At 61.0% G+C, this 227455-nt stretch carries 212 protein-coding genes, 1 tRNA gene, 3 rRNA genes and 8 pseudogenes (1 of these 224 cut by a window edge); 164 read left to right on the top strand and 60 right to left on the bottom strand.

The features are described from left to right. Positions 1-182 precede the first annotated feature (182 nt). Positions 183-1343 (top strand): aminotransferase class I/II-fold pyridoxal phosphate-dependent enzyme, encoded by a 1161-nt coding sequence (locus ACWHRL_RS16105; RefSeq protein ID WP_447894452.1) that lies wholly within the window; start codon positions 183-185, stop codon positions 1341-1343. Next, positions 1340-2074 (top strand): DNA/RNA nuclease SfsA, encoded by a 735-nt coding sequence (sfsA, locus tag ACWHRL_RS16100; RefSeq protein WP_447894451.1) that lies wholly within the window; start codon positions 1340-1342, stop codon positions 2072-2074. Before ACWHRL_RS16105 ends, sfsA begins: the two co-directional genes overlap by 4 nt. Before the next feature lie 4 nt (positions 2075-2078). On the opposite strand, the gene metW is transcribed toward sfsA, so the two are convergent. The 5 genes from metW to ACWHRL_RS16075 all read right to left on the bottom strand — a co-directional run bounded on the left by metW (position 2079) and on the right by ACWHRL_RS16075 (position 6164). Next, positions 2079-2672: a methionine biosynthesis protein MetW gene (gene metW, locus ACWHRL_RS16095; protein ID WP_447530551.1), complete on the bottom strand. Its 594-nt coding sequence runs from the start codon at positions 2670-2672 to the stop codon at positions 2079-2081. Then, positions 2672-3868, bottom strand: coding sequence for a homoserine O-succinyltransferase MetX (metX, locus tag ACWHRL_RS16090; RefSeq protein ID WP_447894450.1), 1197 nt, complete (start codon positions 3866-3868; stop codon positions 2672-2674). The genes metW and metX overlap by 1 nt, the downstream gene beginning before the upstream one ends. Before the next feature lie 51 nt (positions 3869-3919). Beyond that, entirely contained in the window at positions 3920-4513 is a 594-nt protein-coding gene (locus tag ACWHRL_RS16085; RefSeq protein WP_447530062.1) for a YggT family protein, read from the bottom strand. A gap of 54 nt (positions 4514-4567) precedes the next feature. Further along, positions 4568-5392 (bottom strand): pyrroline-5-carboxylate reductase, encoded by an 825-nt coding sequence (gene proC / locus ACWHRL_RS16080; RefSeq protein WP_447894449.1) that lies wholly within the window; start codon positions 5390-5392, stop codon positions 4568-4570. Between the two features lie 73 nt (positions 5393-5465). Beyond that, a complete protein-coding gene (locus tag ACWHRL_RS16075; RefSeq protein ID WP_447894448.1) occupies positions 5466-6164 on the bottom strand; it encodes a YggS family pyridoxal phosphate-dependent enzyme in 699 nt (232 codons plus the stop codon). A 33-nt stretch (positions 6165-6197) separates the two neighbouring features. On the opposite strand from ACWHRL_RS16075, the gene ACWHRL_RS16070 reads away from it, so the two are divergent. Then, a complete protein-coding gene (locus ACWHRL_RS16070) occupies positions 6198-7241 on the top strand; it encodes a type IV pilus twitching motility protein PilT (RefSeq protein ID WP_447894447.1) in 1044 nt (347 codons plus the stop codon). Positions 7242-7245: 4 nt separating this feature from the next. Here ACWHRL_RS16070 and ACWHRL_RS16065 read toward each other — a convergent pair whose 3' ends face one another. Continuing rightward, positions 7246-8397, bottom strand: coding sequence for an anhydro-N-acetylmuramic acid kinase (locus tag ACWHRL_RS16065; protein WP_447530058.1), 1152 nt, complete (start codon positions 8395-8397; stop codon positions 7246-7248). 111 nt (positions 8398-8508) lie between these two features. Here ACWHRL_RS16065 and tyrS point away from each other — a divergent pair, with 111 nt between their 5' ends. From tyrS to ACWHRL_RS16035, 6 genes are all read left to right on the top strand, one after another. After that, positions 8509-9705 (top strand): tyrosine--tRNA ligase, encoded by a 1197-nt coding sequence (tyrS, locus tag ACWHRL_RS16060; RefSeq protein ID WP_447530057.1) that lies wholly within the window; start codon positions 8509-8511, stop codon positions 9703-9705. Between the two features lie 438 nt (positions 9706-10143). Continuing rightward, positions 10144-11677: ribosomal RNA gene (locus ACWHRL_RS16055) — 16S ribosomal RNA — on the top strand. Between the two features lie 290 nt (positions 11678-11967). Next, positions 11968-14860: ribosomal RNA gene (locus ACWHRL_RS16050) — 23S ribosomal RNA — on the top strand. 105 nt (positions 14861-14965) lie between these two features. Continuing rightward, positions 14966-15081 (top strand): 5S ribosomal RNA (gene rrf / locus ACWHRL_RS16045). The 16S, 23S and 5S rRNA genes sit together here, the layout of an rRNA operon. A 420-nt stretch (positions 15082-15501) precedes the next feature. Next, complete coding sequence (locus ACWHRL_RS16040) at positions 15502-15699, top strand: hypothetical protein (protein ID WP_447894446.1); 198 nt, start codon at positions 15502-15504, stop codon at positions 15697-15699. A gap of 146 nt (positions 15700-15845) precedes the next feature. Continuing rightward, the gene (locus tag ACWHRL_RS16035; RefSeq protein ID WP_447894445.1) at positions 15846-16442 is read left to right on the top strand and encodes an isochorismatase family protein; all 597 of its coding nucleotides are present in this window, start codon (positions 15846-15848) and stop codon (positions 16440-16442) included. Here the strand turns inward: ACWHRL_RS16035 and yaaA are convergent. Together yaaA and ACWHRL_RS16025 are read right to left on the bottom strand one after the other, a co-directional pair. Further along, positions 16417-17196 carry a peroxide stress protein YaaA gene (gene yaaA / locus ACWHRL_RS16030; protein WP_447894444.1) on the bottom strand — a complete coding sequence of 260 codons (780 nt, stop codon included), beginning with the start codon at positions 17194-17196 and terminating at the stop codon, positions 16417-16419. The two genes, ACWHRL_RS16035 and yaaA, sit on opposite strands and share 26 nt — an antisense overlap. 135 nt (positions 17197-17331) lie before the next feature. Next, positions 17332-18363, bottom strand: coding sequence for an NADP(H)-dependent aldo-keto reductase (locus ACWHRL_RS16025; RefSeq protein WP_447894443.1), 1032 nt, complete (start codon positions 18361-18363; stop codon positions 17332-17334). Between the two features lie 238 nt (positions 18364-18601). On the opposite strand from ACWHRL_RS16025, the gene ACWHRL_RS16020 reads away from it, so the two are divergent. Together ACWHRL_RS16020 and ACWHRL_RS16015 are read left to right on the top strand one after the other, a co-directional pair. Beyond that, a complete protein-coding gene (locus tag ACWHRL_RS16020; RefSeq protein WP_447530052.1) occupies positions 18602-19087 on the top strand; it encodes a tetratricopeptide repeat protein in 486 nt (161 codons plus the stop codon). A gap of 10 nt (positions 19088-19097) precedes the next feature. Then, on the top strand, positions 19098-19631 hold the full coding sequence (locus ACWHRL_RS16015) for a hypothetical protein (RefSeq protein ID WP_447894442.1): 534 nt from the start codon (positions 19098-19100) through the stop codon (positions 19629-19631). Between the two features lie 38 nt (positions 19632-19669). On the opposite strand, the gene ACWHRL_RS16010 is transcribed toward ACWHRL_RS16015, so the two are convergent. From ACWHRL_RS16010 to ACWHRL_RS15990, 5 genes are all read right to left on the bottom strand, one after another. Next, positions 19670-20215 carry an LOG family protein gene (locus ACWHRL_RS16010; RefSeq protein ID WP_447894441.1) on the bottom strand — a complete coding sequence of 182 codons (546 nt, stop codon included), beginning with the start codon at positions 20213-20215 and terminating at the stop codon, positions 19670-19672. 45 nt (positions 20216-20260) lie between these two features. Next, complete coding sequence (locus tag ACWHRL_RS16005) at positions 20261-20782, bottom strand: DUF501 domain-containing protein (RefSeq protein WP_447530049.1); 522 nt, start codon at positions 20780-20782, stop codon at positions 20261-20263. An 11-nt stretch (positions 20783-20793) separates the two neighbouring features. Next, positions 20794-21096, bottom strand: coding sequence for a hypothetical protein (locus tag ACWHRL_RS16000; RefSeq protein ID WP_447894440.1), 303 nt, complete (start codon positions 21094-21096; stop codon positions 20794-20796). 35 nt (positions 21097-21131) lie between these two features. After that, the gene (locus ACWHRL_RS15995) at positions 21132-21533 is read right to left on the bottom strand and encodes an acyl-CoA thioesterase (protein ID WP_447894439.1); all 402 of its coding nucleotides are present in this window, start codon (positions 21531-21533) and stop codon (positions 21132-21134) included. A 66-nt stretch (positions 21534-21599) separates the two neighbouring features. After that, the gene (locus ACWHRL_RS15990; RefSeq protein ID WP_447894438.1) at positions 21600-22424 is read right to left on the bottom strand and encodes a hypothetical protein; all 825 of its coding nucleotides are present in this window, start codon (positions 22422-22424) and stop codon (positions 21600-21602) included. Positions 22425-22490: 66 nt separating this feature from the next. Here ACWHRL_RS15990 and ACWHRL_RS15985 point away from each other — a divergent pair, with 66 nt between their 5' ends. Next, complete coding sequence (locus ACWHRL_RS15985) at positions 22491-22844, top strand: hypothetical protein (RefSeq protein WP_447894437.1); 354 nt, start codon at positions 22491-22493, stop codon at positions 22842-22844. Here ACWHRL_RS15985 and ACWHRL_RS15980 read toward each other — a convergent pair. Continuing rightward, positions 22841-23272: a hypothetical protein gene (locus tag ACWHRL_RS15980; RefSeq protein ID WP_447896188.1), complete on the bottom strand. Its 432-nt coding sequence runs from the start codon at positions 23270-23272 to the stop codon at positions 22841-22843. The two genes, ACWHRL_RS15985 and ACWHRL_RS15980, sit on opposite strands and share 4 nt — an antisense overlap. Positions 23273-23309: 37 nt before the next feature. Between ACWHRL_RS15980 and ACWHRL_RS15975 the strand changes: the two genes are divergently transcribed. Beyond that, positions 23310-24476 carry a MalY/PatB family protein gene (locus ACWHRL_RS15975; protein ID WP_447894436.1) on the top strand — a complete coding sequence of 389 codons (1167 nt, stop codon included), beginning with the start codon at positions 23310-23312 and terminating at the stop codon, positions 24474-24476. On the opposite strand, the gene ACWHRL_RS15970 is transcribed toward ACWHRL_RS15975, so the two are convergent. The 8 genes from ACWHRL_RS15970 to ACWHRL_RS15935 form a co-directional block, all read right to left on the bottom strand. Next, a complete protein-coding gene (locus ACWHRL_RS15970; protein ID WP_447894435.1) occupies positions 24477-25415 on the bottom strand; it encodes a co-chaperone YbbN in 939 nt (312 codons plus the stop codon). Between the two features lie 133 nt (positions 25416-25548). Then, on the bottom strand, positions 25549-25902 hold the full coding sequence (locus ACWHRL_RS15965) for a hypothetical protein (RefSeq protein WP_447530042.1): 354 nt from the start codon (positions 25900-25902) through the stop codon (positions 25549-25551). A 33-nt stretch (positions 25903-25935) separates the two neighbouring features. Then, positions 25936-26760 (bottom strand): nickel import ATP-binding protein NikE, encoded by an 825-nt coding sequence (gene nikE, locus ACWHRL_RS15960; RefSeq protein WP_447894434.1) that lies wholly within the window; start codon positions 26758-26760, stop codon positions 25936-25938. Next, positions 26757-27548 (bottom strand): ATP-binding cassette domain-containing protein, encoded by a 792-nt coding sequence (locus ACWHRL_RS15955; RefSeq protein ID WP_447894433.1) that lies wholly within the window; start codon positions 27546-27548, stop codon positions 26757-26759. Before ACWHRL_RS15955 ends, nikE begins: the two co-directional genes overlap by 4 nt. Beyond that, the gene (gene nikC / locus ACWHRL_RS15950) at positions 27545-28411 is read right to left on the bottom strand and encodes a nickel ABC transporter permease subunit NikC (protein ID WP_447894432.1); all 867 of its coding nucleotides are present in this window, start codon (positions 28409-28411) and stop codon (positions 27545-27547) included. The genes ACWHRL_RS15955 and nikC overlap by 4 nt, the downstream gene beginning before the upstream one ends. Beyond that, positions 28408-29352: a nickel ABC transporter permease subunit NikB gene (gene nikB / locus ACWHRL_RS15945; RefSeq protein ID WP_447894431.1), complete on the bottom strand. Its 945-nt coding sequence runs from the start codon at positions 29350-29352 to the stop codon at positions 28408-28410. The genes nikC and nikB overlap by 4 nt, the downstream gene beginning before the upstream one ends. Continuing rightward, positions 29352-30890 carry a nickel ABC transporter substrate-binding protein gene (gene nikA / locus ACWHRL_RS15940; protein ID WP_447894430.1) on the bottom strand — a complete coding sequence of 513 codons (1539 nt, stop codon included), beginning with the start codon at positions 30888-30890 and terminating at the stop codon, positions 29352-29354. Before nikA ends, nikB begins: the two co-directional genes overlap by 1 nt. Positions 30891-31095: 205 nt before the next feature. Beyond that, positions 31096-32100 (bottom strand): zinc ABC transporter substrate-binding protein, encoded by a 1005-nt coding sequence (locus ACWHRL_RS15935; protein WP_447894429.1) that lies wholly within the window; start codon positions 32098-32100, stop codon positions 31096-31098. 143 nt (positions 32101-32243) lie between these two features. Here ACWHRL_RS15935 and ACWHRL_RS15930 point away from each other — a divergent pair, with 143 nt between their 5' ends. From ACWHRL_RS15930 to ACWHRL_RS15910, 5 genes are read left to right on the top strand one after another with little or no spacing between them, the layout of a single operon-like run. Further along, positions 32244-32987, top strand: a complete 744-nt coding sequence (locus ACWHRL_RS15930; RefSeq protein ID WP_447894428.1) for a metal ABC transporter ATP-binding protein — start codon at positions 32244-32246, stop codon at positions 32985-32987. Then, a complete protein-coding gene (locus tag ACWHRL_RS15925; protein ID WP_447894427.1) occupies positions 32977-33792 on the top strand; it encodes a metal ABC transporter permease in 816 nt (271 codons plus the stop codon). Before ACWHRL_RS15930 ends, ACWHRL_RS15925 begins: the two co-directional genes overlap by 11 nt. 38 nt (positions 33793-33830) lie before the next feature. Beyond that, entirely contained in the window at positions 33831-34481 is a 651-nt protein-coding gene (locus ACWHRL_RS15920) for a DUF1826 domain-containing protein (protein ID WP_447894426.1), read from the top strand. Positions 34482-34522: 41 nt separating this feature from the next. After that, the gene (dksA, locus tag ACWHRL_RS15915; RefSeq protein ID WP_447894425.1) at positions 34523-35017 is read left to right on the top strand and encodes an RNA polymerase-binding protein DksA; all 495 of its coding nucleotides are present in this window, start codon (positions 34523-34525) and stop codon (positions 35015-35017) included. Between the two features lie 5 nt (positions 35018-35022). Then, positions 35023-36090 carry a CobW family GTP-binding protein gene (locus ACWHRL_RS15910; RefSeq protein ID WP_447894424.1) on the top strand — a complete coding sequence of 356 codons (1068 nt, stop codon included), beginning with the start codon at positions 35023-35025 and terminating at the stop codon, positions 36088-36090. A gap of 266 nt (positions 36091-36356) precedes the next feature. On the opposite strand, the gene ACWHRL_RS15905 is transcribed toward ACWHRL_RS15910, so the two are convergent. Then, a tRNA-Met gene (locus ACWHRL_RS15905) sits at positions 36357-36433 on the bottom strand. 273 nt (positions 36434-36706) lie between these two features. Between ACWHRL_RS15905 and phbB the strand changes: the two genes are divergently transcribed. Next, positions 36707-37453, top strand: a complete 747-nt coding sequence (phbB, locus tag ACWHRL_RS15900) for an acetoacetyl-CoA reductase (RefSeq protein ID WP_447894423.1) — start codon at positions 36707-36709, stop codon at positions 37451-37453. Positions 37454-37531: 78 nt separating this feature from the next. Here the strand turns inward: phbB and ACWHRL_RS15895 are convergent, their stop codons facing one another. Then, positions 37532-40354: a DUF349 domain-containing protein gene (locus tag ACWHRL_RS15895; protein ID WP_447894422.1), complete on the bottom strand. Its 2823-nt coding sequence runs from the start codon at positions 40352-40354 to the stop codon at positions 37532-37534. Positions 40355-40548: 194 nt separating this feature from the next. Here ACWHRL_RS15895 and minC point away from each other — a divergent pair, with 194 nt between their 5' ends. The 4 genes from minC to sbcB all read left to right on the top strand — a co-directional run bounded on the left by minC (position 40549) and on the right by sbcB (position 44163). Beyond that, complete coding sequence (minC, locus tag ACWHRL_RS15890) at positions 40549-41289, top strand: septum site-determining protein MinC (RefSeq protein ID WP_447894421.1); 741 nt, start codon at positions 40549-40551, stop codon at positions 41287-41289. A gap of 179 nt (positions 41290-41468) precedes the next feature. Further along, positions 41469-42287, top strand: coding sequence for a septum site-determining protein MinD (minD, locus tag ACWHRL_RS15885; RefSeq protein WP_447530033.1), 819 nt, complete (start codon positions 41469-41471; stop codon positions 42285-42287). Then, on the top strand, positions 42284-42535 hold the full coding sequence (gene minE, locus ACWHRL_RS15880) for a cell division topological specificity factor MinE (RefSeq protein ID WP_447530032.1): 252 nt from the start codon (positions 42284-42286) through the stop codon (positions 42533-42535). The genes minD and minE overlap by 4 nt, the downstream gene beginning before the upstream one ends. 131 nt (positions 42536-42666) lie before the next feature. Beyond that, a complete protein-coding gene (gene sbcB, locus ACWHRL_RS15875; RefSeq protein ID WP_447894420.1) occupies positions 42667-44163 on the top strand; it encodes an exodeoxyribonuclease I in 1497 nt (498 codons plus the stop codon). Positions 44164-44185: 22 nt separating this feature from the next. Here sbcB and ACWHRL_RS15870 read toward each other — a convergent pair whose 3' ends face one another. After that, positions 44186-47047: an insulinase family protein gene (locus ACWHRL_RS15870; protein ID WP_447894419.1), complete on the bottom strand. Its 2862-nt coding sequence runs from the start codon at positions 47045-47047 to the stop codon at positions 44186-44188. Further along, the gene (locus ACWHRL_RS15865; RefSeq protein WP_447894418.1) at positions 47047-47733 is read right to left on the bottom strand and encodes an SOS response-associated peptidase; all 687 of its coding nucleotides are present in this window, start codon (positions 47731-47733) and stop codon (positions 47047-47049) included. Before ACWHRL_RS15865 ends, ACWHRL_RS15870 begins: the two co-directional genes overlap by 1 nt. A 180-nt stretch (positions 47734-47913) precedes the next feature. On the opposite strand from ACWHRL_RS15865, the gene ACWHRL_RS15860 reads away from it, so the two are divergent. Both ACWHRL_RS15860 and ACWHRL_RS15855 read left to right on the top strand, forming a co-directional pair. Further along, on the top strand, positions 47914-48528 hold the full coding sequence (locus tag ACWHRL_RS15860) for a TetR/AcrR family transcriptional regulator (RefSeq protein WP_447530028.1): 615 nt from the start codon (positions 47914-47916) through the stop codon (positions 48526-48528). Further along, entirely contained in the window at positions 48525-49211 is a 687-nt protein-coding gene (locus ACWHRL_RS15855; protein ID WP_447530027.1) for a 1-acyl-sn-glycerol-3-phosphate acyltransferase, read from the top strand. The genes ACWHRL_RS15860 and ACWHRL_RS15855 overlap by 4 nt, the downstream gene beginning before the upstream one ends. Positions 49212-49217: 6 nt before the next feature. Here ACWHRL_RS15855 and ACWHRL_RS15850 read toward each other — a convergent pair whose 3' ends face one another. Further along, positions 49218-50492 (bottom strand): HlyC/CorC family transporter, encoded by a 1275-nt coding sequence (locus ACWHRL_RS15850; RefSeq protein WP_447530026.1) that lies wholly within the window; start codon positions 50490-50492, stop codon positions 49218-49220. A gap of 80 nt (positions 50493-50572) precedes the next feature. After that, positions 50573-51370, bottom strand: a complete 798-nt coding sequence (locus tag ACWHRL_RS15845; protein WP_447530025.1) for a cytochrome C assembly family protein — start codon at positions 51368-51370, stop codon at positions 50573-50575. 296 nt (positions 51371-51666) lie between these two features. On the opposite strand from ACWHRL_RS15845, the gene ffh reads away from it, so the two are divergent. The 11 genes from ffh to ACWHRL_RS15790 all read left to right on the top strand — a co-directional run bounded on the left by ffh (position 51667) and on the right by ACWHRL_RS15790 (position 62653). After that, the gene (ffh, locus tag ACWHRL_RS15840; protein ID WP_447530024.1) at positions 51667-53091 is read left to right on the top strand and encodes a signal recognition particle protein; all 1425 of its coding nucleotides are present in this window, start codon (positions 51667-51669) and stop codon (positions 53089-53091) included. Positions 53092-53391: 300 nt separating this feature from the next. Next, positions 53392-53640, top strand: coding sequence for a 30S ribosomal protein S16 (rpsP, locus tag ACWHRL_RS15835; protein WP_447530023.1), 249 nt, complete (start codon positions 53392-53394; stop codon positions 53638-53640). A gap of 100 nt (positions 53641-53740) precedes the next feature. Further along, on the top strand, positions 53741-54286 hold the full coding sequence (rimM, locus tag ACWHRL_RS15830; RefSeq protein WP_447530022.1) for a ribosome maturation factor RimM: 546 nt from the start codon (positions 53741-53743) through the stop codon (positions 54284-54286). A gap of 68 nt (positions 54287-54354) precedes the next feature. Continuing rightward, on the top strand, positions 54355-55116 hold the full coding sequence (gene trmD / locus ACWHRL_RS15825) for a tRNA (guanosine(37)-N1)-methyltransferase TrmD (protein ID WP_447896187.1): 762 nt from the start codon (positions 54355-54357) through the stop codon (positions 55114-55116). 139 nt (positions 55117-55255) lie between these two features. Beyond that, on the top strand, positions 55256-55612 hold the full coding sequence (gene rplS / locus ACWHRL_RS15820) for a 50S ribosomal protein L19 (protein ID WP_447530021.1): 357 nt from the start codon (positions 55256-55258) through the stop codon (positions 55610-55612). Between the two features lie 110 nt (positions 55613-55722). Then, complete coding sequence (xerD, locus tag ACWHRL_RS15815) at positions 55723-56604, top strand: site-specific tyrosine recombinase XerD (RefSeq protein WP_447894417.1); 882 nt, start codon at positions 55723-55725, stop codon at positions 56602-56604. A gap of 5 nt (positions 56605-56609) precedes the next feature. Beyond that, positions 56610-57371 (top strand): DsbC family protein, encoded by a 762-nt coding sequence (locus tag ACWHRL_RS15810; RefSeq protein ID WP_447894416.1) that lies wholly within the window; start codon positions 56610-56612, stop codon positions 57369-57371. A gap of 85 nt (positions 57372-57456) precedes the next feature. Next, complete coding sequence (locus ACWHRL_RS15805) at positions 57457-58773, top strand: homoserine dehydrogenase (protein WP_447530018.1); 1317 nt, start codon at positions 57457-57459, stop codon at positions 58771-58773. Positions 58774-58777: 4 nt separating this feature from the next. After that, positions 58778-60172 carry a threonine synthase gene (thrC, locus tag ACWHRL_RS15800; protein WP_447894415.1) on the top strand — a complete coding sequence of 465 codons (1395 nt, stop codon included), beginning with the start codon at positions 58778-58780 and terminating at the stop codon, positions 60170-60172. Next, a complete protein-coding gene (locus tag ACWHRL_RS15795; RefSeq protein WP_447894414.1) occupies positions 60172-61980 on the top strand; it encodes a single-stranded-DNA-specific exonuclease RecJ in 1809 nt (602 codons plus the stop codon). The genes thrC and ACWHRL_RS15795 overlap by 1 nt, the downstream gene beginning before the upstream one ends. A gap of 55 nt (positions 61981-62035) precedes the next feature. Beyond that, the gene (locus ACWHRL_RS15790; RefSeq protein WP_447530015.1) at positions 62036-62653 is read left to right on the top strand and encodes a YitT family protein; all 618 of its coding nucleotides are present in this window, start codon (positions 62036-62038) and stop codon (positions 62651-62653) included. Between the two features lie 29 nt (positions 62654-62682). Here ACWHRL_RS15790 and ACWHRL_RS15785 read toward each other — a convergent pair whose 3' ends face one another. From ACWHRL_RS15785 to ACWHRL_RS15770, 4 genes are all read right to left on the bottom strand, one after another. After that, complete coding sequence (locus tag ACWHRL_RS15785) at positions 62683-63216, bottom strand: RES family NAD+ phosphorylase (RefSeq protein WP_447894413.1); 534 nt, start codon at positions 63214-63216, stop codon at positions 62683-62685. After that, the gene (locus ACWHRL_RS15780) at positions 63213-63572 is read right to left on the bottom strand and encodes an XRE family transcriptional regulator (protein WP_447894412.1); all 360 of its coding nucleotides are present in this window, start codon (positions 63570-63572) and stop codon (positions 63213-63215) included. Before ACWHRL_RS15780 ends, ACWHRL_RS15785 begins: the two co-directional genes overlap by 4 nt. Positions 63573-63718: 146 nt before the next feature. Beyond that, positions 63719-65983 (bottom strand): heavy metal translocating P-type ATPase, encoded by a 2265-nt coding sequence (locus tag ACWHRL_RS15775; RefSeq protein WP_447894411.1) that lies wholly within the window; start codon positions 65981-65983, stop codon positions 63719-63721. Continuing rightward, positions 65980-66393: a MerR family transcriptional regulator gene (locus ACWHRL_RS15770; protein WP_447530548.1), complete on the bottom strand. Its 414-nt coding sequence runs from the start codon at positions 66391-66393 to the stop codon at positions 65980-65982. The genes ACWHRL_RS15775 and ACWHRL_RS15770 overlap by 4 nt, the downstream gene beginning before the upstream one ends. 324 nt (positions 66394-66717) lie before the next feature. Here ACWHRL_RS15770 and ACWHRL_RS15765 point away from each other — a divergent pair, with 324 nt between their 5' ends. The 10 genes from ACWHRL_RS15765 to rimI all read left to right on the top strand — a co-directional run bounded on the left by ACWHRL_RS15765 (position 66718) and on the right by rimI (position 76087). Next, positions 66718-68070, top strand: coding sequence for an OmpP1/FadL family transporter (locus ACWHRL_RS15765; protein ID WP_447894410.1), 1353 nt, complete (start codon positions 66718-66720; stop codon positions 68068-68070). A 151-nt stretch (positions 68071-68221) separates the two neighbouring features. Then, positions 68222-68785 carry a flavin reductase family protein gene (locus ACWHRL_RS15760; RefSeq protein ID WP_447894409.1) on the top strand — a complete coding sequence of 188 codons (564 nt, stop codon included), beginning with the start codon at positions 68222-68224 and terminating at the stop codon, positions 68783-68785. A gap of 118 nt (positions 68786-68903) precedes the next feature. After that, positions 68904-69599: a nicotinamidase gene (locus tag ACWHRL_RS15755; RefSeq protein ID WP_447894408.1), complete on the top strand. Its 696-nt coding sequence runs from the start codon at positions 68904-68906 to the stop codon at positions 69597-69599. 189 nt (positions 69600-69788) lie between these two features. Further along, positions 69789-70887 (top strand): peptide chain release factor 2 gene (gene prfB, locus ACWHRL_RS15750; protein WP_447530010.1). Its coding sequence is split into 2 segments (ribosomal slippage): positions 69789-69863 and positions 69865-70887, totalling 1098 coding nucleotides; the frame shifts between segments, so codons are not numbered across the junction. Between the two features lie 63 nt (positions 70888-70950). After that, a complete protein-coding gene (gene lysS, locus ACWHRL_RS15745; RefSeq protein WP_447894407.1) occupies positions 70951-72462 on the top strand; it encodes a lysine--tRNA ligase in 1512 nt (503 codons plus the stop codon). Between the two features lie 103 nt (positions 72463-72565). Beyond that, entirely contained in the window at positions 72566-72952 is a 387-nt protein-coding gene (locus ACWHRL_RS15740) for a hypothetical protein (protein ID WP_447894406.1), read from the top strand. A 102-nt stretch (positions 72953-73054) separates the two neighbouring features. Further along, positions 73055-74455 (top strand): MFS transporter, encoded by a 1401-nt coding sequence (locus ACWHRL_RS15735; RefSeq protein WP_447894405.1) that lies wholly within the window; start codon positions 73055-73057, stop codon positions 74453-74455. A gap of 41 nt (positions 74456-74496) precedes the next feature. After that, on the top strand, positions 74497-74805 hold the full coding sequence (locus tag ACWHRL_RS15730) for a BolA family protein (RefSeq protein WP_447530006.1): 309 nt from the start codon (positions 74497-74499) through the stop codon (positions 74803-74805). Beyond that, on the top strand, positions 74802-75641 hold the full coding sequence (locus ACWHRL_RS15725; protein WP_447894404.1) for a hypothetical protein: 840 nt from the start codon (positions 74802-74804) through the stop codon (positions 75639-75641). Before ACWHRL_RS15730 ends, ACWHRL_RS15725 begins: the two co-directional genes overlap by 4 nt. Next, positions 75590-76087 carry a ribosomal protein S18-alanine N-acetyltransferase gene (rimI, locus tag ACWHRL_RS15720; RefSeq protein ID WP_447894403.1) on the top strand — a complete coding sequence of 166 codons (498 nt, stop codon included), beginning with the start codon at positions 75590-75592 and terminating at the stop codon, positions 76085-76087. Before ACWHRL_RS15725 ends, rimI begins: the two co-directional genes overlap by 52 nt. On the opposite strand, the gene ACWHRL_RS15715 is transcribed toward rimI, so the two are convergent. Further along, a complete protein-coding gene (locus ACWHRL_RS15715) occupies positions 76084-76278 on the bottom strand; it encodes a cell division protein ZapB (RefSeq protein WP_447530003.1) in 195 nt (64 codons plus the stop codon). The two genes, rimI and ACWHRL_RS15715, sit on opposite strands and share 4 nt — an antisense overlap. Positions 76279-76358: 80 nt before the next feature. Then, positions 76359-76973, bottom strand: a complete 615-nt coding sequence (gene rsmD, locus ACWHRL_RS15710; protein WP_447894402.1) for a 16S rRNA (guanine(966)-N(2))-methyltransferase RsmD — start codon at positions 76971-76973, stop codon at positions 76359-76361. A gap of 89 nt (positions 76974-77062) precedes the next feature. Here rsmD and ftsY point away from each other — a divergent pair, with 89 nt between their 5' ends. The 4 genes from ftsY (at position 77063) to rpoH (ending at position 81373) form a co-directional block, all read left to right on the top strand. After that, entirely contained in the window at positions 77063-78607 is a 1545-nt protein-coding gene (ftsY, locus tag ACWHRL_RS15705; RefSeq protein WP_447894401.1) for a signal recognition particle-docking protein FtsY, read from the top strand. Then, positions 78604-79272, top strand: coding sequence for a cell division ATP-binding protein FtsE (ftsE, locus tag ACWHRL_RS15700; protein WP_447530000.1), 669 nt, complete (start codon positions 78604-78606; stop codon positions 79270-79272). The genes ftsY and ftsE overlap by 4 nt, the downstream gene beginning before the upstream one ends. Further along, entirely contained in the window at positions 79269-80327 is a 1059-nt protein-coding gene (gene ftsX / locus ACWHRL_RS15695) for a permease-like cell division protein FtsX (protein ID WP_447529999.1), read from the top strand. Before ftsE ends, ftsX begins: the two co-directional genes overlap by 4 nt. A gap of 179 nt (positions 80328-80506) precedes the next feature. Then, complete coding sequence (gene rpoH, locus ACWHRL_RS15690) at positions 80507-81373, top strand: RNA polymerase sigma factor RpoH (RefSeq protein ID WP_447529998.1); 867 nt, start codon at positions 80507-80509, stop codon at positions 81371-81373. A gap of 97 nt (positions 81374-81470) precedes the next feature. Here rpoH and slmA read toward each other — a convergent pair whose 3' ends face one another. The 5 genes from slmA to coaBC all read right to left on the bottom strand — a co-directional run bounded on the left by slmA (position 81471) and on the right by coaBC (position 86202). Then, a complete protein-coding gene (slmA, locus tag ACWHRL_RS15685) occupies positions 81471-82079 on the bottom strand; it encodes a nucleoid occlusion factor SlmA (RefSeq protein WP_447529997.1) in 609 nt (202 codons plus the stop codon). 18 nt (positions 82080-82097) lie between these two features. Beyond that, the gene (gene argB / locus ACWHRL_RS15680) at positions 82098-82997 is read right to left on the bottom strand and encodes an acetylglutamate kinase (RefSeq protein WP_447894400.1); all 900 of its coding nucleotides are present in this window, start codon (positions 82995-82997) and stop codon (positions 82098-82100) included. Positions 82998-83081: 84 nt separating this feature from the next. Then, on the bottom strand, positions 83082-84464 hold the full coding sequence (locus ACWHRL_RS15675; protein ID WP_447894399.1) for a phosphomannomutase/phosphoglucomutase: 1383 nt from the start codon (positions 84462-84464) through the stop codon (positions 83082-83084). An 11-nt stretch (positions 84465-84475) separates the two neighbouring features. Next, positions 84476-84931, bottom strand: a complete 456-nt coding sequence (gene dut, locus ACWHRL_RS15670; protein WP_447894398.1) for a dUTP diphosphatase — start codon at positions 84929-84931, stop codon at positions 84476-84478. Continuing rightward, positions 84928-86202, bottom strand: a complete 1275-nt coding sequence (coaBC, locus tag ACWHRL_RS15665; protein WP_447894397.1) for a bifunctional phosphopantothenoylcysteine decarboxylase/phosphopantothenate--cysteine ligase CoaBC — start codon at positions 86200-86202, stop codon at positions 84928-84930. Before coaBC ends, dut begins: the two co-directional genes overlap by 4 nt. A 184-nt stretch (positions 86203-86386) precedes the next feature. On the opposite strand from coaBC, the gene radC reads away from it, so the two are divergent. The 7 genes from radC to ald all read left to right on the top strand — a co-directional run bounded on the left by radC (position 86387) and on the right by ald (position 91727). Further along, the gene (radC, locus tag ACWHRL_RS15660) at positions 86387-87061 is read left to right on the top strand and encodes a RadC family protein (RefSeq protein WP_447529992.1); all 675 of its coding nucleotides are present in this window, start codon (positions 86387-86389) and stop codon (positions 87059-87061) included. 226 nt (positions 87062-87287) lie between these two features. Beyond that, positions 87288-87524, top strand: a complete 237-nt coding sequence (rpmB, locus tag ACWHRL_RS15655) for a 50S ribosomal protein L28 (protein WP_447529991.1) — start codon at positions 87288-87290, stop codon at positions 87522-87524. A gap of 36 nt (positions 87525-87560) precedes the next feature. After that, on the top strand, positions 87561-87716 hold the full coding sequence (gene rpmG / locus ACWHRL_RS15650) for a 50S ribosomal protein L33 (RefSeq protein WP_394582617.1): 156 nt from the start codon (positions 87561-87563) through the stop codon (positions 87714-87716). Between the two features lie 160 nt (positions 87717-87876). Beyond that, the gene (gene mutM / locus ACWHRL_RS15645; protein ID WP_447894396.1) at positions 87877-88704 is read left to right on the top strand and encodes a bifunctional DNA-formamidopyrimidine glycosylase/DNA-(apurinic or apyrimidinic site) lyase; all 828 of its coding nucleotides are present in this window, start codon (positions 87877-87879) and stop codon (positions 88702-88704) included. A 39-nt stretch (positions 88705-88743) separates the two neighbouring features. Continuing rightward, positions 88744-89934: a class I SAM-dependent rRNA methyltransferase gene (locus ACWHRL_RS15640; RefSeq protein WP_447529989.1), complete on the top strand. Its 1191-nt coding sequence runs from the start codon at positions 88744-88746 to the stop codon at positions 89932-89934. 45 nt (positions 89935-89979) lie between these two features. Next, entirely contained in the window at positions 89980-90414 is a 435-nt protein-coding gene (locus ACWHRL_RS15635; RefSeq protein WP_447894395.1) for an acyl-CoA thioesterase, read from the top strand. 194 nt (positions 90415-90608) lie between these two features. Continuing rightward, positions 90609-91727 carry an alanine dehydrogenase gene (gene ald / locus ACWHRL_RS15630; protein ID WP_447894394.1) on the top strand — a complete coding sequence of 373 codons (1119 nt, stop codon included), beginning with the start codon at positions 90609-90611 and terminating at the stop codon, positions 91725-91727. 55 nt (positions 91728-91782) lie between these two features. On the opposite strand, the gene ACWHRL_RS15625 is transcribed toward ald, so the two are convergent. Further along, the gene (locus ACWHRL_RS15625) at positions 91783-92031 is read right to left on the bottom strand and encodes a SlyX family protein (RefSeq protein WP_447529986.1); all 249 of its coding nucleotides are present in this window, start codon (positions 92029-92031) and stop codon (positions 91783-91785) included. 163 nt (positions 92032-92194) lie between these two features. Between ACWHRL_RS15625 and ACWHRL_RS15620 the strand changes: the two genes are divergently transcribed. Beyond that, complete coding sequence (locus tag ACWHRL_RS15620) at positions 92195-92740, top strand: cold-shock protein (RefSeq protein WP_447529985.1); 546 nt, start codon at positions 92195-92197, stop codon at positions 92738-92740. A gap of 67 nt (positions 92741-92807) precedes the next feature. Here the strand turns inward: ACWHRL_RS15620 and ACWHRL_RS15615 are convergent, their stop codons facing one another. From ACWHRL_RS15615 to ACWHRL_RS15575, 9 genes are all read right to left on the bottom strand, one after another. After that, positions 92808-93197 (bottom strand): hypothetical protein, encoded by a 390-nt coding sequence (locus tag ACWHRL_RS15615; protein ID WP_447894393.1) that lies wholly within the window; start codon positions 93195-93197, stop codon positions 92808-92810. Beyond that, a complete protein-coding gene (gene dapE / locus ACWHRL_RS15610; protein WP_447894392.1) occupies positions 93190-94374 on the bottom strand; it encodes a succinyl-diaminopimelate desuccinylase in 1185 nt (394 codons plus the stop codon). Before dapE ends, ACWHRL_RS15615 begins: the two co-directional genes overlap by 8 nt. Further along, positions 94361-95386, bottom strand: a complete 1026-nt coding sequence (dapD, locus tag ACWHRL_RS15605) for a 2,3,4,5-tetrahydropyridine-2,6-dicarboxylate N-succinyltransferase (RefSeq protein ID WP_447894391.1) — start codon at positions 95384-95386, stop codon at positions 94361-94363. Before dapD ends, dapE begins: the two co-directional genes overlap by 14 nt. A gap of 72 nt (positions 95387-95458) precedes the next feature. Continuing rightward, positions 95459-95806, bottom strand: a complete 348-nt coding sequence (locus ACWHRL_RS15600; protein ID WP_447529981.1) for a Spx/MgsR family RNA polymerase-binding regulatory protein — start codon at positions 95804-95806, stop codon at positions 95459-95461. A 56-nt stretch (positions 95807-95862) separates the two neighbouring features. Then, on the bottom strand, positions 95863-97059 hold the full coding sequence (gene dapC, locus ACWHRL_RS15595; RefSeq protein WP_447894390.1) for a succinyldiaminopimelate transaminase: 1197 nt from the start codon (positions 97057-97059) through the stop codon (positions 95863-95865). A gap of 147 nt (positions 97060-97206) precedes the next feature. Next, positions 97207-97707, bottom strand: a complete 501-nt coding sequence (locus tag ACWHRL_RS15590) for a TadE/TadG family type IV pilus assembly protein (RefSeq protein WP_447894389.1) — start codon at positions 97705-97707, stop codon at positions 97207-97209. Then, a complete protein-coding gene (locus ACWHRL_RS15585; RefSeq protein WP_447894388.1) occupies positions 97697-99877 on the bottom strand; it encodes a pilus assembly protein TadG-related protein in 2181 nt (726 codons plus the stop codon). Before ACWHRL_RS15585 ends, ACWHRL_RS15590 begins: the two co-directional genes overlap by 11 nt. Positions 99878-99982: 105 nt before the next feature. After that, positions 99983-100432, bottom strand: coding sequence for a TadE/TadG family type IV pilus assembly protein (locus tag ACWHRL_RS15580; RefSeq protein ID WP_447896186.1), 450 nt, complete (start codon positions 100430-100432; stop codon positions 99983-99985). A 101-nt stretch (positions 100433-100533) separates the two neighbouring features. Continuing rightward, a complete protein-coding gene (locus ACWHRL_RS15575; protein ID WP_447554155.1) occupies positions 100534-100755 on the bottom strand; it encodes a Flp family type IVb pilin in 222 nt (73 codons plus the stop codon). Between the two features lie 402 nt (positions 100756-101157). Here ACWHRL_RS15575 and cpaB point away from each other — a divergent pair, with 402 nt between their 5' ends. The 8 genes from cpaB (at position 101158) to ACWHRL_RS15535 (ending at position 108765) form a co-directional block, all read left to right on the top strand. Beyond that, a complete protein-coding gene (gene cpaB, locus ACWHRL_RS15570) occupies positions 101158-102141 on the top strand; it encodes a Flp pilus assembly protein CpaB (protein WP_447894387.1) in 984 nt (327 codons plus the stop codon). Between the two features lie 146 nt (positions 102142-102287). Next, a complete protein-coding gene (locus ACWHRL_RS15565) occupies positions 102288-103511 on the top strand; it encodes a type II and III secretion system protein family protein (RefSeq protein WP_447894386.1) in 1224 nt (407 codons plus the stop codon). 8 nt (positions 103512-103519) lie between these two features. Further along, positions 103520-104689 carry an AAA family ATPase gene (locus ACWHRL_RS15560; protein WP_447894385.1) on the top strand — a complete coding sequence of 390 codons (1170 nt, stop codon included), beginning with the start codon at positions 103520-103522 and terminating at the stop codon, positions 104687-104689. Positions 104690-104757: 68 nt separating this feature from the next. Then, on the top strand, positions 104758-105999 hold the full coding sequence (locus ACWHRL_RS15555; protein WP_447529972.1) for a CpaF family protein: 1242 nt from the start codon (positions 104758-104760) through the stop codon (positions 105997-105999). Further along, positions 105992-106876, top strand: a complete 885-nt coding sequence (locus ACWHRL_RS15550; RefSeq protein ID WP_447894384.1) for a type II secretion system F family protein — start codon at positions 105992-105994, stop codon at positions 106874-106876. The genes ACWHRL_RS15555 and ACWHRL_RS15550 overlap by 8 nt, the downstream gene beginning before the upstream one ends. A gap of 2 nt (positions 106877-106878) precedes the next feature. Then, the gene (locus tag ACWHRL_RS15545) at positions 106879-107754 is read left to right on the top strand and encodes a type II secretion system F family protein (RefSeq protein WP_447894383.1); all 876 of its coding nucleotides are present in this window, start codon (positions 106879-106881) and stop codon (positions 107752-107754) included. Then, positions 107754-108422 (top strand): tetratricopeptide repeat protein, encoded by a 669-nt coding sequence (locus tag ACWHRL_RS15540; RefSeq protein ID WP_447894382.1) that lies wholly within the window; start codon positions 107754-107756, stop codon positions 108420-108422. Before ACWHRL_RS15545 ends, ACWHRL_RS15540 begins: the two co-directional genes overlap by 1 nt. A gap of 31 nt (positions 108423-108453) precedes the next feature. Beyond that, entirely contained in the window at positions 108454-108765 is a 312-nt protein-coding gene (locus ACWHRL_RS15535; protein WP_447894381.1) for a DUF3613 domain-containing protein, read from the top strand. Here the strand turns inward: ACWHRL_RS15535 and ACWHRL_RS15530 are convergent. From ACWHRL_RS15530 to map, 3 genes are read right to left on the bottom strand one after another with little or no spacing between them, the layout of a single operon-like run. Further along, a complete protein-coding gene (locus ACWHRL_RS15530) occupies positions 108762-109292 on the bottom strand; it encodes a prepilin peptidase (protein WP_447894380.1) in 531 nt (176 codons plus the stop codon). The two genes, ACWHRL_RS15535 and ACWHRL_RS15530, sit on opposite strands and share 4 nt — an antisense overlap. A gap of 13 nt (positions 109293-109305) precedes the next feature. Further along, positions 109306-111981 (bottom strand): [protein-PII] uridylyltransferase, encoded by a 2676-nt coding sequence (locus tag ACWHRL_RS15525; protein WP_447894379.1) that lies wholly within the window; start codon positions 111979-111981, stop codon positions 109306-109308. Next, positions 111981-112769: a type I methionyl aminopeptidase gene (map, locus tag ACWHRL_RS15520; RefSeq protein ID WP_447894378.1), complete on the bottom strand. Its 789-nt coding sequence runs from the start codon at positions 112767-112769 to the stop codon at positions 111981-111983. The genes ACWHRL_RS15525 and map overlap by 1 nt, the downstream gene beginning before the upstream one ends. A 328-nt stretch (positions 112770-113097) precedes the next feature. Here map and rpsB point away from each other — a divergent pair, with 328 nt between their 5' ends. From rpsB to tilS, 18 genes are all read left to right on the top strand, one after another. Continuing rightward, positions 113098-113847, top strand: a complete 750-nt coding sequence (rpsB, locus tag ACWHRL_RS15515; protein ID WP_447529964.1) for a 30S ribosomal protein S2 — start codon at positions 113098-113100, stop codon at positions 113845-113847. 224 nt (positions 113848-114071) lie between these two features. Further along, a complete protein-coding gene (tsf, locus tag ACWHRL_RS15510; protein ID WP_447529963.1) occupies positions 114072-114941 on the top strand; it encodes a translation elongation factor Ts in 870 nt (289 codons plus the stop codon). Positions 114942-115064: 123 nt separating this feature from the next. After that, complete coding sequence (pyrH, locus tag ACWHRL_RS15505; protein ID WP_447529962.1) at positions 115065-115832, top strand: UMP kinase; 768 nt, start codon at positions 115065-115067, stop codon at positions 115830-115832. 4 nt (positions 115833-115836) lie between these two features. Next, positions 115837-116394, top strand: a complete 558-nt coding sequence (gene frr, locus ACWHRL_RS15500; RefSeq protein ID WP_447529961.1) for a ribosome recycling factor — start codon at positions 115837-115839, stop codon at positions 116392-116394. Between the two features lie 85 nt (positions 116395-116479). After that, positions 116480-117265: a polyprenyl diphosphate synthase gene (gene uppS / locus ACWHRL_RS15495; RefSeq protein WP_447529960.1), complete on the top strand. Its 786-nt coding sequence runs from the start codon at positions 116480-116482 to the stop codon at positions 117263-117265. Next, on the top strand, positions 117258-118079 hold the full coding sequence (locus ACWHRL_RS15490; RefSeq protein ID WP_447529959.1) for a phosphatidate cytidylyltransferase: 822 nt from the start codon (positions 117258-117260) through the stop codon (positions 118077-118079). The genes uppS and ACWHRL_RS15490 overlap by 8 nt, the downstream gene beginning before the upstream one ends. Beyond that, positions 118076-119281, top strand: a complete 1206-nt coding sequence (gene ispC / locus ACWHRL_RS15485; protein WP_447894377.1) for a 1-deoxy-D-xylulose-5-phosphate reductoisomerase — start codon at positions 118076-118078, stop codon at positions 119279-119281. Before ACWHRL_RS15490 ends, ispC begins: the two co-directional genes overlap by 4 nt. Before the next feature lie 19 nt (positions 119282-119300). After that, positions 119301-120659: an RIP metalloprotease RseP gene (gene rseP / locus ACWHRL_RS15480; RefSeq protein WP_447529957.1), complete on the top strand. Its 1359-nt coding sequence runs from the start codon at positions 119301-119303 to the stop codon at positions 120657-120659. A gap of 98 nt (positions 120660-120757) precedes the next feature. Further along, positions 120758-123109 carry an outer membrane protein assembly factor BamA gene (gene bamA, locus ACWHRL_RS15475; RefSeq protein WP_447529956.1) on the top strand — a complete coding sequence of 784 codons (2352 nt, stop codon included), beginning with the start codon at positions 120758-120760 and terminating at the stop codon, positions 123107-123109. A 63-nt stretch (positions 123110-123172) separates the two neighbouring features. Beyond that, positions 123173-123670 carry an OmpH family outer membrane protein gene (locus tag ACWHRL_RS15470; protein ID WP_447529955.1) on the top strand — a complete coding sequence of 166 codons (498 nt, stop codon included), beginning with the start codon at positions 123173-123175 and terminating at the stop codon, positions 123668-123670. A 50-nt stretch (positions 123671-123720) separates the two neighbouring features. Then, the gene (gene lpxD / locus ACWHRL_RS15465; RefSeq protein ID WP_447529954.1) at positions 123721-124758 is read left to right on the top strand and encodes a UDP-3-O-(3-hydroxymyristoyl)glucosamine N-acyltransferase; all 1038 of its coding nucleotides are present in this window, start codon (positions 123721-123723) and stop codon (positions 124756-124758) included. 134 nt (positions 124759-124892) lie between these two features. Further along, a complete protein-coding gene (fabZ, locus tag ACWHRL_RS15460) occupies positions 124893-125336 on the top strand; it encodes a 3-hydroxyacyl-ACP dehydratase FabZ (protein ID WP_447529953.1) in 444 nt (147 codons plus the stop codon). After that, the gene (lpxA, locus tag ACWHRL_RS15455) at positions 125333-126100 is read left to right on the top strand and encodes an acyl-ACP--UDP-N-acetylglucosamine O-acyltransferase (protein WP_447894376.1); all 768 of its coding nucleotides are present in this window, start codon (positions 125333-125335) and stop codon (positions 126098-126100) included. The genes fabZ and lpxA overlap by 4 nt, the downstream gene beginning before the upstream one ends. A gap of 58 nt (positions 126101-126158) precedes the next feature. Then, complete coding sequence (gene lpxB, locus ACWHRL_RS15450) at positions 126159-127352, top strand: lipid-A-disaccharide synthase (protein WP_447894375.1); 1194 nt, start codon at positions 126159-126161, stop codon at positions 127350-127352. Continuing rightward, entirely contained in the window at positions 127333-127953 is a 621-nt protein-coding gene (rnhB, locus tag ACWHRL_RS15445) for a ribonuclease HII (RefSeq protein WP_447894374.1), read from the top strand. Before lpxB ends, rnhB begins: the two co-directional genes overlap by 20 nt. A gap of 36 nt (positions 127954-127989) precedes the next feature. Beyond that, complete coding sequence (gene dnaE, locus ACWHRL_RS15440; protein ID WP_447894373.1) at positions 127990-131496, top strand: DNA polymerase III subunit alpha; 3507 nt, start codon at positions 127990-127992, stop codon at positions 131494-131496. Between the two features lie 106 nt (positions 131497-131602). After that, positions 131603-132559, top strand: a complete 957-nt coding sequence (locus ACWHRL_RS15435) for an acetyl-CoA carboxylase carboxyltransferase subunit alpha (RefSeq protein ID WP_447529948.1) — start codon at positions 131603-131605, stop codon at positions 132557-132559. Then, the gene (gene tilS / locus ACWHRL_RS15430) at positions 132540-133820 is read left to right on the top strand and encodes a tRNA lysidine(34) synthetase TilS (protein ID WP_447894372.1); all 1281 of its coding nucleotides are present in this window, start codon (positions 132540-132542) and stop codon (positions 133818-133820) included. The genes ACWHRL_RS15435 and tilS overlap by 20 nt, the downstream gene beginning before the upstream one ends. A gap of 6 nt (positions 133821-133826) precedes the next feature. On the opposite strand, the gene ppx is transcribed toward tilS, so the two are convergent. Then, complete coding sequence (gene ppx / locus ACWHRL_RS15425) at positions 133827-135362, bottom strand: exopolyphosphatase (RefSeq protein WP_447894371.1); 1536 nt, start codon at positions 135360-135362, stop codon at positions 133827-133829. Positions 135363-135822: 460 nt separating this feature from the next. Between ppx and rho the strand changes: the two genes are divergently transcribed. The 6 genes from rho (at position 135823) to ACWHRL_RS15395 (ending at position 142413) form a co-directional block, all read left to right on the top strand. Beyond that, a complete protein-coding gene (rho, locus tag ACWHRL_RS15420) occupies positions 135823-137082 on the top strand; it encodes a transcription termination factor Rho (RefSeq protein WP_447529945.1) in 1260 nt (419 codons plus the stop codon). A 34-nt stretch (positions 137083-137116) separates the two neighbouring features. Then, entirely contained in the window at positions 137117-138610 is a 1494-nt protein-coding gene (gene ubiD, locus ACWHRL_RS15415) for a 4-hydroxy-3-polyprenylbenzoate decarboxylase (protein ID WP_447894370.1), read from the top strand. Between the two features lie 31 nt (positions 138611-138641). Continuing rightward, entirely contained in the window at positions 138642-139439 is a 798-nt protein-coding gene (locus ACWHRL_RS15410; RefSeq protein WP_447529943.1) for an FAD-binding oxidoreductase, read from the top strand. A 546-nt stretch (positions 139440-139985) separates the two neighbouring features. Continuing rightward, entirely contained in the window at positions 139986-141047 is a 1062-nt protein-coding gene (locus ACWHRL_RS15405; protein WP_447894369.1) for a 3-deoxy-7-phosphoheptulonate synthase, read from the top strand. Positions 141048-141140: 93 nt separating this feature from the next. Further along, positions 141141-141647, top strand: a complete 507-nt coding sequence (locus tag ACWHRL_RS15400) for a DUF3087 family protein (protein WP_447894368.1) — start codon at positions 141141-141143, stop codon at positions 141645-141647. A 43-nt stretch (positions 141648-141690) separates the two neighbouring features. Beyond that, positions 141691-142413 carry an MliC family protein gene (locus ACWHRL_RS15395; protein WP_447894367.1) on the top strand — a complete coding sequence of 241 codons (723 nt, stop codon included), beginning with the start codon at positions 141691-141693 and terminating at the stop codon, positions 142411-142413. A 27-nt stretch (positions 142414-142440) separates the two neighbouring features. Here ACWHRL_RS15395 and ACWHRL_RS15390 read toward each other — a convergent pair whose 3' ends face one another. Then, a complete protein-coding gene (locus tag ACWHRL_RS15390) occupies positions 142441-143517 on the bottom strand; it encodes a metal-dependent hydrolase (RefSeq protein ID WP_447894366.1) in 1077 nt (358 codons plus the stop codon). 197 nt (positions 143518-143714) lie between these two features. On the opposite strand from ACWHRL_RS15390, the gene gloA reads away from it, so the two are divergent. The 14 genes from gloA (at position 143715) to ACWHRL_RS15320 (ending at position 155625) form a co-directional block, all read left to right on the top strand. Further along, positions 143715-144155 carry a lactoylglutathione lyase gene (gloA, locus tag ACWHRL_RS15385; RefSeq protein WP_447529938.1) on the top strand — a complete coding sequence of 147 codons (441 nt, stop codon included), beginning with the start codon at positions 143715-143717 and terminating at the stop codon, positions 144153-144155. A 15-nt stretch (positions 144156-144170) separates the two neighbouring features. Then, the gene (locus ACWHRL_RS15380; protein ID WP_447894365.1) at positions 144171-144626 is read left to right on the top strand and encodes an META domain-containing protein; all 456 of its coding nucleotides are present in this window, start codon (positions 144171-144173) and stop codon (positions 144624-144626) included. A 12-nt stretch (positions 144627-144638) separates the two neighbouring features. After that, positions 144639-145424, top strand: coding sequence for a 3'(2'),5'-bisphosphate nucleotidase CysQ (cysQ, locus tag ACWHRL_RS15375; protein WP_447894364.1), 786 nt, complete (start codon positions 144639-144641; stop codon positions 145422-145424). Positions 145425-145640: 216 nt separating this feature from the next. After that, positions 145641-145907 carry a 30S ribosomal protein S20 gene (rpsT, locus tag ACWHRL_RS15370; protein WP_447529935.1) on the top strand — a complete coding sequence of 89 codons (267 nt, stop codon included), beginning with the start codon at positions 145641-145643 and terminating at the stop codon, positions 145905-145907. A gap of 79 nt (positions 145908-145986) precedes the next feature. Beyond that, the gene (murJ, locus tag ACWHRL_RS15365; protein WP_447894363.1) at positions 145987-147561 is read left to right on the top strand and encodes a murein biosynthesis integral membrane protein MurJ; all 1575 of its coding nucleotides are present in this window, start codon (positions 145987-145989) and stop codon (positions 147559-147561) included. A gap of 115 nt (positions 147562-147676) precedes the next feature. Beyond that, positions 147677-148816, top strand: coding sequence for a bifunctional riboflavin kinase/FAD synthetase (ribF, locus tag ACWHRL_RS15360; RefSeq protein ID WP_447894362.1), 1140 nt, complete (start codon positions 147677-147679; stop codon positions 148814-148816). A gap of 8 nt (positions 148817-148824) precedes the next feature. Next, positions 148825-151656 carry an isoleucine--tRNA ligase gene (gene ileS / locus ACWHRL_RS15355; protein ID WP_447894361.1) on the top strand — a complete coding sequence of 944 codons (2832 nt, stop codon included), beginning with the start codon at positions 148825-148827 and terminating at the stop codon, positions 151654-151656. Continuing rightward, entirely contained in the window at positions 151649-152197 is a 549-nt protein-coding gene (gene lspA / locus ACWHRL_RS15350) for a signal peptidase II (protein WP_447894360.1), read from the top strand. The genes ileS and lspA overlap by 8 nt, the downstream gene beginning before the upstream one ends. 10 nt (positions 152198-152207) lie before the next feature. Continuing rightward, entirely contained in the window at positions 152208-152651 is a 444-nt protein-coding gene (fkpB, locus tag ACWHRL_RS15345; RefSeq protein WP_447529930.1) for an FKBP-type peptidyl-prolyl cis-trans isomerase, read from the top strand. 185 nt (positions 152652-152836) lie between these two features. Further along, complete coding sequence (ispH, locus tag ACWHRL_RS15340; RefSeq protein WP_447894359.1) at positions 152837-153832, top strand: 4-hydroxy-3-methylbut-2-enyl diphosphate reductase; 996 nt, start codon at positions 152837-152839, stop codon at positions 153830-153832. A 62-nt stretch (positions 153833-153894) separates the two neighbouring features. Further along, positions 153895-154293: a type IV pilin protein gene (locus ACWHRL_RS15335; protein WP_447894358.1), complete on the top strand. Its 399-nt coding sequence runs from the start codon at positions 153895-153897 to the stop codon at positions 154291-154293. Further along, a complete protein-coding gene (pilV, locus tag ACWHRL_RS15330) occupies positions 154293-154676 on the top strand; it encodes a type IV pilus modification protein PilV (protein WP_447894357.1) in 384 nt (127 codons plus the stop codon). Before ACWHRL_RS15335 ends, pilV begins: the two co-directional genes overlap by 1 nt. A 9-nt stretch (positions 154677-154685) precedes the next feature. After that, a complete protein-coding gene (locus ACWHRL_RS15325) occupies positions 154686-155156 on the top strand; it encodes a PilW family protein (RefSeq protein ID WP_447894356.1) in 471 nt (156 codons plus the stop codon). Further along, the gene (locus ACWHRL_RS15320; protein WP_447894355.1) at positions 155140-155625 is read left to right on the top strand and encodes a pilus assembly PilX family protein; all 486 of its coding nucleotides are present in this window, start codon (positions 155140-155142) and stop codon (positions 155623-155625) included. Before ACWHRL_RS15325 ends, ACWHRL_RS15320 begins: the two co-directional genes overlap by 17 nt. Before the next feature lie 82 nt (positions 155626-155707). On the opposite strand, the gene ACWHRL_RS15315 is transcribed toward ACWHRL_RS15320, so the two are convergent. Beyond that, positions 155708-156226, bottom strand: coding sequence for an Hcp family type VI secretion system effector (locus ACWHRL_RS15315; protein ID WP_447529924.1), 519 nt, complete (start codon positions 156224-156226; stop codon positions 155708-155710). 646 nt (positions 156227-156872) lie between these two features. Here ACWHRL_RS15315 and tssB point away from each other — a divergent pair. From tssB to ACWHRL_RS15195, 24 genes and pseudogenes are all read left to right on the top strand, one after another. After that, a complete protein-coding gene (gene tssB, locus ACWHRL_RS15310; RefSeq protein WP_447529923.1) occupies positions 156873-157379 on the top strand; it encodes a type VI secretion system contractile sheath small subunit in 507 nt (168 codons plus the stop codon). 49 nt (positions 157380-157428) lie between these two features. Further along, positions 157429-158913, top strand: a complete 1485-nt coding sequence (gene tssC, locus ACWHRL_RS15305; RefSeq protein ID WP_447529922.1) for a type VI secretion system contractile sheath large subunit — start codon at positions 157429-157431, stop codon at positions 158911-158913. Positions 158914-158928: 15 nt separating this feature from the next. Next, a complete protein-coding gene (tssE, locus tag ACWHRL_RS15300) occupies positions 158929-159360 on the top strand; it encodes a type VI secretion system baseplate subunit TssE (RefSeq protein WP_447894354.1) in 432 nt (143 codons plus the stop codon). Positions 159361-159378: 18 nt separating this feature from the next. Next, complete coding sequence (tssF, locus tag ACWHRL_RS15295; RefSeq protein WP_447894353.1) at positions 159379-161142, top strand: type VI secretion system baseplate subunit TssF; 1764 nt, start codon at positions 159379-159381, stop codon at positions 161140-161142. Further along, positions 161106-162128, top strand: coding sequence for a type VI secretion system baseplate subunit TssG (gene tssG / locus ACWHRL_RS15290; protein WP_447529919.1), 1023 nt, complete (start codon positions 161106-161108; stop codon positions 162126-162128). The genes tssF and tssG overlap by 37 nt, the downstream gene beginning before the upstream one ends. A 3-nt stretch (positions 162129-162131) precedes the next feature. Then, on the top strand, positions 162132-163523 hold the full coding sequence (tagH, locus tag ACWHRL_RS15285) for a type VI secretion system-associated FHA domain protein TagH (RefSeq protein ID WP_447894352.1): 1392 nt from the start codon (positions 162132-162134) through the stop codon (positions 163521-163523). After that, positions 163520-164089, top strand: coding sequence for a type VI secretion system lipoprotein TssJ (gene tssJ, locus ACWHRL_RS15280; RefSeq protein ID WP_447894351.1), 570 nt, complete (start codon positions 163520-163522; stop codon positions 164087-164089). The genes tagH and tssJ overlap by 4 nt, the downstream gene beginning before the upstream one ends. Next, positions 164089-165423, top strand: coding sequence for a type VI secretion system baseplate subunit TssK (gene tssK / locus ACWHRL_RS15275; RefSeq protein WP_447894350.1), 1335 nt, complete (start codon positions 164089-164091; stop codon positions 165421-165423). The genes tssJ and tssK overlap by 1 nt, the downstream gene beginning before the upstream one ends. A 3-nt stretch (positions 165424-165426) precedes the next feature. Continuing rightward, on the top strand, positions 165427-166269 hold the full coding sequence (gene icmH / locus ACWHRL_RS15270; RefSeq protein ID WP_447529915.1) for a type IVB secretion system protein IcmH/DotU: 843 nt from the start codon (positions 165427-165429) through the stop codon (positions 166267-166269). A gap of 9 nt (positions 166270-166278) precedes the next feature. Further along, positions 166279-168882, top strand: coding sequence for a type VI secretion system ATPase TssH (gene tssH / locus ACWHRL_RS15265; RefSeq protein WP_447894349.1), 2604 nt, complete (start codon positions 166279-166281; stop codon positions 168880-168882). Between the two features lie 4 nt (positions 168883-168886). Then, entirely contained in the window at positions 168887-170485 is a 1599-nt protein-coding gene (locus ACWHRL_RS15260; RefSeq protein WP_447894348.1) for a sigma-54 interaction domain-containing protein, read from the top strand. Next, entirely contained in the window at positions 170482-171135 is a 654-nt protein-coding gene (gene vasI, locus ACWHRL_RS15255) for a type VI secretion system-associated protein VasI (RefSeq protein WP_447894347.1), read from the top strand. The genes ACWHRL_RS15260 and vasI overlap by 4 nt, the downstream gene beginning before the upstream one ends. Before the next feature lie 10 nt (positions 171136-171145). Beyond that, on the top strand, positions 171146-172630 hold the full coding sequence (tssA, locus tag ACWHRL_RS15250) for a type VI secretion system protein TssA (protein ID WP_447894346.1): 1485 nt from the start codon (positions 171146-171148) through the stop codon (positions 172628-172630). 64 nt (positions 172631-172694) lie between these two features. After that, positions 172695-176342, top strand: coding sequence for a type VI secretion system membrane subunit TssM (gene tssM, locus ACWHRL_RS15245; RefSeq protein WP_447894345.1), 3648 nt, complete (start codon positions 172695-172697; stop codon positions 176340-176342). Continuing rightward, on the top strand, positions 176326-176910 hold the full coding sequence (locus tag ACWHRL_RS15240; RefSeq protein WP_447529909.1) for a GNAT family N-acetyltransferase: 585 nt from the start codon (positions 176326-176328) through the stop codon (positions 176908-176910). Before tssM ends, ACWHRL_RS15240 begins: the two co-directional genes overlap by 17 nt. Positions 176911-177038: 128 nt before the next feature. Further along, the gene (locus ACWHRL_RS15235; protein ID WP_447894344.1) at positions 177039-177326 is read left to right on the top strand and encodes a type VI secretion system PAAR protein; all 288 of its coding nucleotides are present in this window, start codon (positions 177039-177041) and stop codon (positions 177324-177326) included. A 1-nt stretch (position 177327) separates the two neighbouring features. Continuing rightward, a pseudogene (locus tag ACWHRL_RS15230) lies at positions 177328-179298 on the top strand (type VI secretion system Vgr family protein); the annotation flags it as partial. A gap of 45 nt (positions 179299-179343) precedes the next feature. Beyond that, a complete protein-coding gene (locus ACWHRL_RS15225) occupies positions 179344-183054 on the top strand; it encodes an RHS repeat-associated core domain-containing protein (protein WP_447896185.1) in 3711 nt (1236 codons plus the stop codon). A 37-nt stretch (positions 183055-183091) separates the two neighbouring features. After that, positions 183092-183541, top strand: coding sequence for a hypothetical protein (locus ACWHRL_RS15220; RefSeq protein WP_447894343.1), 450 nt, complete (start codon positions 183092-183094; stop codon positions 183539-183541). Positions 183542-183654: 113 nt separating this feature from the next. Continuing rightward, positions 183655-185412, top strand: a complete 1758-nt coding sequence (locus ACWHRL_RS15215) for an RHS repeat-associated core domain-containing protein (protein WP_447894342.1) — start codon at positions 183655-183657, stop codon at positions 185410-185412. Positions 185413-185637: 225 nt separating this feature from the next. Further along, the gene (locus ACWHRL_RS15210) at positions 185638-185937 is read left to right on the top strand and encodes a hypothetical protein (RefSeq protein ID WP_447894341.1); all 300 of its coding nucleotides are present in this window, start codon (positions 185638-185640) and stop codon (positions 185935-185937) included. Positions 185938-186276: 339 nt separating this feature from the next. Then, a complete protein-coding gene (locus ACWHRL_RS15205; protein ID WP_447894340.1) occupies positions 186277-188364 on the top strand; it encodes an RHS repeat-associated core domain-containing protein in 2088 nt (695 codons plus the stop codon). A 10-nt stretch (positions 188365-188374) separates the two neighbouring features. Continuing rightward, positions 188375-189544: an outer membrane protein assembly factor BamB family protein gene (locus ACWHRL_RS15200; RefSeq protein ID WP_447894339.1), complete on the top strand. Its 1170-nt coding sequence runs from the start codon at positions 188375-188377 to the stop codon at positions 189542-189544. A gap of 263 nt (positions 189545-189807) precedes the next feature. Further along, on the top strand, positions 189808-190149 hold the full coding sequence (locus ACWHRL_RS15195; RefSeq protein ID WP_447894338.1) for a hypothetical protein: 342 nt from the start codon (positions 189808-189810) through the stop codon (positions 190147-190149). A 74-nt stretch (positions 190150-190223) separates the two neighbouring features. On the opposite strand, the gene ACWHRL_RS15190 is transcribed toward ACWHRL_RS15195, so the two are convergent. Then, entirely contained in the window at positions 190224-190724 is a 501-nt protein-coding gene (locus tag ACWHRL_RS15190; protein ID WP_447894337.1) for a hypothetical protein, read from the bottom strand. Here ACWHRL_RS15190 and ACWHRL_RS15185 point away from each other — a divergent pair. Both ACWHRL_RS15185 and ACWHRL_RS15180 read left to right on the top strand, forming a co-directional pair. Beyond that, a complete protein-coding gene (locus ACWHRL_RS15185) occupies positions 190716-191711 on the top strand; it encodes an RHS repeat-associated core domain-containing protein (protein ID WP_447894336.1) in 996 nt (331 codons plus the stop codon). The two genes, ACWHRL_RS15190 and ACWHRL_RS15185, sit on opposite strands and share 9 nt — an antisense overlap. After that, a complete protein-coding gene (locus ACWHRL_RS15180; protein WP_447894335.1) occupies positions 191704-191973 on the top strand; it encodes a hypothetical protein in 270 nt (89 codons plus the stop codon). The genes ACWHRL_RS15185 and ACWHRL_RS15180 overlap by 8 nt, the downstream gene beginning before the upstream one ends. A gap of 61 nt (positions 191974-192034) precedes the next feature. Here ACWHRL_RS15180 and ACWHRL_RS15175 read toward each other — a convergent pair whose 3' ends face one another. Next, positions 192035-192460 carry a hypothetical protein gene (locus ACWHRL_RS15175; RefSeq protein ID WP_447894334.1) on the bottom strand — a complete coding sequence of 142 codons (426 nt, stop codon included), beginning with the start codon at positions 192458-192460 and terminating at the stop codon, positions 192035-192037. On the opposite strand from ACWHRL_RS15175, the gene ACWHRL_RS15170 reads away from it, so the two are divergent. From ACWHRL_RS15170 to ACWHRL_RS15065, 22 genes and pseudogenes are all read left to right on the top strand, one after another. Further along, positions 192452-193432, top strand: coding sequence for an RHS repeat-associated core domain-containing protein (locus tag ACWHRL_RS15170; RefSeq protein WP_447894333.1), 981 nt, complete (start codon positions 192452-192454; stop codon positions 193430-193432). The genes ACWHRL_RS15175 and ACWHRL_RS15170 overlap by 9 nt on opposite strands. A gap of 363 nt (positions 193433-193795) precedes the next feature. Beyond that, complete coding sequence (locus tag ACWHRL_RS15165; protein WP_447894332.1) at positions 193796-193978, top strand: hypothetical protein; 183 nt, start codon at positions 193796-193798, stop codon at positions 193976-193978. Positions 193979-194092: 114 nt separating this feature from the next. Beyond that, complete coding sequence (locus tag ACWHRL_RS15160; protein WP_447894331.1) at positions 194093-195463, top strand: RHS repeat-associated core domain-containing protein; 1371 nt, start codon at positions 194093-194095, stop codon at positions 195461-195463. A gap of 10 nt (positions 195464-195473) precedes the next feature. Next, entirely contained in the window at positions 195474-195776 is a 303-nt protein-coding gene (locus ACWHRL_RS15155; RefSeq protein ID WP_447894330.1) for a hypothetical protein, read from the top strand. Between the two features lie 75 nt (positions 195777-195851). Continuing rightward, a pseudogene (locus tag ACWHRL_RS15150) lies at positions 195852-196872 on the top strand (IS30 family transposase). 203 nt (positions 196873-197075) lie between these two features. Then, positions 197076-197390, top strand: a complete 315-nt coding sequence (locus ACWHRL_RS15145) for a hypothetical protein (RefSeq protein WP_447894329.1) — start codon at positions 197076-197078, stop codon at positions 197388-197390. 47 nt (positions 197391-197437) lie between these two features. Further along, on the top strand, positions 197438-198523 hold the full coding sequence (locus tag ACWHRL_RS15140; RefSeq protein ID WP_447894328.1) for a hypothetical protein: 1086 nt from the start codon (positions 197438-197440) through the stop codon (positions 198521-198523). Continuing rightward, complete coding sequence (locus tag ACWHRL_RS15135; RefSeq protein WP_447894327.1) at positions 198471-199157, top strand: RHS repeat-associated core domain-containing protein; 687 nt, start codon at positions 198471-198473, stop codon at positions 199155-199157. The genes ACWHRL_RS15140 and ACWHRL_RS15135 overlap by 53 nt, the downstream gene beginning before the upstream one ends. Positions 199158-199216: 59 nt before the next feature. Continuing rightward, a protein-coding gene (locus ACWHRL_RS15130; protein ID WP_447894326.1) for an IS3 family transposase occupies positions 199217-200397 on the top strand; the annotation gives its coding sequence in 2 pieces (ribosomal slippage) (positions 199217-199484 and positions 199484-200397; 1182 coding nt in all). A gap of 341 nt (positions 200398-200738) precedes the next feature. Next, positions 200739-201644, top strand: coding sequence for a hypothetical protein (locus ACWHRL_RS15125; RefSeq protein ID WP_447894325.1), 906 nt, complete (start codon positions 200739-200741; stop codon positions 201642-201644). Further along, positions 201641-201904, top strand: a complete 264-nt coding sequence (locus ACWHRL_RS15120) for a PAAR domain-containing protein (RefSeq protein WP_447894324.1) — start codon at positions 201641-201643, stop codon at positions 201902-201904. The genes ACWHRL_RS15125 and ACWHRL_RS15120 overlap by 4 nt, the downstream gene beginning before the upstream one ends. A gap of 128 nt (positions 201905-202032) precedes the next feature. Continuing rightward, positions 202033-202479 (top strand): hypothetical protein, encoded by a 447-nt coding sequence (locus tag ACWHRL_RS15115; RefSeq protein ID WP_447894323.1) that lies wholly within the window; start codon positions 202033-202035, stop codon positions 202477-202479. 154 nt (positions 202480-202633) lie between these two features. Further along, positions 202634-204652, top strand: a pseudogene (tssI, locus tag ACWHRL_RS15110) (type VI secretion system tip protein TssI/VgrG); the annotation flags it as partial. Beyond that, a complete protein-coding gene (locus ACWHRL_RS15105; RefSeq protein ID WP_447894322.1) occupies positions 204649-205548 on the top strand; it encodes a DUF4123 domain-containing protein in 900 nt (299 codons plus the stop codon). The pseudogene tssI and the gene ACWHRL_RS15105, both read left to right, overlap by 4 nt. A gap of 246 nt (positions 205549-205794) precedes the next feature. After that, positions 205795-206379: a hypothetical protein gene (locus tag ACWHRL_RS15100; protein WP_447894321.1), complete on the top strand. Its 585-nt coding sequence runs from the start codon at positions 205795-205797 to the stop codon at positions 206377-206379. A 19-nt stretch (positions 206380-206398) separates the two neighbouring features. Next, positions 206399-207373 carry a type VI immunity family protein gene (locus ACWHRL_RS15095; RefSeq protein WP_447894320.1) on the top strand — a complete coding sequence of 325 codons (975 nt, stop codon included), beginning with the start codon at positions 206399-206401 and terminating at the stop codon, positions 207371-207373. Further along, positions 207370-207777, top strand: a complete 408-nt coding sequence (locus ACWHRL_RS15090; protein WP_447894319.1) for a hypothetical protein — start codon at positions 207370-207372, stop codon at positions 207775-207777. The genes ACWHRL_RS15095 and ACWHRL_RS15090 overlap by 4 nt, the downstream gene beginning before the upstream one ends. A gap of 93 nt (positions 207778-207870) precedes the next feature. Next, entirely contained in the window at positions 207871-210864 is a 2994-nt protein-coding gene (locus ACWHRL_RS15085; protein WP_447894318.1) for an RHS repeat-associated core domain-containing protein, read from the top strand. After that, on the top strand, positions 210842-211297 hold the full coding sequence (locus tag ACWHRL_RS15080; RefSeq protein ID WP_447894317.1) for an EndoU domain-containing protein: 456 nt from the start codon (positions 210842-210844) through the stop codon (positions 211295-211297). The genes ACWHRL_RS15085 and ACWHRL_RS15080 overlap by 23 nt, the downstream gene beginning before the upstream one ends. Before the next feature lie 9 nt (positions 211298-211306). Beyond that, a complete protein-coding gene (locus ACWHRL_RS15075) occupies positions 211307-211693 on the top strand; it encodes a hypothetical protein (protein WP_447894316.1) in 387 nt (128 codons plus the stop codon). Positions 211694-211794: 101 nt separating this feature from the next. Continuing rightward, positions 211795-212841 (top strand): annotated as a pseudogene (locus ACWHRL_RS15070) (IS30 family transposase). A 69-nt stretch (positions 212842-212910) separates the two neighbouring features. Further along, positions 212911-214593: an RHS repeat-associated core domain-containing protein gene (locus ACWHRL_RS15065; RefSeq protein ID WP_447894315.1), complete on the top strand. Its 1683-nt coding sequence runs from the start codon at positions 212911-212913 to the stop codon at positions 214591-214593. Positions 214594-215019: 426 nt separating this feature from the next. On the opposite strand, the pseudogene ACWHRL_RS15060 reads toward ACWHRL_RS15065, so the two are convergent. Together ACWHRL_RS15060 and ACWHRL_RS15055 are read right to left on the bottom strand one after the other, a co-directional pair. Next, a pseudogene (locus tag ACWHRL_RS15060) lies at positions 215020-215151 on the bottom strand (IS256 family transposase); the annotation flags it as partial. Between the two features lie 71 nt (positions 215152-215222). Continuing rightward, entirely contained in the window at positions 215223-215861 is a 639-nt protein-coding gene (locus ACWHRL_RS15055; RefSeq protein WP_447894314.1) for a hypothetical protein, read from the bottom strand. On the opposite strand from ACWHRL_RS15055, the gene ACWHRL_RS15050 reads away from it, so the two are divergent. From ACWHRL_RS15050 to ACWHRL_RS15040, 3 genes and pseudogenes are all read left to right on the top strand, one after another. Continuing rightward, positions 215853-216791 (top strand): RHS repeat-associated core domain-containing protein, encoded by a 939-nt coding sequence (locus tag ACWHRL_RS15050; RefSeq protein ID WP_447894313.1) that lies wholly within the window; start codon positions 215853-215855, stop codon positions 216789-216791. The genes ACWHRL_RS15055 and ACWHRL_RS15050 overlap by 9 nt on opposite strands. Next, complete coding sequence (locus ACWHRL_RS15045; protein WP_447894312.1) at positions 216788-217462, top strand: hypothetical protein; 675 nt, start codon at positions 216788-216790, stop codon at positions 217460-217462. The genes ACWHRL_RS15050 and ACWHRL_RS15045 overlap by 4 nt, the downstream gene beginning before the upstream one ends. 424 nt (positions 217463-217886) lie before the next feature. After that, positions 217887-219457, top strand: a pseudogene (locus ACWHRL_RS15040) (IS3 family transposase). A gap of 153 nt (positions 219458-219610) precedes the next feature. Here ACWHRL_RS15040 and ACWHRL_RS15035 read toward each other — a convergent pair. Next, a complete protein-coding gene (locus ACWHRL_RS15035; protein WP_447894311.1) occupies positions 219611-220249 on the bottom strand; it encodes a hypothetical protein in 639 nt (212 codons plus the stop codon). On the opposite strand from ACWHRL_RS15035, the gene ACWHRL_RS15030 reads away from it, so the two are divergent. The 9 genes and pseudogenes from ACWHRL_RS15030 to ACWHRL_RS14990 all read left to right on the top strand — a co-directional run. Next, the gene (locus ACWHRL_RS15030; protein WP_447894310.1) at positions 220241-221194 is read left to right on the top strand and encodes an RHS repeat-associated core domain-containing protein; all 954 of its coding nucleotides are present in this window, start codon (positions 220241-220243) and stop codon (positions 221192-221194) included. The genes ACWHRL_RS15035 and ACWHRL_RS15030 overlap by 9 nt on opposite strands. Positions 221195-221230: 36 nt before the next feature. Further along, positions 221231-221743: a hypothetical protein gene (locus ACWHRL_RS15025; protein ID WP_447894309.1), complete on the top strand. Its 513-nt coding sequence runs from the start codon at positions 221231-221233 to the stop codon at positions 221741-221743. Positions 221744-221953: 210 nt separating this feature from the next. Beyond that, entirely contained in the window at positions 221954-223768 is a 1815-nt protein-coding gene (locus ACWHRL_RS15020) for an RHS repeat-associated core domain-containing protein (protein ID WP_447894308.1), read from the top strand. A gap of 29 nt (positions 223769-223797) precedes the next feature. Beyond that, the gene (locus ACWHRL_RS15015; protein WP_447894307.1) at positions 223798-224310 is read left to right on the top strand and encodes a hypothetical protein; all 513 of its coding nucleotides are present in this window, start codon (positions 223798-223800) and stop codon (positions 224308-224310) included. Positions 224311-224466: 156 nt separating this feature from the next. Continuing rightward, a complete protein-coding gene (locus ACWHRL_RS15010) occupies positions 224467-225246 on the top strand; it encodes an RHS repeat-associated core domain-containing protein (protein WP_447894306.1) in 780 nt (259 codons plus the stop codon). 643 nt (positions 225247-225889) lie between these two features. Beyond that, positions 225890-226486, top strand: a pseudogene (locus ACWHRL_RS15005) (IS30 family transposase); the annotation flags it as partial. Continuing rightward, entirely contained in the window at positions 226470-226838 is a 369-nt protein-coding gene (locus ACWHRL_RS15000; protein WP_447894305.1) for an RHS repeat-associated core domain-containing protein, read from the top strand. The pseudogene ACWHRL_RS15005 and the gene ACWHRL_RS15000, both read left to right, overlap by 17 nt. 12 nt (positions 226839-226850) lie before the next feature. Continuing rightward, positions 226851-227186 (top strand): annotated as a pseudogene (locus ACWHRL_RS14995) (hypothetical protein); the annotation flags it as partial. Between the two features lie 14 nt (positions 227187-227200). Further along, positions 227201-227455 carry the 5' portion of an Imm58 family immunity protein gene (locus ACWHRL_RS14990; RefSeq protein ID WP_447894304.1) on the top strand. The gene runs 60 nt beyond the window's last position, so only the first 255 of its 315 coding nucleotides appear in the window; the start codon lies at positions 227201-227203; its stop codon lies beyond the right edge, outside the window.

The raw sequence follows: 227455 nt of genomic DNA, 5'->3' as shown, positions 1-227455 counted from the left end.
GGAGTGCCCCTTACTCAAGTGACTGCTGATCAACCGTGACAACGCCACGATTTCACGTCAAAGGGATGCTTGTTTAGCGGAAAATTGGCCGCTATGCAAGTATTATAGGGCGTCTAAGACGTTAGTCTAATTGCCGCCCGGGGCCGAATAAAATCAAACGATCGAACGAACAAGGAGTTTGAATGGGTTGGAATCCACGCCTTGACCAGGTGGCCCCTTTTCGCGTGATGCACCTGTTGGAAATGGCCCAGGCGCGCGAAGCCCAGGGCTTTGACGTCATTCATTTGGAGGTGGGCGAGCCGGACTTCGCAACGCCGGCGCCGATTATCGCCGCCGGCCAACGAGCGCTCGCCGATGGCAAGACCCGCTACACGCCAGCGGCGGGCCTTCCCGCGCTGCGTGAGGCGATCAGCGGCCACTACTTCGATCACTTTGGCGCCGAGGTCGACCCCGCGCGCATTATCGTCACCCCCGGCGCCTCCGGGGCGCTTTTGCTGGCAAGCCAATTACTGGTAAGCGAAGGCGACCGGGTGCTGATGGCCGACCCCAACTACCCCTGCAATCGCCACTTCATGGCACTGGCCGGCGCCGAGGTAGACGCGGTGCCGGTGGGGCGTGAAACCGGCTGGCAGCTCGACGTCACTTTGGTCGAGAAGCACTGGCAGCCGGCCACGCGCCTTGCCATGCTCGCCTCCCCCTCCAACCCGACCGGCCATACCTTGAGCCGCGCCGGGCTTGCCGGCGTAGGCGAGGCGGTGGCGGCCCGGGGCGGCGAGCTGCTGGTCGATGAAATCTACCAGGGACTCAATTTCGACGACGCGCCGCTTTCCGCCACCGCGCTCTCGAAGGAGGCCTTCGTGGTCAACAGCTTCTCGAAGTACTTCGGCATGACCGGCTGGCGCCTGGGCTGGCTGGTGGCGCCGGAGCGCGCGGTGGAACCCTTGACGCGACTTGCCCAGAACGTTTTTCTCGCCGCGGCCACGCCGTCCCAGCACGCGGCACTGGCCGCCTTCACGCCGGAGTGCCTTGCAGAGCTCGAAAGCCGCCGGGTGATCCTGAAAGAGCGCCGCCAGGTGCTGCTCGATGGCCTTTTCGATCTTGGCCTGGCGCCGGACGTTGCGCCCCAGGGGGCGTTCTACGTCTGGCTGGATATCTCGCGCTACAGCCGTGACAGCCAGGCGTTTTGCGAGCGGCTGCTGGTCGAAGAGAACGTAGCGATCACGCCAGGCGTCGATTTCGCGGTACACGGTGGCGCGCATTTCGTGCGCATCGCCTTCACCAGTGACGTGGCCCGCCTGCAGGAAGCACTGGTGCGCCTGGCGCGCTTTGTCAGCCGGCTATGATCACCTACGAAAGCGCCCTGGTGCCGGGCATACTGCTGCGCCGCTACAAACGCTTTTTGGCCGATGTGCGCCTCGATGACGGCCGCGAGGTCACCGCGCACTGCCCCAATACCGGCTCGATGAAAAGCGTCAATGTGCCGGGGTGTCGGGTGTGGCTCTCCCAAAGCGACAACCCCAAACGCAAGCTCGCCTGGACCTGGGAGCTGATCGAGCTGCCCGGCCTGGCTGGTCAGGTGGAGCTCGCCTCCATTCATACCGGGCGCGCCAACCGCATCGTCGAAACGGCCCTTGCGGCGGGCAAGCTCGAAGCGCTGGCCGGCTATGCCAGGCTTCGCCGCGAGGTCACGGTGGAAGGGTCGCGGCTCGACTTTCTGCTCGAGGATGACGAAAGCCAGCGCCGCGCCTATATCGAGGTCAAGCAGGTCACGCTGATGGAAGACGATGGCCACGGCTACTTCCCCGCCTCAGTCAGCACGCGGGGTCTCAAGCACCTGCAGGCGCTCGAGACGTTGGCGCGCCAGGGCGAGCGGGCGGTGCTGGTATTCTGCGGCGCCCGCGAGGGCATTTTCGATGTGGGCCCGGCCGCCCACATCGACCCGGCGTACGCCGCGGGCCTTGAAGCCGCGGTGGCCCAGGGGGTGGAAGTGCTGGCCTACGGTATCGGGGTGGGCTGGGAGGCGGGCGCGCCGATCAGTATCGGCATCGAGCGCGCCCTGACGGTCCGCCTTTGAGCGACTAGCGGCGGCGCACGCGAAAAATCGCGATTTCGCCGAACAGGTTGGGCCACCAGCGCGAGGTCCAATGGCCGCGATGTTCGCCCACGCCCACGGCACGGTCGACGATCACCAACCCCTTCTCGCGGCAGAGCTGCTCGAAGTCGTTGAAAGTGGAAAGATGGATGTTGGGCGTGTCGTACCAGGCGTGGGGCAACGACTTGGACACCGGCATGTAGCCGCGCAGGCCCAGGTACACCCGGTGGCGCCAGTAGGCGAAGTTGGGGAAGGTGATGATGCCCTCGTCCGCTACTCGCAGCATCTCGTCGAGCATCTTGTCCGGGCGGCGCAGCGCCTGTAGCGCCTGGGTCATGATCACCTGGTCGTAGCGTTGATCGCCGAAGTTGCCGAGCCCATCGTCCAGGTTGTGTTCGATGACCGAGACCCCGCGCGCCACGCACTGGGTAATGCCCGCCGGGTCGATCTCCAAACCGTAGCCGGTGACGTTTTTCTGCTGGGAGAGGCGCTCCAAAAGGGCGCCGTCGCCGCAGGCAAGGTCCAGCACGTGGGCGCCTTCGGGCACCCAGTCAAAAATCAGCTCGAGGTCGGTGCGCATCATGTCGGGCTCTCCCCGCGGGTGTCTGAAAGACCAAGGCTTTGCGCCGAGCGCTCCATGAAGGCGCTAAACAGCGCCTCGTAGCGCGGCTCCGGCAGCAGGAAGGCATCGTGGCCGTGGGGGGATTCGATATTGGCGTAGCTGACCGGTTTGCCCGCCCGAATCAACGCATCGACCAGCTCTCGGGAGCGTGAAGGCGGAAAGCGCCAGTCCGTGGTGAAACTTACGATGAGAAACGGACACTGGGCCGGGGCGAGCGCAGAGGCGAGGTCGCCACCGTGCAGTGCCGACGGGTCGAAGTAATCCAGCGCCTTGGTCATCAAGAGATAGGTATTGGCATCGAAGGCGGTGGAGAAAGCGTCGCCCTGGTAGCGAAGGTAGGACTCTACCTGGAACTCCACGTCGAAGCCGAAGTTCAGGTCGTCGGTTCGCAGGTCGCGACCGAACTTGCTACCCATGGCGTCTTCCGACAGATACGTGATATGGCCCACCATGCGCGCGAGCTTCAAACCGCGCTTGGGCACCGTATTCTGTTCGGCGTACCAGCCTTCATGAAATTCCGGATCGGAGCGGATCGCCTGGCGGGCGACCTCGTTGAAGGCGATGTTCTGCGCCGAAAGGCGCGGGGTCGCCGCAATCACCACCGCATTGGCGACCCGTTCGGGGTGCGTGATCGTCCACTGCAGCACCTGCATACCGCCCAGGCTTCCGCCCACGGCCGCCGCCCAGCGTTCGATGCCCAAATGGTCGGCCAGCCGCGCCTGACTGGCCACCCAGTCGATGACCGTGATCACGGGAAAATCCGGCCCCCACTGGCGGCCGGTGGCCGGGTTGTGGCTTACCGGCCCGGTGCTGCCGTGACAGCCGCCCAGGTTATTCAGCGAGACGACGAAGAAGCGGTCGGTGTCGATCGATTTGCCCGAGCCGATATGAGCGTCCCACCAGCCGGGCTTGGTGTCGTCGGGATGGTGATACCCCGCCGCGTGGTGGTGGCCCGACAGCGCATGGCAGATCAGCACGGCGTTGCTGCGCTCGGCGTTGAGCGTGCCGTAGGTCTCATAAATCAGCTCGTATTCGGGCAGCACCTTGCCACAGGCAAGCGCCAAGGGGGTGTCGAAACGAGCAACGTGGGGCGTAACCGTCCCGACGGAGTCCGCCGGGTGGTCAGGTGTTGGCCGCGTGTCTGAATCAGGCATTGAAAACGGTAATCCTGCTAAAAAGTCGATAACAGCGCGCGTGACGCGCGCTTAAAGCCCGACCAGCGCGCCCGGCGCACCCGCCTGGCGAATCAGCGAGCCCACGACCAACGCGTCGATCAGGTTGATGGCGATAAACACCACGATCGGGGAAAGGTCGATCATGCCAAGCGGCGGAATCACTTTACGCACCGGCGCCATGATCGGCTCGACCAGTTGCATGACCAGCAGTGCGCCTGGGTGGCTTGCGTTGGGGGCGACCCAGCTCAGAATGATCATTACGATCAGGGCGAAGAAGTAGATCTTCAAAATGGCGTTGGCGAGCGCGGCGACCCCGGCGATCACCAGTTGCACCACCGGCGGCATGCCGAAGCCGATGAGCATCAAAAGGGCGATGATGCTGACCACCTTGAGCACGAAGGCCGCCGCCAGGGTGGCAAGGTCAAAGCGCCCGGCGACCGGGCCTAGAAAGCTCTGGAACGGCCCGACCACGGGTTGGGTAATTTTGACCACCGACTGGCTCAGCGGGTTGTAGTAATCCGCGCGTGAGGCCTGCAGCAAAAAACGCAGCATTAGTATGAATAAATAGATGTTGATGAGGGTGTTGACTAGCGTTAACCCGGCGCTACCCATTTGGCTGCCCATTGCTTGCGTCTCCGTTGCGTTAAATCGTGCTGAATGTTGGGGTGAGCGTTTGGCTCAGTGGCCGCGCAGCTCTTTGGCCATTTCGCTGGCGCGCTCGGCGCAGGCCTGCATGGCGCTCGCCATCGTGTCACGAAGTCCAGCGGACTCCAGGTGCTCGATCGCTCGCTCGGTGGTGCCGCCAGGTGACATGACATTGCGCTTGAGTGTGGCCGGGTCGTGTTCGCTTTGCTGGGCCATGGTCGCCGCGCCAAGTGCTGCTTGAATCGCCAGTCGCCGCGCGGTCGCCGCAGGCAGGCCCTGGGCGACGCCCGCCTCTTCCATCGCCTCGAACATTAAAAAGAAGTACGCCGGCGCACTGCCGGAAACGGCGGTCACCGCATCGAGCAGCGCTTCGTCCTCGACCCACTCGACGATCCCGACCGCTTTCATCAGCTCGCCCGCCAACGTGCGCTGGGCATCGGACACGCCGCGGTTGGCGTAAAGGCCGCTGGCGCCAACACCCACCAGCGAAGGCGTATTGGGCATGCAGCGCACAAGGGCGGTGTTGCCGCCCAGCCACGCATCGATTGTAGCGGCTTCGAGGCCAGCGGCAATCGAAATGACCAGCGGCGCTTGCGCCCGAAGGGTGTCGGCAAGCTCGGCGCAAACGTTTTGCATGATTTGCGGTTTGACCGCCAGAATCACCACGTCCGCATTTTGGATCGCCTGACCGTTGTCGGTATGGGTGTGGATGCCCATTTTATCGCGAAGCGGGGTTAGCTCCTGCTCGGTAGGGGCGGTGGCGGTAATGTGCGTGGCGCTGACGCCGCTTTCGATGAGCCCGCCGATAATCGCCTTGGCCATGTTGCCCGCGCCGATGAAGGTAATGTTGTTCGCCATGGGAAATCCCTTGTTAAAAATGTACCGCCAGTGGCGGAGTCGTCGGTTGAGCGCGTGCCGGGCGCCGGGCGTGCTAATCCCGGGCGCCGAAAATCGCGCTGCCCAGGCGCACCAGGGTCGCGCCTTCCTGCACTGCCGCCTCGAGATCGTCGCTCATCCCAATCGAGAGCGTATCCAGCGGTGCGTCGGGGAGCGCTGTTTGCAGCTCGGCGAGCAGCGCAGCCAGGGCGGCAAAGGGTGCGCGCTGGTGCTCGATGTTCTCCGCCGGGGCGGGGATCGCCATTAGCCCGCGCAGGGCAAGCCCGGGCAGCGCAACGATCTCCTCGGCCAGGGGCCGCACCATCTCCGGCGCAAGCCCTGATTTGCTCGCTTCACCGCTGATGTTCACCTGCAGGCAGACATTGAGCGGGGGCAGGTGCGCGGGGCGGTAATCGCTCAAGCGCTTGGCGATCTTGATGCGCTCCACGCTGTGCATCCAGGCGAAGTGTTCCGCCACCGCGCGGGCCTTATTGGACTGAAGCGGGCCGATGAAATGCCACTCGATATCGTCCAGATCACTTAGCTCGCGCTGCTTGTCCAGCGCCTCCTGCAGGTAGTTTTCGCCAAAGGCGCGCTGACCAAGCTGCCACGCCTGGCGAATCGTCGCGGCCGGCTTGGTCTTGCTGACGGCCAGCAGGCGGGCGCTATCTGCGGGGCGGGCCGCGGCGTCAAGCGCGTGCTCTAAACGCATGCGGGCCTTGGCAAGGGATTCGGAAAGCGCGATCTCTGTCATACTGAATTACCTTAACACCGCCAGGGAAGAGAGATGGATATTACCGAACTGCTGGCATTCTCGGCAAAGCAGAATGCCTCGGACCTGCATCTGAGCGCCGGTTTGCCGCCGATGATTCGTGTCGATGGCGATATTCATCGCCTCAACGTGCCCGCCATGGGCCACGAAGAGGTCATCGCGCTCGTCCACGCCATCATGAACGAGCGCCAGCGCCAGGAGTATGCCGAGCACCTGGAAATCGACTTTTCCTACTCGCTGCCCGATGTCGCCCGCTTTCGTGTCAATGCTTTTACTCAGGCCCGGGGCGCCGGGGCGGTGTTTCGTACCATCCCAGGCGAGGTGCTCTCCATGAAAGCATTGGGCCTGGGTGACGTGTTCGAGCGTTTGGCGATGCTTCCCAGGGGGCTCGTACTGGTCACTGGCCCGACCGGCTCGGGCAAGAGCACGACGCTCGCCGCACTGATCGACTACATCAATCAGTACCGCTTCGAGCATATTCTTACCATCGAGGACCCGGTGGAGTTCGTGCACGACAGCAAGCGCTGTTTGATCAATCAGCGCGAAGTGCACCGCGACACTCATAGCTTCGCCAACGCGTTGAGAAGCGCGCTACGCGAGGACCCGGACGTCATCATGGTGGGGGAGCTTCGCGATCTCGAGACCATTCGCCTGGCGCTGACCGCCGCGGAAACCGGCCACCTGGTGTTTGCCACGCTGCATACCACCTCGGCGGCGAAAACCATCGACCGTATCATCGACGTTTTTCCCGGCGAAGAGAAATCCATGGTCCGCTCGATGCTGTCCGAATCGCTGCAAGCGGTGGTCGCGCAGACGCTGCTCAAACGCGAAGGCGGCGGGCGCGTGGCCGCTCACGAGATCCTGATTGCCACCTCGGCGGTGCGTAATCTCATCCGCGAGGACAAGGTGGCGCAGATCTATTCGGCGATGCAGACCGGGGTGAACCTGGGCATGCAAACCCTCAACGCCTCGCTTTTGAAGCTGGTCAACGAGGGCGCGGTGAGCTTCGATGAAGCCCAGTCCCGCGCTCAAGGCGCACTTACGCCCCCTCGGGAGTAAGCTTTCAGGGGGCGTACACGCCGCCCAACACCCGCGGGCCCCGGGCGCCGGTGACCGAGGCCAGGTTGCCAGGCAGGCCTTCCAAACGCTGGTGGGCCAGCCATCCAAAGGCGCCGGCTTCGATCCAGTCCTCCGGCCAGCCATGGGCGGCGGGCGAGGTCAGCACTGCGTTGGGCAGGTGGTGGGTAAGCCTTGCCATCAGGTGTGCGTTATGCGCGCCGCCGCCGCCGGTAATCAGGGTAAGCGGCTCGGCCGACGGTAAAAGCTTATCGATCGCCCCGGCAACGCTTACGGCGGTGAGCTCGGCAAGCGTTGCCTGTACATCCGCCGCGTCCTCCTCGCCGGTTAGCTTTTTAAGTAACCACTCGGTATGAAACAGCTCCCGCCCGGTGCTGCGCGGCGGGGTTAGCGCGAAAAAGGGCTCATCGAGCAACCGCGCCAACAGTGCCGGGTCGATTTGGCCGCTTTTCGCCCAACCGCCGTCTTTATCGAAGCGCGCGGTTGGGTGTTGGGCGTGGCGGGTAAACCAGGCGTCCATCAGTACGTTGGCAGGGCCGGTGTCGAAGCCTAAAACGGGCTTTTCTGGTGCGGCGGGCAGCCAGGTGACGTTGGCGATGCCGCCCAGGTTGAGAACGAGCTGCTCTTCTCCTGCCTTTTGAAAAAGCGCTTGGTGAAACGCCGGCGCAAGCGGCGCCGCCTGGCCGCCCGCGGCCAAATCGCGTCGGCGAAAATCTGCCACCACGGCCATGCCGGTCAGTTCCGCCAAAAGGCTTGGGTTGTCCAACTGGTGTGTATAAGCCGGCCCCCCTGCATGGCCTTCGGGGGCATGCTCGATGGTTTGGCCGTGGCTGCCGATGGCGCGAATCTCGCCAGGCGTTCGGCCCGTCTTTTCCAGCAGCGCCTTTACGGCCCTGGCCTGCAGCGCACAAAACTGCGCCTCGGCGGCGGCGAGCTCGGAAAAGCGGGTGTGCTCGGCGTGGCACAGTGTTAAAAGTGCCTGACGCAGCGTTTCGGGCATCGGCTCGGCGTGCGTATCCAGCAGTTTGGGGGCGCCGGAAGGCGACATGGCGACCAGGGCAGCGTCGATACCGTCGAGGCTGGTACCGGACATCAGCCCTATATAGAGCGGTGTATCGGGTGCGAGAGACGTCGTCATTAGCGTTTCCAAAGCGGTGAAGGCTCAACCGTGGCCGATTGGCATGGTAACATTGCCGGTTGTTTATCATCTGTTGCCCCTACCGGGCAAAGCTTAAAGTGGAGAGAGGCAATGAGTGAGGTGGATCAGGCGCTAGCGCTACTGTCGCGAGGTACGCACGAAATCCTGATAGAGGACGAGCTCAGGAAAAAGCTCGAATCAGGGCGCACGCTGCGTATCAAGGCGGGTTTCGACCCCACCGCGCCGGATTTGCACCTGGGCCACAGCGTGCTGCTCACCAAGATGCGTCAGTTCCAGGACCTGGGCCACACGGTCATTTTCCTGATCGGCGACTTCACCGGGCGCATCGGCGACCCGACGGGCAAGAACGTCACCCGTAAGCCGCTCACCGAGGAAGACGTCAAGGCCAATGCCGAGACCTATAAAGAGCAGGTCTTCAAGATTCTCGATCCCGAAAAGACCGAGGTGCGCTTCAACGCCGAGTGGTTCGGCGAGATGAGTGCGGCGAAGCTGATCGAGCTGGCCGCGCAAAGCACCGTGGCGCGTATGCTCGAGCGCGATGATTTCGAGAAGCGCTACAAGGCCAATCAGTCCATCGCGATTCACGAATTCCTCTACCCGCTGGTGCAGGGCTACGACTCCGTGGCGCTGGAAGCCGACGTGGAGCTTGGCGGCACCGACCAGAAGTTCAACCTGTTGATGGGCCGCGAGATTCAAAAACACTTCGGCCAAGAGTCCCAGGTGGTCATCACCATGCCGCTGCTCGAAGGCCTCGACGGCGTGCAGAAGATGTCCAAGTCACTGGGCAACTACGTCGGCGTCGATGAGTCGCCAGGCTCGATGTTCAACAAGCTGGTCTCGATGCCGGATAGTTTGATGTGGCGCTACTTCGAGCTCTTGTCGCTCAAATCCAACGAAGAGCTGGACGCTATCAAGCAAAGTGTCGAGCAGGGCGCCAACCCGCGCGATATTAAAATGGAGCTGGCCCGCGAGTTGATCGCCCGCTACCACGGTGAGGAAGCCGCGGCCAACGCCCACAAGTCCGCCGGTAACCAATTGGCCGATGGCGAGCTGCCCGAGGACCTGCCGGAAGTAGAGGTCGACTTCGAGGGTGGCGAAGCGCCGATCGCCAGCGTGCTCACCCGCGCGGGGCTGACCAAAAACAGCGCCCAGGCCAAGGACATGCTCAAAAACGGCAGCGTTAAAGTCGATGGCGAGGCAGTTGCGCCAAGCACCATGTTATCCACGGGCAAGGCCTACGTTATCCAGGCGGGCAAGAAGCGTTACGCGCGTGTGACGCTAAAGTGATCGTTTTTTGAAAAACCCCTTGCACTCCCGGCAGCGAATCCGTAAAGTACGCATCCGCTGCCGGGGACGCAAGGCGTTGCCAGCGGTGAATGAGAGTGAAAACTCTCGGTTTGTCAGGAGGTTAGCGGTTTTTGTTCGCTCGCTTCACTCGCCAAAATCGGCGGTTGACAAACTTCAGGAAATGCGTAGAATACGCCTTCCTCGCTACGGCAACCGGCTCAGGTCATCGAGTAAGACGTTAAGCCGAAGCGAAACCGCTCTTTAAAAATTTGATCAGGTAATTCATGTGGGCGTTTGCCGATGAGGGTGACAAGTCACCTTATATCAAGGCAAGCGCACAAGAAGAATTTTCGAATTCTTCAAATTCGTTTGAACCTTGAGCCAGGATTGATTCGCCTCTGTTGCTTTAGAGCGACAGGCAAGAATCACAATGATTTTAAACTGAAGAGTTTGATCATGGCTCAGATTGAACGCTGGCGGCAGGCTTAACACATGCAAGTCGAGCGGTAACAGGTCCAGCTTGCTGGACGCTGACGAGCGGCGGACGGGTGAGTAATGCATAGGAATCTACCCGGTAGTGGGGGATAACCTGGGGAAACCCAGGCTAATACCGCATACGTCCTACGGGAGAAAGGGGGCCTCTGGCTCCCGCTATCGGATGAGCCTATGTCGGATTAGCTGGTTGGTGAGGTAACGGCTCACCAAGGCAACGATCCGTAGCTGGTCTGAGAGGATGATCAGCCACATCGGGACTGAGACACGGCCCGAACTCCTACGGGAGGCAGCAGTGGGGAATATTGGACAATGGGCGCAAGCCTGATCCAGCCATGCCGCGTGTGTGAAGAAGGCTTTCGGGTTGTAAAGCACTTTCAGCGAGGAAGAACGCCTGGCGGTTAATACCCGCCAGGAAAGACATCACTCGCAGAAGAAGCACCGGCTAACTCCGTGCCAGCAGCCGCGGTAATACGGAGGGTGCAAGCGTTAATCGGAATTACTGGGCGTAAAGCGCGCGTAGGTGGCATGACAAGCCGGTTGTGAAAGCCCCGGGCTCAACCTGGGAACGGCATCCGGAACTGTCACGCTAGAGTGCAGGAGAGGAAGGTGGAATTCCCGGTGTAGCGGTGAAATGCGTAGAGATCGGGAGGAATACCAGTGGCGAAGGCGGCCTTCTGGACTGACACTGACACTGAGGTGCGAAAGCGTGGGTAGCAAACAGGATTAGATACCCTGGTAGTCCACGCCGTAAACGATGTCGACCAGCCGTTGGGTGCCTTGTGCACTTTGTGGCGAAGTTAACGCGATAAGTCGACCGCCTGGGGAGTACGGCCGCAAGGTTAAAACTCAAATGAATTGACGGGGGCCCGCACAAGCGGTGGAGCATGTGGTTTAATTCGATGCAACGCGAAGAACCTTACCTACCCTTGACATCCTGCGAACCCGGGAGAGATCCCGGGGTGTCTTCGGAAACGCAGAGACAGGTGCTGCATGGCTGTCGTCAGCTCGTGTTGTGAAATGTTGGGTTAAGTCCCGTAACGAGCGCAACCCTTGTCCCTATTTGCCAGCACGTAATGGTGGGAACTCTAGGGAGACTGCCGGTGACAAACCGGAGGAAGGTGGGGACGACGTCAAGTCATCATGGCCCTTACGGGTAGGGCTACACACGTGCTACAATGGCCGGTACAAAGGGCTGCGAACTCGCGAGAGTAAGCGAATCCCAGAAAGCCGGTCTCAGTCCGGATCGGAGTCTGCAACTCGACTCCGTGAAGTCGGAATCGCTAGTAATCGTGGATCAGAATGCCACGGTGAATACGTTCCCGGGCCTTGTACACACCGCCCGTCACACCATGGGAGTGGACTGCACCAGAAGTGGTTAGCCTAACTTTGGAGGGCGATCACCACGGTGTGGTTCATGACTGGGGTGAAGTCGTAACAAGGTAGCCGTAGGGGAACCTGCGGCTGGATCACCTCCTTAAACGATGCGTCACTCTCCCGGCAAGCGCTCACAATGAATTACCTGATCAAGTAGCTGTTGAATGAGCAGTGATAAGTCAATCGCCTTCGGCGATGCCTTATCACTGCTTATGGCAGTCGCTCTTTAACAATGTATATCATGCTGACAGTATCGAATGACGATATGAAGACAAGTGCCTTTAGGGTGGCTGTGTTTATAGCGTGATCTCGATACGCAATTGTTTTGTGATACGTTTCAAGCGTATCCGGCAATCGTTGTCATTGCGGGATCCAGACTCCTTCGGGTTATAGGGTCAAGCAATGAAGCGCACACGGTGGATGCCTAGGCAGTCAGAGGCGATGAAAGACGTTGTAGCCTGCGATAAGGTTCGGTGAGGTGGCAAACAACCTGCGACCCGGACATCTCTGAATGGGGAAACCCACTGACCACAAGGTCAGTATCGTATCCTGAATACATAGGGATACGAGGCGAACCGGGGGAACTGAAACATCTAAGTACCCCGAGGAAAAGAAATCAACCGAGATTCCCCCAGTAGCGGCGAGCGAACGGGGACCAGCCCTTAAGCATGTGAATGGCTAGACGAACGGATTGGGAAGTCCGGCCGTAGCGGGTGATAGCCCCGTAGTCGAAAGTCTGATCATGTGAAATCGAGTAGGTCGGGGCACGAGAAACCCTGATTGAAGACGGGGGGACCATCCTCCAAGGCTAAATACTCCTGACTGACCGATAGTGAACCAGTACCGTGAGGGAAAGGCGAAAAGAACCCCGGCGAGGGGAGTGAAATAGATCCTGAAACCGTGTGCGTACAAGCAGTAGGAGCCCACTTGTTGGGTGACTGCGTACCTTTTGTATAATGGGTCAGCGACTTATATTCAGTGGCGAGCTTAACCGATAGGGGAGGCGTAGCGAAAGCGAGTCTTAACTGGGCGACCAGTCGCTGGATATAGACCCGAAACCGGGCGATCTATCCATGAGCAGGGTGAAGGTTGAGTAACATCAACTGGAGGCCCGAACCAGGATCTGTTGAAAAAGATTTGGATGACTTGTGGATCGGAGTGAAAGGCTAATCAAGCCCGGAGATAGCTGGTTCTCCTCGAAAGCTATTTAGGTAGCGCCTCACGTATCACCACCGGGGGTAGAGCACTGTTTCGGCTAGGGGGCCATCCCGGCTTACCAACCCGAGGCAAACTCCGAATACCGGTGAGTGCAGCGTGGGAGACACACGGCGGGTGCTAACGTCCGTCGTGAAAAGGGCAACAACCCGGACCGTCAGCTAAGGTCCCCAAATCCTGGTTAAGTGGGAAACGATGTGGGAAGGCTCAGACAGCTAGGAGGTTGGCTTAGAAGCAGCCATCCTTTAAAGAAAGCGTAATAGCTCACTAGTCGAGTCGGCCTGCGCGGAAGATGTAACGGGGCTCAAACCAGGTACCGAAGCTACGGGTTCATCCTTAGGGATGAGCGGTAGAGGAGCGTCGTGTAAGCCGATGAAGGTGGATCGAGAGGTCTGCTGGAGGTATCACGAGTGCGAATGCTGACATGAGTAACGATAAGGGGAGTGAAAAACTCCCCCGCCGGAAGACCAAGGTTTTCTGTTCGATGCTAATCAGAGCAGAGTGAGTCGGCCCCTAAGGCGAGGCCGAAAGGCGTAGTCGATGGGAAACGGGTCAATATTCCCGTACCGGATGTCATTGCGATGGGGGGACGAAGAAGGCTAGGTGAGCCAGGCGTTGGTTGTCCTGGTGAAAGCGAGTAGGCCTGGGTCTCAGGTAAATCCGGGACCCTTTAAAGCCGAGACGCGAGACGAACGGATTACGATCCGGAAGTCACTGATGCCACGCTTCCAGGAAAAGCCTCTAAGCTTCAGATGACATGCGACCGTACCCCAAACCGACACAGGTGGTCAGGGTGAGAATCCCAAGGCGCTTGAGAGAACTCGGGTGAAGGAACTAGGCAAAATGGTGCCGTAACTTCGGGAGAAGGCACGCCGGATTAGGGTGAGAGGACTTGCTCCTTCAGCCCGAACCGGTCGAAGATACCAGGTGGCTGCAACTGTTTAGTAAAAACACAGCACTCTGCTAACGCGCAAGCGGACGTATAGGGTGTGACGCCTGCCCGGTGCCGGAAGGTTAAGTGATGGTGTTAGCCCTCTGGGCGAAGCTCTTGATCGAAGCCCCGGTAAACGGCGGCCGTAACTATAACGGTCCTAAGGTAGCGAAATTCCTTGTCGGGTAAGTTCCGACCTGCACGAATGGCGTAATGATGGCCACGCTGTCTCCACCCGAGACTCAGTGAAATTGAAATCGCCGTGAAGATGCGGTGTACCCGCGGCTAGACGGAAAGACCCCGTGAACCTTTACTATAGCTTCACACTGGATACTGATGTTGCCTGTGTAGGATAGCTGGGAGGCTTTGAACTCCGGACGCCAGTTCGGAGGGAGCCAACCTTGAAATACCAGCCTGGCATCATTGGTGTTCTCACTCGGGTCCGTTATCCGGATCGAGGACAGTGTGTGGTGGGTAGTTTGACTGGGGCGGTCTCCTCCCAAAGAGTAACGGAGGAGCACGAAGGTACCCTCAGCACGGTCGGACATCGTGCAATGAGTGCAAGAGCATAAGGGTGCTTGACTGCGAGACAGACACGTCGAGCAGGTGCGAAAGCAGGTTCTAGTGATCCGGTGGTTCTGTATGGAAGGGCCATCGCTCAACGGATAAAAGGTACTCCGGGGATAACAGGCTGATACCGCCCAAGAGTTCACATCGACGGCGGTGTTTGGCACCTCGATGTCGGCTCATCACATCCTGGGGCTGAAGTCGGTCCCAAGGGTATGGCTGTTCGCCATTTAAAGTGGTACGCGAGCTGGGTTTAGAACGTCGTGAGACAGTTCGGTCCCTATCTGCCGTGGGCGTTGGATGTTTGAGAAGGGCTGCTCCTAGTACGAGAGGACCGGAGTGGACGCACCTCTGGTGTTCCGGTTGTCACGCCAGTGGCATTGCCGGGTAGCTATGTGCGGACGGGATAACCGCTGAAAGCATCTAAGCGGGAAGCCCCCTTCAAGATGAGACATCCCCGAGGCCTTGAGCCTCCTGAAGGGCCCAGCGAGACCAGCTGGTTGATAGGCACGGTGTGGACGCGCTGCAAGGCGTTGAGCTAACGTGTACTAATGGCCCGTGAGGCTTGACCCTATAACACCCAAGGGGTCTGGTCCTGTAGTGACAACGACGCTCGAAAGAGCACCGGATACATTGAAACGATCACAAAACGTCAGCCGATATACATTGAAAGTTACGCCTGACGACCATGGCTTGCGTGAACCACCCGATCCCTTGCCGAACTCGGAAGTGAAACCGCAACGCGCCGATGGTAGTGTGGGGTCTCCCCATGCGAGAGTAGGTTATCGTCAGGCACCTCTTCGAAAAAGCCCCGAGCACACTGTGTTCGGGGCTTTTTTTATGCGTGCAGGAAAAGGCCGGACGGCCCGAACAGGGCCCGCCACGGTGCCTCCGACTCCTGTAGGAGCCCGATTCATCGGGCGATGGCGGCGCCCAGCCGCCCGGGGTTGAATCCGGCACCGTGCCGACCATCCACCCAAGCGGCGCGGTGCGCCGCATCGCTGGCTGAAGCCTGCTCCTACAAAAACAGTGGCACAACAAGGCCTCGGTGCCACCGCGCCCTTGTAGGAGCCCGATTTGATTGGGCGATGGCGGTCTCGCCCCTTTTTGCTAAAAGTTAAAATTTTGATCGCCCTGCAATGGCATTTAATTCGACAGCTCCTTAAAATCGGGGGGTAGATACAGTCTGGCATCGTTCAAATAGAGAGGTTCGTATGAAAGCGCCGCTACTGAAAAAACTTACGTTGGCCCTGTTAATGGGCCTGATGCTGGGCGGCTTGGCCGCGTGTGACGATCAGGGCCCGGCGGAAGAGGCGGGGGAGAGCATTGACGACAGCATGGAAAGCGCCGGTGAAAGCATCGAGGAGATGGGCGAAAGTATCGAAGATTCCGCCGACGATGCGTCCAACTAACGCTTTTGCGTGACATTGAACGTTTTGAAACAGCCGCTTATAAGCGGCTGTTTTACGTTGCGGTCCCGCCGCGCCTGCTGGGCTAGACTGCAAAGACGACGTGCGCGAAAAAAGCGTGGCGCATAGGGCAACGACCAGGAGGCGACGTGCGTTTACGAGCCGACAATACGCTAATGCTATGCGTGGATTTTCAAACGGGGCTGAAGCCCGTGATCGAGCACTTCGAGCAGGGCCTGGCAGAGGCCGCGTGGCTTGCTGGCGTCGCGCAAGAGGTTGGCGTGCCGGTGTGGCTGACCGAGCAAAACCCGGTAAAGCTGGGGCCTACGGCACCGGCGTTGAGCGATGCGCTAACGGATCACTGTGTATGGGAGAAGCAGCACTTCAGCATCGCCGAAGAGCCCGAGTTCATGGAGGCGCTTAACGCCCTGGGGCGGCGTCAGGTCGTATTGTGTGGCACCGAGGCGCATATCTGTGTGCTGCAGAGTGCGCTGGGGTTATTGGAGGCCGGTTACGAGGTTTACTGGCTGGTGGACGCCACGCTAAGCCGGCGCCCGGTCGAAACCGGGCTTGCCCGCAAGCGCGCCGGCCAACACGGTGCGATAACGGTGACCGCGGACATGGTCGCCTACGAATGGCTTCACCGTTGCGACAGCGCGCTTTTTAAGCGCGTACACCGGGCATTTCTGAAACCTCGCGTCGGGCGTACGCTGAGCTTTCTTAGCGATCCGCCTCGCGGCGAGTAAACACCAGGGTGTTACCCTCGGACGCCGCCTTGTCGAAACCATAACCCGCCACATCGAACGCCTTGAGCGCTTCGGGCGCGTTGATCTGCTCGCGAATGATCCAGGCGCTCATTAGCCCGCGGGCCTTTTTGGCGTAAAAGCTGATGATTTTGTAGTGACCGTTCTTCTCATCCTTGAACACGGGCGTGATGATTTCGGCGTCGAGCTTTTGGGTATCCACCGCCTTGAAGTACTCGTTGGAGGCAAGATTCACCAGATATTTCGAGCCGCTTTCACCGATCACCTGATCGAGCGCCCGGGTTAGCGTAGGCCGCCAGTAAGCGTAAAGGTCCTTGCCCGCCTCGTTAGGGAGCTTCGTGCCCATCTCCAGCCGGTAGGCCTGAATCAAATCCAACGGGCGCAGCAAGCCGTAAAGACCGGAGAGAATACGCAGATGCGTTTGGGCGAAGCGGTTGTCGGCTTCGCTAAAAGTATGCGCCTCGAGGCCGGTATAAACATCGCCCTGAAACGCCTGAGCGGCGGGCTTGGCGTTGTCCAGGCTAAACGGCGGCTGCCACTCTTTAAAGCGCGCGGCGTTGAGCCCGGCGAGCTTATCGCTGACCCCCATCAACTCGCTGATCTGTTGAGGCGAGTAGCCGCGCAGGATGTCGATCAGCGGCTGGCTATGCTCGAGCAAATCCGGTTGGGTAACGTGTTGGGTCGTCGAAGGTGTTTCAAAGTCCAGCGTCTTGGCTGGCGAAATGACGCTTAGCATCGCTTGCTCCTTAAGCGCAGCTTCAAAATGGGCTACGAGCGGTGTCGAAATGGACACCATGATACCAGGCCCCGGCCTTGGCCGGGGCTATGGAGCCGATAGTAAAAGCCACCGTCAGGTCGCTTTTGAAAGCGCTTAGGGGCTCGGGTTGGAGATGCGCCGATGAATCTCGTCGATACCTTCAAGTACCTCGTCATCGAGCTTCAACGACTCGCTTGCCAGGTTGGCTTCGAGCTGCTCCATGGTGGTCGCACCGATGATATTGCTGGTCAAAAAGGGCCGCGAGTTAATAAAGGCCAGTGCCATCTGCGCCGGGTCCAGGCCGTGCTTTTGGGCAAGAGAGACGTAGGCCTGAGTGGCTTCCTCCGCCTGGGGCGAGGTGTAGCGCTTGAAGCGCTCGTAAAGCGTCAAGCGGCCCTTGGCCGGACGGGCACCGTCCAGGTATTTACCCGAGAGTACGCCAAAGGCCAGCGGCGAGTACGCCAGCAGGCCGACGTCCTCCCGGTGGGCGATCTCGGCAAGGCCGACTTCGAACGAGCGGTTGAGCAGGTTATAGGGGTTTTGCACGCTGGCAACGCGGGGCAGATCGAACTCCTCGGCCAGCTGTAGCATGCGCATCACACCCCAGGGCGTATCGTTGGAAAGGCCGATCGCGCGCACCTTGCCCGCATCCACCAGCTCCTTGAGCGCCTCGAGCGTTTCTTTGAGCTGCGTGGCGTCGTTATCGTCGGCGACGGTATAGCCCAGCTGGCCGAAGAAGTTGGTTTTGCGCTCTGGCCAGTGAAGCTGGTAAAGGTCCACGTAGTCGGTTTGCAAGCGCTCAAGGCTTGCGTCGACCGCCTGGTGGATATGCGCGCGGTTCATGCGTGAGCCCCCGCGAATATGCTCGACGCCCGGGCCGACGATCTTGGTGGCCAACACGACATCGTCGCGGGCGCCGCGCGCCTTGAGCCAGCTGCCGACATAGCGTTCGGTAAGGCCCTGGGTTTCGGCCTTGGGCGGAACCGGGTACATCTCGGCGGTGTCGATGAAGTTGATACCAAACGCCACGGCGCGGTCGAGCTGTTCGTGAGCTTCGGCTTCGCTGTTTTGTTCGCCATAGGTCATCGTACCTAGACACAAACGGCTGACGTCCAGGCCGGTTCTACCAAGTGGGCGGGTCTGCATGAATACCTCCTGAGTGGCGTAAGGCCGCATTACACCACTTTTAGAGGGTGCAACGCAGCGGCGTAAGGGCATGTTAGCGATGCTTGGATAAAGCAGCAAATGAAGGGGGTTGAGTCGGGGCAAAGGCAGGCGTATGCTTGCCAGCCCATTCACCGGCCAAACGCCGGTTACCGTAGGGTTAGCCGCTTGAAGTGATTGGCTAGCTTAAGCTCTCAACAGATAGGCAGGGTGGTTTGCCATGCCGCAGGCATCATCTTTGTTTATTCGGCTCGAGTTTCGTTTGGCCGAACAGCTATTTCGTTCCCGTTGGCTACTGCCTCACTCGCGCCGTACGCAGCGCCTGACCATGCGCTTGTACAAGCGCTGCGCCGAGGCGGGGCACCCGGATGCGCTTTCTACCTACGGTCAGATGCTGTTTCAACGCAGCCTCTCGCCTCAGGACAAGGCACGCGGCGCGCGCTACGTGCTGGAAGCCGCTCAGGCCGGTGACGTTCAGTCCCAATATCAGGCCGCGCGTATCCACGAGCACGGCTGCGTGCAGTACCCGTGCCGCGAAGATTACGCTGTCACCTGGTACGCCCGGGCGGCCCAGGCGGGCCATAAACTGGCTGCCGAGCGCCTTTCGCGCGCCTATCAATTAGGTGAGCTGGGCCTGGACGTGGACGGCGAACGGTCGGCCTACTGGCAAAGCGTGGCTAGCCCCTCCCAGGTAGTCGCAGCGTGACGGTGGGCGTATGACACCCCCCGAGACAGAGGCACTCCCCACTATTCTGGATATCGAGGCCTCGGGGTTTGGCCGCGGCAGCTACCCCATCGAGATCGGCCTGGCCCGCGCCGATGGGAGCTGCTGTGCGTTCCTGGTACAGCCGTTGGAGGAGTGGACGCACTGGGACCCCAAGGCGGAGCTTCTTCACGGGATCTCCCGCGAGCGTCTGTTTCAGGAAGGCTATCCGGTACGTCAAATTGCCCACTGGCTCAACGACGAGCTGCGCGAGCTGGGCAAGGCCTACAGTGACAGCTGGGGCTATGACAACACCTGGCTTTCGCTGCTGTTTTATCACGCCGGTATGCTGCCTCACTTTCGCCTCGAGGCGCTGCGTATTCTGATGACCGAGCCGCAGCAGGCGCTTTGGAGTCAAACCAAGGAAGCGATCATCAGCGATGGCTCGATCCAGCGCCACCGTGCCGGCGACGACGCTCGCTTGCTGCAGCTCACCTACCAACGTACGCGCGCCGACATTCAGGACGTGATTACCCGGCCCCGTTAATCGTCGTCGCGCGCTTTGCATGCATCGAGTTTGCGAGATTAGCCGAGCTGACTTTCCAGCATATGAATCAGTGCTTCGGGAGTGTCGGCATCCATCAGCATGCTGCGGGTGGGCGAAGACAAAAAGCCCTGCTCTACGGTGTTGTCCAAAAAAGCTAATAGCGGCGCGTAGAAGCCCTCGGTATCCAGAAGCGCCAACGGCTTTTCGTGAAGCCCTAAATAGCCCCAGGTCCAGACCTCGAAAAGCTCCTCGAACGTGCCGATACCGCCGGGCAGTGCCACGAAAGCGTCGGCATGGGCCGCCATGGTGGCCTTGCGCTCGTGCATGTTGGCCACGCGGATCAGCTCGGTCAGGCCAAAATGTGCCTGCTCACGCTCGACCAGATGCGTCGGCATCACGCCGATGACCTCGCCGCCGGCGTTCAGCGCCGCATTGGCAAGCTCACCCATCAGCCCGACACTTGCGCCGCCGTAAACCAGCGTATGACCACGTTTGGCCAGAGTGTCGCCCAGCGTACGGGCCGCTTCCATGAAGGCCGGGCGACTCCCCGCGCGGGAGCCAAGATAAACGCAGATACGCGACATACCGATTCTTCCTTAAAGCGAGGGTGTGAAGATTTCGCGTCGTGCTCAGGGCACGAACCGATCGATCTGGTAGTGCTCGTCCATCCACGCCCCGATCACGTTATGGCCGCCCAGGTGGTGGGCATACTGGGTATGCAGGCAGCGTATCTGCTGCCAGTTGCTGATACCGCCGATACCGCGCTCGGTGAACACCTCGGTGTAGCCCAGGCGCGCGACCTCCTCGCGCTGGGCATCGCTCATGAAGGACCAGCGCGCGGCCACGTAGTCACGATGGCTTTGCTGATAGTGTTCGAGAAAATCGGGCTCGTCCTGAAGGCGTTGTTCCAATGACTTGATGACGCCCACCGCCTCGACCCGGGAGATCTCGATCTTGAGTACATCGGAGCAAAGCCAGTAAAGCGTGGGGAAGGGTTTGCCATCGACGATCGGCGCCATACGCAGCGCCAGGGGCGTGCCGTTTTGGTCGGTGGCGGCAACGGCTTCGATACCGCGGGGCGCCCGGCCAAGCTGCTGGGTAATGATCGCCAGTTGGCGCTCATCGGGGGCATGATCGGTACGAATTACCATCGAAAAATCTCTTAACGTTGCTCGTCTTGAACAAATTTATTGGAGCGGCCCACCGCGCGGTAAAAGCAGCGGGTGAGCTGTTCCGGGGAGGCCACGTAGCACCAGGTGCGCTCGCAGTATTCGGCGGCGCGCGCCATCAGCGCATCATACAGGCGGTTGAACGGGGCATCATAATCGTAGGGGTCGGCGCCGAACAAGCGGATATGCGGATAGTCGGCAAAACGCTCGATGAAGTAGCGCTCCAGGTCCGCTTCCACCGCCTTGTGCTGGGCCGTGTTGTCCGGGTCTAGCCAAAGGTTATAGCGAATAGCCATCGGTGCTCCTCGGGGCCCCTTGCGCGGGCCGGTACTTAGGCAGGCGCATCCTGTAAATGCGCGGTCAACGCCTCGCGCAGCGCGCCTTCGATGGGAACGGCGCGTTTTGCCTGGTGGTCGTACTGCAGCATGACGGTGTGGCCCACATTGGTCAGCGTGCCCTGCTGGTGCGCCTCCTGCGTGACCGTGAACGAGCTGTTACCCAGGCGCGTCAAGTAGGTACGCAGTTCGATGTCGTGACCGTAAAACAGTTCAGCGCGGTAGTCGATCTCCATACGCGCGATCATCAGCCGCCATTTTTTAGGGTCCAGATCCGGCGTGAAGAGCTTGAAAAGGTCGTTGCGCGCCAGCTCGAACCAGGCGGGCAGGCGCGTATTGTTGATATGGCCCAACGCGTCGGTATCATAAAAAGCGGGTTCAATCCTGCGGGTGAACATGGGCGATGCCTTGTGGGTAGAGGGTTAAGGGTGACGCCTTCAGAATCGGCCCTGATACCCGTCGGGTCAACTGGTTTGACCCGGCGCGACTTGACGATTGGCCCACCAACGCTGGCCCTGCATCCAGCCGACGAGCCAGAGCGTTGCGAGCGCGAAGCCTGCCAGGGTACCCGGCAAAAGCCCCCACTGTTCGTAGGTGTAGGAGACACACAGGGCGTAGCACAATAGCGAGCCCAGCCCCATCGGGTAGTGTTTGATGACCGTCGCGGTGGGCGCTGGGCCCTGGCTTAGGTGCAGAATCAGCAAAAAGGGCAGCATCGTGATGGGAAAGGCAGCCAGCGTGCCCGCCCAGGCCGTTGGCACCCAGTGAGCGAGGCTTGTGATGACAAAGATGATCAGCGTGGCGAGCAGCGCACGCAGGCAAAGGGCCCGCCAAGAAAACGGCGCTCGCGCGGTCGCCATGCGCTCGGGAATGCGCCGAAAAAGCGTGCTGAACACGGCGATGGCACAAAGCGTCGTGAGCGTACCGGTCAGCCGCGTAAAATCGAACTGGGCCAGCACCAGACTGACCAAAAACCAGGCCGCGATCCCGCCGGCGGTGCCCGTGAGAACACCGGTAAGCCCGGGTTTTCGCCCACAAAGCCAGTAGCCCGCCCCCAGTGCCATGGTGGCGGTGAAGCCTGCCAGGGTATGGACCGCGCTCTGCGCGGCGAACAGCGGCGATATTTCCAGGCCGATAAAGAAAAGCGCCAGCGCGGTGCCCAGCGGATAGCCCGCCAATAACCCGGCCACTTTGGGACTGACCCGCACCGCGATCACGCCAAGACCCAGCACCATGACCACCGATACCACTATTTTGGCGAGCTGCCAGCTTAAGGGAACTTCCAGCATTGCCGATTATCCTTATAGTCGATACGTATTATGGGTTTTTATTCTTGGCCTGGAGGGCCGCGTCTTTTGGACTTTGCTTCTCGGTCGGGCCAGTCGCTTTCGCCGCCGGACAAACCGGACGCCTGCGAGCTTTGCCAGCGCCCCGCGGCGTTGACCAAACACCACCTCATTCCGCGTACCCTGCACAACAAGGCGCGCTATAAAAAGCGCTACAGCCGCGAGGTGCGCCTGACCGCCATCGCCTGGCTTTGCCACCCTTGCCACAAGCATATTCATGGGCTTTATAGCGAGCGCGAGCTGGCCGACCGCTTCCCCTCGGTCCAGGCCCTGGCAGAGGACCCTGATACGCGTGCTTTCGTGGCCTGGCTTGCCACCAAGCCCGCGGGCTTCAAACCGAAGTCGCCGGTACGTCGGCGCTAGACCAGCCGAAGGCCCTGCTGGTCGCGCCAGGCCGCCTCGAGCGCGTCCTTGAGCGGCGCCTGCAGGTGCTCGGGCAGCGCGGCTTGGGCGGCCTCCCGTGAATCGAACGCGCGGTTTTTGAGCCAACAGTACGCCCAGGCGCAGGCTTCTTCTTCGCTTTGCGGCGCCGGGCGGGCGGGCATCTGGTTGAGCAAAAAGACCGCGGTGCGCGGTGCCCAAAGCGGCATATTCCCTTGGGTGTCACCGCTCCACTGCGTAAGCTCGTCGCCGCTGGGCGTGGTTTCTGGCGCGCCCAGCTTGGCGACGCGCGCGGTCTCGGCCAAAATGAGCGCCAACTGATCGGCATCCGCTTGGCCAAGCGAGCGCCACTGGCGCAAAAGCGCTGCAAGCCCGGCGCGCACCTTGGTATAAAAATCGTTTTGCGGCATGCTCATCGATACCCTTTAGCAATCAGTGAGATGTTTCATGGCCTTTGATTTTGCCACGCCTGTCGAGCGGCGCCAGCCCGAAGGCGACTATTCTTCACAAAAATGGCACCGCTACGGTAGTGAGATATTGCCGCTTTGGGTCGCGGATATGGATTTTTACTCGCCGCCCGCGGTCATCGAGGCGCTCCAGGCGCGGGTCGAGCACGGCGTTTACGGCTACGGCGAGGTGCCCGAGACCCTCAAACAGACGCTTTGTCAGTGGAGCGCGGCCCACTATGGCTGGCCCATCGAGCCCGCCTGGCAACACTGGCTGCCAGGCGTGGTACCCGCGCTGCACTTTGCAACCCTGGCGCTGACCGAGCCCGGCGAGGGCGTGCTCACCGTCGCCCCCATTTACCCGCCGTTTTTGGCCGTGGCCGAGCGCACCGGACGCCTTGCTCAACAGGCGATGCTCGCCGAACCGGAAAGCCCCGGCGAGCCTTGGCAGCTCGACATCGCCGCGCTGGAGGCGGCGATTACCCCACAAACGCGCCTGCTGCTTTGGTGCCAGCCGCACAACCCTACCGGACGCGTCTGGCGCCAGGAGGAGCTCGAGAAGCTCGCCGAGCTGGTCGAGCGCCATGATCTGTGGGTGGTCTCTGATGAGCTGCACTGCGATCTGCTGCTCGACGAAGGCGCGACGCACCAGCCGCTTGCGGCGCTGTTTCCCGCGCTTGCAAGGCGTACGATTACGCTCTGGGCGCCCTCCAAAACCTTCAACCTGGCAGGGCTTTCCAGCGCCTGCGCGGTGATACCGGATACCAACGTGCGCCAGCGCTTCGCCCAGGCGTGCGAAGGGTTTTTGCCCGAGGTGAACGTGCTGGGGCTGGTGGCGGCACAAGCCGCCTACCGAGAAGGCGAGCCCTGGCGCCAGGCGCTGCTCGACGTATTGCGAGGGCACCGCGAAACACTGGCCGGGTACGTGGCGCGCTGGCCAGGTGTCGAGATGAGCGCGCCGGAGGCGACCTACCTGGCCTGGCTCGACATGCGTCAGGCGGGGCTTGGGGAGTCGCCCTATCAGACGCTCAAGGAGCGCGCGGGGGTGGCGCTTTCCGATGGGGCCGCGTTTGGCTGCCCGGGTTTCGTGCGCCTTAATTTCGGCACGACCGCCTCGCAGTTGGAGGCGGCGTTATCAAGGCTGGACGCGGTGCTGGGCGCGCCCTGATCAGTAGAGCAGGGCGAATAGTTTGCGGCGGTAGGCGACGGTCAGCGGGTGGTCGGCCCCTAGCGCATCGAACACCTGCAAAAGGGTCTTGCGCGCGGCGTCGTCATTGAACGCGCGGTCGCTCTTCATCAGCGCCAGAAGGCCTTCGAGCCCCGCGTCATAGTCGCCGTCGGCCACTTGGCGCAGGGCGCGCTGGTAGCGTGCTTCACTGTCATCGCGCTCGCCTAGCGCGGCGATCTCCTCATGGGAGAGCGCCTGCTCGCTGAATTCGATGCTGGCGCGTACGCCGCGCGCCTGGGGAGCATCGCGCTCTTCCGGCGGCAGGTTATCGATGACGCTACGCGCTTCATCGAGCTCGCCTTTGATGGCCATGACGCGGGCAAATGCCACCTGGTAGGCGTAGTGCTCCGGGTATTGGGTCATCAGGCCCTGGTAGATCTCCTGGGCGGTGGCGGTATCGCCTTCGGCCAGGGCCGCCTCGGCCTGCTCTTCCGGGCTTGCCGGGGCGTTTTCCGGCGCCTGAATGTAGCGCCCGAGCCACTCGCGCACCTCGGTTTCGGGTAGCGCTCCCTGGAAGTTATCGACCAGGCCGCCCTGGCTTATCAGTTTGACATCCGGCACCGAGCGCACGCCAAGCTGTGCGGCGATCTCGGGGTTGGCCTGGGCGTCGAGCTTGGCCAGCAAAAACGCGCCGCCGTATTCGAGGGCGAGCTTTTCGAGCACCGCCATGAGCTGCAGACACGGCTCGTTGTCCGGCGAGTAGCAGTCCAGCACGACCGGCACCTGGGCGGAGGCTTCTAGCACCTTTTGGATATTGGCAGCGCTTAGCTCGATGATGACGTCGTCACGCGAGACGTTACCTTGGGGGCTACCGGTTTGTGCGGTTTCGGTGGGCTCGGCGGACAGCGTGTTGCCAGTGCGGGGATCAATAATCGACATGATGAATTCTGTGCTCTGCTGGATAAAGTGATAAGACAAGCATGACACATGATATGCAGGCAGGGGCGGGGTTATTCAAGCGGTGCCGACGCGTTTGGCGGCACCGCTTTCATGCAAGGAAGAAGGGTGGCGCTTACTGTTGCGCGTCGAGCTCGGCCTGCATGTCGTCGAGCATGGTGTACATGTCGTCACAAAGCGCTTGGGAGGGCTGATGATCAGAACCCGGCTCCATCATCTCGAGCTCGCCCTGGTGGCGTTCGATGACCTCTTCGGCATTACCCGCCGCGGTGATCTCCTCCATGGACGCCGTTACTTCTTCCATGCTGCGGCCCTGGTCCATCTGGTTGGCCGTATAGGCCTCGAACTGATCGTACATGCTTTGGTTGGCAGCCATCAGGGCCTCGGCGGAGCACGCCTGACTTTGCGCAAACGCGCTCTGCGCGGTCAGGGCGGCGGCCAGGCTCAGCAAAATAGCGGTCTTTTTCATTCGATCAGTTCCTTTAAAAATGGGGCATAGCCGTTAAAGGACAGTCGCGGGCGCGAGTCGTTCCCCGGGCGGGGCCCCCTTGGCTGGAAAAGCGGGCAGCACCGCGTCCAAAAGTGCCCGGCCCTCGTGGGAGGCAAGCGCCAGCGGCGACGTGACGGGGCTCTCTTCCACCACGCGACCGCGCTCCATGACCAGCACCCGCGAGCAGAAACGCTCGACCAGGCGAAGGTCGTGGGTCACGAACAAAAACGCCACGCCCTGGTCGCGCCTTAACGCCTTGAAGAGCTCCAGCATCTGAATTTGCAGGTGTAGATCCAGATTCGACACCGCTTCGTCGAGTACGATCAGCGACGGCCGGGGCGCCAGTGCCCGGGCGATACATACCCGTTGAAGCTGGCCGCCGCTGAGCTCAAAGGGGTAGCGCGTGGCCATGCGCGCCTCGAGGCCGGTAGCGTCCAGAAGCGTTGCCACCCGCGCGGCGCGCTGCGCGCGGGTGAGCCCGGTCAGGTGGATGAGAGGCTCGCTTATGATCTCGAAAACGCTAAGGCGCGGGCTCACCGCCCCCTGCGGGTCCTGAAACACCATCTGCACCTGGCGGCGAAACGCCAGCCGCTGGGCATGCGTCATGGCCGAAAGCGGCTGCCCCTGAAAGGTCACGGCGCCGCGCGCAGGCGTCTCTAACCCGGTCAAAAGCCGCGCTAGCGTACTCTTGCCGCAGCCGCTGCGGCCCACCATGCCCACCGTTTCGCCCCGTTCGATGGCCATCGACACCGCCTCGAGCACCGGGGCCGGGCGTTTGCCAAAAAGTGCGCGACGGCCATAGGTGTGGCCCAGATCCTGGGTGGCCAAAAAGCTCATGGTGCGCTCCCGGAATGCGGGTAGAGCGACAGGTGCGCCTCGACCAGTCGCCGGGTAACGGCGTGGCTTGGGTGGCTGAATATCGCCGCCACCGTCGCGCTTTCGATGATCCGCCCTTGGTCCATGACCAGCACGCGATCGGCCAGACGCGCGACCACGCCCATGTCGTGGGTCACGAGCAAAAGACCCAGCCCAAAACGCTCGCGCAGCCTGGCCAGCAGGTCGAGAATCGCGCGCTGGTGAACGCTATCAAGGTCGGTGGTGGGTTCGTCGGCAAAGAGAAACGGCGCCTGGCTTGCCAGCGCCAGCGCGATCATTGCCCGCTGAAGCATCCCGCCGCTCATCTCGAAGGGATAGTGCTTGAGCAGGCGTTGAGGCTCGTCGAGCCCCGCGTCGATCATCGCCTGATGAATACGCGGGGTGCGCTCCTTTTTGATCACGCCCAGCGCTTTTAAGCTCTCCTCGGCGTGGTCCTTGAGCGTGCGCACCGGGTTAAAGGCGCTGCGCGGGTTCTGCATGATCGACGCCACCACCCGGCCCCGCAAAAGCGAGGCCGCGATTGGCGCGCCGTCCAGGGTTACCTGGCCGGCGCTTCTCTGCACGCCGCCGGGCAGGGCGTCGAGGGCCGCCGCGCAGGTCAGCGATTTACCCGAGCCGCTGGCACCCACCAGGGCGACGACCTCGCCGCGATTCAGCGTCAGCGAAACGTCGTCCACCAGCCGCTCCTGTGGGGCATCGACTGTCATGTTCGAAAGGCTCAAGGTGCGATGGGGCCGTGGGTCGCTCACAATAGCTGCTCCCGGTGGAGGTGAGGGTCGAGGCGGTCGCGCAGGGCATCGCCAAGCAGATTGAAGGCCATCACGCTGATAAACAGCGCAAGCCCGGGCCAGAGCATCAAAAGCGGCTCGGTCCAGACGAACTGGCGCGCATCCGAGAGCATCACGCCCCACTCCGGCGTCGGGGCGGCCACCCCCAGGCCCAGAAACGAAAGGCTTGATACGTGCAGCATGATGTGGCCGATATCCAGCGATGCCAGTACCGCCAGCTGCGAAAACGTGGCCGGCAGCAGGTGGCGCAGGAACACCTGCGTTCGGCTGGCGCCGGCCATGGTGGCGGCGCTGATGAAATCGCGGTGTTTGAGGGAGAGCACGACGGCTCGGGTGATGCGCGCGTACCAGGCCCAGTGCGAAAGCGCGATGGCGAGCACCACGTTGGTAAGCCCGGTGCCAAGCACAGCGATCATGAAAAGCGACAGCACGAAGGTGGGAAACGTCAGGAAAATGTCGATCAGGCGCATGATCACCTGGTCGGTGCGCCCGCCGATGAAACCGGCACTGCCGCCGACCCCGATCCCCAGCAGCAACATCAACGAAAGCGTGATGGCCACCACGCCCAGCGAGACCTGCGTGCCCGCCATCAGGCGGGTGAGAATGTCCCGCCCAAGGTGGTCCGTGCCTAGCCAGTGTGCGGCGCCGGGCGGCGTTAGACGCTCGGCCAGCACCACCGCATTGGGGTCGTAGGGCGAAAGCCAGCCGCCGAATAGCGCAGCGCCGGCCAGTGCCGCCAGCAGCAAAAACGCGACCCGTGTGCTCGGGCGCGCCTGGCGCCACCCGCCCTGGCGGCGCGGCGCGGTCGTGGCGGGCGTGTTCATTGCACCCCCTCGTGGGAGACGCGAATGCGCGGGTCCGCCCAGGCGTAAACGATATCGACGATCAAATTGCACACTACGAAGATCGCCACCAGAAGCAGTGTGAAGCACTGGATGACCGGGTAGTCGCGATTGAAGATCGCCGACACCGCGAAGCGGCCAACGCCTGGCCAGCCGAAGATACTTTCGATGATCAACGTACCGCCGATCAACTCGCCGATATGCATGCCGGAGGCGGTAATAATAGGCAAAAGGGCGTTTCGAAAGACGTGGCGGCGTTCGACATCGCGCTCACCGAGACCGCGCAGGCGGGCGTAGCGCGCGTGGCGCTGGCCGGCGACCTCCAGCATGCTGGCGCGCAGCATTCGCGCGTTGATCGAAAGCGACATCAGCGAGACCGCCACCGCCGGCATGATGAGGTGCGCGATGCTTCCGTAACCCATGGGCGGCAGCCACCCAAGGGTCACCGAAAACAGCAGCACCAGCAGAAAGCCGAGCCAAAAGTTGGGCATGGAAACGCCGAAAAAGGCGATCAATCGCACCGCCGCATCTGGCCCGCGGTGATGGTGGCGCGCCGCCCAGCGCCCCAGCGGTATCGAGACGACGAGTGTCAGAACGAAGGCCGCTCCCGCCAGCTGCAGCGTGGCGGGCAGAAAATGAAGAAGATCCGGCCACACCGGCCGCTGGGTCGCGTAGGAGACGCCAAAATCCAGGCGCAGTGCGCTCGAAAGCCAGTCCAGGTACTGCTTGATCAAAGGCTGGTCGAGCCCCAGCGCCGCTCGGGCGTGTTCCAGTGCCTCGGCGGTCGGCGGCACTTGGGAAAGTCGCAGGTAGTCCAGCGCCGGGTCCGACGCCCCCAGGCGCAGCAGCAAAAAAATCAGGCTCGAGGCGGCCAGCAGCAATAGCGGCAGCAACAGCAGGCGTTTGGCAATGAACCCCGCCATCAGTCGGCGTGCTCCGGGGTAAAGCGCTCGAAGGGGATCTCGCCTGGCATGGCGCCGAAGTGAATCGCCCCGATAGCCGGGTCCGCCACCGCGAGCACGTTGCTATAGGTCAGCGGCAGATAAATGGCGGCCTCGTGCAGGCGGGTCAGCAGCGTCTCGAAGAGCGCCTGGCGGTTCTGTTCATCCGTCGAGACCAGAATCTCTTTGATCAACGCATCGATTTCCGCCTTGTCCGGCAAGCCCAGCTGTGCCTGGTAGTCGGCGTGGGCGGGCACGCGCATGGCGCTAATGAAGGCGTGCGGGTCGAAGGGCGCCCCCCAGGTGCGGTTGAAGATCATGCCAAAGCGGCCGTCGCGCTGGCGGGCATAGACGCTGCTCTCCTCCTCGCCGATCAGGCGGATCTGAATACCCACCTGACCAAGCTCGGCCTGAATGATCTCCGCCATGGATTTCGCCACGGCATCGTTGCCCACGAAGACCAGATCGATGAGCAGCGGCTCGCCCTCTTTGGTACGAACGCCGCGGTCCATCGTCCAGCCCGCTTCGTCGAGCAGCTCGGCGGCGCGTTCGCGATCAAACTCGTAAGGCGCCAGGTCCACATCGGCGTAGGGCACGCTTGGCGCAAATAGCGAATCCGCAGCATGCTGAGTGTTGTAGAACACACTCTCTACAATGCCGGCTTTATCCACCGCGTGATTGATCGCCTGGCGTACGGCGCGCTCGCGTGTGGCGCCATGCTGGCTATTGAGCGCCAGCATCAGCGTCTCGGCCGGCTCTGAAAGCGCGGTGGTGTAGCGCCCGCTATCGGCCAGGCGCTGAAAGGTATCCGGCGAAACCGGCCCTTCGGCGCCGTAGATCAAATCGATGCTGCCGGTTTGCAGCGCGATGGCGCGGGTGTTGGGGTCGGGAATCACGCGGACATCGATCTCATCGAAGTCCGGTGTCTGGCCCCAGTAGTGTTCGTTTTGCGCAAAGCGGTCAAACTCGCCCAGGCGCGTCTCGTCGAGCACCCAGGGGCCCGTGCCGATCGGTGCCAGGACGCCACCGGCGCTGTCATCGAGCTGCGACGGTGCCACGAAGCGAAAGGGGCGGGGCAGGGTAAGATCCTGCAGGGCCGGGTAGTAGGGCTCGGCCAGGGTCAGCTCGACGGTATCATCACTAAGCGCGCGGACGTGCTCGATCTGATTGACGAGCTCGAGCCAGGCGTGGGGGGCTGGATGGTCAAGCACCGCCTCGAAATTGGCCACCACCGCCGCCGCGTCGAAGGGCTCGCCATTGGAGAACGTGACGTCGTTGCGCAGATGAAAGGTGTAGGTGCGCTTGTCCCTGGAGACCTCCCAGGAGCGAGCCAACCAGGGTGCCACCGACCCATCCGATTGATACTTTACCAGCGGCTCGTACACCATGGATTGAGCAAACATCTGATTGGGCGTGTAGCCGTGCGGGTTCAAGGGGCCCACGTTGCTCGGCCAGGAGAAACTGAGGCGTGTCTGCGCCTGAGCCTGACCGGTAAGCCCCAGGGTTAAAGAGAGTGCCAACAGGGCACCAAGAGCTGCGCGCACGGCTACCTCGGAAGTCTTGAAGAGTATGATGAATCATCAAAATTATCATACTTGGGCGCCGGGGCGTAGATGGGGGGCGACTCTCTGCCGCCTTGGTGTTTGGCGGCAGCGCTTTAGATAGCCCTCTTCATAAGTGCATCCCCCGCGTGCCGAGTGGGCAGTCGGCACGCAGGTCGAGTGTTTAAAGCGAAGCGCTGCAACGCGTGATTTCCTCGGCTATTTGCTCCAAAAGCGCTGTATAAAGCGCCTCGCCCACCGGCAAGCCGACCCCCAGCGGATCGAGTACGCCTATATACGCCGAGGTGTCGCCAAAGACGTTGTTGACGAGCCGGGCATTGAACTGGGGCTCGCTGAACACGCACTGGATATTTTCATCGCGCACCAGCGCCTGTAGCGCTTCGATACGCGCCGGGCTCGGCGAGGAGGCGTCGCCGAGGGAAATCGCCCCGGCGGCGGGCACGTCAAACGCCTCCTCGAAGTACTGATAGGCGTCGTGGAAGACGATGTAGCGGGTGTCATGGTGCTCGGCCAGGCGCCCCTCCAGCCTTTTCTGCAGCTCGGTGAGCGTATCCCGGCCGCGTTCGGCGTTTGCCCGGTAGTCGTCGGCGTTGTCCGGGTCGAGCTCGCCAAGCTGCTCGGCGATCACGCTCAGCCATTGACGGGCGTTGGCGGGCGAAAGCCAAGCGTGGGGGTTGGTGCCTTCGTGGCTATGGCTGTGGTCGTGTCCGTGATCATGGGCGTGCTCGTGCTCGTGCTCGTGCTCATGATCGTGGTCATGCGTGTGCTGGTGATCATGAGCGTGATCGTGCCCGTCGCTGTCGTCGAGGGCAAAAGTGGCGCCGTCGCGGTACTCGAGTGTGTTGGTGCCGGGGGCGTTCAAGAGCTCGAGGTGATGAGCCTCGCCGGCAAGGTTTTCGATCGGCGTGGTGAGCCAGGGCGTCAGGTCGCTGCTCACCCAGATCACCAGATCGGCGTCGTCCAGGGTTTGCGCCTCCGAGGGGCGCAGGGAGTAACCGTGGGGCGAGGCGCCGGGCTGGATGAAAAGCGCCGGCGCGCCGTGCTCGCCCATGACCGTGGCGACCAGCGAATGAACCGGGGGGATGTCCACCGCTACGCTTGGGACATCCGCGGCGGCGGCGAGAGGGAAAGCCGCCAAAAGAGACCATGATAGACGCGCTGATTGCATGCTGTGCTCCTGAAAGCCTGTAAACGCGCGTCGTTGACGCGAGACGCGTAAGTGATGGGTGAGACATTCATCGATGATGGCAGTCGCCAATATCTGTATTATATGTTATAACATAACAAATACACATAAGGCGATGGTTATCCATGGGATTAGCTCAACACGTACAGAGCGACGCACTCGTGACCGTCTCCCGGCTGAACGTCCGGTTCGGCGGGGAGCTCGTCTTGCAGGATATCGATCTGGCGCTCTATCGACACCAGGTGGTCACGTTGATCGGCCCCAATGGTTCCGGGAAGTCGACCCTGGTCAAGGCGCTAGTGGGAGCGGTGAAGCCCGCCTCGGGTCGGGTAGAGGTGCGCCCGAACCAACGCATCGGCTATGTGCCGCAGCGGCTTCACCTCGACCCGACGCTCCCCATGACGGTCAAGCGCTTCATCGACCTGCCGCGTCGCCATGATCCAGGCGAGGTGGACCAGGCGCTCGAAGAGGCTGGCGCTCGACATTTATTGAAGGCGTCGATGAGCGCGCTCTCCGGCGGCCAGCTGCAACGCGTGCTGCTGGCGCGGGCGTTACTGGTCAAGCCCGACATCCTGATTCTTGATGAAGCCACCCAGGGGCTCGATCAACGTGGCACGGCCGAGTTCTACCAGCGTATCGAAACCGTGCGGGAGCGCTACGGGTGCGCCGTGCTAATGGTCAGCCACGACCTGAACGTCGTGATGCGCACCGCCGACCACGTGCTGTGTTTGAACCGCACGCTCTGCTGCGAGGGTAAGCCCGAGCGCGTGGCGGTCTCGCCGGACTACCAGGCGCTGTTCGGCGAAGAGACCGCCCGAACGCTTGCGCTTTACCGCCATCATCACGAGGCGCCCGCCCATGCTGGATGACTTCATGGTGCGGGCGATGCTCGCCGGTGCGCTGGTGGCCTTGGCAGCCGCCCCGCTTGGCTGCTTCGTGGTCTGGCGGCGCATGGCTTATTTTGGCGATGCCACCGCCCATGCCGCCATTCTCGGCGTAGCGCTGGCGCTTTTGATGAATATCTCGATTTTTGCCGGGGTGCTGGTCGTAGCCCTTCTCATGGCCGGCAGTGTCTCGCTGCTCAGCGGCCGGGGCTACGCCATGGACACGCTGCTCGGGGTCGCTGCTCACTCGGCGCTGGCGCTTGGTCTGGTCGCCGTATCGTTTCTTTCCGGGGTGCGCATCGATCTCAGCGCCTATCTGTTCGGCGACATTCTCGCCGTGGGCAAGGCCGACCTGTGGTTCATCGGCGGTGGCGCCGTGCTGGTGCTGGCGCTTTTATTCTGGCGCTGGCCTTCGCTTTTGATGGCCACCCTGAGCGACGAGCTGGCCCACGCAAGCGGCATCGACCCGCGCCGCGAGCAGCTCGTGCTGACCCTGGCGTTGGCCGTGGTGGTGGCCGTGGCGCTGAAGGTGGTAGGCGTTTTGCTGATCACGGCGCTTCTGATCATTCCGGCGGCGGCGGCGCGGCCCTTTTGCCGCACGCCGGAGGCCATGGCGGCTGGCGCTATCGCCGCTGCGCTCATCGCGGTGACCGGCGGGCTCAAGGCGGCCTACGTGGCCGACACGCCCACCGGCCCGACGATGGTCGCCCTCGCAGCGGTGCTGTTCGTGCTGGCTACGCTTGCAAGCCAGGGCTGGCGCCTCGCTCATCGTTTGAAGGCGCGGTTTTAACACCGCGCTCTCTTTTGTCACCCTCTCGGGAGATTCTCATGACTCAACGACTCGCCTCTGACGCAGCCATGCCCGCCCACGCCGCGGCGAATGACGACATCAGCGTGCTGCCGCGCATCTTCGAGGATGCGGTCAACATCGCCATTCTCCAGCGGGCGCTGCCAGCGGATATCACCCTCAGCGCCAGGGCGCAGTGCCAGACCGAGCGCGCCTGGCAGTTCAACTGGCTGGGGGCGGTCGATGACGCCTTTAGCGCCGACCTTTGCCGCCACCTGCCCGCCCCGCAGGCGGGGGAGGCGCTGATCGAGGACATCACCACCGTGGCGTCGGCCATCGCCTTTTTGTTCGAGACCGAGACGGTGGGCGTTCGCCTGCGTCTCTTGACCAGCGCCATGTGCCCGCGCTTTCACTGCGACAACCTGCCCGTGCGCCTGGTGACGACCTACGTAGGGCCGAGCAGCGAATGGCTGCCGGAGCGCGCGATCAATCGAGCCGGCCTGGGGGCACCGCGCCCGGAGCGCCCGGACATTATCACCGACCCGGGTGCTATCCAGCGGCTTTCGAGCGGCGACATCGCACTGGTCAAGGGCAGCGGCTGGGTCGGGTGCGAAGAGCGCGCCCTGGTGCACCGAAGCCCGGCGCTCGATGGCCAGGAAAAGCGTCTTTTGATGACCATCGACCCAGCCTGATTCAGGCTCGGAATGTCATTTTTAAATTTAAAGGGAGCGTCATGAGCGAACCCGCAGAGAAGCCGCCTGAAGCCAAGGACGGTGCTGTCTCCGAGACGGTAGAGCCCGGCGCGAAAGCGCCGATCTCCAAGGAAGTCCTGCTGGCCATGCCGGACAGTGACTACATGAACGATCGCCAGCGGGCGTTTTTCCGTCAGCGGCTGCTGGATGAACGCCACGAAATCGAGGAGCGATTGAAAGACGTGAAGGAGGCGATCGCCTCCCACGAGCGCGACAGCGACGAGGCCGACCAAGCCTCTTTCGAGGAGGAGCTACAGCTTTCGCTTCGCCAGGCGGGCCGTGAAAGCCGTTTGGTGACCAACATCGACGCCGCTCTGAAGCGCATCGAAAGCGGCGAGTACGGCTATTGCGAGGAGACCGGCGAACCCATCGGCATTGCCCGGCTGCTGTTCCGGCCCACGGCCCGGCTCTGTATCGAGGCCAAGGAGCGCCAGGAACAACAGGAAAACCACTACCGCAAGACGCGTTGGGAGTAGCCGCCATGACCGCGCCTTCATCCATCCCCATCAACGTGCTCACCGGTTTTCTGGGTAGCGGCAAGACCACGCTGCTCAACCGCTGGGTGCGCCAGTCCTCCATGGCCAATACGCTGGTGGTCATCAACGAGTTCGGCGAGATCGGCCTCGACCATCAGCTCATCACCCAAAGCGACGAGCAGGCGGTGGTCGAGATGAGCAGCGGCTGTCTGTGCTGCACGCTGCGCGGTGACTTGAGTCGCACGCTGCGCGAAGCGCTTGATGATCTCGACGCCCAGGGCAAGCCTGCGCCCTTGCGCGTGGTGATCGAAACCACCGGCTTGGCGGTGCCCACCTCCATTTTGCAGCTGCTGATGACCGACACTTGGCTGGTGCAGCGCTTCCGGCTCGACAGCGTGGTGTGCTGCGTGGACGCGTTGAATGGTGCGGCGACCCTGGCCGCGCATGACGAGTCGACCCAGCAGGTGGCCGTGGCGGATAAGCTCTTGATCACCAAAACCGATTTGGCTGATGAGCCGGTAGTGTCAACGCTTGCCCACCAGCTTGCGCGGCTCAACCCGACCGCCGAGCAGTGGCAGGTAGTGGACGGCAAGCTCTCGGCGAGCCTGTTGGTGGACGCCGGGCTCTACGCTGGTAAAGAAGGCTACCGGGTCGAGCAGTGGCTCAAGGCCGGGCGTTACACGATCGAGCCCGCCGAGGGGCACGCTGGCACTGCTATTTCGTTAAGCCGCCAGCCGTTGTCCGATACCGCCCACCATAACGATTCGATCAAGTCATTCTGCTTCAGCGTGGAGGAGCGCATCCACCCGGACACGCTGGAGAGCTGGCTGGATATTTTGATGTCGCTAATGGGCGAACGGATGCTGCGCATCAAGGCGGTCGTGCACCTCACCGACCGCGAGGCGCCGCTGGCGATCCACGGCGTCCAGCAGATCTTCCACCCGCCCGCGGAGCTCCCTCTAGCGAGCGTGAGCGATCGGATTTCGCGATTCGTGTTCATCACCCGAGACGTGTCGCCGGAAACGGTGGCCGAGATGTATCACTTCTTCAGCGCTTCGAAGGGGAGTGCTTGAGGTAGCACTTGAGATAGCACCTTGAGAGGATGCTTTATGGCCCCGGCCCGACGCGCTTTTCTCGCATATCGCCATTCTCCAGACACAAAAAAGCCGCTACCTTTCGGTAACGGCTTTTTCGTAGAAGATGGTAGCGGGGGCTGGATTTGGGCTGATGACCTTCCAGGGCTTATAAAGAGCTGAGCCCGACGCGCTTTTCCAGCATATCGCCATTCCCTAGACACAAAAAAGCCGCTACCTTTCGGTAACGGCTTTTTCGTAGAAGATGGTAGCGGGGACCGGATTTGAACCGATGACCTTCGGGTTATGAGCCCGACGAGCTACCAGACTGCTCCACCCCGCATCAACGTGTGGCGTATTCTACGCATATTTGGGCCCGCGTCAATGGTTTATATAAAGTTTTCCTGTTGAAGCCCGTTTGATTCATCGTGCTGCAACATTGGCGTAGTAACGCTATGCTTTTAAGACGCCTTGCAAAGCGCGGGTGTCGAGGAAAAGAAGATAACAACACGGTGCGCGATAAGCCGACGCGTTTATGCGCCAATTTAGAGTGGCTTGCGGCGCTACGGGCGTTTACGTTTGGTGCAGGCCATTTGTCATATCAGGGAGGTAGTCAATGGCTAATCAACCCCAGGTTGCTTGGGTGACGGGCGGAACGGGTGGCATCGGTACGGCGATTTGCCGGTCGCTGGCCGAGGCGGGGTACCAGGTCGTGGCCGGGTATCGTAATCCGGAAAAAGCCAAAACGTGGCTGGAGAGTCAAAAAGCCGACGGTTTCGACAACATCGCGCTTTCCGGTGTCGATCTATCGGACTACCAGGCGTGTATGGACGGCGCCCGGGAGATCACCGAAACCCACGGCCCCATCAGCGTGTTGGTTAACTGTGCCGGCATCACCCGGGACGGTACGTTGAAGAAGATGGACCAGGCGCAGTGGAGCGAGGTCATCGATACCAACCTCAATAGCGTGTTCAATACCTGCCGCAGTGTCATCAACCCCATGCTCGAGCAGGCGTATGGGCGCATCATCAATATCTCCTCCATCAACGGGCGCAAGGGCCAGTTCGGCCAGGTCAACTACGCCGCCGCCAAGGCGGGGATGCACGGTCTGACCATGTCGCTGGCACAGGAAACGGCCACCAAAGGCATTACGGTCAATACCGTCTCCCCCGGTTACATTGCCACCGATATGATCATGAATATCCCCGAGAAGGTGCGCGAGGCGATTCGCGAAACCATTCCCGTGAAGCGCTACGGTACGCCGGAAGAGATCGGCCGGCTGGTCGCGTTTCTGGCCGACCAACAGTCGGGCTTTATCACCGGCGCCAATATCGATATCAACGGCGGCCAGTTCATGGGCTAGTCGCGGGCATAGCGTCCGCGCGGGTGTCCGCGCATGAGCAAGCGCAAATAAAAGGGGGAGGCCAAAAGCCTCCCTTTTTTAGTGCTCGCCTGGTGCGCCAGGCGAGGGTAGTTGTGCCAGATGGCCCAGCAGGCTATCGAGCTCACCGGCTTCGCGTTGCCAAATCTCGTTCGGCATGGGGCCGAGCGCTAAAAGGGCCTCGAGAATCGCCTGGGTCTCTTCGGCCTGACTGCGCTCGCCGCTCAACCCTTCGTTCAAACGCTCGACCTGAATGGCCAGGCGCAGCGGCTCGTCCTGGGGTTTGACGCTACCCACCGCCAGTAGCGAAAGGTGCACGCGAAGCTTCGCCAGCGCCTCGTTGAGCGCCTGGTGTGCCTGGTCAGAAAAGGGCTGGGCGTTGCCGCGCGCGGCGTTGCGCCGCTGGTGGGCTTTCAAAAACGCGCCGGAAAGCGGTGCCCCCAAGACGTCAGCGGCGTCCACCGGGGTAGCGGCTGACTGCTCGAGGGCGGCGTGGTCGGCGGCCAGGTGCGCCTTGATCAGCGGCGTAAGCGCCTGCCACTGATCCACGATGGCCGCCACCGCCAGGCGGCTCAGCCGGTCGCGCCGAGCGCGAACGATCCCACTCAAGCGGCGCTGCATCCCTTCGCTTCGCCGGTTGCGCGGCAGCGGCTCCAACTGTTGGGCGCGTTGAATGAAAGCCTCGAGGGTGGTGGCGTCATCGGCTTTGGCGGGCTGCCAGCTATCCATTTCGTCGATGAGCGTCTGCATGTCGTCGAGCTTCTGCTGCTGGCGGGCCGCTTGCTCGTTTTTATGCGCGTCGCGCTGGGCGAAGAGCTGGTCACAGGCGTGGCGGAAGTGTTTCCAGAGCGCCTGCTCCTCGCCCTTGGGCGCCCGGCCCAGGCTTCGCCACTGCTGCTGAAGCGTCTTGGCGCGCTGAATGCGCTCGTTGAGTGGCTGCTCGGCGTCGTGTAGAAGCGCCTGAACCTCCTCGATCAACGCCCGCTTTTGCGCGGCGATCTGCTCGGCGCGTTGGTCGATCAGTGCTTGCAGTCGGTGGCGTACCTTGCCAAAGCGCCGGCCCACCGCTTCCGAGGCCTCGCGCGGCACCGGGGCGTATTCGCGCCATTGGTGGCGTGCCTTGTCGCGAATTTCGCGCAGCACGTCCGGGTCGGCGTTTTCAGAGGGTTGCTCGCAAAGCGTTTCGAGCTGTTCGCAGAGCTCTTCGCGGCGGCGAAGGTTGGCGCTGCGCGTCTGCTCCAGCGTCTCGCGCCAGGGGGCCAGGCGCTCGTGGATACGCTCCGATGCGTGACGAAAGCGCGCCGCAAGCTCGCGGCTGGCCGCCGCGTCGCCCAGCGCCTTCCACTCCTTGACGAGCTGGCGGTGGCGGCGGTCCAGCGCCGGCTCGGCCATGTAAGTATCGTCGGCGAGCGCCTCGATGCTCGTACAGAGCTGTTCGCGCTTGGGCCCGGCCACGAAGCCGCGCCAGTCGCGAAGCTCGGCCAACTGCGCGCCCAGGTGCTTCAAGCGCGCCTTGAGCGGTTTGGCCTTTGGCGTGTCGAGCGCCTCGAGGGTGGGTTTCAGGCGCTGGTGAAGCCGGCTGGCGCTTTTGAACGCGCCACGCTCGAGCATGTGCTCGAAGTTATCGAGCTCGGCGTCGAGCGCCTCCAAAGAGGGGCTATCCCGTTGGCTTTGCTGCTGGTCGAGCGCAAAAAGCTCGAGGGCGCGCTGTAGAAGCGCTGGTTTGGAAAGCGTCTCGGGCCAGGCAAGCGAGGACGTAAGCTCGGCAAGCGTCTTCAGGTCGTGGTTGGCCAGCGCCGTTTCGAAGGCGGGCTGGTGGCTTTGCCAGCGCTGCCAGGCCTCCATGACGCGCTCGTACTCATCGAGCGCCTGGGTGTAGCGCGCCTGGGCGGTTTCCGGCGCGGCGTGCTGGTCGGAAAGTGACTGCCAGCGCTGGCCCAAAAGTTGGCGCTGGGCGCGCAGGCTGTCGATATCCTGGAGCGTTACGGCCTCGGCGTGATCGAGCCCGCGCAAGGTTTGCTCCAGCCCTGCCAGCAGCTGCTCGCGGGTGGTCTCCACTTCGTCGCGGTGAAGTTGGTTCTGCTGGCGGGCCTGCTCCTGGGTTTCGTGGTCGCTCAAGGTTTTGCGCGCGCCCAGGCTCGCGCGATGAAAGCGCTCCTCCTGGTCGGCGCTCGGCGGGTGTTCGAGCTTTCGCCATTCGCGCTCCAGATGGCGAAGGCGCCCGCCGTAAAGCGGCTCCCAGGGGGCGCCCGCGAGCTGCTCGAGCTTGGTTAAAAGCTCCTCGCGGCGGGCCTTTTGCTGCTCGAGCCAGGCGCTGTCGTGGCGAAGTTTGTCCAGCTTTTCCCGCGCCAGGCGCATGACGTGGCGGTCGCGGCGCGCCTGTTTTAAAAGCCGCTTCAGGCTCTCTTCGTCTTCGATACGCTCGGCGGCCCGGTGGCGGACGCTGGCCACGCCGTTGTGGCACGCCTGGTGGATCAAATCGGCGTCGTCGGTCAGCGCGGCCAGGGCGGTCAGGCGCAAATCCAGGTTGTCGCCGCGCAGGGCAATATCGTTTAGCAGCGCCTTATCGGTTAGCGTAGCGGTAAGCTGACACCGGGTGTGAAGGCTGGTCTGGCCCTGACGACCGGTGAGCCGTTCCAGGGCGGCGTTATACCACGGGGCATTCTCGCCCTGATCGGGAAGGCGGCTGACCAGCGTCTCGATATCGTCCAGTGCCTGCAATGCGGCAAGCTGGATATCGGGTTTTGGATCATCGGCAAGCGCTTTCAAGGCCTCGCGCTGTTCTGATTGTTGTGGGTCCAGTTGATGGAGTGCCTTGAGGCGGACCTCGGCGTCGGGGTGCTGCCACCGAGGCGCGAACAGGCGTCTTAACAGTCCGTGCATGAATCATCCTGCAAGAAGGTGCGTCGCGTGAAAAAAATCAGTCGTCGGTGCTTTGGTAGTTGCAGTCACCGGCGCTGTCGCTTAGCTTTGCCATTGGTAATGTGACTTTGCGCCTGGAATCCAGCGGGCCTTCACATCCCCGGCGCGAGATTGCGCTACGATTATCTTACCTGAACATGACATGGAGTTCGGCCATGAGCCTCAATGCCGATAGTGCCGACAACGCCTTTACCTTTAAAGGCGGCATGCTGCCCATGACGGTCATGGAGTTAAGCAGTGCCGACCCCGAGCAGATCAGGCGTCAACTGGCCGGCAAACTCTCACAATCCCCCGCGTTCTTTCAGCATACACCGGTTGTACTGAGCGTGGAAAAGCTCGATGAACCGCACCTGGCCCTGGAGCGTATTTGCGCGGTGTGCCGCGACCACAAGCTTTTGCCGGTCGCGGTACGCGGCGGCCCGGAGCCGGTTCGCCAGTCGGCCTGGGCGCTCGGCCTTGGCTGGTTCGCCCCGGTCGAAGAGAGCCGAGCGCGAGCCCTTGAAAGCGTAGAGCCCACCAGCGCCCCGGTCGAACCCGCCGTCGAGGCGGGCAGCGACCCCGTGGCGGTGGCGACCCGGTTATTTCGCGGTACCGTGCGCTCGGGCCAACAGGTGAGCGCCGCCGAAGGTGATTTGATCGTCATCGGCGCGGTCAACGCCGGCGCCGAGGTGCTGGCTGCGGGCAGTATTCATGTCTACGGGGCACTTCGCGGTCGCGCGCTTGCGGGCATTCACGGTAATACCCACGCCGGCATCTACTGCCGCGAGCTCGAAGCGGAGCTTCTTTCCGTGGCGGGTAACTACAAGCGCCTCGAGGATATCGACCCGAAGCTTTTAGGCGCCGCCGCCCAGGTACACTTCTCCGAGGAGCAGCTCGAGATCAAACTGCTAGCGTAAACCTGAAGTCGATACGCCGTTTGCCTTGGAGGGCGACGGGCGTAGCGACGTACAGGTTGCTTTTCGTTACAGTAAGGCCGTATTGATACGTCTACTGACTGACATTGATGTTCTCGTTGCGCGCGACGACGATAAAAATATCCCCCCGCGATGTAACGACCTCTAAAAGGAAATGACTCTTGGCCAAAATTATTGTAGTGACCTCAGGTAAAGGGGGGGTCGGTAAAACCACCAGCGCGGCGGCCATTGCCACCGGGCTTGCACTGCGCGGCAAAAAAACCGTCGTCATCGACTTCGACGTGGGCCTGCGTAACCTGGATTTGATCATGGGCTGCGAGCGGCGCGTGGTTTACGACCTGGTGAACGTCATTCAGGGCGAGGCGGCGCTCAACCAGGCGCTGATCCGCGACAAGCGCGTAGAAAACCTGTTTATTTTGCCGGCCTCGCAAACCCGCGATAAGGACGCGCTAACCCAGGAAGGCGTGGACGAAGTGCTCGAGCAGCTCCGTGGGGACTTCGATTTCGTGATTTGCGACTCCCCCGCGGGGATCGAGCGCGGCGCGCAACTGGCCATGTACTTCGCCGACGAAGCGGTGGTCGTGACCAACCCGGAAGTCTCCTCGGTGCGCGATTCGGACCGTATTCTCGGGCTTTTGGGCTCCAAGACCCGCCGCGCCGAACAGAGCCTGGACCCGGTCAGGGAACACCTGCTGATCACCCGCTACAACCCGTCAAGGGTGACCTCCGGCGATATGCTCACGCTCGAAGACATTCGCGAGATCCTGGCGATCAATTTGATCGGGCTGATTCCGGAGTCCGAGGCGGTGCTGCGGGCGTCGAACCAGGGCGTGCCGGTCACCCACGACGGCGCAAGCGACGCCGGTCAGGCTTACGCCGATACCGTCTCGCGCCTTTTGGGCGAAGAGATTCCGCTACGCTTTCATGAAGTACAGCGTAAAAGTCTTCTGAACCGCATGTTTGGGGGAGGTCGTCGATGAAACTGCTGGAATTCTTGAAGCGCGAGCGCAAGAAGTCCGCTTCGGTCGCCAAAGAGCGTTTGCAAATCATTGTGGCCCACCAGCGCAGCCAGCGCGGCCAGCCGGACTACATGCCGATGCTCGAGCGCGAACTTCTGGAAGTAGTGCGCCGCTACGTGCACGTCGCGGACGACGCCATTCAGGTGTCGCTGGACAGCGAAGACAACTGCTCGGTGCTCGAGCTCAACGTCACCTTGCCCAAGGAGTGAGCGAGAGGGCGGCATGAAGTGAGTCGAGCAGGGTGGCGGGGCCGGGTGCGGGCGCCCGTGCCGGGTTTGAACTTTTTTGTATAACGGCGTTGTTGTAGGCTGGCGGGATACGTTCACGGGAGTATCCGCACATGGCGCCAGCCAACGCCGCCCCTGCCAGTTTTCTTTGGCACGATTATGAAACCTTCGGCGCCGACCCGCGCCGCGACCGCCCCGCGCAGTTCGCTGCGCTGCGCACCGACGCCGACTTCAACGAGATCGGTGAGCCGGTAGAGATCTACTGCCGGCCCAGTGACGACGCCTTGCCGCACCCCGCCGCTTGTCTGATCACCGGCATTACCCCGCAAAAAGCCCAGCGCCACGGCTTGGCGGAAGCCGAGTTCGCCGGCCAGGTACAGGCGCTCATGGCAGAGCCTGGTACCTGCGCGGTGGGGTATAACAGCCTGCGTTTCGACGACGAAGTCTCGCGTCATCTTTTTTACCGTAACTTCCTCGACCCTTACGCCCGTGAGTGGCAAAACGGCAACTCCCGCTGGGATTTGATCGACGTGGTGCGTGCGTTTTACGCGCTGCGCCCCCAGGGGATCGAGTGGCCCCAACGTGAAGACGGCGCGCCGAGCTTCAAGCTCGAAGACCTGACCGAGGCCAACGGCATTGCCCACGAAGGCGCCCATGACGCGCTAGCGGACGTGCGCGCGACCATCGCGCTGGCAAGGCTACTAAAAGCCCAAAATCCCAGACTCTTCGACTACCTGATGGGACTTCGCGGCAAGCGCGCCGTGGCGGCCCAGCTCGATGTGGCAAGCGCCAAGCCGGTGCTGCACATCTCCCGGCGCTACCCGGCCAGCCGCGCCTGCAGCGCGCTGGTCATGCCGCTGGCCGAGCACCCCACCAACCCCAATGGCGTGATCGTTTTCGACCTGAGCGCCGACCCAAGTGAGCTCACATCGCTGAGTGTCGAGCAGATCCGCCAGCGGGTCTTCGTCAGCCAGCAAGACCTGGCCGAGGGCGAGTCGCGTATTCCGCTGAAGGTGATTCACATCAACCGCTGCCCGGTGGTATTTCCCGCCACGGCATTGAAGGATGTAGAAGGCCCCCAAAAGGGTGAGTACGGCGACATTCAGGCGCGCCTGGGGATGGACGTCGAGCAGTGCCGCGAACACTGGAAGGCGCTGCGCGCGGACCTTTCGGGCGTTGCTCAAAAAGTGGCCGAGGTATTCAACGCAGGCTTCGATGACGCCCCCCAGGACCCGGATCTGATGCTCTACTCGGGCAGCTTCTTCTCCGCGGCAGATCGCCAACAGATGGAGCGGGTTCGGGAAATGGCGCCCTGGGATTTGGTCGGTCAGCGCTTTCCCTTTCAGGACCCGCGGCTGGAGGAGATGCTGTTTCGCTTTCGCGCGCGCAACTACCCCGATACCCTGGAAGGCGAAGAGCGCGAGCAGTGGGAGGCATTTCGCTGGGCGCGATTGAACGACCCGGCGCTTTCCGGCTTTACGCTAAAAGCCTTCGCTCGCGAAATCGAAGGCTACAACCAGCAGCGTTTGACCGACTACCAGCGCCAGGTGCTCGAAGAGGTGGTGATGTTCGTGGAGGCGATGCTGCCCGCTCAGGCGTTCGACGCCTGAGCGGGGAGGTCAAAGCGCCGCTTTAGGGCGCTTCGCGTTCATCGGTGCGCTCGGGGAAGGGCTCAAGGCTCGCCCGGTAGGCGGCGGTGTCGCTGGGGGCATCACCCGGATCGAAGCGCACGTCCAGGGTGCGCTCCATGAGCGAAGGCCAGGCGGCGCGAATGTCATCGGCGCTTACCTCGAGTACCTGCTCGGCCATCTTTTCGCGGCGGTCGAAGCGAATCGGCGTGCGCGCGGTGGCCTGCCAGTAGCGTCCGGCCATGCCGGAAAGGCTCGTATCGCGCTGGGCGTAGCGGCTGGCCACTGCCTGACGGTGAGGCGCAAGCGTCTCGTCATCCAGGGTTTCAAGCTCGTCGGTGGCGCTTTCCAAAAAGCCCTCGATGCGCCGGGCGATCTCGTCGCTTTCGACATCCGCCGACTGAACGATAAAGGCAATGCCCGGGGCGTCCAGCAGCGGCGAATAGCTGGCGCTCACTACGTAGCCGAGCTGCTGCTCGGTGCGCAGGGTTTGGTAGAAAGCGGTATTCAGCCACTGGGCAATGACGATGAGCGCAGCCTGCTCGTCGTCGCTTTGGTCGCGCCCTTGAACGTAGCGAAGCACCAGCGACTCGTCCCGGGCGCTGTCCGGGTGGAGCACCGCGCCGCCCTCATCGATGGCCAGCGGCGTTACATCCAAAATATCTTCGCGGGTCAGGCGCGGGCGCAGCGTGTTGCGAATCAGTGCGGCTTCATCGCGCGCCTGCTCGGCGGTGAGATTGCCCACCGCCATGGCGTCGACGTACAGCTCACTTAAAAAACGCTCTCGAAAGTCTTCCAGGTGGTGGCGCTCGAGACGCTGGCTGGCTGCATACAGCGCGCGGCTATCCCACTGCGGTGTTAGAAGTGCTTCGCCCACCAAGCGGCCGGCCTGATTGTAGAGCGGCGCCTGCGGGGCGTTTTGCCACTCGCGCTGGAGCTGGTAGCGCACCCGCTCGAAGGTCTCGTCGGTGATCTCGGCGGTTTTCAACTGCTCGATCGCCTGCTCGATAAACGGCGTTTGGCCGTCGCGCCAGCCCGAAAACGCCAGCGTCATGCCCCGAGCGTGGGGGTAGGCGTCGAAGGATTGGCCCGCAAGCCAGGCAGGATACAGCGAGGTGCTCAAGCTGTCGTTCAGCCAGCCCGAGAGCATACGCGTCAGCACCGCTTCCTCGGCGGAGTAGCTCGCGCTGGGGTGCTGAAGGCTAATGCGCCACTCGACGCTTGGCGTGTTGAAGCGGCTATCCTGCATGTGCCAGGCGGTAAACGACGGCGCCTCCATCAGGACGTCCGGCCTCTCGTCCTGACCCTCTTCCAGGCTCAGGTCGCTGGCGATAAAGGGGTTGGGCTTGGCAAGCGCCAGTCCGCCAAGCGCTTCACCGCTCGCCTCGGGGGCGGGAAGCTTACGCCACTGGGTATCGAACCAGGGCGAGACGGAATCGCTTTCGACCTCCGCCGCCGAGTAGACGCGGATCATGTTGAAGGGGGTCAACGCGTCCAGATACGCTTGCTGAGCGTCTCTATCCATGCCGTCCATACGGTAGGGCGCGTATTGAACGTCTTCGACCGGATAGCGCGAAAGGCTCATGGCCAGGCGGGTGGCTTCGCCTTGCGGGTCGCCGTGCTGCTGAAAGCGAAACGCCTGCTCGGCAAGCGCGGCTTGCTCTTCGAAGCGCCAGTCCTCGATCCCCTCGCGTTTGATCTCGTTCACCGCGGCAAAGAGCGTGGCCTGAACGTCGTCGAGGCGCTCGGCGCCGCTTTGCGTCAGGTTGATGGACACCACGAACAGCGCGTGTTCGCCGTCGCCCCGGCCCACGCCGGCGCTGAGCCCAAAGGCCAGCCCCGCCTCACGTAGCACGGCTAAAAGACTGCCTTCGCTTTCATCGCCCAGCAGGTGGGCGGCCATTTGCGAGGGCTTGGTGCGGTAATCGCTGGTGGGGTCCGGCACCGGGAAGTAGAAGTTGAGTTGGCGGCGGTCCTCGAAGGATTGGCGCTCGATATAGATCGGTAGGTCATCGCTTAGCGCCAGCGGCTCGTCGATGACCGGCGCCTCGAGGCCGTTGTCCGGAATATCGGCAAAGCGCTCCACGACCCACTCTTCCAGCGTATCGAGCGGCTGCGGGGCGACCACGGCCAGGTTCATGACGTTGGCATCGTAGTGGTGGTGGTAAAAATCGATGATTCGGTCGCGCAGGCTCGTTTCGCCTTCCGGGGGGCTTGCCAGGGTCTCGCGGCTGCCCACGGCAAAGCCGGTGGTCGCGTTGTCCGGGTTCAATACCTGGTCGAGCACGTCGCTTTCCCGGCGCGAATCGTCGCGGATGCGTGCCCGGTACTCGGAGTGGACGATATTACGCTCGCTTTCGAGCTGGTCGGCGTTGAAAAGCGGCGAGAGGAAAAACGCGCTGAAGCGGTCGAGCGCCCCGGGCAGTGCATCCGGCGCCACGTCGAAGAAGTAGTTGGTGTCCTGCTGGGCGGTAAACGCGTTGTGCGAGCCCGCGTTGTTGACAATGTAGCTCTGGTAGGCGTCGGGCTCGGGGTAAGGCTCGGTACCGAGAAACAGCATGTGCTCGAGAAAGTGGGCCAACCCCAATAAATCGTCCGGGTCCTGGGCGCTGCCCACTCGTACGTTCATCGAAGCGGCTGCCTTGTCGGCCTCCGGGTCGCTGACCAGCAGCGCGTGGAGGCCGTTTTCCAGGGTCACGACCCGGTAGTCGCGGGCATCGAAGGGGCTCGTGATCGGAGTGGTGACCTCGGCCACCGGCGCTTCCTCGGCCCATAGGGCAGGGGCATACCCGGTCAGGCTGAGTACCATGCCGGCCGCGGCGTAGCGTAAGGTCAAGGCAGGGGCGGTAGGGTGTGGGCGTAACATTAAAACTCCTCGGGCGCGGTCCATCGCAGCATGGCCCCTTGCGGGTGAGCACAGGCAGCCGACTGGTTGGCTGGGTTATTGACACTCTTTGATACCGGAAAGGCGCCCAACAGTTCCAAAGGTGCCGGGGTCATCAGCGCATGAAAGTGCTCTGACGAGCTTGCCGGGTCCAGCCAGCGATCCAGTGCCGAGGGCTCGATGACCAGTGGCAGCCGGTCGGTCAGCGTGGACAAGCAGACGTTGGCTGGCACGCTGATCAAGGCGGTGGAATCGTTAAACGCGGTCAGCGTGGTGTGGTAGCGACACCAGAGTGCCCCCAGCAGCAGCGGGGCACGGTCGGTCGCGGTGACCAGGTAGGGCTGCTTGCCGCCGGGGCGCTGCTGCCATACGTAAAAGCCGGTCACGGGAATGACGCAGCGTCTCGCGTTGAAGGCTTCTTCGAACATCGCCCGCTTGTCAAGCGACTCGGCCCGGGCGCAGTGCGGGGCATGGTCGAGCACCTTGAGCCAGGGCGGCGTTAGCCCCCAAAAAAGCGGCGTGTGACGAATAACGCCCTGTTCCAGGCGAAGGGCCGATACCGGCTGGCGCGGCGCTAAATTGGGCGAACTAATGAAGGGGTCGCTTTGACTGAGTTCGGGCACCATGCGGGAAAGCGATAGGCGCTGCACGTGTAGGCGTCCCGTCATGCCTGTCTCCTTATAACCCGTGTTAAATATGCTGGGCGCGGGGCGACAAGAATACGCTAAATGTCGTGCATTAGTATCGAAAACAGTGTTCGATGTGAGGTATCCTGTCTTATATTAACCCTTGCTCAAACTCAAGTGCGTTGAGGCATTCGCCTTTTTGCCTGACCTGAAGAGATCGCCATGGCCCGTCCCCGACAGCATGCGCCCGATACCCTCCATGCGCAGGTCATGCACGTTTGCGACGAGTGGCTGGCCTCGCGGCCCGTCCACGGTTTATCGCTGCGTGCGCTGGCCCGGGACGTGGGGTGCGCGCCGAGTACGCTGCTCAAACTTTACGGCAGCTTTAACAATTTATTGCAGCACGTCAACGTGGAAACCTTGGCGCAGCTGCAGCAAACCATCGAGAGCCTGACGGAAGACGAGCCCGAGCCTTGGCTTCGCGAGCTGGCCCACGCTTACTGGCACTTCGCCGAGGCGGGCTGCTACCGCTGGCATTTGCTGTTCGACTACCCCTTGGCCGAAGAGGGCGAGCTCGATCAGCGCCAAAGCGATTTGATCGAGGCGCTATTTACCCAAGTGGAAACCTCGCTAAAGCGCTACCAGCCCGCGCTGGACGACATGGAGGCGCGTCGGCTGGGGCGCACGCTGTGGGGCAGCGTGCATGGTCTGGTGCAGTTGGGGCTGAACGAGCGCCTGGGGTACTGGCAGGGGCAGCAGCTCAAGGTCGATGAACTGTTGGACCAGCTTTTATGCACCGTGCTGGCTGGCCTTCGCGCCCAGGGTGCGCCCGCGTGACGCGGCTCGTCAAACCGGTGCGCTACGTGCTGCGCTACGCCATCTATATCGCCATGCGGCTAAGCTACCGGCTGCGCGTTCGCGGCCGCGAGCACGTGCCCCGCAAGGGCGCGGCGCTGGTAGTGTGCAATCACGTAAGCTTCATGGATGCGCTGGTGTTGGGCGGGGGCAGCCCCCGGCCGCTGCGCTTTGTCATGGACCAGCCGATTTTCGACTCGCCCTGGCTCAAGTGGTGGTTTTTGCTGGTCGGGGCGATTCCGGTCGAATCCGAGCGGCGAACGCCAGCGGGGCTTCGCCGTACGCTTGAGATGATCAGCGAGGCACTGCGCGACGGCGAGGTGGTGATGATCTTTCCCGAAGGACGTTTGACGCCGGACGGGGAACTCCAGGCCTTCCGGCGCGGTTTGGAGACCATGCTGGCGCGGGACAACGTGCCGGTGATTCCCGCCGGGCTTGCCGGCCTCTGGGGCTCCTGGACGTCGCACTGCGGCGGCAAAGCGTTCAAGAAGTGGCCGTCGCGCTTTCGTGCGCCGGTTCGGCTTACTTTCGGCCCGCCGGTGATGGCCCAGGACGCCGAAGGCGCGGCGCTGCGCCCTTATCTCGAGGCGCGCGTGAAGGCGCTCAAGACCGCCGGTGAGTTGGACATCGCCCAGCGCGGCCAGGCACCGCAGAACAAGATGTAGCCTGGCCTAGCGCCTGGGCGCGCGTAAAAGCGGCCAGCAGCGCGCCGAGGTGATCAGGTTGTCGCGGATTTCCAGAATTTCCATGCGTGTATTGCCGATTTGCAGCGACGCCGGCCCTTCCGGGAACGCCTCGAGATGCTCCAAAATCAACCCGTTGAGGGTCTTGGGGCCATCGGTAGGGAGCTGCCAGCCCAGCATCTTGTTGATCTCGCGAATGTTAGCGGTACCTTCGATCACGTGGCTGCCGTCATCCTGCTGATGAATCTCTTCGTCTTCCGAGACATCGGTGGTGAACTCGCCGACGATCTCTTCGAGAATGTCCTCCAGCGTGACCAACCCTTCCACGTCGCCATACTCGTCCACCACGATGCCGATACGCCGCTTCTGTTTTTGAAAGTTCAAAAGCTGCGTGTGTAGCGGTGTGGATTCGGGAATGAAGTAGGGCTCGCGCGCCTCTTGTACCACCGCCGCCTTGGTGACTTCGTCGCGGGAGAGAAAGCGCGCCGCGTTGCGCAGGTGGAGCATGCCGATGATGTTGTTGATATCGCCTTTGTAAACCGGGAGCCTGGTGTGCTGGCTGGTGCGAATCTGGGCAAGAATATCCTCGAGCGAATCGTCCAGGTCGATACCCAGCACCTCGTGGCGCGGCACCATGATGTCGTTTACCGTCACGTTTTCGAGATCCAGAATCGACAGCAGCATGGCGCGGTGGCGGTAGGGAATCAGCGTACCCGCCTCATGAACCACGGTACGCAACTCGTCCCGGGTCAGGCTGTCACCGCCGCTATCGACGCTTTTGACCCCGACCAGGCGCAGCAGGCCGTTGGAAACGGCGTTGACCAGCCAGACCAGCGGATAGAGAAGCTTCAGCAGTGGCTCCAGCGCCATCGAGGTGGGGTAGGCGATGCGCTCGGGCTTGATCGCCGCGTAGGTCTTGGGCGTCACCTCGGCGAAAATCAGGATGATAATGGTCAAAAGCGCCGTGGAGATGGCCGGGCCCGACACCTCACCAAAGAAGTGGATGGCGATGATGGTCGCAATCGACGCCGCCAGATTGTTGACGAAATTGTTGCCGATCAGAATGACGCCGATCAAACGATCAGGCCGGGTCAAAAGGCGCATGACCCGCTTGGCTCGGCGGTCACCGCTATTGGCCTGATGGCTGAGCCGGTAGCGGTTGATCGACATCATGCCCGTTTCAGAACTCGAGAAGAAGGCGGATAGCAGTATCAGTAAGGCTAGAAGGCCGAACAGTAATCCCAGCGGGAAATCGTCGCTCAAGTCGAAAGTTCCTTTATGGCGTATCAAGCTCGTTTTTAGAAGCACGTGGGGTGTCTGTCAAGAACCCCCTCGCGGCCCGGCTAGCGGTTAAGGATTATTTCCAGCACGAACTTACTACCGAAGTACGCCAGGATCAAAAGCAGACAGCCCCCCAGCGTCCAGCGCACGGCGCGCATGCCCCGCCAGCCGAACCGGTAGCGCCCGATCAAAAGCGTCGTGAAGATGACCCAGGCGGCGATCGAGAGCACGGTCTTGTGCACCAAATGCTGGGCGAAGAGGTTGTCGAGAAAGATCAAACCGCTTGCGATCGAGAGCGTGAGCAGCAGCACCCCTGCCCATACCAGCTCGAACAGTACCCGCTCCATGGTAGTCAGCGGTGGGAGCGACTGCACGATGCCACGAATGTGGTGGTGGCGCAGGGCCTGGTTTTGCAGCCCGACCAGCACGGCCTGAACCGCGGCAATCGCCAGCACCGCAAAGGCCAGCGCCGAGCTTGCCGCGTGCAGTAAAATGCCCGGCGTAAGCCCGGTATGGCTCCCCTGGTTGGGAAGCCAAGTGGCGAAAATCAGCGCGACTCCGGCCAGCGGGAAAAGCGCGATACTGGCATTCAGCACCGGCTTGAATAAGCTTGCGACCAGCACCACGTTCACCGCCACGGCCATCAAAAGCGTCACGCTGGTGGAAAAGCCGGGCAAAAGCCCCGGCGCCTCACCCAGTAGCATGACCACGACCGGTATGTGCAGCAAAAGCCCGAGCGCGCCCAGAAGGCGCACCATGGCCCGCCGCGGGGGCACCCGGCGGAACAGCGTCATGCCCTGCCAGATGGCCGCGGCGATGTAGAGTACAAAAGCGATGGTGGCGAAAGGTAGCGCCTGCATGATGCTATCCGTGCGCTTCGCGCGCGTAAGGTTAAGAAACGTCGTCGATGACCCGGTTGTCGATTAATACGTCTGGTCGTCGATAACCCGGTGGTCGATAAACACGTCGTTGATGAACACGGCTAAGAATAATCAGTCAGGCCGAGAGACTAGCGCCTACTATAACCAATCGTAAAGCGTCGCACAGTAGTGTATCGCGAGAAGCCATAGAGACTCGCGCGTTGAGCGCGTATAATCGAACCTACACACGTCCGGCGGCGTCTACGCCCGGCGGCAGCGATAAAGGCAGAGGCCCCATGTTCCAGAATCTGAGCGAGCGTCTTTCCCAGACGCTGAAGTCGATTAAAGGCCAGGCGCGCCTGACCGATGACAATATCAAGGAAACGCTTCGCGAAGTGCGTAAGGCACTTTTGGAAGCAGACGTGGCGCTGCCCGTCGTCAAGGAATTCATCGAGCGCGTGCGTGAGCGCGCCGTCGGCCAGGAAGTATCTAAAAGCCTCTCGCCGGGCCAGCAGTTCGTCAAGATCGTTCAGCAAGAGCTCGAAGCGATCATGGGCGAGGCCAACGAAGGGCTGACCCTGAAAAGCTCCCCCGCCGTTGTGCTGATGGCGGGTCTGCAGGGCGCGGGTAAAACCACGTCCGTTGCCAAGCTTGCCCGCTTTTTGCGCGAGCGCGAAAAGAAGAAAGTGCTGGTGGTGTCGGCGGATGTTTACCGCCCGGCGGCCATTGACCAGCTCGAGACCCTGGCGAAAGAGGTCGAGGTCGACTTCTTCCCGTCGAGCTCGGACCAGAAGCCGGTCGACATCGCGAACGCCGCCATCAAGCACGCCAAAATTCAGTTCCACGATGTCGTGCTGGTCGATACCGCGGGCCGTTTGGCCATCGACGAAGCGATGATGGCTGAGATCCAGGCGCTGCATAAGGCGATCACCCCCGACGAGACGCTGTTCGTCGTCGACGCCATGACCGGCCAGGACGCGGTGAACACCGCCAAGGCGTTCCACGAAGCGCTGCCGCTGACCGGCGTGATCCTCACCAAGGCCGACGGCGACGCCCGCGGCGGTGCGGCGCTGTCAGTGCGTCACATTACCGGCAAGCCCATCAAGTTCATGGGGATGGGCGAGAAAGTCGACGCCCTCGAACCGTTCCACCCGGACCGCGTCGCCTCGCGCATCCTCGGCATGGGCGACATGCTCTCGCTGATCGAGGAAGCCGAGCGCACCGTCGACAAGGACAAGGCCACCCAGCTTGCCAATAAGGTCAAGAAGGGCGACGGCTTCGATCTCGAGGACTTCCGCGAGCAGCTCCAGCAGCTCAAGAAGATGGGCGGCATGGGGGGCTTGCTCGGTAAGCTCCCCGGCATGGGTCAAATGGCTGAAATGGCCCAGGGCCCGGGCCCGGAAAAAGAGATGGGCAAGCTCGAAGCGCTGATCAACTCCATGACGCCCAAGGAGCGCCGCTCACCGGACATCATCAACGGCTCGCGCAAGCGGCGTATCGCCGCCGGCGCCGGTCTTCAGGTGCCGGATTTGAACCGCCTGCTCAAGCAGCACAAGCAGATGCAGAAGATGATGAAGAAAGCCGGCAAGAAAGGCGGCATGCAGAAGATGATGCGCGGCATGTCCGGCATGATGGGCGGCGGTGGTGGTGGCCCCGGTGGACCTGGCGGTATGGGTGGCCCCGGCGGCATGGGCGGCGGCGGTGGGCTGCCCTGGCGTTAAGGCTCGCCCTTCAAAAGAGTGTGTCTGGTTGACGCCTTATGAGTTTTCTGGCGGCCAGACTTTCCAAGTTGGCCGCATTTGCGTAGAATGCGGCCTCTTCATGCGTGGGTGTTAGGGCTTTGCGCCAGTCGCGCTGCTTCGATCTGCCCGTGAAGTATTGGAAAAACGGTACGTATCAGGCACTTGGGTTTTAGTAACCCCTGTACAGGTAACGCGTACCGGAAACTGCATGATGAGTGTTCTGATGGCGATGTGCGCCATGCTCCACTCTCGTAACCTCAACCGAAGGATAGTTATCGTATGGTTACCATTCGTTTGGCACGTAGTGGCGCCAAAAAGCGTCCCTTTTACCACCTGACCGTGACCGACTCGCGCAACGCGCGTGATGGCCGCTTCATCGAGCGCGTTGGCTTTTTCAACCCGGTTGCCCGTGGTCAGGAAGAGCGTCTGCGCGTAAACCTGGAGCGCGTTGCACACTGGCAGGGCCACGGTGCACAGCTTTCCGGCCGCGTTGCCGAGCTGGTTAAAGAAGCAAGCAAGCAGGCGTAAGTCTGTCGAGAAGTGCCGTATCGAGAAACGCGATGCGGAGACCGAGATACTGTGGTGCTGGATACCCCGGCGCTGGATATAGTAGTAGGAGCGTTGGTGAATGACCCGTGTTGACGCCAGCCAGGTTGACGACGCTCATGTCGTATTGGGTAAGCTGACAAGCCCCCACGGGGTGAAGGGTTGGCTCAAGGTCTACTCCTACACGAATCCGATAGACAGTATTTTGGAGTACCCGGAGTGGTGGGTGCGCCAGGGCCAGACCCTGACGCGTATGCCGGTCATTACGGGGCGTCGCCAGGGTAAGGCGCTGGTGGTGCAGCTCAAGGATATCAATGACCGTACGGCCGCCGAAGCGCTGGCCCAGGCCGAGATCCTGCTGCCCAAAGAAGCCCTTCCCGAACTGGCCGACGACGAGTACTACTGGCACGAGCTCGAAGGCTTACAGGTCTTCACGGTGTCAGGCGAGCGGTTGGGGCAGGTGAGCTACCTGTTTGAAACCGGCGCGAACGATGTCATGGTGGTGCGCGGTGATGAGAACGCCATCGACCGGCGCGAGCGGCTGGTGCCCTTTCTGCCCGATGACGTGGTGCGTGAGGTCGACCTGGACGAGAGCAAGATGATCGTCGAGTGGGACCCTGAGTTTTGATGATCGATTCGAACATCGATTCCCGCACCGAGACGTCCGGTATGGAAAGTGAGCCGACGGCGCCCGCTATGTGGATCGGCGTGGTATCGCTTTTTCCCGAAATGTTCGAAGCCATTACCCGTCAAGGGGTGGTGGGCCGAGCGGTCGAGCGGCGTCAGATCGCCCTCGAGTTCTGGAATCCGCGGGAGTATGCCACCGACAAGCATCGCAGCGTGGACGACCGGCCTTACGGCGGCGGCCCAGGCATGCTGATGAAAGTCGACACACTGCGCGGCGCGATTGCCGATGCAAAGGCCCAGGGCCAGGCACTGAATGGTCAGGTGCCCAAGGTGATTTACCTTTCACCTCAGGGGCGAAAGCTTGACCAGAAAGGCGTCGAAACGCTTGTCAACGCGGGCCCTTTGGTCGTGGTTGCCGGGCGTTACGAAGGCATCGACGAGCGCGTGGTGGAGAGTGACATCGACGAAGAGTGGTCGATTGGCGACTATGTGCTAAGCGGCGGTGAGCTGCCGGCCATGGTGTTGATCGACGCGGCGGCAAGGCTGATACCCGGCGTACTGGGGCATCAGGACTCCGCCATCGAAGACTCGTTTAACGACGGCTTGCTGGACTGCCCGCACTATACGCGTCCGGAAGTGATCGACGGTAAGAGCGTGCCCGATGTGCTTTTAAGCGGCCATCACGGCGCCATCAAACGCTGGCGGTTGAAACAGTCGTTAGGCAGAACCTGGCAGCGCCGACCCGATTTATTGGAAGGGCGCGAGCTGAGTGCCGAGCAGCGGCGTCTGCTCGACGAGTTTATCGAAGAACACGCCCAGGCCCACGGGTAGGCCAGGGCGGCGGTGCAGGGCGTAACGCACCTGCGTCACCCATAACGACTCCCGCGTAGCTCGCTTCGAGCGCCGGGATCACGGTTTGCCCCTTCCACCATTGCGTGGCGAACCATTACGTTATTCAGGAGTAAGCAACATGAGCAGTAAAAACAAGGTGATCCAGGCGCTCGAGAACGAGCAAATGAGCAAAGAGATCCCTGGCTTCGCCCCCGGCGACACCGTCATCGTTCAGGTGAAAGTAAAAGAAGGTACCCGCGAACGTCTGCAGGCCTTCGAAGGTGTGGTCATCGGTAAGCGTAACCGTGGCCTGAACTCCGCGTTCACCGTGCGTAAAATCTCTCACGGTGTGGGCGTTGAGCGTACCTTCCAGACCTACAGCCCGCTGGTTGACTCTATCGAAGTCAAGCGTCGCGGTGACGTTCGTCAAGCCAAGCTTTACTACCTGCGTGAGCGCAGCGGTAAGTCGGCTCGTATCAAGGAAAAGCTGGCTTAATCGCCGCTTTTCCCGGGCGCCTTGCCGGCGCCCGGATACAAAACCCCGTCACCGCTTTGCGGGGCGGGGTTTTTTTATTGGCGCGCTTCAAAGCCTGGATACGTTGACCCATGAGCGATATCGACATCTTTCTGGACGCCCTGTGGCTCGAGCAAGGCGCAAGCGATCATACGTTAGCGGCCTACCGGCGCGATTTGAGTGCCTGGCAAGCGTATCTGACCCGCTTTGACGAACCCCTGCTGGCACCAAGCTCTGGACGTTTCACCGGGCTGCTCGATGAGCGTCAAGAAGCGGGCTACCAGCTGCGTAGCAACGCCAGGTTGCTTTCATCGCTGCGTAGCTTTTACCGCTGGGCGCAGCTTTATGGCCACATTGCCCGGGACCCGCTGGCGGATGTGGCGCTGCCCCGGGTGCGCCCGAGCCTGCCCAATACGTTAGAAGAGGACGAGGTAGAGCGGCTACTGTTGGCGCCGGATACCGCAACCCCGCTGGGGCTTCGCGACCGCACCATGCTGGAGCTGCTTTATGCTTGCGGGCTGCGCGTCTCGGAGTTGGTTGGGCTCTCGAGCGACGCGGTGAATCTGCGCCAGGGCGTGGTGCGCGTGCGCGGCAAGGGCGATAAAGACCGGCTGGTGCCCATGGGCGACGAAGCGATTCAGTGGCTCGAAACCTATATCAAAAACGCTCGGCCGGCGCTAATGAAGGACATCACCCGGCCGGCGCTGTTTCCCGGCCGCGGGGACAAAGCCATGACGCGACAAACCTTCTGGCATCGGATTAAAATTCACGCGATAACGGCTAACATCACGCGCCCGCTGTCGCCCCATACGTTGCGCCACGCCTTTGCGACGCATTTATTGAATCATGGGGCCAATTTGCGGGTCGTACAGCTGCTACTTGGGCACAGTGACCTGTCCACGACGCAAATTTACACGCACGTTGCCCAGGCGCGCCTGGAGCAACTGCACGCAGATCATCATCCACGAGGTTGAAGACCATGGGTCAACGCACCACGTTCACGGCCGGCGCGCCGCCTTACACGCGCCTTGCTTCACTGTTTTTACTGGGCGCGAGCCTGTTACCCGGGCTCGCTTACGCCAACGCCCAGACCCTTTCCGAGCGCCTCGAGGTCAATGGCCAGCGGATGCCGGTTGAGCAGGTCAACGAGACGCCGATGGACGGCATCTATCAGGTGCGCCTGGAAAACGGCGAGTCTTTTTATGCCAATGAAGACGGCAGCTACTTTCTGGTGGGCGATTTGTACCAAAACGCCGAGCAGGGGCTGGTCAATTTGACCGAGCAGGCGCAGAACCAGCAGCGCGTGGCGGCCCTCGATGAGGTGCCGGAGTCCGAGCGCTTCGTGTATCGCGGTGTGGACGAGCCCCGTGCGACGGTGGTGATCTTTACCGACCCAACCTGCCCCTACTGCGAGCGCCTGCACGAGACCGTGCCCGAGCTCAACGAGCGCGGCATTGCCGTACACTACCTGGCGTTCCCGCGGGCCGGCATGGAAAGCGATGCGGCCACTACGCTTGAAAAAGCCTGGTGCTCGGATAACCGCAGTGAAGCCATGACCCGGGCCCAGCAGCGCGAAACCCTGGCGGGCAGCGTATGCGACAACCCGGTCGGCGAGCAGTACGAGCTCGGCATGGCGCTTGGCGTGCAGGGAACACCGGCGATCATTTTGCCCGACGGCCAGATGGTGCCAGGATTTGTACCCCCGGACCGGCTGGTGGGCATGTTAGGCTTGGACGACTAAGCCTGGAAGACGAATAACGCCGCCACGCGTGGCGCACGCCAATTCAAACGTTAAGACGCAGCACGTAGCAAAAGGGGGAAGTATTTTGAAACCGGTAAGAGTAGGCCTTTGTGGTTTGGGAACGGTCGGCGGCGGCACGTTCAACGTATTGACGCGTAACGCGGAGGATATTGCCCGCCGCGCCGGCCGGCCCATCGTGATCGAGCAGGTCGCCCATCGCAGTATTCACCCCGACTGCGACATTACCGGCATCAACGCCACCTCGGACGTCTTCGAGGTGGCCACCAACCCCAATGTCGACGTGCTGGTCGAACTGGTGGGCGGCTACGACGTGGCCCGGGAGCTGGTGCTCACCGCCATCGAAAACGGCAAGCACGTGGTTACCGCCAATAAGGCGTTGATCGCCGTGCACGGCAACGAAATTTTCCGCGCCGCCCACGAAAAGGGCGTGATCGTGGCGTTCGAGGCCGCGGTGGCCGGCGGTATTCCGGTCATCAAGTCCCTGCGCGAGGGCCTGGGCGCCAACCGTATCGACTGGGTGGCGGGCATCATCAACGGCACCGGCAACTACATCCTGACCCATATGCGCGATGAAGGCCGGGCGTTCGAGGACGTGTTGGCCGAAGCCCAGGCGCTGGGTTACGCCGAGGCCGACCCCACCTTCGATGTGGAAGGTATCGACGCCGCCCATAAACTGACCATTCTGGCGTCTATCGCCTACGGAGTGCCGCTGCAGTTCGACAAAGCCTTCACCGAAGGCATCGCGCGCATCACCGCCGAGGACGTGGATCAGGCGGATAACCTGGGCTACATCATCAAACATCTGGGCATCTGCAAGCGTACCGACCAGGGGCTCGAGCTTCGCGTGCACCCGACGTTGATTCCCAAGGAGCGGCTTCTGGCCAACGTGCATGGCGTCAAAAACGCCATCGCGGTGATGGGCGATGCGGTCGGCCCCACGCTTTACTACGGCGCCGGCGCCGGCGCCGAGCCCACCGCCTCGGCGGTCGTGGCCGACATTCTGGACGTGGCCCGGGATATCACCACCGACCACCACTACCGCGTGCCGTACCTGGCCTTCAGCGGCATCAACGATGATGCGAACCAGCTTCGTATCATGCCGATGGAAGAGATCACCACCGCGTACTACCTGCGCCTTTTGGCGGTCGACCGCCCCGGCGTGCTGGCCCGGGTGGCGACCATTTTGGCCGAGCAGGGCATCTCCATCGAGGCGCTGGTTCAAAAAGAGGCGACGGAAGGGGAGCTCGTACCGATCATCCTGCTGACGCACCGCACCAAAGAGCGCCACATGAACGACGCGATTCGCGAAATCGAAGCGATGGCGGATATCGCCGGTCCCGCGACACGCATCCGCGTGGAGAGTCTGGACGAAGGAGAGTAATCACATGCGCTACATCAGCACGCGTGGGCAGGCGCCCGCGCTCTCGTTCGAAGAGGTCGTGTTGACCGGTATGGCAAGCGACGGCGGGCTTTATGTGCCCGAGACGCTGCCGACTTTCTCGCGGGAAGAGCTGGCCGAGATGGCCGGGCTCTCCTACGCCGAGATCGCCTTTCGCGTGATGAAGCCCTTCGTGGGTGGCGAGATCGATGACGATACCTTCCGCCGCCTGGTGAAGGAGGCCTACGCCACCTTCAGCCACGATGCGGTCGTGCCGCTCAAGCAGCTCGATGCCAACCACTTTTTGCTCGAGCAGTTCCACGGCCCGACGCTCGCGTTCAAGGATGTAGCGCTACAGCTGCTTGGCCGGCTGCTGGATCACTTTCTCGAAAAGCGCGGCGAGCGTGCGGTGATCATGGGGGCCACCTCGGGCGATACCGGCTCGGCGGCGATCGAGGGGTGTCGCCACTGCGACAACCTGGATATCTTCATCCTGCACCCGCATCAGCGCGTCTCGGAAGTGCAGCGCCGCCAGATGACCTCTGTGCTTGCCAACAACGTCTTCAATATCGCCATCGAGGGCAATTTCGACGACGCCCAGGCCATGGTCAAGGCGAGCTTCGCCGACCAGAACTTTTTGCAGGGCACCCGGCTGGTCGCGGTCAACTCGATCAACTGGGCGCGCATCATGGCCCAGGTCGTCTATTACGTGGCGGCCGGTGTTGCCCTGGGGGCGCCGCATCGCGAGGTCAGCTTCTGCGTGCCCTCGGCGAATTTCGGCAACGTTTACGCCGGGTATACGGCGTACCAGATGGGCCTGCCGGTCAAGCAGTTCATCATCGCCACCAACGCCAACGACATTCTCCACCGCACGCTTGCCGACAACGACTTCTCCAAGAAGTCGTTGGAAGCCACGCTCGCGCCGTCGATGGATATCGTCGTATCGTCTAACTTCGAGCGGCTGTTGTTCGACGCCTACGAGCGCGACGGTGCCGCGGTGGCCGCCCTTCTGGAGCGATTCCAAACCGAGCCTACGGCGCTTGCCGAGGCGCCGCTTGCGCGGCTGCGCGAAAAATTCGCAAGCTACAGTGTCGACGACGCCACGATTTTGGAAGCGATCCGCGAGGCGCACCACCGCACCGGCGAGATGCTCGACCCGCACACCGCGACCGGCTATCGGGCCGCCGAGCGCGCCCGCGCCGATCAAACCACCCCAGTGGTGACGCTGGCCACCGCTCACCCGGCCAAATTCGCCGAGGCCGTGGTCAAGGCGGGCTTTCAAGGCGTGGCGCTGCCCACGCACATGGATGGCCTGCTCGAGCGCGAGGAGCGCTATACGGTGCTTCCCGCGGAGTTGGCCGCGGTTCAGCAGTTCGTCGCCGAGCATCGGCGCACGTATTGATGACCGATTTGAGCGCCGCGCCCACTACGCTGTTACACAACGCCAGCCGTCCTCGTCTCACGCCGCGCCCGGTGGACGAGGCGGTGTACGCCCGGGCTCTGGCCGAGGGGCTCACTGCGCTGCAGGCCAGGCTTCTGGCCTCGCGCCTGCCAGGCTACGAGGCCCCGCTCACGCCGCTGGTCTCCCCAAGCCTTCGCTACCTGGCCCATCCTGAGAAGCTAATGGATGGGCGTCGCGGGGCCGAGCGTATCGCCAAAGCGGTCGCCGAAGGCGAGTCCATCGGTATTTTAACCGACTACGATGTGGACGGTATTACCTCCCACGTGGTGATCCGGCGCACGTTGGTCGAGCTTTTCGGCGTGCCCGAGTACCGGCTTCACAGCCTGATCGGTCACCGTATCAACGACGGCTACGGCATCAGTTTGCCGCTGGTCGAGCGTACGCTCGCGCTCAAGCCGCTGCCGACGCTGGTCATCACCGCGGACTGCGGCAGCAGCGATGAGCCGCGCATCGCCCGCCTCAAGGCGGCGGGCATCGACGTGGTCGTGAGCGACCACCATGCGCTGCCCCAGCAAGGCCCGCCAGAATCCGCCTACGCCTGTATCAACCCGACCCGCGACGACTGCGATTACCCGGATAAAACCATCGCCGGCTGTATGGTGGCGTGGCTTTTGATGTCGCTGGCCCGGGGCGTGCTGATCGAGTGGGGCGTGCTCAATGCGGCCACCTCCAAGCTCTCGCCCTGGCTCTCCTACGTGGCGCTCGGCACCGTGGCCGACTGCGTGTCGCTCGGCGCTAGCCCCGCCAACCGCGCGGTAGTAAGCCAGGGGCTTACGTTGATCAACCGCATGGACGCCGCCTGTTGGCGAGCGATGGCGGCAAGACTTGGCGCGGATAGCGTGCCGTTCAGCGCCGAAACACTGGCCTTTCAGATGGGGCCGCGCATCAACGCCCGCTCGCGTCTCGACGACCCTTACGCTGCACTTCACTACATGCTGGCCGAAAGCGACGCGGTGGCGAACCGCCAGCTCGAAGTGCTCGATCAGGACAACCAGTCGCGCAAGGCGATCGAAGCCGAGATGGCAGAAGAGGCGAAGCGCCTGGCGGTCCCCGCCATCGAGGCGGATGAACCCGCCGTGGTCGTATTCGTGGAGGAGGGCCACGCCGGGGTTCAGGGCATCGTCGCCTCGCGGCTGGTGCAGGCTTACGGGCGCCCGGCGGTGGTGCTCACCAAAGCCGCCGCGCCCAACATGCTCACCGGCTCCGGGCGCTCGATCGAGGGCCTTCATATGCGCGACGCCCTGCAGCGCACCTTCGAGCTTGCCCCGGACGCGCTACCCCGCTTTGGCGGGCACAGCGGCGCGGCGGGCGTGGGGCTACCGTTTGAGCAACTCGAGGCGTTCAAGACGGCGTTTTTGCAGGCCGTGACCGAGCAGTTGGGCGATGAGCCGCGCTACCCAAGGCTTTTGACCGACGGCACGCTGTCCGCTGCGCAGCTGAGTTTAACGACGCTGGATGAAATCGAGGCCCTGGGCCCTTACGGGCGCGAGTTCGATCCGCCGCTGTTCGAAGGCGCGTTCATCATCGAGTCGCTGCGCCCGGTGGGCGGCGAAGGAATACACCTGATGATGGAGCTCTCCCAGGGCCCGGTCACCTTGAAAGCGATCTGGTTTCGCGCGCTGACTCCCGGCGAGTTACCTGGCTTCGACGTAGGCGACTCGCTTCACTGCGCGTTCAAGCTCAACCGCAACCGCTGGCGCGGCCGGGAGTCGCTGCAACTGATGGTCGAGCACGCCAGCGCCGTTTAGGCGAGCCCCGCCAAGCCGGACGTTTACAACCGAACGATAAAAGGATGGATGCCCCATGCGCGTGGAGGATCTTCCCAGCGACCCGCACAAACCCTATGAAGACGTCATGGCGATGCTGCTGGGCACGTTTTTCGTGGCGCTGGGCGTCACTTTCTACACCCAGGCCGTGCTGCTGACCGGCAGTACCGCGGGGCTTGCGCTTTTGCTCAACTACATGAGCGGCTGGGGCTTCGGTGCCTGGTTCTTCGCGATCAACCTGCCGTTTTATTATCTTGCGATCAAGCGGATGGGGTGGAGCTTCACCCTGCGCACCTTCGTGGCGATCGGACTGGTATCGCTATTCGCCGAGCTGACCCAGCAGTGGGTCGCCTTCGAGCGCGTGCCCTCGCTCTATGCCGCGCTCATGGGCGGGGCGCTGATGGGGATCGGGATGTTGATGCTCTTTCGCCACCGCACGAGCCTTGGCGGCATCAATATCCTCGCCCTCTACCTGCAGCAGCGCCACGGCTGGCGGGCGGGCTACGTGCAACTGGGTATCGACGGGGTAATCCTGCTGGTCGCGCTGACCCAGCTGCCGCTGGATCGGGTGGCATTCTCGGTGCTGGGGGCGGTTACGCTGAACCTCATCATCGCGCTCAACCACAAGCCGGGGCGCTATATCGGGGTGAGCTGACCGGGCACTTTCAAGCCGCCACGCGCTGTCTAGTCCCGCTCGCTTTGCAAACGCCGCTCATCGTCTATCACGCTGACGCGGGTAGGTGTATTCAGCGACCAGTTCCAGAACACGATATTGACGTCGCGGCAGGTCGCCCCCGTGGCTTGTGAAGGCACGCGAATGCCGGCGAAGCCCATGTGGCGCAGTCGCTCGACGATTTGCCAAGCGATCACGGGCTGGCGTTTTAGCTTTTTCTCGAGCCAGGCCTCCTTCAACCAGCGCTCCGGGTCTGGATGAACGCGTAGTTGAATATCCGGCTCGCACAGGTCGAGCAGCGGGCCGCAGTCGACCTCGTAGCTGCAAAGCGTCAGTGGCTGGGTTTTGAAAGGAAAGCCCTGCTGCGCCTCCAGCCAGGCCGTCTCGAAACGCTCGCTGGTGTAGAGCGCGGGTAAGCCCGGGGGATTCCAGCGCCCGCCGCTGTGTGCAGCGCCTTCACCGGAGGCAGGGGCGTGATGCCACCGGGGGTTGTGGCCACGATAGACGATCCCTTTATAGTGAAAGCCCAACCCCAGCAAGCTCACGCATGGCCCCCCTCGGCAATATGCGAGAGATAGGCGCGCACGTCATCGGCTCGACCGCGACTGACCAGCTCTTCCGGCGTTAGATCACCCAGCGCCGAGATAGGATAGGTGCGATACCAGGACCAGGCACTGCTGATCGACCCGGCCCAGGGTTCGATGCGCTTGAGTATTTCCATGGTCTGGCGCAGACGTTGCTGTGTGGAAACTGCGTGGAGACGCTCCTTACGAATAATGGCGTTGTGGCTAAGGCCGATCGCACTCGCGAACTCGCGTTTAGTGATGTGCAGCTCTTCCAGCAACGCATCGGCGATGATGAAGCCCTCTCCATTTACGACATGGCTTAGTTCAAGGCTCATGGGTGTCACCTTTAGAGACATATATATGTGTCAGTATGAGTGACATTCTGGCTTTTGTAAAAGTCGACCCTAGCGAGAGGGCCCCATCCAAAACCACCAGACGATCAGGGCGATCAGCAAAAGTCCTGTTAGATTCACCAGTACGCTCATGTTGCCTCCCAGGCGGTGGGGGTGAAGCGGCGTAACCGACTGGCGTTGCCGACGACGGTCACGGAGGAGAGCGCCATCGCGGCCCCGGCGATGATCGGTGAGATCAGCATGCCGGTCAGTGGGTAAAGCGCGCCGGCGGCGATAGGAATGCACAGCAGGTTGTAACCGAACGCGCCCGCCAGGTTCTGCTTGATGTTGGCAAGGGTGGCGCGGCTGAGTTCGATGGCGGTGGCGACACCGTGAAGCGAGCCGTGCATCAAGGTAACGCCGGCGCTTTCCATGGCGATATCCGTGCCGCCGCCGATGGCAAAGCCGACATCCGCCTGGGCCAGCGCCGGGGCGTCGTTGATGCCATCGCCGGCCATGGCCAGGAGGTCACCCCGCGCCTGGCGGCGCTTGATTTCCTCGAGCTTGTCCTCGGGGGAAAGCCCGGCCATGAATTCATCGATACCTACCTCCCGGGCTACCGCCGCCGCCGTATGTCGGTTGTCGCCGGTCAGCATCACCACCGTCAATCCATCGCGTTTCAAACGGGCGATGCTGGCGGCGGCGTCCTGGCGAACCGGGTCGCTGATGGCGAACACACCGGCAAGCGCGCCGTTGACCGCGATATACACCGCCGACCGGGCGTTCTTTTCGAGCGCGGCGGTCATCTCTGCCGCCGCGTCCAGGCCAATACCGGCCTCCTCCAACAGCCGGGCGCTACCCAGTAGCAAACGGTCCCCCTGCTCGGTGGTACCGCGCACCCCCGCGCCGGTGTCGCTTGCAAACGACTCGAGCGCTACGACCTCCGTCGTTTGGGTCCTGGCGTAGGCGCAAAGCGCGTTGGCCAGCGGATGCTGCGAACGCTGCTCCAGGGCGTTCACCGCGCCCAGTAGCCAAGCGCGATCGGAATGAAAAATAGCCGCCTCGAGCACGCGGGGCTTGCCCTCGGTCAGCGTGCCGGTTTTGTCGACCACCAGGGTGGTGAGCCGGCAGGAGCGCTGCAGCGCTTCGCCGTCGCGAATCAGCACCCCGTGCTCGGCGGCCTTGCCCACGCCGATCATGGTGGAAAGCGGCGTGGCGAGACCCAGTGCGCAGGGGCAGGCGATGATCAGCACCGTGGTCGCCGTCACCAGCATGTAAAGCGTCGGTGGCGCCGGGCCCAGGTTGAACCATATAAGCGCGGTGAGCACGGCCAGAATCATCACGGCGGGTACGAAGACGCCGGAGATTCGGTCGGCCAACTTGCCAATCGGTGGGCGCGCGTTTTGCGCGTGGGCGACCTGCTCGGTAATACGTCCAAGGCGAGTGTCCCGGCCGGTGTGGGTGGCGCGATACAAAAGACTACCCTCGCCGTTGACCGTGCCGGCGGCAAGCGCCGCCTGAGCGGCTTTATACACCGGCGCGGGCTCACCGGTGAGCATCGATTCATCCACATGGCTTTGCCCGTCGAGCACCACGCCGTCTACGGCCAGCCGTTCGCCTGGGCGTACGCGCAGGGTGTCGCCGGGCACCACGTCATCGACATTCACTTCGAAGGTATCGCCATTGCGCTCGAGACGCGCGGTCGTGCCCTGCAGATCCAAAAGCTGGCCGAGCGTTTGGCGGGTACGGCCCCGGGCGCGAAGCTCCAGGGCGTTACCCAGCAAAATGAGCCCGACCACCATGGCCGAAGCCTCGAAGTAAATACCCCGGGCGGCCTCGGGCAGCCAAGGGGCGAAGAGCACCACGGCCATCGAGTAGAGCCAGGCCGCGCCGGTGCCCAGGGCGACCAGCGTATCCATGCTGGCTTGGCGGTGGGTCAGCTGTCGCCAGGCGTTGGTGAAAAAGTGCCGCCCGGGAAACGCCAAAATAGCCAGCGTTAGCAGACCGATCACCAGCCAGAAGATGCGGCCCATACCCTGCGGGGCGGGGTGATAAACCAGCATGGCCAGCATCAACGGCAGCGCCAGGGCCAGCGACAAAACCCCGCCGCGCAGGCGCGCTTGGTAGGTGGCTTCTTCCTGGTCGCGGCGGCGCTGCTCGGCTTGTTTGAAATCGATGATTGGCTCGGCGACGTAGCCGCTCGCCGCCACTGCCTCGCACACCGCCTCGTTCGATACTTCGCCGCTCACCTCGGCGGTTTGGGTGGCGAAGTTGACCGTGGCGTGTTCGACCCCGGGGAGCTGGCCGAGCGCGCGGTCCACGCTTTTAACGCAGCCGGCGCAGTTCATGCCGCGAATTAAAAAGCGCTGGGGGCGCTTATCAAACGATGCGCCAACGCAGGTATATGATTTCATGAGCGGGAATCCGGGAAACTCTCGATGAGTCGGCAGATACTGTGGCCGGTGGGCGTGGCGTCTGGCATGGCCTGCCAACTTTCCAGCGCCTGCTCCATGCGCGCTGCCAACGCTTCGAGCTCTTCGATGCGCGCGCGTATCTGGGGCAGGCGGCTGGCCAGCAGGTCACGCACCAGCGGGCAGGGGGAATCGCCCTGGTCGGCGTGGGCCAGGATGTCGCGGATTTCGGCGAGGCTAAAGCCCAGCGTCCGCGAGCGCTGAATGAAGGCGAGCCGTTCCAGGTCGTCGCTGGAAAAGAGCTGGTAGCCGTTGTCCGGGTGGCGCGCCGGGTGCAAAAGCCCTTCGCGGCTGTAGTGGCGTACCGTTTCGGCGCTGACCCCCGCGCGCCTGGCCAGCTCACTGACTTTCATGAGGGCCGCGGTTTGTGAAGGACTTGCTTGTGAGGGGCTTGCTTGGGAGGCGCTTGGCTGCATGGTCGCATTACCGTTGTCGACGTTCACGCTCAGTGTAAAACCTGTGGGTGGCCCATAGGTCAAGCAATCCAGAAAAACTCGGTAAAGTTAACTAAAACACCGATTTAAAACGCTCGTAAGACTAATGGATAAACCCCAAAAGAAATAAAACGACCGTTTGCCCCTTGAACCTGCGCCGACATTGGGCGAAAACTAGCGCTGGGGCGAATAATAACGCGGGCGGGGCGTACCTCGCCGGATCATTGGGAAATGAGGCTCACTATGCATAATAACGTTAAAAAACTGGCGATGGTGTCCGCTGTGGCGGCGGCGACCTTTGCAAGCCAGGCCAACGCTGGCGGCTATCAAATCAACGAACAGAGCGTCAGCGGGCAGGGTTACGGCCATGCCGGGCGTAGCTCCAACATACACGATGCGACCATCGTGTACGGTAACCCGGCGGGGATGTCGTTTTTGGACCGCGCGCAGTTCACCGCGGGTGCCACCTACTTGAATCCTAAAACCAAAATTCGTAACGTCCAGGCCAACCGCACGTTGGATTCCGGCGTTGCGACCGGCGGTTTGCCCAACGGTAATCAGATTCCCGTCGGCAGCATCGGGGGCACTAACGAAGGCGATATGGTGCCGGGTACGCTCGTCCCCTTCGCGTTCTACGCGCATCCGGTGAACGAGCAGCTAGCGTTCGGCTTCGGCGTTTACGCCCCGTTTGGCTCTAAAACCGACTATGAAGGCTCCTTTCAGGGCCGCTACTTCGGCGACTACACCGAAGTGACCGTGGTTTCAGCACAGCCGACGGTTTCCTACCGCTTCAACGACCAGTGGTCAGTGGGTGCGGGCGTGTCCTACAACTCGGTCGAAGGCGAGCTGCGCCGCCAAATCCCCTCGGGCACCGGGTTTAACGCCGCCACCGACGTCGACTCCCGCGTGGACGGCGACGACGAAGCCTGGGGTTACAACCTGGGCGTGATCTACCAGCCGGTGCCGGAAACCACCCTGGGTCTGACCTACCGCTCCAAGGTGGATTACACCCTCGATGGCAACTTCTCCGCCACCGACCCGCTGGGTAACGTCGTGCGCGCGGACAACGCGTCGCTGGATCTGACCACGCCGGAGACGGTCAATTTCTCGGTCACCCAGCAAATGAGCGACCGGTTCAAGCTGATGTTCGGTACCTCCTGGGTGCGCTGGAGTCAGTTCGACGAGATCCGCGTGACCGGCACCGATGGCGGTACCATCACCCAGGAGACCCAGAACTACTCCAACGCCTGGGCCTTTGCCACCGGCGGCGAGTACCAGCTGACCCCGGCCCTTGCGCTGCGCGCCGGCTTTACGCTCGACTTTACGCCTACCAACGACGCGCACCGCAGCGTGCGGATTCCCTCCGACGACCGGCGCATCTTCTCGCTGGGCGCGGGTTGGTCGCCGACGCCGGATCTCACCCTGGATGTCGCCTACTCCTACCTGACCGAGCGCAGTACCTCGGTGGACCAGGAGCGCCAGGATCTATTGGCAAGCCCGGCGACCGGCGGTGTACCGGTGGGTGGGGCGACCTACTCGGCGGACTACAAAAACGAAGCTCACGGTATCGGCGCCCAGCTGACCTACCGTTTCTAAGCCTTGGGCGAGGGACATCTACCGAAATCCGGTAGCCCCGTGATCGGGTGAGGGACAAAGCGCTGGCCATGTTGCCAGCGCTTTTGGTTTTATGGGGCGAAGGCCATACCCTCGAGGTTGGCCAACTTCCCCATCTGACCGGAGGTTTTTCATGTCCCGCGCGTTGGTGAAAGAAGATTTCCCCGTCTCGAACGCCAGGCATTTTCTCGAGCCTGGCCCGATCGTACTGGTTTCCTCCCGCTGGCAGCAGCAGAGCAACATCATGACCCTGGGGTGGCACATGGTCATGTCCTTTTCCCCTTCGCTGGTGGGCTGCCTGATCGCCGCCGGCAATCATACCCACGAAATGGTGCGCGAAAGCGGCGAGTGCGTGATCAATATTCCGTCCGCGACACTCATCGACACGGTGGTGGGGATCGGCAACTGCTCCGGCAGCGAGGTCGACAAGTTTGCAGCATTTGAGCTCACGCCCGGTTCGGCCTCGAAGGTCGATGCACCGTTGATCGACGAGTGTTACGCCTCTTTCGAGTGCCGTTTGCACGACGATGCCATGATCGACGGATACGACCTGTTCATTTTCGAGATCGTCAAAGCTCACGCCGCCCCCGGGGCGGACGAACAAGCGTCGCTGCACTATCAGGGTATGGGGGCGTTCATGGTGTCGGGCACCACCCTCGATCGCACGGAGTTGTTCAAACCCTCGATGCTCGTCTGAGCAAAAACCGGTGGCGCACAGGCGCCTGCTCGCCACCGCTTGCGCCTCGAGGGGCGGGCCTCGATACTGAATGAGTGACTTTTAGCGGGTTTCACGTCTTGGATCTCAGGAGCGTTGCATGGTGGAAGATGATGTCGTAGCGGCAAGCCGCGAACCGCAAGCCGACCCTTTGGCCCTGGTGGCGAAAGAGCGCGCGGCGCAGAGTGCGCTGATCGTCGTGGATGTTCAGCCGGATTTTTTACCCGGCGGGGCGCTTGCCTGCGCCGAGGGGGACGCCATTTTGCCCGGCATCGAGGCGTTGCTGGCAAAGCGCGCCTTTGGTCACGTGGTCGCCACCCAGGATTGGCACCCACCGGCGCATATCTCCTTCGCCTCGCAGCACCCGCCCCATCAGCCTTTCGAGGCCATCGAACGCTTCGGTCATCAGCAAACCTTGTGGCCGGATCACTGTATTCAGAGAAGCGAAGGCGCGGCGCTACACCCCGCGATCGATTGGACCCCTTGCGACGCCATCATCCGTAAAGGCACCGACCCGCAGATCGACTCCTACAGCGCGTTTCGCAACAACCAGGGCCCGGACGGCAAGCGCCCGGCCACGGGGCTTGCGGGGTGGCTTCGCGATCGCGGGGTGAGTGATGTCTATCTCTGCGGGCTGGCGCGGGACGTTTGCGTTCTGTGGAGCGCCGAGGACGCCGTGGCCGCGGGGTTTCGCACCCACTTTCTTTGGTCGCTGACGCGTCCGGTTACCTTCCAGACCGATGCCGCGACGCGAGAACGCTTGGAAGAACTCGGGGTCATCGTCGTCGACCCGTGATGATGGCGTCGCCCTGAAGGGCCGGGCTGTGGTTTTAGCGCGGTGGATGCGGGAAGCGTGGGCTTTCGTTACAATGCGTTCCAACGATTTTGCCGCTTCGGGGGCTTACGCAGGCGTTTATCGGCCAGTGCGACGGCCGCCCCGATGGCGTTTACTTTTTTTCGAATCCTCAACAAGGTCAGGCCACTCATGTTGGAAACCAACCCGCTACACACCCAGATCAAGGACTTGTCTGAGCGGACAGACGTTCTTAGGGGGTATCTTTGACTATGCCGAGAAGAAAGATCGGCTAGAAGAAGTCTCCCGCGAGCTCGAAGACCCGAACGTCTGGAGCGATCCGGACTACGCCCAGAAGCTGGGCAAAGAGCGCGCCACTTTAGAGACGATCGTGGCGACCATCGACGAGCTGGACCAGGGCCTGGGCGATAGCCGTGACCTGCTGGAACTGGCCGAGATGGAAGACGATGAGGCCACCGTCGAGGAAGTTCATAAAGAGCTCGACAGCATGCAGGCCTCGCTCGAGAAACTCGAGTTTCGCCGGATGTTCTCCGGCGAGATGGACGAGAACAACGCCTATCTCGATATCCAGTCCGGCTCTGGCGGCACCGAAGCCCAGGACTGGGCGAACATTTTGCTGCGTATGTACCTGCGCTGGGCCGAGCACCACGGCTTCAAGGCGGATATCATCGAAGCCTCCGCCGGCGAAGTAGCGGGCATCAAGTCCGCCTCGCTGCATATCCAGGGCGACCACGCTTTTGGCTGGCTACGCACCGAAACCGGGGTTCACCGGCTGGTGCGTAAAAGCCCCTTCGATTCCGGCGGGCGTCGTCACACCTCGTTCGCCTCGGTGTTTTTGTCACCGGAGATCGACGACACCTTCGAGGTAGAGATCAACCCCTCGGATTTGCGCGTGGATACCTACCGCTCCAGCGGCGCCGGCGGTCAGCACGTCAACACCACCGACTCGGCGGTGCGGATCACCCACGAGCCGACGGGTATCGTCGTGGCCTGCCAGAGCCAGCGCAGCCAGCACGCCAACCGCGACTTCGCCATGAAGCAGCTCAAGGCACGCATCTGGGAACACGAGATGCAAAAGCGCAACGCCGCCAAGCAGGAAGCCGAGGACTCCAAAGCCGATATCGGCTGGGGCAGCCAGATCCGCTCCTACGTGCTCGATGACCAGCGTATCAAGGATCTGCGCACCGGCGTGCAGTCGAGCAACTGCGACAAGGTGCTGGACGGCGACCTGGATCAATTTATCATCGCAAGCCTCAAGCAGGGCTTGTAATCTTTTTGCGGGGTCAGGCCTTGTGTGGTGCATGACCCGCCTGGAACATACATAGGGTGCTGGATGGCTAACCAAGACGCGTCTTCTCTGGACAACGAAAACCACCTGATCGCCGAGCGCCGCGCCAAGCTTTCCGCACGGCGCGAGACCGCTGCCGCCCAGGGTAAAAGCGCTTTCCCCAACGGTTTCCGCCGCGACAGCCTCACCGTCGAGCTCGAGAATCTGTTCGGCGACAAGGAAAAGGCCGAGCTCGAAGCGCTTGATCACCAGGCGTCGGTCGCCGGGCGCATCATGCGCAAGCGCGGCCCGTTTATCGTCATCCAGGACGTGGCGGGCCAAATCCAGCTCTACGTGGATAAAAAGGGCCTGCCCGCCGAGCTTTTGGAAGAGATCAAAAGCTGGGATATCGGCGATATCGTCGCCGCCAGTGGCCCGGTGCACAAGTCCGGCAAGGGCGATCTCTACGTGATGATGAAGGAGGCCGAGCTTCTGACCAAGAGCCTGCGCCCGCTGCCGGACAAGTTCCACGGCCTGACCGACCAGGAGGCGCGCTACCGTCAGCGCTACGTCGATCTGATCATGAACCCGGCGTCGCGCAAGGCGTTCGAGACACGCGCCGCGGTGATCAGTTCGATGCGCCGGTTCTTCGAGGCCCAGGGGTTCATGGAGGTCGAGACCCCCATGCTTCAGCCTATCCCAGGCGGGGCGACGGCGCGGCCGTTCATCACCCATCACAATGCGCTGGATATGGACATGTACCTGCGCATCGCCCCGGAGCTCTACCTCAAGCGCCTGGTGGTGGGCGGCTTCGAGAAGGTCTTCGAGATCAACCGCAACTTCCGTAACGAAGGCCTCTCGACCCGGCACAACCCCGAATTCACCATGGTCGAGTTCTACTGGGCCTACGCCGATTACAACGACCTGATGGACATGACCGAGGCGATGCTGCGCTCGATCGCCGAGCAGGTGCTGGGCACCACGCTCCTTTCCTACCAGGGCGAAGAGTACGACTTCGGCCAGCCGTTTCGCCGCTTGTCCCTCAAGGATTCGATCCTCGAGTATGGCGATAACATCACTGAAGCCGAGCTCGATTCGCTGGAAAGCGCCCGGGCCGTGGCCGAGCGTGTTGGCATCAAGGTGAAGCCGAGCTGGGGACTGGGCAAAGTCCAGACCGAGATTTTCGAAGAGGTCGCCGAGCCGAAACTCGACCAGCCCACCTTCATTACGATGTACCCGGCGGAGGTCAGCCCGTTGGCGCGGCGAAGCGACGCGGACCCCTTCGTCACCGACCGCTTCGAGTTTTTCGTCGGCGGGCGCGAGATCGCCAACGGCTTCTCGGAGCTCAACGACGCCGAAGACCAGGCCGAGCGCTTTCGCGAGCAGGCCGCCGAGAAAGACGCCGGCGACTTAGAGGCGATGTACTTCGACGGCGACTACGTGCGCGCGCTCGAGTACGGCATGCCGCCAACGGCGGGGGAGGGCATCGGCATCGACCGTTTGGTGATGCTGTTTACCGACAGCGCCTCGATTCGCGACGTGCTCTTGTTCCCGGCCATGCGCCCGGAAGTGGAATAAAACATTGGCGAAAAAGCCATTAACGCCAATGCGCTAGTAAAAGTTGGTAAGGGCGCGCTATAGCGCCCATAATGGTCAACGTTTCGACGGCGAGGAGAATCCCATGAAACTGCTTAACCGCTCCGCTCTGAGCGTCAGGCCGACCCAGCCCTTTGTCGACTGGATCAATGCGCTGGAACCCACCATGGGAGACGACGACCTGACCCTGGACGACGTCGATCGTGAAAGTACCATCTACCTCATTCCCGAAATGGATACCCCTGAAGCACTCGAGACTTTCGTGCGCGAGCGCTTCAGCGATATCCTGGAAACCGAGCTAAGCGCCTGGGAAGAGGACGAAAGCCAGTGGCCCAGGCCGCTGGACTGGACGCTTTTCCAATCGTTTCTCCACGTCGAGCACAGCTACCTGGCCGTCGATTTGGATGACGAAACCGCGCTCGAGATTTCCGATATGGATGATACGCTCGCCCTCGATAACGACCAGGGGTAGCGCAAGCGCTGGTTATAGCGCTGTACGTTGAAACCGGCTTCGGCCGGTTTTGTCGTTGTAATGGCCTTAATCCGTAGCGGCCTTTAAAGGAACGCCCGCCTCATGCGACTGTTTGAAACCCGCCCTAATGACGACGGCCTGCCCGGGCGCGAACGCGCGCTTGCGCTGTTGGCGCTGATGACCGGCACCACCATGGCGGTGATGGACACCACCATGATCAACCTGGCGCTGCCCACCATCGCCCAGGACCTGGGCGCCTCGGCCTCGCGCTCGGTATGGATCACCAATATCTTTCAGGTGGTGTGCGCGGCGTTTTTGCTGGTGTTTGCAGCGCTTAGCGAGCTGATTACCCGGCGGCGGCTCTACCTGTTGGGCCTGGCGACGTTCGTGGCGGCGTCGATTGGTGCGGCGCTGTCACGAAGCCTTGAAACGCTGCTGGTGTTTCGCGCGCTGCAGGGCCTCGGCGCGGCGGCGACACTCTCCATTGGGCCCTCACTCTACCGGGTCATCTTCCCCACACGACTGTTAGGCAGCGCGCTGGGGCTGAGCGCGCTGGTGGTCGCCGGGGGCTACTCCGCCGGGCCCACGCTTAGCGGGGTGATTCTCTCCTTCGCCAACTGGCCCTGGCTTTTTGCGCTCAACGTGCCGCTGGGTCTCTGCTCGCTCTGGTTCGCCGCCCGCGCTTTGCCTCGTGAAACGCCGCGCCAGGGAAGCTTCGACGTGTGGGGGGCGCTCTGCTCGATGGCTATGCTGGCGAGCTTTTTTCTCGCCATGGACGCGCTTGGCCACGCAGCCCTGGGGCAGGGGCTTTCGTGGGCGCTTTTATGTCTGACCACCGCTGCGCTGTTCATAAGGCGCCAGCGCCGGGCGCGCTACCCATTGCTTCCACTGGTGCTGTTTGGCGAGATGCGCTTCACCCTGGCGGTGTCCGCCTCGGGGCTTGCCTTCATCGGCCAGGGGCTGACCTTCGTCGCGCTGTCGATTTTCTATCAGGATCAGATGGGCTTCACGCCACTGCAAACCGCTTGGCTCTTCACGCCCTGGCCGCTGACCATCATGGTGGTGGGCCCGCTTGCCGGGCGGCTGGCGGATAAGCTCAACCCCAGCGTGATTTCGAGTATCGGGCTTTTGTTCTTGATTGCAGGGTTGGTGGCGCTGGCGCTGGTGGATGAAACCACGGGCATTGCGGGAAGTCTTTGGCGCACGGCACTTTGCGGGATCGGCTTCGGGCTTTTTCAACCGCCCAACAACCGCGAAATGATGGCGAGCCTGCCGGCAGAGCGAAGCGCCAACGTCTCCCGGGTGATGAGTACGGTGCGCACCGTTGGCCAGTCGTTTGGTGTGGCGGTGGTCGGGGCGGCGCTGGCACTGGGCCTTTCGGTGCAGGCCACGCTCTGGTTCAGCGCGCTGACCACCTGCCTTGCGCTCTTGGTCAGCCTCGGCCGGGTCTCGCTTGCTCGCCGCGCACTCGTTGAACGGCGGGCATCGTCGCCGCCCCGCTAAGGGCGTACAATAAAAGCGTTTATCCACCCAGGAGGCCGGTCATGACGTTGCAGACACAAATCGAAGAGAAATTAACGGCGCTTTCGCCCGACGTGCTGCGCGTAGAGAACGAAAGCCACATGCACAACGTGCCCGCCAATTCCGAGACCCACTTCAAAGTGACGCTGGTCTCCGAGAGCTTCGAGGCCATGATGCCGGTCAAGCGTCACCAGCAGATTTACGCGCTGCTGGCCGACGAGTTGGGCGGGCCGGTTCACGCCCTGGCGCTGCACCTTTATACCCCCCAGGAGTGGGCCGCCCGCGGCAGCGAACGGCCTAATTCCCCGGACTGTCGTGGCGGCGGGCAGTGACTCCGGAAGCCAGCCGACGCCACTACCTGGACGCCATGGGCATCACGGCTTGGGCGTGCCGGTACCAGTTGCCCAACGCCCTGCCCACCGAGGCCTGCGAATGGGAGGCGCCCGCCGCGGCCGCCGAGCCGCGCCAGGCGCTGCACGCACTGCTCGAAGAGCAAAGCGCTGCGCCGCCCAAAGCCCCGGCAAGCACCCAGGCGGCGCCCGAACCAGGCGCCAGCACCCCGCCCAAATCCGCCCGGGCGCTGCTGGGCGATATCGTTCCTCCCGAGCGAGCCGAGCCAGTGCCCGCCCCTGCCCCTGAAAAAGCGCCCGCCAGCCCCCCGGTGGCGCACGCCGAGCCGGTGGTGTTTACCGTGACTTGCGTGTGCATCGACGGGCGCTTGCTGAGCCTGCACCCGGGCGCGCCTGGCCCCGGCGAGCAGCGACTGCTAGGCAACATGCTAAGCGCGGCGGGGCTGATCGACGGCGCGCTTCCTCAATTGATCACCTTCAACTGGCCGCCGGTGGCCAACGCCTTTACCTCTGAAGATCCGATGGGCGAAGCCCGGGAAGGCCTGGCTGCCTTTATCGAAGGCGCAGCCCGCCGTCAGGGCTGGCAGCTCGAACGGCTGCTCTGGTGGGCGAAGCCCGCCTTGGAGAGCGACGAACCAGGCGAAGGTGGCCACGCGCTAAGCCAGGTACTCGAGCTTCGTGAGCGTCAAAGCCATACGCTGGGCCTTCCTGTTTGGCAGGGGCCAGCGCTCGATACGCTCACGAGTGCGACGGCCAAGCGCGCGCTGTGGCCCGAACTTTTACGTCTTGCCCAGGGCTCGGCGGCGCGCTCTACGTGATCGAGGCGCTGTCCGCTGCCCATCTCACTGCTCTGGCCGCCCTGGAGGCCCAGACCCGCAGCGGGGCGAGCGAGCGCGCGCTCGAACAGGCGCTTACGGATTCGAGCATGGTTGTGCTGGGCTTATGGCGGCAGCAGCGCCTGGTGGGCTACGCGCTCATCGCGCGGCTTCCCTTCGAGGCCGAGCTGCAGGCCATTGGCGTTTTGAGCGAGTATCGCGGTCAAGGACTGGGGCGGGCGCTGGTGCAGGCGGTGTTCGACCAGGCGCGGGCGTGGCAAAGCGAGCGGGTGCTGCTCGAGGTGCGCGCGCATAACGTGGCGGCGGTCAAACTTTATGAAGCGGCGGGGTTTGGCGTGGACGGGCGGCGAAAAAACTACTACCCGGCCGCTAACGGGGCCGGGCGAGAGGATGCGCTGTTAATGTCAGCGCTAGACACGCAGCCTTAAACGGAACCCGAGGTGTCGCTCGATTCGAATTTCGACAGCACGCCCTGTAGGCGGCGTTCCCACTCTTCGTGCTCTTGCTTGTACTCGGCGTTCTCCTTGCGAAGCTCTTCGTTTTCGAGCTTCATCAGCTCCAGCGCCTCGACGGCGTCGGTGACTTTCTGTTCCAGCTGGTTAAATAGTTCAAGGCTCATGCCTACCTCCAAAAAGCGGGGCAGAAGGGCCTGCCCACAGTAAATAACGCGTTGGGAGTGCGAGCGTAACGCCGTGCTGACTATTGGGCAAGCGCGGTGCGCCGGTAAAGCCGCGCGGTGCTCTCGCCGGCGGTGGTTTCCCGGTAAAGCTGCCAGTTGGCGGGCACTAGCGGGGTCAAGGCGCGCTCGGTTTCCAGGTAGATAGACGCCTCGGCGCTTAGCCAGCCGCCGTCTTCCAGCGCCTGACAGCACGGCCCGGCCAGGCCTTTTAGAAATGGCGGGTCGATGAACACGATATCGAACGGCGTGGAGGCGCCCGCTAGAAAACCGTTGGCATCCTGGGTTTTGACCTCGGCGTTGGTGGCGCCCAGGGTGGCCAGGTTCTGCTCGATCAGCGCGGCCACGCGGGCCTCACGCTCGACGAATACCGCTTGAGCGACCCCGCGCGAAAGCGCCTCGATCCCCAGCGCGCCGGAGCCTGCGAACACGTCCAGGGCGCGCTTGCCGGCAAGCGTTGGCCCCAGCCAGTTGAACAGCGTTTCGCGCACGCGATCGGGCGTTGGGCGAAGACCTGGGTGGTCGAGCACCGGAAGCTGGCGGCGGCGGTAATCACCGCCGATAATACGTAGCTTGCCGAGAGCTTTGGATGCGTCGCGAGGCGCAGAGGTTTTGCGTGAAGGGCGTTGTCGTTTCATATGGCCGATTGTAGCGGGCCGATTATCCAAAGTCTTGGTTGGCGGTGGTAGGATGGTCACAATGTTCACCTTTTTAGTTGGATACCCCCATGTTCGGTTTCTTGAAACGTAAGAAAAAGCAGGATCCCCAAAAGCCCCAGGCGTCTCAAGAAGAGAGCGCCCTGGACCCGACCCCGCAGGAGCCCGAAGTAGAACCCGAGCCCCAGCAGCCGGAAGTCGAGCCCGAGCCCCAGCAGCCGGAAGTCGAGCCCGAGCCCCAAAAGCCCGAGGTGGAACCCGAGCCCCAGGAACCGGAAGTCGAGCCCGAGCCGCAAAAGCCTGAGGTAGACCCCGAGCCCCAGGAGCCTGAGGTAGAGCCCGAGCCCCAGGAGCCTGAGGTAGAGCCCGAGCCCCAGGAGCCGGAAGTCGACCCCGAGCCCCAGAAGCCCGAAGTAGAACCCGAGCCCAAAGAGCCGGAAGTCGAGCCCGAGCCGCAAAAGCCTGAGGTCGATCCTGAACCTCAAAAGCCGGAAGTCGAGCCGACGCCCCAGGAGCCCGAGGTCGAGCCCGAATCGCCACGTATCCCCGAGGTCGACCCACAGCCCGCTGGGCCCGAGGTAGAACCGCCCCCCGCTGAGCCACAGGGCGAACCGGTCCAGGCCGCGGCCCGGACCGCCACCCAGGAGAAGCCGGTGGCCGCGAAAGCGGAAAAGCAGGGCTTTTTCGCGCGTATCAAATCAGGGCTTGGCAAGACCCGGGCCAACCTGACCGACGGGCTGGCGGATCTGTTTCTGGGTAAAAAGCAGATCGATGACGAGCTTTTGGAAGACCTGGAAACCCAGCTGTTGATGGCCGACGTGGGGATCGAGGCGACCACCGCGATTATCGAGCGCCTGCAAGCCCGGGTGTCGCGCAAGGAGCTCAAGGACCCGGCCGCGCTCTACAAAGGCTTGCAAGAAGAGCTTGGCAACATGCTCGAACCCGTCGCCAAACCGCTCGATTTCACCAAAGAGGGTGATGGGCCCTTCGTCATTTTGGTGGTCGGTGTGAACGGTGTGGGCAAGACCACCACCATCGGCAAGCTGACCCAGCGCTTTCAGCGCGAAGGCAAAAGCGTGATGCTTGCCGCCGGCGACACCTTCCGCGCCGCGGCGGTGGAACAGCTTAAGGTGTGGGGCGAGCGCAACAGCGTGCCGGTGATTGCCCAGCACACCGGCGCCGACAGCGCCTCGGTCATCTACGATGCGGTCAGTGCGGCGAAATCCCGCGGAGTGGACGTTTTGATCGCCGACACCGCCGGGCGGCTGCATAACAAAAGCCACCTGATGGAGGAGCTCAAAAAGGTCCACCGGGTGATGCAGAAAATCGATACCGCCGCGCCTCACGAGGTGATGCTGGTGCTCGACGCCGGCACCGGCCAAAACGCTATCTCCCAGGCCAGCACCTTCAACGAAGCCGTGCCGGTCAGCGGTATTACGCTGACCAAGCTTGACGGCACCGCCAAGGGCGGGATCATTTTCGCCCTGGCCAAGCAGCTCAATACCCCGATCCGCTTTATCGGCGTTGGCGAGAGCCTGGATGATCTGCGTCCTTTCGATGCCAACGACTTCGTCAATGCGCTGTTCGACCAGCCCGAGAGCCACGCCCGCGCATGATCGCGTTTGAACACGTGGGGAAACGCTACGGCGGGCGCTTCGAGGCGCTGGCGCATCTCAACTTTCGCGTGGGCCAGGGCGAGATGGTGTTTTTGACTGGCCACTCCGGGGCGGGTAAAAGCTCGCTTTTACGCTTGATCATGCGCCTGGAGCGGCCCAGCCGTGGGCGGGTGGTGGTGGCCGGCCACGATATCGCCAGACTTCACGCAAGCCAGGTGCCGTTTTACCGACGCCAGATCGGCGTGGTCTTTCAGGACCACCAGCTTCTGTTCGATCGCAGCGTGTTTCGCAACGTCGCGCTGCCGCTGGAAATCCAGGGGCTCGAGCCGCGGGAATCCGCGCGCCGGGTGCGGGCCGCCCTCGATAAAGTGGGGCTTTTGCACCGCGAGAAAGCGCTCCCCGTGGAGCTCTCCGGCGGCGAGCAGCAGCGGGTGGGCATCGCCCGGGCGGTGGTCAACAAGCCCGCGCTGCTGCTCGCCGACGAGCCGACCGGCAACCTGGACCCGCACCTGTCCGCGGATATCATGGGGCTGTTCGAAGACTTCAATCGCATCGGCACCACGGTCATGATCGCAAGCCACGACCTGGCGCTGATCGCCAGGCTACGCCACCGTATTCTGCGCCTGCGCGACGGCCGCCTGATCGCCGACGAGGGGGCAGTATGACGCGCCGGACAACGCCACCCAGCGGCCCCGCTCGCCGCACCGGCGCGGTCAGCCGACCGGCCGCCGGGCACGCCAGTACTCCCCATAAGGCAGCCGCGCCGCGCCCGCCCAAGCCCCGCGCCACGGGCCCGGGGTTGGGCAGCCGGTTGCGCGCTTGGGGCCGCCACCACCGGGCCATGCTCGGTGACAGCCTTTATCGGCTGGTGCGCCACCCCTTGGGCAACGTACTCACGATGCTGGCTATCGCCATTGCGCTGGTGCTGCCCGCCGCGCTTTGGCTGACGCTGGATAGCGCGCGGCTGCTCGACGCCGAACTCGACGAAAGCGCCACGCTTACCGTTTACCTGCAAACCGAGGTGGACCCGGCTCAGGCTGCGCGTATCGACGAGGCGGTCAACGCCGAGCAGGGCGTGTTACAGACCCGGCTGATCAGCGCCGAGGAGGGCATGGCGGCGTTTCAGCGCTCGCTGGGCCTCGATGATACGCTGATGGGCCTCGAGGAGAACCCGCTGCCCGCAAGCATCGTGATCAACCCGCAAAGCGTCGAGCCGCTGGCCATGGAGCAGCTCGCCGGGCGCCTGGAAGGTTTGTCGGGGGTCGATGAAGTGCGCGTGGATTTGGCTTGGGTGGAGCGGCTTCGCCACCTGGCGGACCTGGGGCGGCGGGTGGCGCTGGCGCTGGCCGTGCTGTTCGGCTTTGGGGTTTTGCTGGTGGTGGGTAATACCATTCGGCTGTCGGTGGAAAGCCGTCGCCGGGAGATCGAGGTGGTCATGCTGATCGGCGCCACCCATGCTTTCGTGCGCCGGCCCTTCTTGTACAGCGGGGCCTGGTACGGCTTTGGTGGGGGCTTGATTGCGCTATTGTTGCTGGCGCTGGGTAACCACTGGCTCTCGATGCCGGTGGCGGCGCTGGCGGCAAGCTACGGGGCCAGCTTCACATTGCCGCAGTTGGACGTGACAGGCTCCACAATTTTGCTATCCTGCAGTACACTATTGGGCTGGCTGGGGGCATGGCTTGCCGTGTCGCGCCACCTATCCAGCATTCGCCCGCGCTAGGTTTTTCAGCGCGGGTGCGCGATCCGGCTCGAACCATGGTCCGGGTTATATGAACCTTATACATTGGTTGCTGTCATAGCGACAACGCTGACACCGCTATGTCGATCGTGAGCCGCGCGATGGATCATGTTGATGACGATAGCAGGTCAACCAGGATTGGTAACGAGGAGACCATCTGCATGGGCACTAGTCTTCTACCGGTGGGACAGCTCTCTCCAGGCAATGACTTGGGCGGCTATATTCAAGCGGTTAACGGCATCTCCGTACTTACCGTCGAGGAGGAGCGCGAGCTTGCGTTCCGCCTTCACGACGACGGTGATCTCGAAGCGGCGCGGCGTCTGGTGATGTCGCACCTGCGCTTTGTAGTACACATCGCGCGCAGCTACTCGGGCTACGGGTTGGCCCAAGCCGACCTGATCCAGGAAGGCAACGTAGGCCTGATGAAGGCCGTCAAGCGTTTCGACCCCAATCAGGGTGTGCGCCTGGTCTCCTTTGCGGTTCACTGGATCAAGGCCGAGATTCATGAGTTCGTGCTGCGCAACTGGCGGATCGTCAAGATCGCTACGACCAAAGCGCAGCGCAAGCTGTTCTTCAACCTGCGTAGCGCCAAAAAGCGCCTGGCCTGGTTGAACAACGACGAAGTCGACGCGATTGCCAAGGATCTGGACGTCAAACCCGAGATCGTGCGCGATATGGAAGGCCGTCTTTCGGCGTTCGACGCGGGCTTCGACGCCTCGCCAAGCGACGACGAAGATAGCCCCTACCAGTCCCCGTCGCAGTTTCTCGACGACGCCACCCTCGACCCGGCCACCCAGCTCGAGGACAGCGACTTCGAAGAGGACTCCACGCGTCGTCTTCAGGGCGCGCTCAAGGAGCTTGACGAGCGCTCCAGGGACATCCTTCAGCGCCGTTGGCTGACCGATGACAAGTCGACGCTTCACGACTTGGCCGATGTCTACGGCGTGAGCGCCGAGCGTATCCGCCAGCTCGAAAAGAACGCCATGAAAAAGCTTCGTCTGAAGATGGGCGAGAGCGTGGCGGCTTAAGGCGGCGCTGAAAGCCCAAAAGCCCCTGAAATGAAAAGCCCTTGAAATGAAAAGCCCCGGCTCATCGCCGGGGCTTTTTTATGCGCGCAAAACACGATCAAGCGGGCTGGGCGATCTCTCGCAAAAGCCCGCTTGCGATCAGCGCCCACTGGTCCTCCCAGTACTCGGTGGGGGCGCGCTTGAAATCGCTGCGCACGTACTGCGATATGCGCCCCTCGGCCTGGGTGATCAGCAGGTTCGCCGCCGCCGAGGCGGTAATCGTCGGGCGAAGTCCTTCGCGGATCTCGGCCTCGCGCAGAATCTGCTTGAGCTGAGTTTCCAGACGCTCGAACAGCTGATGAACACGCTGTCGCAGGCGGGCGGTTTCGCCGGTCAGGACGTCGCCGCCGAGCACCCGGGCAAGCCCGGGGTTTTTTTCGGCAAAGCCCAGCAGCAGCGAGAGAATCGTCGCGCAGCGGCGCTCGGCTTCGGGAATGTCCTCGAGAATGCGCGTAATGCGCGCGAACACGTTCTCTTCGATATAGTCGATCAAGCCTTCGAACATCCGCGCCTTGCTCGGAAAGTGGCGGTAGAGCGCCGCTTCGGACACGCCGACCTGGCGGGCCAGGGCGGCGGTGGTGATGCGCTTGCCGCTGTCCTCTTCGAGCATGATGGCCAGTGCCTGCAGGATCTGTTCGCGGCGGCGAGGTTTATTGTCATCGCTCATGGTGCTGATCCTTTGGGCTTAGCCTGCGTCACTGATCAAGGTGCCTACGCCTGCCTTGGTGAATATCTCGAGCAGGATGGCGTGAGGCACGCGGCCGTCGACGATCTGCGCACTGACGACCCCGCCTTTTACGGCGTCCAGCGCGCAGCGTATTTTCGGAAGCATCCCGCCGTGGATCGTGCCATCGGCGATCAGCTCGTCGACCTGGCTCGTCGTCAGCCCGGTCAGGACCTCGCCTTTGCCGTTCATCAGCCCTGCCACGTTGGTCAAAAGCATCAGCTTTTCGGCGCTGAGCGCCTCGGCGAGCTTGCCCGCCACCAAATCGGCGTTGATGTTATAGCTGTGGCCCGCATCGTCCACGCCGATCGGCGCGATCACGGGAATAAAATCGCGCTGGGCGAGCATTTCGATCAGGTCGGTGGAGATCGACTCGACCTCGCCGACGTGGCCGATATCGATGATCTCCGGGGCGGTCATTTCCGGGCTTTTATGCTCGACCTTGAGCTGGCGGGCGCGAATCTGGGCGCCGTCCTTGCCAGTCAGCCCGATCGCCTTGCCGCCGCTTTGGTTGATCAAGTTGACGATGCTTTTATTGACCAGCCCCCCCAGCACCATTTCGACGACGTCCATGGTCTCGGCGTCGGTGACGCGCATGCCGTTGACGAAGCGCGACTCGATATTGAGTTTTTCCAAAAGACTTCCGATCTGCGGGCCGCCGCCATGAACCACCACCGGGTTGATGCCGACCTCTTTCATCAGCACGATGTCGCGGGCGAAGGAGTTGATCAGCGTGTCTTCGGTCATGGCGTTGCCGCCATACTTCACGACGACCGTTTTGCCGGAAAATTGCTGAATATAGGGAAGCGCTTCGGACAGCACCTCCACGACGACCCGGGGGTCGTGGGTGTTCGCATTCATTGCTTTATCCCTTGCGTTGATTTTTTAGCGGCGCTTGGGCCTTTATGGCGCGCTTTTAAAGCGCGCTCTGTGTGACGCGATAGGCTAACGGATGGGGCCGGTATCGAGCGCGGGGGCGGCGCGGGCAAGCGCACGGGCAAAGCGCGCTTGTATATCGGCCAGGGCCGCTTCGCTCTCCCCTTCGAAGCGAAGCACCAGCGCCGGCGTGGTGTTCGACGCCCGGCAAAGCCCAAAGCCTTCCGGATAGTCCACGCGTATGCCGTCGATCGTGGTCTTGATACCTTCGCCGAAGTCGCCATCTCTGGCAAGCACTTCCACCAGGCCAAACTTTTCTTCATCCGCCACCGGCAGGTTGATCTCCGGCGTGCTGAATTCCTGGGGAAAACGCTCAAACAGCGCGTCTGCATCAAGGGGGCCGGCCGCCAGAATCTCCAAAAGGCGGGCGGCGGCGTAGAGGCCGTCGTCGAAGCCGTACCAGCGCTCCTTGAAGAAAATGTGCCCGCTCATTTCGCCCCCCAGCTGCGCCCCGGTTTCGATCATGCGCGCCTTGATCAGCGAGTGCCCGGTGCGCCACATCTCCGGCTCGCCGCCGGCGTCCAGAATGACGCGGGGAAGGGTGCGGCTGCACTTGATGTCGAACACCACCCCGGCGCCCGGGTGGCGGGTGAGCATGTCGGTGGCGAACAGCGCCAGAAGATGATCCGGGTAGATCATGCGCCCGCGCGGCGTCACCACGCCCAGCCGGTCGCCGTCACCGTCGAAGGCAAGTCCTATATCCGCACCGCGCCGCTCGACCTCCTCGATCAACGAGGCGAGGTTCTCCGGCTTGCCAGGGTCCGGGTGGTGATTGGGAAAGTGGCCATCGATCTCGTCGAAAAGCGGCGTGGTCTGAACGCCGAGCCGGCGGATCAGCTCGGGGCCGAGCTCGCCGGCCACGCCGTTGCCGCAGTCAACCACGGCGTGTAGCGGGCGCGTCACGCTCACATCGCCAAGAATGCGCTCGAGATACGCCGCGCGTACGTCGACTTCACGGTAGCGGCCTTCGCCCTCATCGAGCGCGCCATCGACGATGCGCTGGTAGAGCGCGGTGATGGTATCGCTGGAGAGCGTCTCGCCGCCCAGTACGATCTTGAAGCCGTTGTACGTCGGCGGGTTGTGGCTGCCGGTGACCATCACCCCGGAGCGGCCCACCCCCAGCGTATGAGTGGCAAAATAGAGCACCGGTGTCGGTACCATGCCGATATCGACGACGTCGACGCCGGCGCTCAAAAGTCCTGTGATGAGCGCCTTTTGTAGTCGCGGCCCGGAAAGGCGCCCGTCCCGGGCGACGATGACCGTACGCTCGCCTCGGGCGGCGGCCGCGCTGCCAATCGCCTGGCCGATCAGCGCAGTGGTCGCCTCGGTCAGGGTGTCATCGACGACACCGCGTATATCGTAGGCGCGAAATATCGAAGCGGGTACCGTCATGGTCGAACTCCTTACTGGCTGCCGGTACTGCCAAAACCGCCGCTGCCGCGCACACTGTCCTCGAAACTATCGACGACCTCGAGCGTGGCCTGAACCACCGGCACCAAAACATACTGGGCCAGCCGGTCGAACGGCTCGAGCGTGAAGCTCGCCTGGCCGCGGTTCCATACCGAGATCATCAGTTCCCCCTGGTAGTCCGAATCGATCAAGCCCACCAGGTTGCCCAGCACGATACCGTGCTTATGGCCAAGCCCGGAGCGGGGCAAAATCATGCCGGCAAGGCTTGGGTCTTCGATATGGATCGCAAGCCCGGTCGGGATCAGCTCGCAATCCCCCGGGGCGAGAGTGAGCGGGGCGTCGAGCAGGGCGCGCAGGTCCATACCCGCCGCACCTTCGGAGCCGTAGGTGGGCAGGTAGTCCAGTATGCGCTCGTCGAGCACCTTGCACTTCAAAGGGGGGCGGCTCATGGGGCGGCTCCAGCGGTTGAATCGGTCAGTGAAAGCGCTTTTTCGATAATCAAACGAGCCAGCGCCGTTTTGGGTTGGGGCGGGGTGCTGAGCTGGTCAGTGCCCTCGGGGGCGCGCCAGACGAGTAGCGCGGCATTGTCGTCGCTACCAAAGCCCAGGCCTTGTTGCGCGACGTCGTTGGCCACCACCAGGTCGAGGTTCTTGCGCGCAAGCTTGTCCCGGGCGTAGTGAGCCACGTCCCGGGTTTCGGCGGCAAAGCCCACCACGAAAGGGCGCGCGTCGCTTGGCAGCGCCGCGACCTCGGCGATGATATCCGGATTTTTCACCAGGGTGATCGTGAGCGTGTCGCTGTCGTCGGTTTTCTTCAACTTGTGCTCGGCGGCGTGCTCGGCGCGGTAGTCCGCCACCGCCGCGCAGCCGATGAACAGCGCCGCCTGGGAGGCGAGTTCGAGCGCCTGCTGGTGCATTTCGAGGGCGCTTTCGACGTCGATACGGGTAACGCCGGCCGGGGTGGGCAGGTTCACCGGCCCACTGATCAGCGTCACCCGAAAGCCCGCCTCGAAAGCGGCGGCGGCCAGCGCATAGCCCATCTTTCCCGAGCTATGGTTGGAGAGATAGCGCACCGGGTCGAGCGCCTCGCGCGTGGGGCCGGCGGTAATCACCACGTGGGGGCGGTGCGCTTGCGAAAACGCCGGCGGGGCGCTCAGTCGCTTGGCGAGCGCCTCGACGATTTCGTCGGGCTCGCTCATGCGCCCGGGGCCCACGTCGCCGCAGGCCTGCTCGCCGGCGGCGGGCCCAATCACCTGCCACTGATCCGCCTCGAGCATCCGGGCGTTGCGCTGGCTGGCCGGGTGGCGCCACATCGCCTGGTTCATCGCCGGGGCAATCAGCCTTGGCGCCTCGCAGGCAAGGCTCAGCGTGGTCAGCAGGTCGTCGGCCAGGCCGTGCACCAGGCGGGCGATCAAATCCGCCGTGGCCGGGGCGATCAAGAGCGCATCCGCCCAGCGGGCCAGTTCGATATGGCCCATGCCGGCCTCGGCGTCCGGGTCCAAAAGCGAGGTTCTCACCGCCTCGCCGCTAAGCGCCTGTAGGGTCAGCGGGGTAATGAACGCCTGGGCCCCGTCGGTCAGCACCACGCGCACCTCGCCGCCGGCCTGCTTGATGAGCCGAATGATCTGGGCACTTTTATAGGCGGCAATGCCGGCGCTGACGCCCAGCAGGATGCGCTTGCCTGCCAGTGACGAACCCGCCAAGGGTTGTATCGAAGCCATAACATTCCCCGGATAAACGCCTGAATAAGTCAAAAGTCGGGCGCTTCAAGGCCCGCTCCAAAGGGGCTCACCATACCATTTGGCGGCGCGTTTTGGCATGCTCGACCCCAAGGGTGAAAGCCAAGTATAGTGAGCTTTATCGAGTGGCGATTAAACAACACACGGCAGCCACGGGGAGGGGATGATGGGGATCAATCATTGGCCGGAGGGCGAGCGTCCGCGAGAAAAGCTTTTAACGCTGGGCGCCCAGGCGCTTTCCGATGCCGAGCTACTGGCGATTTTTTTGCGGGTAGGGGTCAAGGGGCGCTCCGCGGTGGACCTGGCGCGGGACCTGCTCACTCGCTTTGGGGGCTTGCGCCCTTTGCTGGAGTCCGACCAGGGCACCTTTTGCCAGGCCCACGGGTTAGGGGCGGCCAAGTTTGCCCAGCTACAGGCTACGCTTGAGCTCTCCAGGCGCCATCTGGCGTCTCAGCTTGCCCGGGGCAATGCCTTGACCTCGCCGTCGCTTGTACGCCACTACCTGCGCTCCCAGCTAAGGCATCTCGGCCACGAGGAGTTTGCGGTACTTTTTTTGGATACCCAGCACCGAATCATTCGCTATGAAGCGCTGTTTCGCGGTACCCTAGACAGCGCATCGGTGTACCCCCGCGATGTTGCCAAACGCGCCCTGGAGCTCAATGCGGGCGCGGTGATTCTGGCCCACAACCACCCTTCCGGGGTGGCCGAGCCAAGCGACGCTGACCGACGCATCACCGAGCGCTTGACGCAAGCGCTGGGGCTTTTCGATGTTCGCGTGCTGGATCACTTCGTGGTGGGGGACGGCGATGTCATCTCTTTTGCCGAGCGCGGCTGGCTTTAAAAGGCCTGGCGTCTTCCCGTTTAAAGGGCCTTTTTGACCCTTTTGGCACGCTTTTGCTTGCTGTTGGCCGGGTGCTCTGGTATAAAGTGCCACCTTTAAACTTGGGTTGAATAACGGATTCGGGTAAAGCCAAGCCTTCACGGGCGTCGACTTCCTCCCTGCTCCGGTTTGCCCGACAGTTTTGAACACTCAGGCTTATGTCCTGGCCAAGCGGTTGGAGGCTCTCATGTCCAAAGTATGTCAGGTTACCGGCAAGCGTCCGGTAACTGGTAATAACGTATCACACTCCCAGCGTAAGACGCGTCGTCGTTTCTTGCCGAACCTTCACACGCACCGTTTTTGGGTCGAATCCGAAAACCGTTTCGTGAAGCTGTGCGTCTCTTCCAAGGGCATGCGCATCATCGACAAGAAAGGTATCGAAACGGTACTGGCCGACATCCGTAAAAACGGCAGCACTATCTAAGCCGCTTTTGCACCGACTTTTTTGGGAGAATGAACCATGCGCGACAAGATTCGTTTGGTGTCCAGTGCCGGTACAGGCCACTTCTACACCACCGACAAGAACAAGCGGAACACGCCGGACAAGTTCGAATTCAAGAAATTCGACCCGGTCATCCGCAAGCACGTTATCTACAAGGAAGCGAAGATCAAGTAATTTCGATTACGCTGATCGGCTTTCACCGCAGGCGTATGCCTGTTGAAAACCCGGCCCTCAAAGCCGGGTTTTTGCGTGCATGGCGCTATTAAAGCGGCCGTGCGCCCCAAGGTATTGGGGCATTTTTAGACGAAAGGTTTTGCCACCACAGGTTGTTGCCATGCCCGAGCTGCCCGAGGTTGAAACCACCCGACAAGGGATAGCGCCCTATATCGAGGGCCAGGAGATTACCGAGGTGCTGGTGCGCAACCGCCGCCTTCGCGTACCGGTGCCCGAGGATTTCGAAACGCGCTTGATCGGCGCGCGGGTAGGCAGCGTTGCACGCCGGGCCAAGTATTTGCGCATCCCGCTTGCAGGCGCGGCCGGTGATGCAACGCTTTTGTGGCACCTTGGGATGTCCGGGAGCCTGCGTGTGGCCCGGGTTGGCGATCTGCCCAAAAAGCACGACCACGTGGATCTTGTGACCGCCGATGGCTTCGTACTTCGCTATCACGACCCGCGCCGCTTTGGCTTCGTCGACTGGCAGCACGGCGACGGCACCCATGACCCGCGCCTGGCCCATCTGGGCCCGGAGCCGCTCGGTGACGCCTTCAACGGTGAGTGGCTCTACACGCTTTCAAGACACAAGCGCGTGGCGGTCAAGCCGTTTTTGATGGATAACCGCGTGGTGGTCGGGGCGGGCAATATCTACGCGGCCGAAGCGCTGTTCATCGCGGGGATCGATCCGCGTCGCGCCGCCGGGCGTATCTCGCGCAAGCGTTATGAGGACTTGGCGTTAGCGGTCAAGGAGGTGCTGGCCGCCGCCATCACCCAAGGCGGCACCACGCTTCGCGATTTTGTCAGCGGCCAGGGCGAGCCTGGCTACTTTGCCCAGCGGCTCAACGTTTACGGGCGCCAGGAGCTGCCTTGCCGGCGCTGTGGACAGCCACTCAAACGTATCATCCTGGGACAGCGCGCCAGCGTTTTCTGCCCGGGGTGTCAGCGCTAAACTTAACCCTACGCTTTGCCGATGCTTTTGGAGACACCTGTGACCCAACGCCTGCGCTTGAATAAAAATGCCGACCGCCGCTTGAAGGCGGGGCATCTATGGATCTACTCCAACGAGGTGGATACCAAAGAGACGCCGCTCAAGGAGTTCGCCGCTGGCGAAGCCGCGCTGATCGAGGCCTCCAACGGCAAGGCCATTGGCGTGGCCTACGTGAACCCGCACTCGCTGATCTGCGCGCGCATCATGTCCCGCGACCCGGAAATGCGCCTGGACCGGTCCCTGTTCGTCCACCGCTTCAACCAGGCGCTGGCGCTGCGTCAGCGGATGTTCGATAAGCCCTTTTATCGCTTGATTCACGGCGAAGGCGATCTTCTGCCCGGGCTTGTGATCGACCGTTTTGGCGACGTGCTGGTCGTCCAGCTCAACACCGCCGGTATGCAGGCGCTTTCCGAGGAGATCGTCGACGCCCTCGAGAAAGTCATCAAGCCCGAAGTGATCGTGTTCCGTAACGACACCGGCGGCCGCCGCCAGGAAGGCCTCGAGGCCCAGGTCGAAGTGGTCAAGGGCACGCTTCCCGACGAGGTGCTGATCGAGGAAAACGGCGCGCGCTTCGTAGTACCGGTGCTGAACGGCCAGAAAACCGGCTGGTTTTATGATCACCGCGTCAACCGGGCTTGGCTCAACGGCCAGGTGGCAGGTAAGCGCGTGCTGGACGTATTCAGCTACGTGGGTGGCTGGGGCGTGCAGGCGGCGGCCAGCGGTGCAAGCGAGGTGCTGTGCGTGGATAGCTCCAGCGCGGCCCTCGAACAGGTGGCACGCAACGCCGAGCTCAACGGCGTGCACGAGCAGGTGGCTATTGGTGAAGGCGACGCGTTCGAGGCGCTCGCCGCGCTCAAGGCCGAGGGCGAGCAGTTCGACGTGGTGATTCTCGACCCGCCGGCGTTCATCAAAAAGCGCAAGGACATCCCCAACGGCGAGCGTGCCTATGCCCGCCTGAATCGCGAAGCGATGCGCCTTTTGGGCCGCGACGGGCTTTTGCTCTCGGCCTCGTGCTCGATGCACCTGGCCCAGGACCGGCTGGTCGACGTGGTACGGGGCGCGGTGCGCCATCAGGACCGTCACGGCCAGGTGATCTACCAGGGCCACCAGGGCCCGGATCACCCGGTGCACCCGGCCATTCCCGAGACCTCGTACCTCAAGGCGCTGGGTGCGCGTGTTTACCGTGACTAAGCGATAGGCCACCATGGTGCCAGGTTGGCCGAGTAAGGAGCGATGATGGAGTGGGTACTGCCAAAGCCGTTCGTGCTGGATATCACCGTTGACGCGCGCGCCATCGATGCGTACCAGCACGTCAACAACAGCGAGTATCTGCGCTGGGTCGAGCAAATCAGCTGGGCCCACTCCGAGGCGCTGGGCCTCGACCTGGCGCGCTACCGGGCGCTCGATAGGGCCATGGTGGTACACCGCCACGAGCTCGACTACCTCGCCCCGGCGTTTGAGGATGATGCGCTACAGCTGGCCACCTGGATCGTCGAGTGCGACGGGCGTTTCAGCCTGACCCGGCGGTTTCAGCTCAAGCGCAAGGCGGATGCCAAAACCCTGCTCAACGCCCGCACCCGCTTTGTGTGCGCCGCCCTATCGAACGGGCGGCCCAAGCGCCTGCCCGACGAGTATCAGCGCATTTACGGGGCGGCCATCATCGAAGAGTAGCTTGGGAGAGGAACTTGGGAGAGGAACTTGGGAAAGTCGCGTGGATTTTGCTGTGAAAGCATCGTTTACGCGGTAATTTTCTATTGGAAAACGCCTTTGACGGCGTTTTTCTTGTTTTGGGGCCAGATTCTGGCGGTACGGCCTGACTGTGCTGTAATGAAGGAAGATAACCCCATTCCTTCACGAGGCCTGCCATGCATATCGCCGTTCCCAAAGAGATCAAAAACCACGAGTACCGCGTTGCTCTGACCCCCACCGGTGCCCGCGAGCTTGCCGGGCACGGCCATACGGTCAGCGTGCAGCAGGCCGCCGGCGAAGGCGCCGGGTTTGCGGACGGTGATTTCGAGGCGGCGGGGGCGCGCATCGAAACCGACGTCGAGGCGCTTTGGCAAAACGCCGAGCTGATTCTGAAGGTGAAGGAGCCTCAGCCCGAGGAGGTCGCGCGCTTGAAGCCCGGCCAGACGCTTTTCACCTACCTGCATCTGGCCGCCGAGAAGACGCTGACCCAGGGGTTGATCGAAAGCGGCGCGACCTGCATTGCGTATGAAACCATCGTCGATGGTAAAGGGGGGCTGCCGTTATTGGCCCCCATGAGCACCGTAGCCGGGCGCATGGCGGTTCAAGCGGGCGCCCATAGCCTCGAGAAAGCCCAGGGCGGCGCCGGGGTGCTGCTACCCGGCGTGCCCGGCGTCGCGCCGGGTAAGGTAACGGTGATCGGCGGCGGCGTGGTGGGCGAAAACGCCGCGCGCATGGCGCTGGGCCTGGGCGCGGACGTCACCATTCTGGACCGCTCCATTCCCCGGTTGGAGACCCTGGACGACCGCTACCAGGGGCGCATCAAAACGGTCTACTCCACCGCGGATGCGCTGGATGAAGCCGCCAGGACCTCGGACATGATCATCGGCGCGGTGCTGATCCCGGGGGCGGCGGCGCCCAAGCTGATCACCCGTAAGATGCTTGCGAGCATGAAGCCCGGTAGCGTACTGGTGGATGTCGCCATCGATCAGGGGGGCTGTTTCGAGACCAGCAAGCCCACCACCCACGCCGAGCCGACCTATATCGTCGACGGCATCGTTCACTACTGCGTGGCGAACATGCCCGGGGCGGTAGCGCGCACCTCCACGCTTGGCCTGACCAACGCCACGCTGCCCTTCGTACTGGCGCTGGCGGACAAGGGCTGGCAGCAGGCGCTCAGAGACGACGACCACTTCGCGGCAGGGCTCAACGTGCACGCCGGCAAGCTTACCTACAAGGCGGTCGCCGAGGCCTTCGGCCTCGAGTACGTCGCCAGCGGGCCGCTACTCGGCGCCTAGCCCGGGGCGTTTCATGGCCAAGCGTTTGGCTTGCAAGACGTTTTAAGGGTAAGGCTTAGTAGTGCGGGGGCACATCGTCTTCAGGGCGGTGTGCCCCTTCGTTCGATGAGTCGTTGAAGGCCTGGTGCTGCTCGCGCAGCCGGTCGCGCATTAATGTGCTTAGCTGCTCGAGCTTTTCCAGGCGACGCTCCTGCTGGGCGACGGCCTGGTCGAGGGTGTCCAGCCAATGTTCCTGGTAGGCGAGCTTGCTTTCCAGTGTCTCCAGCCGTTGGCTGAGCTCGGCAGGCGATAATTCATTTAGCATGATAAGATCAATACCTTGTAGTGTATGCTCGACACGGTTGACCCGCCCGGCGTCAAAAATCGATGTGGCGCTTGCGTTTATCGCGTTACGGGCGGGTTGCTATAATCGTTTCGCGTATTTTCCTTTGTTTGTTACTCCTACAACAAGAGAGCTTTTACTATCTATGAATCCAAAAGTTGTTGTGCGTTGTTTATTGATCAGTGTATTACTCGCAGCTCCTACGCCGCTGCTGTTGGCAGGTCTTGTTCATTTAACCGATGCGCCGCTGGCTGAACAGTGGCTTTCAGAACTTGCCATTATCGGCACGACCGGCGTGTATGTTGCGGTAGCGCTGGGTAGCTTTATCGTTTTGCTGGTCGGCACCTTGGCGGCGGCGGCATTTGCACCGCCGGTCGTGGTCAATGCCGATGCCGTTCGCGCTGAACCGGCCCGGCCCAAAGCCGCGCCGCGTCACGAGCCGGCCGACGAGGAGCCGGAGGATGTGATCGACCCCAACGACGGGCGTGAAGAGGGCGAGGTCAAGTGGTTCAACACCAATAAAGGCTACGGCTTCATTACCCGTGATAACGGCGAGGACGTGTTCGTTCACTTTCGCGCCATTCGCGGGCGCGGGCCGCGCATGCTGGCCGAAGGCCAGATCGTGCGCTACAACGTAATTCAAAACGACCGCGGGCTACAGGCCGACGATGTAAGCATCATCGAATCCTGAACGCCCTTTAAAGTAGCCTCGCTTCAAACCACAGGCCCCGCTATTGCGGGGCCTGTGGCGTTTTGGGCTAGCGCCCGGAGTCTGGCCAAGCGATGCGCGCTTGCTGGCCGTCGGGCAGTACCTGCCAAAAGGCATCCGGGTCGTCGCCAGGACTCCAGCTGCCCAGCGAGCAGCGCACTTCAGTTTCAAGCGCCTCTGCGGCGGCTTGGGCGCAGGCCTGGTCGTTCTCCCAGGGCGTATGGCCGCTGTCAAACCAAAGACTTGCGAAGCCATCGGCGGTGTTGTCCATCACCAGTACAGGAATCACCTCCCCCTGGTGCGCGCCGCGGGTTCTCCACTGGTGCTTACCCGCCGGGGCCAGCGGCGCGGCATCGATGACGTGGCCAAGCCAGCCGTTCAGCCGCTCCAGGTCGAGCTTGGCGATGTATACCTCGATATCGGGAAAGCGCTCACTCATCGGTTTTCCTCGCGGCGTTGGTGGGCGTGAACAGCGCACCCAGCGTCGCTTCATAGATGCGGCTGAGGGCCTCCAGGTCACTTGCGCGCACGCGCTCGTTCGCCTTGTGAATCGTGTCATTCAGTGGGCCGAGCTCGACCACCTGGGCGCCCAGGGTGGCGATGAAGCGCCCGTCCGAGGTGCCGCCACTGGTGGAGAGCGTCGGGCGCTCGCCGGTTACCTCGCTAACCCCCTGCATTACCGCGTCCACCAGCGCCCCTTCAGCGGTCAAAAACGGCTCGCCGTTGAGCGTCCATTCGATATGAGCGTCCAGCCCGAAGCGTTCGAGTATCGCCTCGGTGCGCGCCTTCAGCGTCTCGCTGGTCACCTCGGTGGAGTAGCGGAAGTTGAACACCACCTCGATCTCGCCGGGAATCACGTTGGTGGCCCCGGTGCCGGCGCGAAAGTTCGATATCTGAAAGCTGGTCGCGGGGAAGAAATCGTTGCCCGCATCCCAGTGCTCGGCCACCAAGGCGTCGAGCGCTGGCAGCGCCTGGTGGATCGGGTTTTGTGCCAGGTGCGGGTAGGCGACGTGGCCCTGCACGCCCTTGACGTGAAGCACGCCGCCAAGTGATCCGCGCCGGCCGTTCTTGATTACATCGCCGAGCCTTTCGGTGGAGGAGGGCTCGCCAACGATACAGTAGTCCAGACGCTCGTTGCGCTCACGAAGGTGCTCGACCACCGCACGAGTGCCGTCGATGGCCGGGCCTTCTTCGTCGGCGGTGATCAGAAACGCGATACGCCCATCATGGTCCGGGCAGCGCGCCAAAAAGCGCTCGACGGCCGTGACCATCGCCGCCAGGCTTCCCTTCATGTCCGATGCACCGCGCCCGCAAAGCATCCCGTGATCGTCGATACAGGGCGTAAAGGGCGCGAACTCCCAGCTGGTGTGCGGGCCGCTGGGTACCACGTCGGTGTGGCCGGCAAACGCCAGCACCGGGCCGTGATGGCCGCGCACCGCCCAGAAGTTTTCGACATCGCCAAAGGGCAGGCGCTCGATATGAAAATCGAGCGCCTCGAGGCGCTCGATGAGCACGGCCTGGCAGCCCTCGTCGTCCGGGGTGACCGAGGCCCGGCCCAATAGATCGAAGGCGAGCACGAGCGTGGGCGACAGCCCCTCCGGCTCAGTTATGGGCATGCAGCGCCTCGTTCAACGCAACCGCGCTTTTGTTGGTCAAGCACTCGACGCGCCCGGTTTGCGAATTACGCCGCAATAGCAGGTCGTTTAGACCAGCCAGTTCGCGCCCGGCGACGACGCCGGCGTCGTTTTTCTGGTCATCGAGCAGCGTGACCTTGGTGCCGGCGGTGATGTAGAGCCCCGCCTCTACGGTGCAGCGATCCCCCAGCGGAATGCCGATACCTGCGTTGGCGCCGATCAGGCAGCCTTCGCCCACCTTGATGACGATATTGCCGCCGCCGGAGAGCGTGCCCATGGTCGAGCAGCCGCCGCCGAGATCTGAGCCTTTACCTACGAACACGCCCGCGGCGATACGCCCTTCGATCATGCCCGGGCCTTCGGTGCCGGCGTTGAAGTTGACGAACCCTTCGTGCATGACCGTGGTGCCTTCACCCAGATACGCGCCCAGGCGCACCCGGGCGGTGTCGCCGATGCGCACGCCGCTGGGCACTACGTAGTCGGTCATTTTCGGGAACTTGTCGACGCAGTCCACGGACAGCGGCTGGCCGGCCAGGCGCGCTTTCAGGCGCCGCGCGGGCAGCTCTTCGATACCGATCGCGCCTTCGCTCGACCAGGCGATGTTGCGCAGAAGGCCGAACATCCCGGTCAGATCGAGCCCGTGAGGCTTGACCAGGCGGTGCGAGAGCAGGTGCAGCTTGAGATACACCTCCGGGGCGCTTTGCGGCGGCTGGTCGGTGTCGATGAACATGGCAACCAGCGGGCGCTTGCTGTCGGCAAGGGACTCGGCAATCGCCGCCTGTTCCGTGTCGCCTGCGTCCTTCAAGGCACTGGCAAGGCGCTGGCAATCCTCGGGTAAAAAGCTGATCGCTTGCGTGCCCGGGGCGGCGTCCAGCGCTTTTTGGGCGGCGGCCACCAGGCTTTCGGCGGGGTTGAAAAGCGGGGCCGGGTAGTAGATTTCCAGCCAGTCGCCTTTAGTGTTTTGCGTGCCGATTCCAAGCGCGAAGCTCAGCATAAAGCGTCTTCCTTTCAAGTGTGTCGATATCTAACGGTGTGCGTACCAGTAAGGTGTTACTGGGTGAACCCGTTACTGGCTAATAGTGTCGTAATCGCCCTCTTTGTAGCCTACCAGGATCTGGTGGCTATCGAGTTCGAGAAGCGGACGCTTTAAAAGCGTCGGGTGCTTGAGAATGAGCTCACGCCCGGAGGTCGCGTCGATATCCTCTTTTTCCTCTTCTGGCAGTTCGCGCCAGGTTTTGCTCTGCTTGTTGATCGCCTTCAATAGCGGGACCTGCTCGAGGATATGCTCCAAAAGGGGCGCCGAGAGGCCGTCTTTGCGCAGGTCGTGGATCTTGAAGAGCAGGCCTTTTTCGTCCAACGCCTTGCGCGCTTTACGGCAGGTGTCGCAATTGTCGATTACATAAAGCGTTAGCATAAAGTCGTCTCCTTGAGCGTCGTGGCGGTTGTCGTTGGGGGTTGCTCAATGCAGCGCTAGCCGCGCTCGATCATCCGGCGCAGGCGGTGCGCCGCCTCGAGCGTGGGCGCTAACTCGGCGACCAGCGCCAGGCGCAGCCGGCCCGCGCCCGGGTTGTGGCCGTTTGTATCGGCGCGGCCCATCAAGCTGCCCGGCAGCACGCTTACGTGCTCTTCGCGAAACAGGCGCTGCATGAAAGCGATATCGTCACCGCCGGGCACGGCGGGCCAAAGGTAAAAGCTTGCCTCGGGCGTGGGAAAATCCATCACCGGGGCCAGCACCTCGGTTACGGCGCTGAATTTTTCTCGATACGCATCGCGGTTGGCGCGCACGTGCGCCTCGTGCTGCCAGGCCGCGATCGAGGCGTGTTGAAGCGGCAGCGACATGGCCGAGCCGTGGTAGGTGCGGTAGCGCTTGAACGGGGCCAGAAGTTCGGCGTCGCCGGCCGCGAACCCGGAGCGAAGCCCCGGCAGGTTCGAGCGTTTGGAGAGCGAGTGAAACACCACGCAGCGGCGATAATCAAAACGGCCAAGCTCGGCGCAGGCTTGTAGTAGCCCCGGGGGCGGCGTGTCTTCGTCGAGATAGAGCTCGGAGTAGCACTCGTCTGATGCGATGATGAAATCGTGCTCGTCGGCCAGTGCAATTAGCTGTTTGAACTCGGCAAGCGGGGTGACCGCGCCGGTGGGGTTGCCCGGCGAGCAAATAAATACGATCTGAACGTCTTGCCAGGTGGCGGCGTCCACCTGGGAGAAATCCGGGCGAAAGCCGTCTTCCGCGGTGCAGGCCAGGTAGTGCGGCTCGCCGCCAGCGAGCAGCGTGGCGCCTTCGTAAATCTGATAAAACGGATTGGGCACCGCCACTTTGGCCGCCCGGCTGCGATCGAGGGCGGCTTGCACGAAGGCGAAGATCGCCTCGCGGGTACCGTTGACCGGCACGATCTCGCGATCCGCGTCCAGGCCCGTAAGGTGGAAGCGCCGGGTCGCCCAGTTCGCGATACTTTCACGAAGCGCGAGCAGGCCGTTGGTCGCCGGGTAGCGGGCCATTTCGTGCTGATGCGCCGTTAGCGCCTCCAGCGCCCCCTTGAACGGGGCATGCTGGGGCTCGCCGATGGTGAGCGCAATGGGATCGAGCTCGGCTGGGGGTGTCAGCCCCTTTTTCAGCGTGGCCAGCTTCTCGAACGGATAAGGATGCAGCGCGTTAAGATCAGGATTCATGGCGGGTCCGTGGCGGGCCTGGGCGGCGGCTGAAAATTGTCAGCTACCGATTATAGGCAACCCCCAGGGCTTGCTCAAACATACCGGGAAATAAGCACCCGCCAAATGGGCAGCGCCCAAGCGGCTTCATTACGCCTCGAGGAGGTCTCAAAGATGGGTGATGGTGTAGCCGCGCACCCAGGGGCGGCCGCTGTCGTCGTTGTGGGGGGGTAGGTACAGGTTGCCGATTTTGACCTGGGGCACGATGGGGTCGTTGGCCTGGAGGCAGACGTGAAGCAGGTAGCGCGGGCTTCGCGACGGGGCCGTGTGGGCCTCGTACGCCCAGTGGCCGTAGTCCGTTCCCGGCAGGGGTTGCCAGGGCGCGTTTTCCGGCGCGTCGCAGCCGCCACGCCAGGCGCCGGGAAGCCAGCTATGGGTGATCGACTGCTCCACCTGCTCGCCCAGGCGCGCCAGTACCGTGGCTCTGGGGGCATCGGTGTCGACGCGCATCGCCGCGCGGGCCGCCTCCGCCGCCCAGTGCTGAAACGACAGGCGCGCGACCGCCGGCAGGGCAAACGCGAAAGCGCCGTACACCAGGGTAAAAAACAGCAGGAAGATGGCCGCGAACTCGATCGCCACGGCGCCGCGCTGTTGGGCGTTAGTAGGCAATCGAGGGCACCCCGCAGTTGGTGGAGTGAAGGTGGACCTCATTACGCCCGAGTGTCACGTCCAATCGATTGCTCAAAAAATCGCCCAGATTGTTCAGACTCGGCTTGGTGGTGTCCAGCAATGGCTTGAGCAACCGGCAAACTTCCCCTGCGCAGGTAACGTTTTGCGTGGCAGCGTTGGCGACGCTTAGCGAGTCCTGGGCACTGATCAGCATCGGCTGGGGGCGGCGCTTGAGCATCTCGGTCAGGTTGTGCGCCAGGCACTCGTTCCATCGAGTGCGGGAATTGCGGGCCCGACCGCAGGCTTGATAGCTGCTGTTGCCCACGACCGGCGTTAGAAGCGAGCCCACGAGGCCGATTTCGTAGTTGGCGTAGAACCTGAAGGCCCGAGCGAAATCTGCCGACAACCACTGGCTGACAGGGCAAAGGAGGCCGAGCAGACAGACTGCAGGCAGCACGTTGTCGATTCTGTAGTCAGTGGTGAGCGCCGGGACGACCGGCCGGCCGTTGGCAGTACGTTCTTCGCTGCCCCCCAGTATCCGCGCGAGCACGTTATCGACGCTGTAAAAGCCATCGGGCTGTTTGGTGGCCTCCAGGTACTGCGTAGCAAGCCTTGCCAGTAAATCCACTTCGGGCGCAGGAGTGCGAACCAGGTTGGCCAGAAGATCCAGCAAATGGCCGGTCAGGCGGCTGAGCGTATTGCTCAGTGTCAACGCATTGGGTTGGGTGTTGCGGCGTTCGCCGGCGTGCATGTTGGGTAATGTCTCGCGGTATTCGAGCCCGCCAATAGGCAAGGGCTTGCGGGGAGGAACGGAGTGGCTGAAGAGCCTCAAAAACTCGGTCTCTTGATGCATGGCGCAGCTTTGGGGCCCAGAACCCGCGCCTGACAGGGGCGGCTCACCCACGCAGGTATCGAGCAGCTTGGCGGCCACCGCAATATCGGCGGTGGGCGTATCGAGCTGGCACTGTAGCCGGGTGAGCTCGGCCTGGGCCGAGCCAAGATCGAGGGTGATCGGAAAGTTGACCCGTACGCCCAGCAGCCCGGAAAAAGCCCCGAGCGGTGCCAGACCAGCGGTATCGAGCTTGACCTCGAGCCTGAGCTGGCCGCCCGGCACCTGGCTGCCCGCCGGCCCAATGGCGATCACCGGCGCCGAGACCATTCGGGCCGCTACCTCGAGGCCGAAAAGCCCGTGGCTTTCAAGCGCTATCGTCTGCTCGCGGGTGCCGGTCAGCAGCGCCACGGCCAAGAGCTCGGCCAGGTTCACGCGGCTTTCGAGTACCGCGCGGGTGCTGTTCACGGCGTCGCGCTTTAGCTCGATCAGCCCGGTGGCGTCGCTTCCCAGTAGTTTCAGCTTGACCTGGCCAAGCCGCGGGTGGGCGGCGATCGCGCGGCCAAAGGCGCGAAGCGAGGCGCGCAAGCTCTCATCGTCGACGTTCCGGGCCATTGCGTCGATCAACTGGGCAAGCGTCAACGAGGCAAGCCTTTGATCGGTGAGCGCGATCAGCTCCGAGGACGTCATACGCGACAACTCCACGATGCTCGTCTCGATGCCGAGCGCTTTGAAAAGCCCCAGCGGGCTTACGTAGGTGCTGGCAACGCCGCTTGTGCTGAGAGTCGTCAAATGCGTGGTGTCGACGCCGGCCGCGCGCAAAAAGCGCCCCACCGGTCGTTCTCTTTCCAGGCGTAGAAGCTGGCTGCCGACCGTAAAGGCGGCCACCGCATCGCTTCGCTGGGCGGTCGCGCGGGCGGTGAGTGCGACGTTCTCACCAAGGCCACGACTGACCAGGGCGCCGCCCCGTAGCACGAGACTCGCTGGGGTCGAGCGACTCACCGTGACCTCGACGGCGGCGTGGGGGATCGGCGATACCTGGCGCATCCCGTCCTGGCTTGCAAGCGTCACGCAGCGCAGTGACAGCGCCCTTTGGGCATCCGGGACGAAGCCATGAACGGCGGCGGACTCCAGGGCGAGCGTTTGGGCAAGGGCGGGAGCGCCGGCACAGTAACCCCGCGGCAAACGGGCGGAGGCCTCGAGAGCCGCTATATCCGCCACTTTCTGCAGCTGGCGCTTTTCGAGAAAAAGCCGCCCGGTATCGACCAACAACGCCATGACCAACAGCAGCGTCAGCAGCACGAAGGCCGTCAGGCCACTAATGAAACCGCGCTGATACAAGGGGCCTCGAGGGCCCGAAAAAGCCGGGGGCATGTTCACCTGCCTGTTATCAAAACGAAGGAAAACGCTTTTCCGGTTGGCGTGTTCTCACCCCAAAATGCACCGCTAATTCGGTGGTGAGGCTATCTCGAGGGTCCGCAAATAGGCGCGCCCCACTATCTGGTCGGGCAGCGGGGGGAATTGAGCGCCCATCAAGCGGATGGGGGGGAGTATGGTGTCCGGCGCAGGGTGATGCAGGCAGACGTGCCAAGCGCCCTCCAGAGGGTCGACCGTCAAATAGCGGTCCTGGCTTGCGCAGGGCGCGACCCAGGACGCCGGCATCCATGCGGCGTCGATGATCGAGGCGATATGTGCCGCCGCCTCGTCTTGGGTGGCTTGATGATGGTTTTTCCAAACCAGGCCTTCTCTTAACGCATCCGAGGCCAACTGCTGATAAGTGGCACTCAGCAACAGCGGCATGGAGAGGCCGATAGCGCCGTAAAAAAGCCCCAACAGCAGAATGAAACTCAGCGCGAACTCGATACTGACGGCCCCTTTCTGGCGAGCTTTTATCATGGCCACGGCGTTTCCAGTCGTCGAATACTTAGCCTGCGGTATTGATTAAAGTTAAAATATTTTGGGAGTTATATATTAGCCTTTATTGATTTTATAGTGCTCTATGGGGCTGGGGTTTCTGGAGTGGTTTGTCCTGCGCCAATATTAAGCGCATCAGAAATTTGTTGGAAAAGCCCGCCGATGCCATTCCCTAGAATAGCCAGTGAGGCAATCAAGATTGCCGCGATCAAACCCGCAATCAATGCATACTCTATGGCGGAGGCGCCTTTTTTATCGTTGTGAAGAGTGGTCAGGTAGGTGTAGAGAGAAACGAACACTTTCATTAGTAATCTCCGATTCAATGGGTAGCGGTATCGATCCGCTAAAGGGTTGTTGATTTCTTAAATGATTGTTTAGTAAGTGGTATGGCTATTTATCGTCATTCTTACCGGTTTCATTAGTAATTTTTTTATTTTTTAATGTTACTTTTTGTTAAGTCTTTGTTTGTTTAATGATTGCCTTAAAGACAAGGATGAGAAGGTTGTTCTCGAGACTCTAATGCTCTTGTCATCATTGTCGTATACCACCTTGCTTATCAATTGAACGCTATCGTTGAATCTCTTTAATTGTGGATTAAGCCAATATTTTATAGATTTTTCGACTTAAAGTGATTTTAACTTTGTGGTTACGCTATCCGATCTTGGTCGATAAGTTAAAGGCCCGAACAACGCTGGGGACTAAAAGTAGTGAGTAGCCGTTTTCTAATGTGTATTGCGGTGGTGCTGGTGTTGGCGGCCATCGCCGTGGGCTATGCGGGTATTCGAATCGCTCAGCAGCCCGCGCCGGCGCCTGCCGCGGGCGTTGACGCATCCGGCGACCCGGTGCTTGGCGAAACGGCCGAGTCCCTGCCTGGTGTGGAGGTCGTGGTGGTCGCGAAGGACCTGCGCGCTTACCACCCCATCGTTCGCGAGGATCTTCAGGTAGAGCGGCTGAGCCTGATGCCGCCGGGCGGATTTAGCGACCCCGATCTTTTGGTAGGGCGCGCCGTGGGGCGCGATACGGCCCAGGGGACGGTATTGAAAGAGAGCTACTTTGCCAGCGGCGGTACGGTGGCGCGCATGATTCGATCAGACGAGCGGGCGATCGCCGTACCTTTTAACCCGGTCATGGGCGCTGGTGGACACATCTCGCCAGGCGACTACGTGGATGTGCTGCTGTTTCTTCCCCAAACCGAGCAAAACGCCGATCGTACGATGCAGGTGGCCGTGCCGGCCCTGCGGGTATTGACGGTGGGTAGCGTGCTGGGGCTGACCGCGGAAGGCGAAACGGTCCAGCCGCTGCCGGTTCAAAACGATAGCTCCTTGGGTAGCGCTAACCCGTCATCCGGGACGCTGGTGCTCGCCGTGCCCGAGACGCTGCTCACCCGCTTTGCCCTGGCCGCGGATGTCGGCGAGCTAAGAATTGCCGTGCGCGCCTCTGAGGAGGGGCGCCTGGCCGATTTTCATCGCGGGGGCGGCGCCTCGATCCAGGACCTCAACCAGCAGCTTTTTCAGTTCGAGCAGCTGGCCCTGCGCCCGGCTGCCCCGCCCCCGGCCGCGCCCGTGAATGACGCCGCGCCGCCCCCGTACCGGCAGGCGCCGGCCCCGGCCCCGGCCCCGCGCTCGCCAGAGACCAGCGAATCGTCGGTCGCCGTGATTCGCGGGGCGGTGAGAAGCCTGGAAGCGCCTTAGACCGCTGCCGCGTTGTTAACGACGTGCCGTTATCAACGCCATGCCAGCCATCCTGGGCTTATAACGATCTACTCATAACGATCTACTCATAACGACAAACCAATACCGAGACGCCAGGGCGTTAAAGGCCAGGGTAAGGGAGACCAATGAAGAACCTGATACGCATGTTAGCCGGCGTGCTGGTGGGCGTGGGTAGCTACTCCTCCGGGGCGCTTGCGCAGTCCAGCTGTAGCGAGTTGAGCCAAGTGCCGGCCGCGCTCGAATTGGCCCCAGGCATACACCGGGAGGTGGCGTTGCCGGTCGCCATCGAGCGCCTGGCGGTCGGCAATCCTGAGGTGGCCAACGTGCAACTGACCTCCGGCAACGCTTTTTTGATCACCCCCCTGGCGGGCGGGGTCACCAACGCCTCGATTTGGACCCCCTGCGCCGATGCACCGGTCGAGCTCGCCCTGAGCGTTTCGGGCGCCGCGAGCCAGGCGCTTGGCGAGCGCGCCTTGCAACGTGCGCCGGTGCCCTCCCAGGTGCAGACCGACATTCGCTTCGTCGAGGTCAACCGGACCCGGCTTCGCGAAGTCGGGGTGTCGCTGTTCGGGGCTTCTAATAACAATCTGTTCGCTTCGCCAGGCGTAGGCCCCGGGTCCGTCGGCGTGGGCACCATCGGCGCGCTGACCCCCGGCGCCAACGTGCCGCTTTCCAGCAGCGGTTTCAACCTGGTGGTCGGGGGTGGGAGTCAGCGCGTCATGGCCGCGCTTAGCGCCCTGGAGACCAGCGGCTTCGCCTATACCCTGGCGCGGCCGAGTTTGGTCGCGCTGAGCGGGCAAAGCGCCAGTTTTCTGGCCGGCGGCGAGTTCCCTATCCCCGTGCCCAGTGCAGGTAGCGACAGCGTCTCCATCGAGTACAAGGAGTTCGGGGTGCGGCTCACGCTGACGCCGACGGTCATCGACGAGCAGCGGATCACGCTCAAGGTTGCCCCGGAAGTCAGCGAGCTTGATTTCGCCAACGGCGTCACTATTGCGGGAACGACGGTGCCCGCGCTGACGGTTCGCCGTTCGGACACCAGCGTTTCGCTTGCCAGCGGCGAAAGCTTCATCATCAGCGGCCTGATCAGCACCAATCGCAGTGCCCAGGTGAGGCAGCTCCCGGGGATCGGGAGCGTGCCGATCCTTGGCGCTTTTTTCCGCAATAGCCAAACCCGCAGCGAAGAGCGCGAACTGTTGATGATCGTCACGCCGCACCTGGTACAGCCCATTGCGGCGGATGCGACGCTGCCCGCCTTGCCCGGCGAAGAGGTGCGCGATTACGCGCCCAGCGTGCACGAGCTGCTGCTCGAGGACGGCTCGTTCAACCGCAGCGTCGGACTGTCACAATAGGGGCGATGATGCAGATATTCATGGTATGCGGCTGCGGCGACGCAGAGATTAGCTGGCTTCAAGCGACCCTGGTTGAGCAGACCCGGCTGGTGCCGGTAACCCCTCAGCTAGAGGCAATTATCGGCCTGGCCGATCAGATGGGCAGTGGCCTCCTCTTTTTCTATATCGACCCAAGTAACAGCGACATGGCGCTTTTGGTGATCGAGGGCGTGGTCGAGTCGCGCCCGGATCTCGCCGTCGTCGCCGTCGGGGAGAGCGCCGAGAACGCGTTGGTGCTGGGTGCGATGCGCGCCGGCGCGCGGGACTACCTGACCGTGGGTCAGCGCCGCAGTGAGGTGCAAAGCCTCATGCGTCGGTTGCTTCGAAAACAGCCTTCGATCATCGGTGGAAGCTCCGGTCCCCGCGCCAACGTGGTGGTGTTGGAGGGCACGGACGCCACGGCGGATACGACCTGGGTGGCCGCCCATCTGGCGCTATCAGTGGCCGAACAGCATTCGCCGGTTTTGTTGATCGATGCCGCCCCCGGGCTTGGCGAGCTGGAGGCGCTTTTGAACCTGAAATGCAGCTTTGGCGTCGAGGACGCCATGAGCTCTGCCCAGCGTATCGACAGCGCGGTCATCGCCAACGTGTTTACCCAGCACGAAAGCGGGCTCTTCGTACTGCCGCTGCTCCAGGACGAGCGCTATCCCGAGCACTACAGCTACGCGGAAGCGATCCTTTTGTTGGGGGTTTTGCGCCAGCACTTCGCCTTTATCGTGATCAACGCGTGCGGCCAGGCGGACAGCGGTTTTTTGCGCGCCCTGGCAAGCGCGGCGGACCAGGTGCTTTGGTACGTCCAGCAGAGCGTGCCCTGCAGCCGTCGTAATCTGGAGCGGCTACAGCGCTACAAGACGGAAGGCATTTCTCTGAACCGCCTGGGCTTGCTGGTGGACCGCCATTTACCCAGCGTCTCGCCAACGCCAGAGGTGCTGGCGGACACCTTCGCCACGCCACTTGCCGCGGTGCTGCCGGCACTAGCGGAACAGCGGCTCAATAGTCTCAACCAGGGCGTGCCGCTGTTTGAATTGGCGCCCCACAGTGAACTCTCCAGAGCGTTGCGGCGCCTGGCCAAAACGTTATTGCCCGAGCCGGTAGAAGAGTGTCGAGGGCGTTGGCGATGGCCCCGGCTACGGCGCTAACCCCCGGCCAGGTATCGGTTTGGGAGAGGTCATGAGGGTTTTGTATTGCACACCAAAGAGGACGTCTTATGGAGCGAGTGGGCCGCCAGCAGCTTTTTCAGCTTAAAGAGCGTTTGCACCGCTACCTGATCGATCAGCTAGGGGATGAAGGCTCTAACCTGGTCGAAGGCAGCCGGCATGAGCTCAGGCGGTTTCTGGCCGTGCATATTCAGTCCTTTACCCGGCTTCATCAACTGGCGGTGTCGGGCTATGAGATCGACCGGCTTACCGAGGAGATGATCGACGAGCTCACCGGCTTCGGCCCGCTGGAAATGCTGCTCAGTGATCCCAGCGTGACGGAGATCCTGGTCAACGGCTGTGAGCGTATTTTCGTCGAACGCCGTGGGGTGTTGTCGCAAAGCGATTTGCAGTTCGTCGATGATCATCACCTTCAGCGCGTCATTCAGCGCATTCTTGCCCCGCTTGGGCGGCGGCTGGACGAATCCTCGCCCATGGTCGACGCCCGCCTGCCGGATGGCAGCCGGGTCAATGCGGTGATTCCTCCCATCGCCCTGGACGGCGCCTGTCTTTCGGTGCGTAAGTTTCGTAAGGACATGCTGCAAAGCAAGGAGCTGGTCGGCGCCGGCTCGCTCAACGAGGACATGTTGGCGTTTCTCGAGTGCGCGGTGAAAAGGCGCTGCAATATCGTCATCAGCGGGGGCACCGGGACGGGTAAAACCACCATGCTGAACCTGTTGAGCAGCCTGATCGATCAGCGCGAGCGCCTGGTGACCATCGAGGACACCGCGGAGCTTCAGCTCAAGCACGGTCACGTCGTGCGTTTGGAGACGCGCCCACCCAACGCGGATGGCCACGGCGAGGTGACCGCTCGAAACCTGGTGCGCAACGCGCTGCGCATGCGCCCCGACCGGATCATTCTGGGCGAAACCCGCGGGGTCGAGGTGCTCGATGTGCTCTCGGCGATGAACACCGGCCACGAAGGGTCGATGACCTCGATACACGCCAACAGCGCCGGCGATTCATTACTACGTATCGAAACCCTGGTGGGGCTTTCCGGCGTTCAGGTGCCCGAGAGTACCGTGCGCCGCTCGATCGCCTCGGCGATCGAGGTGATCATTCAACTGTCCCGTTTGCCCAACGGCCAGCGCTGTATCAGTGAGATCATCGAGCTTGGCGGGTTGGAGCAGGGCAATTACGTCACCAACCTGCTGTTTCGCTACGACCGGCACCAGCAGAGCTTTGTGCAAAACAGCACCCAGGTGGTCAACGAAAAACTCCAGGGCGCATTACCGGGGGCGAGCGGTGGGTAGCGTAGCGCTTTTGTTGATGGTGGGCAGCCTCTTGCTGCTAGGGGCCGGGCTTTTGTTGGTGAGCTTAAGCCGCCGCCAGGCGGTGGGCGAGCGCGTGGGCCAGCGACTCCAAAGCGAGCGCACACCCATGACCCGCCGCGAGCGCCGACCCAGAGGCGTGGCGCGCTGGCTAAGCCAGACCGGGCTCGAACTGCCCCCCTGGGTGGTGGCGGTGGCAACGTCCCTGGTGCTTCTGCTGGCGCTGATGCTGACCCAAATTAGCTGGGTGCTGCCGCCGATTGCGCTCGTCTTGATAACGCTAGTGGTCTATCTCGTTGGACAGTGGCGGGCGCAAAGGCGCCTGGAGCGTATGATCGCTCAGCTGCCGACGCTTTTGGATCATATGATACGCAGTATCAAATCCGGTAGAACCTTGAATGATGCCATGCTGCTTGCCATGAAGCGCTGCCCCGACCCGCTCAACCAGGCGATACAAACCGTTCGCCGGGATATTGAGCTTGGCATGCCGATGGCCGAAGCGGTCAACGAGTTTGCCGAGGATTACCCCCGGGAGGAGTTTTACATGCTGGCGTTGGGGGTTCAGGTCAATCAGCGCTATGGCGGCAACTCCACCGATATGCTCAATAACCTGATCATGATCATCCGCGACCGGGAGCAGGCCAGCCGTCAGTTGAGTGCCATGACCGGCGAGACGCGTATCAGCGCAGTGGTATTGGCCGGCTTACCCCTCGCCATAGGGAGCTATATTTTGATGACGAACCCGACGCTCATACTCGACATGTGGGCAACGACGGCCGGTAAGGCCATGCTGCTGCTTTCTTTAACGCTACAAGTGACCGGCTGCACGCTCTTGTGGCGTATGTTGAAGAGTATGTAACCATGACGCTTTTGACCCTTAGTGCGTTACTTTTTTTTGCCGCGGCGGGCCTGGTGGGCTATGTGTTGCTCACCCGGCGCTGGAAAGCGGCCATGATTGCCCAGCGCATCGCGGTGGCCGATACCCCTGGCCGCGTATCGCGGCGTACGCTGCTGGGGGAGCTTGCCTACCTGGATGGCAAGCTGGACGCGGAAGTTCCGAAGTTGATGGAGCAGTTGAGCTGGCGCGGCGCCGACCAGCGGGCCACCTATTACGCGTTTCAGCTGGGCGTGCCGATCGCGGCCGGCGTACTGGCCACTCTCGTCACCGCGCTTTGGGGCGATGGCCCATCGCTGTTGGCGGTGTTCATCGCCGCGGCGCTCGGTTTTTTTCTGCCCAAGCGCTGGCTCAAAAAGCAGGTCGCAAAGCGCCACGCCGCGATTAGCGAAGAGGTGTCGGCGATGCTGCCGCTTTTGCGCATGCTCTTCGAGGTGGGCATGACCGTGGATCAGTCGCTGCGGGTGCTCTCTCGGGAGGGAGAGCACATTCTGCCCGAGCTTTCCCGGGAACTCCGGCGCGTGCTCAGCCGCGTCGACGCCGGCCTCGACCTGGCCACTGAGCTCAGCGTCATGGCCGAAAGGCTGGATGTGGATCCGCTCAACGACTGCATGGTGATTCTCGAGCAGTTGATACGCCAAGGCGGTGGGGCGGTCGCCTCGCTCATTTCGCTCAAGGAGCTTTTTCACGACCGGCGCATCACCGACCAGCAGGAGAAGGTCTCCAAGCTTTCGGCCAAGATGTCCGGGGCGATGGTCTTGTTTCTCTTTCCAGCGCTGCTGATTATTCTGGCAGGGCCTGGCTTTATGGCCATTTTTGCCGCGATATCGGGGATGAATTGATGAACCATGTTTTAGCGAGCGCCACGGTGCTTTTCGCACTGGCGCTTTCCGGCTGTGCCGGGGTGTCCTCGACGGCGGGCGCGGCGGTCGACGCGTGCCGCCAACTGGCGCCGGAACAGCAGCTCGCCGTCGAGCTCGCCAACGACATGGCCGAGCAGGGGAGGCCCCATGCGGCGCTGGCCCACCTCGAGCAGCTGCCCGAGTCGATTGCCGAGGTGCGCCTGCGCAAGGCGCAAATTTTGCGTCAGTTGAAGGACCCCGAAGCGCAAGCGCTCTACCGCTCGCTGCTCGACAGCTGCGTGGCCGCCGAGGCGCACCAGGGCCTTGGCCAGGTAGCCGTCGTTGCCGCCGACTTCGATCAGGCGCTCGCCCATATGCGCGAAGCGGCCAGGCTCTACCCCGCCAGTTTCAAGATCCGTAACGACCTGGGCTTCGTTCATCTACAGCGTCGCGAGCTCGAAAAAGCGCGGTTCGAGTTCATGACCGCGCTGGAGTTAAGCCAGGACGACGCGCTGCCGCTGGAGAATTTGATGACGCTGCTGATCTATCAGCAGCGACCCCAGGCCGCGAGCGCGCTGCTGGGCAACGGGCGGGGGACGCCCCTACAGTACCAGCGCGCCGAAACCCGCGCCCACCAGATGCAGCTGGACGATCAGCAGCGCCGTTAAGTCCATGCGCCGCTACAAGGGAGATAAAGAAATGGCATATTGCAAGGTAGGTAGCCTGCGGGGCGCCCAAGCCAAGGGCGTCGGTCGGGGGGTGGTCGCGCTGGTGGCCGCGCCTTTGATGGTCGCCCTGTTAAGCGGCTGCGCGGGCCCGGGCAAGCATTCGATGACCGCGGCGGATAACTGGCTACAGGTTCAGCGCCAGGGCCACCAGGCATCGCTTACGCCCCAGTCCCTTTCACCCCGGGAGCAGGAGCTTGCTCATCGGCGCTGGCTTGATAGCTTCAACCACCCCATTCCCGAACGCTACGCAAGCGATACCGCCGGCGGTTTCAGCGGCAACTAGCCGGTGAAGCTGATGGCCCCTAGCACCAGTAGCACGAGCGCCAGCGCAATGAAGGGGGCGTAGGCATAGTAGCCCGGTTCATCTGGGGCTTGAACGAGAGGGTCCTGGGTGTGATCGCGCGGCGGCGGGCAAATCCCCGGTGCGTAGTGCGCAAGGGCCGCCCGGTTTTTTGCCGGCAAGCGCCGCGCAAGGGTGTGCCACACGACGAGCAGCGCCGCCGTTAGCGCCACTACCGCCAGCAGCCCCGTCGTGCCCAAGCAGAGGCCGAGGGCAGCCAGCAGTTTGACGTCGCCTCCGCCCAGTACCCCCTTTACGTGGCCGGGAATGGCGAGCAGCAGCGCGCCCCCCACCCCGAACAGCGCCTGGGGCCAGGCCACCCCGATCAGGCTTTCGCCGGTCACGGCCAGCCACCCCGCGGCGAGCAGCAAAAACGGATACGCGAGGCGGTTAGCGATCTGTCGTTTCCGAAGATCCATGTAGGCCACGGCCAGCACCCATACGAATAGAAGCGCTATACCCGGCGCCACCGGTGCTCCTCGCTCACACGCCCAGCTCCTCGATCAAACGCTCGCGCAGGCGCTGCTGGCGCGTCGGGTCGGTCAGCGCCTCGCCCGCTTTGGTGGTGATGAAGAACACGTCCTCGACCCGCTCGCCAAGGGTTGCGATCTTGGCCGTAGAAAGCGCGATGTCCTGTTCCATGAAGATGCGCCCCACCCGGGCGAGAAGGCCCGGGCGGTCCGGGGCGGTCAGCTCCAAAAGGGTGCGCTCGTTGGCCGGGTCCTGCTCGATGATCACTTCCGTTGGTACCTTGAAGTGCTTGAGCTGGCGCGGGGTATGCCGGGTGACGATCTGCGGGTAGTCGTCCGGGTCGTCGAGTTCCTCGACCAGGTGGCTGCGCATCTCTTCGATACGATCAAAATCGCGAATCGGCTGGCCCTGGCTGTCCAACACGATGAAGGTGTTGAGCGTCCAGTCGTTGTGCGAAGTCGCGATACGCGCGTCGTGAATCGAAAGCCCCAACTGCTCCATGGCCGCGGCGGTGGCGGCGAACAGATCGTCCACCGAGCGGGTGTGGATAAACACCTTGGTGCCGCCTTCGGCCATGTCCTCGGTGGGCGCACTGATCAACACCAGCGGAAGCAGGGAGGGCTGGTGGGCGAGAATGCCCTGGGCCTGCCAGACGATCTCGCTGGGCGCGTACTGTAGAAAGTAGTCCTCACCCAGCGACTCCCAAAGAGTGTCGATCTGTTCGCTGGCCACCCCCAGGTTCTGCAAAAGCGACCGCGCTTCACAGCGGGTTTCGCGGATCCAGTCGTCCCGGTCCGGCGGGTTTTTGAGCCCGCGGCGCAGCGCGCGCTTGGTTTCCGCGTAGAGCTGGCGCAAAAGCGACGCCCGCCAGCCGTTCCAGAGCGTGGGGTTGGTGGCGTTGATATCCGCCACGGTGAGCACGTAAAGATAATCCAGGCGGGTTTCGTTGCGCACCACCAGGGCGAAGTCGCGAATCACGTCCGGGTCGCTGATGTCCCGCTTTTGCGCGGTCATCGACATCAAAAGGTGATGCTCAACCAGCCACTTCACCAGGTTGGTGTCGTGCAGCGAGACGTGGTGGCGGCGGCAGAACTGCTCGACATCGAGGGCGCCGATGATCGAGTGGTCGCCGCCGCGGCCCTTGCCGATATCGTGATAAAGCCCGGCGATCCACAAAAGCTCGAGTTTGGGCAACTGGTGGATCAGCGGGGCGGCGACCGGAAAGTCCGCCTTGGCTTCGGGTTTTCTAAAACCGTTCAAAAACTTGAGCAGGCGCAGGGTGTGCGCGTCGACGGTATAGATATGGAAAAGATCGTGCTGCATCAGGCCGACCGCGCGGCCGAACTCCGGCAGGTATTTGCCCAGAATGCCGTAGCGGTTCATGCGCCGGAGCTGGCGCGGTACGTTACCCGGCGAGCGGATGATCGCCATGAACAGGCGCTGATGGTGCGGGTCGTCGCGGTAGTGGTCGTCGATCTGGTGGCGGTGGTCGCGAATCAGCCGGATGGTGTCGGCGCGCACCCCTTCGATCTCCGGGTGCTCGGCCATCAGCAGGAAAAGCTCGAGCATCGCCTCGGGGTGGTCGCGAAACAGGCTGCGCGAGCGCGCCTGAATGTAGCCGCCCTTGGTCTCGAAGCGCTCGTTGAGCGTGACCGTTTCGAGTTCTTCCTTGCCGCGCAGAATGACCTCGTCGAAGTGCTGCAGCAGCATGTCGTTGAGCCCGGCAAGGGCCGTGACGTGACGATAATAACGCTTCATGAACTGCTCGACGGCCAGGCGCTCCGGCGTATCGCGAAAGCCGAACATCAAGGCAATGGTGCGCTGATGATCGAACAGCAATCGGTCCTCGGCGCGGCCAGTGAGCATGTGCAGGGCATAGCGCACCTGCCATAAAAAGGCCTGGCCTTGGCTTAGAATGCGAAGCTCCGCGTCGTTCATGAAGCCGTTGGCGACGATATCGGCGTACTGTTCGGCATCGAAGTGGCGCTTGGCGACCCAGCCGATCATTTGAATGTCGCGAAGCCCGCCCGGGGAGCTTTTAAGGTTCGGCTCCAGGTGGTACTCGGAGTTGTTGTAGCGGTAGTGGCGGGTGATCTGCTCTTGCCACTTGGCCTCGAAAAAACGATCCGCCGGCCACAGATTCGCCGGGCTCAGGCGGCTTCGCATCGCCTCGCGCAGTCGCTTCGGGCCTGCGACCAGGCGTGATTCGAGCAGGTTGGTGATCACCGTCACGTCGTCTCGCGCCTCGCGCTCGCAGTCATTGAGCGAGCGCACGCTGTGGCCGATCTCCAGGCCAATATCCCATAAAAAGGTGATAAAGGCGGTGAGCGGCTCGCGATAAGCGCTGTCGTCGTCTCGCTCCAAGAGCAGCAGCAGATCGATATCGGAGTGGGGGTGAAGCTCGCCGCGCCCATAGCCGCCTACAGCCACCAGGGCGATGGCGTCATCCGGCCAGGCGTGGCGCTCCCAGGCGATGGCCAGCAGTTGGTCCAGGTACCAGGCGCGCCCGCGCACCAAATCGCGGATGTCACCGCCGGCCCGAAACTGCTCGTCCAGGCGCGCTTGCAGTTGCTTGAGCGCCGCCTTGAACGGGGCCACCGGCGAGCGCGTGCCGGCGAGTTCCGCGCGAAATGCCTTAAGATCGAACAGGGTAGCGTCCGGCTCGAACCGGTGGTGGTGTAAGAGCATCAGTTCAAGAAGCTGAAATCTTCGTCGCTGCGCGCGGTCAGCACGTCAACGCCGCTTTCGGTGACCAGCAGCGTGTGCTCCCACTGGGCGGACAGGCTCTTGTCCTTGGTGACCGCGGTCCAGCCGTCGCGCAGTACCTTGGTCTTGTAGCCGCCGACGTTGATCATCGGCTCGATGGTGAAGCACATGCCGGGTTCCAGCGCGATATCCGCACTCGGCGCGTAGCCGTCGTAGTGAAGAAACTGCGGGTCTTCGTGAAAGCCGGCACCGATACCGTGGCCGCAGAAGTCGCGTACCACCGAGTAGCCGTTGCTTTCGGCGTGCTTTTGAATGGTGCGCGCAAGCTCGGAAAGATGCACGCCGGGTTTGACTTGGGCGATGCTCTTGTAAAGGCACTCCTGGGTCACGCGACACAGGCGCTCGCCCTGGATGGTCTCGCCGATGATGAACATCATGCTGGAATCACCGTGGTAGCCGTCGGCGGTTTTGACGGTGATGTCCAGGTTCATGATGTCGCCGTTTTTCAGCTTCTTGCTGAAGTCCGGGAAGCCGTGACACACCACGTGGTTCAGCGAAATGCAGGTGGCGTGGGTATAGCCGTGGTAGTTCAGCGGTGCAGGTTGTGAGCCCAGCTCATCGACGATGTACTCGTGACAGCGCTTGTCGATCTCGCCGGTGGTGACGCCTGCGGCTATAAAGGGCGTGATCATTTCAAAAACGCTGGCCGCCTGACGGCCGGCTTCGCGCATTTTTTCGATTTCTTCCGCTGTCTTGATTGGAACGTTCATGACTTCTCGATATGGCGTGTTGGGTCGGGAGTAGGCGCAAACCCATGGGTGCGACTTCATCTTGACAATGATATATGGTATAAAGCCGCGCGCTTTCCTGCAATCGCCATCCCGTAATCGCCCCGCGATCGAGCCGGCGGCGGGCAAGCGTACAAGAGGAAGCCCTGCGGATATCCCGTGAGGCTAAACAGCAAGCCTTGAAAACACACATGCACCGGCACATGGTCCCGGGTGCCTTTAGCCTCGCTAGACGCCGATTCAGCGTCGAGACTATCGGTCGGATCCATGGGGTGCGTGGAGGCCTAACCCGAGTTTCAGGAGTTTTACCATGGCACACGTTAACATGCGTGACCTGCTCAAAGCAGGCGCTCACTTCGGTCACCAGACCAAATACTGGAACCCGAAGATGAGCAAGTTCATCTTTGGCGCGCGCAACAAGATTCACATCATCAACCTCGAGCACACCCTGCCGGCGCTGAACGAAGCGATCGACGTGGTCGAGAAGATGGCGGCGTCCAACAACAAGATTTTGTTCGTTGGTACCAAGCGCAGCGCCAGCAAGGTCATCAAGGAAGAAGCCAACCGCGTTAGCCAGCCGTTCGTCAACCATCGCTGGTTGGGCGGCATGTTGACCAACTTCAAAACGATCCGTCAGTCCATCAAGCGTCTGCGCGAGCTTGAGACCATGCACGAAGACGGCACGTTCGCGAAGCTGACCAAGAAAGAAGTTCTGATGGCGACCCGCGAGCAAGAAAAGCTCGAGCGCTCCATCGGCGGTATCAAGGAAATGGGCGGCCTGCCGGACGCGCTGTTCGTAATCGACGTCGATCATGAGCGTATCGCGATCAACGAAGCCAACAAGCTGGGTATCCCGGTCATTGGCGTGGTCGATACCAACTCCAACCCCGATGGCGTGGATTACGTCATTCCGGGTAACGACGACTCCATCCGCGCGATCCAGATCTACGTGAAGGCGATTGCCGACGCGTGTGGCCGCGCTAAAGAAGGTCGTCCGGACGAGTTCGTTGAAGTAACCGACGAGCAGGCGTCCGCCGAAACCGACGCCGCGGCCGAGTAATACGGTCACGGTGGATGCGGCGGGCAGTCTAGCCGCATCGCGTGAAGGGGGCTTTGGCCCCCTTTTGCCCGCTTGGCGGGCCGATTACGCCAGGTTTGACGCCGGCATACGCACTACAAACGATGATCTGCGCTGAACGGGCAGTGATACAAAGCGGTCATACGCCTTGTCTATACTTTGTAGCGCGTCTAACTCTCAAGAATCCTTTCAGAGGTGAATTTCTCATGGCAGCTATCAGCGCCTCTCAGGTTAAAGAACTGCGCGAACGTACCGGTCTTGGCATGATGGAGTGCAAAAAAGCACTCACCGAAACCGGTGGCGATATCGAAGTGGCAATCGAGAACCTGCGCAAGAACTCGGGTCTCAAAGCCGCTAAGAAAGCCGACCGTGTCGCCGCCGAAGGCGCCGTGGTGACCCGCGTTGCCGACGACGGCAGCTACGGTGTAATGGTCGAGATCAACTCCGAGACCGACTTCGTTTCGCGCGATGAAAACTTCATCAATTTCGCTAAAAAGGTCGCCGACGCCTTCTTCGCCGCTAAAAGCGAAGACGTGGCCGCGGTCACCGAAGGCGAAATCGAAACCGAACGTGAGCAGCTCGTTCAGAAAATCGGCGAGAACATCGGCGTGCGTCGTGCCGTCGTTGTCGATGCCGTCGAAGGCGGCCTGGTGGGCGAATACGTCCATGGCGGTCGTATCGGCGTGTTGACCGTACTGACCGGCGGCGACAGCGAAACCGCTAAAGGCGTTGCGATGCACGTGGCGGCGATCAACCCGAGTGTTTCTCACCCGGAAGATATGCCCCAGGCCGAGCTCGACGAAGAGAAAGCGATCATCCTGGCCCAGCCCGACATGGCCGGCAAGCCCGAGCAGATCGCCGAGAAGATGGTTCAAGGCCGTTTGAAGAAGTACCTGGCCGAGAACAGCCTGACCCAGCAGGCCTTCGTCAAAGACCCTAACCAGACCGTTGCCGAGTTCGTAAAGGCCGCCGGTGGTGAAGTGGTCCGCTTTACGCGCTTCGAAGTGGGCGAGGGTATCGAGAAAGAAGAAGTCGACTTCGCTAAAGAGGTAATGGAACAGGCTGGCCGCCGCTAAGGTCGCAGGTTCCCGTTCGATAATGGCGTGCGCGTAAGCGCACGCCATTGTGTATCCGGCCTTTGCGTTCGGCCCTTAAAAGGACCTGCTACCCCCCTTTGTTCTTTATCCTGGAGAGATGCCATGTCACGTGATGTTCAAGAAGCCAACCCCATCGCCGGTAAAATGGATAAATCGAAATCCAAGTACAAGCGTATCTTGCTCAAGCTTTCGGGCGAGGCGCTGATGGGCGAGCACGATTTTGGTATCGACCCGGCGGTGCTGGATCGCATGGCGCTGGAGATCGGACAGCTCGTGGGCATCGGTGTCCAGGTGGGGATCGTGATCGGAGGCGGTAATCTGTTTCGCGGAGCGGCGCTCAACGAAGCAGGTATGGACCGGGTAACCGGCGATCACATGGGAATGCTGGCAACGGTGATGAATGCACTGGCGATGCGTGACGCTTTGGAGCGTTCCAACATCCGCTCGCGGGTGATGTCAGCGATTCCCATGAGTGGCGTGGTGGAGCATTACGACCGCCGCACGGCGATTCGCTATTTGACCTCCGGCGACGTCGTGCTGTTTTCCGCCGGCACCGGCAACCCGTTCTTTACGACCGACTCGGCCGCGTGCCTGCGCGGTATCGAAGTCGATGTCGATGTGGTCATTAAAGCCACCAAGGTAGACGGTGTGTACAATAAGGATCCGGTCAAGCACGCCGATGCCGTCAAGTACGAGCAGTTGACCTACGACGACGCCCTCGAGCAAAAGCTTGGCGTAATGGATTTGACCGCTATCTGCCTGGTACGTGACCATGACATGCCGGTACGTGTATTCAACATGAACAAGCCTGGCGCCTTGCTCAACCTCGTCGTAGGGGGCAAGGAAGGCACGCTGATAGACAGAGGATGAAAACGTGATTAACGACATCAAGAAAGATGCCGACGCGCGCATGCAAAAAAGTGTCGATGCGCTGCATACCAACTTCAAAAAGATCCGTACCGGCCGCGCCCACCCCAGTATTCTGGACGCCGTCACCGTGGATTATTACGGTGGCCAGGTGCCCCTCAATCAGGTGGCCTCGGTCAACGTCGAAGACGCGCGCACCCTGACCGTCTCGCCCTGGGAGCAGCCCATGGTGCCCAAGATCGAAAAAGCGATCATGACCGCCGATTTGGGCCTCAATCCGTCGAGCGCCGGTAACGTGATTCGCGTGCCGATGCCGATGCTGACCGAAGAGACGCGCAAAAGCTACATCAAGCAGGCGCGTTCCGAGGCCGAACACACCCGGGTGGCGATTCGTAACGTACGCCGCGACGCCAACGGTGATTTCAAAAATCTGCTCAAGGATAAAGAGATCACCGAAGACGATCAGCGCCAAGGGGAAGACGAGATCCAGAAGCTGACCGATAAGTACATTGCCGACATCGAAAAGGCCCTGGCCGCCAAAGAGCAGGATTTGATGCAGGTGTAGTCGTGTCTTTTATTACGCCCGGCGCGGTTGGCCGCCCCGGGCGATTGTATGGCTTATTTATGACTGAACGTTGGTGCGAGAACTCATGACGTCGCCGCAGTTTCCGACCCAGGCGCCGTGCGACGCGCTGCCTTCTCACGCCGGGGAGTCGAGCCCGTTGCATATCGCTATTATCATGGATGGTAACAACCGCTGGGCACGCGCCCGGGGGCTTTCCGGCGTACGTGGCCACCGTGCCGGCGTAGAAGCCGTGCGCGCGGTGATCCAGCGCGCCGCCGAACGCGGCATCAAGACCCTGAGCCTGTTCGCGTTCTCCAGCGAAAACTGGAAGCGCCCGGCGGCGGAGGTCAATGCGCTGATGGAGCTCTTTTTGATGGCGCTCAAGCGCGAGGTCAAAAAGCTTCACGAGCGCAATATAAGGCTTTCGGTGATCGGCGAGCAGCAGGGCTTTTCCCAGACCATACAAAAGCATATTCAGCGCGCCGAGACGCTGACCGAGAGCAACACCGGCATGCACCTGGTGATCGCCGCCAACTACGGCGGCCACTGGGACATCGCCCGGGCGAGCCGCGCGCTTGCCGAACAGGTGGCGGCGGGCACCCTCGAGCCCAGCGAAATCGACGAAACGCGCCTCGGTCAGGCGATGAATACCGCCGACGTGCCGCCGGTGGATCTGTGTATTCGCACCAGCGGCGAGCAACGGCTCTCCAACTTTTTGCTCTGGCAGCTTGCCTACGCCGAGCTCTACTTCTCCCCCTTGTTTTGGCCGGACTTCGGTGCCGCGGCGTTCGACAGCGCCCTTGACGAGTTTTTCTCGCGGCGCCGGCGCTTTGGCATGACCGATGAACAAATAGAGGCGCAAGGTGCTTAGACAGCGGATCATCACCGCAGCCTGGTTGGCGCCTCTGACGCTGATCGGCCTGTTTGGATTACAAGGCGGCGCCTTTGCGCTCTTCACCGCGCTCATCGTACTGCTGGGCGCCTGGGAGTGGACCAACCTGGCCGGCGTTACCCGCCGCTCAAAACGCCTCAAGCTGGTGGCGTTGACGGCGCTGTTCATGGCGGCCATGTGGTTAGGCGGGGCGGCCTTTGCCGCCTGGCCCTTGTGGGTCGCCGCGCTGGGCTGGGCGGTCAACTTCTTCTGGGTGGCCAACTACCCGGAGAAGCGCCAGCAGTGGCAAAGTACCACCTGGCGGCTGGCCATGGGGCTTTGGGTGCTGCTGCCGTGCTGGGTGGGCTTCAACGTTTTGCGTGAAAGCGGCGCGGTGTGGCTACTGTTCGTACTGCTGCTGGTGTGGGGCGCCGATATCGGTGCCTACTTCGCCGGGCGGCGCTTTGGCAAGCGCAAACTGGCCCCCCGGGTCAGCCCGGGCAAAACCTGGGAAGGCGTCTTCGGCGCGCTGACCGCCACTGCTATTCTGGCGCTCGGCTTTGCTTTTTGGCAGCCGATGGGCGTGACCGGCGGCCTCATCTTGATTGCGATGACGGCGCTGGTCACCTTCGTGTCGGTGCTGGGTGATCTATTGGAAAGCATGCTCAAGCGCTTTCGCGACATCAAGGACTCGAGCAATTTGCTGCCCGGCCACGGGGGCGTGCTCGATCGCATCGATAGCCTGACCGCGGCGGTTCCGTTGTTCGCGCTTCTTTACGTAGAAGTGCTTAGCGTTCAGGTCACCGCGCTATGAGCTCAGGCAATCCGCAACGCATCACGGTGCTGGGCTCGACCGGCTCGATCGGTAAAAACACGCTGGATGTGATCGCCCGCCATCCGGCGCGCTATCGCGTCCACGCGCTAACCGCCCACACCTCGAAAGAGGCGCTTTTCGAGCAGTGCAAGGTGCACCACCCGGCGGCTGCGGTACTCGACGACGCCGAAGACGCCGCCTGGCTCGAGGCCGCGCTCGAAGGAGCCGGGCTTACCACACAGGTGAGTTTTGGCGAGCAGGCGCTGTGCGCCGTCGCCCGGGACCCCCGAGTGGACACGGTGATGGCAGCGATCGTCGGTGCGGCGGGGCTTTTACCGGCCCTGGCCGCCGCTGAAGCGGGTAAGCGTATCTTGCTTGCGAACAAGGAGGCGCTGGTGATGAGCGGCGCGCTCTTCATGGACGCCGTGGCGCGCTCCGGGGCCACGCTCTTGCCGATCGACTCCGAACACAACGCAATCTATCAGTGCCTGCCGGTGGAGCACCGCGGCGGGCTCGAGCGCCACGGCGTTCGAAAGCTGTTGCTGACCGCCTCCGGGGGGCCGTTTCGCCAGTGGGAGAGCGCCGCTATCATGGCGGCGACCCCGGAGCAGGCCTGCGCGCACCCCAACTGGTCGATGGGGCGCAAGATCTCGGTCGACAGCGCCACGCTAATGAACAAGGGCCTCGAGCTGATCGAGGCGTGTTGGCTGTTCGACGCCCGCCCCGAGCAGATTCAGGTGGTGGTGCACCCACAAAGCGTGATTCACTCCATGGCGGCTTACAGCGACGGCTCGGTGATTGCCCAGCTGGGCAACCCGGATATGCGCACGCCCATTGCCTATGGGCTTGCCTGGCCCGAGCGTATCGAGGCCGGCGTGGAAACGCTCGATCTTTTCCAGGTGGCGCGGCTCGATTTCGAGGCACCGGACGAAACCCGCTTTCCCTGCCTGCGTCTTGCCCGGGAAGCCATGCAGCGCGGCGGCGCCGCCCCGGCAGTGCTGAACGCGGCCAACGAAGTCGCGGTAGAGGCCTTTCTCGACGGCCGCCTTCGCTTTGGCGCCATTGCCGAGCTGGTAGAAGGCGTCATGGCCTCGCCGCACGCGCACCGCGCGGACACCGTCGAGCAGATTTTGGCGGCGGACCAATGGGCGCGGGAGCAAGCGAGACGCTTGCTCGAAACCGCGGATACCCGCGAGGCGTGAGATCACCAAGGAGTAGCGTGTGGGGCTTGTTCAGAACGTTTTAGCGGTTATCGTCGTGCTGGGGGTGCTGGTCACCTTCCACGAGTTCGGTCATTTTTGGGTCGCCAGGCGCTGCGGCGTCAAGGTGCTGCGCTTCTCGGTCGGCTTTGGCAAGCCCTTCTGGTCGAAGACGGATCGTCACGGCACCGAGTTCGCCGTGGCCGCCATTCCCCTGGGTGGCTACGTCAAGATGCTCGACGAGCGTGAAGCGCCGGTGCCCGAGGAACAGCTCGACCAGGCCTTTAACCGTAAAAGCGTCTGGGCGCGTATCGCGATCGTCGCCGCCGGGCCGATCGCCAACTTCCTGCTTGCTTTGGTGGCCTACTGGGCGCTGTTCGTGGCCGGTACGACCACGGTCATGCCCATCGTCGGCGACGTGGTCGAGGGCTCGCCCGCTTTTGAAGCCGGCCTCCCCGAAGGCGCGGAGATCACGGCGGTCCAGAACGACCCCATGCGCTCCTGGGAAGATATCAACTTAAAGCTCGTTTCGCTGATCGGCTACAGCGGCGAGCTCGCCATCGAGGCGCGGGACAACGACACCAGCGCGCCGCGCGCCTACGCTCTGCCGGTTAATGACTATCTCGTCCGTCAGGACCCGCCCCAGCCGCTGCAGAGTTTAGGCTTCGCGCCCTGGCGCCCGGACGTACCGGCCGTGCTTGGCCCGGTGCTCGACGGTGAAGCCGCAGCCAACGCTGGGCTCGAACCCGGGGATCGGATGATCGCCATCGACGGTGAGCCCATCGCCGACTGGATGGCCTTTGTGTCGATCATTCGCGAAAGCGCCGGTCAGACGCTGGAAATACGCTATGAGCGCGACGGAGAGCCGGCAGCGTTGTCGCTGACACCGGCGCGCAAACCACTGGAGAACGGCGCCGAGGTTGGGTACATTGGCGCAGGGGTAGAGCAGATCGATTGGCCCGAAGAGCTCACACGCGAGATCCGTTTTGGGCCCGTCGAGGCAGTGGGGCAGGCGTTTTCGCGCACCGGCGGAATGATCATGCTAACCCTGGATGCGATTCGCAAGATGCTGGTGGGACTCATTTCGCCATCCAATCTTTCCGGGCCGATCACCATCGCGCAAATCTCCGGCGATTCCGCTCGGGCAGGAATGGAAGCGTTCCTGGGCTTTTTAGCGTACCTTTCCATCAGTCTCGGTGTTTTGAACCTTCTGCCTATTCCGGTACTCGATGGTGGGCACTTACTTTACTACTTCATCGAAATCGTGCGCGGACGCCCGGTTTCGGAAAAAGCCCAGGCGGTGGGGCTGCGTATCGGACTCGCCATGGTAGGGACGCTGATGGTGATGGCGCTCTACTTCGATCTGATGCGCCTTTGGTAATGACGCGTGTAGCGCGTGGGATGCCTTGTCATCCGCCTGCACAAATGTATATGGTGCCTGTTTAATAACCGGCAGACCAACGCGAGCGAACTGACTGCATGAAAATCAAGACCCTTGGAATGGCGGCACTCCTGCTGGCGGCGGCGGGTAGCGCCCAGGCACAATCCTTTGACGTTTCGGACATTCGTGTAGAAGGGCTGCAGCGGGTATCTGCCGCCTCGGTCTTCAATGCCTTTCCCGTCAGCGCCAACGACAACGTCAGCGAGCAGGAGCTGGCGGCGGCGGCGCGTAATCTGTTCGCTACCGGCCTTTTCGAAGACGTATCGCTTGCCCGGGAAGGTGACGTGCTCGTCATCCAGGTCGTCGAGCGCCCGACCATCGCGCGTTTGAACATTACCGGCAACAGTGAAATCGCCGACGACGACCTGCGCCGGGGCTTGCGCCAGTCCGGCCTTTCCGAAGGCCAGGTGCTGCAGCTCTCGACACTCGAAGAGATCCAGCGCGAGCTCGAAGGCGTCTATCAGTCCCAGGGGCGTTACAGTGCGAGCATCAGCACTGACGTTCAGGAGATCGACGAAGGCCGCGTTCAGGTCAACATCAACGTCAACGAAGGTGACGTCGCGACCATCCGTCAGATCAACATCGTCGGTAACGACGACTTCGACGACGAGACCTTGCGCAGCGTGTTCGAGCTCGAAGACCGCCCCGGGCGCATCTTTGGCTGGTTCTCCAACGACGAGTACTCCCGCGAGGCGCTGGCCGGCGATATCGAGCGGCTGCGCTCGTTCTACCTGGACCGCGGCTACATCAATTTCGACGTGACTTCGACCCAGGTCTCCATTGGCCCGCAGCAGTCCGACATCTACATTACTCTGAACGTGGATGAAGGCGAGCAGTTTCGCGTCGGTGACATCCGCTTTGCCGGTGACCTGCAAATCAGCGAAAACGAAGCGCGTCAGTTGCTGGAAGTGGAAAGCGGCGACGTCTTCTCCCGCGGTCAGGTCAACGCCTCGACCGAGGCGCTGCGAAGCCGCCTGGGCGCTGAAGGCTTCGCCTTTGCCGAGGTGCAGGGCGTGCCCGAGCAAACCGGCAGCGGCGATAGCGTGGACCTGGTGATCGCCGTCGACCCGGGCCAGCGCGCCTACGTTCGGCGTATCGAGTTTTACGGTAACACCACCACCCAGGACGAAGTGCTGCGCCGCGAGATGACCCAGATGGAGGGCGCGCCGGCCTCCACCGACTCGATCACTCAGTCGCGCCAGCGCCTCGAACGGCTCGGCTTTTTCAGCCAGGTTGAGGTCGACACCCAGCCGGTGCCCGGCCAGCCCGACCTTCTGGACGTGACCTATAACGTCGAAGAGCAGCCCTCGGGCTCGGTCTCGGCAAGCGTGGGCTTCTCGCAAAGCGCCGGTATCATCTACGGGGTGGGCCTGGCGCAGAACAATTTCCTCGGTACCGGTAACCGGGTCAACATCGGCGCTCAGCGAAGCGATACTTTCACCAGTGTCAACTTCGCCTTCACCGACCCCTACTGGACGCTGGACGGTATCTCCCGCGGCTATAACGTTTTCTACCGCGAGACCGACTACGCCGACTCCGACATTTCGACGTTCTCCACCGACGCCTACGGCGCGGGTATCAATTTCGGCTACCCGATCAGCGAGCTTTCGCGGCTCAACTTCGGCGCCAGCGTCGAGGACCTGACGGTCAAGACCTACTTCGATACGGCCTCGGAAATCCGCCGCTACGTGGAAGAGGAGGGTAAGGATGCCCAAAGCCTGAAGCTCAGCGCCAGCTGGACCCGCAACAACTTGAACCGTGGCGTCATGCCGACCGCGGGTAACTACCAGCGCCTGTCGGTGGAAGCCGGCGTGCCGGGCAGCGACGCCCAGTACTACAAGGCCCGCGCCCGCGCGCAGCAGCTCTTTCCGGTCAACGAAGAGCAAACCTGGGCGCTGAAGTTCACCGGTAATTTGGGCTACGCCGATACGCTGGGAACCAACGACCCGTTCCCGTTCTATGAAAACTTCTATGCCGGTGGTTTGGGCTCGGTGCGTGGCTACACCTCGAACACCCTGGGCCAGCGCACCACGCCAGCTCGCGAAGGCGGCCGCGACCGCACGCTTGGCGGTAACGTATTGATGGAAGGCAGCGCCGAGGTGCTCTTCCCGCTGCCCTTCGTCGAAGACCAGCGCTCGATTCAGCCGTCGCTGTTCGTGGATGCGGGTAACACCTTCCTGGACTCTTGCTACGATGTATTGGACGAAGACGCCGGACGTCAGCGCTGCAGCTCTGGCGTCGACCTGGGCGATCTGCGCTACAGCGCGGGTGTGGGCCTTGCCTGGCTAACGCCGGTAGGACCGCTTACCTTCAGCGTTGCCAAGCCGCTCAACGATGAAAGCGGCGACGACACGCAGTTCTTCCAGTTCTCGTTGGGCCAAACGTTCTAATACGCCCGTGGTCGGCCGGCGCTTGCCGGCCTGACCCGTGTCAGCTTAAGAAAAGGAGTTAGCATGCGTAAATTGACGGCCGCGGTATGTCTTCTCGGGAGCATGGCGCTTCCCGCTTTTGCCTCCGAGGTGGCGGTACTCGATTGGCGCGCTGCGCTGATGAACACGCAGTCCGCACAAACCTCGCTGAGCCAGCTGGAAGGTCAGATCGGTAGCCAACAGCGCGAAGCCCAAGGCTTGGGTAACGAGCTCCAGCAGCTTCAGCAGCGCCTGCAAAACGAAGGCGAGACCATGGGCCAGGCCCAGCGTGAATCGCTGATTGCCGAGCTTCAGCAGAAGGGCAGCCGCTTCGAGCAGCTGCGCCGCGATGTACTGCAGGCCCAGCAAAACTCCGAACAGCAGTTTCTGGAAAGCGCCGAGTCCAAGCTCGAGCAAGCCGTCGAGCAGGTGCTGGCGCGTCATAACATCGATGTGCTGGTGGAGCCCCAGGGGGTACTGCACTCCTCGACGGATCTGCCCAACGTCACCAATGAAGTCACGCAGATTTTCGACTCGCTATAAACTAATCGATGGGGTGCGGCGCTGCCGCACCCGCGCAATTGTGGGCTCCCATGACGCACGCTCCTCACACCATCACGCTGGCTGATATCGCTCGCCACCTGGACATCGCCTTCGACGGCGACGCTGACCAGCCGATTCGCGGATTGGCAACGCTCAAGGAAGCCGAGCCCGACCAGATCGCTTTTTTGGCCAACCGCGCCTATCTCAAGGATCTGACGACCACCCGGGCAGCGGCGGTGCTGCTTCACCCCGAGCACGGCAAAAACTGCCCGGTGCCTCGCCTGGAGATCGACAACCCGTACCTGGCCTACGCCAAAGTCTCCCAACTGTTCGACCCCGTGAAAGCCCGGGATACGATCGGCATACACCCAACCGCGGTGGTCGCCGACGACGTCGTGCTAGGCGAAGACGTTTCGATCCAGGCCCACGCAGTGATCGAGTCCGGCGTCACGCTGGGCGCGCGGGTGGTGGTCGGCGCCGGGAGCATGATCGGCGCGGACACCACGATCGGTGAGGGCTCGCGCCTGCACGCCAACGTCACCGTTTGCCACGGCTGCGTGATCGGCAAGCGGGTGATCCTGCAAAGCGGCTGCGTGATTGGCGGCGACGGCTTCGGCTTTGCCCACGACGGCGCGGGCTGGCACAAGATCGCCCAGCTGGGCGGGGTCGTGCTCGGCGACGACGTGGAAGTCGGCAGTTGCTCGAGTATCGACCGCGGCGCACTGGGCGATACGTTGATTGGCCGCGACGTCAAAATCGACAGTCAGGTACAGATCGCCCACAACGTGACTATCGGCGATCACAGCGCGCTGGCGGGCTGCGTGGGCATCGCCGGCTCCACCCAGGTCGGCAAGCACTGCATGCTGGGCGGCGGGGTCGGGCTCTCCGGCCACCTGACGATCTGCGACGGTGTCCAGGTCACCGGCATGAGCCTGGTGACCAACTCCATTTTAGAGCCGGGCGTTTACTCCTCCGGGACCGGGGCGATGAACAACACCCAGTGGCGCAAGAATGCCGTACGTTTCAAGCAACTCGACGAGATCGCCAAGCGGCTGAACAAGTTGGAAAAAGTACGCCGCGATGAGTAGAGGCGCGTTTTAGGTTCGCGCCAGGTGGCCCTTCACCCGGCTGCGGGGGTATAATTCGCCACCTTTTGCCAGCGGCGACGCTGGCATTTACCTGATTCGCTATCAGGTTTTTTGTCTTTTTTGAGGTCGTTACGATGGTTATGGATATTAACGAAATTCGCGAATACTTGCCCCACCGCTATCCGTTCTTGCTGGTGGATCGAGTGACGCAGTTAACTGTGGGCGAATCCATCGTGGCGTACAAGAACGTCAGCATCAACGAGCCTTTCTTCAATGGGCACTTCCCCCATCACCCGATCATGCCCGGCGTGCTGGTGATCGAAGCACTGGCCCAGGCCTGCGGCATTTTGGGCTTCAAAACCGTCAACAAGCTGCCCGCCGATGGCTACGTGTACTACCTCGTGGGCAGCGACAACGTGCGCTTCAAGCGCCCGGTCATGCCCGGCGACCAGCTGCGTCTGGAGGCGAACGTGATTCGTGGCAAGCGTGGTATCTGGAAGTTTGCCTGCGAAGCCACGGTGGACGGCGAGCTTGCCTGCGCAGGGGAAATCATCTGTGCCGAGAGGAAGGTAACTTGATACATCCTACCGCACTGATCGACCCAACGGCCCGCCTTGCCGACGACGTCGAGGTCGGCCCGTTCACCGTGATCGGCCCCGATGTCGAGATCGACGAGGGCTCGGTGATCGGGCCCCACGTGGTGGTCAAGGGCCCCACCAGGCTTGGCAAGCGCACGCGTATTTTCCAGTTCGCCTCCGTGGGTGAGGAGTGCCAGGACAAGAAGTACGCCGGCGAACCCACCCGCCTGGTGATGGGCGATGACAACGTCGTGCGCGAAGGCGTGACGCTTCATCGCGGCACCGTGCAGGATCGCGGCGAAACCACCATCGGTTCGCGCAATCTGTTCATGGCCTACGTCCACGTCGGCCACGATTGCCTGATCGGCGACGACTGTATTCTTGCCAATCAGGTGACCCTGGCCGGCCACGTGACCGTCGGCAATTTCGCGATTTTGGGTGGGCTCTCGGCGGTCCATCAGTTCTGCCACTTTGGCGACTACGCCATGGCCGGCGGCGGCTCGATCATCACCAAGGACACGCCTTGCTACATGATGATCAACGGCAACCCGGCCGAGGCGCGCGGACTCAACCTGGTAGGGCTCAAACGCCGCGGCTTCAGCCGCGAGGTGATCAGTGCGCTGACCGCCTCCTATAAGCTGGTCTACCGCCAGGCAATGACCGTCGAGCAGGCCCTCGAAGAAATGCGCACGCGCTTCGATATCCCCGAGGTCACGCACTTCGCCGACTCGATCGAGCGCTCCACGCGCGGTATCGTCCGCTAGATCAGAACCGGGTGACGCTCTGCCACGGCGTGACCACCAACGCCACAGGAAGATGAGCATGGCCTTAGCGCGTGTATACCTTGTCGCCGGCGAGCTCTCGGGCGACCAGCTGGGGGCCGGGCTAATGCGTGCGCTGCGCGCGCGCCACCCAAACGTCGAGTTTCGTGGTATCGGTGGGCCCAATATGCAGGCCGAGGGCATGCAGAGCCGCTTTCCGCTGGAAACCCTCTCGGTCATGGGGCTGGTCGAGGTGGTCAAGCACCTGCCCGAACTCGTTCGCGTACGCCGCACGCTCTTTTTTGAGGCGTGTGAGTGGCAGCCGGACATCATGATCGGCATCGACGCGCCGGACTTCAATACCGGCCTCGAGCTCAAGCTGCGCCGCGCGGGCATCAAGACCGCCCACTACGTGAGCCCCTCGGTATGGGCCTGGCGCCAGGGCCGGGTCAAAAAGATCGCCCGCGCCGTGGACGCCATGCTGACGTTTCTGCCTTTCGAGGCGGCGTTCTATCAACGCCACCAGGTGCCGGTCGCCTTCGTCGGCCACCCGCTGGCCGACGAAATGGCGCTTCAAAACGACCGCACCGCTGCCCGCCAGGCGCTCGGGCTTCCCGAGGACGGCCCCCTCTTGGCGGTGCTACCCGGCTCCCGGGGCAACGAAATCCGCTTCATGGGCGAGACCTTTCTCGAGGCGGTGACGCGGCTCAAGGAGCGCCATCCAGCGCTTTGCGTGGTCATTCCCGCCGCCACCGCGCAGCGCTACCAGGAGCTCGAGGCGCTTTTACGCCGCACCCCGGCGCTCGCGGCCACGGTCACGCTCATACAAGGCAATGCCCGCGAAGCCATGGTGGCCAGCAACCTGGTGCTGCTGACCTCCGGGACCGCCGCGCTTGAAGCGATGCTTTGTCACCGGGCGATGCTGGTGGCCTACAAGATGGCCCCGGCCACTCATTGGCTTGCCAGGCGGCTGGTCAAGACGCGCTGGATCTCGCTACCCAACCTGATCGCCCAAGAGGCGCTGGTGGAGGAGCTCGTTCAGGACGCTGCCACGCCGGAGGCGATTGTCGACGCGCTGAATGCGTTGCTGGAGGATGACGCTTCCCGCCAAGCGCTGGAGGCGCGCTTTGCCAGCATGCACGCCGCGCTTCAACGCGGGGCGAGCGTTCGCGCGGCGCTGGCCGTCGAGGCGGTCGCCGAAGGCCGCCCGCTACCCAAGGATTCCGAGGAGTCGTATGGCCGTCAAGACACCTAAAGAGTACCCGCCTCTACAGATTCCCTACACCGGCGCGTACCTGGCCGGTGTGGACGAGGTTGGGCGCGGCCCGCTGGTGGGCAGCGTCGTTGCCGCGGCGGTCATTCTCGACCCGGCAGCGCCCATCGAGGGGCTCAACGACTCGAAGACTTTGAGTGCGGCCAAACGCGAAGCGCTGGATGCGCAGATTCGGGCCCAAGCGCTGGCTTACTGCGTGGCCGAGGCGAGCGCTTCGGAGGTGGACGCGCTCAATATTTTTCACGCCACGCACCTGGCCATGCGTCGGGCGATTGACGGCCTCGCCCCGCAAGCAGAGTATTTGCTGGTGGACGGCAATCGTTTACCCGGCCACGCGCTTCCCGGGCAGGCCGTCGTCAAGGGCGATGCCCGCCACACGGCGATTGCCGCAGCTTCGATTCTGGCCAAGGTGGCCCGGGACGCCCAGATGGTGGCGCTCGATGCGTGCCACCCGGCCTATGGTTTCGCCCGCCACAAGGGCTACCCGACCAAAGAGCACCTCGCGGCGCTGGCGGCGCACGGCCCGCTGAGTGAACATCGCGTAAGCTTTGCGCCGGTCAAGCGTCAGCTAGCGCTGGCCTGACGACGGCCCATTTATTTATCCAGTGGTGAAAGTCCTATGACGTCTCCCTTCGTTCATCTGCGTTTGCACAGCGAATACTCCCTGGTCGACGGCCTGGTGAAGCTGAAATCGCTGGTCAGCACGACTGAAAGCCGCGCCATGCCGGCGCTGGCCTTGACCGACGAGGCGAACCTGTTCGGCCTGGTGAAGTTCTACAAGGCCGCCCAAGGCGCAGGGCTCAAGCCGATCATCGGCTCTGACCTGTGGCTGGCAAATCCTCATGATGCGGCGCACCCGTACCGTATTACGCTTTTGGCGATGAACGACGTGGGCTATCGCAACCTGACCGAGCTGATCTCCAAAGGCTGGAGCGACGGCCAGCGCCAGGGCCGCGCGATTCTGGACAAGCAGTGGGTGCTCGCGCAAAGCGACGGCCTGATCGTGCTTTCCGGGGCACGCGAAGGCGAGATTGGCCGTCACCTTTTGAGCGATCACGAGCGTGAAGCGAAGGCGCTTTTGGAGCAGTGGCAGGCGGCGTTTCCCGACCGGTTCTACCTGGAGCTCGTGCGTACCGGGCGCGCGCTGGAAGAGGCCTGCGTGCATGCAAGCGTGAAGCTTGCCGTGGAAACCGGCACGCCGGTAGTGGCCACCAACGACGTACGTTTTCTGGAGCGCGACGACTTTTGGGCCCACGAAACCCGGGTGGCGATCGGTGAGGGCAAGGCGCTCGACGATCCGCGCCGCGAGCGCCGCTATAGCGAAGAGCAGTACCTGAAAACCCCGGAGGAGATGGCCGAGCTCTTCTCGGATATCCCCGAGGCGCTGGAGAACAGCGTGATGATCGCCAGGCGATGCAGCGTCGATGTGCGCTTGGGCGAAATCTTTCTGCCCGAGTTCGGCATCCCCGAAGGCATGACCCAGGACGAGTTCTTTAGAAAGGTCTCCCACGACGGCCTGACCGAGCGCCTCGATTTCCTGTTTCCTGCTGAGCGCTACCCGCGGGACAGCGACGAGTACAAGGAGATCGACCAGCGCTACCGGGAACGGCTCGACTTCGAGCTCGAGATCATCATCCAGATGGGGTTTCCCGGCTACTTTCTGATCGTGATGGACTTCATCCAGTGGGCCAAGGACAACGACGTACCGGTGGGCCCGGGTCGCGGCTCCGGCGCCGGCTCCTTGGTGGCCTACGCCCAGAAGATCACCGATCTCGACCCGATTGGTTACGACCTGCTGTTCGAGCGTTTCTTGAATCCCGAACGTGTCTCGATGCCCGACTTCGACGTCGACTTTTGCATGGAAAAGCGCGACCGGGTCATCGACTACGTGGCGGATCGTTACGGGCGTAACGCGGTGTCCCAGATCGTCACTTTCGGCACCATGGCCGCCAAGGCCGTAGTGCGCGACGTGGCCCGTGCCCAGGGGCGGCCCTACTCACTCGGCGACAAGCTCTCCAAACTGATTCCCTTTGAAGTGGGCATGACGCTTGGCAAGGCGATCGAGCAGGAGCCGGCACTCAAGGAGTTCATCGAGTCCGATGACGAGGCCGAAGAGATCTGGGAGATGGCGCTCAAGCTCGAGGGCACCACCCGCGGCACCGGCAAGCACGCCGGTGGCGTGGTCATCGCCCCCACCAAGCTAACCGACTTCTCGCCCCTTCTGTGCGACGAAGACGGCTCCGGCCTGGTGGTGCAGTTCGACAAGAACGATATCGAAGAGGCGGGGCTGGTCAAGTTCGACTTTTTGGGTCTGCGTACGCTCACGATCATCGACTGGGCGCTGGAGATGGTCGACAAGGTGCGCGACGCGGCCGGGCAGGGCTCGCTCAACATCGACGCCATTCCGCTCGATGATGGCAAGACGTTTGAAATGCTCAAGCGCGCCGAAACCACCGCGGTGTTCCAGCTCGAATCCCGCGGCATGAAGGAGCTGATCAAGCGCCTGTTGCCGGACTCACTCGACGACATGATCGCTTTGGTGGCGCTTTTCCGCCCGGGCCCGCTTCAGTCCGGCATGGTGGACGACTTCATCAACCGGAAACACGGCCGCGCCGAAGTATCTTATCCACACCCGGATTACCAGCACGAGCTGTTGAAACCGGTGCTTTCGCCGACCTACGGCATCATCCTGTACCAGGAACAGGTCATGCAGATCGCCCAGGTCATGGCGGGATACAGCCTGGGCCAGGCGGACATGCTGCGCCGGGCGATGGGTAAGAAAAAGCCCGAAGAGATGGCCAAGCAGCGCGCCGGCTTCATGGAAGGGTGCGCGGCCAACGGCATCGACAAGGACCTAGCGGGCAACATCTTCGACCTGGTGGAAAAATTCGCCGGCTACGGTTTCAACAAATCCCACTCCGCCGCCTACGCGCTGGTCTCCTACCAGACCGCCTGGCTGAAGGCGCACTACCCGGGGCCGTTCATGGCCGCGGTGCTCTCCACCGAGATGGACAACCTCGACAAGGTCGTGCCCTTGATCGAGGAGTGTCGCAACTTAAAGCTCACCGTGACCCCGCCGGACGTCAACGTGGGGGGCTATAAGTTCACCGTGGATATCGAGGCTCGGGTGGTTTACGGGCTGGGCGCGATTCGTGGCGTCGGCGAAGGCCCCATCGGTGCCATCGTCGAGGCCCGCGAGGCGGACGGCCCCTTCAAGGATCTGTTCGATTTCTGTCGGCGCATCGACGCCAAGCGGATGAACAAGCGCACCCTCGAGGCGCTGATTCGCTCAGGCGCCTTGGATAATCTCGGCCCCAACCGGGCGGTGCTGTTTGCGGCCATGGAGGACGCCTTGAAGGCGGCGGCCCAGAACCACGCCAACCAGAATCTTGGCATGATGGATATGTTCGGCGAGGCGTTCGCGGTAGAGGAAGAGCAGGAAAGCGATGTCTACCTGGAATACCGCCACGCCCGGGAGTGGTCCGACCGTGAGCGGTTGGCTGGCGAAAAGGATACCCTCGGCCTTTATCTCACCGGTCACCCGATCGACGAGTACGAGCGGGAGCTCAAGCGCTTCGTCTCCACGCGCATCAGCGAGCTCAAGCCCTCCTGGGAGCCCCAGCGAGTGGCCGGGCTGGTGGTCGCCATGCGCACCATGAAATCCAAGCGCGGCGACACCATGGCGTTCGTCACCCTGGACGACCGTACCGGGCGCATCGAAGCCTCGATCTTTGGCGAATTGTTCGAGCAGCTTAGAGGCCAAAGTCTCGACGGCCAGGTGCTGATCGTCGAAGGCGACGTGTCGAGCGACGACTTCTCCGGTGGGCTCAAGCTACGCGGCAAGGAGGTCACGCCCATGGTGGCGGCGCGGCTGCGCTACGGTCAGGGCGTGGAGATCGCCCTGGACGCCGCGCAGATCAACGGCCGGCTGGTCGAGAGCCTGCGCGATTGTCTAACCCCATACCGCGACGAGGCCGGGCTTCCGATACACCTTCACTACCGCCACGCGGATGCTACCGGGTGGCTGGCACTCGACGACAGCTGGAGCGTGACCCCCAGCGACGACCTGTTGCAAACCCTTCGCGACGTCGAAGGTCAGGTCGGTATCCAGCTGCGCTACAAGTAGCGTTTGACCGGTGCGCCTTGCGCGCGCCGGTTAGGGTGCGATAATGCACGTTTGACGACGTTTTTAATCAGGCTTGTTTTTTACAGGCAGCTTACAGGCAGAGCCGATGAACCCCAACTATCTCGATTTTGAGCAGCCCATAGCAGAGCTTCAGGCGAAAATTGAGGAGCTGCGCTTGGTAAGCTCCGACAACCAGGTCAACCTGTCCGACGAAATTACCCGGCTCGAAGAGAAAAGCCGCAAGTTGACCGAGTCGATCTTCAAGGATTTGACGCCCTGGCAGGTATCCCAGATTTCGCGCCACCCTCAGCGCCCCTATCCGCTGGACTACTTCGCCTCGATCTTCACCGATTTCGACGAGCTGCATGGCGATCGTAACTTCGCCGACGACGCGGCCCTGGTGGGCGGCGTGGCGCGCCTCGACGATGCCCCGGTGATGGTGATCGGTCACCAGAAAGGGCGTGACGTCAAAGAGAAGGTGCGCCGCAACTTCGGTATGCCGCGCCCGGAAGGCTACCGCAAGGCGTGCCGCCTGATGGAAATGGCCGAGCGTTTCAAGATGCCGGTGCTGACCTTTATCGACACCCCCGGCGCCTACCCCGGCATCGACGCCGAGGAGCGGGGCCAATCCGAGGCCATCGCCTATAACCTGGCGGTCATGTCGCGGCTGAAAACCCCGATCATCTCGACCGTAGTGGGCGAGGGTGGCTCCGGCGGGGCGCTGGCCATCGGCGTGTGCGACGAGCTGCACATGCTTCAGTACTCGACGTACTCGGTGATCTCGCCGGAAGGCTGTGCCTCCATTTTGTGGAAAAGCGCCGACAGGGCGTCCGAGGCCGCCCAGGCCATGGGCATCACCGCCGAGCGCTTGAAGGAGCTTGGCTTCGTCGACGAGCTGATCAAGGAGCCGCTGGGCGGCGCTCACCGTCACCCGCAAACCACCGCCGAGCGCGTCAAGCAGACCTTGGGCGAAAGCCTCGACCGGCTCAAGCGCATGGATACCGACGCGCTATTGGAGCGCCGTTATGATCGCCTGATGAGCTATGGCGCGCCCACCGCATAAGCCCTCGGATTCGCTCGAACGGCTGTTGATCGACGCCCTGGCGCATACAGCGCCGGGGCGCTCTATTTGGGTGGCGCTCTCCGGCGGGCTGGACTCCACGCTACTGCTCACCCTGGCCGCCAGGGTATGCCGCCAGGCCGGCCGACCCCTTCACGCCCTGCACGTCAATCACGGCTTACAGCCAGGTGCCGCCGACTTCGAGGCGCACTGCCAGGCCCTGTGCCATACCCTCGAGGTGGCGCTTAGCGTGGCTACCGTCCACGTCGATGTTCAGGGTGACGGGGTCGAGGCCGCCGCGCGGCGAGCGCGCTACCAGGCGTTCGCCGCGCACGTGCCTCCGGGGGATACGCTGTGGCTTGCTCAGCACCAAAACGACCAGGCCGAAACGTTTCTGCTGGCCGCGCTTCGCGGCAGCGGCGTGCGCGGTCTGGCGGGTATGCCTTACCTGCGCCAGTGGCAGGGGCGCACGCTTTTACGTCCCTGGCTTGGCATAGCGCGCAGCGATTTTGAGACGGCCGCCCAGGCGCTTGGCCTTAAGTGGTGCGATGACCCATCCAACGAGGATATCGCGCTGGATCGTAACCGGCTGCGCCACACCGTAATACCCGCCCTGGCGCAGCGTTGGCAAGCGCCAGCCGCGCTCGCCCAAAGCGCGGCACTGGCCGCCGAGGCCGACACGCTGTTAAGCGAGTACGCCGCCGAGGATCTGGCCCGTATCACCTGCGGGCCCGGATGCATCGACGCCACCGCGCTCGGCGCCTATTCGCCGGCCCGCCAGCGTCTTTTGATCCGCACGCTCTGTCAGTCGCTCGAGCTTCCCACCCCGCCCAGGGCGCGTTTGATGGGTCTTTTGGGCCAGCTAAAGGCGGCGGCGGATGCCCGCGTGCAGGTGAGCTGGCCCGGGGCCGAGGCGCGGTTATGGCGGGGGCGGCTTTATCTCATGGCGCCGCTGGGCGCGCTGCCCGAGTGGCAGGTGGACTGGAACGGCGAGGCGGGCGTTGCAACGCCCCTGGGGCCATTGAGCGTGGCGCTAAACCCGTTACAGGCGGTGACGCTGCGCTTTCGTCAGGGCGGTGAGGTGATCGATCTGGCCCGGCGTGGGCGGCGCGATCTCAAACGACTGCTGCAGGAGGCGGGGGTGCCACCCTGGCAGCGCCCCCGGGTGATCGTGGTGATGAGCGGCGGTCGCTGCCTGGGCGCTTTGAGCGGGCCAGGCCAGGTGCTGTTCGAAGCCCGGGACGCCGCGCTTCGCGGCATTTGAGCGCTTTTACACCAGCTTCAGCGCAAACCCCGCCGCCTGCATGTAGGCCTGCTCCTGCTCTAAATCGGTGCTCAAAAGCGTCGGCTCGTCGCTTGCCGGCAGGGTGAGCGTCAGCGTCTGTTCGCTGGCGCTCAGGTTCGGCGCGGTGGGCGTCTCTTCCGGGCGGGAGTGGTTGATCAGCACCGCCAGGCGCAGAAGCCGCGCCAGCTTGGCGTTGGCATCGCGCTGGGCCGCGGGCAGGTTTTGCCACTCCTTGACCGGAAACTTGCGCCGGTGGGCGCGCACCAGCTGCGCCAGAAGTTGCTGCTCCGGGCGCGAGAAGCCGGCCAAATCCGAGTGCTCCAGCAAGTAGGCGCCGTGGCGGTGAAACTGGCTGTGGGAGATCGCAAGCCCTATTTCGTGCACCAGGCACGCCCACTGCAAAAAGTGGCCCTGCTCATCGGAGAGCCGCCAGGCGCGCTTGACCTGGTCGAACAGCCGTTTGGCGGTCAGCGCCACGTTGCCGGCCTGGCGGGTATCCACATCGTAAATGCGCTGCAGATTGGTCAGGGTTTTGGCGCGGGTATCCTCGGCGTCGTTGCGCCCGGCCATGTCGAACAGTACGCCTTCGCGAAGCGCCCCGTCGGCAAAGCGCATCTCCTTGAGGTCGAATGCCTCGAAGATCGCGCCCAAAATCGCCACGCCCGCCGGGAACACCCGGGCGCGGTCCTCCTTGAGGCCGTCCAGGGCGACCTTGTCGAGGCTTTTGCACTTGATCAGCCGCTCGCGCAGCTTCTTGAGCCCCGCCCGGGTAATCAGGCCTTCCTGAGGCGTATCGCCGTAGGCAAAGAGCACGCTGGCGGCGGCCTTGATGGTGCCGCTGGAGCCTACCGGATCGGCCCAGCCCAGGCGCTGGTAAGGGCGCTGGATGTTGGCAAGCTCGGAAAGCGCGGCAAGCTCGGCGCGGCGCATGCGCTTCTCACTGAGCTCGCCATCGGGAAAGTAGCGGCTCGAGTAGGTCACGCAGCCCATGCGCAGGCTTTCGAGTGCTTTGGACTCGAAAGCCTCGCCGATAATCAGCTCCGTCGAGCCGCCGCCGATATCGACGATCAATCGTCGGCCATTTTCGGCCAGCGCGTGGGCGGCGCCCAGATAGATCAACCGCGCTTCTTCGCGCCCGGCGATGATCTCGATAGGGTGGCCCAACTGGGCTTCGGCCTGTTCGATGAAATCCTGGCTGTTGTGGGCATCGCGCAGGGCGTTGGTGCCCACCACCCGCATATTGGCCGGGGCGATGTCGTTCAAAAAAGGCGCAAAGCGCGCCAGGCACTCGAGGGCGCGCTGCATGGCAGGTTCGCTTAGATAGCCGCTCTCATCGAGCCCGGCGGCTAGCTGCACCTTTTCACCCAAGCGCGCGACCACCTGAAGGCGCTCGTTGGCGTAGTTGGCTACTAGAAGGTGGAAGCTGTTCGACCCCAGGTCGATGGCGGCCAGACGCGCCGGTTCGGTGCTGTCCGAGGCCGGGGCCGGGTCGGCGTCCGAGAGCGAGTGATCCTTGAGCATGAGCGTTCCTTCCAGTGGGCTACGCCAAGGTTGCGTCGCCAATAGGCCGTTGTCAATTGTCAGGGGCTTGCGTTTAGCCCGCCGCTTGACTACCATCGAGCTACTGGCCTGATTCAGGGTGGTTCGTTGGCAATTTCTAACGGACATTGACCTAACGGACATTGACCTAACGAACGTTGACGCAGAAGCCGTTGTTGCGAAACGTCAGCCTTGAACGTCTAACTGGCCTGATTCCAAGTCGTCAGAACCCGTTGATTCTGCCCACTCCTTGAGCAGATCAAAATAAGCAGATTCCAAGCACCTTCGAGTCGAGCAGCACCTGCGCTTTCAGTATGGCGGGGCGGCGTCGCTCAACTCGTCTAGCGGGACCTGAACGCACCACTGGGCGGACTCAAAACGCCTCCTGTCTTATTCCCGGCGCTCGGCGCCTGGCTTTCATGAGCAATTTTCTAACACTCCGATGAATCTCACTGAACTCAAGCAAAAATCCGTTCCCGAGCTGCTCGAAATCGCCCGCGAAATGGGGATCGACAACCTGGCTCGTTCGCGCAAGCAGGACATCATCTTCGCTATCCTCAAAAAGCACGCTAAAAGCGGTGAGGATATCTACGGCGACGGTGTGCTGGAAATTCTCCAGGATGGCTTTGGCTTTCTGCGCAGCGCCGACAGCTCGTATCTCGCCGGGCCGGACGACATCTACGTGTCGCCGTCACAGATTCGTCGTTTCAATCTGCGCAAGGGCGACTCGATCTCCGGCAAAATTCGTCCGCCGAAAGAGGGTGAGCGCTACTTCGCGCTGTTGAAGGTCAGCCAGATCAACTTCGACCGTCCGGAAAACGCCAAGCACAAGATTCTCTTCGAGAACCTGACGCCGCTGTTTCCCAATGACCGGCTCCCTCTGGAGATCGGCAACGGCTCCACGGAAGATCTGACCGCGCGTATCCTCGATTTGACCGCACCGATCGGCAAGGGCCAGCGGGGGCTTTTGGTGTCGCCGCCCAAGGCGGGTAAGACGTTGATGCTGCAAAACATCGCGACGTCCATTACGCGCAACAGCCCCGAGTGTCATCTGATCGTGCTGCTGATCGACGAGCGCCCGGAGGAGGTGACCGAAATGTCGCGCACCGTGCGCGGCGAAGTGGTCGCCTCGACCTTCGATGAGCCGCCGGCCCGCCACGTGCAGGTCGCCGAGATGGTCATCGAAAAGGCCAAGCGCTTGGTCGAGCACAAAAAGGACGTGGTGATTCTGCTCGACTCCATCACCCGCCTGGCCCGTGCCTACAACACCGTCGTACCCAGCTCCGGCAAGGTACTGACCGGTGGTGTCGATGCCCACGCCCTTGAAAAGCCCAAGCGCTTCTTCGGTGCGGCGCGTAACATCGAAGAGGGCGGAAGCCTTACGATCATCGCCACGGCGCTGGTCGACACCGGCTCCAAAATGGACGAGGTGATCTTCGAGGAGTTCAAGGGTACCGGCAACATGGAAGCGCACCTGGACCGCAAGCTGGCGGAAAAGCGCGTTTTCCCGGCGATCAACATCCGCCGCAGCGGCACCCGCCGCGAGGACCTTTTGGCCTCGGAAGACGAAATGCAGCGTATGTGGATTTTGCGCAAGCTCTTGAACCCGATGGAAGATACCGCCGCCACGGAATTTTTGATCGATCGCTTGAAAGATACCAAGACCAATCTTGAGTTTTTCGAGGCGATGAAGCGCCGTTAAGACGGCGGGCGATCACGACCACGGGGAAAGGTTTTTGAAATATAACGACTTGCGCGATTTCATCAAAGCCCTCGAGGAGCGCGGTGAGCTGAAGCGAATCCAGGTGGAGGTAGACCCTTACCTCGAGATCACCGAGATTTGCGATCGCACCCTGCGCGCCGGCGGCCCGGCCCTGCTTTTTGAGAACGTGAAGGGCCACGACATGCCGCTTCTGGGCAACCTGTTCGGCACGCCCGAGCGGGTGGCGCTGGGTATGGGGCAGGAGTCCGTCGAGGCGCTTCGCGAAGTCGGTAAGCTCCTCGCGTTTTTGAAAGAGCCGGACCCGCCCAAGGGCTTGAGAGACGCCTGGGAGAAGCTGCCGATCTTCAAGCAGGTGCTGAGCATGGGGCCGAAAACCGTCAAGCGCGCCCCGGTGCAGGAAGTCGTGTTCGAAGGCGAGGACGTCAACCTCGACACGCTTCCGATTCAGCACTGTTGGCCCGGCGACGCCGCTCCGCTCGTGACCTGGCCGCTGGTCATCACGAAAGGCCCGCACAAAAAGCGCCAGAACTTGGGGATTTATCGCCAGCAAAAAATCGGCAAGAACCGGCTGATCATGCGCTGGCTCTCTCACCGCGGCGGGGCGCTGGACTTTCAGGAGTTCCAGAAAGAACACCCCGGCGAGCCTTTTCCCGTGGCCGTGGCCCTCGGCGCCGACCCGGCGACCATTTTGGGCGCGGTGACCCCCATTCCGGACTCACTCTCCGAATACGCCTTCGCCGGGCTCTTGAGAGGCTCGCGTACCGAGCTCGTGGCTTGTCATCACGCGGATTTAGAAGTGCCGGCGTCCGCGGAGATCATTCTGGAAGGCTTCATCTACCCGGATGACATGGCCCCGGAAGGCCCTTATGGGGATCACACCGGCTACTACAACGAGGTGGATCACTTCCCGGTGTTTACCGTGACGCGCATGACACGTCGCCGCGATGCGATCTATCACTCGACCTATACGGGTCGTCCGCCGGACGAGCCGGCGATTCTCGGTGTGGCGCTCAACGAAGTCTTCGTGCCCATTCTGCACAAGCAGTTTCCCGAAATCGTCGACTTCTACCTGCCGCCGGAAGGGTGCTCTTACCGGATGGCCGTGGTGACCATGAAAAAGCAGTACCCCGGCCACGCCAAGCGCGTGATGATGGGGGTATGGAGCTTTTTGCGCCAGTTCATGTACACCAAGTTCGTGATCGTGCTCGACGACGACGTGGACGCGCGCAACTGGGAAGACGTGATGTGGGCGATCACCACGCGCATGGACCCGGCCAGGGACACCGTGATGGTGGAAAATACGCCGATCGACTACCTGGATTTCGCTTCGCCGGTCTCGGGGCTTGGCTCCAAAATGGGGCTCGATGCCACCAACAAGTGGCCTGGCGAAACCGATCGTGAGTGGGGCACGCCCATCGTCATGGATGAGGCGGTGAAAGCCCGGGTCGACGAGCGCTGGGAATCGCTGGGCATCGGTATCGAACGTCCGGCTTCGCGCCACGGCTAGCCAAGTACGCAGTTTTTTTAAAGAGGCTTTCATGAGCACAAGGGCGCTACATCAAACGCCAGGGCGTCAGACGATTACCTGTCGGATTACCGATATCAAAGAGTTGAGTTCTGACGTGCTCGGGGTGACGCTCAAAGGCGACCCCCAGGCGATCAATCACCTGCCCGGCCAGTATCTCGAGCTCAAGCTCGATGACACGACCTGGGTGCCGTTTTCCATCGCAAGCCATGGGCGCGGCGACGGCGTCATCGAGCTGCACATTCAGCACCGACCGGAGCGCGATAATTCCGCCAGGCTACGCGAGCTTCTCACGCTTTCCGGCGAGCTCACCATTCGCATGCCCGGCGGCGAGAGCGTGCTGGATAGTCAAAGCCACCGTCCGCTTTTGTTGATCGCCGCCGGCACCGGCTTTGCTCAGATGAAGGCGATCGTCGAAGCGGTGCTCGAGGAGCAGCCGGCCCGGCCCGTGTTCATCTGGTGGGCGGCGCGGGAACATCGCGATCTCTACGCCGAGTATCTGGCAAGCGAGTGGGCTGCACGCTTTGACAACGTGCACTTTCACGCGGTTACCGAGCTCGAATTGGATCAGCCGCTGGCGGACAGCCCGCGCATCGCCCACTACCAAGGGCGCATCACCGACGTGTTGGAGCGCGCCTTGCCCACGCTTGCCATCGAAGGCAAGCCCGTGGCGGTGGGCGAGTGCGATGTGTATCTGTCCGGATCACCTGGCATGGTCTACGCCTGCGTGGACGTGTTGGAAGCCCACGGCGCAGCGCCGGACCGGCTCTACTCGGACGTCTTCGCCTACGCGCCGCGCCCGGCCAAATAGCCACCTTGTGTGGCCCGCCTTTGAGGGGCGAGCGGTAGAGTTGTTATTTTTACGCAATGCAGGCAGGATAAGCCCATAACGCTTATCGGCCTTTCAACCGGATAAACCCATGATCCATTTACGAAACAGCAAAGCGACACTGGCCACGCCCCTGGCGGCGGCTTTCGCCTGCACGTTTGGTTATGGCGTTTATTGGTTTAGCCCCGGTATGCCTCGGGCTGGCGCTTAGGCCAACCCCGCAGGCATACCTCTTGGGTTGCCTGCCGACGTTTGAAACCCCGGCTGGTCACCCCGCCGGGGTTTTTGCGTTTTGAAGCGCGTTTTACCCACCACCCGATGTGGAATTCACGACACGTTCATCAAGGAGTCCGACCATGACCGCTTATGCCAACGCTTTTGCTGCCTCGTTGATGGGTTACGGCTATAGCTGGCGATTTAGCGGCGCGCGGTCGGTACAGGTAGCCACCTCCGGCCGGGCCACAGTGGGTGGCGCGACGAGTATCCGATGTCCTTTGATGAATGAGAGTTAACGCCATGAGTGCTTTGATGAGTGCGACCCGCTCCGCCCAGCCCCTAAGCAGCGCCGAGCCCCAGAATCCGCAGCCGCTCCCCCTGCCCGATGAGCTTTTAAGCCGGGTGCACGTCGATGCCGCCCTGAGCCGCCAGCTCGATGGCCAGCGCCAGGCCGTCCAGCGCATTCTGGCCGGCGAGGACTCACGCCTTCTGGTCGTGGTGGGGCCCTGCTCGATCCATGACCCGGACGCGGCGCTGGAGTACGCCGACCGCCTCGCGGCGCTGAGCGAGGAGGTCCGCGAGCAGATTCTGCCGGTGATGCGCGTTTACGTCGAAAAACCCCGCACCACCGTCGGCTGGAAAGGCCTGGCCTACGACCCGGATTTGAACGGTACCGGCGATATAGCCTTGGGCGTGACCCGCTCCCGCGAGCTGATGCACGCGGTGGCCAGTCGCGGGCTACCCGTGGCCACCGAGCTCTTGCAGCCGATGCTCGCCCCCTACCTGGAAGACCTGTTGAGCTGGGTGGCGATCGGCGCGCGCACGACCGAATCCCAACTTCACCGCGAGCTTGCCAGTGATCTGCGCGCCGCGGTGGGCTTCAAGAACGCCACCAGCGGTGACTTGCAGGTGGCCATCGACGCCATGCAGGCGGCCGCCCACTCCCATCAGCGCTTCGCCCAGGACGGTAAAGGCCGCCCGGTCATGCAGCAAAGCGCGGGCAACCCCCATACCCATGTCGTGCTGCGCGGCGGCCACGGCGAGCCCAACTACCAGGCCCACCACGTCCGCCAGGCGAGTGCCCGGCTGTTGGAAGCAGGGCAGAACCCGCGGCTCATGGTCGATTGCAGCCACGCCAACGCGCGCAAGGACCACCGCCGCCAGAGCGAGGTCATGCTCGACGTGCTCGACCAGCGCCAGGCAGGGGATGCCAATTTGGTGGCGTTGATGCTCGAAAGCCACCTGTTCGAAGGCAAGCAGGCGTTGAAGCCCGGCGCCATGCGCTACGGTGTATCAATAACCGATGCCTGTGTCGGCTGGGACACCACCGAGCACCTGCTCAAAACCGCGGCACAGCGTTTGGCCGGCCAATAATCCAGGGCGTTGCGCATCCCCGGGCGTTTACAGCCGGCGCTTGCCAGGCCTGACCACCCCCGTATGATAGAGGCTATTTAATCGGAGGTGGCGATGGCCTTTACCCTGCAAGAGCAAGAACCCAAGCGCTACCGGCGCAAGGCGCGCATGATCAGCGTCGTGATGGTGGGTCAACTGATCATCTTTGGCATGCTGTTTTCACTGCTGCTGAGCTCGGCGCTGGGCAGCAGTGTCTGGACCCACGGTTTAGGTATCCTGCTCGGGCTTTTGGCGACCAGCGCGCTCTTTGCCGGGCTCAAGGAGCGCCCCTGGATGGGCGAGATCAGCTACGTTTGGCAGCTCAAAAACCATCTTTCGCGCATCCAGGGCTACCAGGACTCGCTTACCCGCGCCGCCGACGAGGACAACCGCGCTGCGCTCGATATTTTGAGCTTCTATCACGAAGGGGTGGATCAGGTAGCCGCGCTTAACGACAAACAGCCGGATCCCGCGCGTTTGCAGCAAAAAGAGCGCGTGGTCGAGCGCCGTCAGGCGCTTGGCCTGCCGGATCGCGTGACGGTTTTTGATCCTCATGATCTGGGCGCTTTTACGCGCGACTAATACTCACTCAACTCCACTAAAAAAAGCGTTACAGGGAACATTCATGCTCGATTCGAAACCGCTCAAGGCGCTCGGCGCCGCTTGTTTGGGCCTTTGGCTTGCCGGCTGTGCGGCGCCGTCCGGCGGTCAGCCGCCAGGGGCGACGACGCAAAACGCCGCGCCGCTACTACCGTCGTCGCTTTTTCCCGGCAGCGCCGAGCGCTTCACCGCCTGGCACTGCCAACCGGCCAACCAGCACCTGGTGGCCGCCGATAACGACCAAGCGCTGCGGCTATGGTCGCTCCACGGCGCCTGGCAGCTGCCCCGGGCCGTCGTTGCCAGCGGCGCACGTTATCAGGATGGCGAAATAAGCGTTTGGGACCGCGGCAAAAAGGCGCTGGTCGAAACCCCGCGCGGCCAGCTTCAGTGCCAGAAAGCCGGGCAGCGCCAGGCGTTTACCCGCGCCGAGCACCCGGGGGTGATGTTTCTCGGCCAGGGCCAAAAGCCTGCTTGGCGCGTCTCGCTTGCCCACGACGAACCGGTCGTTAGCCTGGCGACCCGGCCCGACCAGCCCGTCGAGCGCTTCCCTTATATGATTAGCGTGCTGGATAACGAGGCCGGCCGGGTGGTGCTCGAAAGCGCCGATGTCGAACCTTTCTTCAGAGTGCGCATCGACGCCGGCGCCTGCTTTGATCGCGTCAGTGACGAACCCTTTCCGGCCCGGGTGACGCTCACCTACCAGGGCGAGCAGTATAGCGGGTGCGGCCAGGGCATCGCGCCCAACTGACGCGGGCCTTACGTTATCGGCGCTGATCTAGCGACGACACGCCTGGGTTTCGCCTTCGACACGCCATTCGGGGGCGATGAAATCACTTGCACAAAGCGCATTCTTGTCGCCCGCCACGCGGCGGGCCAGGCGTGTGAGCGCCCCAGTACTCAGGCCCCGCTCGGTGGGGCGCTGCTCGCTGACCGCCACCGGCGCCCACTCGTCACCCTGAAGGGTCGCCAGGGTGAAGTTGAACGGGTGGAAGCCTGGAAAGCCCAGGCGCAGGTCGGTGGCGATCAGGGTCTCGTCACCTTCGATCGACTCGACCTCGTAGCGTAGAAAGGGCCCGCTGAACCAGGCCAGACGCTGGCCCAGCGCGCTTGAAAGCGCCGCGTTTTCGAGCGGCTGCCGCTGGCGTTGAAAGGTCTCGATCATCGGCGGCTGATCGTCATCGAAAACGCTGACCAGCCCCTCGTAGTAACGATCCCCCTCTACGGCCGTGGCCCGCCACAGCAAAATGTTGAACGGCGTGGGCTGAATCATCAGCGCGGCGTTTTCCAGGCCCCGCGCCTCGAGTTCCGGTGCCAGGCGCGCCTCGACGGACCACTTCATACCCGCGGCCATCAGCAAGTAGAGACTCGAAAGCAGCAGCCCCAGGGCGCAGTAGTGGGTGACCCGGCGGGTGAGGCACGCCGCAAAAAGCCCGCCCAGCAGCGCCAGACTATAGAGAGGGTCGATAATGAACACGATCGGCCAGGCGGCGGGGGCTACCTCCAGCGGCCAGAGCAATTGGGTGCCGTAGGTAGTCAGCGCATCGAGCAGCGGATGGGTAATGAGCGCGAGCGTGAAAAAAAGCCACCAGCGACCAAGCGATGCTCGCCCTGGAAGAAAGCGCCAGCTTAGTAGCGCCAGCAGGCTGCCAAGCCCTGTCAGCACGAACAGCGAATGGCTAAAGCCGCGGTGTTCGGTCACGTTGAGAATGGCGTCGCCGTAGTCAAGTGCAACGTCCAGGTCGGGCAGGGTGCCCAAAAGCGCGCCCACCAAAACGGCCTTGCGGCCAAGGCGGCGGCCCAGCACCGCCCCGCCGACAGCGGCGCCCAGGGCCGCTTGCGTAATCGAATCCACAACGTTTCCTTAACGGGTGTTAAAATCTTCGTAAGCGTAGCATTATACGTTTTTGTTTTCGCGTTGACTGGCTGTATTGGGGTTGTACAAAAAGCGTGGGAGATTGCCGTCCCTGACCCTTCATCAATGACTCAATCGGGTCTATTCTATTTGCGTTAACGTTCTGTGACGCCGAGTGCTTTCAAAAAGGGGATTTTATGCGGTTTTTACATACCATGGTGCGTATCAGCGATATCGACGCTTCGCTGCACTTCTACTGCGATCTTCTGGGCATGGAAGAAGTGCGCCGCAAGGAGAGCGAAAAGGGCCGCTTTACGCTGATTTTTTTGGCCGCGCCGGACGATACGCCCCGCGCCGAGCGCTTGAACGCTCCGGAACTCGAGCTGACCTACAATTGGGATCCGGAAGAGTATGAAGGCGGGCGCAACTTCGGCCACCTGGCCTACCGGGTCGACGACATCTACGCGCTGTGCGAAAAGCTCCAGAACGCCGGCGTGACCATCAACCGCCCACCGCGGGATGGCAACATGGCGTTCGTGAAATCACCGGATGGCATTTCCGTCGAGCTGCTCCAAAAAGGCGACGCCTTCGAGCCGGAAGAGCCCTGGGCTTCGATGGAAAACAGCGGCAGCTGGTAACGCAGGGAGCGATTGGTGAAAAAATACCTTATTGGCGCGCTGGCCCTGGGCACGGCGCTGCTACTGGGCGGCTGCGCTAGCAGCCCGCCACCGCAGACCCAAAAGCCCGTTTCGCAAGGCGGCGGCGAGCTCTCCGGGGCGATCGTCGGCCCGCGCTGGAATCTGCTGCTGATGGGCACCGACGAGCGCCTCTCCCTGCCGCAAACGGCGTTTTTCCAGATTCACCCGGATGGGCGTATCTCGGGCAACGACGGCTGCAATGACTTCAAAGGCGGTGTAAGCCTTGGCGAAAGCCAGCGCATCGAAGTGGGCGATCTTTCCACGACGCGGATGGGCTGCGACGAGCTCGAGGACGCCCTGCGCGTGACCGACATGCTCGAAACCGCCTACCGCTACCTGATCGATCACGACCGGGTCGTGTTCTTTGGCCCGGACAGCCGCGTGCTGGGCGGCTGGCGCAAGGCCAACTAAAAGGGAGGCCGCGTGCCCAACGTGGACAAGCCGCTGTTGGAGGCGGTGTGGCAGATTGCGCTAAGCGCTTCCGAGATCATTCTGACGGTGTATCGCCAAGAGATCACGGTGGCGTTAAAAGCCGACCAAAGCCCGGTCACCGAGGCCGATACCCGCGCCAACGCTGCCATCGTCGAAGCACTCGAGCACCTTACCCCAGAGGTGCCGGTACTTTCCGAGGAGAGCGTGGCGCATTTCGAAGGCCCGGCGCCGGAGTGCACCTACTGGTTGGTCGACCCGCTGGACGGCACTAAAGAGTTCATCAAGCGCAACGACGAGTTCACGGTGAATATCGCGCTGATCCACCGTGGTGCGCCGGTGCTCGGCGTGGTCGTGGCCCCGGCGCTGAACGTAAGCTACCTGGCGGCGCGCGGGCTTGGCGCCTTCAAGGCGCAGCAAACGGGCACATGGCAGCCCATTCACACCTGCGCTGGCGTGCCAGCGCAGGGCTATCGGGTGCTCGGCAGCCGCTCGCATCAGGACCCGCGACTGAGTGCCTGGCTCGAGAGTCTGGGCGCGCACCGCATAACGGCGCTTGGGAGCTCGCTAAAAGCCTGCCTGATTGCCGAGGGGCGTGCGGACGTTTACCCGCGTTTCGGGCCGACCAGCCTTTGGGACACCGCCGCCGCTCAGGTCCTGGTCGAAGAGGCCGGTGGCTGCGTGGTCGACCAGGCGGGGGAGCCGCTTGGTTACCACACCCCCGAGCAGGTATTGAATCCGAGCTTTTTTGTCTGGGGCGCCCCGCTTGACAAGCGCTAGCAAGCCCCGCCCACGCGTGATAGACTACGCCATCCTCTCAGACAAGACCGTTGAACGGGCAGTTTTTGAGCTGCGCGTTACACGTTTTGGCAAAGCGTAAAGTTTAGCCAAATCAATTGGTTGTTAAGGAAATGTCGCGATTGGGCTTATGCCCCGCGAAATTACATAGTTAATTCGTTGCCCTAAAGGCAACCTTTATTCTCCAAGGAGATACCAGTGGCGAACAGCAAGCAAGCTCGCAAGCGCGCCCGCCAGGCCGAGTCACGTCGCGTCCTGAAATCCAGCCAGCGCAGCATGGTCCGCACCTACGTCAAGCGTGTGATCAAAGCGATCAACACCGGCGACCATGGCAAGGCAATGGAAGAGTTCAAGGTGATGCAGCCGGTCGTTGACCGCATCGCCGACAAGGACGCGCTGTCCAAGAAAAAGGCCGCGCGCCTGAAAAGCCGTTTGAACAAGCGGATTAAAGCGCTGGCAGCGTAAGCCGGCAGCGTCTTGAAAAAACCGGCTGCGGCCGGTTTTTTTGTGCCTGGATAAATGCTCGAGCCCGACGGATGACGCGATGACACAGACCTCCCCCCAACACACAGCGGTGGCCAAACGCGGGCTAATGCGCTCGGGGCTGGTGGTCAGCGCCATGACCATGCTTTCACGCGTCATGGGGCTTGCGCGGGACGTCGTGGTCGCGACCTTCCTTGGCGCGGGCACCGGCGCGGATGCGTTTTTCGTCGCCTTCAAGATCCCCAATTTTCTACGCCGGCTGTTTGCCGAAGGCGCCTTTAACCAGGCCTTCGTGCCGGTGCTCTCGGAGTACTCCACCCAGCGCACCCGCGAGGAGATCCGCGAGCTCTTGAATGCGGTGGCGGGCAGTTTGACCGCCATTTTGGCGCTGATTACAGCACTCGCCATGCTGAGCGCGCCCTGGCTCGTCTGGCTCTTCGCACCGGGCTTTGGCCGCGATGACCCGGAAAAGCTCGCGCTCACCGCGGACATGCTGCGCCTGACCTTTCCGTACCTGCTGTTGATTTCGCTGACCGCGTTTTCCGGAAGCGTGCTCAATACCTGGAACCGGTTCGCCGTGCCCGCCTTCACGCCGGTGCTGTTGAATTTGTCGCTGATCGGCGCGGCGCTTTTTCTGATGCCGTTGATGGAAGAGCCCGCCATGGCGCTGGCCTGGGGGGTACTGATCGCAGGCGCCGCCCAGCTCGCGTTTCAGGTGCCGTTTCTCTACCGGCTCGGGCTTTTGCCCACGCCCTGGCCAAACTTCGCCCACGACGGCGTCAAACGTATTCTGAAACTAATGGGCCCGGCGCTTTTTGGCGTGTCGGTGTCGCAGATCAACCTGCTGCTGGATACGGTGCTGGCCTCGCTTTTGGCCGCGGGCAGCGTCTCCTGGCTCTACTATTCGGACCGTTTGGTGGAACTGCCGCTGGGGGTATTCGGCGTGGCGATCGGCACGGTGATTTTGCCCGCGCTCTCCAAGCGCCACGCCGAGCAGTCCAGCGAGCACTTCGCCAAAATGCTCGACTGGGCGATTCGCGTCGTGTTGCTTTTGGGGGTGCCGGCAGCCCTTGCGCTGGTGGTGCTTGCCGAGCCCTTTTTGATTACCCTGTTTCACTACGGCGCGATGACCGCAAGCGACATCCAGATGGCCTCGATGAGCCTGCGCGCCTACGCCGTAGGGCTGGTGGCCTTCATGCTGATCAAGGTGCTGGCGCCGGGCTTTTTTGCCCGCCAGGACACCAAAACGCCGGTCAAGGTGGGCATTTTCGCCATGGTCGCCAATATGGTCTTCAATCTAATACTGATCTGGCCGCTGGCTCACGCGGGGCTGGCGTTGGCCACGGCGCTCTCCGCGTTTTTGAACGCCGGGCTTTTGGGCTATTTGCTCTATCGTGAGAAAGTGCTGGTGTTCCAGCCCGGCTGGGGGCGCTACGCGGTGCAGCTCATTGGCGGAAGCGCTCTGATGGGTACGGCACTTTATCTGGTGACACCGCCCTGGCAAGAATGGCTGGACGTTGGGCTTTGGCAGCGAATCGGCTGGGTGTTCGGGCTGATCGCTCTGGGTGGCGGGCTCTACTTTGCCTGGCTGGGCGCCTGGGGTCTTAGGCTTCGCCACTTCAAACTGACGAGCTGATTTCGCCTTGGGCCCGCGCGCGTAATCTTGACTGCAGCTTCCCGGCGCGTTCGTTATAATCACAGGCTTTCTTGTATTGATCCAGCCTTTACCCACGCTTAACGCTAGAGGGGCCATGCACGTTATACGAGGTCTGCACAATTTAACCGCGGATGAGCGCGGCTGCGTTGCCACCATCGGTAACTTCGACGGCGTGCACCGCGGCCATCAGGCGATCATGCAGCAGTGCCGCGAGCACGCAGCGCGGCTGCAAGTGCCGCTGACGGTCGTGGTCTTCGAGCCTCAGCCCCGGGAGTATTTTGCCGGCGAGCAGGCCCCGCCGCGCTTGACCAGGCTGCGTGAAAAGGTGCGCTTACTTGGGCAGCACGGCGCCGAGCGCGTGCTTTGTCTGGCGTTCAACGACGCCCTTAGAAGCCTGACCGGGCGCGAGTTCATCGACCAGGTGTTGATCGAGGGCCTGGGCGTCAAACACCTGGTGGTGGGCGACGACTTTCGCTTTGGCTGCGACCGGCGCGGTGACTTCGAGCTTTTAAAAGCCGTGGGTGACGAAGAAGGCTTCGTCGTGGAGCACACGCGCACCTTCACGCTGGAAGACGAGCGCGTGTCGAGTTCGCGGGTGCGCACCATGCTTGCCAGCGGTAATTTCGCCGCCGCGCGGCGTTTGCTGGGCCGGCCCTACTCGGTGTCCGGGCGGGTGGTGCGCGACCAGCAGCTGGGGCGCACCATCGGCGCGCCGACGGCGAATTTGCCGCTTCTGCCCCAGCCGCTGACGCTTCGCGGCGTGTTCGCGGTGGTGGCCGAGCTCGAGGACGGCACCTGCTACCCGGGGGTGGCCAACGTCGGCTTTCGCCCGACAGTGGGCGCCAAGCGGCCGACCCTCGAGGTGCACCTTTATGATTTTAGCGGCGACCTATACGGCCAGCGGCTTTCGGTGTACCCCTGCGTGCGGCTACGCGGGGAGGTAAAGTTCGACGACTTCGCGGCACTCAAAGCGCAGATTCAGCGCGACCAGGCGCGGGGCCGGTACTATTTTGCCCCGTCCCAGGCAGGCCTTACAGAGACTGCCTCGACGACGGACACCCCGACGGAGTTTGCTTCAACGGATTCCGTCTTACCGGATTTCACATCACACGCATCCAGAGCGGCCTTTGAAGGCGACGCGCTGGATGTTTGGCTGGCTTCGGCCCCGCTTGGGCGAGAAGCCGCTTCTTCTGATTTCTCTTCGGCGGACGACGCCGATGCTAACGACGGCTGACCGGACCTATGGACTACAAGCAAACGCTCAATCTGCCTGAAACCGACTTCCCCATGCGCGGCATGCTGCCCAAGCAGGAGCCGGGTCGGGTTTCCAAATGGCAGGATATGGACCTTTACCAGCGCCTGCGCGATGCCCGCGCCGGCGCGCCGCTTTTCGTGCTGCACGATGGCCCTCCCTACGCCAACGGCAGCATCCATATCGGTCACGCCGTCAATAAGATCCTCAAGGACATCATCGTCAAGTCCAAGAACCTGGCCGGGTTCGACGCCCCTTACGTGCCTGGTTGGGACTGCCATGGCCTGCCGATCGAGCACAAGGTGGAAACCACCCACGGCAAACACCTGTCGCCGGAAAAAGCTCGCGAACTCTGCCGCGAGTACGCCGGTGCCCAGATCGAAACCCAGCTCACCGATTTCGTGCGCCTGGGCGTGATCGGCGACTGGCACCATCCTTACCGCTCGATGGATTTCGTCAATGAGGCCGGCGAGATCCGGGCGCTGGCCGACATGGTCGACGCGGGGTACGTCTTCAAGGGGCTGAAGCCGGTCAACTGGTGCTTCGACTGCGCCTCCGCCTTGGCCGAGGCCGAAGTGGAGTATCAGGACAAGAAGTCCGACGCCATCGACGTCGCCTTCCCGGTCGAAGACGCCGACAAGCTGGCCGCGGCCTTCGGTTTGGATTCGCTTTCAAAGCCCGCCGCCGTGGTTATCTGGACCACCACGCCCTGGACCATCCCGGCCAACCAGGCGCTGAACGTGCACCCCGAGTTCACCTACGCGCTGGTCGACACCGGCGAGCGGCTTTTGCTGCTCGCCGAAGAGCTGGTCGAGAGCTGTCTGGAGCGTTTCGGCCTGCAAGGCGAAGTCATCGCCACCGCGAAAGGGGCGTCGCTTGAGCTGATCAACTTCCGCCATCCGCTTTATGATCGCCTGTCGCCGGTGTATCTGGCGGACTACGTCGAGAGTGACGTCGGCAGCACCGGCATCGTTCACTCCGCGCCGTCATACGGCGTGGATGACTTCAACACCTGCCGCGATTACGGCATGAGTTTTGACGATATGCTTAACCCGGTGCAGAGTAACGGCGTCTACGTCGATGCCCTCGAGATGTTCGGCGGGCAGATGATCTGGAAAGCGAACCCGAACATCGTCGCCGCACTCGATGAGGCCGGCGCGCTGATGGCGCACAAGCCGATCACCCACAGCTACATGCACTGCTGGCGCCACAAGACGCCGGTGATCTACCGCGCCACGGCCCAGTGGTTCGTGGGCATGGATATCGAAGGCCGTGACGGCAAGACCCTTCGCCAGAAAGCCCTCGAGGGGATCGAGGCTACCGCCTTCACTCCCAGCTGGGGCCAGGCGCGACTGCACAGTATGATCGCCAACCGCCCGGACTGGTGCATCTCGCGCCAGCGTAACTGGGGCGTGCCGATTCCGTTTTTCCTGCACAAGCAGACCGGCGAGCTGCACCCGCGCACCGTCGAGCTGATGGAAGAAGCCGCCAAGCGCGTGGAAGAGGGCGGCATCGACGCCTGGTTCAGCCTCGAGGCCGCCGAGCTGCTCGGTTCTGAGGCCGGCGACTATGACAAGATCTCCGACACCCTGGATGTGTGGTTCGACTCCGGCACCACTCACCGCCACGTGCTCCGGGGCTCGCACCCCCACGGCCACGAGTCCGGCCCGCGGGCGGATCTTTACCTGGAAGGCTCGGATCAGCACCGCGGTTGGTTCCACTCGTCGCTCTTGACCGGCTCGGCGATCGACGGCCACCCGCCGTACCGCCAGCTTCTAACCCACGGCTTCACCGTGGACGCCCAAGGGCGCAAGATGTCCAAGTCGATCGGCAACGTGGTCGCCCCGCAAACGGTGATGGACAAGCTCGGCGCCGACATTCTGCGCCTGTGGACCGCCTCGACGGACTACTCCGGCGAAATGGCGGTGTCTGATGAGATATTGAAGCGCACCGCTGATGTCTACCGGCGTATCCGTAATACCGCGCGCTTCTTGCTGGGCAACCTGACCGGCTTCGAGCCAAACCGCGACATGGTCGCCTTTGACGACATGATTGCGCTGGATCGTTGGATCGTGGATCGCACCGCGCAGCTTCAGGGGCGTATCCAGACGGCGTTTGATGAGTACCGTTTCCGCGACGTTTACCAGCAGGTGCACGACTTCTGTGCCCGGGACCTGGGTGGCTTCTACCTGGATATCATCAAGGACCGCCAGTACACCACCCAAGCGGATTCGCTGGCGCGGCGCAGCTGCCAGAGCGCGCTTTATCACGTAATCGAAGCGCTCGCCCGCTGGGTCGCGCCGATTCTCTCCTTCACCGCCGAAGAAATTTTCGAGCACATCCCCGGCGAGCGCGGCGATAGCGTGCTGCTCGAAACCTATTACGAAGGGCTGGCGGCGCTTAACGACGACGCGCCGATGGGCCGGGCGTTCTGGGAGCAGGTCATGGAGGTCAAGCACGCGGTCAACAAGCGTTTGGAAGAGGCGCGGGGTGAAGGCACCATCAAGGGGTCGCTGGATAGCGAAGCGACGCTTTATGTCAGCGACGAATACCGTACGCTGCTGGAAAGCCTGGGCGACGAGCTGCGCTTCGTGCTGATTACGTCCGAGGCCACGCTCAAGCCGCTGGAGGAAGCCGACGCCAGCGCCCACAGCGAACTTGAAGGGCTGAAAGTCGCCGTGATACCGAGCCCGTATGAGAAGTGCGAGCGCAGCTGGGAGCGCCGCCCGGACGTAGGTAGCCATCCAGAGCACCCGACCCTTTGCGAGCGCTCGATTCTGAACCTGCCGGATGGCCCGGGCGAGGTCCGCCGCTATGCCTGAGGCCGCGCCGAAGGCGCCGCTTGCAAGCCCACCGCCCATGCACCGCCCGCTACGCTGGCTGTGGCTGGCGGTGGCGGTCATCGCGCTGGACCTGGCGAGCAAGTACGCGATGAGTCATCTGCTCGACTATAATCAGCCGTTACGCGTGCTGCCCTTTTTCGATTTGCGTTTGATGCATAACTTTGGGGCGGCCTTCAGTTTTTTGGCCAACCACCCAGGCTGGCAGCGCTGGTTCTTTGCCCTTATCGCCGTGGGTGCGAGCGTGGGCCTGACGGTCTGGCTTTCGCGCATCCGCCGGGACGAGAGGCTTTTGGCCGTAGCGCTTCCGTTGATCATCGGCGGGGCGCTGGGCAATCTGTATGATCGCCTGATCCACGGTTACGTGGTGGACTTTTTGTCCTTTCACGTGGCGGGTTGGTACTACCCGGCGTTCAACGTGGCGGATATGGGCATCGTGATCGGCGCCGCCCTGCTAATCTGGGAATCAATCATGGGCGATCGGCGACGCAAGAAAGCCGCGTTACACGAAAGCAGCCAATAGCGAGAAGCGTATGGACTATGTCATCGACGAGGGTATGGACATTACCCTGCATTTCACCCTGAAACTCGAAGACGGTACGGTGGTGGACTCGACCAAAGAGAAAGCGCCGGCGAGTTTCACCTTTGGCGACGGCAACCTGCCGCCGGGTTTCGAGTATCCCATCAAGGGATTGGCGCCGGGCCAGCAGGGCACGTTCGATATCACCCCGGAGCACGCCTTCGGCCAGCACAACGAGCAAAACATTCAAACGCTCAAGCGCGCGGATTTCGGCGACGAAGAGCCGGAAATCGGTATGGTGATGTCCTTTGCCGACAAGGCGGGCACCGAGCTTCCCGGCGTGGTCAAGACCATCGACGGCGACCGGATCGAGGTGGACTTCAATCACCCACTCGCCGGGCGTACACTGACCTTCGAGGTCGAGGTGCTCGACGTCAAGCCGATGACCACGCACTAAAGTGCGCTTGCGCCGGGCTTGTTATACAACTGACACGGTTTAACGCTTTAATCGAAAAGCGGGAAACGCCCGTCAATAGAACAAGCCGGGCGCGGCGCTGTCCGTAAGGGCATGCCCTTGGCGTCACCTTTCGAGCACCCGGGCTTTTATTCACTAGCGATGCGCTCACGCATCAAGGCGCTATTATGAACGCACCCCAAACCGAGCTTTCAGAACCGACGCAGCCGGTCACGATTCAACTGGCCAACCCCCGCGGCTTTTGTGCCGGAGTGGACCGCGCCATCGATATCGTCAACCGCGCCCTGGACGTTTTCGGCCCGCCGGTCTACGTGCGCCACGAAGTGGTCCACAATAAATTCGTCGTGGATTCGCTTCGTGAGCGCGGCGCGGTGTTCGTCGAAGAGCTCGACGAGGTGCCGGACGACGTCATCGTGATTTTTTCCGCCCACGGCGTTTCCCAGGCCGTGCAGGAAGACGCCGACCAGCGCGGGCTCAAGGTGTTCGACGCGACCTGCCCACTGGTGACCAAGGTGCACATGGAAGTGCTGCGCTACGCCAAGCGCGGCCAGGAGTGCATCCTAATCGGCCACGAAGGCCATCCGGAAGTCGAGGGCACCATGGGCCGCTACGACACCTCCTTCGGCGGGCGTATCTATCTGGTCGAGGATGAAGAAGACGTAGCCAATCTCGAAGTGAGCGACCCCACCACGCTTTCGTTCGTCACCCAGACCACGCTCTCGATGGACGACACCGCCAGAGTGATCGATGCACTGCGCGACAAATTTCCCGAGATTCAGGGCCCGCGCAAAAACGACATCTGCTATGCCACCCAAAACCGCCAGGATGCGGTGCGGGACCTGGCCGCCGAAAACGATCTGATCCTCGTGGTCGGAAGCCCCAATAGCTCCAACTCCAACCGCCTGCGCGAGCTCTCCGAGCGCATCGGCACGCCGGCGTATCTCATCGATAACGCCGAGCAGATCGAAAGTCACTGGCTCGATAACGTTTCGCGCATCGGCGTAACCGCCGGCGCCAGCGCCCCGGAAGTGCTGGTCAAAGGGGTCATCGACCGGCTCAAATCCCTGGGCGCGACCGACCCCAGCGAGCTTGCCGGGCGCGAAGAGAACATTACTTTTTCCATGCCTAAAGAGCTTCGCGACCAGGTCATCGCAAGCAGCTAATGCAATCGGTACGCAGTTTCGCCATACTCAGGGTATGGGCTAATTAAAACGAGGCGTACCGAGTGGCTAACTTCCTGGATCACCGCGCGGGTGCATCGACGCACCAGCGCGGCTTCACTCTCATTGAAATGCTCATCGTCGCGGCCATCATTGGCCTGCTGGCGGGCATCGCCTACCCGGGCTACCAGCGCTACGTCGAAAACGCGGTACGTACCGACGGTAAGGCGGGTTTACTCAACGCCGCCGCCGAGCTCGAGCGCTGCTACGCACGTAACTACAGCTATGAAAACGGCTGCTCCATTACCGAGTCCTCGCCGGATGGCCACTATGCGCTGACGTTCGAACCCAACGAGCAGCAAGGCGGCTTTTTAATCTCGGCCAACACCTCACGCGATGACGGCTGCGATAACCCGCTCACCCTGAATGCGCTCGGCGAGCGCCGCCCCGAGGAGTGCTGGTAATGATTGACCAGCGCGGCTTCTCCCTGGTGGAGGCGCTGGTCGCGCTGCTGATTCTATCGATCGGCTTGATCGGCATGGGGGCGCTACAGCTAAAGGCGCTGCAAAGCGCAAGCGAGGGCTACCAGCGTACGCTGGCAAGCGTTGCCGTGTTGGATGCCCAGGAGCGGCTTTGGGCGGCGTATCAGGCCAGCCCGCGCTGCGCCGGTCGCAAACTCGAAGGCGTCGAGCGCGCCTGGCAGCGCCACTGGTTTACGGATAGCGGGGCAGTGCTTGAACAGGCGTCCGGCGATATTCAACGCCAGGGCTGTGGGTTCGTCATCACCGTCACGCACGCGTCTTTGGCTAACGCGGAGTACCGGTTTTTGCTGCCGGGCGAGCTATAGGAGGGCACGATGGGCAGGCAGCGGGGCTTCACACTCAGCGAGCTTTTGGTCGCCCTGACCCTGGGCAGTCTTTTGGTGATCGGTGCCGGGCAACTGCTCCTCTCAAGCTTTCATACCTTCGAGCAGGTCGACCGACTGGGCCGTCAGCAGGAGACGCTGGTGTATACCGCAACGACACTCGCCAGCCGGCTAAGGCGCGAGGGTGGCGTTAACGGCCAGGCAGAGGCGCTATTTCACCTGACCTGCCGCGCAACGTCCGGCGAGTGCCGCTGCACGGTACAGGACACCACCGAGGCCCAGCCGCTGGTGTCGTTCGAAAAGCTCGGCGAAAGCGCCTGCCCGCGGGACGAGCCCCTGGGCGAACCGGTGGGCGACGGCGCGCTTCGCATTGCGTTGCCGCTGGGGCCCAAGGGGCAGGACATAGCCTTTCACATTACCCCGCGCCAACGTGTGCTAGCCCGCGATGATTTGGCGCCCTGAGGTCTCCCCCGAATGGCCGGCCCGCCAGCAAGGGGCGGCGCTGGCCGTGGTCATGGTGGTGCTGGCAAGCGCTTTGATGCTCGGCATCGTCGGGGTGCAGTCGGCGCTCATCGACCAGCGCCAGGCAGCCAACTACCGCGCCGCGCTAAAGGCGCAAATGCGCGCGGAAACTGCCGCCGTCGAAGCACTCTCCGCGTTCGATCTGCTTGACTGGGAGAACGCCCCAACTCTCGCCCCCGACCAGCGCCTACGCTTCCCCGTTTTCTCTCAAGAGCCCGGCGCCGTTCACCGCTGCCGCGCACGCAGCTGTGTTTATCTTCCCGTTATCCGCCACGACGAGCACTGGGTGATGGCGCTAGGCGTGGTCTACGCACACGACGACCCGAGCGCGTCACTGATCGCGCACAGCGAGCCGGTTTTTGTGCGCGAGGAAGGGGACGAAGGAGCGGGGCAGAGGCGTTGGGAGTAGTAGGGAGAGACAAATTGCGCGCCCATAAAAAACCCCTTCACAAGGAAGGGGTTTTTTTATGCGGCAAGCATTGAGGCAATGCTTAGCCTTCGATCGGCGCGCGCCAGTCGTCGGAACCCGAGGTGCCGGCAACGGTGTGTTCCCAATCGATTTTACGATATGCCAGTGACACGTCCATCAGTTGAGTGAACTCGGACTTCTGGATGTCCTGGGCGTGGGGCATACGCAGGTTGATATCGACGATGGTGGCATCGGTCAGCGAGGTGGTGAAGAAGTGCTCCTGCTTACCTTCGACCGAGGTGCGGTACCACTTAAGCTCTACGGTGGGCAGCATTTCGCCGGAGGCCAAGGCGTTGTACATCAGCGGCACGGCCTTGTTCAGCGCGACGGTGAATACGAACGGCTTGTGGGCGCGCTGGCCGGAGGGCTGACCGGACTGCGGGTCGGTGGGCACCGTGACGACGTGCTTGAATTCCTGGACCAGCATTTCATCTTCGTGACCTTCGACATAGATGTTGCCGACGGAGTCCGGTGTGAAAGCGCCGGCTGTGATGTTGCCCTGAGTCTGGCCTTCGATGCTGATATAACATGGAGTTGGCATAAATAGCTCCTCGATCAAGCGTTGCGATAAGGGTACGAATACCCGGTGAACACTATTTACTAAGGCAAGCCGTATGCCATCTAAAAAATCTCTATTTTAATCAGCACTTTATTAAAATATTAAAATTTTATGAAAGTATGCCTGGGCCGAGACTTGCTCGAAAACAGGCAAGCACTTGCCTGCGGGGCAACAAGTTGCTTGAAATTCAGCAGGCCGAGTTGATTATAACGTTTAATTAGTCAAAGCCAGGCAAAGAAGCGCTCACAGAGGCGAAAAGGCTCATTGAAGTGAGGCTTCGGGGGTGAAAAAGTGGCCAGCCTAACCATCACTTGGCACCAAGGCCGCCCGGATTGAGATTTTAGGTTGAGAAAATCAGGATTTTATTTGTAAGACATTATCGTCGCGTTGTGTAAGAGATATCTTACATTAGGTTTTTATAAATTAATTTTAATTAGATAGTCGGCTAAATTCTACAAAATTGTGCCAATTGTCGCGCAAATTCAGAGTGAAAAAGTTTCCTTTACGACGCCACTTCTTGAGTGTTTAAAAATGGCGCATTGGCATCGTTCAAGCGAATTCGTTAACTTGCGTTAATTGAGAATTATTAACGTAAACGTTCGATTTTCTCGCTTTCAGGACGCATCCAATGGCTAAACAAGGCACCGTCGCGCCGAAAGAGCGCATCAATATCAAATACGTTCCGGCCACCGGCGACCAGCAGGCGGATACCGAGCTTCCGCTCAAACTGCTGGTAGTAGGCGACTTCAAGGGCGGCGAAGAAGAGACGCCCATCGAAGAGCGTCAATCCGTATCGGTGGACAAGAACAACTTCCAGTCGGTCATGCGCGAAGCCGATTTGTCCTTGCAAACCTCGGTGGCCAATCGCCTCGAAGAGGGCGAGGACGCCGGCGATATGGCCGTTAATCTTTCCTTTAAGTCTCTTGAAGACTTCTCGCCGGACTCGCTCGCCAAGCAGGTGCCAGAGCTTCGCAAGCTGGTCGAGCTGCGCGAAGCGCTGGTAGCGCTGAAAGGCCCACTGGGTAACGTACCCGCTTTCCGGGATCGTTTGCAAAAACTGCTGGAAAACGACGAAGCGCGCCAGCAGCTTCTCAATGAATTGGAGTTAATGGATACCGAGCGCCCTAACGAGTAACCCCGGCCCGTGTATCAATTTGCTAACCCCAATAGTGCGAGACGAAACGATGAGCAAGACGGTTAAAGATCAGTCCCAAACGGTTCAGACAGAGACAGAAGAGGCGTCGCTGCTGGACCAGGTCATGGCGCAAACCCGTATGGCCCCGGCCGATGAAGGCTATGATGTGGCCAAGCAAGGGGTTGCCGCCTTTATTTCCCAGCTGTTGGCGGATGACAACGCAGCGCCCAAGGTGAACAAGTCGATCGTGGACAACATGATCGTCGAGCTCGATCGCAAGATCAGCCACCAAGTGGACGAAGTGCTGCATAATCAGGAGTTTCAACAGCTCGAGTCTGCGTGGCGAGGTTTGAAGCTTCTGGTCGACCGCACCGACTTTCGCGAAAACATCAAGCTCGATGTGCTGCACGCCACCAAGCAGGAACTTCTGGAAGACTTCGAATTCGCCCCGGAAGTCAGCCAGAGCGGTCTTTATCATCACGTCTATAACGCCGGGTATGGCCAGTTCGGCGGTGAGCCCGTTGCCGGTATCATCGGCCACTACGACTTCTCGCCTTCCACGCCGGACATGAAGCTTTTGCAGTACACCTCGGCGGTCGGCGCGATGGCCCACGCGCCCTTCATGTCGTCGGTCGCGCCGTCGTTCTTCGGCGTCGACAGCTTCGAAGAGCTGCCCAACATCAAGGATCTCAAAGCCATCTTCGAAGGGCCGAAATACGCCCGCTGGCGTAGCCTGCGCGAGTCCGAAGATGCGCGCTATCTCGGCCTGACCGCGCCGCGTTTTTTGCTGCGCACGCCCTATGATCCGATCGAAAACCCGGTCAAGACCTTCAACTACCGCGAAACGGTCAGCGAGAACCACGAGCATTACCTTTGGGGTAACACTGCTTACCTGCTCGCCGAGCGTTTGACCGACAGCTTCGCCAAGTACCGTTGGTGCCCGAACATCATCGGCCCGCAAAGCGGCGGCGCGGTGGAAAACCTGCCGGTGCATACCTACGAGGCCTTCGGCCAGCTTCAGGCAAAAATTCCGACCGAGGTGTTGATCACCGACCGGCGCGAGTTCGAGATGGCCGAAGAGGGCTTCATCTCGCTGACCATGCGCAAGGGCAGCGACAACGCCGCGTTCTTCTCGGCCAACTCGGTGCAAAAGCCCAAGGTGTTCCCGAACACTACCGAAGGCAAGGCCGCGGAGACCAACTTCAAACTGGGCACCCAGCTGCCTTACATGTTCATCATCAACCGCCTGGCGCACTACGTGAAGGTGCTTCAGCGCGAGCAGATCGGTTCCTGGAAAGAGCGTCAGGACCTGGAGCGCGAGCTCAATGCCTGGATTCGCCAGTACGTAGCCGACCAGGAAAATCCGCCTTCCGATGTACGTAGCCGCCGCCCGCTGCGCGCCGCCTCGATCCAGGTCTCGGATGTCGAAGGCGAGCCGGGCTGGTACCAGGTATCGATGTCGGTACGTCCGCACTTCAAGTACATGGGCGCGAACTTCGAACTCTCCCTGGTCGGGCGTCTCGACAAGGAATAAGGGAAGTAACGCGCTATGGCCACGCAAAGCAATGGGCGTTTAGGCAGCCGATTGTTCGAGCGCTTGGCGGCCCCTCCCCAGCCGGATCAGCGCTCGGAAGAGACCCGGCTCGGTGAGGTGGTGGAGTCGATCAAACGCCATTTGGTAGAGCTTCTCAACAGTCACCCCGGCAACAGCGCCTGTGCGCCAGAGTTGGGGCTTTTGGATTTCAACGACGCCACCATCGGCGTGTTGGATTTGGAGCTCAATATCAAGCAGGCGATCCGCCAATGCATCGAACGTTTCGAGCCCCGGGTAAAGCGGGTGGAAGTGGAGTCGCTGCCTAACGGCGGCGACCCCTTGCAGCTGCGTTTTCAAGTGCACGCCACCGTCGCGCTTGGCCACGATAGCGCCCAGGCCACGATCGATCTGCTGCTCAACAACAAGCGCTATCAGTGTATGAACTGATCGCGCGGCGAGGCATTCATGCTCAACCGCTACTACCGCGACGAACTTAACTTCCTCAAGCGTCAGGGCCGTGAGTTTGCCGAGGCGAACCCGGGCCTTAGCCGGTTTCTGTCCGAGCGAAGCACCGACCCGGACGTCGAGCGGCTGCTGGAAGGGTTTGCCTTTTTGACCGGGCGAATGCGCGAAAAGGTGGAAGACGAATTCCCGGAGCTGACGCACTCGCTGATCAGCATGCTATGGCCGAACTACCTGCGTCCGGTGCCGAGCATGGCGGTGGTACAGTTCACCCCGGTCTGGCACGTGCTCAGCCAGCAGCAAAGCGTGGCCCGCGGTACCGAGCTTTCGAGCACACCGGTCGAAGGCACCGCCTGCCTGTTTCGTACCTGTCACGATGTTGCGCTCTACCCGCTGGCCCACGCGGGTGTCACCGCTCGCCATACCCGCGAATCCTCGATCGTCGAGCTTGCCATGGATGTGCACAGCGACCAGCCCATGAACGAGCTCGGCGTAGAGGCGCTGCGTCTTTATCTGGGCGGCGACGGCTACACCGCGCGCACGCTCTATCTATGGATGAGCCACTACCTGGGCCGGTTGGAGCTCGAGATCGACGGCCAGCGCCAGACGCTTGCGGCAAGTGCCCTGCGCCCGGTGGGCTTCGAGCCCGACCAGGCGCTTTTGCCCTACCCGCGCAACGTGCACCAGGGCTATCGCATTTTGCAGGAGTACCTGTGCTTTCCCGAGGCATTTCACTTTTTCGATGTGCATGGCCTGGGCGGCGCGCTACCCGCGAAAACCGCCGAGAAGGTGACGCTGCGCTTCGTGTTCTCGCGCCCGCTGCCCACCGATGCGCGCCTTCAGGATGAACACCTGGCGCTCTATTGTGCCCCGGCCATCAACCTGTTCGAGCACGATGCCGAGCCGGTCGATTTGACCGGCGAGCGCAGCGAGTACCGTATTCGCCCAAGCAGTAAGGCGCCGTCGCACTTCGAGGTGTTCAGCGTGGACGACGTGGTCGGGCGGCTGGAAGGGGCGGGAAGCGGTGCCCAAAACGGCCAGCGCCGCTATGTTCCCTTCGAGAGCTTCCAGCACCAGATCGAGCGCGACCGCGGCCGCGACTCGCTCTATTTCCGGACGCGGGTGCGCACCAGCATGCGCGGCGACGGGTTCGATCACGATATCTCCCTGGTACGCGGCGACGAAGCGCTCTGCCTTGGGCGGCGCGAGACGATATCGCTTGGCCTGACCTGCAGCAACCGCGAGCTCCCCGAGCAGTTGACCGTGGGCGATATCTGCGTGGAAACCCAGAATAGCCCCACCTTCGCAAGCTTTCGCAACGTGACCCGGCCGACCCCGGTGTTGCGCCCGGCGATCGACGACGGGCTGCTGTGGACATTGATTTCCAACCTGTCGCTCAACTACCTGTCGCTACTCAGCCGCGACGCGCTCTGCTCGGTCCTCAAGGCCTACGATTTTCGCGCTTTGGTGGACCGCCAGGCCGAGCGCGTCGCGCAAAAACGCTTGGACGGCATTATCGAGATCGATACGCAGCCGGTGGACCGGCTGCGCCGGGGCATGCCCGTGCGCGGTTTGCGCTCGGTGATGACCCTGGACCAGGACGCGTTTGGCGATGAAGGCAGCCTGTACCTGTTCGGCAGTGTCCTCGCGCGCTTTTTATCGCTTTACGCCAGCATCAACTCCTTTCACGAGTTGCAGGTCATCAACCGGCATAACCAAGAGCGTTACGTATGGAGCTCACAAGCGGGGCAGCAGCCCCTGATGTAGCGCTGGCGCCGCTTTTGAACCGGGCGCGGCGCTTTGATTTTTTTCAATTGGTAGAGCTTCTGCACCACCGTCACGGCGACGACCTGGAGCAGCGGCCTGGCGGTAGCGTGCCCGTGTTTTCGCGGGTGCGCTACAAGAGCTCGGCGTCGCTGGGCTTCCCGGGCAGCGACGTACTCGCGCTGGGCCTCGATGAGCACGGCCAGTACGCCATGGAAGTGAGCTTTCTGGGCCTGCAGGGCTCGCAGTCGCCGCTGCCGAGCTACTACCTGGAGGCGCTGGCCCACGAGTCGGCGCACCAGGAGGGCAACGCCGGGGCATTTTTGGATTTCTTCAATCATCGTCTATTGACGTTGATGCACCGTAACTGGCGCAAGTACCGCCACTACGTGCGCTACCAGGATAACGCCGAAGATGGCTTCTCGGCCTCAGTGTTTGCGTTGGTGGGGTTGGCCGACGCCAACCTGCGCGGCGAAACGCCGATCAACTGGAGCAAGATGCTCGCCTACGCCGGGCTTTTGGCCGGGCGCTCGCGCTCGCCGGAGGTGGTGTGCGGCATCGTCAGCCACTGCTTCGATCTGGAGCAGGTCGAGATCGAACAGTGGGTCAAGCGCTGGGTCGAGATCCCGCTGGATCAGCGAAGCCGTACCGGAATGAGCGGCATGACACTGGGTGAGGATGTCGTGGCCGGCGAGCGCGTGGCCGACGTGCAGGGCAAGTTTGCGCTCTGCCTGCGCGGCTTGAGTCTCGAGCGGTTTCGCGACTTTTTGCCCGACGGCCAAGAGCACGACCCGCTGAAAACCCTGGTGAGCTTCGTGCTGCGCGAGCCGCTGGCCTACGACCTGGAGCTCGAACTGTTGGAGAGCGCGGTAAAGCCCATGCGCCTTGGTGATGCTGGCTCGTGCCAGCTGGGCTGGACCACGTTCGTCGACCCCGAGGGCGGCGAAGAAAGCACGCGCCGCCGCGTACGCATTCAAATGACGAGTTAAACCATGCAAGCCGACCCGTTTGACGCCATAACGCTGGTGGTTTTGAACAGTGAACAGCTCGAAGGCCGCTCCTCCAGCAGCCATGTCTTTCATAGCGATGGAGGGACGCTTGGCAGCGGCGGCCAGGACGACTGGCTGCTGCAGGACCAGGCGCGCGAGATCCAGTCGCGTCACGCCGAGATCACCAAAATCGACGGCAAGTTCTGCCTGGTGGATGCCAGCGGCCAGACCTTCATTAACCGCGCCACGCTGCCGGTAGGGCGTAATCGTAAGGTGGCCCTGCGCGACGGCGACGAGCTGACCGTGGGTGTTTACCGGCTCAAGATCCACATGGGGAATCGCCACGCCTGGCAGCCCGGCGTGCACTCGCTGACCACCCTGGTCGACGAAGAGCAGGAAGACGTCACCCGGGACGGCGGCACGGGGCCCCGGCGAAGCGAACAGCCCGCCCAGCCCGAGCGCTTTGATCAGCGCGAAGACCCGATCGAGGCGCTGGGCGGCGTGATTCCCGGCTCGCTCAAGCACGACCCCATGGCGGCGCTGGACGAAGGCGAGCCCAGCGCCCGGGACATCGAACCGCTGGAGGCGAAGCCCTTCGCCCAGCGCCAGCACTATAGCCAGCACAACAGCAACGGGCAGCGCGAGCCCCGCGAAGAAGCGGTACGCCTTCCCGATATCAAACCCTTGACCGGCACGAACAAGCAGAGGAGCAGTGACATGGATGAGCGGCAACTGGACGACCTGGAGCGCTCTGTAGGCGAGCAGTTGGAGGATCGCTGGCAAAAACCGACGCCCCAGTCGCTGAGCCACGTAGGCGCCGATCCGCTGCTTCGAGGGCTGGGCTTCGACCTGCCTTTTCGCGATAGCGGCGAACAGCAGGCGTTTTTGGAAGAGGCCGGCCAAACCCTGCGCGCCACCATCGATGGCCTGCGTACCCTGCAGCAGTCACAAAACGACAGCAAGTACCCGCTGCGCGACCGCCGCCTGCAGCCGATCGAAGACAACCCGCTGCGCCTGGGGCTCTCGTTCGAAGAGACCGCCGAAACCATGTTCTCGGCCCAGCGTAGCTACGTGCACCTCTCCGCCCCCGAAGCGGTCGCCGAAAGCCTGCGCCATCAGGGCCAGCACCAGCACGCCGTGGAAGAGGCGATCGGCCAGGCCCTTGGCGCCATTCTCGATGCGTTCTCGCCCGAGGCGCTGTTGAAGCGCTTTCACGCCTACCGCGGCGCGGGTAACCGGATCGAAGACGAAGACGGCTGGGCCTGGGAGATGTACCAGCACTACTACCGCGAGCTCAATTCCGGGCGCCAGCAGGGCTTTCAAAAGCTCTTCTGGGAAGTATTCGAGCAGGCCTACGACCAGTCCGTCCGTCAGCAGCAGCGGGAGCAGCCATGAGCGCAGCCCCCCACTTTCCCGCCCCGGCGGCCACCGTGAACCTTGCGCGGCTGATCGGCGTGCTGGCGCTTTGCCTGCTGTTTGCCGGCTGCGCCTCTACGCGGGAGGCCGCCGGCAAGACCTGGGAGATCATGCGCGACCCGTCGACGCCCGTGGGTTACCCGGAAGACCGCCCGACGCTTGTCGATCTGAGCATGATCGCCGAGTCCAACGTGAACCCCAACGTGGAAGGCGAAGGCACGCCGCTGCGCTTTCAGGTGCTGCAGTTGAAAGACGACTCGATGCTCATGGCCGCCGACATTATCCAGCTAAGCGAGGATATGGAAGAAGCGCTGGGTACCAATTACCTCACCCACGATGACTTCACCCTGCTCCCCGGGCAGTGGAAGTTCTATGAGCCGTTCGAGATCGACGAAGAGACGCGCTACATCGGCCTCATCGCCTTTTACGCCACGCCCAACGAGGCCGAGTGGAAAAAGGTCGTGAAGGTGAGAAGCCGCGCCGAACACTACCACCTGCTGGTTCACCTTCGGGAGAGCGAAGTAGAACTAAGGAAGGAGGACTAATGGCCAGCCGAAATCGTGTGGTATGGAGCGAAGGGCTGTTTATCAAGCCCCAGCATTTCCAGCAGCAGCAGCGAAGCCTGGAAGGGCTTTTGGATACGCGCCTGCAAGGCGTTAGCCACTACCTGTATGGCTTTCTCAGCCTGGAGCTGAACAACGAGTTCTTGAGCTTTGGCCGGGTCGCCATCAGCCGGGCTGTCGGCGTCATGCCCGACGGCGTGGCGTTTCATTTGCCAAGCGACGATACCGAACCCGCGCCCCTGGAGATCAGTGACTCGAGCATCACCAACCAGGTCGTCTATTTGGGGATTCCGCTGGCCACCGACGGCGTGGGCGAGGTGCGCTGGCCCGAAGACGACCTGCCGGCACGCTATCGCATGACCACGCGCAGCGTGCGCGACCTGCACTCCCAACAGGGCGCCACGGCGGACCTGGACGTGGCCCGGGTGTCGCCGCGGCTGCTGCTGGAGCGCGACGACCGCAGCGGCTACGCCTGTTTGGCGGTGGCGCGCATCGTCGAGCGCCGCCCGGACGGAAGCCTGGTGCTGGACGAGCATTTCCTGCCCACCTTGATGAACGTTCAGGCCGCGCCCAGCCTGCAGCGCTTCGTCGGTGAGATGGCGGGCTTGATGCGCGAGCGGGCGCGCAATATCGCCCAGCGCCTCTCTACGCCGCATCAGGCCGGGGTGGCGGACGTGTCGGACTTCATGCTGCTGCAGCTTTTGAACCGCGCCCAGCCGCGCTTTCAACACCTGGCCAGGCTTGGCCAGCTCCACCCGGAGCGCCTCTACGACACCATGCACGAAGTGTCCTGCGAGCTGGTGACGTTTACCGACGAGTCGCGGTTGCCGCCAGAGTGCCCGGCCTACGACCACGACCACCCGGATCGCGCCTTCCGCCCGCTGATGAAGATGCTGCGCCAGGCGCTCTCGACGGTGCTGGAGCCGCGCGCGGTGGCCATCCAACTCCAGGCGCGTCGTTTTGGCTTGCTGGTGGCGCCGCTTTCCGATACCAGCCTGATCGAAACCGCCGAGTTCATTCTCGCGGTGCGCGCGGACATGCCCGGCGAGCGGCTGCGCAAGCTCTTCTTGCAGCAGACCAAGGTGGCCAGCGTCGAGCGCATTCGCGATCTCATCAGCCTACAGCTGCCCGGCATTCCGCTGGAGCCGCTGCCGGTGGCCCCGCGGGAGCTTCCCTACCACGCAGGCTACACCTACTTCCAGCTGGACCGCCAAAGCGAGGCCTGGGGCATGCTCGAAGGTGCCAGCGGTTTTGCGTTCCACGTGGCCGGCGATTTCCCCGGTCTGGAAATGCAGTTCTGGGCGATCAGGAGTTAAGCCATGCAACAGCTTGTCACTGAAGAACAGCACCCCGGGGGTCGACGGGAGGCGTCCAAAGGCCGCCACGAGGACCTGATCAACGAGCGTGGCCTGGAGCATCTCATCCATAGCCACGCCGGTCAGCTCGACGCCGACGAAGACTACTGGTTCAAGCTGCGCGGCCATAACCTCAACCCGCTGGTCGACGCCGCGGGCAGCCTTTTGGGCATGGTGGTCCGGGTGCGCCAGCTCGACAACGTGTCCGATGTCGAACGCCTCTATCGCCAGGTCGTCGACGAGATCGCCGCCATCGAGATCGAGCTCACCGAGCAGGGCTACGACCGCGCCACGCTTTTAGCCTACCGCTACGTGCTCTGCTCGTTCATCGACGAGGCGGTGATGGGCATGCCTTGGGGGCGCCAAAGCAAGTGGGCGGAGCACTCGCTTTTGACCCGCTTTCATAACGAAACCTGGGGCGGCGAGAAGGTCTTCTCCATTTTGGCGCGGCTTCAACAGGAGCCCAAGCGCTACCGGGACATGCTCGCCTTCATCTATCTCTGCCTCTGTTTGGGGTTCGAGGGGCGCTACCGGGTCATGTCCCACGGGCGCGACGAGTACGAACAGATCGTGCGTGCGCTGGGCGACCAGCTGTCGGCGTTAGAGCCTGCCGTCGAGGACACCCTGACTCAGCCGCTGGACAACGTGGTGCAGGGCCATCAGCGCCACCGCGGCGCCAACTTTCCCATCTGGGGTATTTTCGCGCTGTTCGGCGCGGCCATGGTGGCGGTGTATCTGGGCTTTGCCTGGTCGCTCGACCAGCAGGCCGAGCAGATCACCACGCTTCTCAACCAACTGTACCGCTAGGAGAACACCATGCTCAGGGTAGAGCTACCCGCGCTCATCGACCGCCTCAATACCATCGCCCGCCAGGGGCTCGAGCAGGCCGCGGTGCTGTGCGCCCAGCAGCAGGCCCCGGAAGTGAGCGTCGGCCATCTTCTCCAGGCGCTGCTCGACCAGCCACTTTGTGATGTGCGCGTGCTCTGCGAGCGCCTCGAGGTAGACAGCGACGCGCTGCGCGCGCTGCTTGCCGAAGAAACGCGGCCGCCGCGCAGCACCGAGGTTGCCACGCCCAGCTTCTCGCCGCTTTTGATCGAGCTTTTGCAGGACGCCTGGCTTCTGGCCGCCACCGAGTACCAGCACCGCACGCTGCGAAGCGGCGCGATCTTCACCGCGCTTTTACATACCCCGGAGCGCTATCTGGGCCAGGGCTCGAGGCGGCTGCTGGCAGAGATCAACCGGGAGAGCCTGCGCCGGGGGCTTGATACGCTCACGGCGGATTCCGCCGAAGCCCCCAAGGACGCCTCTCAAGAGCCTTCGAAAGCGGCGCCCGCCGGCGACGATAGCGCGCTGGCGCGCTTTGCCACCTCGCTCACCGAGCAGGCGCGTAAAGGCGAGCTCGACCCGGTGCTCGGCCGCGACCCGGAAATCGACCAGATGCTCGATATCCTGGGGCGGCGGCGTAAGAACAACCCCATCGTGATCGGCGACGCCGGGGTGGGCAAAAGTGCGGTGGTCGAAGGCCTGGCCGCGCGTATCGTGGCCGGGCAGGTGCCTAGCGCGCTCAGCGGGGTCGAACTCTTGACCCTCGACCTGGGGGCGCTGCAGGCCGGCGCGGCGGTCAAGGGCGAGTTCGAAAAACGCCTCAAGGCGGTGATCGACGAAGTCAAAAATGCCGCGCGCCCCACGCTTTTGTTCATCGACGAAGCCCACACGCTGATCGGTGCCGGCAATCAGGAGGGTGGCGGCGATGCGGCCAACCTGCTCAAACCGGCGCTTGCCCGCGGGGAGCTTCGCACTATCGCCGCCACCACCTGGCGCGAGTACAAGAAGTATTTCGAGAAAGACCCGGCGCTGTCGCGGCGTTTCCAGCCCGTGGCCTTGACCGAGCCCAGCGTCGAGCAGGCGCTGGTGATACTGCGCGGCCTGCGCGATGTCTACGAGCGCGCCCATAACGTGCTGATCGGCGACAGCGGCCTGCGCGCCGCCGCCGCGCTCTCGGCGCGCTACCTGGCCGGGCGCCAACTGCCGGACAAAGCGATCGACGTGCTGGATACCGCCTGCACGCGGCTGGCCCAGGCGCTGGACACACCGCCGCGCCAGCTAAGCCACCTGAAAAGCGCGCATACCGCGGCGCTTCGCGAGCGCGACCAGCTGGCCCGGGAGACGCTTTTGGGCCGCACCCCGGACAGCGCCCAGAGCGAGGCGGTGGCCGAGCAGTTGGCCGGGCTCGAAGAGGAGCTTGCCACCCTGGAAGCGGCCTGGCAGGCCCAGCGCGAATGCGTGGACGCTATCGTGTCGCTCCACCGCCAGCTGCTCGACGCCGACGAAAACGGTGAAGCCTCGGCGCTACACGCCGAGCTTGCCGAGCGCGAGGCAACGCTTGGAGAGCTCCAGCAAACCTTTGCGCTGGTCAATCCCAGTGTCGAAGAGGCGCAGATCGCCCAGGTCATCGGCGACTGGACCGGCGTGCCCGTCGAGCGTATGACCAGCGACGAGCTCACCCGCCTGACCGAGCTCCCCGAGCATCTGGGCGAGCTGATCAAGGGTCAGGACAGTGCGATCGAGCGTATCCATCGTCATCTGCTGACCGCCCGGGCGGACCTTCGCCGCCCGGGACGCCCGCTGGGCGCATTTTTGCTCGCCGGGCCCAGCGGCGTGGGCAAAACCGAAACCGTGGTGCAGATCGCCGAGCAGCTCTACGGCGGTCGCGAATTCCTCACCACCATCAACATGTCCGAGTACCAGGAAAAGCACACGGTCTCGCGGCTGATCGGCTCGCCGCCGGGCTACGTCGGCTTCGGCGAAGGCGGTCTGTTGACCGAGGCGATCCGCAAACGGCCTTACTCGGTGGTGCTGCTCGACGAAGTCGAAAAAGCCCATCCGGACGTGCTGAACCTATTCTACCAGGCGTTCGATAAGGGCGAGCTGGCCGACGGCGAAGGGCGGTTGATCGACTGCAAGAACGTGCTGTTCTTCCTCACGTCCAACCTGGGCTATGAAGCGATCAACGAGCACCGCCGCGACCCGGCCGCCCTCGACCAGGCGCTTTATCCGGTGCTGGCGGCGTTTTTCAAACCGGCCTTGCTTGCACGCATGGAGGTGGTGCCCTACCTGCCATTGGAGGGCGAGACGCTGCGCGAGATCGTGCGCGCCAAGCTCGACACCTTGGCCGGTCGCATTCGGGCCCGCCACCGCCAGGCCGAGGTGGTGCTGGACGACGCGCTACTGGAGGCGATCTGCATTCGCGCCACGCGCAGCGAAAACGGCGCGCGTATGCTCGAGTCGGTGATCGACGGCGAACTGTTGCCGCCGCTCTCCCGGGCGCTTTTGGAGCGCATGGCGCGCCGCGAAGCGGTGTCGAGCGTGGTGCTGGGGGTCGATAGTGAACACGACCGCTTCACCGCCGAGGTCGCCTGACGCCATGACGCTTCCCGCTCGCTCGTTAACCGGCCTGCCCAGTGCAGCGCTTGCGGCCATGCCGCTGGCGTTGACGCTGGTGGAGAGCGCGTCGCTTTCCGCGCTGCGCAAGCAAGCGGCCAGGCTTTTGCGCGACTGCCCGGGCGTGGACGCGGCGGAGTGTCTGTATATCGACGGCAGCGGGCGCTGGCTGGGCCGCGATGGCCTCGACACGCAGTTCGACTGCGGCGATTTCAGCCACCCCTACGCCCACGTCGTGCGTAACGACAGCGCGCTCAGCCTGAGCGTCAGCGACGCCCGCCTGCGCTTGGACCACCCGGGCTTTCAAGGCCAGATCGCGTCACTTGCCACCCGCCGCCAGCTACGCCTTCGCCCGCTCCGGGCGTTGGATGGCCGGCGCGAATGGCTGGGCGTGCTGCTCCTGGCCGGCGAGCCCGAGGCGCTGGACGCGCTTTTTGATGAAGCCGGTATGGCCGCGTTCGAGGCGCTTTTATGTCGTTTGTGGGCACGCCTGGCGCGGGAGCACGGCGAGCGCCAACGCTCCCGAGTACTGCAGGATTCGCTGGCCAAGCTCAACGACGGCGCCCGCCGGCAAAGCCTTGCCAATCGCCTCGGCGAGCAGATTCTCGGCCAGTCCGCCGCCATGCAGGCGCTGAGAAGCCAAGTGGTGCGCGCCGCGGAAACCAACCTGGCGGTGCTGCTACAAGGTGAAACCGGCACCGGCAAGGACCGCGTCGCCCAGGCCATTCACGAGCTTTCCGGCCGGGCCCGCGAATCCTTCATGGCGATCAACTGCGCGGCGATCCCCGAAACGCTGCTGGAGTCCGAGCTCTTTGGCCACGTCAAGGGGGCGTTCTCCGGCGCCGACCAACCCCGCGAAGGGCTGATCGCCAAGGCTCACGGCGGCACGCTGTTTCTCGATGAGATCGGCGACATGCCGCTGGCGCTACAAGCCAAGCTTTTACGCGTACTGGAGAGCGGGCGTTACCGGCCGCTGGGTTCGACCGACGAGCGCTGCGCCGATTTGCGCTTGGTGGCGGCCACACATCAGCCGCTGCGCGAGCAGATCAAGGAGCAGCGCTTTCGCGCAGACCTTTACTACCGGCTGGGGCAGTTTCCGATCACCCTGGTGCCGCTGGCCAGCCGCCGCGACGATATCGAAACCCTGGCCCGCTCGTTCATTCGCGACTTCTGCAGCCGCGAGGCGCGCGAAGAGATGGGCATCACCCCGGCGGCGCTGCGGCTTTTACACCGCCGCGCCTACCCGGGCAACGTGCGCGAGCTTAAAAACGTGATCGACTACGCCTGCGCCATGACCCCCCAGGGGGCGGATATCGACGCCGCCATGCTGCCCGGCGAGCAAGCGCCGGACGATACGCCCGCGCTGCCAACTCAAGAGGCCACCCAGGCCCCATCCGGCGACGCCGTGCTGGAAAGCGAAATCGACGATCTGCGCCAGGCGCTGCGTGAAATCGAGTCGACGATCATTCGCAAGCGGCTGCAACGCTTCGGCGGCAACCGGGCGCAGGCGGCGGAAAGTCTGGGGCTACCCAAGCGCACCCTGGCGCACAAATGTCAGCTACTGGAGCTGGATACCAAATGAACGTGATGCTGTTAAAACGCCGATGGCCGGGCAGCGCCTTGCTGCTGCTGGGCTTATTGGCAAGTGCCGGCGTGAAGGCCCAAGCGCCCGAGGCGCTGCTGGATAGCGCCCAGGCGTGCACTGAGGAGGCGTCGCGCCTCGAGCGGCTCAACTGCTACGACGCGCTGTTTTTGGAGGCGACGACCACCCAGGAGCAGGGCGAGCTGCCCGCGCTCTGGTACGCGGTCGAACGCCAGGAATCGGGCCGCGGTGACGACAATATGGGGCTGATCGCCAACACCACCGCGGACACTATCCTGATCAGCGTGCCGGCGCTGGGCACCACGCCGCCGCGGCCGGTGATGGTACTGGCCTGTGAAAAGTGGATCACGCGTTTCCAGCTGCACCTGCCCGCACCGCTTAGCCAGGCGCGGGTGGATGTACGGCTGGTCGGCGACAACGGCTCTATCCCCCAGCAGTGGCGCGTGCGCGACGGCGGCCGCGTGGTCAGCGGCGGGCGCGGGCTGCCCGCCATCGAAACGCTTCGCCAGTTGCTGGGTACCGGCGCCGTCACGCTGCAAAGCGACCTGGCCGAACTCGATGGGCTGCGCTTCGATGTCTCTGGTCTGCGCGAGGTCATCGACCCGCTGCGCGACGCGTGCGGCTGGTAAGGGGAGGTTCATGCAAATTACCGCAGAATCGCAGCTCGAGCCCTTGCTGGCGCCGCTTCCCGAGAACGCCGAGGGCGCGCCGGTGGGCGTGCCGGTCGAGGACAGTAACAACTACCTGACCCTGGACGAGGAGATGATGAAGATCGGCTCGCTCCAGCACGCCAGCATCGACTGGGAAAACGCCGAGACGTTGGCGATTCGCATGCTCAGCGAACAGGGCAAGGACTTGAAAGTACTGGGGCACTTGATGCACTGCATGCAGCACGGCGGCAGCGGCGTGCGCTTTGCGCTCTCGCTTCGCCTGCTGGCCCGCAGCATCAAAGCGCCCTGGTGGGAAAGCGCCTACCCCTTCGCCGGCAAGCGCGGCGACAAACTGCGCCCCCGGCTTTTTCAGCAGTTCATCCAGCGCAGTATAAAGCTGCTGGCGACGCTGGATTTCCACAACGCCCAGGACGAGTTCGAGGCCTGTGAAACATCGCTTGCCGAACTTGCCCAGCAGGTGGCGCAGAAATCCCTGCCCCACCAGGCGCTGGACGAGCTGACTCGTCAGTTGACCGCCCTGCGCCCGAGCCAGGAAACGAACACGGCGGCCAGCGATACGCCCGCCTCGCCAGGTGGCGAAGGGGGTTCGACATCCGCCGCTCGATCTCAGGGCCAGGCCCAGGCGCAGCCCGAAACCGCGGCTCCGGCGGCGAAGGCGCCGGAGCTTCGTCTGGAATCCGGCAACGAGCGCGGCAACCGCCAGGCCCTGCTCAACATGGCGGAGTTCATGGCCGAGCAGTCGCTGGGCGAGCCGCTGGTCTATCGACTTCGCCGCTACGCGATTTGGAGCACGATCCAGGCGCTGCCGGGCACCCGGGAGAACGGCAAGACCGAACTGGCGCCGGTCTCGGCGGACCGTACCGCCGAGTACCGCGAGGCGCTGGCCAAGGGCGGCGATATAAGCCTTTGGCAGCGAATCGAAAAAAGCCTCGCGGTGAGCCCTTATTGGTTGGAAGGCCACCGGCTGAGTGCCGGGCTTGCCAAACAGCTGGGCCACCCGCGCTGCGCCGAGGCGATTCGCGATGAAACCCAGCGTTTCGTACAGCGCCTGCCAGGGATCGAGGCGCTCACCTTCAATAACGGCGCCGCGTTCGTCGACGAGGAAACCGCGCGCTGGCTGCAAAGCGCCCAGGAAGGGGGCGCGGCGCCGGAAAGCGGGGGCGAGGCCTGGCACCAGGGGCTCGAAGAGGCGCGCGAGGCGCTGGCGCAAAACGACACCGGCGCGGCGCTGAAAGTGTTGGACCAGGGCCTGGGCGCGGCGCGCTCGCCCAGAGAGAGCGCCTACTGGCGGCTGGCAAGCGCGGAGCTTTTGGAAGAGGCGGGGCTTTCGAGCCTGGCGCAGCAGCATTACGTCACGCTCCACCAAACGGTCAGCGAGCTGGCGCTGGAGCAGTGGGAGCCTTCGCTGATCGCACGTTTGAAAGCCGCGCTGCCGGAGACCCCCTCGGGGTGAACGCCAACCGTACCACCAGGGTAAACCGATGGTCATCATCAATAGGGACGAGGGATAAAGGCTAATGTGGTCAACCTTGAAATCAAAGCTGAGCCGCTACGTGCCGGGCTTCTCCCGGGCGCAAACGGCGAAAAACCGGGCCAACGCCCACGTCAACAAAGTCAAAGGACTCTCGCGGCTCTCCATGCTCTTGTGGGCCGTGCTGGTGGCGTTGCTGCTGGTGGCGATCTGGTGGTTCGGGCCGAGCTGGGAAGTGCGCGGGGTGACGCCGCTTGCCCCCTTCATCAACCGCCTGGCGGCCACGCTCATCATCGTCACGGTCGTGGCCGTGGTGTGGGGCGTTCGCCTGGCTCGGCGGCTGCGCGACATGGACACCGAGCGCGAGCAGGAACAGGCGCGCCAGCACGACCCGATCATGTCCCAGGTCGAGCGCCAGGAAGAGTCGCTCAACGGCGTGCTCGACGAGATCATCGAGAGCCTGGGCGGCGGCAACGGCCGCTACCGGCTACCCTGGTATCTGGTCATGGGCGTGGAAAACGCGGGCAAGACCAGTTTGATCAACCGCTCCGGCCAGAACTTCGCCCTGACCCACGTGATGAAGGCCACCGGGCAGAGCAGCAAACAAGGCCAGCTCGGCTTCGACTGGTGGATCGGCGACAAGGCGGTGTTGATCGACCCGGATGGCGAACTCTTGACCCAGGGCGCCATGGAAGGCGGCGAACCCCAGGAGCTTCAGCGCAGGCTTTGGGATCACTTCGTGGAGTGGCTGGAGCGTAACCGCGCCCGGCGCCCGCTGGATGGCATCGTGCTGGTGCTCGACCTGGCGCGCCTGAGCCACGCCCAGGTGGCGGTGCGTAAAGCCTACGCCACGCTTTTGCGCAGCCGCCTGCGCGAGCTGATGGAGCGCCACGGCGCCCGGCTTCCCGTGTATGTCACCTTTAGCAAGATGGACCTGCTCCACGGCTTCGACGACTTCTTCCGTCATTACTCCCGCGCCGCGCGCAAGGCGCCGCTGGGCTTCACCTTCACCCCGGACTCCATCGATACCCCCGGGCAGTGGGAGGCGGAGTTCGAGGCCGATTTCGACGCCATGCTCACGCGGCTCAACCACATGATGCCCGCCATGCTCTCGGAGTGCCGCGACCGCGAGGAGCGCGAATCGGTGTTCCGCTTCGTGCGCCAACTGGCTGGGCTTCGCGACGTGCTGCTGGGCTTTTTGACCGAGGCGCTCTCCAGCGACCGCTTCTCGACCGCGGCGATGGTGCGCGGCACCTACTTTACCTCGGTCTACCAGCAGGGCGTGCCCGAGGACCCCTTCGTTGACGCCGCGGCCCGGCGCTACGGCATGGACGACAGCGTGCAACCCGCCCACCGGGCGGCACGCAGCGCGCTCTACTTCACCGAAGAGCTGTTCGAGAAGGTGATCTACCCCGAGGCGGGCCTTGCCTCTGACAACGCGCGCGTCGCCCAGCGGCGCCAGCGCATGCGCAACGCAAGCCTGGCCGCCTGCGCTATTCTGGGGCTGGGGCTGGTCGGCGGCTGGACCCACTTCTACCAGAAAAACAGCGTCTCGCTTTCCGCGGTGGAAGAGCGCGCGGAAACCTTTTTGGCCACCCAGCCGGAGGCCTTCCAAAGCGACGACCCCAGCGGTCGCGAGCTTCTGGACCCGCTGGACCGGCTGCGCTACGCCATGGAAACCTTCGGCGAGTACCGCACCCATACGCCGTACCTGGCGGACATGGGGCTTTACCAGGGCCACGTAATTGGCGCCCAGGTCGAGCGGGCGTATCTGGCCATGCTGGAGCATCAATTCCTGCCCGCCCTGATGATCGGCATCATGGACGACATGAACCGCGCCGAAGAGGGCAGTAACGAAAAACTCGCCTTGCTTCGTGTACTGCGCATGATGTCGGATCAAAGCGGGCGCCAGACCGAGCGCGTGGAGCGCTACATGGCGAATCGCTGGCAGAGCTACTTCCCCCAGCAGGGCGAGGTGCAGCAGCGCCTGATGATGCATCTGGATTACGCCATGCAGCACAGCGACCTTCAGGGGCGCGTCGAGGCGGGCAGCCCGAACGCCGAGCAGGCCATGGCGCCGCTTCAAGGCAGCATCGCCTCCGCTCAGCAGGATCTCTCCCGTCAGCCGATCGACGAGCGGGTCTACGCCGCGCTCAAGGCCGCCGGCAGCCGCCAGGGCCAGGCGCTGGATCTGCGTCGCAGCGTGGGCACGCTCTTCAACACCGTGTTCATGGCGCGCAATGACGACCCGGAGCACGTGACGCTGCCTTACCTGGTCACCCGTGACGGCTTCGAAAGCTACTTCCTGCAGGAGCTCGACCGCGCCGTGGAGCTTGCCCTGATCGACATCTGGGTGCTCGGCCAGCGCGACGACATCAACTTTAGCGAGGCGGATAAAGAGCAGCTTCAAACCGCGCTGCGCGAGTACTACGTGAGCGACTACCAGGTGAGCTGGCGCGACGCGCTGGCCAATACGCAGCTGGTACCGCTGCCGGATATCCGTCAGGCGATCGTGGTGGCGGATGCGCTGGTCGGCGCCCAGCGCCCGCTGGACCGGCTGCTGGACGCGGTGGAGCGCAATACCAGCCTCTACCCGGAGCTCCCCGAGGACGATGACCAAGCCCGCGAGGCGCTGCGCCAGTCTCAGCGCTACCAGTTGGCGCTGGCCATCGAGCAGCCCTTCACCGATCTTAACCGGTTAAGCCAGGCCGACAACGGCAACCCCTCGTCGCTGAACGAGATCAAGACCGCGGTGACGTCGCTGCGCGATTACCTGATGGAGATCGAAGAGTCGAGCGACAGCGGCCGCGCCGCCTTCCTGAGCGCCCGCGACCGGCTCTCGCTGCGCGGTAACGACCCGATCGAAAACCTCAAGCGTATCGCCGACAACACCCCGGAGCCGGTCGCCAGCATGCTCCACCGCCTGGCGGACCAAAGCTGGGAGCTTTTGATGGTCAGCGCCACGCGCCACCTGGAAAGCCTGTGGCTCGACGAAGTGGTCGCGCCGTACCAGGAGCGCCTGGCCGGGCGCTATCCTATCGCGCCCAACGCCACCCAGGAGGTCGCGCTCAACGACTTCGAGGACTTCTTCGCCCCCAGCGGCATCCTGGATACGTTCTATCAGGACAGCCTGCAGCCCTTTATCGAAGGCGCGCCGGAGTACCTGACCGACGCCCAGGGCAACTCGCTGCTGCGCGAAAGCCTCTACACGGCGGTGGACCAGGCCGAGCAGATTCGCCGCGCCTACTTTAGCCGCGACGGCGCGCTCGATGTCGAGTTCGCCCTGGAGCCGGTCAGCTTGAGCGCCAACAAGCGCCGCAGCGTCATCAGTGTCGATGGTCAGTTGATCGAATACGCCCACAGCGTTAGCCAGCGGGTATCGATGATCTGGCCCAACGCCCTGCGCGGCGGCACCGAAAGCCGCCTCACTATGGTGCCAAGCGAAGTGAACCGTTCGCCGCGAAGCGTCAGTCAGGATGGCGCCTGGGCCTGGTTCAGGCTGCTGGAGCAGGCCGAGGTCACCAGCGTGAGCGAGCGTGAGCTGGAGCTTCGTTTCAACGTGGATGGCGGCACCATGCGCTACCGGCTGTTTGCCGGCGGCGCGCCCAACCCGTTTACCCGGCCGCTGGCCGCAGGGTTCCAGCTTCCCTCCGCCCTTTACGCCGAGCGAGGTGGCCATGCTGACGCAACTTAAAAAGCTCTTTAGCGGGGCGGACAAGCCGGCCTCGCGCCATAAGCGCGCCAAGGGCCGGCGCGCCCGGCCCCTGGAGGCTGCCCGGGAAGAGGACATCGACAACTTCATCGAAGCGGTGTACCAGGCCGATGGCCGGGGCTATTCGCCCTGGCTACTGCGCGACAAAAGCGCCCTCGATACGCTGCGCCGCGCGCTGGAGTTCACCGTGCACCGCCAGGTATGGCTGCAGCGTGATGACGGGCAGGTGGCGCACTGGCAGGGGCAGCTTTTGGCGCTACGCCACGGCGATGGGCCGCCGCTGGGCATGGTGCTGGCCTGTCGGCCCGACGACGAGTCGGCCTGGCAGCTCAAGTTCTTTTATATCAGCAAGGAGTGGAAGGGCAGCGGCCACGGTACGAGGCTACTGCGCGCGCTGCGCCGAAGCTTGAGCGGCGTGCCGCTACAAACGCGCCTGCCGCTCAACTGCCACTCGGCGGTCAATAGCCTGGAAACCGCAGGTTTCAGCCGCCAGCACGTGGATGCCCAGGAAATCGCCAGTTTCGAGGCGCCCGCCAAGTGGGATGAATGAGCGGGATGAATAAGTGGGATGGATAAGCGGGACGTACGAGCGGGCTGAATAGCCAGGATACGCAAGCGCCACCCACGAGCAACATGAATAAGCGCACGCACACGCTGACGCGGAGAAGGAGTCGAGCAATGGGCCAAAAATTCGTACTGGTAGGGGATATCGGCACCGAGCACAACGGCTATGTGCCCTCGCCGGTCATCTCGGGTAGCCCCACGGTCATCATGGACGGCAAGCCGGTGGCCCGTAAAGGCGACCCCCTGGAGGCGCACAAAAAGCCCAGCCACTCGCCCCACCCGCGCAGTATCGCTCAGGGTTCCGGCACTATTTTCGTCGACGGCACGCCCGTTGCACTCACCAGCCACGACGTTGATTGCGGCGGCGTGGTGATCGGTTCAGGTTCAGGAGAGGGAAGTTAACATGCCAGCCACCGGCCTACAGTTCACTTTAATGCTGCCCGGCGTGGATGACGTCGCGGTCATCGACTTCACCCACCGCGAGGCGCTCTCCGAGCCCTTCGAGCTGACGCTGAACATCGCCAGCCGCGAAGGCGACCTGGAGGCTTCCGAGCTTCTCGACCGCGAAGCCACGCTGACCGTCTGGCAGGACGGCGAGCCGCTGCGCCGGGTCCACGGCATCATCAGCGAGTTCGGCCGGGGTGATCGCGGCCATCGGCGCACCTTCTATTCACTAACGCTGCGCCCGGCGCTCTGGCGCACCTCGCTGCGCCAGAACTCGCGCATCTTCCAGAAGGTCGATCCGCTCACCATCATCAACACCCTGCTGGACGAGCGCGGTATTACCGATGTGGCGTTCGCCGTCAGCCGTGAACCCCTCGAGCGGGAATACTGCGTGCAGTACCGCGAAACGGATCTCACCTTCATCGAGCGCCTCGCCGCCGAGGAGGGCCTGTTCTATTTCCACGAGTTCGAGGACAGCGAGGGCGGCGCCCACCGGCTGGTGTTTTCTGATGACCCCCAGGTACTCACCAACCTGGGCGAGCGCACCTACCACAGCCGCGCCGGCGGCACGCCGCCTACCCGCCACGTGCGCAAGCTGAGCCACACCGCCCGGGTCGCCGCCGCCAGCGCCCAGCTCAAGGACTACAGCTTCAAGAACCCGGCCTACGCCCAGCTTCACGATCACATGGGCGATGACGTCGCCGAGCACGGTCAACAGACCGACTACGAACACTTTGACTACCCCGGCCGCTACAAGGAAGACGCCTCCGGCAAGCCCTTCACCCGCATCCGCCTGGAGCACCTGCGCCGCAACGCCACCACGGCCAGCGCCCAAAGCGATCTGCCCGAGTTCGCCCCCGGCGCGCGCTTCACGCTGACCGACCATGACACCGAGAGCCTCAACCGGGACTGGCAGGTGGTCGCGGTGCACCACGCCGGCGAGCAGCCCCAGGCACTGGAAGAGGACAGCATCAGCGCCAGCGACACCGGCGGCATGACCCGCTACGTCAACCAGGTCACGCTGATGCCCGGTGACGCCGCCTGGCGCGCCACGCCGAACCCAAAACCGCGGGTCGACGGCCCCCAGGTGGCTTTCGTGGTCGGCCCGGAAGGCGAAGAGATTCACTGCGACGAGCACGGCCGGGTCAAGGTCCAGTTCCCCTGGGACCGCTACGCCGAACCCGATGATACCGCCAGCTGCTGGGTCCGCGTCTCCCAGGGCTGGGCCGGCGGCGGCTACGGCAGCATTGCCCTGCCACGCATCGGCCACGAGGTGATCGTCTCGTTTCTGGAAGGCGACCCGGACCAGCCGCTGGTCACCGGGCGCACCTACCACGCGGTCAACCAGCCGCCCTACGATTTACCGGCGAACAAGACCCGCACGGTGCTGCGCACGCAAAGCCACAAGGCCGAAGGCTTCAACGAACTGCGCTTCGAGGACGAGGCGGGCGAGGAGCAGATCTGGGTCCACGCTCAAAAAGACCTGGAGCTTTTAACGCTCAACGACCGCACCGAAGAGATTCGCAACGACAGTCACCTCAAGGTGCATCGCAACCGCCTCAGCGAAATCCATAATGACGATCACCTGACGGTTCACAACGACCGTTTTACCCAAATCAAGGGTGACGACCACCTGCAGGTGGACCAGACCCGCCACGAGCTGTACGGCGAGGCGCAGCTTCTGGAAGCGGGGCAGGAGGTTCACCACAAGGCGGGCACGCAGATCGTACTGGAGGCCGGGGCCGAGATTACCCTGAAGGCCGGCGGCAGCTTTATCAAACTCGACCCGAGCGGCGTTACCATTGTCGGCTCCCAGGTCAAGATCAACTCCGGCGGAAGCCCGGGGCGTGGCCAGGGCCAGGCCATCGTGTTGCCCCGCCTGCCCGGCGAGGCCGAGCCGGAGGAGAGCGAGGACACCACCCTCGAGCCCCACCAGACTCCAACGCTAACCAGCGACATTGCCGCCGCCACCCCCGTGGACTTTGCCGACATCGACATCAGCGACGGCTTGGCCAGCGACTGCAGCGCCTGTGAGCCTGCCGTGGGCAGCCCGGTCAACCCGCTGCTGGGCGCCAAGCTGTTGCCTGCCGAGACCGACTTCGCGCTGCCTGCACCCCGACCCTTCGTGTTCAGCCGTGGCTATCTTTCCAGCAATGCCAACGTGGGCATTCTCGGCCAGGGCTGGTCGGTACCCGGCGCAAGCCTGGCACTCGAGCTTCATGAAAACGCCTGTATCGTTCACGACGCCCAGGGGCGCGAGATTACCTTTGGCGAATTGGCATCGGGGCAGGCGCGCTTTTCCCCCACCGAACAGCTCTGGATTCGTCGCGGCGGCCCGGATTCACAGGAAGCAGAGGCGGACCCGCGCTGGCAGGTGCTGGACGAAACACTGCGCCAGGATCCTCAGCGCATCGTGCTAAGCGATGCGAGTCTCGTTTACTACGTGTTCGAACAGCCCGCCGACCCCAGCGCCCGCTGGCCACTGACCCAAGAGCATGACCGTAACGGCTACACCACCGAGTACCAGTGGGAGGCGGCCCTGCTGACGCGCGTCATCGACAGCGCCGGGCGCCACTACCAGTTCGTTTACGAGGCGATGCTGCCCAGCCAGCCCAACGATGCGGGCCAGCGCCTTACCGGCGTGAAACTTGCCAAAGAGCACGACGGCAGCGCCCCCGGCGACTGGCTGGTGCGCTACTCCTATAGCTCGGCCGGGGATCTGCTCGCCGTGCGCCAGCGCCACGGCGAGGTGGTGCGTGAGTTCGAGTGGCAGGATCACATGCTGACCGCCCACCGGGTGCCCGGCGGTATGGAGGCCCACTACACCTGGGACCGCCACGCGCCGGACGGCCGCGTAATAGGTCAGCAGGAAGCCGGCGGCCTGGCGCGGCGTTTTGAGTATCACGTCGATCACACCCAGGTCACCGACCACCTGGGCCGCGAAGAGCGTTACCACTTCGTGGGCAGCGGCCCCGGCAAGCGCTGGACGGCGCACACCCGCGCCGACGGCTCGCGTATCGAGTTCCGTTACGATCGCGTCGGGCAAAAAATTGCCACGGCCGACCCGCTGGGCCGGGAAAACCGTATTGAGCGTAACGAAAGTGGCCAGGTCATCGGCCAGGTAACACCGGACGGCCAGCGCTGGAGCATCGAGCGCGATGCGTTGGGCGACACGGTGAGCATCGAAGGGCCGGAGAGCCAGCACTGGCAAATCACTCGTAACGAACGTGGTCAGCCGGTGGAAGTGACGGGGCCGACAGGCACCACGGCGTTTGCTTACGAAGACGAGCGCCTGCCCGACCGTGCCACGACGGTGACCGACCCAGGCGGCGCCACCCACCAGCGCGAGTGGAACGCCCAGGGCCAGGTCACCGCCGAGATCGACTGCTCCGAGCAGCGCACCGAGTTTGAGTACGACCGCCGCGGGTATCTGGCCAGTGCCACCAACGCCCTGGGCGAGACCACGCGCACCCAGCACGACGAGCTGGGGCGGCGCACCGCCACCCAACTGCCCAACGGCCTTTACTGGCACCAGCATTTCGACCCGCAAGGGCGGCTGGTCGAAGTGGAAGGCCCCCAGGGCTTCCGCCAGCAGTTCTTCTTCGACGAACACGGCCGCCCGGCCCAGCGCACCGAGGCCGACGGCAGCCAGCAGTTCACCGCCTTCGACGACGTGGGCCGCCTGAGTGAGCTGACCCTGGGCAACGGCGCGGTCTACCGCTTCGCCTACGACGACATGGACCGGCTGACCAGCGAGACCGGCCCGGACGGCCGCGAACAGCAGTATCGCTACGATGAGGCGGGCCAACTGGTCGAGCGCATCGAAGCCAGCCGCCCCGGCCCGGACGGCCAGCCGCTTGCCACGCGCTATGAGTACGACGCCGCCGGACGCCTTGCGGCGCGCCATTTACCCGCCACCGAGCACGCCCCGGCAAGCCAGGAGCAGTACCGCTGGGGCGCCAACGGCCAGCTCATGAGCGTCACCAACGAGCACGGCGACGTCGCGTTTCAATATGATGACGCCCAGCGGCTGGTCGGCGAGCAGCAGCGCCACGCCGGTATCGAAGGCGGTAGCGGCTGGCAGTGGCAGCAGCAGCACACCCTCACCGCCAACGGCGCCCCGCAAGCGAGCCAGTTCGGCGCGCTACCCGCGCTCAACTGGCACACCTACGGCAGCGGCCACCTGCACGGGCTGAGCGCCCCGGGGCTGAACCTGGAAATCGACCTGGAGCCGGACGCCCTGCACCGGGAAACCCGGCGCCGCCTGACCCTGGCAGCGGGCGACCAGGCGCCGCCCCTGATTCTGGAGCGCGGCTATACGAACCTCGGCCAGCTCGATCACCTGACCCTGCGTGGCGCGCAGAACGGCGGGGGGCAGCAGTACCAGTACGACGCTCTGGGCCGCATGAGTTTCAGAAGCGTGCAGAGTGACCAGGCCTCCAGCGTCATCGCCTACAGTTACGACGCCGCCGGCCGCCTGACCGGCAGCCAGCACGGCGACCAGGCCCACCGCTACGCCCTCGATGCCGCCGGTAACCGCCTCGAGGGCCAACGGGCCATCACCGACAACCGCCTCGACCACCTGGACGGCGCCCGCCACCGCTTCGACGGCGCGGGCAACATGATCGAAAAGCAGGCCGCCAACGGCGACCGCCTGACGCTTGGTTTTGATGGTGCCAATCGCCTGGTCCAGCTCACCCGCGCAAGCGAGCGAGGCCGTACGGTCGAGGCCACCTACCGCTACGACGGCCTGGGCCGCCGCATCAGCAAGACCGTGCGCCACGAAAACGGCACCACCGCCACCACCCATTACGGCTGGGACGGCGACCGCATCGTACGCGAAGAGTCCGAAAAGCAACGCTCGACCATCGTCTACGAGCCGGGCAGCTTCGTGCCCATGCTGCGCATCGACGACACCGAACAGGGCCCGCACCTCAGCGCCTTCGTCACGGATGCGATTGGCACCCCGATGCAGCTCGTGGCCGCCAACGGCGAAACGCAGTGGCAGGGCCAGCCCGATGACTGGGCGGCGGTGAAGAATGTGCATGGAAGTGCGCGTCAGCCGATTCGGTTCCAGGGGCAGTGGCAGGACGAGGAGAGTGGGCTCTATTACAACCGGCACCGGTACTACGACCCACAGCAGGGACGGTATGTGAGTCAGGATCCGATTGGGTTGCGCGGTGGCACTAACTTGTATGGGTATGTGGCGAATCCAATGGGGGCGGTGGATCCGTTAGGATTGGAGCAGACACTTCTGTGTAGTAGGCAACTTGAAATATTTGGTGATGATCCTATGAAATCAAGCGGCAACCCGGTTCGGCATACTTTTTTAATGGCTGGTGAAGATATATACAGTTTTCAGGCAGGACAAGATAGTGGCTGGCTTAATATGATTTGGAGTGATGGGAAAGTGGATGCTAACGAATCACCTAACGCACTCTGTACCGTCATATCTGACGATCCGGAATATGCCGATGCTGTGCGTCATGCCGCTGAGGAAAAAGTCGGAATGTCCCGTACATACAATGTAGCGGCTTATCCCGGCACCTTGCCTCACGCATTTGGTGCACGAAATTGCCAAACATGGGCTGGTGATGTTTTGCGCGAGGCAGATAAAGCGACTTTGGGGGGCTCTGGTGCCTCTTCTATCCCATGTCAAGATAGTAATAGCTGCCGCAGTCTTTGAGCCCTTGAATTAAAAAGCTTTGGGCGAGGTCACCATTATGTCCGAATTCTTAAATATTTTAAAAACACTGTTTTTAGTTGTTTTTTTTGGTAACCCGGTTACGTTAACGCCATCACCAATCGACATGGGAGAAGGCAGCCACCTTGTGTTTAATTTAGAAAAACCAGTGAGAGTGATAGGCGGTGCGTATATTAGTATTGATGTAACCTCCATGCAGCCAACCCATGTTGATGGATTGATTTCAACAAGAGAGTGGGTTGATGAAGCTTTTGGGAAACAGCATATATCGGCGACCCTGGTTAACACCTTAACTGATGAGGAAGTGAAACTTGAACGTTACGGTCTATCCTATAACAGTACTGCTTCTAATATTAAAATAAGTAAAAATGGGGGGCTGGAACGAGGAAAAACGTATGACAGGATCATCATTAAAACAGACGTTGAGCTCAATCATGTGACTATGCGCTGGAGCAGTTGGTCTTTATAGAGAATAGTCCTGGGTTTTTGGTCCCAGAGTGTAATAGTTAAGAACGCAACAAAATATTGCGTCTCTTTCCAGCCAGCACTGAGCAGTACCGCTAGGACGCCAACGGCCATCTCATGAGCGTCACCAACGAGCACGGCGAAGTCGCGTTTCAATATGATGATGCCCAGCGGCTGGTCGGCGAGCAACAGCGCCACGCGGGTATTGAAGGCGGCAGCGGCTGGCAGTGGCAGCACACCCTCACCGCCAACGGCGCCCCGCAAGCGAGCCAGTTCGGCGAGCTACCCGCGCTCCACTGGCACACCTACGGCAGCGGCCACCTGCACGGGCTGAGCGCCCCGGGGCTGAACCTGGAAATCGACCTGGAGCCGGACGCCCTGCACCGGGAGACCCGGCGCCGCCTGACCCTGGCAGCGGGCGACCAGGCGCCGCCCCTGATTCTGGAGCGCGGCTACACGAACCTCGGCCAGCTCGATCACCTGACCCTGCGCGGCGCGCAGAACGGCGGGGGGCAGCAGTACCAGTACGACGCCCTGGGCCGCATGAGTTTCAGAAGCGTGCAGAGTGACCAGGCTTCCAGCGTTATTGCCTACAGCTATGACGCCGCGGGCCGCCTGACCGGCAGCCAGCACGGCGACCAGGCCCACCGCTACGCCCTCGATGCCGCCGGTAACCGCCTGGACGGTCAACAGGCGCTGACCGACAACCGCCTCGACCACCTGGACGGCGCCCGCCACCGCTTCGACGGCGCGGGCAACATGATCGAAAAGCAGGCCGCCAACGGCGACCGCCTGACGCTTGGTTTTGATGGTGCCAATCGCCTGGTCCAGCTCACCCGCGCAAGCGAGCGAGGCCGTACGGTCGAGGCCACCTACCGCTACGACGGCCTGGGCCGCCGCATCAGCAAGACCGTGCGCCACGAAAATGGCACCACCGCCACCACCCACTACGGCTGGGACGGCGACCGCATCGTGCGCGAAGAAAGCGAGAGCCAGCACTCGACCATCGTTTACGAGCCGGGTAGCTTCGTGCCCATGCTGCGCATCGACGACACCCAGGAAGGCCCGCAACTCAGCGCCTTTGTCACGGATGCGATTGGCACGCCGATGCAGCTCGTTGCCGCCAATGGCGAAACGCAGTGGCAGGGCCAGCCCGATGACTGGGCGGCGGTGAAAAATGTGCGTGGCAGTGCCCGTCAGCCGATTCGCTTCCAGGGGCAGTGGCAGGACGAGGAGAGCGGGCTCTATTACAACCGGCACCGGTATTACGACCCGCAGCAGGGAAGATACATCAGCCAAGACCCTATCGGGTTGCGCGGTGGTACCAACTTGTATGGGTATGTGACAAATCCAATGGGGGCGGTGGATCCGTTGGGGTTATTTGGGGCAAATATGCACCAACTAGATCCTATTGGCACTGCTATTCAGAATGGTCATACGCGTCCGCGAGCAGAGCCAAGGAGAGTGGGAGATGTTTTTAACCCAGCCGAAAGGGTTAGAGAAGGAAGTACTGCCACTGCAGAAGCGGGCGGACAACTGATTATTGTAGTTGGAGGAAGTAAGTCGACAGGGGTTGCTGTTAACGCAGATGGACTAGCTTGCACTATTCATACAACATGCGTTATGGCAGGACCTAGGATTGGAGCAGGAGTGACGGGGGGAGTTTCTGCCGCAACAGGTACTTTTGAGCCTGGGGATGTTAGTTATAGTATCGGTGGTGAGGGTACTGCAGTTTTCACAGGAGCTGATATTAACTTTTCTAATACTGGTTCTATTTCCTCCAACTTAGGAGGTATCTTTGGTGTCGATATTGGAGGAGCAATCAAGATGTGTCGTTCAGAAGTCTCTAACACTTGTTGGGAAATAGGTGAGTAACAATGAAAAACCAAATTTTGAGAACTTTTTTTGTCATTTTTCTTTTCCCTCTTATTCCTCTTTCAGCTTGGTTATTCGGAACGGATTCAATTCCCTATAAAATAATATGGTATGGCTGGATACTTATTTTCCTATGCATATGGTTGTGGAGCATTAGTTATATAATAAGGAAAAATATTGGTTTGGCAAAGAAGATAAAATCAGAGAAAAAGGGAGATTGATAAAATGTCTGAGCTGATGTTTTTTTTACCAATCATTTTATGGTTTTTAGTATTAGGGTTTTTTCTAATTTTTTTTAAGAAAGAAAACCCTGAAGCTTATGACAAGCTTGGCTTGTTAGACTTTTTCAAAAGCAAGAAAAGCGACGACGCAGCTAGAGCAATAATTTTCTTTTGGCATCAAAAGCATTTAAAGCTAGGAGGTAAAACAGCGCTCCTGGGAATGTTTTTAAATATTATTTTCTGCTTGATTGTCACCTATATGTTTGTGATTTTATGGCTTGGGTGGACAGGAAAGATTAATTGATCGCTTTAGCTTTCCCTATATTTATCAAGAATCTTCGACGTTGGGTGTGGGATTCGTCCTCTTAGATGAGCCAGAATGTTACCCCCATATTAGCAGAAGGCATGACATGGGCGGCACCCTGATTCTCACTCTCGGCCTGGGCTTAGAAACGCCCTAGAATCTCAAGGACCAGCACCTGGATACCTCCGCGTCGCCCCACCGCTTGGATCTCTATGTCGAGGCGGAACGAGGCAGTCTCTATCCCTACCCGGCGTGCGGTAAGGCCTACCAAGTAGACCACTCGCACCCAACGGCCTTTACTGGCACCAGCATTTTGACCCGCAAGGGCGGCTGGTCGAAGTGGAAGGCCCCCAGGGCTTCCGCCAGCAGTTCTTCTTCGACGAACACGGCCGCCCGGCCCAGCGCACCGAGGCCGACGGCAGTCAGCAGTTCACCGCCTTCGACGACGTGGGCCGCCTGAGTGAGCTGACCCTGGGCAACGGCGCGGTCTACCGCTTCGCCTATGACGACATGGACCGGCTGGCCAGCGAGACCGGCCCGGACGGCCGCGAACAGCAGTACCGCTACGATGAAGCGGGTCAACTGATCGAGCGCATCGAAGCCAGCCGCCCCGGCCCGGACGGCCAGCCGCTTGCCACGCGCTATGAGTACGACGCTGCCGGACGCTTGGCGGCGCGCCATTTACCCGCCACCGAGCACGCCCCGGCAAGCCAGGAGCAGTACCGATGGGGCGCCAACGGCCAGCTCATGAGCGTTACCAACGAGCACGGCGAAGTCGCGTTTCAATATGATGACGCCCAGCGGCTGGTCGGCGAGCAACAGCGCCACGCGGGTATCGAAGGCGGCAGCGGCTGGCAGTGGCAGCAGCAGCACACCCTCACCGCCAACGGCGCCCCGCAAGCGAGCCAGTTCGGCGAGCTACCCGCGCTCAACTGGCACACCTACGGCAGCGGCCACCTGCACGGGCTGAGCGCCCCGGGGCTGAACCTGGAGATCGACCTGGAGCCGGACGTCCTGCACCGGGAGACCCGGCGCCGCCTGACGCTGGCATCGGGTGACCAGGTACAGCCCCTGATTCTGGAGCGCGGCTACACGAACCTCGGCCAGCTCGATCACCTGACCCTGCGTGGCGCGCAGAACGGCGGGGGGCAGCAGTACCAGTACGACGCTCTGGGCCGCATGAGTTTCAGAAGCGTGCAGAGTGATCAGGCCTCCAGCGTCATCGCCTACAGTTACGACGCCGCCGGCCGCCTGACCGGCAGCCAGCACGGCGACCAGGCCCACCGCTACGCCCTCGATGCCGCCGGTAACCGCCTGGACGGTCAACAGGCGCTGACCGACAACCGCCTCGACCACCTGGACGGTGCCCGCCACCGCTTCGACGGCGCGGGCAACATGATCGAAAAGCAAACCGCCAACGGCGACCGCCTGACACTCGGTTACGATGGTGCCAATCGCCTGGTCCAGCTCACCCGCGCAAGCGAGCGAGGCCGTACGGTCGATGCCACCTACCGCTACGACGGCCTGGGCCGCCGGGTCAGCAAGACCGTGCGCCACGAAAACGGCACCACCGCCACCACCCACTACGGCTGGGACGGCGACCGGATTGTGCGGGAAGACAGCGAGAATCAGGGCTCGACCATCGTCTACGAGCCGGGCAGTTTTGTGCCCATGTTGCGCATCGACGACACCCAGGAAGGCCCGCAACTCAGCGCCTTTGTCACGGATGCGATTGGCACCCCGATGCAACTCGTTGCCGCCAACGGCGAAACGCAGTGGCAGGGCCAGCCCGATGACTGGGCAGCGGTGAAAAACGTGCGTGGCAGTGCCCGTCAGCCGATTCGGTTTCAGGGGCAATGGCACGATGAAGAGAGTGGGCTCTATTACAACCGGCACCGGTACTACGACCCACAGCAGGGACGGTATGTGAGTCAGGATCCGATTGGGTTGTTGGGTGGAATGAACTTTTATAACTATACAAAAAGCCCTACAACTAATATAGACCCGATGGGCCTGTCTCCTCGTTTAATCATGACGGGAGTTGCTGCAGCCCAAAAAGCAGCGGGTTACGCTAATGATGCTTGGTGCGTAGCTAGTTACACAGCAATAAGCAGCAGCACTTCCCAGTTACCAGCTATTGTAGAACATCAGATAGAAAAAGCTGATGAGGCAAAAGCAAGTAGTATTGCAGGATGTGAATCTGATAGGGAAAATCGACGCGCCTTATTGTTATCTAATGATGTAATCGAAGGTGAATTTAACGCATGTGTGGATCGTTCAGAAAGAAGTTACCATAGAAGAGTTCTTGCTATTGCCCAAGAAGATAGCACTAGACATTCCGATATCGATGACCAACTAAACGGAATTTATAAAAGTTGCTTGGAACCCTCTTTTGGTGACCTAGGCATCCCTAATAGTAGAAAATAAGGATATTTAAATGATTGACAATTCAGTAACTTCGCAAGTAAGTTTTTTAGTAGTAGGGCTTCTGGCTTCTTTACCCCTAATATCTTCTCCTGCTCTAGCTAATTCGACAATGTTCCAGGCTAATTTGGAAAGGACAGGGGTTTACGATGATACGGGGCCGGAGAGTTCACCAAAGCTAGCATGGAAGTTTGATACTGGCTCACCTGTATTCAGCACGCCGTTAGTATATGACGGGCTCGTATATTTTGCTGACTTTGAGGGCGGAGTTTATGCTGTCAATCAAAATAGCGGCTCACTAATTTGGGAAAAAAGCCTAGAGCAGCAACCTAGCTTTCAGATTACGGTTAATGAAAATTTTCTTCTGGTAGGACGCCGATTTTCTCGAAATGATAATGAAAGTTATTTAATAGCCCTTGACCGATTGTCAGGGGAAGAAATCTGGCGGTTTGAGCCTGATGACAAAACAGGTATGGATGCAGCTACGATCTATAATGACATGGTGTTTCTAACATCTATGTCTAACAACCTTTTTTCTTTGGATTTAGCAACAGGTGAAGAAATTTGGAGACACCCTATTCAAGGTGGTAGCGGGCAGCCATTGATATCAAATGATATGCTTTTTTTTCAAGATACCTCACAAAGTATTGATGCGCTGTCAGTTGCGACTGGAGAAATAATATGGTCTTACTTTTCTTCAATTAATAAGCAGAACTCTTTTAGTACTCCAGCAATAGATAGTTGCTGCATTTACTCCATAGTTAGCGAAAATGAAGGGGGAGTGATAAATCAAATAAATAAAAATAACGGTGAGCTAATAGCTGAGTTCCCTATAGAATTTTCCACCATGTCATCTATTAGTTTAGATAATGACATTGCTTTCTTCGGCGACGATGGCGAAGGCTACGCAGGCGCACATGGCTATATGAATGCTATGAATGTCGAAAATGGCGAGCTTATCTGGCGATTTGAAACAGAGGGATTCATAAGAGGTGCTGCTTCTATTGCTGGAGATACTGTCTATTTTGGCAGTGGAGATCATTATATGTATGCCGTGGATCGTCATACAGGTGAAATGAAATGGCGTTATGAAACTGATGCAGGAATTTCCTCTGCACCTGCCATCGTCGATGGTCGTTTGTATTTTGGCAGTATCGACGGGTATGTATATGTGTTGGAATAGCTACATAAAATGATCTATGTATAGAACAGAATTTAAAAAATGTCTTTTGTCAATGCAAGTGGCCCATTATGAGCTAGCGTTTGACCCTGCGCGGCTGATTTGCATGCGTGTTTCACTAGGGCGACTAGTCGAGCAGAAGACCCGCAAGGCTTCGCCAGCAGTTTTTCTTTGACAACCACGGTCACCCGGTGCAGCGCATCGAGGACGACGGCAGCTATCAATATACCGCTTATGGCGGCCTCGGTCGTCTGAATGAACTCGCCTTGGGCAACGGTGCCGTCTACCGCTTTGCATATGACGATATGGACCGCCTAGCCAGCGAGATCGGCCCTGATGGCCGCGAGCAGCAGTACCGCTATGATGGCGCTGGTCAGTTAGTCGAACGCATCGAAGCCAACGGCCCCGACGGCCAGCCGCTGGCCACGCGCTACTCGTACGATGCTGCTGGTCGCCTTACCGCCCGTCACCTGCCTGCGACCGAGCATGCCCCGCCAGCACCGAACACTACCGCTGGGGCGCCAACGGCGCCCCGCAAGCGAGCCAGTTCGGCGAGCTGCCCGCGCTCCACTGGCACACCTACGGCAGCGGCCACCTGCACGGGCTGAGCGCCCCGGGGCTGAACCTGGAAATCGACCTGGAGCCGGACGCCCTGCACCGGGAAACCCGGCGCCGCCTGACCCTAGCAGCGGGCGACCAGGCGCAGCCCCTGATTCTGGAGCGCGGCTATACGAACCTCGGCCAGCTCGATCACCTGACCCTGCGCGGTGCGCAGAACGGTGGCGGGCAGCAGTACCAGTACGACGCTCTGGGTCGCATGAGTTTCAGAAGCGTGCAGAGTGACCAGGCCTCCAGCGTTATTGCCTACAGTTTTGATGCCGCCGGCCGTCAGCACGGCGACCAGGCCCACCGCTACGCCCTCGATGCCGCCGGTAACCGCCTGGACGGCCAACAGGCGCTGACCGACAACCGCCTCGACCACCTGGACGGTGCCCGCCACCGCTTCGACGGCGCGGGCAACATGATCGAAAAGCAGGCCGCCAACGGCGACCGCCTGACGCTTGGTTTTGATGGTGCCAATCGCCTGGTCCAGCTCACCCGCGCAAGCGAGCGAGGCCGTACGGTCGATGCCACCTACCGCTACGACGGCCTGGGCCGACGCATCAGCAAGACCGTGCGCCATGAAAACGGCACCACCGCCACCACCCACTACGGCTGGGACGGCGACCGCATCGTGCGCGAAGAAAGTGACAGCCAGCACTCGACCATCGTTTACGAGCCGGGCAGCTTCGTACCCATGCTGCGCATCGACGACACCCAGGAAGGCCCGCAACTCAGCGCCTTTGTCACGGATGCGATTGGCACCCCGATGCAGCTCGTTGCCGCCAACGGCGAAACGCAGTGGCAGGGCCAGCCCGATGACTGGGCGGCGGTGAAGAATGTGCATGGAAGTGCCCGTCAGCCGATTCGGTTCCAGGGGCAATGGCAGGACGAGGAGAGTGGGCTCTATTACAACCGGCATCGGTATTACGACCCGCAGCAGGGGCGGTATGTGAGTCAGGATCCGATTGGGTTGCGGGGTGGCACCAATTTGTATGGGTATGTGGCTAATCCAATGGGTGCGGTGGATCCATTGGGGTTAGAAGGCTTTTTGGCCGAAATGGGAGCCTCTATATCTAATTCTGCCCGTAATGGATATACAGCTTTGAGTGAAGCGTCGGGCCCGGTGATAGAAAAAGCTTGGGGATATGCGGATACTGCTGCTAACTACTTAGGTGGTGCAGGTCAAATCATGACTGGCGGTGCCATGTGTATGACGGTTGCAGGCTGTATGTTAGGAGGGCCATTGATCGGGCTTGGGGCTAATAGTATACAAGAAGCCTATACAGGAGAAGCTGGGTATATACGTAGTGCGGCTATTTCTGTTGGAGGAGAGCAGGCAGGAAATCTTGCCGTCGATACTGCAAACCTTGGAACATCAGTAGGTGGGTTAACAAGAAAAGTTGTTTCACCTGATACTTGGCGTCTCTTTAGGAATATTAATGCAGATTATGTGAGGAACTATGAAACGATGTCTCGTGGAGGTCTTTTGCTTGAGGCCGGTTCAGGTACTATTGGTGTTACCAATACTATAGATACTTATATAAAGTCCGGAGAAAGTGATGAGTGAGGCAGTTTTGGTTTCTTTAATTATTATTCAAATGATTTTTTATTTTTTTTCTAAAAAAATATTTGATGTTTTTGGTTATAATAAGCTTTTGGCTATAATGATTTTTATGGGCTGTTTAGCCCCCATCCCTGGATGGTTGGTGGATAAAGAATATTTAGATAAAAATTTAATTACAGTTTTTCTTTCTATAAGCATATGGGTCGTTATGCTTGTTGTTTTTTTAATTGTAGATCGACGTTTTAGGCGTCAGCGAATAAGATAGCAAAGGAGTAATAGTCAGAGTGGTATGGTGTCTTATTAGATGATGTAGTAAGAGCAATTGATTAATTAAACACCTTATTAAGATTACCGCCAACGTCACCTCGCAGCAGAGCCAATTTGGCGAGCTGCCCGCGCTCAACCGGCACACCTACGGCAGCGGCCACCTGCACAGGTTGAGCGCCCCGGGGCTGAACCTGGAAATCGACCTGGAGCCGGACGCCCTGCACCGGGAAACCCGGCGCCGCCTGGACGGCCAACAGGCGCTGACCGACAACCGCCTCGACCACCTGGACGGCGCCCGCCACCGCTTCGACGGCGCGGGCAACATGATCGAAAAGCAAACCGCCAACGGCGTCCGCCTGACACTCGGTTACGATGGAGCCAATCGCCTGGTCCGGCTCACCCGCGCAAGCGAGCGGGGCCGTACGGTCGATGCCACCTATTGCTACGACGGCCTGGGCCGCCGGATCAATAAGACCGTGCGCCACGAAAACGGCACCACCGCCACCACCCACTACGGCTGGGACGGCGACCGCATCGTGCGCGAAGAAAGCGAGAGCCAGCACTCGACCATCGTTTACGAGCCGGGTAGCTTCGTGCCCATGCTGCGCATCGACGACACCGAACAGGGCCCACAGCTCAGCGCCTTCGTCACGGATGCGATTGGCACCCCGATGCAGCTCGTTGCCGCCAACGGCGAAACGCAGTGGCAGGGCCAGCCCGATGATTGGGCAGCGGTGAAGAACATTCGTGGCAATACAGCGCAGCCGATTCGGTTTCAGGGCCAGTGGCAGGACGAGGAGAGTGGGCTTTACTACAACCGCCACCGGTATTACGACCCGCAGCAGGGGCGGTATGTGAGTCAGGATCCGATTGGGCTCAACGGCGGCACGAATTTGTATGGGTATGTTATCAATCCTACAGGAATTATAGATCCACTCGGATTTTCATCAATTGCAAGTAACTGCAATGATTTGATTAATACAATAACCGATAAGGCGAATAATTCTTGGGATGGCTTAAAGTGGCGATATGATGCAGTATCCAGCGGCTTACAGGAAGACTTTTCAGATGGTGCTCTAGAAGGGCTCATTAGATTTACTGGCGGGCGAACAGAAGAAAATTTTATCAATCAAACTATGGAAACTTATTATTCAAGTAGTATAGCTATAAGATTTATAGGTGACCCTTTAGAAACAGGGGCTGGAATGTGGGCTGGAGGAAAAATGGCTCAAAGTTACGGTGGTTATACTGTTGGAAATTATATTTTACAAGGACCTGCGCCTCATCTTGGTACCCATCTTGGTACTCTAAGGCTAGTTGCTGCAACTTCAGTTGCTAATTCTGCTATGGTAACAGGAGCTTATGAGGCAGGAACTATGAGTGGTGCTGGAATAAGAACTACAGCGAATCGCTTTTTTAGGAAATTTGATAATTTTCTAAACTGGGTTAAAAAATAATTTATATTTCTTGGTTGCCGAATCTGATATGTTAAAAAATAGTGAGATTAAAAAGTTGGGTTTTTTTTATAGATTCCTTTGTGGATTTATAACTTTGGTTTGCTTTTTTTCCTTAATGGGTTTTTTAGCTTTTGGTTTTGATGAAGGTTTTGATATAAGGGCGCTTTTTTTCTTGCTACCTATAGGATGGTTGTTTCACATGGCAGTTGTGGTAATGCTAACTGGCTATCCTCCAGCCTACTTAAGGTGGACATCTGGAAAGAAATAAACACTATGTTTTTTAAAATTGGGCCATTGAGAAATAATGGCTTAGACCATTATAAAACATATGATGATATCTGTTTGGCCCCAGTGTGTAATGGTTTGGAACGCAACAAAATATTGCATCTCTTTCCGGCCAGCCAGGAGCAGTACCGCTGGGGCGCCAACGGCCAGCTCATGAGCGTTACCAACGAGCACGGCGAAGCCGCGTTTCAATATGATGACGCTCAGCGGCTGGTCGGCGAGCAGCAGCGCCACGCCGCCGTCGAGAGCGGCAGCGGCTGACAGTGGCAGCAGCATCACACCTTCACCGCCAACGGCGCCCCCCAAGCGAGCCAATTTGGCGAGCTACCCGCGCTCAACTGGCACACCTACGGCAGCGGCCTGAGCGCCCCGGGGATGAACCTTGGAATCGACCTAGAGCCGGACGCCCTGCACCGGGAAATCCGGCGCCGCCTGACCCTGCGCGGCGCGCAAATCGGCGGCGGCCAGCACGGCGACCAGGCCCACCGCTACGCCCTCGATGCCGCCGGTAACCGCCTGGACGGCCAGCAGGCGCTGACCGACAACCGCCTCGACCACCTGGACGGCGCCCGCCACCGCTTCGACGGCGCGGGCAACATGATTGAAAAGCAGGCCGCCAACGGCGACCGCCTGACGCTCGGTTACGATGGTGCCAACCGCCTGGTCCGGCTCACCCGCGCAAGCGAGCGGGGCCGTACGGTCGAGGCCACCTACCGCTACGACGGCCTGGGCCGCCGCATCAGCAAAACCGTGCGCCACGAAAACGGCACCACCGCCACCACCCACTACGGCTGGGACGGCGACCGCATCGTGCGCGAAGAAAGCGAGAATCAGCACTCGACCATCGTTTACGAGCCGGGCAGCTTCGTGCCCATGCTGCGCATCGACGACACCGAACAGGGCCCGCAACTCAGCGCCTTCGTCACGGATGCGCTGGGTACGCCCATGCAACTGGTCGCGCCCAATGGCGACACGAAATGGCAGGCTCAGCCTGATGATTGGTCGGCGGTGAAAAATGTACGCGGCAGTGCGAGTCAGCCGATTCGCTTTCAGGGTCAGTGGCATGATGAAGAAAGCGGGCTGTACTACAATCGCCATCGGTATTACGACCCGCAGCAGGGGCGGTATGTGAGTCAGGATCCGATTGGGTTGCGCGGTGGTACGAATTTGTACGCATATGTGGGTAATCCGATGGGGGCGGTGGATCCGTTGGGGTTATTTGGGGCAAATATGCACCAATTAGATCCTATTAGCGCTGCTATTCAAAATGGTCATACTCGCCCACAGCCAAAGCCAGAGAGAGTTAATATATCAAAAGAAATATCTCAATTAATAAGTGGAGCTCGATCTGCAGTCACACAGCCAATGTGTTCGGCATTAAGCATGCTTGGTGATAACGAAGCTATCGTTTCATCCTCAATTGGTAGTGGTGTAGCGCTTCAAGGGGCTGTAAAGGCATCCAGCAGTGGTATCTCAAATATATTAGGTATAGGTATAGGTGCAGGAGCTTCAGTGACTGGTTCTCTTGGCCAAAGCGTTAATATGCGCGCACCAGAAGAAAGGAATGCTGTGGATTTCCGTACTTTTATATCTCTTGCTGGTGGTGTAGGCATGATGGGGGCAGAGTCTTCTCTATCGTCTGGAACCGATGGAGCCTCGGTTGGCATAAAGGGAGGACCAGGTATTGGCGCTTCAGCGGTAGCAGGTGGAGAATTGGAATATTATATTTTAGATTGTAATAAGTAGAGAGGATTAAATGAGCTTAGTTCATATTTATTATATTATACTGCTAGTTAATGGGGTGGCATATTTAAAGCTTCGTTCCTCGCTAAGAGGAACTCCAGAAATATATGAGTATTACTTCGATGGCGCTGATGCTAGATCTATGGAGAAAACAGTTAAATTCAATAAATATATATTATCTAAAGATAGATGGAATGATGGCTTTAATAAAAGAACACTATTCTGGATTAGGGTTTATGTGGTATTGACCTATGTGAATATATTGTATACATCAGCCGGAATATTGGGATTTTTAATTCTTGGTTTTCTTGTTTGATTAATAAACCAAATGGGATGGTCGGCGGTCTCAATGACCAAGTGCAACACCTAACCTATCAGGTAAGGTATTGCCATGACTCACTGTTATCGCCATCTTTCTGCCGAAGATTGGGCCGCCATCATGCTGATGCGGGCTACCCACTCGATTCGCGCTATTGCCCGTCAGTTGGGACGTGCGCCCAGTACTATTTCACGAGAACTGGTGCGCCATGCTATTAGATCTGACAGAGCGTATGACGCCAGCCTCGCTGGCCACCGCGCTCGACTGACTCGCTGTCGGCCTCGCCGTTGCCCAAAGCTGACCTTCGATGTTGCGCTGTTCGAATTGGAGGCCTACCTGCTGCGCAAGTACTGGTCACCAGAGCAAATAGCCCGCACACTGAAGCGCATGTTTCCTGATAACACTGATCGCCACATCTCGCACGAAGCCATCTATAATGCGCTCTACCTCATGCCGCGCGGCTCGCTCAAGCAAAGAGCTGATTCCCTGTTTGCGTCAGGGTAAGAGTAAACGACGCCCTCGAAGCCGTGGCAAGGATAGGCGACAACAGACTCCCGACCTGGTCAGCATCCATCTGCGGCCGCCTGAAATCGAAGACCGCCTGATGCCTGGCCATTGGGTGGGTGGCCTCATCATCGGTGCCAACAACCGCTCTGCTGTCGGTACGTTGGTAGAGCGAACCACGCGGCTGGTCATCCCGGCGAAAGTGGATGGCACCACGGCTACAGCAGCAGCCGTCGGCTTCAGCGACAAGCTCAATGAGGTGCCGCGCTCCCTGCGCCTGTCCATGACCTACGACCAGGGCCGAGAAATGGTGAAGCATGCCGAGATCACCCAGAAGACAGGTACGGCGATCTATTTTGCCGACCCGCATAGCCCATGGCAGCGGGGCTCCAATGAGAACACCAATGGACTGTTGCGGCAGTACCTGCCGAAGGGCACGGACCTGTCGGTCTACAGCCAGGAAGAGCTCGACGCGATCGCCGACTCACTGGATACACGACCACGCAAGAGACTGGACTGGCGCACGCCGCTGGAAGTCTATGCTGAGGTGCTCAAGAAATCCGTCGCCGGTCCAGGCACTATTCAATAGCACTGCACTTAGAACTTGAGACCGCCAGTTTTGAAGTTAAAAGGGCCGATGGTTTTTATTGTAGTATTATTATTATAAGGTATAATAGGTGTTATAGAGTTATTTTAAGTACTTTTCGCGTATTAAGATTTTGAATATTTTATATGTCAGTTAATCTTTTGTGGTCAACTAGACGTTCGCTGTTGCGTTAAGAGGATTTTTAAGTGGATGAATTTATTCCTATTGTTTTTGGGGTTTTGTTTTTTTTAGTGTTAGTCTGGTTTTTTCTTTGTCATCGATTGTTCAAAATACTAGCAAGCAGACACCCTGTGAAATATAAGTCTATGGGTAGTCCAAGTGTTGTCTTAAATAATTCACCGTCTAGTAGCTTGATACTGTTTAAGTTCCTATTTAAAAAAGAGTGGAAAAGTTTAAATGATTTAGGATTAGCAGCATTAAGTAAGTCGATGTTAGTCTTCTTTGTTGTATATATGTTTGGTTTTTTAACGTTAGTGACTTTAATTCTAATCGGTGTTTAGTCCCGGAGTATAATGGTTAGGAGCGCGATAAAGTATTTCGCCTCTTTTTGACTAGCACCGAGCAGTACCGCTGGGGCGCCAACGGCCAGCTCATGAGCGTTACCAACGAGCACGGCGACGTCGCGTTTCAATATGATGACGCCCAGCGGCTGGTCGGCGAGCAACAGCGCCACGCCGGTATCGAAGGCGGTAGCGGCTGGCAGTGGCAGCAGCAGCACACACTCACCGCCAACGGCGCCCCGCAAGCGAGCCAGTTCGGCGAGCTACCCGCGCTCAACTGGCACACCTACGGCAGCGGCCACCTGCACGGGCTGAGCGCCCCGGGGCTGAACCTGGAGATCGACCTGGAGCCGGACGTCCTGCACCGGGAAACCCAGCGGCGCCTGACGCTGGCATCGGGCGACCAGGCGCAGCCCCTGATTCTGGAGCGCGGCTATACGAACCTCGGTCAGCTCGATCACCTGACCCTGCGTGGCGCGCAGAACGGCGGCGGGCAGCAGTATCAGTACGACGCTCTGGGTCGCATGAGTTTCAGAAGCGTGCAGAGTGACCAGGCCTCCCGCGTCATCGCCTACAGCTATGACGCCGCCGGCCGCCTGACCGGCAGCCAGCACGGCGACCAGGCCCACCGCTACGCCCTCGATGCCGCCGGTAACCGCCTGGACGGCCAACAGGCCATCACCGACAACCGCCTCGACCACCTGGACGGCGCCCGCCACCGCTTCGACGGCGCGGGCAACATGATCGAAAAGCAGGCCGCCAACGGCGACCGCCTGACGCTCGGTTACGATGGTGCCAATCGCCTGGTCCAGCTCACCCGCGCAAGCGAGCGGGGCCGTACGGTCGATGCCACCTACCGCTACGACGGCCTGGGCCGCCGGGTCAGCAAGACCGTGCGCCACGAAAACGGCACCAACCCACTACGGCTGGGACGGCGACCGCATCGTACGCGAAGAGTCCGAAAAGCAACGCTCGACCATCGTCTACGAGCCGGGCAGCTTCGTACCCATGCTGCGCATCGACGACACCCAGGAAGGCCCACAGCTCAGCGCCTTCGTCACGGATGCGATTGGCACCCCGATGCAGCTCGTTGCCGCCAACGGCGAAACGCAGTGGCAGGGCCAGCCCGATGACTGGGCGGCGGTGAAGAACATTCGTGGCAATACAGCGCAGCCGATTCGGTTTCAGGGCCAGTGGCAGGACGAGGAGAGTGGGCTCTACTACAACCGGCATCGGTATTATGATCCGCAGCAGGGGCGGTATGTGAGTCAGGATCCGATTGGGCTCGGCGGCGGGCCGAATTTGTATGGGTATGTGACAAATCCGATGGGGGCGGTAGATCCTTTGGGCTTGAATCATATACAAGCAGGAGTACGAGGAGCTCTTTTTCTAGAAGGTATTAGAAATAAGGCTTGGTGCGTTGCGCAGCATACCGCATTTACAGCTAGTAGATCTCAGTTGCCGGATATTCTAGAAGAAAGCATAGAAGCCGCTGAATATTCTAGAGAAACTGGAGTTAATCAGTGCCATGAAGAAAGAAGTTATAGAAGAATTTTTGGTGAAAGAGAAGATGTTAATGAAGGGAAGTTTAGTGCTTGTCTAGAAGATGTGAAGTTAAAATATGACCAAAGAGTTATAGAGGGATTTGAGAATAATGTTGAGCGTCATCATTCTCTCGATCAAAATGCAAAAGATAACATATTTGGATGTCTTGATATGTCGGTGGGAGATCTGCACTTTCCAAAGGGTGTTATTGTAGTGGCATAGTAAATTTGGCCACCTAATTAGAGGTGCTAATATGCACCAAGACATCACCAGGTGGCAGCATGGCAACAAGACCAAAACGTAACTTTAGCCCTGAATTCCGGCTCGAAGCAGCACAGCTAGTCGTCGATCAACACTACACGGTTCGTGAAGCGGCTGAAGCCATGAATGTGGGGTATTCGAGCATGGATAAATGGGTTCGTCAGTTACGCCAGGAGCGTGATGGCCAAAGCCCTAAAGCAACGCCCATGACAGCCGATCAGCTCAGGATTCGCGAGCTTGAAAAGCGCATCCGTGACATTGAGATGGAAAAAGACATCCTAAAAAAGGCTACCGCTCTCTTGATGTCGGACTCCCTGAACACTTCTCGCTAATCGAGAAACTCAAGACGAGCTACCCGGTAAAAAAACTGTGTGACGTGTTTGGCGTGCATCGCAGCAGCTTTAAATACTGGAGACAACGTTCACAAAGACCTGTGTGTGCCACGAAGACCAAGGAAATAGCCAAGGTCAGAGAGCTATTTCGCGAGAGCGAAGGCTCTGCAGGGGCGCGCAGCATCGCAGAGATGGCGACAAGGCAGGATGTGCCGTTAAGTCGCTATCGCGCTGGCCGCCTGATGGAAAAGCCTGGCCTGATTAGTTGCCAAGTGCCTGGGCACACCTACAAGAAAACAGGTGATGAACATGTTGAGGTACCGAACCACTTAGCGCGTCAGTTTAACGTTGAGGCGCCCAACCGCGTTTGGTGTGGCGACGTCACATATATCTGGACTGGCAAACGCTGGGCTTATCTAGCCGTTGTCATGGACTTATTTGCCAGGAAAACGATTGGCTGGTCGATGTCGTTGTCGCCCGATAGCGAACTCACCAGCAGCGCATTGGAAATGGCTTATGAGAGCCGTGGGCGGCCAAAAGGGGTTATGTTCCACAGCGACCAGGGCAGTCATTACACGAGCCGTAAGTTCCGTCAGACACTCTGGAAATGCCAGGCAAAACAAAGCCTGAGTCGACGTGGTAATTGCTGGGATAATGCGCCAATGGAGCGTTTCTTCAGGAGCTTAAAGGTTGAATGGGTGCCAACGTATGGCTATCGATCATTCTTGCAGGGGCAGCATCATATCGTGAACTATTTAATCGGGTATTACAGCCAGCTTAGGCCTCACCAGCATAACGGTGGTATGAGTCCGAACCAGGCAGAGGAAAAGTACTGGGTTAACTATAAAGCGGTGGCCAGTTTTACTTGACCACTACATATCGTTGGATATTTCGATTCGGTTATTACCGATGAAAATGTATTTAAATATGAAGCAGAGATTGCCACGGAAGGCGGAATCCGTATCAAGACAGACGAAGGCCGCTGGGGGTACCAGTTCTATCACACGGGGGCTTCATTAAAAATAAAATCGTACAAGAAATTAAGTGTGGAGTCCGGTGAGCGCCAATCGGATAATGAAGGTTACCCAAGCAGTTCCAGCTCTAGTCAAGTAACACGGACCATAGAGACTGTCGAGTGGGTCGAAGATTCTAAGAGAACCAATACTTACCCTCTTGCAGAGGGTCATCCAGGGGAGTTTATACCTTTCTCATGAAAAAATTAATGACGTTTATACTCCCTCTTTTATTTGCGATGGAGACGCAGGCAATGACACAAGAGCAAAAATATCAATTTGGGGTTCGGTGGTCTGTGAATGGCCTAGCAACAGGCATTCATATGCAAGATATAATGCTCAATTTTTCAGGCATACCAGGCCATGTAGATACAATGCTACCGGTTTCGCAATATGTTAAAAGTGGTTTTAATTCAATTCAGTTTTATGCCTGGCCTGTTCCTTTTAATGAAGAGGACGAAATTCGCATTTCTATGGAGTATTGGGAGCCAGGACAAAACCCTAATTTGGAAACCAAGACCGCTTTTGAAGTAGTTATTAGGCCTGGCACAGACGATGCCGCACCGGAAGTAGTCGATGTAGATGACGATGCCCCACTGCATTTAGTTGTTAAAGACATTCGTTGGATTGATAATGGTGGCCACTTTCAACTGAATGTGCCTTTTAATAATCGTCAGAAAATGCCCACCTGGTGCTGGGAAGAAGGTGATGCCTTAAGCGATACCAACGCTGTACGAGATAGCTTGGCTAGTGAATACCGTCGGTTGTACTCGTTATTCGAAGAAGAGAATAACGACGCACTCATGGATGCATCCAAAACCATGATCGAAGAGCTGGCTATGGCTTCAGGTGAGTCTGAAGACTATGTGCGTCATCGCGCAAGCTTCACCATGTTTTTCGATAATCCTGATCTTTTCCAACTGGATCCCTTTCCAGAAGAACCAATGACGCTGAATCTGGCAGCAGATAATCGAGTAGCCTGGCTTACACGTGAAGGAGTTGCGGCTCCTATACGGTTTGGGCACGCAGCAAACGAGGAAGACGTATCCAACGTAAGGCTTTATTTCATCCAACGCGACGGTCAGTGGGAAATCTGCCGATGAAACCCGTAGCCCGCCAGGGCGACCTGCACAGCTGCCCCATCCCCGGCCACCGCACCACCCAAATCATCACCGGTTCGCCCTCTAAAGTGGAGGGCCAGCCCGTGGCGCGGGTGGGCGATAAAACCGGCTGCGGTGCCACTATTATCGAAGGCTCCAGCCACTCCAATCACGATGGCCGCCCCACGCCGTATTTGGGCTGCAAGACGGATCACGGCAGTGAGATCATCACCGCCTCGAGTAGTGCCAACGTCGAGCCATAATGCTACTGCGATGTTTTAACGTTAAAAGGCGCTTAAGCCGCTCTTAAGCATGACCCATAACGTTTTGGCACGGCTTGAGTGATGTTCAGCCGTGCCCTCATTGAATCAAGTAATATGGATGGTGAACCATGAAACAATGGATTGTTGCGCCTTTGCTGCTGACAGCCGCGATGGGAAAAGTACTGGCCGATCCTTCGGAAATGCCACATTCAGGCGTCTATGCCGTGGACGCGATAGAAGCAGTAGAAGCGAACCCCATGTTTGATTCGCTATTGCCCGAGATTGAAGCGAGCATGGAGCGCGCCTGGATCCGGTTTGATCGCGAGAGCCATCGGGCTGAGATCTATATGGAAGCACAGGCCGAACCGCTGCGTTATAACTTCGATTTCGAGCATCAGCAGGCGACCAGCCCGGATAACCCTGCCGCCAGGATCCGGTTCGAAACACCCGAACAGTTTGTGTTGATCCATGGTGAGCCGTTTGAAGTGGCGTTTACCTTCCAGCAGATCGATGAAGACGGGCCCGAATTTGCCGCTTTGCAATCGGCCAGGGATGAGTGGCTAAAGGCCAGGTAGACAGTGATCGACCATCAGAGGCCAGGTCTATTCAAACGCGCCGAGGTCGAGTCTTGTTCGCCAAAGGTATCTGATCCGCTGGTTTGAAACGTTCTCCATGTACTGGATAGACCGGTTGATTGGAAGTTTCCCGGCGTAAATGAGTTGACGCTTCGCTGTCTCCGAGCCCTTCGAGTTGACGCTGAACGTCGCCAGCCGCGAAGGCGACCTGGACGCGGCGGAACTGCTCGAACGCGAGGCCACGCTGACCGTCTGGCAGGACGGCGAGCCGCTGCGCCGGGTCCACGGCATCATCAGCGAGTTCGGCCGCGGCGATCGTGGCCACCGGCGCACCTTCTACTCGCTGACACTGCGTCCGGCGCTCTGGCGCACCTCGCTGCGCCAGAACTCGCGCATCTTCCAGAAGGTCGACCCGCTCACCATCATCAACACCCTGCTGGACGAGCGTGGTATTACCGATGTCGCCTTCGCCGTCAGCCGCGAACCCCTCGAGCGCGAATACTGCGTGCAGTACCGCGAAACGGATCTCACCTTCATCGAGCGCCTCGCCGCCGAGGAAGGACTTTTTTACTTTCACGAGTTCGAGGACAGCGAGGGCGGCGCCCACCGGCTGGTGTTCTCCGACGACCCCCAGGTGCTGACGAACCTGGGCGAGCGCACCTACCACAGCCGCGCCGGCGGCACGCCGCCTACCCGCCACGTGCGCAAGCTGAGCCACACCGCCCGGGTCGCCGCCGCCAGCGCCCAGCTCAAGGACTACAGCTTCAAGAACCCGGCCTACGCCCAACTGCACGACCACATGGGCGATGACGTCGCCGAGCACGGTCAACAGACCGACTACGAACACTTTGACTACCCCGGCCGCTACAAGGAAGACGCCTCCGGCAAGCCCTTCACCCGCATCCGCCTGGAGCACCTGCGCCGCAACGCCACCACGGCCAGCGCCCAAAGCGATCTGCCCGAGTTCGCCCCCGGCGCACGCTTCACGCTGACCGACCATGACACCGAGAGCCTCAACCGGGACTGGCAGGTGGTCGCGGTGCACCACGCCGGCGAGCAGCCCCAGGCGCTGGAAGAGGACAGCATCAGTGCCAGCGACACCGGCGGCATGACCCGCTACGTCAACCAGGTCACGCTGATGCCCGGTGACGCCGCCTGGCGCGCCACGCCCAACCCCAAGCCAAGCGTCGACGGCCCCCAGGTGGCTTTCGTGGTCGGCCCGGAAGGCGAAGAGATTCACTGCGACGAGCACGGCCGGGTCAAGGTCCAGTTCCCCTGGGACCGCTACGCCGAGCCGGATGACACCGCCAGCTGCTGGGTGCGCGTCTCCCAGGGCTGGGCCGGCGGCGGCTACGGCAGCATTGCACTGCCGCGCATCGGCCACGAGGTGATCGTCTCGTTTCTGGAAGGCGACCCGGACCAGCCGCTGGTCACCGGGCGGACCTACCACGCGGTCAACCAGCCGCCCTACGATTTACCGGCGAACAAGACCCGCACGGTGCTGCGCACACAAAGCCACAAGGCCGAAGGCTTCAACGAGCTGCGCTTCGAGGACGAGGCGGGCGAGGAACAGATCTGGGTCCACGCTCAAAAAGACCTGGAGCTTTTAACGCTCAACGACCGGACCGAGGAGATTCGCAATGACAGTCACCTCAAGGTGCATAACGACCGCATCAGCGAAATCCATAGTGACGATCACCTGACGGTGCACGGCAACCGCTACGGGAAGGTCGACGGCGATGACCACCTTACTGTGGACGGCACCCGCCACGAAAAGATCGGCCAGGCTCAACTCCTCGAGGCAGGCCAGGAAGTACATCACAAGGCCGGCATGAAGGTGGTGATCGAAGCCGGTGCCGAGATTACCCTGAAGGCCGGCGGCAGCTTTATCAAGATCGACCCCAGCGGTGTGACCATCGTGGGCCCGCAGGTCAAGATCAACTCGGGCGGCAGCCCAGGCAGCGGCACCGGACAGGCCGTTCAAGGTGCTCGGCTACCTGGTGAGGCCGATAGTGAAGAGCACCAAAAAATTTCTCCAATTCAACATCACCCCACTTCTTTTGCGGAGACCGGTGGGCAAACGATCGCCCTGAAAAAGGCCGCCAGCAGTGGTAAGGCTCTTTGCGATATCTGTGCCGATACCCTAAAAAGCTCACAGAAGGCATCCTCATGAGTAGAACGTTGCCGTCATGCACACACCTTGTAATGGACGCTGCCCAACCAGAAGTCCGCGAGCAGTGGTATCGGCGTTCGGCCTTCAGCGAGGAGGGTGAACTGCTTTATAACGATACTCCTTTTGCGCATTTGACTACTGTCTCGCCTATCGTCGCACCTACTTCGGCAAATGATCCCTTCTTGCAATGGATAACAACCCAACGCCCGCACTTGCGTTGGGGAATACTCCTAGAAAGCCAGGCGACAAGCCACGCCTTGGCCAAGCATTTTCGGCACTGGTTAACGATCTATAACGACCACGGCGATGAGGTGCTATGGCGTTTTTATGATCCTGAGGTACTGCCCTTTTTTCTTGATGCTTTTAGTGATCAGGAGCGCCAAAAGTGGTTCGGACCCTGTACCGCTGTTCATTGCCGGATACCAAAAGAAACGCTACGCCGAGAGCCGGAAAAGGCGCACGATGTATCGCCTCCATCATTACCTGATGCCCCTTGGTGGCGTATTACGCAACAACATATCACCCTGCTTCGCCCACTGATGCGCAAGGAATTGATCTCCGATGCGCGTCAGCGCTTATTACTCGCTGCATGGTCGTGGTTAATGCATCTGGACTCACCTGCGATTGATGCCCGTCTTGAAGAAGCCATTGACCGCTTGACTGCTCTCAATCAAGGCGAGTTACCCAGTATCGAAATGGCCGAGCACTTTTGCCTTTTGGTGTTTACCAGTTGTTCCCATTTGGAGAAGCGGGAGGATTTTCAACGAGCAGTGGATACTCACGGCATCGCTAAAGCGCTAATCCAATGGCAGGCCTGTGCTTATGGGCAACTGCCTGATCGTACCCATCATGATGTTCAGTGGCTGCCCGACGGCCCGCAAATGTTAACGTTATAAGCAAGGGAAGGAACCACACTATGAGCGGTACAAGTGCCCAAGCATGCCCAATAGGTGATGATATCGAGAGTCGTTTGTAGTTTTGTATGCACCTGCGAGGAAGTGCCTAATCGCGGCCAAAACGGCATTAACCTCAAACAGAGCTGTGTGGATAGAGGGCTACAACAATTCAATGAAAGCTGCGATACGGGCATACGTGTTCAGGTGCCCTACTATATGGGAGATAGGCCCCCTTCACCGTTACTTATGAAAGACGATGAAGGCCAAGAAACGGCCGAGGCGATCCCCAGCTTCGGCCATGCCATTAACCGTATTATACGCATCAAGCGCGATAGAGCGCAGGGAATACTATTAACGGAATCAGAGAAAAATAGCGCTGAAGGCTACACCCGTGGCGATATGCGCATACCTGACGCGGTCGTGCTGCGTGACCCCAACGGCAAACCCACCCAGGACAACCTACTAGGCGTGATTGAGGTCAAGTTTCCACCGGATGATTGGGGGGATGGGCAAGAAAGGGCTTATGAGGGGATCGCCGGAGGAGAGGAGAAATTGCATTTACTCACCCCCGAGCGGTGCAAATGTGATGGGCCGCAGCAGACTAAGTATGCGCCTGAAACACAGCCCGCCCTCGAGACTTACCGAGATCGCTTGGAAGAAAAAGGCATTTCGTGGGGAGAAATTGGAGCAGGCGTCGCGTTAGTCGCTCTAGGAGGCGCTGCGACTTATTTCAGCGGAGGACTAGGCGCTGCACTAGGGCAGCAGGCTGCACGACAGGGGGCGGGCATGGTATTAGGCGGCTTTGGTATGGGTGCGGCAGCGGCTTGGTAACAACTTAAGGAGAAACTCCATGGGTACATCGCAAGATTTGGATCAACTACTCACAGTAGAAACCGGCAACGGTGTGCTGTTTAAAATCTGCCTGGGTGTGGCACTGTTTTTTACTGGCTCCCAGCAGGAAGAAAAGCGCCAAGCGGTGCTGGAGATCCTTGCCGACTACCGCGACTTGGTGGGAGACCAGCTGACTTGGACAACCAACCCAACCACCGGACGCTGGAAAAAGCTGAAGGGGTTTGATAGTTATATTACCCCCTTTGACTGGTTACCCAGCTATGGCCCCGGCGAGTGGGAGTTTGTTTATCACGGCGGCCAGCGGCGTAGTGATGCGAACGAATATGGGATGGTTGTTCTCGGCAATAGACCAAGCTCCGATGAGCGAGGAGAGGTAAGTTATTTATATTGTCAGTTCCCAGTTGATTTTTTTATCGAGCGTGAGCAGAAACTACCTGCGCTAGTACAACGCTGGTGCGAAAAACTTAAACCCGAGCATGGCTATTCAGGCTTTTGGTCAGGTCGTTCTTATGGTTATGAAAAAAGTGATGAGGCGGTAATTCTTGAGTACAAATTTGGCCAGCGCTTTCTTGGGATGCAAATTAATAAATTCACCACTCATTCTTTAAACCTGCACCGTGGCCCTAAAGGTGTTGATTGGCTGACGATTCTTTCTGACGCCTGGTTAGAACGTTTAGGTGGCTTGGAACACGTCAAAGAACAAATGGGTGAGCTGCCAGTGCTGGAGTATAACGGCGGTGCGATTTTGCGCGCAGGCGCCATGCCGCAGTTGGGTGACAACGAAAATCCCGAGGTTAATGCCGCCTTAGCCGACTACCGCCGTGTGGCGGAAATTATCGAACCCGTTCGTATCAAAGACCATCAAGGCATTCACCCTCGTCTCTTTGGCGACGTGCGGGATGAGAAGCGTTTTGATGAGGCTGAGTACCAAGCCTGGCTAGCGCGCTTTAGCCCCCAAGGGAGTGAGCAATGAACGAGCCAACAGCGAGCGGTCAAACATTCGAGCTTGATTGGGTCCCCGCACAGCTATTTCCCGACATCGAGCTGGAGCGGGTGGACGTTAACGAGCAGGCAATCCGCATTGTGTGCAGCGATGGCGACTGGTCGATACAGTCGGATATTACTCCCTTCTGGGGACCGGGCACCATGGTGTTTGAGGTTGAAGGCGATACGTTCGTACATATCCAGGAAGGAGAGCGCTGGCCTCTGGTCGACCCTGCGGTGGCGCAGGAAAAACTGATTCCTTATCTCCACACGCTGGAAGTAATCGAGCGCGGCGACCCTTGGCGATTACGTTTTCGGGCGGGCGACCGCAACGCCATTGTTGAGCTGCAGTCGAAAGTGATCAATATTACCTGGTATCCAGAAGGGGCCTGAGTACGTGTGAAAGGCTACGTCATACCGATATCTGCTTTAATGATACTGCCATGAACTAACGGTTCTCGGTAAGCACGAGCAACGCCATGCGGTTTGAAAACCTATGGCGTGCTACCCGGTTCAACAGCCCAAAATGCGCGCCAGCGCCACGGCGAGGTGGTGCGTGAGTTCGAGTGGCAGGATCACATGCTGACCGCCCACCGCGTGCCCGGCGGTATGGAAGCCCACTACACCTGGGACCGCCACGCGCCGGACGGCCGCGTAATAGGTCAGCAGGAAGCCGGCGGCCTGGCGCGGCGCTTTGAGTATCACGTCGATCACACCCAGGTCACCGACCACCTGGGCCGCGAAGAGCGTTACCACTTCGTGGGCAGCGGCCCTGGCAAGCGCTGGACGGCGCACACCCGCCCCGACGGCTCGCGTATCGAGTTCCGTTACGATCGCGCCGGGCAAAAAATTGCCACGGCCGACCCGCTGGGCCGCGAAACAAGGATCGAGCGTAACGAAAGTGGTCAGGTAATCGGCCAGGTAACGCCGGACGGCCAGCGCTGGAGCATCGAGCGCGATGCGTTGGGCGACACGGTGAGCATCGAAGGGCCGGAGAGCCAGCACTGGCAGATCACTCGTAACGAACGTGGTCAGCCGGTGGAAGTGACGGGGCCGACAGGCACCACGGCGTTTGCTTACGACGACGAGCGCCTGCCCGACCGTGCCACGACGGTGACCGACCCGGTGGGCGCTACCCATCAGCGCGAGTGGAACGCCCAGGGCCAGGTTACCGCCGAGATCGACTGCTCCGAGCAGCGCACCGAGTTTGAGTACGACCGCCGCGCGTATCTGGCCAGTGCCACCAACGCCCTGGGCGAGACCACGCGCACCCAGCACGACGAGCTGGGCCGGCGCACCACCACTCAACTGCCCAACGGCCTTTACTGGCACCAGCATTTTGATCCGCAAGGGCGGCTGGTCGAAGTGGAAGGCCCCCAGGGTTTCCGCCAGCAGTTCTTCTTCGACGAGCACGGCCGCCCGGCGCAGCGCACCGAGGCCGACGGCAGTCAGCAGTTCACCGCCTTCGACGACGTGGGCCGCCTGAGTGAGCTGACCCTGGGCAACGGCGCGGTCTACCGCTTCGCCTACGACGACATGGACCGGCTGACCAGCGAGACCGGCCCGGACGGCCGCGAACAGCAGTATCGCTACGATGAGGCGGGCCAACTGGTCGAGCGCATCGAAGCCAGCCGCCCCGGCCCGGACGGCCAGCCGCTTGCCACGCGCTATGAGTACGACGCCGCCGGACGCCTTGCGGCGCGCCATTTACCCGCCACCGAGCACGCCCCGGCAAGCCAGGAGCAGTACCGCTGGGGCGCCAACGGCCAGCTCATGAGCGTCACCAACGAGCACGGCGACGTCGCGTTTCAATATGATGACGCCCAGCGGCTGGTCGGCGAGCAGCAGCGCCACGCCGGTATCGAAGGCGGTAGCGGCTGGCAGTGGCAGCAGCAGCACACCCTCACCGCCAACGGCGCCCCGCAAGCGAGCCAGTTCGGCGCGCTACCCGCGCTCAACTGGCACACCTACGGCAGCGGCCACCTGCACGGGCTGAGCGCCCCGGGGCTGAACCTGGAAATCGACCTGGAGCCGGACGCCCTGCACCGGGAAACCCGGCGCCGCCTGACCCTGGCAGCGGGCGACCAGGCGCCGCCCCTGATTCTGGAGCGCGGCTATACGAACCTCGGCCAGCTCGATCACCTGACCCTGCGTGGCGCGCAGAACGGCGGGGGGCAGCAGTACCAGTACGACGCTCTGGGCCGCATGAGTTTCAGAAGCGTGCAGAGTGACCAGGCCTCCAGCGTCATCGCCTACAGTTACGACGCCGCCGGCCGCCTGACCGGCAGCCAGCACGGCGACCAGGCCCACCGCTACGCCCTCGATGCCGCCGGTAACCGCCTCGAGGGCCAACGGGCCATCACCGACAACCGCCTCGACCACCTGGACGGCGCCCGCCACCGCTTCGACGGCGCGGGCAACATGATCGAAAAGCAGGCCGCCAACGGCGACCGCCTGACGCTTGGTTTTGATGGTGCCAATCGCCTGGTCCAGCTCACCCGCGCAAGCGAGCGAGGCCGTACGGTCGAGGCCACCTACCGCTACGACGGCCTGGGCCGCCGCATCAGCAAGACCGTGCGCCACGAAAACGGCACCACCGCCACCACCCATTACGGCTGGGACGGCGACCGCATCGTACGCGAAGAGTCCGAAAAGCAACGCTCGACCATCGTCTACGAGCCGGGCAGCTTCGTGCCCATGCTGCGCATCGACGACACCGAACAGGGCCCGCACCTCAGCGCCTTCGTCACGGATGCGATTGGCACACCGATGCAGTTGATCTCCCCCAATGGCCAACTCCGCTGGTTCGCCGAACCTGATGACTGGGCAGCCGTCAAAAATCAACGCGCCGTGCGCAACGTCACCCAGTCAATCCGGTTCCAGGGCCAATGGCACGACGAAGAGAGCGGGCTTTACTACAACCGCCATCGCTATTACGACCCGCAACAGGGAAGGTACATCAGCCAGGACCCGATAGGGCTCAAGGGAGGCACGAACCTGTACGGCTACGTGACTAACCCGACGGGGATGGTGGATCCGTTGGGTTTGGCAGGAGCGGCTGCAGCAACAAGTGCGGCTGGGGGCTCAGCGGTAGCGGGCCGTGCCCCTGCTCTTGGCGGACGAATACCCTACCTAAACCCGGTGGGGGCATTTATTTCAGGCATGTGGCCCGCACGAATGGGCAACGGAACGAAAGCAGGCCCCTGGTACACGGGAACCGTATTTTCGCCTACTGATCGCCTGGAAGACGATAACAACCCTATTGACCGCGAGGGCCGCCCTGATACGCCTAAAGAACGCCTAGGACGCTATGACATGCCGGCCACTGACCAGAATGGCTGGAGCACTGAGCGGCCAAGCATTCAGCCAGGTGGCTGCCGCGGTGAACAACCCATTGCCTCACCGTTGCCGGGTGACAACACGATCGGGGGGGGGCTATCAGCCTGCCGGAACGGATATGATCGGTGGGGCGGTGTTTAGTGAGGAGGATGCCCTAAATGCAAGAGCTACACGGGATGTTGATAGTATTACAGCTCCTATTGATTTTGATGGGCACATTCTAAATGGTGAAGTTAAACGAAATGGTGATGTAGTTGGTGGGCATTCGATAGCTAGTGGTAACGTGAGGGTTATTCCAGGAACTCAATCTCCGCCAAATACCCATGGTGTATATACCGCGCAAATTGAAGTCCCCGACCCATTAAACCCTGGTAAGTTTTTACAAAAAACAAACAATGGCGGAGTATCTACACTGTTTCCCGACTCATGGACGGCCGACCGGGTTAAAGTAGAGGTGGATGCAGCATTTCAAAACAAGGTGATTACGGGAAACAAGTGGGCAGGAGTAACGCCTAGTGGAGTGCGTGTAGAAGGGTGGATGAAGCCGAAAGCTACAGTCTATCCCAAATATTAGGAGTACGAGATGAAAATTTCATTTTTGTGGAAAAATGTATTAGGAGTTGTTTCACCACATTGTGTGCCGGAAACAACCAATGAAGATGGTATAAATCTTCTTTCCTGTCTTCTTATGGATGATGGTGGGGTTCCCTACCAGCAAACCATTCCATGGGTGCAGAAAGGAATAAAGCAAGTGGATTCTGTTTTAAGCGGTGAAGTAGAGTCCTCGAGCTGGGGACGAGAGTCTTGGGGAGTTTCAATAACTACCAGAGAAGCCAAGATATATTCTTTATACGATGATGAATATTTTGAAAACATTGACACTGAGCAGTTTAGAGATGCTCTTGCTTTATGGAAAACATTCTTAGAGTCAAAGCCAAGACTGGAAAAAAGTAAAGATATCGTTATATAAAGCCAGCAGTAACGATGGGCGGATGCAGATACTGAGTGTAATACCGCTTGGCCGCAGAAACTGAGTGCAACACCTGACCAAACCGGTAAGGTGTTGACCCCATGTCATATTCTGAACTTTGTATCGAAGAGCGCGCGACGCTCCAAGTCAGTCTCGCACAAGGTTTGAGCATCAGGAAGGTAGCCACCTTGCTTGAGAGATCCCCAGTGACAATTAGTCGAGAGATACGGCGCAATGGATCGCCTGATGATCGGTATCGCGCACTAGATGCGCAACAGCGCCGTCATGATCGTCGAGGCAACTGTCGACCAAAGCGCAAACTGCTTCCGGGCAGCCCTCGGTTCGCCCTGATTCAGTACATGCTGCGTCGTCGCTTGTCTCCCGAACAGATTAGCGGCAAGCTCAGGGATATGAATATTCCTGACCTCCGAGACGCTTACGTCTGCCGTGAAACGATCTACAGTGCTATATACGCGTTGCCCGTGGGTGAGCTGCGAAAGGAACTGATCCACTGCTTGCGGCAAGGAAAATCCGCCCGTAAGCCACGACGTGGGCAAGTGGATAGGCGCAACCAGATTCCTGATATGGTTAGCATCCACCTCCGTCCACCCGAGGTAGAGAAACGTGAATTTCCCGGGCACCGGTGTGCCGGCTCAGTGGGAGGGCGACCTGATCAAAGGCAAGGGCAACGCATCAGCTGTTGGGACCCTTGTTGAACTCAAAAGCGGTTACTTGATTCTGGCGAAGATGAACGATGCGACCGCCACCTCGGCCGTGGAAGGTTTTAGTGCTGCGCTGAACAGGATGCCATTAGCTGCACGGAAGAGCATGACGTATGACCAGGGACGCGAGATGACACAGCACGCCAAGATTACCCAGAATACCGGTGTAGCCATCTATTTCTGCGATCCACATAGTCCATGGCAGAGAGGCGCCAAGCGGATGGCCGCCCCCTCAATATCAATGGTCTCATACGGCAGTACTTGCCCAAGGGAACGGATTTATCGATCTATAGCCAGAAAGAGCTGGATGAGATCGCGCTTGAGCTGAACATGCGCCCGCGGAAGCGCTTCGACTTCAAGTGTCCAATTGAAGTGATGAGTGAGCAGATGGCGAAATACCATGAGGTTCCGTCATCGATACATTGATGGTGTTGCACTCAGAAACTGCATCCGCCCCGTTAAGGAAACACTGCATAAATCCTGCCGTAGGAGAGAGTGTTCAAAACTCTGTGTCAGCAGCTCAAAGCCAACGGCGCCCCGCAAGCGAGCCAGTTCGGCGAGCTACCTGCGCTCCACTGGCACACCTACGGCAGCGGCCACCTGCACGGGTTGAGCGCTCCGGGGCTGAACCTGGAGATCGACCTGGAGCCGGACGTCCTGCACCGTGAAACCCGGCGCCGCCTGACCCTGGCAGCGGGCGACCAGGCGCCGCCCCTGATTCTGGAGCGCGGCTATACGAACCTCGGCCAGCTCGATCACCTGACCCTGCGTGGCGCGCAGAACGGCGGCGGGCAGCAGTATCAGTACGACGCTCTGGGTCGCATGAGTTTCAGAAGCGTGCAGAGTGACCAGGCCTCCAGCGTTATTGCCTACAACTACGATGCCGCAGGCCGCCTGACCGGCAGCCAGCACGACGACCAGGCCCACCGCTACGCTCTCGATGCCGCCGGTAACCGCTTGGACGGCCAGCAGGCGCTGACCGACAACCGCCTCGACCACCTGGACGGTGCCCGCCACCGCTTCGACGGCGCGGGCAACATGATCGAAAAGCAGGCCGCCAACGGCGACCGCCTGACGCTTGGTTACGACGGTGCCAACCGCCTGGTTCAACTCACCCGCGCAAGCGAGCGGGGCCGTACGGTCGATGCCACCTACCGCTACGACGGCCTGGGCCGCCGCATCAGCAAAACCGTGCGCCACGAAAACGGCACCACCGCCACCACCCACTACGGCTGGGACGGCGACCGGATTGTGCGCGAAGCGTCCGAAAATCAGGGCTCGACCATCGTCTACGAGCCGGGCAGTTTTGTGCCCATGTTGCGCATCGACGACACCCAGGAAGGCCCGCAACTCAGCGCCTTTGTCACGGATGCGATTGGCACGCCGATGCAGCTCGTTGCCGCCAACGGCGAAACGCAGTGGCAGGGCCAGCCCGATGACTGGGCGGCGGTGAAGAATGTGCATGGAAGTGCCCGTCAGCCGATTCGGTTCCAGGGGCAATGGCAGGACGAGGAGAGTGGGCTCTATTACAACCGGCATCGGTATTACGACCCGCAGCAGGGGCGGTATGTGAGTCAGGATCCGATTGGGTTGCGGGGTGGCACTAACTTATATGGGTATGTGGCTAATCCAATGGGGGCGGTGGATCCGTTGGGTTTAAGTGGAGGGCCTTATGGGCTAGGCAGCGGCCCATATTCGCAGTCAAACTATATTTCCAGATCTGTGGAACAAGCGGAATCAACAGGCGCCGCACAACCTTGTTCACAAAGTGGCAGCCTCTGGGATAAATTTCTAGCATCTATGAAAAGCTCTCCTTCTCCTTTAAACAGGAGTGAGGAACCACTGCATAACATGCGTGTTGACGGTTTGCCAGAATCAATGCACGGAGAAAAAATAGGTTTGCCAGAAGATAACTCTTTTCGTGAAAATCAAGAGCTTATATACAACACTGCAATCCCTTCTCCGATTGGAACTGATGCGGGAATAATAACAGGGGCTATTGGGTATGGTGGTCAGGCATTAGGTCGTACCGGACCCATTATAAGGGGTAACGCTGCAACGTCGGCGGGCCTTTGGTCAACTACTGGAATGGCATACATTCACTCCCATATTTTTGCTTTATTTGGCCCTAAAGGAACCATTCCTGCCTCATCATCAGAAGAAGGGGGCAGCGAGTGATAAGAAGAAAAGAAATATGCCTAGCGTGTTCATTTGCTACTTACTGGATAAGCATTACATGCGCCATGCTTATCCCAATTTTTTATATATTCACTAAAAACCCTATAGAGGCGCCCTTACTCATCATGACATCTATATTCTTACCACTGTTCAATTCCTACTACAGAAAAGAACTAGTGAAAGTGGCGCGCGGAACAGGATATGTAATCTTGGCTTTACTAGGAGCTCTTCTTTTGATAGTGCATTATCAAGAGGAGCTTCAAAGTTTAGTTGGAAAAAAAACAAGCTCCATAGCTATAGGAGTAAACTTGATGTTAATTACAAATTTGTTTTGCTTTAGGGCTACTCATCGAAATGAATCATGAGAATTAGGCTTGTACGTATCAGATCCCGCAGAGGGTGTTCAAAACTCTGTGTCAGCCAGCCTCATAGGCTGACGTGGTGGTCCAGGCGCCCAGGGAAGTGAATGGCCATCTGTGACAGCGTTAAATTCCAGTTCTGCACGGGTGCGTCCAGCGTTTAGAACGGTATACCTGCATAGAGCAACTTGAGTAAGGAGGGGGGCAAAACTCTGTGTCAGTACATCCTCACCGCCCACGGCGCCCCCGCAAGCGAGCCAGTTCGGCGAGCTACCCGCGCTCAACTGGCACACCTACGGCAGCGGCCACCTGCACGGGTTGAGCGCCCCGGGGCTGAACCTGGAGATCGACCTGGAGCCGGACGCCCTGCACCGGAAAACCCGGCGCCGCCTGACTCTGGCATCGGGCGACCAGGCGCCGCCCCTGATTCTGGAGCGCGGCTACACGAACCTCGGCCAGCTCGATCACCTGACCCTGCGCGGCGCGCAGAACGGCGGGGGGCAGCAGTACCAGTACGACGCCCTGGGCCGCATGAGTTTCAGAAGCGTGCAGAGTGACCAGGCTTCCAGCGTTATCGCCTACAGCTATGACGCCGCCGGCCGCCTGACCGGCAGCCAGCACGGCGACCAGGCCCACCGCTACGCCCTCGATGCCGCCGGTAACCGCCTGGACGGCCAACAGGCGCTGACCGACAACCGCCTCGACCACCTGGACGGTGCCCGCCACCGCTTCGACGGCGCGGGCAACATGATCGAAAAGCAGGCTGCCAACGGCGACCGCCTGACACTTGGTTACGATGGAGCCAATCGGCTGGTCCGGCTCACCCGCACAAGCGAGCGGGGCCGTACGGTCGAGGCCACCTATCGCTACGACGGCCTGGGCCGCCGCATCAGCAAAACCGTGCGCCACGAAAACGGCACCATCGCCACCACCCACTACGGCTGGGACGGCGACCGCATCGTGCGGGAAGAAAGCGAGAATCAGCGCTCGACCATCGTTTACGAGCCGGGCAGCTTCGTTCCCATGCTGCGCATCGACGACACCCAGCAAGGCCCGCAACTCAGCGCCTTTGTCACGGATGCGATTGGCACCCCGATGCAGCTCGTTGCCGCCAACGGCGAAACGCAGTGGCAGGGCCAGCCCGATGACTGGGCGGCGGTAAGAAACGTCCGCGGCAACACCACCCAGCCGATCCGCTTCCAAGGCCAGTGGCAGGATGAGGAGAGCGGGCTTTACTACAACCGCCACCGGTATTACGACCCGCAGCAAGGGCGGTACATTAGCCAAGACCCTATCGGGTTGCGCGGTGGTACCAACTTGTATGGGTATGTGGCGAATCCAATGGGGGCGGTGGATCCGTTAGGTTTGACACCGCTTAGTCAATGTGGACAAGAAAATGCCTTAAGAGAAACATCAATGCAAAGAGATCTTCGCTTAGCAGAGGATGTTGAAGGATATTACACTGCCAGAGCGGAAGCTGGAGACGCCTATGCTGCTAGAGCACTAATGGTAGTAAGGAATGAATGTTCTTCCTTCGATGCTTGTATAATGGCTTCAGCTAATTTTCGTTTGAAAAGTGCAGCTTTTTTCCGTGGTATCGATATCGATACGAAAGATGTACAAGTAAGGCTAATGAATGCACATGCTAATGCTGTAGAACAAGATGACTTAGGAGTTCCAGGATTGCTTAACCCAGTCCAGATTGCGGAATATCATCATGATATCTTCAATGATTTAGGACTCCCAAATAGCACTTTTGGCGGAACACCCATAACAGGAACTCCAGGAGAGGCTACTGTCTGGGATTGGTTATGGTGTAAGGGATGTGACTCGAAATGATAAAAATAATTGCTATAAAACTCTTTGTTCTAACCGTGCTTGCAGTTTTTATATATTTTAACAATCAAGATGTTAAATATGGAGTCGGGCCCTATGTATTTGAGCTGCCAAAAGAAAATAGTCCTAAATTATCATTTTTAAAATGGATTGAATCATTAAGTGGTATTGATAAAGAAGTTGATAGCTTTTTGTTTTATTTTGATGGGGAGGAGATAGCCTCTATAGTTGATAGCTATGCAGTGCGAGTGGGCTCGAAAAAAAAAGATGTAACCGGTGCTGTTTATTTTATCAATGACGTTGAAAGAGAAAGATTCTATAGTTCACGAGAACTAGAAGATTTGTGGTATGCAGTAAATCGATTTAAAGACAGAGAAGTGGTTTTTGACGAAGTTAGTGGTTATTACTTTGTTTATGAAAAAAAAGGATATAGAGGGCTTTTTTATGTTTTATCTCAATCACCTTCAGGTAGGCTCCCGGACAATAAAAACGATTTCTTTATAGCGTCATGCTACGGATCCAGCTCTACTGAAATAAGAGATGTTAGTTGTACGCATAAGTTTCTTCTTAATCCAGATATAATGGTTAGTTTTTCATTTTCAATTGAAAGCATTAAAGCTCAGTCAGAAATTAAGAGTTATTTAGAAGATAGATTGATGAGCTGGATTAGATAGCCAAGCCTCATGGTAGAATATATAAAATATCAATAAAAGCTGTGAGACTGTGGAGACAATCTAAAAATTCTAGCTCCTTAATAATTTAAGTGCAGCTATAATGTGACAGGTGTTTGGTCTCGAGAAGTAATGGTTGTGGGCGTAATAAAATATTTTGTTCCTTGCCGGTTTGCACCGGCCAGTACTGCTAGGTTTTTGGTCCCAGAGTGTAATAGTTAAGAACGCAACAAAATATTGCGTCTCTTTCTAGCCAGCACTGAGCAGTACCGCTGGGGCGCCAACGGCCAGCTCATGAGCGTCACCAACGAGCACGGCGAAGTCGCGTTCCAGTACGACGACGCCCAGCGGCCCCCCTCTGTCAGCCTAGTTGTCTGATTGGCGATATTGCCTAAATCTAATCCAGAGGGAGCGGCATGGAGCCCTTGTGCCACGTTATTCTGCAGAGCGTAAAGCAGCCGTTCTGAAAAAGTTATTGCCACCCTACAATCGCAGTGTGGTATCGGTCGCAACGGAAGAAGGCATCTCTGACGCGACGCTGTATAGTTGGTTAAAACAGTGTCGAGAAAAAGGAGTACCTGTGCCAGGTTACACCCAAAGCGACAACGAATGGTCGCCTGATGCCAAGCTCGCCGTGGTCATCGAAACTGCTACCCTGTCAGAGACAGAGCTTGGGACTTACTGCCGCGAGAAAGGCCTTTATCCTGAGCAAATCCAGCAGTGGAAAGCCGCTTGCCTCCAGGGCGCTGGCCAACAAGAAGACCAGCAAAGAACGGCACAAAAACAGCGTAAACAAGACCGTCAAACGATCAAGCAGCTCAAAGCGGAAGTCCGTCGTAAAGACAGAGCCTTAGCGGAAACCACGTCATTGCTGGTGCTCTCAAAAAAGCTCGACGCCTTGTACGGCGAAGACCCGAACAGCGGCGAGGACGACTGACGCCTCTTGAGGAACGTGCAAGGCTCATTACGTTGTTTGATGAGGCGGTAACGGGGGGCGCTTCCCGTTATAAAGCCGCGGCGATGATAGACGTGAGCGAGCGCACGTTGAAACGCTGGCGTTCCGGGTGTGGCGCTGTGGTTGAGGATCAGCGTCCACACGCGGTACAAGGCAGTCAGCCGCATCAGCTGACTCACGAGGAGGAACAGGCCATTTTAAACGCCTGCAATCGCCCCGAGTATCAGAGCCTGCCGCCATCTCAAATCGTGCCCTCATTGGCAGATCAAGGGACCTACCTGGCCTCCGAGTCGTCGTTCTATCGAGTACTGAAAAAGCACCAACAGCAGCAGCACCGGGGGCGAATGAAGCCACGCCGCCAAGTACCTGAGCCGACAAGCTTTACTGCAACCGGGCCAAACCAGGTCTGGTGCTGAGACATCAGCTACTGCTCTTCCGTTGTGCGTGGCCAGCACTGGTATCTCTATCTGATCATGGATATCTACAGTCGCAAAATCATCGCCTGGGAAGTCCATGATGCGGAATCAGGCGAGTTAGCGAAACACTTGTTGGAACGCGCCTTATTGCGAGAAGGATGCTGGCATCAGCCCCCGGTGTTGCACTCGGATAATGGTGCGCCGATGACGTCTTATACGCTTAAAGCGAGGTTAACAGAACTGGGGATGTTGATGTCTTACAGCCGACCAGGAGTGAGCAATGACAACCCATACTCGGAAGCGCTGTTCCGTACTGTCAAATACTGTCCGGCATGGCCCAGCAAGGGCTTTGCATCGCTGAGCGCAGTGCGTGACTGGATGCTGACGTTCGAGCAGGGTTACAACGAACAGCACCTGCATAGTGGCCTTCGGTACGTGACACCCGCTGATCGGCATCGAGGTGTCGACCGAGAACGTCTTGAGCACCGGAAAGCGGTTTATGAAAGTGCTAAGCGTCGACATCCACAGCGTTGGTCGGGCAAGACCCGAAACTGGGAGGTACCCGGTTCGGTATCGCTCAACCCTGGCAAGCTGCAGGAAATCGAGCGTAATAAACAGGCTGCTTAAGCGCAGCTATTTGGACAACTGGGTTGAAAATCACCGCGGCTGGTCGGCGAGCAGCAGCGCCACGCGGGTATCGAAGGCGGTAGCGGCTGGCAGTGGCAGCAGCAGCACACCCTCACCGCCAACGGCGCCCCGCAAGCGAGCCAGTTCGGCGAGCTACCCGCGCTCAACTGGCACACCTACGGCAGCGGCCACCTGCACGGGCTGAGCGCCCCGGGGCTGAACCTGGAAATCGACCTGGAGCCGGATGCCCTGCACCGTGAAACCCTGCGCCGCCTGACGCTGGCATCGGGTGACCAGGTACAGCCCCTGATTCTGGAGCGCGGCTACACGAACCTCGGCCAGCTCGATCACCTTACGCTGCGTGGCGCGCAGAACGGCGGCGGGCAGCAGTATCAGTACGACGCCCTGGGCCGCATGAGTTTCAGAAGCGTGCAGAGTGACCAGGCCTCCAGCGTTATTGCCTACAGTTATGATGCCGCCGGCCGCCTGACCGGCAGCCAGCACGGCGACCAGGCCCACCGCTACGCCCTCGATGCTGCCGGTAACCGCCTGGACGGCCAACAGGCGCTGACCGACAACCGCCTCGACCACCTGGACGGCGCCCGCCACCGCTTCGACGGCGCGGGCAACATGATTGAAAAGCAGGCCGCCAACGGCGACCGCCTGACACTCGGTTACGATGGAGCCAATCGGCTGGTCCAGCTCACCCGCGCAAGCGAGCGGGGCCGTACGGTCGATGCCACCTACCGCTACGACGGCCTGGGCCGCCGCATCAGCAAGACCGTGCGCCACGAAAACGGCACCACCGCCACCACCCACTACGGCTGGGACGGCGACCGCATCGTGCGCGAAGAAAGCGAGAGCCAGCACTCGACCATCGTCTACGAGCCGGGCAGCTTCGTGCCCATGCTGCGTATCGACGACACCCAGGAAGGTCCACAGCTCAGCGCCTTCGTCACGGATGCGATTGGCACCCCGATGCAGCTCGTGGCCGCCAACGGCGAAACGCAGTGGCAGGGCCAGCCCGATGATTGGGCGGCGGTGAAGAACATTCGTGGCAATACAGCGCAGCCGATTCGGTTTCAGGGCCAGTGGCAGGACGAGGAGAGTGGGCTTTACTACAACCGCCACCGGTATTACGACCCGCAGCAAGGGCGGTATGTGAGTCAGGATCCGATTGGGTTGCGGGGTGGAGCGAATTTGTATGGGTATGTCGCTAATCCAACGGGGATGGTGGATCCGTTAGGTTTAAACCCGGCTGCAGCATGTGCGATACCAGCTGTTACTCCCGTATGCGCTTCTGCAGCGCAATGGATTACAGGTGTAGGAGTGGCAGCTGCTACGGGTGTAGTAGCAACTATATCTGGTTCAACATCAGAATCATCAAGAGCACAAGAGGCAGATCGACTCACTGCTGCACACCGGGCCACAGCTGGGGCTCGCTCTTTACCCGACTATGGAGGAAATTGCACACCTGATGAGTATGATGAATTAGCGAGGCAACAAGATGAGGCGTGTAACAGAACAAAAGGGCTTGGTATGTGTGGTCGCAATGAGATTGATTATGGTAGAGCTGAGCTTTTCGACGCTTGTGCTCAGGCTAGGATTAATATAGCTAGGAGATGTTTTGCTAGAGGTGACGCAGGTCATAATGACCAAATAAATCAAAACTTGAGAAATGCAATGACTTGCACTAGAGAGTATGAGGGAAAAGGTGATAACCTTATATTTAAGTAGGCTAATACCTATTTGACGATTTTATAACGGTGAAAAATGTTCATTTCAAGGCTCTCCAACCAAGAGATATATAGAAAAAAACTTCTTAAGGAGTTTGAGACAAAGCTTCCAAATGGGGATCTATTTCTCCCCATTCTAAAAACTTATGGCGATTTATCTGATGAAGAAAATTTCTTCAAGCAACATGCCATTTTTCATGGAAAAATTTGGAGCGAAGTTGACTTTGATAACGCGAAAGAGTTTGACTTTCATTGGGGGCCTTTTTCAGCATTGAGTAAGTTGGGCGAAATTTATTATCTTCCAGCATTTCTAAGTTATTTTTATGAGGTTGAAAATCTAAAAAAAGGAAATGTTGCCGATTACTTTGATTCTATATTTTTCAGCGTACTAGGGGACAAAGGAGCAACGGAGAGCTTCACCATTGACCAAAGCAAGCTAATAGCTTTATTTTTGGTTAATCTATCAAACTTGGTTGATGACACGTATGGGGACGAACAAGAGTATCAAAAAGAACTCACAAGCAACTGGGGCCATTTTCTACTTTTTTAATAAACAATAATCCTAAGCTCAAGCATTAAGCATAGTGCAGGCATTGCTTAATTAAGCATCGAAAGGGAGAGGGCGTGCTATTTTCCTTGGCGGTAGCGTGGTGTTGAAGGCCTTTGATCATGACTCGCGAAGGTGTTCAAAACTCTGTGTCAGCCAGCCTCATAGGCTGAGGTAGTGCACCAAGCGGTTTGGGAAATGAATGGGTCATCTGTGACAGCGTCAAGTTTCAGCCCCGACAAGCACTGGACCGCCCACACCCGCGCCGACGGCTCGCGCATCGAGTTCCGCCATGATCGTGCCGGGCGCAAGATCGCCACGGTGGACCCGCTGGGCCGCGAAACGCACATCGAGCGTCACGAGAATGGCCTAGTGATTGGACACGTCACGCCGGACGGTCAGCGCTGGGACATCGAGCGCGATGCGTTGGGCGACACGGTGAGCATCGAAGGGCCGGAGAGCCAGCACTGGCAGATCACTCGTAACGAACGTGGTCAGCCGGTGGAAGTGACGGGGCCGACAGGCACCACGGCGTTTGCTTACGACGATGAGCGCCTGCCCGACCGTGCCACGACGGTGACCGACCCGGGCGGCGCCACCCACCAGCACGAGTGGAACGCCCTCGGCCAGCTCGATCACCTTACGCTGCGCGGCGCGCAGAACGGCGGCGGGCAGCAGTACCAGTACGACGCCCTGGGCCGGATGAGTTTCAGAAGCGTGCAGAGTGACCAGGCCTCCCGCGTCATCGCCTACAGCTATGACGCCGCCGGCCGCCTGACCGGCAGCCAGCACGGCGACCAGGCCCACCGCTACGCCGTGGACGCCGCCGGTAACCGCCTGGACGGCCAACAGGCCATCACCGACAACCGCCTCGACCACCTGGACGGTGCCCGCCACCGCTTCGACGGCGCAGGCAACATGATCGAAAGGCAGGCCGCCAACGGCGACTGCCTGACACTCGGTTTTGATGGTGCCAATCGGCTGGTCCGGCTCACCCGCGCAAGCGAGCGGGGCCGTACGGTCGATGCCACCTACCGCTACGACGGCCTGGGCCGCCGCATCAGCAAGACCGTGCGCCATGAAAACGGCACCACCGCCACCACCCACTACGGCTGGGACGGCGACCGCCTCGTGCGCGAAGAAAGCGACAATCAGCACTCGACTATCGTCTACGAGCCGGGCAGCTTTGTGCCCATGTTGCGCATCGACGACACCCAGGAAGGCCCACAGCTCAGCGCTTTCGTCACGGATGCGATTGGCACCCCGATGCAGCTCGTGGCCGCCCACGGCGAAACGCAGTGGCAGGGTCAACCCGATGACTGGGCGGCGGTGAAGAACATTCGTGGCAATACAGCGCAGCCGATTCGGTTTCAGGGCCAGTGGCAGGACGAGGAGAGTGGGCTTTACTACAACCGCCACCGGTATTACGACCCGCAGCAAGGGCGGTATGTGAGTCAGGATCCGATTGGGTTGCGGGGTGGAACCAACTTGTATGGGTATGTGGCTAATCCAACGGGGATGGTGGATCCGTTAGGTTTAAACCCGGCCGCAGCATGTGCAATTCCAGCTGTTACTCCCGTATGCGCTTCTGCAGCACAATGGATTACAGGTGTAGGAGTAGCAGCTGCTACGGCTGTAGTAGCAACCATACCGGGTTCAACATCAGAATTATCTAGAGCCCAAGAGGCAGATCGACTCACTGCTGCACACCAGGCCACAGCTGGGGCTCGCTCTTTACCCGGCTATGGGGGAAATTGCACACCTGATGAGTATGATGAATTAGAGAGGCAAAAAGATGAAGCTTGCAGTAGAACAAAAAATCTCAAAATGTGCGGTGAAACCGATATTGATTATGAAAAAGCAGAGATTTTTGATGCTTGCGCTCAAGCCCGAATAAATGTTGCAAGGAGGTGTTTTTCTGGAGGTGACTCAGGTCAAAATAATGAAATAAATAATAATTTAAGAAAATCGATGTCCTGTACACGAGATTACGAAAGTAAGGGGCATGGAAACTTAATTTTTCAATAGAAAACTCCTATTTTATTGATGAGGATATTATGGAAAGCTTATTAATTTCTAACCAAGAAGTATATAGGAAAAATCTGCTTAACAACTTCCCTTTGGAGCTACCTTCAAGCAACTTGCTTCTTCCTATTGAAGGATGTTATAGCGATGAAATTGATAGAAGACTTATGATAAGGCAGCAGTCTATTTTTTATGAGAAGAAATGGCCTGAAGTTGATTTTGATGAGGCGCGTGAGTTCGGATATGCGTGGGCTCAGTTTCCTGGACTGAGTTATACTGGTGAACTTTACTATCTCCCCGCATTTCTTGGTTATTTTTATGAGGTTAAAAATATGAATAAGGGGAACCTCTGCGACTATTTTAACTCCATGTTTCTTGGCATGTTTTCAGACGCAGAGATACTTGAAAAACTTACAATAGAGCAAGCCAAGCTTACGGCATTATTTTTAGTGAACATGGCCAACCTTCTAGATGATGGACACGGCAACGCTCAGTTATATCAAAGGGCTGTAACCAATAAGTGGGGACATTTACTCCTTTTTTGATGGGCAGAATAAAGCGATTATACCAAGGTTATCGCGTACAGGTACGACGCCGCTGGCCGCCTCACCAGCAGCCAGCAGCAGTAATTTTCAACCCAGTGTCCAAATAGCTGTCTCTAAGCAGCGTATTTATGGCGCTCGACTTCCTGCAGCTTGAGCTTGCCAATACAACAAACGGACGGCGAGCGCCTGACACTCGTCTACGTCGGTGCCAACCGCTTGGTACAGCTCACCCACACCAGCGCCTACGGCCATACCACAGAAGCCAACTACCACTACGAGTGGCTGGGCCGCCGGATCAACAAGACCGTGCACCATACTAACGGCACCACCGTAATCACCTACTACGGCTGGGACAATGACCGGATTGTGCGGGAAGACAGCGATAGTCAGCGCTCGACCATCGTCTACGAGCCGGGCAGCTTCGCGCCCATGCTGCGCATCGACGACACCCAGGAAGGCCCACAGCTCAGCGCCTTCGTCACGGATGCGATTGGCACCCCGATGCAGCTCGTTGCCGCCGACGGCGAAACGCAGTGGCAGGGCCAGTCCGATGACTGGGCGGCGGAGAAAAATGTGCGTGGCAGTGCCCGTCAGCCGATTCGCTTCCAGGGGCAGTGGCAGGACGAGGAGAGTGGGCTCTATTACAACCGGCACCGGTACTACGACCCGCAGAAGGGGCGGTATGTGAGCCAGGATCCGATTGGGTTGCAGGGTGGCACCAATTTGTATGGGTATGTGGCTAATCCGATGGGAGTGGTGGATCCGTTAGGTCTATTCGGGGCAAATATGCATCATTTGGAGCCGCTGTCGACAGCTATGCAAGATGGATATACTCGACCATCACCAAGATCTATTGAGAGAGCTGTAACAATTGAGCCAAATGTTTCTGCAGAGACATTTGGCGGAGTTTTTGGCAAACCGTTTCATCTGGAATAAAAGTAGATAGTTCAGGTAACTATGGTTATGTCTTAAATGAGTGCCAATAATACGGGCTAGGTATATTTAGAGGTGGTGGTTTTGGCGAAAGTGTTGGTGTTAGTTCTAGTCCTCTTGAAGATGGAGTTACGGAAACGTGGGGAGCCTTTGTAAGAGCTGGCGCTATAAAAGGGGGTGGTGGTTCGATTGATACAGGAGATGGTTCTTATTCAGCGGAAAGTGGTTGGCTCGGTCCGGCAAGCGGCTTAGCCGCAGGACTTCAAAACTGTAAGTCGAGTACAACTGTTTTAGGCAATGTAAGAGATTTTTTCGATGAAAATTAGTATCCAAACAATTGGTAAATTTCGGTTTTGGTCATATGTGATTTGTTTTTCGAGCTTTGGATTTGTGGCCTTTTTTCCTGAAAACCTAATTACTTCTCAAATAAAAGGAGGTTTTGCCATAATTATGTTTTTAACTGCAATAACTTCAGTTATGTCCACATTTTTTATTCTAGGTTATTATTTAATTAATTATTTTAAAAATAATTAATTTTTTAGAGTCTGAATTCATAGAATAAGCGCAGCACTTTGGATCACAAGGTAGAGGCAGGAGGGCCAGCCCCGGTATCCTCTCTACCTTACCTACCAAAGTGAAGTAGAGTATAGGATACCGACAGCTGACCCAGAGCCAACGATACCAAATTTTTGCCTATCTTGAGACCGGCACCAGCCAGCGACAGATCGCCAAGGCGATTGGGATTCACAGCAGCACCATTAGCCGCGAGATAAAACGTAACGGTCTGGCCCGTGGTTATGCGCCTGAACAGGCCCAATTGGCAAGTTATCAGCGCCGCCGCACCGCCTGGAAAGTGACGAAGCGGCTTCCCAGCCTGATTTGTTGGGTCACTGGCCAATTGATGGACGAATGGAGCCCTCAGCAAATCAGTGGTTTTATGGCCAATGCCAACGGAGTCTGCGTAAGCCATCAGTAGACCTATGCGTTAATCCGGGACGACAAGAAGCACGGTGGAACCTTATGGAAACGGCTCCGGCTGCCACGCCAGCGGCGCTATCAGCGTCAATTGGCTAAGTGGACGGGGTTAGGCAAAATCCCGCACCGAGTAGGCATTGAGCAGCGTCCTGCCAGGGTGGAAGAACGGCGTCATATCGGACATTGGGAAGGCGACACGATGCTTAAGGGCCACAAACAATCCGGACTGGTGACCCTGGTCGAAAGACGCAGTGGCGACCCCTTGGCAGGGCCAGCCCGATGACTGGGCGGCGGTGAAAAATGTGCGTGGCAGTGCCCGTCAGCCGATTCGGTTCCAGAGGCAGTGGCAGGATGAAGAGAGCGGGCTCTATTACAACCGGCACCGGTATTACGACCCGCAGCAAGGGCGGTATGTGAGTCAGGATCCGATTGAGTTGCGCGGTGGCACTAACTTATATGGGTATGTGACAAATCCGAGAGGGGCGGTGGATCCGATGGGTTTGGCAGGATGCTATGTACATTTCCCTGACTACCCTATTAGTACTGGACTAGGGTTTAGCTCAATCATGCTAGGGGGGCATTCTGGTGTATTAGGTTATAATTCAGAAGGTGAGACATAATATTATGAATATGGGAGATATGCTGCTGATCAGAATGGCGTTATCGGTGTAGCTTTGCCAGGTAATGGTGGGAATGTGAGAAGAGTTGATATGCCTGATTTAACAATAAGTAGCGACGGAAGCCCTACAAATACTTCATTGGAAGTGTTAAGAGAAGCTTTGTCGGAGCTCCCGGGTAGAGGGACCCATGCAGAAATGACCTGCTATTCTGGCTTAGATGAGAATCAGGTATATAGTCATATTGACAGCATTGCAAACAACCCCGAGCGGGAAGAATACGATTGGAAACCTTGGTCAGCAAATCATTGCCGCACATTTGCTAAAGAATCAAATGAAGCGGGAAGATAAAAGTGAGAATATCTGTGTTGATTATAATTACAGCAATCATGTCTTTAGCGTTCATTGTAACTCTATTTTTCTTAATAGACGTCAGTATTTCATACACTCATTTAAAAAGCAGCTATCAATCACAGAACCAACATAAAGACATCTTTCGCGAGCTTCTTAAAAATGAATGGATTGGACAAAATAGAGATGAGATTGTGGAGAAAATAAATAACTTGGCAGAAATATCTGACCATATGATTGTCATTAAAGAGCCAAAGAATAACAACTCA

Source organism: Vreelandella sp. GE22 (assembly GCF_968212445.1).
Note: the sequence above shows the minus strand (reverse complement) of the source record. Positions and strands in the feature narration are given on the sequence as shown.

Excerpts from the sequence above, each read along its gene's own strand:
- ACWHRL_RS15540 (WP_447894382.1), top strand. The coding sequence starts at position 107,754 with ATGAACCATGTTTTAGCGAGCGCCACGGTGCTTTTCGCACTGGCGCTT.
- rpsB (WP_447529964.1), top strand. The coding sequence starts at position 113,098 with ATGGCACACGTTAACATGCGTGACCTGCTCAAAGCAGGCGCTCACTTC.
- proC (WP_447894449.1), bottom strand. The coding sequence starts at position 5,392 with ATGGCGAACAACATTACCTTCATCGGCGCGGGCAACATGGCCAAGGCG.
- ACWHRL_RS15865 (WP_447894418.1), bottom strand. The coding sequence starts at position 47,733 with ATGACGGGACGCCTACACGTGCAGCGCCTATCGCTTTCCCGCATGGTG.
- fabZ (WP_447529953.1), top strand. The coding sequence starts at position 124,893 with ATGGTTATGGATATTAACGAAATTCGCGAATACTTGCCCCACCGCTAT.
- ACWHRL_RS15160 (WP_447894331.1), top strand. The coding sequence starts at position 194,093 with ATGAACCTTGGAATCGACCTAGAGCCGGACGCCCTGCACCGGGAAATC.
- ribF (WP_447894362.1), top strand. The coding sequence starts at position 147,677 with ATGCACGTTATACGAGGTCTGCACAATTTAACCGCGGATGAGCGCGGC.
- ACWHRL_RS15845 (WP_447530025.1), bottom strand. The coding sequence starts at position 51,370 with ATGCAGGCGCTACCTTTCGCCACCATCGCTTTTGTACTCTACATCGCC.
- ACWHRL_RS15235 (WP_447894344.1), top strand. The coding sequence starts at position 177,039 with ATGGGCCAAAAATTCGTACTGGTAGGGGATATCGGCACCGAGCACAAC.
- ACWHRL_RS15545 (WP_447894383.1), top strand. The coding sequence starts at position 106,879 with ATGACGCTTTTGACCCTTAGTGCGTTACTTTTTTTTGCCGCGGCGGGC.
- ACWHRL_RS15780 (WP_447894412.1), bottom strand. The coding sequence starts at position 63,572 with ATGAGCCTTGAACTAAGCCATGTCGTAAATGGAGAGGGCTTCATCATC.
- ACWHRL_RS15975 (WP_447894436.1), top strand. The coding sequence starts at position 23,310 with ATGGCCTTTGATTTTGCCACGCCTGTCGAGCGGCGCCAGCCCGAAGGC.
- ACWHRL_RS16065 (WP_447530058.1), bottom strand. The coding sequence starts at position 8,397 with ATGACGACGTCTCTCGCACCCGATACACCGCTCTATATAGGGCTGATG.
- vasI (WP_447894347.1), top strand. The coding sequence starts at position 170,482 with ATGAACGTGATGCTGTTAAAACGCCGATGGCCGGGCAGCGCCTTGCTG.
- ACWHRL_RS15810 (WP_447894416.1), top strand. The coding sequence starts at position 56,610 with ATGGGTCAACGCACCACGTTCACGGCCGGCGCGCCGCCTTACACGCGC.
- ACWHRL_RS16040 (WP_447894446.1), top strand. The coding sequence starts at position 15,502 with ATGAAAGCGCCGCTACTGAAAAAACTTACGTTGGCCCTGTTAATGGGC.
- ACWHRL_RS15315 (WP_447529924.1), bottom strand. The coding sequence starts at position 156,226 with ATGCCAACTCCATGTTATATCAGCATCGAAGGCCAGACTCAGGGCAAC.
- ACWHRL_RS15995 (WP_447894439.1), bottom strand. The coding sequence starts at position 21,533 with ATGTTCACCCGCAGGATTGAACCCGCTTTTTATGATACCGACGCGTTG.
- gloA (WP_447529938.1), top strand. The coding sequence starts at position 143,715 with ATGCGGTTTTTACATACCATGGTGCGTATCAGCGATATCGACGCTTCG.
- ACWHRL_RS16020 (WP_447530052.1), top strand. The coding sequence starts at position 18,602 with ATGCCGCAGGCATCATCTTTGTTTATTCGGCTCGAGTTTCGTTTGGCC.
- ACWHRL_RS15120 (WP_447894324.1), top strand. The coding sequence starts at position 201,641 with ATGAAACCCGTAGCCCGCCAGGGCGACCTGCACAGCTGCCCCATCCCC.
- uppS (WP_447529960.1), top strand. The coding sequence starts at position 116,480 with ATGACGTCGCCGCAGTTTCCGACCCAGGCGCCGTGCGACGCGCTGCCT.
- ACWHRL_RS16075 (WP_447894448.1), bottom strand. The coding sequence starts at position 6,164 with ATGACAGAGATCGCGCTTTCCGAATCCCTTGCCAAGGCCCGCATGCGT.
- tssM (WP_447894345.1), top strand. The coding sequence starts at position 172,695 with ATGTGGTCAACCTTGAAATCAAAGCTGAGCCGCTACGTGCCGGGCTTC.
- dksA (WP_447894425.1), top strand. The coding sequence starts at position 34,523 with ATGAGCGAACCCGCAGAGAAGCCGCCTGAAGCCAAGGACGGTGCTGTC.
- ACWHRL_RS15100 (WP_447894321.1), top strand. The coding sequence starts at position 205,795 with ATGAAAGACGATGAAGGCCAAGAAACGGCCGAGGCGATCCCCAGCTTC.
- ileS (WP_447894361.1), top strand. The coding sequence starts at position 148,825 with ATGGACTACAAGCAAACGCTCAATCTGCCTGAAACCGACTTCCCCATG.
- mutM (WP_447894396.1), top strand. The coding sequence starts at position 87,877 with ATGCCCGAGCTGCCCGAGGTTGAAACCACCCGACAAGGGATAGCGCCC.
- ACWHRL_RS15760 (WP_447894409.1), top strand. The coding sequence starts at position 68,222 with ATGTCCCGCGCGTTGGTGAAAGAAGATTTCCCCGTCTCGAACGCCAGG.
- argB (WP_447894400.1), bottom strand. The coding sequence starts at position 82,997 with ATGAATGCGAACACCCACGACCCCCGGGTCGTCGTGGAGGTGCTGTCC.
- ispH (WP_447894359.1), top strand. The coding sequence starts at position 152,837 with ATGAACGCACCCCAAACCGAGCTTTCAGAACCGACGCAGCCGGTCACG.
- coaBC (WP_447894397.1), bottom strand. The coding sequence starts at position 86,202 with ATGGCTTCGATACAACCCTTGGCGGGTTCGTCACTGGCAGGCAAGCGC.
- tsf (WP_447529963.1), top strand. The coding sequence starts at position 114,072 with ATGGCAGCTATCAGCGCCTCTCAGGTTAAAGAACTGCGCGAACGTACC.
- ACWHRL_RS15155 (WP_447894330.1), top strand. The coding sequence starts at position 195,474 with ATGAGCTTAGTTCATATTTATTATATTATACTGCTAGTTAATGGGGTG.
- tssJ (WP_447894351.1), top strand. The coding sequence starts at position 163,520 with ATGAGCGCAGCCCCCCACTTTCCCGCCCCGGCGGCCACCGTGAACCTT.
- ACWHRL_RS15395 (WP_447894367.1), top strand. The coding sequence starts at position 141,691 with ATGCTCGATTCGAAACCGCTCAAGGCGCTCGGCGCCGCTTGTTTGGGC.
- icmH (WP_447529915.1), top strand. The coding sequence starts at position 165,427 with ATGCAACAGCTTGTCACTGAAGAACAGCACCCCGGGGGTCGACGGGAG.
- ACWHRL_RS15740 (WP_447894406.1), top strand. The coding sequence starts at position 72,566 with ATGAAACTGCTTAACCGCTCCGCTCTGAGCGTCAGGCCGACCCAGCCC.
- ACWHRL_RS15045 (WP_447894312.1), top strand. The coding sequence starts at position 216,788 with ATGATAAAAATAATTGCTATAAAACTCTTTGTTCTAACCGTGCTTGCA.
- tssF (WP_447894353.1), top strand. The coding sequence starts at position 159,379 with ATGCTCAACCGCTACTACCGCGACGAACTTAACTTCCTCAAGCGTCAG.
- yaaA (WP_447894444.1), bottom strand. The coding sequence starts at position 17,196 with ATGCTAAGCGTCATTTCGCCAGCCAAGACGCTGGACTTTGAAACACCT.
- ACWHRL_RS15210 (WP_447894341.1), top strand. The coding sequence starts at position 185,638 with ATGTCTGAGCTGATGTTTTTTTTACCAATCATTTTATGGTTTTTAGTA.
- pilV (WP_447894357.1), top strand. The coding sequence starts at position 154,293 with ATGATTGACCAGCGCGGCTTCTCCCTGGTGGAGGCGCTGGTCGCGCTG.
- ACWHRL_RS15620 (WP_447529985.1), top strand. The coding sequence starts at position 92,195 with ATGAATCCAAAAGTTGTTGTGCGTTGTTTATTGATCAGTGTATTACTC.
- ACWHRL_RS15755 (WP_447894408.1), top strand. The coding sequence starts at position 68,904 with ATGGTGGAAGATGATGTCGTAGCGGCAAGCCGCGAACCGCAAGCCGAC.
- ACWHRL_RS16070 (WP_447894447.1), top strand. The coding sequence starts at position 6,198 with ATGGATATTACCGAACTGCTGGCATTCTCGGCAAAGCAGAATGCCTCG.
- lpxB (WP_447894375.1), top strand. The coding sequence starts at position 126,159 with ATGGCCTTAGCGCGTGTATACCTTGTCGCCGGCGAGCTCTCGGGCGAC.
- lspA (WP_447894360.1), top strand. The coding sequence starts at position 151,649 with ATGCCTGAGGCCGCGCCGAAGGCGCCGCTTGCAAGCCCACCGCCCATG.
- ACWHRL_RS15580 (WP_447896186.1), bottom strand. The coding sequence starts at position 100,432 with ATGATAAAAGCTCGCCAGAAAGGGGCCGTCAGTATCGAGTTCGCGCTG.
- tyrS (WP_447530057.1), top strand. The coding sequence starts at position 8,509 with ATGAGTGAGGTGGATCAGGCGCTAGCGCTACTGTCGCGAGGTACGCAC.
- ACWHRL_RS15615 (WP_447894393.1), bottom strand. The coding sequence starts at position 93,197 with ATGAGTGAGCGCTTTCCCGATATCGAGGTATACATCGCCAAGCTCGAC.
- ACWHRL_RS15910 (WP_447894424.1), top strand. The coding sequence starts at position 35,023 with ATGACCGCGCCTTCATCCATCCCCATCAACGTGCTCACCGGTTTTCTG.
- ACWHRL_RS15860 (WP_447530028.1), top strand. The coding sequence starts at position 47,914 with ATGGCCCGTCCCCGACAGCATGCGCCCGATACCCTCCATGCGCAGGTC.
- ACWHRL_RS15790 (WP_447530015.1), top strand. The coding sequence starts at position 62,036 with ATGCGCGTGGAGGATCTTCCCAGCGACCCGCACAAACCCTATGAAGAC.
- ACWHRL_RS15675 (WP_447894399.1), bottom strand. The coding sequence starts at position 84,464 with ATGACGGTACCCGCTTCGATATTTCGCGCCTACGATATACGCGGTGTC.
- tssB (WP_447529923.1), top strand. The coding sequence starts at position 156,873 with ATGGCTAAACAAGGCACCGTCGCGCCGAAAGAGCGCATCAATATCAAA.
- nikC (WP_447894432.1), bottom strand. The coding sequence starts at position 28,411 with ATGAACACGCCCGCCACGACCGCGCCGCGCCGCCAGGGCGGGTGGCGC.
- dut (WP_447894398.1), bottom strand. The coding sequence starts at position 84,931 with ATGAGCCGCCCCCCTTTGAAGTGCAAGGTGCTCGACGAGCGCATACTG.
- ACWHRL_RS15565 (WP_447894386.1), top strand. The coding sequence starts at position 102,288 with ATGAAGAACCTGATACGCATGTTAGCCGGCGTGCTGGTGGGCGTGGGT.
- ACWHRL_RS15090 (WP_447894319.1), top strand. The coding sequence starts at position 207,370 with ATGAACGAGCCAACAGCGAGCGGTCAAACATTCGAGCTTGATTGGGTC.
- ACWHRL_RS16105 (WP_447894452.1), top strand. The coding sequence starts at position 183 with ATGGGTTGGAATCCACGCCTTGACCAGGTGGCCCCTTTTCGCGTGATG.
- ACWHRL_RS15190 (WP_447894337.1), bottom strand. The coding sequence starts at position 190,724 with ATGGCGCACGGTCTTGCTGATGCGTCGGCCCAGGCCGTCGTAGCGGTA.
- ACWHRL_RS15920 (WP_447894426.1), top strand. The coding sequence starts at position 33,831 with ATGACTCAACGACTCGCCTCTGACGCAGCCATGCCCGCCCACGCCGCG.
- ACWHRL_RS15715 (WP_447530003.1), bottom strand. The coding sequence starts at position 76,278 with ATGAGCCTTGAACTATTTAACCAGCTGGAACAGAAAGTCACCGACGCC.
- ACWHRL_RS15135 (WP_447894327.1), top strand. The coding sequence starts at position 198,471 with ATGCAGCTCGTTGCCGCCAACGGCGAAACGCAGTGGCAGGGCCAGCCC.
- ACWHRL_RS15320 (WP_447894355.1), top strand. The coding sequence starts at position 155,140 with ATGATTTGGCGCCCTGAGGTCTCCCCCGAATGGCCGGCCCGCCAGCAA.
- rnhB (WP_447894374.1), top strand. The coding sequence starts at position 127,333 with ATGGCCGTCAAGACACCTAAAGAGTACCCGCCTCTACAGATTCCCTAC.
- metW (WP_447530551.1), bottom strand. The coding sequence starts at position 2,672 with ATGCGCACCGACCTCGAGCTGATTTTTGACTGGGTGCCCGAAGGCGCC.
- ACWHRL_RS15765 (WP_447894410.1), top strand. The coding sequence starts at position 66,718 with ATGCATAATAACGTTAAAAAACTGGCGATGGTGTCCGCTGTGGCGGCG.
- rplS (WP_447530021.1), top strand. The coding sequence starts at position 55,256 with ATGAGCAGTAAAAACAAGGTGATCCAGGCGCTCGAGAACGAGCAAATG.
- ACWHRL_RS16000 (WP_447894440.1), bottom strand. The coding sequence starts at position 21,096 with ATGGCTATTCGCTATAACCTTTGGCTAGACCCGGACAACACGGCCCAG.
- ACWHRL_RS15935 (WP_447894429.1), bottom strand. The coding sequence starts at position 32,100 with ATGCAATCAGCGCGTCTATCATGGTCTCTTTTGGCGGCTTTCCCTCTC.
- dnaE (WP_447894373.1), top strand. The coding sequence starts at position 127,990 with ATGACGTCTCCCTTCGTTCATCTGCGTTTGCACAGCGAATACTCCCTG.
- ACWHRL_RS15105 (WP_447894322.1), top strand. The coding sequence starts at position 204,649 with ATGAGTAGAACGTTGCCGTCATGCACACACCTTGTAATGGACGCTGCC.
- tagH (WP_447894352.1), top strand. The coding sequence starts at position 162,132 with ATGCAAGCCGACCCGTTTGACGCCATAACGCTGGTGGTTTTGAACAGT.
- ACWHRL_RS15575 (WP_447554155.1), bottom strand. The coding sequence starts at position 100,755 with ATGAAAGTGTTCGTTTCTCTCTACACCTACCTGACCACTCTTCACAAC.
- minE (WP_447530032.1), top strand. The coding sequence starts at position 42,284 with ATGAAACTGCTGGAATTCTTGAAGCGCGAGCGCAAGAAGTCCGCTTCG.
- metX (WP_447894450.1), bottom strand. The coding sequence starts at position 3,868 with ATGCCTGATTCAGACACGCGGCCAACACCTGACCACCCGGCGGACTCC.
- dapD (WP_447894391.1), bottom strand. The coding sequence starts at position 95,386 with ATGCTGAGCTTCGCGCTTGGAATCGGCACGCAAAACACTAAAGGCGAC.
- rpoH (WP_447529998.1), top strand. The coding sequence starts at position 80,507 with ATGGGCACTAGTCTTCTACCGGTGGGACAGCTCTCTCCAGGCAATGAC.
- ACWHRL_RS15400 (WP_447894368.1), top strand. The coding sequence starts at position 141,141 with ATGGCCTTTACCCTGCAAGAGCAAGAACCCAAGCGCTACCGGCGCAAG.
- rpmG (WP_394582617.1), top strand. The coding sequence starts at position 87,561 with ATGCGCGACAAGATTCGTTTGGTGTCCAGTGCCGGTACAGGCCACTTC.
- ACWHRL_RS15730 (WP_447530006.1), top strand. The coding sequence starts at position 74,497 with ATGACGTTGCAGACACAAATCGAAGAGAAATTAACGGCGCTTTCGCCC.
- ACWHRL_RS15970 (WP_447894435.1), bottom strand. The coding sequence starts at position 25,415 with ATGTCGATTATTGATCCCCGCACTGGCAACACGCTGTCCGCCGAGCCC.
- ACWHRL_RS15025 (WP_447894309.1), top strand. The coding sequence starts at position 221,231 with ATGTTCATTTCAAGGCTCTCCAACCAAGAGATATATAGAAAAAAACTT.
- ACWHRL_RS16010 (WP_447894441.1), bottom strand. The coding sequence starts at position 20,215 with ATGTCGCGTATCTGCGTTTATCTTGGCTCCCGCGCGGGGAGTCGCCCG.
- tssK (WP_447894350.1), top strand. The coding sequence starts at position 164,089 with ATGGCCAGCCGAAATCGTGTGGTATGGAGCGAAGGGCTGTTTATCAAG.
- ffh (WP_447530024.1), top strand. The coding sequence starts at position 51,667 with ATGTTCCAGAATCTGAGCGAGCGTCTTTCCCAGACGCTGAAGTCGATT.
- ACWHRL_RS15535 (WP_447894381.1), top strand. The coding sequence starts at position 108,454 with ATGGCATATTGCAAGGTAGGTAGCCTGCGGGGCGCCCAAGCCAAGGGC.
- ACWHRL_RS15560 (WP_447894385.1), top strand. The coding sequence starts at position 103,520 with ATGCAGATATTCATGGTATGCGGCTGCGGCGACGCAGAGATTAGCTGG.
- ACWHRL_RS16005 (WP_447530049.1), bottom strand. The coding sequence starts at position 20,782 with ATGGTAATTCGTACCGATCATGCCCCCGATGAGCGCCAACTGGCGATC.
- ACWHRL_RS15405 (WP_447894369.1), top strand. The coding sequence starts at position 139,986 with ATGAGTGCGACCCGCTCCGCCCAGCCCCTAAGCAGCGCCGAGCCCCAG.
- ftsX (WP_447529999.1), top strand. The coding sequence starts at position 79,269 with ATGACGCGCCGGACAACGCCACCCAGCGGCCCCGCTCGCCGCACCGGC.
- ACWHRL_RS15095 (WP_447894320.1), top strand. The coding sequence starts at position 206,399 with ATGGGTACATCGCAAGATTTGGATCAACTACTCACAGTAGAAACCGGC.
- minC (WP_447894421.1), top strand. The coding sequence starts at position 40,549 with ATGAGCCTCAATGCCGATAGTGCCGACAACGCCTTTACCTTTAAAGGC.
- ACWHRL_RS15525 (WP_447894379.1), bottom strand. The coding sequence starts at position 111,981 with ATGCTCTTACACCACCACCGGTTCGAGCCGGACGCTACCCTGTTCGAT.
- thrC (WP_447894415.1), top strand. The coding sequence starts at position 58,778 with ATGCGCTACATCAGCACGCGTGGGCAGGCGCCCGCGCTCTCGTTCGAA.
- radC (WP_447529992.1), top strand. The coding sequence starts at position 86,387 with ATGGGGATCAATCATTGGCCGGAGGGCGAGCGTCCGCGAGAAAAGCTT.
- ACWHRL_RS15870 (WP_447894419.1), bottom strand. The coding sequence starts at position 47,047 with ATGTTACGCCCACACCCTACCGCCCCTGCCTTGACCTTACGCTACGCC.
- nikB (WP_447894431.1), bottom strand. The coding sequence starts at position 29,352 with ATGGCGGGGTTCATTGCCAAACGCCTGCTGTTGCTGCCGCTATTGCTG.
- ACWHRL_RS15410 (WP_447529943.1), top strand. The coding sequence starts at position 138,642 with ATGAGCACAAGGGCGCTACATCAAACGCCAGGGCGTCAGACGATTACC.
- ACWHRL_RS15015 (WP_447894307.1), top strand. The coding sequence starts at position 223,798 with ATGGAAAGCTTATTAATTTCTAACCAAGAAGTATATAGGAAAAATCTG.
- tssG (WP_447529919.1), top strand. The coding sequence starts at position 161,106 with ATGGAGCTCACAAGCGGGGCAGCAGCCCCTGATGTAGCGCTGGCGCCG.
- ACWHRL_RS15795 (WP_447894414.1), top strand. The coding sequence starts at position 60,172 with ATGACCGATTTGAGCGCCGCGCCCACTACGCTGTTACACAACGCCAGC.
- ald (WP_447894394.1), top strand. The coding sequence starts at position 90,609 with ATGCATATCGCCGTTCCCAAAGAGATCAAAAACCACGAGTACCGCGTT.
- ACWHRL_RS15770 (WP_447530548.1), bottom strand. The coding sequence starts at position 66,393 with ATGAAAGTCAGTGAGCTGGCCAGGCGCGCGGGGGTCAGCGCCGAAACG.
- ACWHRL_RS16015 (WP_447894442.1), top strand. The coding sequence starts at position 19,098 with ATGACACCCCCCGAGACAGAGGCACTCCCCACTATTCTGGATATCGAG.
- tssH (WP_447894349.1), top strand. The coding sequence starts at position 166,279 with ATGCTCAGGGTAGAGCTACCCGCGCTCATCGACCGCCTCAATACCATC.
- rimM (WP_447530022.1), top strand. The coding sequence starts at position 53,741 with ATGACCCGTGTTGACGCCAGCCAGGTTGACGACGCTCATGTCGTATTG.
- tilS (WP_447894372.1), top strand. The coding sequence starts at position 132,540 with ATGGCGCGCCCACCGCATAAGCCCTCGGATTCGCTCGAACGGCTGTTG.
- ACWHRL_RS16085 (WP_447530062.1), bottom strand. The coding sequence starts at position 4,513 with ATGGGCAGCCAAATGGGTAGCGCCGGGTTAACGCTAGTCAACACCCTC.
- tssC (WP_447529922.1), top strand. The coding sequence starts at position 157,429 with ATGAGCAAGACGGTTAAAGATCAGTCCCAAACGGTTCAGACAGAGACA.
- ACWHRL_RS15240 (WP_447529909.1), top strand. The coding sequence starts at position 176,326 with ATGCTGACGCAACTTAAAAAGCTCTTTAGCGGGGCGGACAAGCCGGCC.
- murJ (WP_447894363.1), top strand. The coding sequence starts at position 145,987 with ATGACACAGACCTCCCCCCAACACACAGCGGTGGCCAAACGCGGGCTA.
- ACWHRL_RS15470 (WP_447529955.1), top strand. The coding sequence starts at position 123,173 with ATGCGTAAATTGACGGCCGCGGTATGTCTTCTCGGGAGCATGGCGCTT.
- ftsY (WP_447894401.1), top strand. The coding sequence starts at position 77,063 with ATGTTCGGTTTCTTGAAACGTAAGAAAAAGCAGGATCCCCAAAAGCCC.
- ACWHRL_RS15180 (WP_447894335.1), top strand. The coding sequence starts at position 191,704 with ATGAGTGAGGCAGTTTTGGTTTCTTTAATTATTATTCAAATGATTTTT.
- ACWHRL_RS15735 (WP_447894405.1), top strand. The coding sequence starts at position 73,055 with ATGCGACTGTTTGAAACCCGCCCTAATGACGACGGCCTGCCCGGGCGC.
- dapC (WP_447894390.1), bottom strand. The coding sequence starts at position 97,059 with ATGAATCCTGATCTTAACGCGCTGCATCCTTATCCGTTCGAGAAGCTG.
- ACWHRL_RS15200 (WP_447894339.1), top strand. The coding sequence starts at position 188,375 with ATGATTGACAATTCAGTAACTTCGCAAGTAAGTTTTTTAGTAGTAGGG.
- ACWHRL_RS15895 (WP_447894422.1), bottom strand. The coding sequence starts at position 40,354 with ATGCACGGACTGTTAAGACGCCTGTTCGCGCCTCGGTGGCAGCACCCC.
- pyrH (WP_447529962.1), top strand. The coding sequence starts at position 115,065 with ATGTCACGTGATGTTCAAGAAGCCAACCCCATCGCCGGTAAAATGGAT.
- ACWHRL_RS15980 (WP_447896188.1), bottom strand. The coding sequence starts at position 23,272 with ATGCCGCAAAACGATTTTTATACCAAGGTGCGCGCCGGGCTTGCAGCG.
- ACWHRL_RS15435 (WP_447529948.1), top strand. The coding sequence starts at position 131,603 with ATGAACCCCAACTATCTCGATTTTGAGCAGCCCATAGCAGAGCTTCAG.
- ACWHRL_RS15115 (WP_447894323.1), top strand. The coding sequence starts at position 202,033 with ATGAAACAATGGATTGTTGCGCCTTTGCTGCTGACAGCCGCGATGGGA.
- ACWHRL_RS15220 (WP_447894343.1), top strand. The coding sequence starts at position 183,092 with ATGTCCGAATTCTTAAATATTTTAAAAACACTGTTTTTAGTTGTTTTT.
- ACWHRL_RS15925 (WP_447894427.1), top strand. The coding sequence starts at position 32,977 with ATGCTGGATGACTTCATGGTGCGGGCGATGCTCGCCGGTGCGCTGGTG.
- ftsE (WP_447530000.1), top strand. The coding sequence starts at position 78,604 with ATGATCGCGTTTGAACACGTGGGGAAACGCTACGGCGGGCGCTTCGAG.
- ispC (WP_447894377.1), top strand. The coding sequence starts at position 118,076 with ATGAGCTCAGGCAATCCGCAACGCATCACGGTGCTGGGCTCGACCGGC.
- slmA (WP_447529997.1), bottom strand. The coding sequence starts at position 82,079 with ATGAGCGATGACAATAAACCTCGCCGCCGCGAACAGATCCTGCAGGCA.
- rpsP (WP_447530023.1), top strand. The coding sequence starts at position 53,392 with ATGGTTACCATTCGTTTGGCACGTAGTGGCGCCAAAAAGCGTCCCTTT.
- map (WP_447894378.1), bottom strand. The coding sequence starts at position 112,769 with ATGAACGTTCCAATCAAGACAGCGGAAGAAATCGAAAAAATGCGCGAA.
- ppx (WP_447894371.1), bottom strand. The coding sequence starts at position 135,362 with ATGCTCAAGGATCACTCGCTCTCGGACGCCGACCCGGCCCCGGCCTCG.
- ACWHRL_RS15125 (WP_447894325.1), top strand. The coding sequence starts at position 200,739 with ATGAAAAAATTAATGACGTTTATACTCCCTCTTTTATTTGCGATGGAG.
- ACWHRL_RS15775 (WP_447894411.1), bottom strand. The coding sequence starts at position 65,983 with ATGAAATCATATACCTGCGTTGGCGCATCGTTTGATAAGCGCCCCCAG.
- sfsA (WP_447894451.1), top strand. The coding sequence starts at position 1,340 with ATGATCACCTACGAAAGCGCCCTGGTGCCGGGCATACTGCTGCGCCGC.
- trmD (WP_447896187.1), top strand. The coding sequence starts at position 54,355 with ATGTGGATCGGCGTGGTATCGCTTTTTCCCGAAATGTTCGAAGCCATT.
- nikE (WP_447894434.1), bottom strand. The coding sequence starts at position 26,760 with ATGAGCTTTTTGGCCACCCAGGATCTGGGCCACACCTATGGCCGTCGC.
- ACWHRL_RS15075 (WP_447894316.1), top strand. The coding sequence starts at position 211,307 with ATGAAAATTTCATTTTTGTGGAAAAATGTATTAGGAGTTGTTTCACCA.
- tssE (WP_447894354.1), top strand. The coding sequence starts at position 158,929 with ATGGCCACGCAAAGCAATGGGCGTTTAGGCAGCCGATTGTTCGAGCGC.
- tssA (WP_447894346.1), top strand. The coding sequence starts at position 171,146 with ATGCAAATTACCGCAGAATCGCAGCTCGAGCCCTTGCTGGCGCCGCTT.
- rpmB (WP_447529991.1), top strand. The coding sequence starts at position 87,288 with ATGTCCAAAGTATGTCAGGTTACCGGCAAGCGTCCGGTAACTGGTAAT.
- ACWHRL_RS15635 (WP_447894395.1), top strand. The coding sequence starts at position 89,980 with ATGGAGTGGGTACTGCCAAAGCCGTTCGTGCTGGATATCACCGTTGAC.
- lysS (WP_447894407.1), top strand. The coding sequence starts at position 70,951 with ATGGCTAACCAAGACGCGTCTTCTCTGGACAACGAAAACCACCTGATC.
- ACWHRL_RS15555 (WP_447529972.1), top strand. The coding sequence starts at position 104,758 with ATGGAGCGAGTGGGCCGCCAGCAGCTTTTTCAGCTTAAAGAGCGTTTG.
- ACWHRL_RS15930 (WP_447894428.1), top strand. The coding sequence starts at position 32,244 with ATGGGATTAGCTCAACACGTACAGAGCGACGCACTCGTGACCGTCTCC.
- ACWHRL_RS15080 (WP_447894317.1), top strand. The coding sequence starts at position 210,842 with ATGATCGGTGGGGCGGTGTTTAGTGAGGAGGATGCCCTAAATGCAAGA.
- sbcB (WP_447894420.1), top strand. The coding sequence starts at position 42,667 with ATGGCGCCAGCCAACGCCGCCCCTGCCAGTTTTCTTTGGCACGATTAT.
- ACWHRL_RS15600 (WP_447529981.1), bottom strand. The coding sequence starts at position 95,806 with ATGCTAACGCTTTATGTAATCGACAATTGCGACACCTGCCGTAAAGCG.
- ACWHRL_RS15965 (WP_447530042.1), bottom strand. The coding sequence starts at position 25,902 with ATGAAAAAGACCGCTATTTTGCTGAGCCTGGCCGCCGCCCTGACCGCG.
- ACWHRL_RS16025 (WP_447894443.1), bottom strand. The coding sequence starts at position 18,363 with ATGCAGACCCGCCCACTTGGTAGAACCGGCCTGGACGTCAGCCGTTTG.
- lpxD (WP_447529954.1), top strand. The coding sequence starts at position 123,721 with ATGACGCACGCTCCTCACACCATCACGCTGGCTGATATCGCTCGCCAC.
- dapE (WP_447894392.1), bottom strand. The coding sequence starts at position 94,374 with ATGCCCATAACTGAGCCGGAGGGGCTGTCGCCCACGCTCGTGCTCGCC.
- bamA (WP_447529956.1), top strand. The coding sequence starts at position 120,758 with ATGAAAATCAAGACCCTTGGAATGGCGGCACTCCTGCTGGCGGCGGCG.
- ACWHRL_RS15990 (WP_447894438.1), bottom strand. The coding sequence starts at position 22,424 with ATGCTGGAAGTTCCCTTAAGCTGGCAGCTCGCCAAAATAGTGGTATCG.
- rho (WP_447529945.1), top strand. The coding sequence starts at position 135,823 with ATGAATCTCACTGAACTCAAGCAAAAATCCGTTCCCGAGCTGCTCGAA.
- ACWHRL_RS15260 (WP_447894348.1), top strand. The coding sequence starts at position 168,887 with ATGACGCTTCCCGCTCGCTCGTTAACCGGCCTGCCCAGTGCAGCGCTT.
- phbB (WP_447894423.1), top strand. The coding sequence starts at position 36,707 with ATGGCTAATCAACCCCAGGTTGCTTGGGTGACGGGCGGAACGGGTGGC.
- ACWHRL_RS15325 (WP_447894356.1), top strand. The coding sequence starts at position 154,686 with ATGGGCAGGCAGCGGGGCTTCACACTCAGCGAGCTTTTGGTCGCCCTG.
- fkpB (WP_447529930.1), top strand. The coding sequence starts at position 152,208 with ATGGACTATGTCATCGACGAGGGTATGGACATTACCCTGCATTTCACC.
- ACWHRL_RS15625 (WP_447529986.1), bottom strand. The coding sequence starts at position 92,031 with ATGCTAAATGAATTATCGCCTGCCGAGCTCAGCCAACGGCTGGAGACA.
- ACWHRL_RS15215 (WP_447894342.1), top strand. The coding sequence starts at position 183,655 with ATGAGCGTCACCAACGAGCACGGCGAAGTCGCGTTTCAATATGATGAT.
- rsmD (WP_447894402.1), bottom strand. The coding sequence starts at position 76,973 with ATGAAACGACAACGCCCTTCACGCAAAACCTCTGCGCCTCGCGACGCA.
- xerD (WP_447894417.1), top strand. The coding sequence starts at position 55,723 with ATGAGCGATATCGACATCTTTCTGGACGCCCTGTGGCTCGAGCAAGGC.